The sequence below is a fragment of the Saccharothrix deserti genome (assembly GCF_009769385.1).
Classification (GTDB): domain Bacteria; phylum Actinomycetota; class Actinomycetes; order Mycobacteriales; family Pseudonocardiaceae; genus Actinosynnema; species Actinosynnema deserti.
Genome location: NZ_ML775959.1, coordinates 57,672 through 288,357 on the forward strand (window position 1 = coordinate 57,672; position 230,686 = coordinate 288,357).

Sequence of the window (230,686 nt, forward strand, 5' to 3'; positions counted from 1 at the left end):
GGATCCGGAGCTTCGTCATGAGTTCGTCGACCGCGAACTTGTACACCACGAGGGACCGCCGCAGCAGGTCGTCCGCGACCCCGATGTCCATGATCTCCACGATACCGGGACCGTGTCGGCTAGGATGCCGGTCGTGAACACCCACTGGCACGTGGTCCTTCCGCCGCCGTGCGCCTGACCGGGCGCACTCGCTGACACACACCCGCACGCCTGCCTGATCGCGCAGTGCGCCCGTTCGCGTCCTCTTCTCGTCTCGCGAACGGAGACCTCGTGTCGACCATTGTCGTACAAGCACGTGCTCGTTTCACCCGTGGACCGCTGCCGATCCTGGCCGCGTGCGTCCTGTGGGGCACCACCGGCACGGCCAGTTCACTGGCGCCCGCCTCCGCACCGGCCTCGGCCGTCGGGGCGGCGGGCCTCGTGGTGGGTGGTTTTCTGCTCTTCCTCACCGCACGCGGCTCGCGTGACGTGCTGCGGACCGCCGACTGGCGGTTGCTCCTGCTCGGCGCGGTGACCGTGGCGGGCTACGCGCTCGCGTTCTACCCGGCCGTCGCGCGCACCGGTGTGGCGGTGGCCACCACCGTGGCGTTGGCCACCGCGCCGATCGTGCTGGGGCTGCGTTCCCGACCGCTGGTCACGTCGATCGCCGTGGTCGGGTGCGCGGCGCTCGTGCTGGGTGGTGGTGACGCGCACGTGGATCTGGTCGGCGTGGCGTTGGCGCTGATCGCAGGTCTGTCGTACGCGGCGTACTCGGTGATCTGCGCGCACCTGATCGGGCTCGGGCACCCGTCCCGGGCGGTGGTGGGCGCGGTGTTCGGCGGTGCGTCGGTGCTGACGCTGCCGGTGCTGTTCCTGCTCGGTGTCGGGTGGATCGCCGGTCCGTCCGGGCTGGCGGTGACCGCGCACCTGGCGGTGTTCACCACGTTCCTGGCGTACCTGCTGTTCGGACGTGGGCTTCGGCACACGAGTGCGGCGGCGGCGACCACGCTGACCCTCGCCGAACCCGCCGTGGCCGCGGTGTTGGGCGTGGTCGTCCTGCACGAACGCCTACCGCTCGTGTCGTGGTGCGGGATGGGCGTGCTGGCGCTCGCCCTGGTCGCGCTGGCGCGGCGGTAACCCGGTCGGCCGGCGCTCCGCTCGCGGTGCGCCGGCCCACGGGCCGATGCCGGGCCGGGCGGGGTCGATGTCGGGTGGTGTCGAGCGGGGTGGTGTCGAGCGATCTACTGGCCGATGCGGCCGTCGATCCGTTCGCGGATGAGGTCGGCGTGGCCGTTGTGCCGGGCGTACTCCTCGATCATGTGGATCAGGACCTCGCGCAGCGGGATCGGGGCGGACTCCTCGCCGCCCGTGCCCAGGACGTCCAGGTCCGGCGCTTCGGCCACGAACCGCTCAGCGAAGGCGACCTCGGCCCGCCACATCGCCCACGCTTCCTCGACCACGGCGGGATCCGGCGTCGCCTCCGCGAACGCGCCGTTCCCGGAGAAGTGGCTCGGGACGTCCTCGCCGGCCACCACCCGCCGGAACCAGTACTGCTCCACCTCGGCCAGGTGTCGTACGAGTCCGAGGAGCGACATGTCGGACGGCGGCACCGAGCGGCGCGCCATGCCCTCGGCGTCGAGGCCCGCGCACTTCATCTCCAGCGTCAGCCGCCGGTCGCGCAGGTAGCGGACGAGGGTCTGGCGCTCGCCGGAGTACGGCCCGCCGGCTTCACGCGGATCGTTCTCCGGGTCGGCCCACACGTCCCACCATCCGAACGTCCGCTGGGGCAGGGCCGCGTCGTCCGTGATGTCCGTCATGGACCCGATCGTCAACGGGGCGGATCGAGCGGTGCAACCGATTAACGAGTCGGCCGTGTGACCCCCGGCTGAGGTGTCGTCGGTCACGGTGCCAGGCTCCGGCGGCATGGTGACGACCAGGGGTCCGGCTGGGCTACCGGGAGACCGGTCGCGAATCACGCCCGGAGTGGCACTGGACGCTCGTCTGCTACACCAAGGCGTTGCACGGCGCGGCCTCGGCGTGACGCGTGCCCCGACGGCTAGTCGGGGCGGTGCGCGCCGCCGCCCAGGCCGTAGAGGATGCGCTGGATCACTTCCGGGTCCACGTCGGGCTCGTCGCCCAGCTTCTCGGCGGCGGGGGAGCGGCGGGGTTCGCGGCGCGGCAGCGGGACGGCCGAGGCGTTCATGCCCGACGGCAGCGCCAGCTCGCACCACGCCAGGTGGCCGCCTGCGGTGAGGTCGACCAGGCCCGCACGGGAGCCGGCCAGCTCCGGCGGCAGCGCGACGCGGTTGCCCTCGACCTCGACCACGAGGTAGGTGCCGGTCAGCCGCAGGCGCACCAGCAGGAAGCCGGGTGCGCGCCGGTCCGCCACGTCGACCGCCGCACCGACCAGCCGTCGGATGGTCTGCGCGGCCTCGTCCTGCATCGCCCGCAGGCGCCACTCGCCGAGCGAGAAGCGCACGAACATGTCCGCGACGTTCACCGCGGTGGGCAGCGCGACGAGTCGAAGGTCGTCGACCTGTTCGGTCTTGGCGTTCACACCGATCCTCCTCGCCTGCGTCCGGCGCGTGCTGCGCCAGATGGTGCCATGAGTGCATCCGATGTCACCCACGTGGTCTACCGACCGTGAGCGGACTGTGTCCGCATTGAGTTCTACAGCTTCAGTACTGACCGAAGGAGAACCTTGGTTTCTACGGTCTACTACGGGTGGACGCGGTGAACGGTTCAGGGCGGTTGCGGCGACGAACCGGAAAGTACCGAAGTGCGGGGTGGAATGGAATAACGATCCGGTTCGCCCCGACGGGCGACCGGCCCCGCCGAGGGTAGGTCGCGAGCAGCGCGAAGGGCCCGCCGACACTCCGGCGGACCCTTCGGTGAGTTTTTGGCCGGCTCCGGGCTCTCGGGGGGCGGGAGCCCGGCCTGCCTCGCGAGCTCAGGCCTGCTTGACGACCTCGATCTCCAGCAGGATGGTGATCTTGTCGCTGACGACGGCGCCGGCCGCGCCACCGGTCACGCCGAACTCGCGGCGGTTGATCTCGGTGGAGGCGGAGAAGCCCGCGACCTTCGCGCCCTCGAAGCCGTCGCCGAAGCCGTTGATCTCCAGTTCCAGGGACACGGCCTTGGTCACGCCGTGCAGGGACAGCTCACCGTCGATGAAGAAGCCCTCGCCGTTGGCGCGCACGCCGGTGGAGGTGAAGGTGAGCTCGGGGAACTTCTCGACGTCCAGGAAGTCCTCGCCCTTGACGTGGGCGTCGCGCTGACCGTTGCGGGTGTCGATCGACGCCGCGTCGATCTTCGCGTTGACCGTGGACTCCAGCGGGTCCTCGGCGGTCACGATGGTGCCCTCGAAGGTGCCGAAGTGGCCGCGGACCTTGGACACGCCGAGGTGGCGGACCACGAACGAGATGTCCGAGTGCACCGGGTCGATCGCCCAAGTGCCAGCGAGGTAGCCGGGGATCTGCACAGCCTGCGTGGTCATTTATTGGTCCTTCTGGGTTGGTCTGGTTGAACTCTCAACCGAACATAGCTCATCCTGGTTGAGGGTTCAACAACGCCCGTATGATGGGAGACATGAGCGACGTGCGGTGGTTGAGCGCCGAAGAGCAGCAGGTCTGGCGTGCCTTCATGACCGCCGTGACCAAGTTCACCGAACACCTGGACCGGCAGTTGCAGCGCGACTCCGGTATGCCGATGGCGTACTACGAGATCCTCGTGGCGCTGTCCGAGTCGCCGGGGCGCGCGCTCCGGATGAGCGAGTTGGCGGAGGTGTGCCTCTCGTCCCGGTCCCGGCTGTCCCACGCGGTCGCCCGGCTGGAGAAGGAGGGCTGGGTCGAGCGGCGGGCGTGCACGGTGGACCGGCGCGGCTCGTTCGCGACGCTGACCGACGCCGGGTTCGCCGTCCTGGAGCAGGCGGCGGCGGGTCACGTGACGGCGGTGCGGGAGCACCTGTTCGACGTGCTGACCCCCGAGCAGTTGCGGTCGCTGGCCGAGATCAGCCGTGCGGTGGACGCGGGGCTGACGTCCGAGTGCGCGAAGGCGCGCGAGGAGCTCGCCGATTTCTAGGCCGGGTTCCCTGGCCGGTTTCCCCACGTCGGTCGCCGGGGTCGGTTGCCGGGGCCGGTCGCCGGTGCGGGTTCCGCGGCGGGTTCCGGGGTCGGCGGATGCCTGACATCCCACGTGCGGGGGAATTCCGGTCCGATGTGGACGCATCCGGCGGAGTGGCCCTGGGCCGAGCGGAGCAGGCTCGGGCGTCGTCTCAAAATTGTCATACCGGCCGGTTAGCATCCGCCCTGTGGGAGCGAAGCTGGGCAGGATCGCGCGCCGGGTCGTCGGCGCGGGCCGACGGGAGTCGGCCAGTGTCAGCGCGGCCGCGTTAGGGCTGTTGCTGCTGGTCGGCGCCGCACTGGGCGACGGCATCTCGCGCACGGCCGTGGAAGTCTCCGACGGTCTCACCTGGCTGAACGACGACCAGCGCGGCGAGGTCGTGCAGGTCAACCCCAGCTCCGGCAAACCGCAGACGCGGTTGCAGGTCAGCGGTGCGGACGCGCAGCTGGAGATCGCGCAGTCCGACGACAAGCTGATCGTGCTCGACCGCCGCACCGGGCAGATCACCGTGATCGACCTGGCCACCCTGCTGTCGTCCGGTCGCAGGCAGGCGCCCCCCGGTCCGTCGGCGAAGGTGCTCATCGCGTGGGACCAGGTGTTCGTGGTCGACCGCGCGGCGGGCTCGGTGCACAACGCCGACCCGGTGACGTTGGCCGACATCGGCGCGCCCTGGCTCGCGGGTCAGCCGCTGGCCGATGTGGTGGCCGACGACGACGGCGTGATCTGGGCGGTGGACCACGGCGGCAACCTGTACGCGTTGGAGTGGTCCGACGACGACGAGAAGTTCCTGGAGCTGTCGAACAAGCCGGTTTCGGGCGCCGGTCCGCGCACCGCGTTGGTGCCGCACGAACGCGGCGTGACGTTGCTCGGGTTGGAGGGCGGCGTGGTGGTGCGTGACGGCACCGGCCGCGACCTCACCACGAGCACCGCGTCGTTCTCCGGTGAGGTGTTGGCGGCGCAGACGAGCCCGACGGGTCTGGTGCCCGCGTCGGTGCCGGACGCGTCGGCGGTCGTGCTGTTGAGCGGTGACGAGGTGGTCCGGGTCGACATGGGGCAGTTCAGCTGTCCCACGCCGGGACGTCCGGCGGTGTTCCGCGACCGCGTGTACGTGCCGTGCCGCGGTTCGGGCAAGGTCGTGGTGCTGGACCGGTCGGGTCGGCGTGGCGCGGAGGACGTGCGCACGGGTGGTTCCGGTGATCCGGCGCTGGTGTTCGACGACGGCAAGCTGTTCATCAACACGCCGGGCACGAACGAGGGCGTGATCGTCGACTCGGACGGCCGGACCCGGAACGTGGTGATCCGCAGCCCCGAGTTGCCGGTCACGGACCCGGAGCGGTCGCCGATGCCGAGCGTGCCGAGCCCGCCGCCGCCGCGTCCGGACCCGCCGACGCGGGACAACCCGCGTGGCGGTCCGAACCCGCGCAACGGTGGCGGCGAGACGACGACCGTGCCGGTGACGACCACGTCGCCGAGTGGCGGTGTGTCGGGGGCGGTGCCGGGGCGTCCGGCGGGTGTGACGGTGTCGCAGCGCAGCAACAACGGCACGTCGGTGGTCGTGACGGTGAGCTGGAGCGCGGTGCCGGACGGCGGTGAGCCGCTCTCCGGGTACTCGGTGAAGGCGACCGGCGGGTTCTCCGGTGGCAGCCGGGAGACCCAGGTGGCGGGCACGTCGTCGGACTTGACGTTCCCGTGCGCGGGGACGTCGTTCTGCACCAACGGAAAGCTCGAGGTGACCGTGGCGGCGTACAACCGGTTCGGTGCGGGCGAGGCGGGCGCGGCGTCGTTCGCGGTTCGTCCGGCGACCGGGCAGCCGACCACCACGCCTCCTCCGACGACGACTCCGCCGCCGCCTCCTCCGCCTCCTCCCACGACCACTCCTCCTCCGCCGCCTCCGCCGCCGCCTCCCACAACGACCCCGCCTCCGCCTCCGCCGCCGACTCTGCCCAGCGCGGGAGCCGTCGTGATCAGCACGATCGGCGCGGGCGCGAACCGGTTCGAGAAGCGCGTCACCACGGCGCCGCCCGCGGACTGGGCGAGCCACGGCGGGCAGTGCGAGGTCGTCAACAAGACCTATGCGTACGCGGTCGCGATCGCGTGTTCGGGCGGGACGGTGGCGGTGCCGGTGGACTACGACTCGAACTCGATCGTCGTGCGCGCCTACGCCGCGTCCGGGTCGGGCTCGGTGGATTCGGCGGCGCGCAGCGTGTTCGTGCTGGACCCCGAGCAGAACTGTGGCGGTGGCAGGATCTGCCGGCCGAACAGCGTGCCGGTGGAGGGTGAGAACAACCAGTTGGTCGGCGGCGGCATCGGGCTGTTGGCGACGGCTTGGCTGCTGGCCTTCCGGAACCGGCGCAACCGGCGCGGCGAGTCCGAGTGAGGTCCGGCCGGTGACCTCACCGGCCGGACCCCGTGCCTGACCGCCGGATGGCCGGCTGCCTGTTCGGTGCTTGTCGGGGCTCGTGCGCTCGTGGGCTTGTGCGAACCGCGGGCGCTCTTGGCCCGAACACCTTTCGGGCGCGGCGCGGGTGTTTCGTCCGGCGGGGTCGCGGCGATGTGGGTGAGTGACGAGCACCAAGAGCACGAGGGGCGAGAAGTGACGACTACGGCGGTTCCGGCGATCGGTGAGGACGAGATCGCGGCGTTCCGCGCTCTGCACGCGCGGCTCGGTGACGCGGTCGAGTCCGCGATCCGGGGCAAGCGGGACGTGGTGGACCTCGTGCTGGTTTCGCTGTTCGCGGGCGGGCACGTGTTGTTGGAGGACGTGCCCGGCACGGGTAAGACGACGTTGGCGCGTGCGGTGGCGGGTGCGTTGGGCGGGGTGTCGCGGCGGGTGCAGTTCACGCCCGACCTGCTGCCGTCGGACGTCACCGGCACGTCGGTGTACGACCCGCAGACCGGTCAGGTCCGGTTCCGGCCGGGGCCGGTGTTCGCGAACATCGTGCTGGCCGACGAGATCAACCGTGCCGCCGCGAAGACCCAGTCCGCGTTGCTCGAGGTGATGGAGGAGCGGACGGTCACGGTCGACGGTGTCGCGCACTCGGTGCCCGCGCCGTTCCTCGTGGTGGCCACGCAGAACCCGATCGACCTGGACGGCACGTACCGGTTGCCCGAGGCGCAGCTGGACCGGTTCATGCTGCGGACGTCCATCGGGTATCCGGCGGTGGAGCACGAGATCGACGTGTTGCGGCCGGGCAGCGGTGCGGGTCAGGTCGGCGCGGTGCCGACGGTGAGCAACCCGCACGTGGTGGCCGAGCAGGGGCGTCGGCTGGCGACGTTGCACGTGGCGGACCCGTTGTTGCGGTACATCAGCGATATCGGCGTCGCGTCGCGCGGGGACAGCCGGTTGCGGTTGGGTGCGAGCACGCGTGGTCTGCGTGCGTTGGTGCGGTGCGTGCAGGTGTACGCCGCCTCGCAGGGCAGGCACTTCGTGGTGCCGGGTGACGTGCAGGCGTTGGCCGTGCCGGTGCTGGCGCACCGGTTGGTGTTGACGCGTGAGGCGCAGTTGGCGGGCACGACGACCGAGGAGGTCCTGGCCGACGTCCTGGCGGGCGTGGCGGTGCCGAAACCGGCCGCGCGATGACCAGGGTGCGGCTGACCGCGCGGGGGATCGGCGCGGTGCTGCTCGGTGTGCCGTTGGTGGCGTTCGGGTTGTGGTGGCGTTATCCGGGCGTGGCGGGGTTGGGTATCGCGCTGTTGGTGCTCGTGGGCGCCGGTGTGTTGTCGGTGCTGTCGCGGGCGCAGGTCGCGCCCAAGCGGATCGTGCGGCCTCGGACCGTGCAGCGGCTGGGCGCGTGTACGGGTGTGGTCGAGTTGACCGGCACCAGCAAGCGGTTCCCGGTGCTGTTCGACGCGACCGACGAGGTGGCCGGGAAAGCGGTCGCGGTGGACATCCCGCTGCTCGCGCCGGGGCAGAAGGTCAAGGTCGAGTACCCGATCCCGACGCACACGCGTGGTCTGCTGCGGATCGGGCCGCTGACGTTGAGCCGTCGTGGTCTGGCCGGTCTCGCCCATGCCCGGACGGTCGTCGGTGACGTCGTGGAGGTCCGTGTCGTGCCGCGCGTGCTGCCGGTGCGCGGACTGCCCGGTGGGGTGCGGCGCGGGCACGTCGGGGCGGATGAGCGGGTGGAGCGTGGCGGCACCGATCTGGTGGGGCTGCGCGAGTACGTGCCGGGTGACGACTTGCGGCGACTGCACTGGGCGACGTCCGCGCGCACGGGCACGTTGATGATCCGCGAGGACGCCGACCCGGCGCGTCCGCACCTGGCGGTCGTGCTGGACGACCACGCCGACGGTTATGCGGAGGTGACGGACTTCGAGGACGCGGTGGAGGTGGCGGCGTCCTTGGTGACGGTCGCGATCGCCGAGGGCCACCCGGTGCGTCTGGTGTCGTCGTCCGGTGCGGTGGATGTGGAGTTGCCCGCCGGCGCGGTGGATGCCGATGCGTCGGTCGTGCTGGCCGCGTTGGCTGACCTGAAGGCCGCCGACACCACGCCCACGCCCCGTACTTTGCCGATCCGCGATCTCGACGTGGTAGCCGTGGTGTGCGGGGCGGAGGCTGACTTGTCCGCGCTGATGCTCGAGGCTGGGCGCGCGTCGGTCGGTGTGGTGCTCGCGGTCGATCCCGCGCCGACGCACCCGATTTCGGCGATGGGGTCGGTGCTGTTGCTGCGTCATGCGAAGGCCGAGGGGCTGCTGGACGCGTGGAACACGGCGGTGTCGCGGTGAGCGCGCGGCTGGGGTCGGTGGCGGCTGGGCGCTGGTGTCGGGATCTGCCGGGTACGCGGGACACGGCAGCCGCCGCCCCCGCACCCGGAGATCACTCGATCGCGTTACTGGTTTCGGGGATGAATGGAAGCGCCGATTTCGTTGCCGGAAGTATGGAGGCGCGGCGCCCCGGCCCTCGGTGTGCCCCGGTGGGTGTCCGGTGTGCCCCGGTGGGTGTCGAGATCCGCGAGTGTCGAGATCCGCGCGCCGGAGCACTCGGCCCGTGGGGCGCTCGGGGCCTGCGGAGTGCTCGGGACCCGTGGGGTGCTCGGGCGGTGGGGGCGTGAGGGCGCGGGGGCTTGGCGGTGTTGGTGTGAGTGCCCGGGTGGGTTGGGCGGCGTTGCTGCTCGTGGTGGCGGCGTTGCACTTGGGCGCGGGGTGGCAGGGGTATGTGCCGTCGCTGGTGTTCGCGGGGGCAGCGGTGGTGGCGTTCCTGTGCCTACCGGTGTTGCGGTGGCGGCGGATGCCTGCCGGGTTGGTGGCGTTCGGGTTGGTCGTGTCGGCGTTGGTCGGTGGCTACTGGGTCGCGCGGGACTCGGCTGTCGACTCCACCGACCCGGTTCCCGTGTTGCTGGACCTGGTGCCTCGGCTGTTGACGGCCGCCCGGCCCGCTCCGGCCACGCCCGAGCTGTTGGTTCCCGGTGTGCTGCTGGTGTTCGGGGTGTCGCTGGTCGTCGTGTTGGCGGTGGCGGGTCGGGGGCGATCGCTGCTCGCGCCAGTGGCCGGGGTGGCGGTCCTCTACACGTGCACGGCGTTGCTGACGGCTGGTCGGGCTGACCGGTACGGGTTGATCGCGGTGGCGTTGGTCGGGCTGGTCGCGGTGGGCTGGTTGGTGGTGGACCGGCTGGAGGCGGGTGGCCGGGTGCTGCTCGGGTTGCCCGCCGTGCCGGTGGCGGTGGTGGCGTTGCTCGCCGTCGTGCTGCCGTCCGGTGATGCGTTCGAGCCTCGGGAGTTGGTGGAACCGCCGGTCAGCGACCTGGGCGTGGCGAGTCCGCTGCCGCAGTTGGCGTCGTGGGCGAACCTGGGCGACACCGAGCTGTTCCGGGTGCGCGGGCCGGAGCGGGCGGTGCGGTTGGTGGCCTTGTCGGACTACTCGGGTGCGGCGTGGCAGGCGGCGTCGCTGTACGGGCCGATCGGTGCGGTGGCGGCGCCGGACCTCCCGCCCGGCTCCAGGGTGGACGAGGCCGAGGTGGAGATCACCATCGGTGAGCTGAGCGGTAGTTGGTTGCCCACGGTGGGGCGGCCTACCGCGGTCACGTTGGACGGCGCGATGGTCGACCCGGACTCGGGGTCGTTGGTGCTGCTGGACGAGTTGACGCCGGGCCTGACGTACCGGGTGCGCGGTGTGCTCGACGTGCCCGACGACACGGACCTGCTCAACGCCACCGTGCCGACCGGTGAGCAGACGCGTCGGTACCTGGCGTTGCCGGGGTTGCCGTTCTCGCTGGCGGAGTACGCGCGGCAGATCGTGCAGAGCGCGCGGACGCCGTACGAGCGGGCGGTGGCGATCGAGCAGGTGGTGAAGCAGGGGCGGACGCCGGACGCGCAGGCGCCGGTCGGGTCGTCTTACGCGCGGCTGGAGCGGTTCCTGTTCGGCAGTCCCGGCGAGCCGGGTGCCAACGCGGGGACGGCGGAGCAGTTCGCGTCGGCGTTCGCGGTGCTGGCGCGGGCGGTGGGTCTGCCGACCAGGGTGGTGGTCGGTTTCCAGCCTGCGGAGGGTGAGGAACGGGTGGTGCGCGGCAGCGACGCGACCGCGTGGCCCGAGGTGTACTTCGCCGGGTGGGGGTGGGTGCCGTTCGACCCGGTGGCGGGTGTGTCGTCGGGCGGTTCGAGTGCCGCGCAGAAGCGTGAGGTGCTGGACCGGTTGGCGTCGATCACGGCCAGTCCCACGAGCACCCCGCTGTCCGCGCCGCCGCCGTTGGTGACGCCGTCGAGTCCGGTCGCCGCGCAGGGAACTGCCCAGTCGCGGCGGTGGATCGGGTACGCGGTGCTGGGTGCGGTGCCGGTGGTGATCCTGTTGATGCTCGGCTTGGCACGGCTGGTCCGGCGGCGACGGTTGCGGACGGCCGGTGCGACCGGCGCTTGGGCTTACGTGCTGGATGGGTTGTTGTTGGCCGGTCGGACGCCGCCACGCGACCGGACCGCGCCGGATATCGCGGCGGACCTGGGGTCGGTGCCGGCGGTGGAGTTGGCCCGGATGGCTGACCATGCGGCCTTCGCGCCCGAGCAACCGGCGCCCGAGCAACCGGTGGGTGCGGGCTTGCAACCGGTGGGTGCGGGCTTCCGATCGCCAAGCCACGGCCAGGCACCGCCGCTCAGTTACCCGCCACCGCCGCCGCCACCGGGTGGACCGGCCGGTCATCCGACGACGGGACCGCGTGGGATCGGCCATGCGCCGCCGCAGCAGGTCGCGGGTCGGCAGGGGAACGCTCATCCGGCGCAGGGGAACGCGCATCCGGCACGGTCCGGCGAGGCGTGGCGGTTGGCGCGTCAGGTGCGCCGCGGGCTGCGGCGGGGCGTTCCTTGGTATCGCAGGGTGTTCTGGGCGGTCGATCCGCGGCCTTTGTGGCGGCGTTAGCCGTTCCGCACTGCGTTAGCCGTTCCGCACGGCGCAGGTGCGGGCTGAGGCGCCGCGTTGTGTTGCCGGGTCGGCCAGGCCGATCGCCAGCACTTGGAAGCAGTACTGGCCCGCGGTCGGTTCCAGGCCCTCCACCACGTGTGAGGTGGCACCGGCCGCTACCGTCACCAGCGGTTTGGCCGAGGAGCCTGTCACGTCGACCACGACGAACTGGGCGTTGCCCTCGCTCGGGTCCGTCCAGAACAGTTCGATCCGGTCCCCGCCGTCCTCCAGGCGCTTGAGCACCGGCGTGAACTGCGGGTCGCCGCCCTCCGGCACCCTGACCGCGGTTGTCGTCGTGGTTGTGTCGGTCGGCGACGGTATCGACGACACCGACGACACCGACGACGATGGCGCCGCCGTCCGGTCCGACTGGTCCGGCAGGCTCAACGCCACACCGACGACCACGCCGACGAACACGGCACTCACCGCGGCCAACCTCCACGAACGGCGCGATCGGCGTGGTGACGGCGGTGGCTCCGGCAGCTCCACCAACGGCGGTGCGGGCGGGGGTACGACCGGGCGGGGTGTGGGGTTGTGGCGGACGGTCAGGTCCGCCAGGTCCTCGGTCCACGTCCTCACCGGTTCCGGTGCGGCTACGGCCGGCTCCGGCGCGGCCTCCACCACCGGTCTGGGGCCGAAGTCGGGCAGGGAAGTCGGGCCTTCCGGGTAGTGCTCCGGCACCTCCTGCCGCACCGCCGCCGTGTGGTCGGGGTCCACTGTGGACTGCGGCGTCCAGGTGGGCACCGACGCGAGTGCCGCGCGTAACGACGCCGCGTCCGGGAACCGCTCCTCCCGGGCCTTGCGCAGGCACCGCAGGATGATCGCCATCAGCTCGACCGGCACGTCCCGCCGCAGCAGCGACCTCGGCTGCGCCTCACGCACCCGCCCGAGGTAGGCGAGCATGGTGTCCTCGCCGGGGTTGGCCGAGGCGAACGGCGGCTGCCCGTCGAGCAGCGTGAACAGCGTCGAGCCCAACGACCAGACGTCGTCCGTCGCGGCGGGCGGCCGGCCGTCCACCATCTGCGGCGCGGCGTGCCGGTAGCTCACCATCTGCAACGACGCCGTGTGCGCCGCGTCCGCACCCCGCGCGATCCCGAAGTCGGCCAGCACGTACGACGTGGGCAGCACCAGGATGTTCTGCGGCTTCACGTCCCGGTGCAGGATGCCCTGACCGTGCGCGAACGCCAGCGCGTCCGCCACCGCGATCCCCGCCGCGATCACCTCGTGCACGGGCAGCGGCCCCCGCTGCTGCAACCGGTCGTGCAGCGAGCCGAGGTCGTAGTACTCCATCACGATGCACGGCCGACCGGCGATCACGCCCGTGTCCAGCACCGTCACGATGTGCGGGTGCTGGCGACCCAGCCGCACGGTGATCTCCAGCTCGCGGTGGAACCGGCTGATCGTGTCCTGATCGGTCACGTCCAGCACCTTCACCGCGACGTCACGCCCCAGGCCGTCCTGGGTGGCCCGGTACACGGTGCCCTCGCCGCCGTGCGCGACGAGCCGGAAATCGCTGTAGCCGGGCAGCGCGACGGCGGGCGCCGCGCCCTGGCCGGGCGGGGGCGCCCAGGCCTGCAGGTCGTCGGCGGGATCCACACCGACGATCGTATCCGGCGGGTACGACATCGCAGGACACCTCCGAATGGGGGCGGGGTAGTGCCCCGCACGGCCCCACCCTCCCGGTATGGCCCGCCTCCGACCACCCCGAACCACCCAGCGCCGCCGAGCACGCGTGGAGCAACGTGTTCGCGCCGTGGAACGCCGAGGCGACCGTGTTCGTGCACAACCGCACCCGGTTCGACGCCGAGCGGCTGATGTCCGAAATGGACCGTTGCGGAGTACCGCGAGAAGGACTTCCCGGCGCTGCGCGGCAGCTGACCGCCTCCGCCGACCCCCGGCGGAGGAACCGCCCGACACAGGGTCGAAAGACCCTGCTACGACCCGCTCGAGGTCCTCCGCAACTCTCGGAAACTCTCGGATCTGCATCGATCCCGCCGCGCGCCGGCCGTTCCGCAGGATGTGCCGCGGGCCGCCGTCGTGCCTGCCGCGCGGCCCCGGCTGAGGGACCATCGCCGCGCGGGGTGGCCGTTGGGCCCTGGTCGGTGGGGCCCAAGGACCGCTGTCGGAGGGCGGACGGCTGCCTAGCGTCGGGAGGTGAGGGGAGCGAGGAGGCGCACCATGGGTGCTGGGGACCTCATGGCCGGCGATGTGTCCTGGTGACTCCTGGTGACATCGTCCGAGAGTGATGCGGGAAGGGACCTGTGATGAGTGCCCCGATCGTGGCCGGCGTGGACGGGTCGGAGTCGGCGCTGAAGGCCGTCGGGTGGGCGGCGGAGGAAGCCGTGCGGCACGGCGCGCCGCTCAAGCTCGTGCACGCCTACCTGCTGCCCACCCGCGGCTACCCGGAGATCGTGCTGACCGGTCACGAGGCGCGGCGGGCGTTCGAGCGGCAGGGCAGGCAGTGGCTCGAGGACGCGGCGGCGACCGTGCGCGACCTCGTGCCCGAGGTGCGGACGTCGGTCGTGGTCGACCGGCCCGCCGCCGCGCTGATCGCCGAGTCCCGCAACGCCCGGCTCGTCGTGCTCGGCTCGCAGGGGCTGGGCGGGTTCTCCGGGCTCCTGGTCGGCTCGGTGGCCGTCGCGCTCGCCGCGCACGGCAAGTGCCCGGTGGTCGTGGTCCGCGACGCGTTCACCGCCGACGGCCCGGTCGTGGTCGGCGTGGACGGCTCGCCCGCCTGCGAGGAGGCGATCGCGTTCGCGTTCGAGGAGGCGTCGCTGCGCGGCACTGCGCTCACCGCCCTGCTCGCGTGGACGGACATCCTCATGGACCACCCGTACGCCATGCGGGTCACCGTCGACTGGGACGAGGTGCAGGAGCAGGAGCGGCAGCTGCTGGCCCAGCGGCTGGCCGGCCGGCCGGAGAAGTACCCGGACGTGGCGGTGGAGCGGATCGTCGTCCGCGACCGCCCGGTGCGGGCCTTGCTCGACGCCTCCCGCGACGCGCAGCTGCTGGTCGTCGGCAGTCACGGCCGCGGCGGTTTCACCGGCATGCTCCTCGGCTCCACCAGTCAGGCCCTGGTCCACCACGCGACGTGCCCGCTGGCCGTGGTCCGGCCGCACCTGTCGACGGCCTGACTCCCCACATGGCCTGACCCCGCACGGCCTGACCCCGCACGGGAGCCCCTTGCCCGTCCGGCGCGGTCCTGTTCCGGGGCTACCGGGCGTTCGGCGGGACGACCACGACGGGGCAGCTCGCGTGCCGCAGGCAGTCCTCGGTGACGCTGCCGAGCACGGCCTCGGCATCACGGCCGCGGCTGTTCGTGCCGACCACGAGCAGGTCCGCCTGCCGTGACGCCTGGGTCAGGGTGGTGGCGGCGTCGCCGACGATGGTCACCTCGGCGACCCGCGGGGCGTCCGGCACGGTCGCGCGGACCTCCTCCACGATCCCGTGCAGCACCCGCGCGGGGTGCCGGTGGCCGGGGATGTCGGCGTGCGGGTGCACGCCGCCCGGCGAGTTCGCGGCCACGAACCCCGGTTCACGTCGCCACGCCATCATCGCCTCTACCCTGTCCCCGGTGCGCGCCGCGTGCGTCAACGCCCAGCGCAACGCCTCGCGGCTCGCGGGCGAACCGTCCACGCCGACCAGGATCATCCTGTCCTCCACTCCGCTGTCTGAAGGGTGCGCGGACGGCGTCGGCGGTGGCAGGGGGCCAACGTCACGAGGCAGGGGGCCGATGGGCCCCGAGCCCGCCACCGGAGGCGGTCTTCGTGCATGATCGGGCACGGCGAGGTGATCGACTCGGTCGGTGACGGCATCCGACCTCGGTCCGACCGGCGACGCAGCGGGGGAGCGGAATGGTCGCAGTGCTGGGCGGTCTGCGGGGCGGTCTGCGCGCGCATCGGGACCTGGCGGTGTTGGCGGGCGGCTCCGGGGTGTCGAGCCTCGGCGCGCAGCTCACGCTGATCGGGTTCACCACCGAACTCGCCGGTGCCGGGTCGTTCGCCGTCGCCGGGCTGTTCGTGGCGGTCGCGCTCGGCGCGGTGCTGGGCGCGCCGGTCGCCGGGTGGGCGGTCGACCGGTTCCACAACCGGACACTGCTCGCGGTGACGGTGTGCGCGCAGGTGTTGCTGCTGGTCGGCCTGCTGTTCGGGCACGCGGACCTGCCGGTGGTCTACGGGGTGGTGGCGTTGCTCGGCGTGTCCGGTGGCGTCGTGCGGACGTGCGCGTCGGTGCTGGTCCCGCTCACCACCGGTGAGGACGGCGCGGTCCGCGGCTACGCGTGGCTGTCGTCCGCGCAGAACACCGGGTCGGTGGCGGGCATCGTGCTCGGTGGTGTGATCGCGGTCGGTCCGGGGATCGAGGTCGCGTTGATGCTGGACGCGGTGGCCGCGTTCGTGCACCTCGTGCTGGCGTTACGGCTGCGGGTGGACCGGGATCCCCGGCAGGACGACGGGAGCGCCGCCGGGCCGGGCAGCCAGTGGAGCGGCCTGGTGCTGCTGCGCAGCGACCGGTTGCTGATGGGGCGGGTGGTGGCGCAGATCGTCGGCGGCATCGCGGTGGCCATCGCGCTGGTCAACGAGGTGTTCCTGGTGCTCGGCCCGGTCGGCGGCAACGACTTCACCTACAGCGCGATGCTCGCGTGCTGGACCGCCAGCCTGCTGCTCGGGGCGAACCTGAGCCGCCGTTTCACCACCGCACGGGCGCTGGTCGCGGCGTTCGCCACCGGCAGCCTGGTGATGGCGTCGGCGCTGGCGGCGCCCGCGCTGGTCCCGCACGTCGTGGTCAACGCGGTCGCGTGGGCGGTCGCGGGCGCGTGCAGCTCGGTGCAGAACGTCACGCTGAACGCCCTGGTCCAGCTCAGGACACCGGAGTCGGTGCGGGGACGGGTGTTCGCGGCGGTCGGTGCGGTCACCGTCGGTGGCGGCACGGTCGGCATCCTGGCCGCGGGCGCCGTCGTCGGCACGGCCGGCCCACAGGGCGCCCTGGCTGTCGCGGCGGTGTTCGCCGTGGTCGCGGGCCTGATGGCGTGGTTGGCGTTCTTCCGCCGCGACCACCTGCGCGCGTCCGTCGTGTCACCGGACTTCGAACCCTCGGCCCACGACCGTCAGCGGATGTCCTGATCCGCCGGTGCGCGGAACTCGCGGACGTCACGGGTGGCGAGCATCGCCAGAACGGCCGCCACGCACAGCGCCGCGCCCCCGAGCACGACACCGGCGGGCGCGAACCGGACCGCGAGGAAGCCCGCCACGACCTGTCCGAGCGGCAGTGCGGCGCGAAGGAGCCGAGCAGGTCGTAGGAAGTGACGCGGGACAGCGCGTTCGTCGGCACGTGCTGGTGCAGCGCGGTCTGCCAGGCGACGCTGAACACACCGATCCCGACACCCGACGCGAACGCGGTCACGGCCAGCGCCGCCGGGTGGGGCGCCAGTGCGAGCACGGCCAGCAGCGGCGCGTACCCGAAGAGCCCGAACACCCCGACCAGCAGCGGGCGGGCCGGGTCGAACCGCATCATCACCCCGGAGCCGACGAGAAGACCGGTGGTCGTCATCGCCAGCACCACGCCCCACCAGCCGCGGCCGAACGTGTCGTCGGCGATCACCGGCCCGAGCGTCACCCACGCGCCCGCGTAGGCCATACCCAACACACCGCGCAACACCCACAGACGCGTGACCTCCAAAGCGGGCAACGGCGGCAGTGACGCGACCGGGTTCCCGACGGGTGTTCGTGATCACGGGCCCCAGCCCACCAGCCGCCGTCGTGTCGCCGCACATCCTTGTACCGACGGTGTTCGTGCTGTCACGATGAGTAGATGACTCCGGGTTCGTACGCGCTCGACCCGACCGGTCGCGACATCCACGCCGAAGCGGCGCGGCTACGTGCACGGGGGTCGGTGACACCGGTCGAACTGCCGGGCGGCGTTACGGCGTGGTCGGTCAGCAGTATCGACCTGCTCCGCCGACTGCTCGGCGATCCGCGGGTGTCCAAGGACGCGCGCCGGCACTGGCCCGCGTTGATCGAGGGCCGGATCCCGGACGACTGGCCCCTGCACCTGTGGGTCTCGGTGCACAACATGTTCACCGCCTACGGCCCGGAGCACCGCAGGCTGCGGTCGTTGGTGTCCAAGGCGTTCACCGCCCGCCGGGTCGAAGCGCTGCGACCGCGCGTGCACGAGATCGCGGCCGACCTGGTCGACCGGCTCGCCGCCGGCCCGGACGTGGTCGACCTGCGCGCGGAGTACGCCCACCCGTTGCCGATCGAGGTCATCTGCCGACTGCTCGGCATCCCCGACGACGCGCGCCCCGACCTGCGCGAGATCGTGGACAGCCTCTTCGACACCACGACGACGGCCGAGCAGGCGGCGGCCAACCAACGGCGGCTCTACGAGACCATGGACGTCCTCGTCGCCGCCAAACGGGCCGACCCCGCCGACGACCTGACCAGCGGCCTGATCGCCGCCCGCGACGAGGACGGCGCCCGGCTCACCGAAGCCGAACTGGTCGACACCCTGATCCTGATGATCGCCGCCGGCCACGAGACGACGGTCAACCTCCTCGACCACGCCATCACCGCGCTGCTCACCCACCCCGACCAACGCCGCCTCGTCGTATCCGATGAACGATGGGGGGACGTGATCGAGGAGACGCTGAGGTGGCAGGCGCCGGTCGCGAACCTGCCGCTGCGCTACGCCGTCGAGGACATCACCGTCGACGGCGTGACCATCCGCCGGGGCGAGGCGATCCTCGCGGCCTACGCGGCAGCCGGCCGCGACCCCGCCCACCACGGGGACACGGCCGACGAGTACGACATCACCCGCGAGGACAAGTCGCACCTGTCCTTCGGCCACGGCGTGCACTACTGCCTCGGCGCACCGCTGGCCCGCATCGAGGCCGAGGTGGCGTTGCCGGCGTTGTTCGACCGCTTCCCGAACCTCGCACTCGCCGTGCCGGCCGACGAACTGGTGCCCGTCCAGTCGGTTCATCTCCAACGGCCACCGCGCCCTGCCGGTCGTGCTCACACCGGCCGGGCCGCTATAGCATCCCCGGATGTCTCAAGATCGTGCCCGTGGCGCGGCCCCGCAGTTGCCGTCCGGACCGGACGATGTCGCCGTCCTCGTCGCCAAGCTGCGCGACGTCGGCGGTGACCGCCTGTTCTCCCAAGACGCCCGGGAGTTGTCCGACCAGTTCGCCTACGTGGCGGGCGCGCACCCCGAGTGGTTCGCCCCGTTCCGGGAAGAAGTGGTGGTGACCGAACTGCTCGACGGCTTCGGCCCGAGCTTCGCCGACCAGTGCGTCCTGCTGCACGGTGCGTCCGATCGCTGCGTCGACCACCTCACCGCACAGTTGCGGCGGCGTTCGGAATTCGGGGACCAGTGGGCGCTGGCCGCCATCGGCACGCCCGCCGCACTCGACGCGGTCGCCTGGCACGTGCGCAACGGCGGTGACCGTGAATTCTACGAAGAGTGCGGGGTGTGGGTCCCTCCGACCGGGCCGGCGCAATACCGGTTCACACCCCACCGGCGGGCGGTCTTCCTCCACCAGGGCGCCACCGCGACCGAACTGGCCGGCGCGACCCACCCCGTCGGCCTGCCGGTCGACGCGGTCGTCCGGGACCCGGACCGGACTCCCATCAGCTGGCACTACCTCACGCTGCGCCTCGCCGAGGTGCCCGGCATGCCCGACTGGCCGGTGGAGCAGGTACACCTCATCAGCCCGCGCCACTGGTGGGACTGGTCGCTCACCGCCCGATTCGACGAACACGGCCGCTACCACAGCGAGCGGGTCGTCGCTCCCGAGCAGCCCGCCGAATACGACGAGGATGACGGCGATCTGGACGCGCTCCTCCCCGATGATGAACGCGACGCGCTCGGTTGGGTGGATCTCCGCCCCTACGACGGCGACTTGGTCTACTGCAACGGCTACATCGACCTGACGCCTGGCGTGGTCGGTACCGCGGGTGGTCCGCCGGTCAGCATCTACGCCAACCCGAACTGCGACTCCTGCGGCCGGCTGATGTTCCACGTCGTGTCGGTCGAACACCGCGTGCGCGACTACGGCGACGGCCGGCGCAGCCTGTTCATCTGCGAGGACTGCCAACTTGTGACGTGCAACGCGACCAGTTGGAACTAACGCGACCAGCTGGAACCGAGAAGGCTCACCGCAGACCGCACGGTGGCAGACCGCAGGGTGATGGTGAGCGGACCACCTCGCCCGGCACGTACCCCTGGGTCCACGAGTGGCAGCCCGCCGCTGTGCCCGGTCCCACCGCGCGTGCTGTTCCCGCCACACGGGCGTTCCCGCCACGGGCTGTTCCGACCGCACGGGCTGCGGGGCCAGTCGTGCCCTTGCGTCCGCCCAGCCGTACAGCCCGGCGATGGTACGGCCCGGCGGTGGTGATCGGCTCGCTCCTCCCACGCGAGCCGTGCCGAGGCAAGCCGTGGGCCGAGTGCCGCGCCGCCTCATTCTTTACCGGCAACGCAAAAGCGGTCCGGAAAGTTTCCTCAGATCTTCCATTCACGTTGGCTTCGCTCGATCAGGTGATCAGGACACGTGTCACGGAACCGACGATCCACACCGGCGCGGTGCGCCAACCGAGACGATCGCCTGTGCTGTTCGGCCCAACCTCCCGGCGGTGGCGCGCAAGCGCTTCCCGGTACCCCTATGGTCGAACCATGAGCCAGCTCGGCGATCCGTTCTCCCGCCGTAGTTTCCTCGGAGCCTCGGCTCTCGCATGGCTGCCCGTCGGCGCCTTGCTGCCGGGCGAGGGCGGTGGTGATCCGCCACCGGGGTTCCCGCCGGGGATCGACCTGTACCGCCAGGCGTACGAGAACTGGGCGGGGGAGATCCGGACCGACGCGCTGTGGACGTGCGTCCCGCGCACCGCCGACGACGTGGTGCTGCTCGCCAACTGGGCGCACAGCCAGGACTTCGCGTTGCGACCACGGGGTTTCCGGCACGGGTGGTCGCCGCTCACCGTCACACCGGGCACGACCGGCGCGGACCGCGTCGTGCTGGTCGACACCACCCGGCACCTGAAGGCCATGACCGTCCTGCCGGGCGCGGTGCGGGTGCAGACCGGGGCGTCGATGGACGACCTGTTGGCGTTCCTGGAGGACGCGGGCCTCGGCGTGACCAACACCCCGGCGCCGGGCGACCTGACCGTCGGCGGCGTGCTGGCGATCAACGGCCACGGCACGTCCATCCCGGCGGCGGGGGAGACCCGGACACCGGGCCACACGTACGGCTCGCTGAGCAACCTGATCATCTCGCTGACCGCCGTCGTGTGGGACGGCAGCGCATACCGGTTGCGCACCTTCCAGCGCGATGAGCCGGAGTGCGCCGCGCTGCTCACCCACGTCGGGCGCGCGTTCCTGACCGAGGTCACCCTGCGCGTGGGCGCGAACCAGAACCTGCGCTGCGTCAGCCGGGTCGACATCCCGACCAGCGAGCTGTTCGCCCCGCCGGGCAGCGGCGCCACCCGCACGTTCGCCAGCTTCCTCGAGGAGGCCGGCCGGATCGAGGCGATCTGGTTCGTCTTCACCGACCACCCGTGGCTGAAGACGTGGAGCGTGTCACCGGAACGCCCGCCGACGTCGCGACCCGTGGTCACGCCGTACAACTACGTCTTCTCCGACAACGTACCCAAGCCCGTCTCCGACCTCGCCGACCTGCTGATCAACGGGGCCTGGTTCCTCACCCCGACGTTCGGGCAGCTGCAGTACACGACCGCCGCCACCGGGCTGACGGCCACGCTCACCACGGACCTGTGGGGCCCGTCGAAGAACCTGATGCTCTACGTCAAACCGACCACCCTGCGCGAGACCGCGAACGGGTACGCGGTGCTGACCAGCCGTGCGGAGGTCCAACGCGTCGTCAGCGAATTCGCCACGTTCTACAAAGAACTCCTGCACACCTACGCGGCGCGCGGACTGTTCCCCGTCACCGGCCAGGTGGAGATCCGCGTCGGCGGCCTGGACGACCCGGCGCACGTCGGCGTGCCCGGCGCCGTGACGCCCGCGCTGTCGGCCGCGCGGCCCCGTGGGGACCACCCGGAGTGGGACGTCGCGGTGTGGTTCGACGTGCTGACGTTCCCGACCGCGCCCGGTGCGGCGGCCTTCTACCGGGAGATGGAGCAGTTCTTCTTCACCAACTACAGCGGTTCGTACGCGGCGACCCGTGCCGAGTGGTCCAAGGGCTGGGCCTACACCACCGAGGCGGCGTGGGCCGATCAGACCATGCTCACCTCCACCGTGCCCGACACCTACCGGCAGGGCCCGAACCCCAGCTGGGACGCCGCGCTCGCCACCCTCAACGCGTACGACCCGCACCGGGTGTTCAGCAACCCGTTCCTGGACGTGCTCCTCCCCTGACAAGCCCTGACAAGCCCCTGACGGGCCTCGACAAGCCATCCGATGTCTTCGGGGTCTGCCTTCGGCAAATAGCGAGCATGTCCGCCGAGAGTCTTCCTAGACTTCGGATGTCTTGTTACCGTCACGATCACCCGCGACCGCCGCCCGCGGGAGGGTCGGTCGGTCGTGGAGGAAGCATGAAACGGGTGCGCAGCACTGTGGCAGCGGTCGTCGTGGCGGGTCTGTCGTTCGGCGTCGCCGCCCCCGAGTCGGAGCAGGCGGTAGCGGCGGTGGATCGAGGAATGCTCACGCTCTGGTACGACGAGCCCGCCGCCGACTGGGAGCGGGAGACGCTGCCCATCGGCAACGGCGCGCTCGGCGGTGGCGTGTTCGGCACCGTGGCGCGGGAACGGATCCAGCTCAACGAGAAGACGTTGTGGACCGGCGGCCCCGGTTCGGTGCAGGGCTACGAGTTCGGCAACTGGACCAGCCCGCGACCGGACGCCATCGGCGGTGTCCAGGAGCTGATCGAACGCGAACACCGGGTCGCGCCCGAGACCGTCGCGGACGCGTTGGGCCAGCAACGCCGGGGCTTCGGGGCCTACCAGCCGTTCGGCGAACTCGGCTTGGCGCTGACCGACCCGCCCGACGAGGTCACCGACTACCGGCGTGACCTCGACTTGGCCCGCGCGGTCGCCTCGGTGTCGTACCAGGCGGACGGGGTGCGGTACACCAGGGAGTACTTCGCCAGCGCCGCCGACGGCGTGATCGTCGCCCGGCTGTCCGCCGACCGGCCCGGCCGGATCGGCTTCACCACGTCCATCACCGCGCCGGACAACCGCTCCCGGCGCACCACGGCGAGCGGCGGGCGTTCCACCTTCACCGGCGCCCTGAACGACAACGGGATGCGGTTCGAGTCGCAGCTCCAGGTGCTCAACCGGGGCGGCGCGCGGACCGACAACGCCGACGGCTCGATCACCGTGGCGGACGCCGACAGCGCGGTGCTGGTGTTCGCGGCGGGCACCGACTACGCCGAGGACTACCCGACCTACCGGGGCCCCGACCCGCACGAGCGCGTGCGGGCGGCCGTCGACGCCGCGTCGGCGAAGGGCTGGCCCCGCCTGCTCGACGCCCACCAGCGCGACTACCGCGGGCTGTTCGACCGGGTGCGCCTGGACATCGGGCAGCGGCCGGTGGACGTCCCGACCGACGAGCTGCTGCGCGGTTACGCCACCGCACCTGCGCCGGCCCGGCGGGCGCTGGAAGCCCTGTACTTCCAGTACGGCCGGTACCTGCTGATCTCCTCCTCGCGATCCGGATCGCTGCCCGCGAACCTGCAAGGCGTGTGGAACAACTCGGTGTCGCCGCCGTGGAGCGCGGACTACCACGTCAACATCAACCTCCAGATGAACTACTGGCCCGCCGAGACCACGAACCTCTCCGAGACCACCGGGCCGCTGTTCGAGTTCGTGGACGAGCTGCGCGAACCCGGCGCCGTCACGGCCCGGCAGATGCACGGCGGCCGGGGCTGGGTCGTCAACAACGAGACCAACCCGTTCGGCTTCACCGGTGTGCACGACTGGGCGACCGCGTTCTGGTTCCCCGAGGCGGGCGCGTGGCTCGCGCAGCACTACTTCGAGCACTACCTGTTCACCAAGGACCAGCGGTTCCTGCGTGAGCGGGCGTACCCGGTGATGAAGGAGCTGGCCCAGTTCTGGCTGGACGGGCTCAGGGTGGACCCGCGCGACGGCAAGCTCGTCGTCACGCCGAGCTACTCGCCGGAGCACGGTGACTTCTCCGCCGGCGCGGCCATGTCCCAGCAGATCGTCCGGCAGCTGTTCACCAACGTCGTCTCGACCGCCGACGTCCTCGGCGACACCGCGTTCGGCGCGGAGGTGCGCAAGGCGCTCGACCGGCTCGACCCCGGCACGAAGATCGGGTCCTGGGGCCAGTTGCAGGAGTGGAAAGAGGACTGGGACGACCCGACGAACACGCACCGGCACGTGTCGCACCTGTTCGCCCTGTTCCCCGGCAACGGGATCGGCGCCCTGAAGACGCCGGAACTCGCCGAGGCCGCCAAGACCTCCCTGACCGCGCGCGGTGACGGCGGCACCGGGTGGAGCAAGGCGTGGAAGATCAATTTCTGGGCCCGGCTGCTGGACGGCGACCACGCGCACAAGATGCTGGCCGAGCAGCTGATCGGCAGCACGACCGCGAACCTCTGGGACACCCACCCGCCGTTCCAGATCGACGGCAACTTCGGCGCGACCTCCGGCGTGGCGGAAATGCTGCTGCAAAGCCAGGACGGCGTGGTGCACGTCCTGCCCGCGCTGCCCGGCGAGTGGCGCGACGGCTCGTACAAGGGCCTGCGGGCACGCGGTGACGTCACCGTCGACGTCCGGTGGTCGGACGGCGCGGCCGAGCAGATCGCGCTGACCACGGGCCAGAACGGTCCGGTCACGCTGCGCAGCGCCCTGTTCCGCGAGGGCGTCCGGCTGGTGGACACCCGGACGGGACGGCAGGTGCCGGTGCGCGCGGACGGTGACTCGATCACGTTCACCGGTCGGGCCGGACACCGCTACGAAACCCGGTGACCTGGAATCACCGCACCGCGACACGTGTAGCGGCCGACGCGGCGGGAACCCATCGGGGTCGAACCGATGTGGGAGGTGGTTCCCATGAACGCACGACCGGAGACCATGCCGGAGAACGACCTGGTCGAACTGCTCGTGCACCAGCACGAGGAGATCCGCCGGCTGTTCACCGAGGTGCGGGACGCGGACGACGCCGACCGGGGTGAGGCGTTCGACCGGCTGCGCCGCTTCCTGGCCGTGCACGAGACGGCCGAGGAGATGATCGTGCACCCGGACGCCCGGCGCGTCATCGCCGACGGCGACCGCGTGGTGGACGCCCGGCTGGAGGAGGAGAACGCGGCCAAGCGGATGCTGGAGGACCTCGAGCAGATGGACCCGGCCGACCCGGCGTTCGTCAGCAAGCTCACCGCGCTGCAGACCGCCGTGCTCGACCACGCCGACCACGAGGAACGGGAGGAGTTCCCGCGCATCAAGGCAGCGCACAGCCCCGCCCGGCTCATGGCCATGGGTGTGGCGGTGAAGGCGGCCGAGGCGTTGGCGCCGACCCACCCGCACTCCGGCGTGGAGTCCGCGACCGCGAACGCGCTGGTCGGGCCCTACGCGGCGATGATGGACCGGGCCGGCGACGTGATCCGCCAGACCATCGGGCGGACCTCGGACTCGGACAAGTAGAACGGCCGGTCGTGCCCGGCGGCGACCACGTCGTCACCGCCGAGCACGACCGACCGGGGCCTCGACCCGTGAACGCCCGCCGGCCTCAGCCGATGCGGAAGCTCGGGTGCGGCGGCTGGTTGTACGCCGTGTTCTGCCAGGCGACGGCGACCCGGTACTGGCGGTCCTGCATCAGCGAGGGCCGCGAGATGCCGGTCGTGTCGGTGGTCGAGTAGATCCGCAGGTTCCGGTTGTCCGACGTGCGCCAGATGACCTCCTCGCGCCAGTCGCCGAGGATGTCGGCGGACAGCGCGGGCGTCGACTTGCTGCCGTTGTTCGACGACACACCCGACCCGGTCAGCAGGCGCGTGTCACCGCTCGTGCCGTACTTGTCGATGTGCGTGCCGTCGAGCAGTTCCCGCTGCGCGTCGCCGTCCCACCAGACCAGGAAGTTCGCCGACGACGGGATGCGGCCCACGCTGTTGCCGGAGGCGTTGAGCAGGTTGCCCGGCGCGCCACCGCCGAACGCCCAGAACTCCGCGCCCGCGTTGCCCGCGTAGATGTCGCCCGCGACACCGCGCCCCGGCCCTTCTCCGCCGGTGTTGTTCGGCTTGGTGAAGATCATCGCGCCGGTCCGGGCGTCGTGCAGGCTCACGCCGGTGGTGCCGCCCTCGTGGATGTCGAACACCTCGAGACCGGACCGGCTGGGGACGAAGTCGCCGACGTGCAGGGCGTCGCCGTGGCCGAGCCGCGTGGTGTACATCCCGTAGCCGTTGTCGTCGATGGTCATCGCGCCGTAGATGATCTCGTCACGGCCGTCGGCGTCGACGTCGGCGACCGACAGGTTGTGGTTGCCCTGGCCCGCCCACGTCGAGCCGTTGGTCGAGCTGTTGCTGTCGAACGTCCACCGCCGGGTGAGCTGGCCGTTGCGGAAGTCCCACGCGCTGATCACGGACCGGGTGTAGTAGCCGCGCGCCATGATGATGCTCGGCCGCGAGCCGTCCACGTACGCCGTGCCGGCCAGGAACCGGTCCACCCGGTTGCCGTAGCTGTCGCCCCAACTCGCCACGTTCCCGCGCGGCGGCACGTAGTCCGCGGTGGCGAGCACCGCGCCGTCGCTGCCCCGGAACACGGTCAGGAACTCCGGCCCGGCCAGGATGTAGCCCGACGAGTTGCGGTGGTCGGCGCTGGAGCTGCCGATCACCTGGCCGGTGCCCGAACGGGTGCCGTCGGCGGTCTTCATGACCACCTCGGCCCGGCCGTCACCGTCGTAGTCGAACACCTGGAACTGGGTGTAGTGGGCGCCCGCGCGGATGTTGCGGCCGAGGTCGATCCGCCACAGCCGGGTGCCGTTCAACCGGTAGGCGTCGATGAAGACGTTGCCGGTGTAGCCCGACTGGGAGTTGTCCTTGGCGTTGCTCGGCTCCCACTTCAGGACGATCTCGTACTGCCCGTCACCGTCGAGATCGCCGACGCTCGCGTCGTTGGCGTTGTAGGTGTAGTTCTCCCCGGACGGCGTGGTGCCGCCCGGTGGAATCTGCAACGGCACGTCCCGCGTGCTCGCCGCGATGCCGACATCACCGTCGGTCGCGGTGAATCGCAGGGACTCGTCCGCGGCGGCGGTGGTCGCTTGTTCGACACCGCCCACGACCGGTCGGACGACGTAGTCGGCGTTCGCCGGGGCGCCCTTGTCGACGTAGTTCGACGCGGTTATAGGGGTCGCGTTCACCTTCGTGCCGGCGCGGTAGACGTTGAAGGCGGTGCCCGGCGCGTCGTCCGCCAGCACTCGCCAACTGAGGTAATTGCCCCCGCCGGTGTGGACGCTGACCAGACCTCTGTCCAGGCGTTCAACCTGCTGGATCCCCGCTGCCCCGGCCTGTTCCGGTGGCGCGGCCGAAGCGGAAACCGGGACGGACGTCGAAACGGACGCCGCCACCAGGACGGCCGCGGCCAGCCCGCGACCGACAGTGCTTGTACGCACATTACCTCCACATTTTCGATAACCCCGTTGTTTCGACGTGGAAAGGCTGGCGGCGAAGGCTTCACGACAACCGCGACTCTGTGTAACGGCCTGGTTCAGGACCGTACACAGAACCCGGCCGACCGCGCAACGGGCCGGTCGTCGTCGAATTCATTCGATTTCCGGGCTGTCTCAACAGGGATTGATCGCGATGTCGTTCGAATCGAATGGAGTCGAACGCCGGCGCTACGGACTTGTGGGACGGGCCACCAGCGAACGCCGGGCACGTTCCTCGCCCACCATGAGCGGGTCGAGGTTGTTGGTGGAGGCGGAGGTCCAGAGGCGTTCGGCGGTCTCGTGGTCGCCGGTGCCGGCGGCGACGTTGCCCAAGCCCGTTTCCGCCCTGGCGACCTCGTGGCTGCTGCCGCAGCGGGCGGCGGTGTCGGCGGCCCGTTCGTACCACGTCACGGCCTCGTCGAGGTTGCCGGCGCGGAAGTGGGTCCAGGCCAGGCAGTTCAGGGCCATCGCCAGGTCAAGGTCCAGGCCGAGCGCGACGAACTCGTCGTGCGCCTGGGTGCCGTGCCGCAGCGCGTCCTCGAACGCGCCCAGCTCGGTCTCCGTCAACGCCATCCCGCGCAACGTGATCGCGGCGTTGCGGCGGGAACCCGTCCGGCGGTACGACTCCAGCGCGGTGCCCATGTCCCGCAACGCCTTCGCGTGATCACCCAGGTACAGGTTGACCCAGGCCAGGTTCGACAGGGCGCTGATCGTCCCGTGCTCGTCCGCCGAAGCCCGGAACAGCGCCAACGCCTCCTCGTAGTGCTCCGACGCGGCCTCCAGGTCACCCCGGTCCACGTGCGCCATGCCGAGGTTGTTCAACGTCATCGCCAACGCGTTCGTGTCACCCGCCGCCCGCGCGGCGGCGGCCGCGAGCCGGTGGGTGTGGATCCACGCGTCCCACAGCTTGGTCCGGAAGAAGAAGTCCCGCAGCAGGAACGCCAGCTGCCAGCACGTCCGGTGCCAGCCCCGGGCCGACGCCGTGCCGCACAGCGCCACCAGGTTCGGCCACTCCGCGTCCAGCCACGCCACCGCCGCCTCCCGGTCGGTGAACACCTCGGTCACCGGTGGCGGGTCGGCCGTCTCGAACGCGGGCCGGTAGCGCTGCGGCACGAGCAGTTCGTCGATCGCCGCCGTGGTGGCCAACGCCAGGTCGCACAGCCGGCGCACGGCGGCGTCCCGGTCGGCGACGGGAACCGCGGGCAACGCGTGCTCGATCGCGAACGCCCGCATCAGGTCGTGGAACCCGGTGTAACCGCCGGGGCGCTGCGTGACCAGGTACGCGTCGTGCAGCCGGGCCAGCAGCCGCTCGGCCTCCGCGACGCCGACCCCGGCCAACGCGGCGGCGCCGTGCACGCCCACCTCGCGTCCGGGGTGCAGCGCGAGCAGGCCGAACATGCGCTGCTGGTCGGCCGCGAGACCCCGGTACGACAGGGTGAACGCGGCCGTGACGCTGCGCTCGCCGTCGTCCAGGGTGCTCAACCGGACCGCCTCGTCCGCCAGCCGCGCGGCGAACTCCGGCAGCGTCCACATCGGACTGCTCCGGAACCGGGCGGCGGCGATGCGGACGGCCAGCGGCAGCCGCCCGCAGTGCTCGACGATGCGTTCCACCACGTCGTCGCCGGAGGACAGCACCCGTTCGCCCGCCACCGCGCGGAACAGTTCGACGGCCTGCGGGGTGGACAACATGCCCACCGACACGTGCGCCGCGTCGTCCAACGCGTTCAGGCGGTTCCTGCTGGTGATCAGCACTCGGCACCTCGGTTCGGCCGGTAGCAGGGGCATGACCTGCCGGGCGCTGCGGACGTTGTCGAACACGAGCAGCATCCGCCTGCCCCGCAGTCTGTCGCGGTAGAAGTTGGCCCGGCCGTCCTCGTCGCGCGGCGCGTCCTCGGCGGGCACGCCGAGCATCCGCAGCAACCGGTCGAGCACGTCGTCACCGGTCGACCCGCTGTCGCCGGGGGTGAAGCCGCGCAGGTCGAGGAACAGGCAGCCGTCCGGGAAGTGGGCCTCGGCGGTCCACGCGGCGCGCAGCGCGAGCGCCGTCTTGCCCACGCCCGCCATGCCGTCGAGCACGCACACCGTGGCGGGACCGTCGACCAGGACGGCGTCGATCCGGCGCAGTTCCTCGTCCCGCCCGGTGAAGTGCGAGGTCACCGCCGGCAGTCCGGAGAACCCGACCGGCTCGGGCACGGCGACCAGTGCCGTCAGCGCGCCGCCCGCGCCGAGCACGGAGTCGCACGCCACAGCGAATTCCCGGTTCGCTGTGGCGTGGCCGTTCTCCACCTTGCTCAGGTGGCTCTTGCTGTAGTGGACCCGCGCCGTCAACGCGGTCAGCGACAACCCCGCCGCCTCACGTCGCCGCCGCAGTTCCCTGCCGAACTCCGTCGCCCGATCGCTCACCGCCGCATTATGGCCCGGCACTCTGTCAGCCGAACGGGAAACCGCAGATCAACACCAGGATGGCGTGTGTGTGCATAACCGGCTCACCTCCACTGCCCACGGGCCGTTCCGAAATCCCCACAACCGAAGGATGCCGATTCGGGTTCACCCGGGACAGTGGTTTCCGACACGGGGAAACAATCGGAAACCCGGAAACACCGCACCGGCGCCGGACGGTCCGTGGCACGCTGTGCGCGTCGGTGCGCTTCCGGCGCACGGGGTGGAGGTGCGGAGTGGACATCAGCGTCGCCGAACTCGTCGCCGAACTGAAATCGCTGCGCAAAGGGCGTGGGATCGAGAGCGCCGATATCGATTCACGGGTCGCGCCGCCGTTGCGCCGGCTCGTCGGCATCGGTGCCGGCGAGGGGCCCGCGCGGGTCAGGCGGCAGCTCCGGGACTGGCTGGACGCACAGGCCCGCGGCCTGCCCGAGGACCTGAAGGCGGCGGCGGCCCTGGCGTTCGGGCTCGACGGCGACACCCGGCTCTACCAGGAACGGGTGCGGTCGGTGGCGCTGCGGATCGACCGCGACGACCGCACCGCCCGCCGCCGCATCGACGACGCCCTGCTGCGGATCGCGCAACGCGCGCTCGACCCGGACGTCCGCCTCCCCGCGCCCGACCTGCCCTGGCGCACCGCCGAGCTGAGCGCGGCCGTCGTGCTCGACCTGCCGGTGCCGGAGGTGATCGAGAGGCGGCGGATCGTCGCCGAACGGGACGGGCTCACCGAGGTCGAGCTGTCGGTCACGCTGGAGCCACCGGACCCCGGCCGAGGCCCGCTGGACGACGTCGGCCTGGACGTCCTGTACGGCGGGGTGCTGACCAACCGGGCGCGCAAGTCCACCAACCGCATCGGGTTCGCGCTGCGCCTGCCGGAACCGTTGCGGCGCAACGAGGAGCACGAGTACGCGTTCCGCATCCGGCTCTCGCCGGAACGCGGTATCGCGCCCTATTACGTGTGCACCCCGCGTTTCCCGTGCGCGTCGTTCAGCCTGCACGTCCGCTTCGGCCCCGACCGGGTGCCCGGCGGGATCTGGCGGCTCCGGGACACGCTGCCGATCGAGCTGGCCGACCCCGAGTCGAGTCGCGAGCCCGTCACCGCGGACGCCTCCGGTGAGGTGCACCTGACGTTCACCGACCTGAAGCCGAACCTGTCCTACGGCATCACCTGGGCCGACGCTGCCGGGGGATGAGGTGGTCGAACGCCGACCTGACCAGCCTCTGGACCATCTCCGGTGGCAGACCGCCGGACGAATCCTGGCGGAACGCCGATTTCGCGAACGTGCCGTCGGGCCCGAACGACTCCATCCGCACCTCCAGGTCGACGGTGTCGCCATCGGCGAGGCCGGCCACCGCCGCCATGTCGTCCGGGATCCGCTCCTCACCCCGCAGCAGCTCGTAGCCGAACCTGATCCCCACCGCACCGTCGAACTTGGTCTCCTGGTCGGGCAGCGCGAGCGCCAACCGCACCAGGTTCTTCAGACTCCGGCCGGTGGTCGCGGCGGGCACCTTCACGGCGTGCGCCACGGCCAGCGCCCGGTTCCGCACGTACACCGTGATCGTCGGACCGCTCACGGCGGACTGGCCGGGCGGCGGCAGCACGGGTGTGCCCACGCCGGAATCCCGCCGCCACACCGCGGCCAGCGCGTCCGCGACCGCCACCAGGTCGTCGTCGGCGTCCAGGTACTTGCGCGGCGCGAGGAGCGTCGGCAACGGGGTGTCGTCCAGCCGGACCACGAACAGGAAGCACCGCCGCTGGTCCAGGTCACGGGCCAGGGCCGCGGTCCACTCGGCGGCCACCCACTTGCGGTCGAGGGTGTGCCGCGACCACAGCAGCACGAAGTAGTCCGACTCGTCGATGCCGCGGTTGATCGCGAGCAGCAGGTCCGCGCCCGGCGCGATGCTCAACTCGTCCACGAACGCGTCGAAACCGCGTGCGCCGAACTCCTTGGCGAGCAGCCTGGCCGAGTCGCGGTCGTTCCCGGAGAACGACAGGAACACGTTCGGGCGGTCAGCGGTGTGCGGCACGACGCCTCCAGTTGTCGATGTTGCGGCGCAGCGCCCGGCGGACGGGCCCCGCCGCCGTCTGCCACCCCGGATCGCCGTAGACGGTCCAGCAGGCCCAGCGCGCCGGGTGGTCCTGATCGGGCAGCGGTTCCAGCTCGCCGTCGACGCGCACCCGGACCACGACGTCGCGGCGCACGACGTCGTCCTGGGCCCGTTTGAGCGCGACGTCGCGCGGCAGGTAGCGGGTGTAGTCCTCGAACCGGTCCAGCAGGGCCGCGGCGACCGCGTCGTCCGCCACCCACCTGGCCGCGACGACCGACGCCGCGCCCGCCTGCACCGCGGCCCGCACCAGCCCGACCGGCTCGTCACGCCCGACCCGGTCGGCCATACCGGACTCGCACGCGCCCAGCACGAGCGTGCCGCAGCCGCCGAGGTCCAGCTCTCGCAGGTCGTTCAACCACAGCAGACCACCCGGCCCGGCGGGGGCGAGTTGCAGCCACGACAGGTCCGAGTCGGCGCGGTCGTGCTCGCCGTGGCTGTCGATGCGCACCTGCTGGTGCCGACGGCGTTCCAGCACCCCGCGCAGCTCGGCCGCGGTGGCGCGGTCGCCGTCGAGCACGGTGCGGCCGGGCCGTTCACCGGCCGCCGTGATCCCGGCGTCCGGCGGGCTGACCAGCAGCATCCGGTCGCCGCGCCGGGACCGCGACCGGCGGTGCAGCGGGCGCCGCGCGGACAGGCACGGCAGGTCGGACAACGCGAACCGGTCGCCGATCCGCTGCTTGTCCTCAGCGGGCTGCTTCGCGTCACCGGGCTGCTTCTCGTCACGGGGCAGCACCAGGGCGGCGAACGGCACGTCGGACAGCACACCGCCCGCCACCACCGCGATCCGGTCGACGTGCGCCGGGAGGTCCGCCAACGGGGCCAGGCCCAGCAGTCCGGCGATCTCGGTGAGGCTCTGCTCGAACTGGCCGGTGGCGATGCCCAGGTCCAGCACCTCCCCGCCCCACCAGGACTTCAGCCCCTTCACCGCGTCCACCACCTGTTCCCGCCGCACCGCCGTCGACCAGTGGCGCAGCGAGCCGCGACCGAGCAGGACGTGGTGCACGCGGTCCGGCGTGGCCCGCAGCATCCACACCACCTGGGACTTCGGCAGGTCACGGGTCACGTCGCCCACCCACCGCCAGGCGGCGTCCAGGTCGCTCACCGGCGGCAGGTCGCGGGCGAAACCACGGCCGCCGGGCAGGAGGCCGTCCAGGATCGTCGCGCCGCGCGCGTGCTCCATCGCGACCACGATCCCGGCCACGCCCTGCCGGTTGTCGTCCGTCATCGCGTCGTCCGCCGCGCGGATGCGCTCGTCGTGCTCGTCGGCGGCCGACAGCAGCATCCGCACCCGCACGGCGTCGGTGTCCTGCCGTCGGGCCACCTCCTCCTCCAGCCGGTGCGCCTCGACCCAGCACACGTCCGCCCGCTCGTCGGCCTTGAGCTTGAACAACACCCGGCCGAGCAGCCGCAGCGCGAACGCCCGCGTCTCGGTGAGCGCGGTCGACGTGGCCCGGTCGGCGGCGGCGGTGAGCTGGTTGACGGCTTCACGCAGGAACGAGTCGTCACCGGACTCGCGGTGCCTGGCCCATTCGAGTTCACCGGCGGTCAGGTGCCACGCGGCCGCCTCGCGGTCGTTCCGGGCGCGGTCGCGGACTTCGAGGAGCAGGTTCTCCGCCTCCTCCAGCCGTCCGGCGACGAGGATCCGGCGGGCGTACTCGATCCGCCGCTCGAACCGGGGCGACCTGGTCGGATCGGCCACGCCCTCGGGCGACAACCCCTCCACTTCCCGCCGTGCCGCCACCGGGTCGAGTGACTGCTCGGCGGCGTCGAGCAGCACCGGCCGCAGCCGTTCGGCCAGGTCCGGTCGGCGGGTCAACCACACCAGGGTGGTGAGCTGCGCCAGGACCGGCAGCCGCAGCGCGGGGTCGACCTCGGTGCGTTCCAGGCATTCCAGCAACGTCCGGTAGGCCTCCTCGTACCGCAGCTCCTGCCGGAGCGCCGAGGCGCGCAACAGGTACTCGCCGGTGGTGCGCGGCGGCGGCCCGGAGACCACGTCCGACACCGCCGGCTCCACGCCCTGCCGCACGGCGAGCATGAGCAGGTCGCCGTCGACGCCGGCCGCGCCCCTCTCGTGGTCCAGCCGCACGAACAGGTCCCGAGCCTGGCCCAGTTTCCGTTCGGCGAGCAGGAGATCGCCCTGGTCGGCGGCGACCAGACCCTCCAGCCGCAGCAACCGTGCCCGGTCCTGGGGGTCGAGCACGGCCCCGCGGTCGAGCGCCACCCGGATCGCCTTCACGTCGTCACCGGACCGCGCGTGGTCACCGCCCGCGCTGCTGACCTCGGCCCGCAGCAACAGCAGCTCGACGTGATCGCGACCCAGCGAACCGAGGTACTCCTCGCACCGCTGCGACGCCCGCGTGACCGCGCCCAGGTTCAGCAGCGTGGCCACGTGGTCGATCGCGACCGACTCGCCGAGCCGGCCTCCGTCCGCCAACTCGAAGACGGTCTCGTAGGCGGCGTCGACCCGCCGCACGTCGGCCCGGTCGACCGCGCGCCGCGCCGCGGCGAGGGCACGGCCGATCGGGCTGTCCGGCTCCACCTCGAAGTCACTCGCCATCGCACCCGGCCGGTGCGTCGTCGGTGTCCGGGCAGATCAGCAGAACGGTCGCCCCGGAGCCCGTGGTGGAGCCGTTGGTGCCGGACGTGCCGTTGGCGCCGGTCGTGGCGGTCGGCGCGGGTGATCCGCTCACGGTGGTGTTGTTGCCGCCGTTGACCGTGGTCACGCGGGACGGCCGCTCGACCCGCTGCCACTCGGCGCCCGCGTGCGACCGGACGTCCGGCCGCGTGATCACGTCGAGCACCGTTTGGCCCACGACGACGGCCGGCCGGACCCGCACCTTCATGTCACGCGGGATGGCGGTCGCGACGATCCGGCCGTTCTCCATCGGCAGCGTGGCGCGGAAATCCTCGTGCACGTACGAGTCGGCGGTGGACTGGTCGACGGCCTCGCCGAGCGTCATGTCCCGGCGCGACTCGACCTTGAGCCGGCCCGCGTCGATCAGCACGGCCCGGTCGCCCTCGAACCGCACCAGGATCGTCCGCGGCCCGTTCCCGTGGAGGGCGCTGCGCACGCGGAACGCCCACGCGTCGTGGCCCGACACCAACCGGATCTCCGTCGCGCCGACCAGCGCCAAGCCGTCGTCGAGCAGCTGGATCGGCCGGTAGAGGCCGTCCTTCGCCGCCGCGGCCTCGTTCATGGCCTGCAGCGCGCGCGGGAACTCGGCGGCCAGCGCCTGGCCCTCCGGCGTGCTGAGGACCGGGTCGCGGCCCGGGTGGACCGCGTGGTCGCCGACGACGCGCACGGTCGACTCGCCGCCGTTGCCGCTCACCTTCACGGTCCGCGCGTCACCCGCCGGTGGGTCCGTGAACACCGCGATCGCGGCCTGGTCGGCGGTGGCGGGCGTGACGTCGACCCAGCTGTCGGCGGGCGGCTCGGTGCTCCGCTTGATCGTGCCGTACTGGAACCGCGGCTCACCGCCACCCGGACTCGGTGAGCCGAGCCGGAACGTCACACCACCCGGCGGCGGCTGGTCACCGCTGACCGACACCGACCACTCGCCGTCCACGCGGTACTCCACCCCGCCCGCCCCGTCCCGGAACGTCTGCAGCACACCGTCCTTGATCGGCGGCAGGGTGTCGGACGGCGAGGCGGTCAGGCGGCTCTGGAGCGATTCGAGCATGGTCCGAGCCCGGTCCAGCGCACCGCGCCGCCAGTGGACCGTGACCACACCCCCGTCCTTCACCGCGGTCAGCTCGCCGACCTCGTGGTCCTGGTAGTGGACCTGCTCCGAGACGCGGCCGTCCTTGGCGTCGATCCGGGTCTTCACCGTGCGGTTGCCGTCCAGCATCAGCTTCAGGCCACCGAGGGACACCACCTTGCGCGGACCGCCGACCGCCTCGACCGTGACGACGTCGCCCGACGTGTCGAACCGGTGCTCCAGGCTGTCGACGACCTTGCCGTCGGCGTCCAGCGCCTTCTGCTTGACCGAACCCCTGCCGGTCGCGGGGTCGAAGCTGGAATCACCGCCCGCGCCCGCCCGGTTGACCGGTCCCGGCAGGTCGGCGCGGTTCGCCTCGGCGCCCTTGCGGGCGATGACGTCGCCGAGCGACACGCCGCCGTAGATCGTCCGGTAGCCGCAGCTGTCGAACGTCCTGGACGGCGCCGGGACGACCGCCTCCTCGGTGGCCGACGGCGGCGTGACGAACCGGATCGGCGAGCGCTCGCGCAGCTCCGCGTTCGCCGCGTACCACCCGGCGAAGCTGATGTCGGACCGGATCTCCGAGTCCTCCAGCTGCGGCAGCCGGGCGGAGGTCTTGGCGACCAGCCACTCCAGCGCGCCGCTCCACCGCATGATCTGGTCGAGGCGCTGGTACTGGGGCTCGTAGTCGGCCACCGCCTGGTAGTTCTGGTCCCACCACTTCAGACCCCGGCCGAACGCGTAGCTGGGCTCGACCTCGCCGCCGTCGTCGCCGTCGGACCGGGAGAACAGCCGGGTGGACTGCGCGCCGATGCTGATCGACTTGTCGTCGAACGCGAACGCCGAGTCGTTCTGACCCAGCCACAGCCGGCCGCTCTCGCTGGTCGTGCCGGTGTCGCAGTGGCTCCACGGCGTCCACGCGTCCGGGTCGGGGATGAACCCCTCCACGGCCTTCGCGGGCACGCCGGAGCCGACGCCGTTCGCCCAGTCCTTGGCCATGTAGTCGGTGTAGAAGAGGGTGACGCCGATGCTGGTGCCCGCCAGGCCGCCGTCGTACCGGGCCTGGCTGTAGGTGGACTGGCCGGACATCGCGCCGAGCAGGCCCCACAGCTGGACCCGGTCGTCGGTCAGGCCGAACTGCGCCAGCTCCGCCGCCGGCACGCCGTTGTCGTACAGGGCCAGTTCGACGTACCCGGCGAGGTCGTCGGACGAGGTGAACGGCGAGCCGGCCCAGTTGTCGGTCAGCACCCGGTCGATGATCTCGCCGCTGATGTTCGGCAGCACGGCCCGCAGGTCCTGCGGGGTCTCCGACGGTCCGGGGTCGAGCGAGAAGCCGGGCGTCGGTGAACCGCGCTGGTAGCCGCGCTGGAGCGTCGACACCTCCTCCAACGTCAGCCCGGCGCCGTCCTGGTCCGGCCAGTTCCAGCCGGCCGCCCAGATCCCGCCGTCGCGGGTCTCCAGCGTGGACAGCATCTCGGTCTTGGCCAGGAAGTCCGTCAACGCGGCCTTGTCGTCCACGCGCATCGACACGTAGCCGTTCGCGGCCCGGACGTCGGCGGCGGACGCCGGTTCCTCGGCGGCGATGTCGATCGTGCCGGTCTCGGCGCGCACCGTGTACGGGTGGACGCGGACCCGCTGCGGGTCGCCGCCCGAGTCGGTGCGGTGCTGGTCGAGCAGCTGCCCGATGGTGCGGGCGCGGTGCGGGTCGTCGGTGGGGACGAGCAGGTGCAGCGTCTCCCCGTCGAACAGCGACCGCCCCGGCCCGGTGCTCTGCCGGGAGAGGTCGCTGAACCCGCCGTCGCGCATCGGCAGCGTGTCGTAGGCGGTGTCCCGCAGCTTCGCGCTGTCCAGCTCCAGGTTCGCGGCGAGCGCGATGCGCGCCCAGTCGCGCAACTGCGCTTTGGTCTCGACCGTGTCCAGCCCGCCGAGCCGGCCCGCGGCGCCCGCGTAGGACACCACGAAATCGGCGCTCTCGGGTGGGGGAGCGGGATGGCGTTCCTCCGGGCTCCCGGTGCAGCTCGCGAGCAGTACCGCCGTGATTAGCAGCGTGAATGTCGAGTGGAGCCGATTGCGCATGGCGGTCCTTCGGCCTACGGCTGAATAGGGCGACTGGAATAGTGGCTCACAGCATAGCCCCGGCCGGAAGGACCACTGGGACGGCCGAATTCGTGTCAGGTTTGTGTCCGGAAGTTGTCCACCCGGCGCACTTCCGGTCAGTTGCGGCGCGATTCGTCGCGCGATAGTCACACGATAATTGCGGTCTCCATCCCCCGCGTGGGGGAGTGGAGCGGGAACGCGACCGGCGGCGAGAAGGTGGACGGCAAAAATCCGGTGGCCCGGAGCGGGTGCTCCGGGCCACCGGCCTTCGTGCGCGGTCGGTCGGTGCGCGGTCGGTCAGGAGGTGGTGCCGGTGACCGACGTGCCGGACTTGGTGACGTAGTAGGTCACCGTGGCGCCGCTCCAGTAGTGGAACGTGAGCGTCACCCGCGAACCGTCCGTGACCTCGGCGAAGAAGTCGGAGGTCAGCTTGGTGGTGCCGGCGGTGTAGTCGGGCGCGAACGCCCGGTCGAACTCCTTGTAGGAGGTCCAGTTGTGCGGGCCGGCGTTGCTGCCGTCCGCGTACTTGGCCTCCATGGTGGCCAGCTGGTCACCGCGGAAGTTGGTCGGGATGGCGAACGCACTCGTCGTCCCGGTCGCGTTCTGCAGCACCGGCGTGTCGTAGGTGACCAGGTTGATCCGCCACGGGACACCCTGCGAGAACCGGGCGGACAGGGTCGCGTTCGTGCCGTACGGCCGCGATCCGCTCAACCGGGTGATCGCCGAGGCGGTGATGGTGAGCTGGTCGCCCGAGACGGTGTAGTCCGTGCCGCGCACCAGGTCGGTGTTGCCCTGGCGCAGCCCCACGAACGACGTGCCGTTGAGGTTCAGCGTGAGCGACTTGGCGCTGACCGCCGACGCCTTGGCGCTGAACACCTGGTCCGCCGACGCCGTGCCGGAACGCGTGGTCCAGCTCGACTTGATCTGGCCGAACAACTCCGGGTCGCTCCACTGGAACGACGTGCGGCCGAAGTGCTGGCCGTTGTCCCACAACATGGTGGTGAGCTTCTTGGTGCGGGCGTAGTAGCCGAGGAATTCGAAGAACTTCAGCTTCTCGCCCTGCTGGATGGTGCCGGTGTGCCGGTCGAAGCCCAGCAGGCCGTACTCGCCGATGATGACCGGGATACCGCGCGCGACGAACGTGTTGTAAACGCGGTCGAACGAGTCGGTCAGGTCCTTCTGCGTGGTGGCGTCGAACCGCGTGCCGCCCGCGATGTTCACGCTGAACGGCCAGTAGCCGTAGAAGTGCACGGTCGCGATGAGGTTCGGGTCGTTGAGCGAGTTGAACGTGGTGGCCAACTCGTCGAGCCGGGCCTGCTCGGACGACGTGTGCAGGGTCGGCAGGACGAGGAGGCGGGTGGCGTTGTTGCCGCCCGACCGGCGCACGATGCCGTGGAACGACGTGTTCAGCTCGTTCAGCAGTTGCGCGTTCTGGGCGTCACCGGAGCTGCCGGTGAACTGCGGCTCGTTGACGCTCTCCAGTACCAGCTTGCTGGAGGAGTCCCGGAACGCGGTGGCCAACTGGGTCCAGGCCGCGTTGTAGCGGGCGAGCACGTTGGTGCGGTCGGTCGGCATGGTGTTGATCCACTGCCACGAGTCGTGGTGGATGTTGATCATCACGTAGAAGCCGTCCGCCAACGCCCAGTCGACCACTTCCTTGACGCGGTTCAGGTAGGCCGACTCGATGGTGTAGTTCGGCGCCGCGCCCTGGTGCGCACTCCAGGTGACCGGGATGCGGATGCTGTTGAAGCCCTGCGCGCGGACGTTGTCGAGCAGCGCCTCGGTGATGCGCGGGTTGCCCCAGGCCGTCTCGTCGCTGCCCACCGCGTCGAGCGAGTTGCCGAGGTTCCAGCCGGGCTGCATCGCCGCGACCTGCGCCATCGCGTCACCCGCCGGCGGGTTGCCGGGCGTGGTGGTTGTGGTCGTCGTCGTGGTGGTGGTCGTGGGCGCCGTGCTGCCGGTGCAGGTGACACCGTTGAGCGCGAACGAGGTCGGAGCCGTGTTCGAGCCCGTCCACGACCCGTTGAAGCCGAACGACACCGTGCCGTTGGTGGCGATGTTGGCGTTCCAGCCGACGTTGGTCGCGGTGACCTGGCTGCCCGACTGGGTGACCGAGGCGTTCCACGCCTGGCTGACCGTCTGGCCCGACGGGAAGGCCCACGTCAGCCGCCAGCCGTTGACCGGGTCGCCCAGGTTGGTGATGTTGACGTTCCCGCTGAAGCCGCCCTGCCACTGACTGGGCACCGAGTACGCCACGCGGCAACCCGCGGCCGCCTGGGCGTCGGTCACCGCGACGACGCCCACGCTCGCGAGCAACGAGGCCATTCCGGTCGCCAGCAGGCCGACCCGCCAACGAATTTTTCTCAGCTTGCCGCGCATATCGGACATGACGCTCCTCGTAATCGCATGCGGCAGCGGGAGGGGTGGGGAACCGAACGCGCGCCGACGCTGTTTCGTCATGATGTTGGCGGTAACGGATGGGTGACGCAAGGGTTTCGACTGGAATTCGACTGCTGAGACGGTGGGCGAATGCGGACTTCGCGGTATGCCGTCGATGTGTTCGACGGCATACCGGCGCGCGGTTCGACAAATCAATCGAACGCATTCGACGATCCGGCCGTCGAACCGGATTGACCGGCGGTGCGAACCGCGAACCGCGATCAGCGGCGCGGTAGGACCCACGTTTGGGCCGCGGTGCCGTTGCAATCCCAGATCTGCAACCGGGTGAAGTTGTCCGAGAACCCGTTCCGCGCGTCCAGGCAACGGCCGGACTCGATGTTCACCAGCGCGCCGCCCGGCGCGGCACGCCATTGCTGCGCGGCCGTCCCGTTGCAGTCCCACAACTGCACCGGCGTGCCGGGATCGGTCCACCCGTTGGTGACGTCCATGCACTTGCCCAACGCGCGCAACGACCCGTCCGCGTCGAGTTTCCAGTCCTGCGCGCCCGTGCCGTTGCAGTCGAACAGCCAGACGACCGTCCCGTTCCCGGTGTTGGCCCCGTCCACGTCGACGCACTTGCCGGCGATGCCGGTCACCCGGTCGGCGGGACGCGGCGGCTGCCAGGTCTGCGCCGCACCACCCGCGCACGGCGCGAGCCGCAGCGCGCCGCCGGACGAGTCGAGGCACCGGTCACCGGACCTGAGCGGACCGCCGTCCGCCACCGTCCAGCGCTGCCCGGCGCAGTCGGCCAGCACGACCGCGTCACCGGACGGCGCCAGGCACCGGCCCAGCGCGCGCACCGTCCCCTCCGGCGTCACGGTCCACCGCTGCGCCGCCGTGCCGTTGCAACTCCACAGCTGCACGGGCGTGCCGGCGGCGTCGTCCGCGTCGGCCACGTCGAGGCACGACCCGGCGTTGACCACCTGTCCGGTGGCGCCGTTGGGAACCCGCTCGGCCTGCCGGTCCACCGCGCCGGTGAGCCGGATGTCGCGGGACGACTCGCCCACGGCGATCGTGTGCGAGCCGGGCGGCACCCGGAACGACCGCTCGGCCGGGTCCCAGATCGCGAACGACCGCCGGTCGAGGTCGACCGACACCCGCGTGGTGGCGCCGGCGGCCAGGCCGACCTTGGTGAACCCGCGCAGCTGCCGGGGCGGTTCACCGGCGTCGGCCGGGTGGCCCACGTACACCTGCGGCACCGCCGAGCCCGCGCGCCCGCCCGTGTTGGTCACGTCGAACGACACCGTCACCTCGTCACCGGACGACGTCACGGCCAGGCCGCCGTAGCGGAACGTCGTGTAGGACAGGCCGTGCCCGAACGGGAACAGCGGCGTGGTGCCGGTGGCGTCGTACCAGCGGTAGCCGACCCGGAGCCGTTCCGAGTAGTCGTAGACGCCGCCCGCGCCGGGGTACTGGGCGGGCGAGCTGATCGGGGTCGCGCCGAGGCCGGTCGGGAACGTCACCGGCAGCCGCCCGCCGGGCTCCGCCGCGCCGAACAGCACGTCCGCCAACGCGTGCCCGCCCTGCTCGCCGGGGTACCAGCTCTCCACCACGGTCTGCGCGGCCGGTAACCACGGCATGGTCACCGGGCCGCCGGTCTCCAGCACCACGACGGTGTCCGGGTTGGCCGTGGTGATCGCCGCGACCAGCTCGTCCTGGTTGCCGGGCAGGTCGATCGACGGGCGGTCCGCGCCTTCGGTGCTGTCGTCGCCGACGACGACCACGGCCACGTCGGCGGCCCGCGCCGCGTCCACCGCCCGTTGCAGCTCCGGGTCCGCGGCGGCCGGCGTGAACCAGCCGAAGCGGAGCCCGGCCTTGCCCGCCGCGTCGTAGTACTCGACCTGGACCCGGTGTCGCGCACCGCCCTGCAAGGTGATCGGCGCGGACCGGGTCTGCGTGTCGTGATCGCCCCAGTTGTCCACGACCAGGTTGCCGTCGAGGTAGACGCGGCTGCCGTCGTCGCTGGTGAGGGCCAGGTCGTAGGCGCCGGTCACGGGCACGGTCAGGGTGCCGGTCCAGCGGGCCGACCAGTGGTCCGCGGGCACGTTCGGCGCGGGTGCGCCGAGCGCCCAGTCGAAGTCGATCGAACCGTGCGCGGCGGACGCCACCGGCGCGCCGGCGAGGTCGTGGTTGGCGAAGTAGTCGGCGCGCAGGTCGGAGAACACGTCCGGCGGCACGGGGAACGGCGACGGCCGCGCGCCCGGCGTGTAGGTCAGGCCCTCGCCGACGCGGGCGCGCAGGCCGTCGAGCGGTTTCACCGTGTGCTCCGGGTACGGCGTCACGTACGAGCTGCCCTTGCCGCCGGTGTGCGCGATGTCGGCGTACCAGCCGGACACCGCGACGGTCCGTGCGGTCCCAGGTGTCAACGGCAGCAGCGAGCGGTCGTTCTTCAGCAGCACCGTGCCCGCCGCGGCCTGCCTGCGCGCGACCGCCGCGTGCGCGGCCGGGTCCACCACCGGACGCGGATCGCCGTCGAGCAGGCCGGTGCGGATCATCAGCCGCAGCACCCGCCGCACGTTCTCCTCCAACGCGGCACGCGCCAGGGCGCCGGACCGCACGGCGTCGGCGAGGCCCGCGTAGTGCGTCGACCCGCCGAACTCCTGGTCCAGACCGGCCAACGCGGACCGCACGCCGGAGTGCGTGGCCGGGTAGTCCGAGCCCACCGCGCCGTCGAAACCCCACCGGTCGCGGATGATGTCGTTGAGCAGCGGGAAGCTCTCGCACGCCCACGCGCCGTTGACCTGGTTGTAGGCGCACATCGCCGACCAGGCGCCGCCCTGCCGGACGGCGGTCTCGAACGCCGGCAGGTAGATCTCGCGCAGCGTCCGGTCGTCGACGGCGGACGACATGAAGAGCCTGCCGTCCTCCTGGTTGTTCGCCGCCACGTGCTTGACCTGGGCGGCGACCCGTTGCCGCTGCACGCCCGCGACGTAGCTCGCGGCCAACTGCCCGGCCAGGTGCGGGTCCTCGCCGTAGGTCTCGAAGTTCCGCCCGCCCTGCGGTATCCGGACGATGTTGACCATCGGCGAGTACAGCACCTGGTAGCCGCGCGCCTTGACCTCGCGGCCGACCAGATCGCCCGCCTCGGCGGCCAGCGCGCGGTCGAAGGTGGCGGCCATCGACACCGGCGCGGGCATCGCGGTCGCGGGCAGGCCGTCCCGGACGCCCGCGGGCCCGTCGGTGAGCCGCAACGGCGGGATGCCCAACCGCGGCACGCCCGCCACGTAACCGACCGCGTGCTCACCCGCCGGTGTGGTGATCCCGCGCAGCAACTGCACCTGCTCGTCCAGGGTCAGCTGCGGCAGCAGGATGTTCACCCGCTGCTCCAGCGGAACCGCCGCGTCACGCCAGGCCGGCGGTTGCGCGACGGCCTCCTGCGCCGGGCTCGCGCAGGCCGTGGCGATCAACGCCAGCGCGGCCGCGATGCGGACCAAGGCCGTGGTTCGACGTTCCCTCCGCCGCATGACGCCCCCTTGCGTCGGTGCGGACCGCGTCGGCATGTTCGCCGGTGGGCCCCGATCCACGGTAGATCGGTGATCTTCTAACACCGACCGCCATTCGAACGACATCAACCACAAGGCGCAAAACTCAACCCAGGAGGATGAATGGCCAGGGTGCTGAACGTCGTGGCGCACCACGACGACGACCTGTTGTTCTTAAGCCCGGATTTGCTGACGGATCTCCGCGACGGGGCTGTCGTGCGCACGGTATTCCTGGTGGCGTCGGACTACCACACGTATCCGACGTACATGCAGGAGCGGGAACTGGGTGTCCGCGAGGTCTATGCGTTCGCCGCGGGCATGACCGGCACGCCGTGGCGTTCGCACGCGTACTCGTGCGGGAACCTCTCGGCCACGCTCTGGACGTTGGGCGCACGCGTGTCGATCCTGGAGAACCGCCTGCCGGACAACGCCACCGCGCCACCCAACCGCCTGTGGCTGCTGTACGCGCGCAACCAGACGTCGACCGGCCGTCCGCTCGACCACGCGCCCGCCCAGACGACCGACCGCGCGAAGCTGGTCGACTACCTGCGCGCGGTGATCGCGGACTTCGCGCCGGACGTCGTCCGCACCACCGACCCGACCGCGGACCTGCACGGTCAGCACACGTCCGGGCGACCGTTGGAGGACTTCTACTTCCACCGCGACCACGTCGCCACGGCACGGCTGGTGCGGACCGCGTTGCCGGACGTGCCGTCGACACCGGAGGTCGTCTACTACCGCGACTACACGATCCGCGACGAGCCCGCCAACCTGGACGCGGGCGACGCGGCGTTCAAGCGGGCGGCGTTCCAGACCTACGCGGTGCACGACGTCGACATCTGCCCGAACGGAGCGGTGAACTGCCCGCCGCCGGGCGGGTTCTACGACGGGCTGCTGAGCCGCCAGTACCGCGCCGACGCGGGGTGGGTCGGCGACCTGGTCGTGCCGCTGCCGGCGGACGACCCGGCCGAGTCGTGGCCGGTGACGGGCAGCCACCACACCGTGCGCAACCGGGCCACGGGGCTGGAGTTGGCCGTGGAGAACGCGTCGACGGCCGACGCCGCGCCGATCATCGGCTGGCCGCACACCGGAACGCCGAACCAGCGGTGGCGGTTCGAGGCCAACCCGCAGGGCTGGGAGCTGGTCGCGAGCCACAGCGACAAGTCGCTCGACCTGCCCGAGTCGAGCCCGGTCGCGGGCGTGCAGGCGATCCAGTTCCAACGCCTGGGCGGCGTCAACCAGACCCTGCGCGTGCGCGGCAACCCCACCGCCGGCTACCGGTTCGTGTTCGCGCACTCCGGGTTGGCGCTGTCCGTGAGCGGCGCCGCGGGCGCGCCGGTCGTCCAGCAACCGGTCGGTCCCTCGGCGAACCAGATCTGGGACGTCGAACCCGCCTGACTTTCGCCGGGAGCCTTTCAGCCGGTCGACTCCGCTTTCCCTCGAAATTGAGCGTGGTCACAAATGTGAACATTCGCGGGAATCATTGGGCCGAGGAGCGGATCGACCCGCGTGAATCCCGCTGATATGACCATGACATGACGAGAACAGCAGTCGTGACCGGTGGCGGGACGGGTATCGGCAAGGCGGTGGCGGCCGAATTGGTCAAGCAGGGCCTGGACGTCGTGGTCACCGGCAGGCGCGCGGACGTCCTCACCGCCGCCGCGGCGGAGATCGGCGCACGGCCGGTGGTGTTCGACGCCGCCGACCCGGCGCAGGTCCAGGCGGCGTTGGCGGAGTTGCCCGAACGCGTTGACGTGCTGGTCAACAACGCGGGCGGCAACACGGCCCGCCGCCGTCCCGCGCCGGAGGGGTTGGCGGACGTGCGCGAGCTGTGGCTGGCGAACTTCGAGGCCAACGTGCTCAGCGCCGTGCTGGTGACCACTGCCCTCGAACCGCGCCTGGCCGACGACGCCAGGGTGGTGACGATGGGCTCCATCGCGGCCCGTCGCGGTTCGGCGAGTTACGGCGCGGCGAAAGCGGCGATCGAGGCGTGGACCGCGGACCTGGCGTTCGGGTTGGGCGGTCGGGGCATCACGGTCAACGTCGTCGCGCCCGGTGTCACCGAGGAGACCGAGTTCTTCGGCGGCACGCTGTCCGAGGAACGACGCAGGAAACTCGTCGGCCACCCCGCCAACGGCCGCACCGGCAAGCCGGTCGACGTCGCCGCCGCGGTCACGTTCCTGACGTCACCGGAAGCGGGCCACATCACCGGCCAGGTCATCGGCGTCAACGGGGGCGCCGGCCTGGGCCGCTGACCCCCGACCGGCCGGTAGAACGCCGTGGCACGTGGTCGCGTGTTCACCACGCGCCACGGCGTTCTCGCCGTGCTAGGCGGTCGGTTTGACGGCGGCGAGGCGTTCGACGGTGCCGAGCTTGAGGCGTTCGCTGCGCTGCACGGTGAAGCCGGCCTCGCGGACGAGCGGCAGCGGGCGGCGGGTCTGGTGGTCGCCGAGCATCCGCACGGTGATCTTGTCGAGCAGGCGCTGGACCAGGTTGACCGGTGTGCGGTCGCTGCCGACGTGGTCGAGGAGCAGGAGCTTGCCTCCCGGGCGCAGCACCCGGTGCATCTCGGCGATCGCGGCGCGGTCGTCGGGGACGCCGCACAGCCCGAGCGTGCAGACGACGGTGTCGAACGACGCGTCGGCGAACGGGAGGGCCTGGGCGTCACCCTCGCGCAGGGTGACGTCGAGGCCGAGTTCGGCGGCACGGGCGCGGGCCCGGTCGAGCATGGCGGGGCTGAAGTCGAGGCCGGTCACCCGGACGCCGGGCGGGTAGTGCGGCAGGTTGAGGCCGGTGCCGATGGCGACTTCCAGCACGTCGCCCTCGGCCCGCGAGCACACCCACTCCCGGCCGCCGCCGAACTGGAGCCGCTCGAACAGGTCGACGTCGCGGTCGTACCTGGGCGCGTACTTGTTCCACTTGGCGCGAAGGTGCTCGTCCACAGCGGTCCTCCCGAGGGGCGCGGCCGGTTCATCGTCGCCGAACCCTGGCACGAACGGCTGAACACGGCCCGCTGTCGCGCTTCACCGTCACCACCGTGGGTGCATGCGGGTGTGCGTGTTCTGCGGCTCGTCCAGCGGACGGGTGCGGCATGTCGAGGTCGCCGGGCAGGTCGGCCGCACGTCGGCCGAGCGCGGGATCGAGGTCGTGTACGGCGGCGGGCGGGTCGGCACGATGGGAGCGCCGGCCGACGGCGCTTCGGCGATTACCGACCCCTGACTGCACCTGGTCCGAGGACAACTCCTTGCCGTGATCGGTAGCGTGTCAAGCACGACGGTTGTCGCGCCATCCGGGGGGAGCAGGCGATGAACATCGACCATTGGCAGCACAGACTCACGGAGCTGTGCGAGGCGCACCAGGTACCCGGCGCTTCGCTGGCCGTGCTGGTCGACGGCGAGATCCACGAGTGCGCGACCGGAGTGCTGCACCGCGGCACCGGTGTCGAGGCCACCACGGACTCGTTGTTCCAGATCGGCTCGATCACCAAGCTCTACACCTCGACCCTGATCATGCAGCTGGTCGCCGAAGGCAGGCTGGACCTCGACGCGCCGGTGGTCTCCGTGCTGCCGGAGTTCGCCGTTGCCGACCCCGTCGCCACGAAGACCGTCACCACCCGCCAGCTGCTGTGCCACACCAGCGGTATCGACGGTGACTTCTTCTACGACACCGGGCGCGGGGACGACTGCCTGGCCGCGTACGTCGCGGCGTGCGCCGGGCTCGGCCAGAACCACCCGCCGGGCGTCACGATGTCGTACTGCAACAGCGGGTTCACCGTGCTCGGCCGGATCATCGAAGTGCTCACCGGTCAGGTCTGGGACGTCGCGCTGCGGGAACGCCTCCTCATCCCGCTGGGCGCGCACAGCACGATGACCCTGCCCGACGACGTGCTGAGGTTCCGCGCGGCCCTGGGGCACATCGGGGAACCCGGTGAGGAACAAGTGCCCGCACCCGTGTGGGGTCTCAACCGCTCCGCGGGCCCGGCCGGGACCATCAACGCCACCGCCGCCGACGTCGTCCGCTTCGCCCGCCTGCACCTGGACGGCGGCCGGGCGCCGGACGGCACGCGGATCCTCGGCGTCGAACACGTGGCCGCCATGCGCCAACCGCAGGTGGACGTGCCGGTCCGAGAGGCTTTCGGTTCGCAATGGGGCCTCGGCTGGGTCCTCTACGACTGGCCCGGTGGCCGCGTCATCGGTCACGACGGCGCGACGATCGGGCAGAAGGCGTACCTGCGGGTGGTGCCGGAGGCCAGGGTCGCGGTCGCGCTGCTCACCAACGGCGGCGTGCCCGCCGAGGTCTGCCAACGGCTGTTCACCGAACTGCTGACCGAGCACGCCGGCGTCGCCGTGCCGCGTTTCGCCCCACCGGCCGAGCCGCCCGCGGTGGACGTCACCCGGCACGTCGGCCGGTACCTGCGCGAGGGCTACGACGTCGAGGTGACCGACCGCGACGGCGTGCTGCACCTGCGCGGCGAGAACACCGGCGAGCTCGCCCAGATCAACCCGGTGATCCACCTGGACCTCGTGCCGCTGGACGAGTGCCTGTTCGCCGGACGGCGCAACGAACACGAACCGTGGCTGCCGGTGCTCTTCTACTCGCTGCCCGACGGTTCGCCCTACCTGCACTTCGGCATGCGTGCGGCGCCCAAGGTGGATCACGGCCGGCGGTGAAGTGTCCTTTTCGGATGTATTGCCCGGCGGGCAGGAGGAGCGTGGCGCGCGTTTCGTCGGGCATCGAACCGAAACCAGGCCGGCACAACCACGAAGATCCAGGTTTGGCTGCGACCACCCGAAAGAGACAATGCGGCGGTCTTGTGGTCATGGATCGGACGGGCTTAGCGTGGATGTTCGTCGATCACAGTCCGGTTAAGGGGTGTGGGGGTCGACCGAATATGTCAACCGTTCACGACGTTCGTGTCAGACACGAGGACGAGTTGCTCGCGTTGCCCGGCGTTGTCGGTGTGGCGGACACGACCGAGGCCGGGCGTGCCGCGATCCAGGTGTTCGTGGCCAACGACGACGATCGCGCGCTCATTCCGGAGCGGATCGAGGGTTACCCGATCGACATTATCCTCACCGGCGAGATCGACGCACAGGGATAGATCTTCCTCCTCAATGGTGATGGAGCATGCTCATGTTCGAGCAAGAACGGATGAAACTGCCTGAAGGTGCACACCTCGGCGCGGACGCGCAGTACAACATCGCCGACCAGCTGTTGAACCCGGCCGGGCCGCGGGCGAACGTGGTCGGGTTCGGACTCGGGGTGAAGTGGCGTGAGAACGAACCCACCGGGGACACGTCGGTGGTGGTTCTGGTCCGGCACAAGGTGCCCCAGGAAGATCTGATCGACCGCGACAAGATCCCGGAGCAGCTCGAGGACATGCCCACCGACGTGCTGGCCGTCGGTGACCTGGTCGCCCAGCGCACCCTCGCACCGCAGGCCGGACGCGCGGCGTTCGAGTTGTCGCCCACCCTGGTGGACGGGTTCCGCCGCGAGGACCTGGTGGCCGCACCGCCGGTGGCCCGGGTCGCACCCGAGGTCGCGCCGATGGCGCTGACGCGCCGGATGCGGCCCTGCCCGTCCGGGTTCTCCATCGGCAACACCGCGGTCACCGCAGGCACCCTCGGCGGCGTCGTGTACGACTTCCTGCCCGGTGCCGGCGCCAACCCGCCCACCGTGGGCATCGGCGTGCCACAGCGGTTCTACGTGCTGTCCAACAACCACGTGCTGGCCGCGTCCAACGCCGCGGCGATCGGCAGCGCCATCGTCCAGCCAGGCACCTTCGACGGCGGCACCGACCCGGCCGACCGGATCGCGACCCTGTCCCGGTTCGTGCCGATCCAGTTCGACCCGCCGATCCCGCGCGACCAGCACCGCAACCTGGTCGACGCCGCGATCGCCGAGTGCACCTTCGACATCGCCAGCCGCGAGATCTACTTCAACGGCGCCCCGCGGGCCTGGGTGCGCAAGGGCGGGCTGCGAGCAGGTGACCTGGTCCGCAAGACCGGCCGCACCACCAACTGCACCACCGGGCGGGTGCTCGTCACCAACGCCACCGTCGAGGTCAACTACGACGGCGGCCGAGTGGCCCGGTTCCTCAACCAGGTCGTCACCACCGCCATGTCCGCCGGCGGCGACTCCGGCAGCCTCGTCACCGACCTGGACAACAACGCCGTCGGCCTGTTGTTCGCCGGCAGCGGTGCCGTCACCATCCTCAACCACTACGAGGACGTGCGAAGCCTGCTCCAGGTCGAGATCGCCGAACGGATCGAACTCCAACCGCGTCGCTGACACGACCACACCCGGCACTGCGCCGCGGTGGAGTGGAGATCCGATGCGGGAAGCCCGGTGATCACCAGGATCACCGGACTTCCCGCGTTCAGGATCTCCACCGCGGCGAACCCTCGTCGTCCGCTTTCTCTCAGGGGAACGGCCACCCGTTGGGACGGCACACCTTGCCGTCCACCGGGATCACCACGCCCTGCGGCACGCCCGCGATGATGGTGGCGACCTCGTCGTTCGACGTGCTGAACGTCTGCTGCATCATCACCGGCGCGAGCCCGCCGTGCGCCGCACAGGGCCGGTGGCCTTCACCCAGCGCGTGCCCGACCTCGTGGTTGACCACGTAACGGCGGTACGAGGTCAGGTCGCCGTCGAACGCGACCGCGCCACGCACCCAGCGGGCCGCGCTGAGGTGCACCAGGCCGCCGTTGCGGCAGGACACGTCCACCGGGATCTCGTAGCCGCACACCGCGCGGGCGGTGTTCTGCGAGGTCAGCCGAATGCGGATGGCCGCCTGCCCGGACACCCGCCGGAACGCCACGTCACCGCGTTTCGTCCAGCCGCGCGGGTCGGACAGCGTCTCCTGCACGAACTCGCCGAACGCCTCCTCGTCGAACACCACGCCGTCCTCGACCTCCACCGCGTACGTGCGCACGTACCCCGTCCCGACGACCGGCGACGAGCCTGGCACGGCGTGGAACGTCCCGCTGCCGTCCGCCGGGATCGGGTCGCCGTCGGGCAGGTCGGAACTGGACGCGTAGATCCGCTTGGTCGTGGTGGTGGTCGTTGTCGTTGTCGTTGTCGTTGTCGTTGTCGGGGGAGCAGTCGTGGTGGTCGCCTGGGTGGTGGTGACAGCGGACTGGGCGGTGGTGCGTTCACCCGCGAGCTGGAAGCTGGTCAACACCAGAGCGGTGACGGCGCAGGCGAGCAGGACCGTGCGGACCTTCATGCCCCCAAGATCGAGAAGAAGTGTGAAGAACCTGTTGTCGTCCTGCTCGATGGCCGTGAAGGTCGGCATACTCGCGGTCGTGTGCGCCCACATCCTCGTCGCCGAGGACAACCCCCACCAGGCCGAACTCGTCCGCCGCTACCTCGAGCACGACGGGCACTCGGTGGTGGTCGTGCACGACGGCCGGTCCGCGATCGACGAGGCGCGCAGGCGCAACCCGGACCTGCTGGTGCTGGACGTGATGATGCCCGCGGTGGACGGGCTGGACGTGGTCCGCGTGCTGCGCGCCGATTCGGACGTGCCGATCGTGCTGCTCACCGCGCGGTCGGCCGAGGACGACGTGCTGCTCGGGTTCGACCTGGGCGCGGACGACTACGTGACCAAGCCGTTCCGGCCGCGCCAACTCGTCGCGCGGGTACGCACGATCCTGCGCCGCGCCGGACACGCCCGCTCCACGAACGCCGCCGTGCTGACGGTCGGCGACATGGTGGTCGACCCGATCCGGCACGAGGTCACGTTGGCGGGCGAGCCGGTGAGCCTGACACCGATGGAGTTCCGCCTGCTGTCTACGCTGGCCGCCCAGCCGCACCGCGTGTTCACCCGAGGCCAACTGCTCCAGGACGGCTTCACCACCGAGCGGACCGTGGACGTGCACATCGTCAAGCTGCGCCGCAAGATCGAGCAGGACCCGCGCCGCCCGCGTCGGCTGCTGACCGTCTACGGGATCGGGTACAAGCTCGTATGAGTCTGCTCTTCCGCTTCTTCGCGGTGTCGCTGCTGATCGCCGGCTCGTCGATCGCCGTCACCGCCTGGCTCGCCACCCAGACCACCACCGGCAGCATCCGGCAGGAGCAGGGCGAGGCACTGGCCACCGACGCCTCGATCTACGACCGGCTGCTCGGGTACGCGGCGGTCAACCCGCGCTGGTCGGACGTTCAGTCCACAGTGGACACCATCGCGCGGGAGACCGGCCGGCGGATCGCGTTGACCACGTGGGACCGCACGACCATCGCGGACTCCGGTGACGAGGGCTCACCGCAGCTCCCGGTCAACCCCACCGTGGTGGTCGATCCGCTGAACGTGAATCCGGTGCTCAAACCCGTCGAGGTGGACGAGATCGACCCGCGCGCCGTCGGCCCGTTCAAGCTCACCCGGGAGGAGAGCGACAACCTGCGCGCACGGGCACAGATGGTCGCCGATTGCGACGGGCGGACCGTCGTCATGGAGCCGAGCGGACGTCCGGTGCTGGTGCGGCAGAACCCGAGGACGCAGTTCGCGGACTGCGAGGTCGACGAGCTGCTGTACGAGCCGACGGAGACGGAGCGGAAGGCGAGCGGCGAACTGATCGAGTTGCTCCAGGACTGCCTCAGTCGCTCGAACATCGAGCTGTCCCCCTTGCCGTGGATGAACCTCACCACGCCCGAGTGGTACCGCTCGCCACGGGTGCACGAGACGCCCGAGGAGGCCGCGTGCCTGGCCTCCGCACGACGGGAACAGCTCACCCAGTACGTCGCGCCGCCCGCCCTGATGTTCCTGACCGCCCCGACCGGAGCGGAACCGCCGACGGTCGACCTGTCCACGGCGGGCGTCACCCGCATCACGTGGACGGCGCTCGGCATCCTCGCCCTGGCCGGGCTCGCCTCCTGGCTGACGGCGAACCACCTGGTCCGGCCGATCCGCGCGCTCACCGCCGCCACCCGGCGGATGGGCGCGGGCGACCGGGAGGTCCGGGTGACGGCGGCCAAGGGCGAGATCGGCGGGCTGGCCCGGTCGTTCAACACGATGTCGGCCAAGCTCGCCGACACCGAGCGGCAACGGCAGGCGCTGGTGGGCGACGTCGCGCACGAGCTGCGCACGCCGTTGAGCAACGTCACCGGGTGGCTGGAGGCGGCCCAGGACGGTGTCGCGGCGACCGACCAGCGGCTGGTGGCGCTGCTGTTGGAGGAATCGCTCGTGCTGCAACGCCTCGTGGACGACCTGCACGACCTGGCGCAGGCCGACGCGGGCACGTTGCGCCTGCACGCGGAGCCGATCGACGCGGCCGACGTGGTCGAGCAGGTGGTGGCCGCGCACGCGACGAACCGCGAGGTCACCGTCACCGCGCGGACCGAGGGGGAGCTGTTCCTGGTCGCCGACCCGGTGCGGCTGCGCCAGGCGGTGGAGAACCTGGTCACCAACGCGATCCGCTACACGCCGGCGGGCGGCACGGTGTCCGTCGAGGGCAGGCTCGACCAGGGGGTCGTGATCGAGGTGGTCGACACCGGCGTCGGCATCGCGCCGGACGACCTGCCGCACGTGTTCGACCGGTTCTGGCGGGCCGACAAGTCCCGCAGCCGCACGACCGGCGGCAGCGGCCTGGGGCTGGCGATCACCCGGCACCTGGTGGAGGCGCACGGCGGGACGGTGTCGGTGACGAGCGAACCCGGTGCGGGCTCGACGTTCCGCATCACGTTGCCCACGCCGTGAGTCAGTCCTTGACGGTGATGCCGAGCGTCTGGGCGAACACCGGGGCCAGGTCCAGCGCCTGGGTGAAGCTGATCGTCGCGCCCCGGAGCGAGTCGCAGCCGTTGCGGATGCCCAGCTCGGCGGCGTCGCGCAGGTCCACCTTCTTCAGCTTCACCTGCTCGAACCGGATGTCCTCGAGCGTCGAGCCGGGGAACGAGACGTTGGTGAGTTCCGCTTCGGTGAAGTCCACGTCGCGCAGGATGCTGTTCACGAAGGTGACGTCGCGCAGCGTGGCGCCGCGCAGGTTGACCGAGACCAGCTTGCAGCCGAAGAACGTCACCCGGCTCATCCCGGACTCGAACATCGCCACCCCGGCGAAGGCGGTGTTCACGATTTCCGCGTCGAGCCAACCGGTTTCCGCCAGGTCGGTCCCCATGACCTGGACCCCGTGCAGCCAGACGTCGTTGAACCGGGCCCGTCGGAGCGACCCGTCGGTGATCCTGACGGTGGAGAGCGCCGATTCGCTGAACCTCGCGTTGCCCGCCGCGGGCGCCGGGAACTCGCGGTCGGAGAAGTGGGCGACGTTGTAGTCGCCGCCGGGCTCCAGGTCCTCGTGGTCTTCGAGGTACGAGGCGAAGGGCAGGTCCGCCAGGGCCCTGGGTTCCAGCATGCGGTCGATCGTAACGAACCGCGTGGTTTACGCCGGTGACGCGGTCTGTGGTCGATCGATGACGGTCGGTACTCGACCGCGTGGCGGTGCGCACACACGCATATGGAAACGATAACCATCTTGCTAGGTTCACGGGGTTCCGTCACCCGACCCTTGGACGACCCGTGCGCCATCGCATTCCCCTGTCCGCCGCTGTCGCGGCCGCCTGTGCCCTCCTGCTGACCGGGTGCTTCGCCGCCCAGAACGGGGCGACCGCGGACCCGTCCGGTGGGCGGATCAAGCTCGCGATGCTGCAACCCCCGCGTTCCGGCCTGACGCCGTTCAGCGACGACGCCTTCAAGCTCTCGCGCTGGTCCACCGCGGAAACGCTGGTCACCCTCGACGCGGACGGCAACGCGCAGCCCGGCCTCGCCACCGGGTGGAAGCGGACGTCCGACAACGCCTGGGAGTTCACCATCCGCCAGGGGGTGACCTTCCACGACGGCAGCGCGTTGACCCCGGCGGCCGTCACCAACACCCTCACCCGCGCCACCGCCGCGTCGCCCAAGCCGCGCATCCTCGACGGCGTGCAGCTGACCGCGCAGACGTCGGGGGACAAGGTGGTCGTCACCACCGGCGCCTCCGACCCGCTGGTGCCGCAACGCCTGTCCTCGCCGCAGCTCGCGATCCTCGCCGAGAGCGCTTACCGCGCGGACGGGAAGGTCGACCCGGTCGGCACGGGCACCGGTCCGTTCAAGCTGGTCGCGGTGAACGGGACGACGACGGCCACGCTCGACCGCTACGACGGCTACTGGGGGACGAAGGCCAACGCCGCGGGCATCGACGTCTCGTTCGTGCCCGACGGCACCGCCCGCGCCGCCGCGATCCGCAGCGGCGAAGCGCACATCGCGGAGGCCGTGCCGGTCTCGCAGGCCTCGCTGCTCGACCCGGCGACGATCACCGAAGTGCCGATGCCGCGCACCAACACCCTGTACCTGAACACGAAGGCGGGACCGTTCCAGGACCGGGGTTTGCGTGCCGCCGTACGTGAGGCGATCAACCCGGAGGAGATCGTCGGCGGCGTGTACGAGAACCGGGCCGACGTCGCCGCCGGACTGCTCGGGCCCGCGCTGCCCTGGGCCGCCGAGGGGCGTACCGCGGTGACCCGCACGCCCGGCGCCGCCCCGAAGGGCACCGCGATCACCCTCGCCACCTTCTCGGACCGCGCCGAACTGCCCGAGGTCGCCTCGGTGCTGCAACAGCAGCTGGAGGACGCCGGTTTCACCGTGACCCAGGTCGTCCGCGAGTACGCGCACGTCGAGGAGGACGCGCTCGCCGGGAAGTTCGACGCGTTCATCCTGTCCAGGGCGACCGTGCTCGACTCCGGTGACCCCGTCGCGTACCTGCAGTCCGACTTCACCTGCGAGGGCTCGTTCAACATCGCCCAGCTGTGCGACGGTGACGTGGACGCCGCCGTGAAGAAGGCCTCCGCCACCGAGGCGGGCGACCAGCGCCGTGCGGCGATCCTGGCGGCCGAGGCGGCGGTGCTGAAGACCGACGCCGCGATCCCGATGCTGCACGAACGCGTCATCCAGGGTGACGCGACCTCGGTGGTCGACGCGGCCAAGGACCCGCGTGAGAGGACGTTGATCACGTCCGCGACCCGGCTGCGGTGACCGCGCTGTCGTCGGCCCGCGCGGGCGTGCTGATCGCCCGCGCCGGTGGGCTCGCCGCCGTCGTCGCCGTGATCGGGCTGCTGCCCTGGCTGTCCGGACGCGACCCGGCGCTGTCGGTGCTGCGCGCCCGTTCCGCCGAGCAGGAGCCGACGGTGGAGGCGCTGGAGTCCGTGCGCCGCGAACTCGGCCTGGACGCCGGTCCGGTGGCGTTGTTCGGCGACTGGCTGGGCGGTGTGCTGCGCGGAGACCTCGGCCGGTCGTGGGTCGACGGCGCGGAGGTGCTGCCCGGCGTGCTGGCGGCGTTGGGTGTGTCGCTGACGTTGATGGGCGCGGCGCTGGTCGTCGCGCTGCTGCTGGCTGGTGGGCTGTGCGCGTCGACGTTGGTGCGGGGTGCGCGGGGGACTGCGCGCGGGGGCACCGGTGCGGTGGCGGCCGTGCTCGCGGGGCTGCCCGAGTTCCTGCTCGCCACGCTGTTGCTGGTGGTGCTGTCGGTGTGGCTGGGCTGGCTCCCGCCTTACGGCTGGCAGGGGCCGCAGCACCTGGTGCTCCCGGCGTTGGCGTTGGGCATCCCGGCGGGCGGCGTCCTGGGACGGCTGGTGGACGACGCGCTGCCCGCAGTCTTCGAGGAGCGGTGGGTGGTGTTGTGGCGGTCCTGGGGGTGTTCGCCCGCCGTCATCGGACGGGCCGCGGTGCGCCGGGCGTTGCCCGCCGTGCTACCGCAGTTCGGGCTGGTCGCGGTCGGGCTGACCGGGGGAGCGGTGGCGGTGGAGGTGGTGTTCGCCGTGCCGGGCCTCGGCCGCACCGCGTTGGGTTCCGCCGAGTCCCAGGACCTGCCGCTGCTGCAAGGTTCCGTGCTGGCGCTCGTGCTGCTCGGGTTGGTGGGCGGGGTGCTCGTGGCCGGTGTCCGGCGTCGGATGCTCGGGCCGGCGCTGCGTGACGCCGCGCTGTCCGCACCGCCGCCGGTGCGGGTTCCCGCGGGGCGGCTGCACCGCGTGGTCGTGGCGGTCAGCGCCGCCGTGCCGGCGGCCGTCATCTGCTGGGGCCTGCTGGGGGAGCCGTTGCGGCTGAACGCCGTCGCCCGGCTTTCGCCGCCGAGTTGGGCGCACCCGTTGGGCACCGATTCGCTGGGACGTGACGTGCTGGCCAGGGTGGGGCACGGGGCGGCGGCGACGCTCGCCGTCACGCTGCTCGTGTGCCTGGTCTCGTTCGTGGTGGCCATGGCCATCGGCTTCCTGCCGGGCCTGGCCGAGGGCGCCGCCGAGACCGCGAACGCCGTACCGCCGGTGATCGCGGGCATTCTGGTGGCGGCGATCGTCGGCCCCGGCCCGGTCGGCGCGTCCATCGCGGTCGCCCTGGTCTCGTGGCCGGCGCTCGCCTCCCACGCGGCGGCCCTGGTGCAGGAAATCAGAGCCACCACCCACATCGAAGCCCTGCGTGCGCTCGGGGCCGGGCCGACGTGGATCCTGACCCGTCACGTCCTGCCGGCGGTGGCGGGCCCGGTCGCCCGGCACGCCGTCCTGCGGCTGCCCGGCATCGCGTTGGCGCTCGCGTCGTTGGGTTTCCTGGGGTTGGGCGCCCAGCCACCCGCGCCGGAGTGGGGCCTGATGCTGGCGGAGTCCCTGCCGTACCTGGAACGCGCCCCGTGGGCGGCTCTCGCTCCGACGGCGATGCTGCTGTTCCTGGCGACGCTGGCGGTCTCGCTGTCCACCCTGCCAACGCCTCCGACCGGGGATCGACGGGCCGTGCGGCACCGGGGCCGCCGTCTGGTCACCGGCGGACGTGCGTATCCGGTGCGAATGTCGGGTCGATAAAAGCGTTGCATTCCCCGGCGGGCGACGTGCATGCTTGCGGCACACCACAGCGAAAGGGCGGGAGTCATGGCGGACATGCGGAAGCGAGGGTTGCAGCGCTTGCGGCAAAGCGCCGCGAACGTCGCCGTGTGTTCCCTCGCCGACCGGCTCCGGCTCGACCTCACGTGGCAGCAGGCGCTGCCGAGCTGCGCGGACTCCCCATGATGACGTAATTCTCGTCATGTCGAGGGAGCCGCCCATCGGGAGACCGATCCGGGCGGCTTCTTTGTTTCCCGCACCCTGAAATCGTTTTTCTCCTGCGTCGTACGCGGTTCTAGCCCAATCGGTAGAGGCGTCTGGTCGAGGGCCAGTCCAGTCGGGGTTCGACTCCCCGGAACCGCACGAGTTCCCAGCCCCTGTAGCCCAACGGAAGAGGCAACGCGCTCAGAACGCGTCCGGTCCGGGTTCGAATCCTGGTGGGGGCACGCACGATCCCGGTTGGTGTAGTCGGCAGCACGGCGGATTTTGGATCCGTCCAGCCCAGGTTCGAACCCTGGACCGGGAGCTGCCCGAGCACCACCCGGTGCCCGTTGGTCCAGTTGGCACGGACACCGCGTTCTGACCGCGGAGACCGAGGTTCGAACCCTCGACGGGCAGCAAGGCCCCTGTGGCGGAACGGGAGACGCGCGCGGCTCAAACCCGCGTACCGGCAGCGGTGTGCAGGTTCGACTCCTGCCAGGGGCACTTCACAGCATGTCGAGGATGCCGAGGAAGGCCGTCGCCGCGGGCGTGCGGCTGACGCGGCTCCAGATGATGTACTCGACGCGGGCCGGGGCGTCGGTGACCTCGATGGTGGTCACGCCGGTGAGCTGGGGCACGTAGGCGGAGGGGAACATCGCGACGCCTAAACCCTGCTCCACCAGGCGGGCTATGAGGTCTGCGCTGGTCACCTCGAAGACGACGTCGCGGTTGAGACCGGCGGCTGAGAAGGCCAGGTCGGATTGGGTGCGTCCGGCCGTCTTGGCCGGCAAGTCCACGAACACCTCGGAGGAGAGCCTGCGGAGGTCGACCGCCGGTTCTCCGGCGAGGGGGTGGTCCGGCGCGACCACGGCGACGAGTCGGTCACGGGCGAGCTCACGGGCGTTGACCCCTTCGAGTCGCGCTGTGGTCGGCATCCCGAGGAAGGCCACTTCGATGGCTCCTTCCTTGACCTGGTCGACGAGGTCCTCGCTCGCGCCCACGCGCAGGCTGATGCGCACGTACGGGTACCGCCGGCGGAACTCGCGCAGGGCACCCGGGATGTCGACCGCGGCGACGGTGGGGATCAGGCCGACGGCGAGCCGTCCGCGCACCTCGCCGACAGCCGCGGCGACCTCGACCACTGCGCGCTCGGCGGCGTCCAGGCACTGACGGGCGGCGGGGAGGAACGCCGCACCGGCCGCTGTCAGCCGCACCCGGCGGCTGGTGCGCTCGAAGAGCTTCGCGCCCAGTTCCCGTTCCAGGCGCGCGATCTGGTGGCTGAGCGCGGACTGGACGACCAGACACCGTTCGGCGGCCCGGGTGAAGCTGTTCGTCTCGGCGACGGCGATGACGTAGCGCATCTGCTGGAGCTCCATGGATCTATCTTGCATCGAGATCGATGGGGTGACCAACATGTGTTGGACTCATTGATCGATTCCCGTGAGACTGCGATGTGGCGGGTCGAGCACAGAGGGTTCCCGGCGAAGCCGGCAGTGGTGTTCCCGGGGAAATCCGCCTCGCACCGTCTCCCGAGTTCCGCAGGTCTCCAACGTGAGGACGAACCGATCATGAACAGCACGCCATCAATGCGGCAGGCGACCAGCGTCGCTGATACGTGGTTCGATCCACGCTGTCCGTGGGCGTGGATCACCACCAGTTGGCTGCTGGAGGTCGAACAGGTGCGATCCATCGAACTGCGTTTTCACGTGATGAGCCTCTCGGTGCTCAACGAGGGGCGGGAAGTGCCGGAGAAGTACAAGCGGGGGATGATCGAGGGCTGGGGGCCGGTGCGCGTTTGCATCGCGGCCGAGCAGCAGCACGGTCCCGAGGTGCTGCGACCGCTCTACATCGCCATGGGAACCCGGATTCACCACGAGAAGGCCGGCTTGGGGCGGGACATGATGCTCGCCGCCCTCGCCGATTCCGATCTGCCGGCAGAGCTCATCGAGGCGGCGGACGATCCCGAATACGACAAGGCGCTGCGCGAGAGTCACCACGCCGGCATGGACCCCGTCGGCCCCGACGTCGGCACTCCCGTCATCCACGTCCCTGGTTCCGACGGTGAACGCATCGCGTTCTTCGGGCCGGTAGTCTCCCCCGCCCCGCGAGGCGAGGCCGCCGGCCGCCTCTGGGACGGTGTCCTCGCCGTGGCAGGCACCGACGGCTTTTTCGAACTCAAGCGCAACCGCACCCGCGACCCCGTCTTCGACTAGCGCACCCGGGCGGGCTTGTCGCCGCACTACACGGGTGGGCGACCCCGCCTGGGCGTATCGCCGCCGTCGGTAACCGCTATTCGGAGCTGCGGGTAGTGACCTCCGCTATCAAGGAATGGTCGAACGTGAACGCATACATGTTGCCCGGCGCCGGTGACTCCGGCGACGGGTACTTCGGCACGGAGGGCGGCGCGGCATGAAGAGCGGCCACCAACTCCTCACCTCGGGTGTGACGGCGCTGGCACCGGCGGTCTGGGGAAGCGTCTACCTGGTGACGACCGAGTTTTTGCCGCCGGACCGCCCGCTGCTGGCCACCACCGTGCGGACGCTTCCCGCGGGCCTGATCCTGCTGGCCTTCTTCTCCCGCAAGCTGCCGACCGGGATATGGCTGTGGCGCACCCTGGCGGTCGGAGCGCTCAACATCGGCGCGTTCAACTTCCTGATGTTCGTCGCGGCCTATCGCCTACCGGGCGGTGTGGCAGCCATCATCATGGCGATACAGCCGATGATCGCACTGGTCCTGGGGGCGCTGCTCTTCAAGGACAAAATTCGGTTCGCGCACGTGGTGGCCTGCGTCCTCGGGGTGGTCGGTGTCGTGCTGGTCGCGTTCAGAGGGGCGGTGGCACTGGATTTCGTCGGTGTGCTGGCGTCACTGGGCGCGGCGGCCTGCCTGGCTTTCGGCATCTCGCTGACCAAACTGTGGGGACGCCCGGACGGGGTGGGGCTGCTTCCCTTCACCGGCTGGCAGTTGGTCGCAGGCGGACTCGTGTCGTTGCCCTTCATGGTGACCGTCGAAGGGCTGCCGAGCACCATCACCGGAACCAACGTCATCGGGTTCGTCTATCTCATCTTCCTGGGCGCGGTCATCAGTTATGTGATCTGGTTCCGCGGGATCGAGAGGTTGCCGGTACTGGCGATCTCCTTCCTCGCCCTGTGCAGTCCGATCGTCGCAACCCTCCTCGGATATGTGTTCCGGGACGAGACGTTGTCGATTCTGCAACTGGTCGGGATCCTCGTGATCCTCACTGCCGTGCTGCTCGCGCAACCCCGACCGGTCAAGCCGCGGGCGACCGACCCCCACGACCCTCCTGACAGTGACAACCCCGCAGTACCCGAACCGACGTCACCGCGGACAGCGGAAGACGAGCCCGCGGTCGACCGACGACTGCGTCAGTAGAGAGGACGTATGCGATGACAACCCAGAACGACCAGTACGCCAAGATCGGCGACAAGTACACTGACTTCAAGGACACCGCGCCGCTCTCCGGCCCGGAGCAGTACAACGTCTTCAAGAACCTGGGCGAGCTGAAGGACGCCAGTGTCCTCGACCTCGCCTGCGGGCACGGGCACTACACCCGGCTGATCAAGCAGGCGGGTGCGCGGGAGGTGGTCGGTGTCGACCTGTCGCCCGTCATGGTCGACCTGGCGAGGAAAACCGAGGACGAGCAGCCGCTGGGCATCACCTACCACGTGGGTGACGCCGTGGACCTGCCGACGTTAGGCAAGTTCGACCTGGTGAGCGCGGTCTGGTTGCTCAATTACGCGACGACCAAGGACGAGTTGACGGCGATGCTGCGCGGAATCCACCGCAATCTCGTTCCGGGGGGCCGGTTCGTCGCGGTCACCGTGTCGCCCGACTTCGACCCGCACGGGCCCGAGTTGGACGCATACGGGATCCGGGTGGTGTCCGAGACCCTGTTCGAGGACCGTGGCGCCGTGACCATGGACCTCATCGGCGCCAACGAGACCTCGACGATCACGACGTCGCGCTGGACCCAGGAGGCGCTCGCGGAGTGCCTGTCGGCGGCCGGCTTCACCTCGTACGGCTGGCACGTTCCCGAGGTTCCCGAGGAGTCCGTGCAGCGCTTCGGCGACGCCTTCTGGAACAACTACCGGAGCAACCCGAACACGGGCTTTCTCGTCGGGACCCGTACGGCGGCGGACCTGGAGCCGGGTGCGGAATAGCCCTCCCACGGCGGCGGGTGAGCGGTGGGCAACCGGGCGGGATGCGCGGTTGCCCACCCCCGTCGTGTGTGCGGAGAGTCCCGAGAGCTGGGAAGGAAGAGCATGCGGCTGGGCGGAGTCCTCGTGACCGTCGGTGCCGGGCTGCTCGCGCAACCCGACAGGTCAAGTCACGAGGACTCCGCCCTCACGGCCCCTGACAGCGACAACCTCGCGGCACCGGTTGCCCGTGGCCTACCGGTTATGCGTCTCCGTCGAAGAGACTGGTGACCGAGCCGTCCTCGAAGACCTCGTGGATCGCCTTGGCCAGCAGTGGGGCGATGGACAGCACGGTCAGCTTGGGGAACCGCTTCTCCGCCGGGATCGGCAAGGTGTTGGTGACGATCACCTCGCGGGCGCCGGAATCGGCCAGCAGGTCGGTTGCCTGGTTGGACAGCACGCCGTGGGTGGCCGCGATGATCACGTCGACGGCGCCCTCGTCCAGCATCTGGCGGACCGCCTTGGCGATGGTGCTGCCGGTGTCGACCATGTCGTCGATCACCACGCAGGTGCGGCCCTTGACCTCACCCACGACGCGGTTGGCGACGACCTCGTTGGGTCGCAGCGGGTCGCGGGTCTTGTGGATGAACGCGATCGGCCGGCCGCCCAGGTGGTCGGCCCACTTCTCGGCCAGCTTGGTCCGCCCGGAGTCGGGGGAGACCACGGTGATGTCGGCGTCGCCGTACTTGTCGTTGACGTACTCGGCCAGCAGGTGCTGCGCGAACAGGTGGTCCACCGGGCCGTCGAAGAAGCCCTGGATCTGGGCGGTGTGCAGGTCGACGGTCATGATCCGGTTCGCGCCCGCGGTCTTGAACAGGTCGGCGATCAGCCGGGCCGAGATCGGCTCCCGGCCGCGGTGCTTCTTGTCCTGCCGGGAGTAGGCGTAGAACGGCATGATCACGGTGATCCGCTTGGCGCTGGCGCGTTTCAGCGTGTCCACCATGATCAGTTGTTCCACGAGCCACTTGTTGATCGGCGCGCAGTGGCTCTGGATGACGAACGCGTCGCTGCCGCGCACCGATTCCTCGAACCGGACGAAGATCTCGCCGTTGGCGAAGTCGTACACCGACTGCGGTGTCAGCGCCACGTCCAGGTGCTTGGCCACCTCCTCGGCCAGCTCGGGGTGACTGCGCCCGGCGAACAGCATCAGGTTCTTGGTGTCCGCCGGCATCAGCCCGACGCCTCCTTGCGGTACTTGGCATGGGCCGCGGCGAGCCTGCCGCCGACCTCGGCCGTGCTGATGAGCACGGCCGTGTTCGCCTTGGACGAGCGGCCTCCGGTGGCCGCGTCGACCGCGCGCATCAGGTACTTCGTGATCGCCTGGCCGCGGATGCCGTCCCGCTCGGCGGCGACCACGGCCTCGGCGATGGCCGCGTCGACCTCGTCGCTGTCGATCGCCTCCTCCGGCCGGACCGGTGTGGTGATCAGGAACGAGCTGTTGTTGCCCAGCGCCCAGTGGTTCTCGATGGACCGGGCGATCACCTCGTCGTCGTCCAGCCGCATCGGGCTGCGGAAACCGCTGGACACGCAGTAGAACGCGGGGAAGTCGTCGGACCGGTACGAGACCACCGGCACGCACTGGGTCTCCAGGTACTCCAGTGTCAGGCCCAGGTCCAGGATCTTCTTCGCACCGGCGCACACCACCGCGACCTTGGAGCGGGTGAACTGGATCAGGTCGGAGGACACGTCCATGGTCTTCTCCGCGCCCCGGTGCACCCCGCCGATCCCGGCCGAGGAGAAGAACGGGATGCCCGCGAGCTCGGCCGCCACCACGGAGGAGGCGACCGTCAGCGCGCCCATCCGCCCCTGCGCCAGGACCACCGGCATGTCCCTGCTGCTGACCTTGGGGATGTCCGGCGTCGAGGCGAACCGCTCGATGTCGGCGTCGGTCATGCCGACCACGATCTTGCCGCTCTCCACGGCGATCGTGGCCGGGACGGCACCGCCCGACCGGACGGCCCCCTCGACCTTCCGGGCGGTCGCGGCGTTCTCCGGGTACGGCAGGCCGTGGGTGATGACGTTGGACTCCAGCGCCACCACCGGACGGCCTTCGTCGATCGCGTCGGCCACCTCGTCACTGAAGACGAGCGGGATGTTCTCGTGCGGAAGGGAGGTCGTAGTCGTCACAGCCATCACCTCAGTTGGTGTCGGGGCCGTAGTTCGGAACCTTGCCGAGGATGTGCCTGCGGTTGACGATCTCCGGTAAGTAGACCTTCTCGTTCCAGACCTCCTTGTCGATCGGCTCGAGCGCGATCGACACCACTCCCTCGTCGCAGCCGAAGGCGTCGGTCACCGCCTTGGTCACGGCCGAGACCAGCTCGGACCGTTGCTCGTCGCTGAGCGGCATCGGGAAGTGCTTGATGTTGACGTGCGGCATGGTGATCTCCTTCTGGGTGTCCAGGCGCCGGCGGATGGCCGTCGTGAGCTCGTCGATGTCCGGTGCTTTGAGCATCGAGTAGTGGTCGGCCTCGAGGTCGACAACGGTCGGCGCCGACGTCGAATACCCCCTGCTGCTCTCCAGGAACGAGTAGTCGTCGCCCCGTGCCTTGAAGATGGTGATGGGCGCGGTGATCCGCCGCTCGGTCAGCTCGCGGAACGTGTAGCTGAACTCGAACGTCGTACCCACGACCCGGATGATCCGGCGCACCAGGTCGGTGTCGAGGCCCGTGAAGTTCTCGCTGAGGAAAGCGGCGAAGCTCTCGTCGTCCTTGGCCACGGCAAGGCACTTGTCCAGCAGGGGACCGCTGATCGTGCCCGAGAAGACCGAGAACAGGATCGTCACATAGGCCTTGTTGGCGTAGACGGCGACCTGTTCCCGCGGGCCGGCCGAGTGGACCTTGGGCGAGCCGGGGGCGATCAGGAAGACGTGCTCGACCTGGTCACCCGACTGCTCCAGCTGGTACGCGGCCTCGAAGGCGACACGCGCCCCGAACGAGTAGCCCCACAACGTGTACGGGCCCTCCGGCTGCAGCTGCTTGATGGCCCTGACGTCCTCGGCCGCCATCTCCTTGATCGTCGGGTGCGGCGCCTCACCCGCGTTGATACCGTGTGCCTGGACGCCGTAGAACGGTCTGTCCGTGCCCATCTTCTCGGCCAGCAGCCGCAGGTTCATGGTGTAGCCACCGAGACCGGGCCAGCAGTAGATCGGTTCCGCCGACCCCTCGGGCTGCAGCGGAACCAGCCGGGAGGACTGGTCCTCGTCCACCCCGTCCACCCGCCGGGCCAGCTTCTCGATCGTCGGGGACTCGAACAACGCCTGCAGCGGCAGTGATGTCGCGAACTCCCGGTTGACCTGGTTGATCAGCCCGACCGCGATCAGGGAGTTGCCACCGGAGGCGAAGAAGTCGTCCTGCACCGAGACGCTCGCCCGCTTCATCGCCTTCTTCCAGTGCTCGGCGATCCGGCGTTCGACGTTGGTGCGGGGCGCGACGAAGGGACGGTCGCCGGTGTCCACATTGGTCTTTTCGGACGCGGCGAGCGCCTTGACGTCGATCTTGCCGTTGGCGGTGGTCGGCAGCTCGTCGAGCACCATGACCTTGTTCGGGATCATGTAGTCCGGCAGGAAGTTGATCAGGTCGTCCCGGATCATCTCCGCCGGGCCCCGCATGTGCACGACGTCTTCCTTCATGCCCTCGTGCAGCCGCTGTTCATCGCTCACGCGGCCACCGACGAAGAAGTACGAAGGACCGGTGGCCCGGCCGAGGGCGCGCAGGATGCCGTCGATCCGCTTGGCGGAGGGCAGGTCGTCGCCGGTCTTGGAGCTGTACCCGGACGACATGAACCCGAGGTTCACGTCGTTCATCGACAGCCGCTGCAGCTCGCGGCCGAGGTCGATGTACCGCCGCCAGTCCCGGCTCGTCCGGCTGATCACCGAGATCCCGATGCTCGCCCGGTCGTACACCGCCTGGTTGATGGCGATGACCTGCTTGCGCAGGATGAGCTCGGACGAGATCCGCTCGAGCCGTCCGCCGACGTAGGCGTACTGGCCCGCCGGCAGGTCGGCGACCTTTCCGGGGTGGGCCTGGACGTACACGTCGAGCGAGTCGTCCGACCGCGGCCCGGCGTACGGGACCAACTCGAACGTGCCGAGGTAGTAGTCCTCCTCGGCGACCTCCAGACCGTCCTTCGTGGCCGGTGCGAACTCCAGGTCGACGATGTCGAGGCCGTGCGACGGCAGGACCTCCTCGAGCAGGCCGACCATGTGGCCCGTCTCGATCTCCAGCACTTCCTGGATGTTGTTCTTGTAGACCGGCTCGATCGCCCGCTTCTTGCCGAGGAAGTGCAGCTTCACCCCCGACTCGGCCGCGCCGGCCGTCTCGGTGATCAACACGAGTTGGTGGTTGACCGGGTGGTAGTAGTAGATCCCCGGCCGCAGGTCGCCGATTCCCGTGATCTCCAGGTACAGCTGCGTGGCGTACAGCGATCCGGGCGACGCGTAGCCGTACTTCGGCAGCAGCCGTTCCGAGCTCAGGTGCTGCCCGAAGTAGCGCAGGATCCGACCGAACTCGGCGAAGCCGATCTCGGCCGGACTGCGCGGGTCCGCGTCGACGACCCGCTGTTCGAGCAGCCGGAGGACGTCGGCTTTGGTGACCTCGCCGCCCTCGTAGAACCGGTACGTCTTGCGCGCGAACGCTTGCCGCCGCTGCGCTTCCGTGGCCGTCTTCCCCGGCAGGTCGATCACGAGCTTGCCGCTGATCTCCGCCGCGTCCCGGGTGCCCGCGTTCGACAGCTGCGCCTTGACCTGGAGCTTGCTGTCCTTGGACTGGTGGTGCGCGCCGTGGTTGCCCTGGTCCATCAGGGCCGCTTCCTTCGGGTTCAGCTCCACGCAGGCGATCAGGTTCTGGAACCCGGTGCGCGGGTCGTTCTTGACGATCACCGCCGCGTGCTTGACCCAGTCGTGGGTCTCGATCGCCAGCTTGATCTCGTCCAGCTCGACCCGGAAGCCGCGCAGCTTCACCTGGTTGTCCGCCCGACCGATGAACTGGACGGTGCCGTCGGCGTTCCAGCAGGCCAGATCGCCGGTCTTGAACAGCTTCCCCTCACCGAACGGGTTGTCCACGAACCGCTGCGCGGTCAGCTCCGGCCGGTGCAGGTACCCGCGCGCCAGCTGGATGCCGCCGATGTACAGCTCGCCGATCTCGCCGACGGCCACTTCCGACCCCTGGTCGTCGAGGATGCGGTACTCGGTGTCGTGCACGGGAGCGCCGATCGAGACCGCGTTCGGGCCATCGCCGACGGTGGTCCGGTCCACGGTGAACGCCGACGAGTTGATCGTGCACTCGGTCGGCCCGTACAGGTTGACCAGGTCGCACCACGGCATCGTGTCGAGGCAGTTCCGCGCGAGCGGCTTGGTCAGCGCTTCACCGCCGGTGAAGATCTGCGTGAGCGATTTGCACGTGTGCAGCTCGTCGGTGTCCAGCAGCGCCTGCAGCAACGTGGGAACGCACTGCAGCGTGGTGACGTCGTGGGCCCTGATGGTGTCGATCAGCCGCTCGGCGTCGCGGTAGATCCCCGGGCTGCCCATCACGACCGCCGCTCCGCAGGCGGGCGCGAGGATCTCCCACTGTGCCGCGTCGAAGCTCATCGGTGTCTTCTGCAGCACGGTCTTCTCGTGGTCCAGCCCGTAAGCCGCCGCGAGCCAACGCATCTGGCTGACGATGCTGCGGTGCTCGATCATCACGCCCTTCGGCTTGCCGGTGCTGCCGGAGGTGTAGATGACGTACGCCAGGTTGTCCGGGGCCGGGCCGGTGGTCGCGGGGCCGAAGCCCTCGGCGTCCTCCAGCGTGACGATCGTCGTGCCCTCGGGCGCGAGCGCGGACAGCCGGTTCGCGAGCTCCTTCTGCGCCACGATGACCTCCGTGGCGGAGTCCTCGATCATGTAGCGCAAACGCTCTTCGGGGTACTCAGGCGACAGCGGCAGGTAGGCGCCGCCCGCGAACAGGATTCCCCAGGCGCCGATCACCAGGTCCGTCGAGGGCTCGACGAACAGGCCGACGCAGTCGTCGGCGGCCACGCCGAGGTGTTGCAGGTAGCCGGAGAGCTCGGAGCTGCGCCGGACCAGCTCGCGGTAGGTCAGGCGGTCGCCGCCGTTGACGATGACCGTCTGGTCCGGCCGCAGCCGGGCTTGTTCGTGGAGCAGATCGGGAAGGCAGGTGTTCGCGGACGGTTCCCGTATCGCTTTGTCGAGTGGTTTCATCTAATCCCCCAGTGGATCAGTGGCAATCGGTCGATGTCCCGGCAACGGCAGCCGGTTTCCCCAGCCCGGCCACGGGTTCGGCCGGCCTCGGCTGCGAGCACCACGGCACCGACGATCACCAAGGCACCGACGACCTGCATGACGGTCGGTTCCCGGTCCGGGAACACGTCACCCGCGGTCCGACCGGCACACCCCGACACCGCCCACCACCGCCGGCACCGCCACCGCCCCCGCGAACGGAGCCGTGCGAGGTTGGCAGACCGTGGTCATCCCGGTGAGCCGACCGCGGATCCTCGCCGCAACGCGGTGGCGATCTCGATCATCCGCCGGGTCTGGTACTCGATCGCGGCCATGTTGTCCTCGGTGACGTTCTCCGCGAGTCGTCCGGGAACCGCCTTCGGGCCGGAGACCGAACTGACCCCGTAGGGGTTGCCGTTGCTCGGCGCGAGTTGGATGTCGTCGGCGACGCCCGGCGGGACGATGATCGCGCCCCAGTGGTAGAAGACGTTGTTCAGCGACAGGATCGTGCTTTCCTGGCCGCCGTGCGGTGAGCCGGTCGAGGTGAACGACGACATGACCTTGTTGACCAGGCCGCGGCGCGCGTGCAGTGGCCAGGCCAGCTCGATGAAGTGCTTGAGCGGCGCGGCGATGAGGCCGAAACGCCCCGGGCTGCCCCACAGGACCGCGTCCGCCCATTCGAGGTCGTCGATACCGGCGATCGGCATGTCCTTGGTCGTCTCGGCGTGCTCCGACCACGCCTGGGTCCATTCGGTGAAGACCGGCGCCAGCGACCCGTCGACGAACTCGGGTACCCGGCGAAGGCGTGTCTCCGCACCGGCCTTCTCGGCCGCCTCGGCCGCGGCCGTGGCGAGCTTGTGGACGTTGCCGGTTCCGGAGTAGTAGACGATGGCGACTTTGGCGACGCTGTCGGTGCCTGCGGTGGACATGGGTCGTCGTGCTCCTCGGGTGGTTGTGATCGGTCTGGACGCGAGTCAGGTCGGCAGCGAGTCGCGAGGGCGCGCCACACCCGGATGCCCTTCGGCACGACCTGACCGGCGGCCGGCGTCGGCTGTCGTTCTTGCGGTAGTCCCTGTTACGCCACCACGTCCGTGCCGAAGTACCGGTCGCCGAAGTCACCGATGCCGGGCAGCATGTAGGCGTTCTCGTTCAACCGTTCCTCGATGGACGACGTCACCATCCGCACACTCGGGTAGCGCTCGCGGACGACCGCGATACCCTCCGGCGCCGACAGCAGGTTGATGAACACGATGTGTTCTTCCGGCACGCCCTTGCCGAGCAGGACCTCGATCGCGGCCAGCGCGGTGCCGCCGGTGGCGAGCATCGGGTCGAGCAGCAGCACGTGCCGGTGTGCGATGTCCGCGGGCAGCTTCGAGTAGTACAGGTGCGGCAGCTTCGTCACCACGTCGCGCTGGATCAGGATCTTGCCGATCCGGACCGCCGGTGCCACCGCGCGCAACTCCGCTTCCATGCTCTCGCCCGCGCGGGCGACGGACACACCGCAGATCTGCGAACTGGCTCGCAGGCCGTGGTAGGTCCGGCCGACCGGGGTCTGCACGTCGTACGGCTCGAACGGCAGCAGCTCCAGGCCGGTCTCGACCAACCGGCGGATGATCCTGCTCGCGTTGAAGACGAAGTCCGCCCGGTCGGCGTGCCGGTCGCGGATGATCGTGTGCAGTGCGCGCAGCTGCCTGGTCTGCGGCAGCAGGTGCACCGCGTCCTCGACCGCCTTGGTCGCGTTGGTCATCCCGCTCACCCCTGCCGGGCTTCGGCGGCGATCCGGGCGAAGGCCTTGCGCGACTCCTCGACGAACTTGCGCACCTTCAGCCGGTCCTTGCGGCCGGTGGCGTCCTCGAGACCGGTGTGGGCGTCCACGGCGGCCGGGCGGACCTCCTGGATCGCGTCCGCGACGTTCTCCGGGTTCAGCCCGCCGGCCAGCATCAGCGGCCGCGGCGAGATCCGCACCAGCTCGGCGCTGATGCCCCAGTCGTGCACCAGGCCCGTCGCGCCCTTGGCGCCGGTCGCCGGGTTGAAGCTGTCGGTGATGAACATGTCGACCCACTCGGCGGAGTCCTCGACGATCTTGGCCAGCTCGTCGATGTTGTCCGCCTTCACCACCAGGCTCTTGAGGGTGTACAGGTCCGGGGCGATGTCCCGCAGCTTGCGCAGCTCGGCGGGCAGCACGTCACCGTGCAGCTGGATGGCGCTGACGCCCATCTCGGCGCAGAACGCCTTGATCTCGTCGGCGTCGGTGAGGTACGTGATGATGACGCCCTTGTGCTCCGGCTGGATCGCCTTGACGATCGCGGCCGCGTCCGCCTCGGAGATGTCCTCGTTCTTCGCGGGGAGTCGCAGCGCGAACCCCAGCCAGTCCGCGCCCTCCTCGATGATCAGGTCCGCCTCGGCCTGGTCGATGATTCCCGCGACCTGGATCAAGCCCTGCATGGTGATCTCCCTTTTGATGACAGCCGTTCACGACGGCCGTTTGTAATGGGTTCCGAACCGCGCGCGAAAGCCCGACAGGTATTGCGCGGAGCTGTTGGAATCAGCGGAACATGATTCGGGCAGAGAGGTCGCCCACCCGTGGGCAGCGTGGATCGGACCGGGTGTCAGCGACCCCGGCCGCCTGTCGAATTCTTGAGTTCGGTGACGACGAGTTCCGCGACGGGTGCGGCCGATGCGGGGTTCTGGCCGGTGATGAGCCGGCCGTCCTGCTCGGTGTGGGAAACGTAGTTCGGCGCCTTGGTGTGGAGTGCGCCGCGCTCCTTCAGCCGCTCCTCCAGGAGGAAGGGCATGACGTCGACGAGGCCCAGGGAGTGCTCTTCCTCGTTGGTGAAGGAGCTGACCCTCTTCCCGTCCACGAGGTAGGAGCCGTCCGACAGGCGGAGGTTGACGAGACCGGCCGGGCCGTGGCAGACGGCGGAGACCACGCCTCCTTGCTCGTAGATCTCGACCGCGAGCCGGGCGAGGTCCGGCGATTCCGGGAAGTCCCACATCGCTCCGTGCCCGCCGACGTAGAAGATCGCCGAGTAGTCGGTCGATCGCACCCGGGAGGCCGGCCGGGTTGCCGCGAGTTTCGCCTGCACGGTCTCGTCGACGAGAAAAGCCGCGACCTCGGGGTCGTTCTCCTCCCCCTCGAACACCACGGCCGGTGGTTCGCCGCCCCGCACGGAGACGAAGTCCACCTCGTGGCCCGCCGATGTGAAGACGTTGTACGGGTGGGCCGCTTCCGAGACGCTGTAGCCGGTCTTGTTGCCGGTGTCCCCCAGAACATCATGGCTGCTGACTGCGAGCAGTACCTTGGCCACTTCTCCTCCTGATGTGTGTCAAGACCCGGCCGTGGATACCTGCGGGGCACGTGGGCGCGGCCGGTGACCATGTGCTTCCCGGAAAGGGCCGCGCCCACGATGCGACCCGCGGTCGACTGCGATTCCGACTGCGGGCTAGGGCTTGTGGATGAACTCGTTGACCAGCTTCACGAACTCGAGGGGCTTTTCGAACAGCACCATGTGGCCGCTGTCGACCTCGACGTAGGACGAGTTCCGAATCGCGGCGTGGAGTTCCCGGGAGTGCTCCGTCGGGACCGCGGCGTCCGGGTAGCAGGCGACCACCAGGGTCTCCGCCTGGACCTTCTCGACAAGACCCCGCATGTCGACGCGCACCAGCAGCCTCAGCTGCCGGAGCCGTCCGGCCGACGGGCTGAGCTCCGCGCCCAGCTTGTCGACTTCCTCCAGGCTGTCGAGACTGTTGATGAACGCCGGGCTGAACGCGGTCGTGGTCAGGACCCGCCCGAACGCCACGGGGTCGTGCGACAGGCTCAGCGCCAAGCCGATCAGGTTCTTCATGTACGCGTCCGTCTGCACCAGGCCGCCCACCGGCACCAGACGTCGCACCTGCTCGGGGTGCAGGGCCGCGGTGGCCGCCACGACCGAACCGCCGAGCGAGAAACCCAACAGGTCGACCGGCTCGGTGCCGAAATCGGCGATCACCGCGGAGACCTGCTCGGCCAACATCTCGATCGTGAGTTCGCTGCCGTCGTCCTCGGCCGCTTCGCTACCGGACAGTTCGGGCACGATGACCGTGTTGTGCTCCGCGAACTGGTCGACCAGGTGGCCGAAGGCGCTTTGCCCACCCTTGCCGACGCCGTGCACCAGCACCAGGCTTGGACCCGACCCGGTCACCGTGTACTCGACGCGCGCGTTTCCTACAGACACCGTAGGCATGACTGATGATCTCCTTGTGAGTCGTGAAGTGGATTGCGGGCCTATCGCTCTGACGTTCGTCCGGGTTGCAACCTCGAACAGCCGTACTTCCCCCGGCAGCACGAAGAACGACTCCGAGGTCGTGCGGTGGAGGTGAGAGCCGGTCCGGTCACCGGAAGGTGGGACGGATTGTGGCCAGGACTCGTCCCCCTCACCGGGCTTCGCGGTTGGCGTCGAAGTTCTCGGTTGGCAGTGCGATGCTCGCACGGCGGATTCCGGGTTGACCATCCCCGGTGGCTTTCAACTTGTTGCATGGCAACAAGGGGAGCGCGGGCTATGTGAGCATGTTGTAGCCGTGCAACAACCTGATCCCCTGGACCGGTGGACACCGCGGGTTCCGGCGGTGAACGATCGGGGTTGGCGGTTCGGCGGAGTCCGCTGTGCGGCACGAGTTTTCGCGGCGCCAAAGCCCGCCGCCCGGCGGGCTTGTCGGCACTGTCGCGTGTGGACGGTGCCGTGGTCGCTCTCGGCGCCGGGGCGCGGGCGACTGCATCGGCACGCCGGGGGAGGCCACCGCGGCGGACGCACCACGAGCACCGTCACCCAGGTCGTGCCGCGCCTGCCGGCACAGCCGGCACCAGCGGGCTGCTGCGACCTCGGGTCGGGCCCGTCGGTCGGCTTCGCCACGCTGATCGAGTCGTGCGTGCGCCGAACCGGCGGGCCCACACGGGCTGGAACCGCGGTTGGCGCCGCGGGAGCCTGCCGGCCGAGGGAGCCTGCCACGGGCGGCAGGACCCCTCGGCGGCGGAATCAGTTCGCTGACTCCAGCATCCCCAGCTTGGCGGTCAGGTAGCCCGCCTGGAACCGGGTCTCCGCGCCGACCTGCTCCAGCACCTCGGCGATGTGGCGGCGGCAGGTGCGGACCGACACCCCGATCCGGCGGGCGATGCTCTCGTCGCGCAACCCCTCGGCGAGGAAGTAGATGATCGCGCGCTGCACGTCCTCGCTCAGCTGCATGCCTTCCGAACGGGACACGGACTTGCCTTGAAACGGTTTCGCCTGACTCCAGAGCTGCTCGAACAGGGCCGCCACCGACGTGGCGACCGCGGGCTGGCTGACCGACACCACGCCGGAGTGGTCGAAGACGAAGACCATTTCCTGGTCGACCACGCAGATGTCGTTCCACAGCTTCTCGATGGTCCGCACCTGGCCGCCCGCGCCCGTGATGGCCGCGGCGTGGTCCTGCACAGCCGGGTGGTACCTGGCCGCGTGCTGGTGCAGCACGCACAGGCGGACGCCGTCGCGGGTGGGCCGCCCGTCCGCGGACAGGATCGCCTGGAACCGGTGCTCGGACTTCGGTTCCGAGCCGAACATCACCAGCACCTCCTTGCGGGCGTCGGCGATGCGCTCGCGGACCAGGGCCTTCGCGGTGTCGGGGTCGGCGATCGTGTCGAGCAGGCAGTCCTTCCGGTTGCGCTGCTCCACAGCGGACTTGTACACAGCCATCAGGCGGTTGAACTCACCCGAGATCCGCTCGATCCGGCCCTGCGCCTCGCGGATGGTCGTCTCGAGGGGGTGGATCATCGTCGAGGCCGCGACGTCCGGGCGCAGCACCGCTATGCCGTCAGCGTCCGGGAACGGGCGCACCAAGTGGGCCTCGGACAACTTGCGGACCACCCGCTGTGCCTCGTCCGGCCCGAACTCCCGTTCCAGAGCCGCCGCGTCGAGGAGGTCCATTTCGAGTACGCGGCGGTAGAGCGCCAGCGTCTCCTCGTCCACGTGCGGGAACGTCCCGGAAACCATGTCGTCAGGTAATAAGTCGTGAACCCTCATCGTCAAGCCCCCCAGAGTAGTCGTGCGCGAAGGCGACGGGTCCCCTGGACCGCGAGACCTCATCGCCTTTGGTCCAACTATTACCTGTTGTGCAGATCGTTTTCATCTGGTCGTCGACGTGTTCGAGACACGTGCTCCTGGAAGCGCGCCAAACCGACAAGCGGGACGCCGAAACGGCCCCGCGTGGTTCCCGGCTTTCCGAACCATTCCAGGAGTCCGCGGTGGTCGAATACCCCGCGGCTCAGACGAACGATCGAGCGCCATCACGTCGACACCGGCCAACGGTGCCCACCGGCCAACACGATCCCGGAAGGATCGTCACCGACTCCCCAGTCGCAACTTTCCAACCAATGCGTGGCACTGCTGATTGAGCAAAATTCCCCAGGTCAGGATACAGCAGCCGTCACCCGAGCGCGTGAACTTCTCGACAGCGTCGCAATTTGGTGCAGCTGGTGAGGTATCCGAAAGACATCATGATCACTGATAGTCCCCCATATCAGTTCACCAATTGATTTTAGTCTCCCATGAGGTGGCACACTCGTCAACCGGACCGTTCAGGGTCACCCGGTTGGGTCAGTCGAAATGGTCGGAAGCCCCCATTTGGCAGCACGCCTTAGCCATAATGCCACCGGAGCCTCTAATGCATCGGGGGCCTCGGCTCGAGGTGATCTCGGTGTGGTTGCGCCGTGGATCTGTCGGACGAGTCGTGGGCTCGGATGAGGCGATCACCGGCCTGGGGTGATCGCACGCCGAACCAGTTCCTGTCACCGGACGGGAAAGATCGGGTCTACCGGATCCTGAACAGGGGAAGACCGTTGGCAGCCAAGCAGGTCCGCCGCTCGAACGCGGCCAACACCCGCTGACCACCCCAAGGGCCGTCGACCTGTTAGGACTGTGGGCCGTGCGTGACCGCTCAGGCACGCAGCGCAGGAACGCCGTCCCACGACGGTTCGATGGTGCGCAGCAGCCACGGCTGCGGGGTGTCGTCCGGTACGTCGCGGTCCGGCTGCACCACCGCGAGCGTGAGCACGGGCACGCGCGGCACGCCGACCGCGACCACGCCGTTGCCGTCACCGGCCATCCACATCGTGCCCGTGTCGGCGATGTTGGCGATCACGTCCAGGTCGGGGAGGGGGAACCGCACCACCGCCGTGCCGCCCGGCAGCTGGGCGAGTCCGGCGACCTCGTGATCGGCTTCCCAGGGGAAGAGCGTGACGGGGACGGGTGTCCACTCCGTCGCCGACTCGGCAGCCGCCACCGCCTCGCGGTAGAACGTGCCGAGGAGGAGCGAAGTCGGCACCATGACGGCGGCGAAGACGAGCAGGAGCCCGCCGACCACCAGACCGGCCGGCGACAGCGGCCACACGCCCAGTGCCACCGGCACGGCGCCGAGCACCGCCGGTCCGGCGGACCACAGCCAGGAGCGCGTGCCCCAGCGGAAGCCGCGGAACGCCCGCGCCACCGCCGGGTCGTCCAGCGGCCGGCCGATCACGTGCGGCTCGCGTTCACGTGGACGCACGTCGGTCTCGTCCACCCGCACCGGGAACATGCGGCACAGGCCCGCGACGCGGACCACGGCCCTGCCCTGGTCGTCCGGCCGGCACAGGAACACCTCCTGCCGGTCGAGCACCAGGTCCGGCACGTCGGGCAGCGCGCCGCGCAGGACGAGCGTTCCCTCCGGGGCGAAGACCAGGAGCCGTTCCTCCTCCCACTGCCCGCCATCGGCCGCGGCCGTCGCGGGGACGCGGCGCCACGGTCGGTCGAGCAGTCCACGCCGGCGCGGCGCCGTCTCGACCCGGTGCGCCAGCGGCGGGATCCCGGCCGCGAGACCCAGCAGCCCGAGCACCACCACGGCCGCCACGCTGCCGGGCGTGGCCGGGAAGAACACCGCGAGGCTCCCCGCGACCGCCAGGAGCCCCACCGCGACGGCAGCGAACACGCGCCAGACATCGCGGAACTCGTCGAGGGCCAGGCCGGTGGACCAGTCGTCCACCGCCGGGACGTCCGTGCGCGGTTCCAGGTACGCGGGTCTCATCGCCGTTGCCATCCCCCACACAGACCGGCCTTGATCGTCCACACTACCCACGTGGTGCGGGGGATGCGGCGGATTTACGACGTCGAGCAGCAGGTACGCGAGTTCTGCGACACGGCGGGACGGGTGTTCCCGGTGGGCCGGTGGGTGGCCACCAAGCCTCGCTGACCCGACTGTCACCGTGCCGCCGTCCGACAACGCCGCCGACCGCATTCGTCGGGTCGATGCGGGTGGCAGGCGGGAGTCACCAGTGGCCGAAGTGGACTGCCTCGTCGAACGGCCTGCGCTTGCGGGTGAGTGGAGAAGCGCCTTCCGAGATGCCCTCCTCCGCCCCGTGCCCGATCGCGATCGCGCCGATCGGCACGTGGTCGGCGGGCACGCCGAACTCCTCGCGGACCTTGTCGAAATCGTCCGCGCCGATGCCGAAGTACACCGCGCCGAGCCCTTCGTCCACGGCGGTCTGCAGGATCAGCAGCACGGCCATACCGGTGTCGACGTGCCAGAACGGCACCGGCCAGTGGTCCTCGCTGCGGTCGGTCCACCCCTTGTCCGGTTCGGCGTACCGGTCGAGGTAGGCGTCCTTCACCGCGAACGCGATCACGACGACCGGCGCGGCCTTCACCGAGTCGAACGTCCAGAGCCGGATCAGCTCGTAGAACCGCGCCAGTTCCCCACCCCGCAGCACGAGGAACGCCTGGCCCTGCGAGAACCCGGCCGACGGCCCGCGCAACGCGTTGCGCATGATCCGCCGCACGCTCTCGTCGGACACGGGCTCATCGGTGAACTCGCGCACCATGCGCCTGCGGCGCACCACGTCCTGGAATTCCACGGCACCCCCGATATCGGTCGAACCTGATCCGATCGTAGGACCGCCGGCCTCAACGCAGGGGCGGTACGTCACCGTTCTTCACCCGGACGACGTCGACGCCCCGCAGCCCGGTCTTCCACGGGGCAACCAGATCAGCGAGCACGGCGGCGGACACCGGACCGCGGCCGAGACCGATCGCGTACCGCACGGCGTCCGGCCCCCGCGCGACCGGCCGGGGCCACGCGTGCGCGTCCGGCGTGCCCGCCGCCTCCAACGCGGTGAGCAGCGCCCGCATCCGGCCGCGCACCGGGCCGACGAGATCGTGCGGCACCGTGACCACGGCCCACGCCGCGTGCACGCGGTGCGCGTCCGGCGGCGCCAACAGCCCCTCGCGACCGCCGTCCACGATCTCCCACGCCCGGTACAGCTCGGCCGTCAGGAGGTCGCGGAACCCGGGACCGACTTGCGAGGTGCACGAGCGCACGGGAGCGGTCGGCGTCATGATCGTCACCGGTGCGCCCGTGCGTTGCGGTGACGTCACCAGGCCGATCGGGTTCCGCCAGTCCCACGCCGCCCACGTGGCGAAGAAGCCGGCGAGCAGGTCGGGGCCGTCCCACTCGCGCACGGTCCGCGCCGCGAGCACCGACCACCCCAAACCAGGCACACCGCCGAACGGCGCCGAATCCAGACCACGCGCCCTGGCCCACGCCTTGACCTCACGGGCGAGACGCGCGAAACCCTCCCGCTCACCGACCGCCGCGAGCACCGCCTCCGCATCGCTGATCGCACTCAGCGCCACCATCGCACTCGGCGCCACCTCGGAACCACCCGCCACGGTGAGATCGACCCCGAGCCCGTCCACGACCAGGCGCAACCCCGGCGACCGGGCGCCGACCACCGGCCGAACCCCCGCACCCGGCAGCACGGCGGCCACCCGGTCGGCCACGGTCGCCGGATCGGACACCACGGCGACCAGGTCCAGATCCGCGTCGGGCAAAGCACACCCCATCCGCCGCGAACCGACCACGTGCACCGCATCGAGCGCCGAGGCCAACGTGCGAGCGACACGGTCGGCCACCGCGTCCAGCGACGGGCCCGGCGCACTCGCGGGCTCCTCGAACCACCTCACCTCACCGGTCCCCAGCGCGACCGCCGCACGGGGAACCATCGGCCCGTCACCCCGACGCGACAGCACCACGACCTCGTCCACCCGGTCCGACCACGCGCCGATCCGCTCGGCCGCCTGCCGCGACCGGCCGACCGTGAGGTGCGGGGTGAAGTCGTCGCGAGTCCGGCACGCGGGGAAACGCCGCAGCACGGCGTCGTGCAGGGCCGTCCAAGGCGCGACACCCGCCGCGGCCGGGTCGAGCCAGACCACGTCCCGCCCGAACGAACGCACCCCCTCCACCCGCACCGGAAACGCCGGCACCTCCGCGACCGCCTCGGACAGCAGCGCAACGGCCCGCTCGAAGTCCGATTCCGGCACGAACCCGAACAGCACCGTGACGTGCGGCGGCCAGCGGCCGGCACGGGGATCGTGCTCGCGGCGGACCGTGTCGACCTCCGGCAACGGTCCCGGCAGCCACACCACCGCAGTACGCGGCGTGGGCGACGAGTCCAGCACGTCGGCGGACGGCACGACCGGCTCCACCCGCGCCAGCACCCCGTAGTGGTCGGACGCGAACAGCCCATCGGCGGGCAGGGTGCCCACCAACTCGGCCCCGACGCACCGCAGCCGTCCGCGCACGAACACCCGGTCGAGCCGCGCCGCCCGCCCCGACAGCGACGAGACGGCGGCCAGCGGGTTGGCGGCGGGGTCGAACGTCGGCAGCTCGTCGTCTCGCGCTTCGAGCCACGCGTCCCGCATCCCGAGCGCGGCGGCCGGTCGCCGTCCACCGTCGTTGAAGTCGCCGACCAGCACCACATCGCCCTCCACCCCGGCGAACGCCTCCGCGACGCGCGCCAGCTGGGCACGCCGCTTCGACGGCCCGTTCTCGGTGTGGTCGCTGGTCAGGTGCGTGGCCGCGACGACGAGCGGACCGGAGCCGGTCTCGACCACGACAGCGCTGACGGCCTTGTGCGCACCGAGCGCGAACCGCCCGGCCTCGATCACGGGCAGGCGGCTCAACACCACCAGACCCGTGCGGTCGACGTCCGGGCCGACCGGGTCGACATCCAACGTGTAGCCCGCGCGCACCCACGGCTGGGCGATGAGCGCGGCGAGCAGGTCGGGTTCGACCTCCTGGAGCGCGATGACGTCCGCGTCAGCCGCCGCCAGTTCGCCGAACAGCAGCGGCCGGCGGCGGGCCGTGTCGATGCGGTCGCTGTCGTAGCGGTCCCACAGGACGTTCCAGGTCAGCACGCGCACGGTGTCCGCCGGCGTGCCCACGGGCCCGGTCGGCACCCACCCGTTCAACGGGTCCCAGGCGTGCGGCGTGCTCGCGGTGAACGACGGCGGGCGCAGCCGACGCGGCGCACGCACCCGCCCGGCCGTCGACTCGCCTACGCGGTCGAGCCCGCCGACCCGGTCCCACACCACCTCGCCGTCCGCCTCCACGAACAGCACCCGGTGCCACGGCACCTCACCGCCGGGCGTGAACGCGGGCAGTGCGACGCGCTTGGGCGGGGCCCCGCGCTGCTGGACGCCGAACACGAACCGGGCCGGGTCGAACCGCGGGTCCCAGCGGATCTGGTGGTAGACCTCTTCACTGGTGCGCATCACGGCTCCCCGACGTCGTCCACGGTGCCGGCCGCACCGACGTACCACGTGCGGTGGGCCTGCCACGGGTACGGCGGGCTGAACCGCCGCACCTGCGCGTCCAGTACGGCGGGCGGCACAGGGTGCGCTCGCGTTCCGTTGCGCCGGGCGACCTCCCGTTCGTCGACCAGCACCACGGCGTGCGTCACCATCGCATCGTGACGCCGGGCGACCGCGTGCACCAACGACCGCTGCTGGTCGACGAGCGAGGTGGCGTCCCACACGACGGTCCCGCCGGCACGCAGCGCGGCGTCGAGCCGGTCGAGCCCGTCCCGCAGCACCCGGGCGTTGGCGCGCTGGTCGGCCCGGTCACCCGCCTCGTCACGCAGGTCGTCCAGCGAGACCCGCACGTCCACGTCGGGCAGTCCGGCGGCGAACGTCGTCTTGCCGCTCCCCGAGAGCCCCACCAGGTGCACCAGGCACGGGAAGTCACCCGACCGCCACCGCCACGTCGCGGCGACCGCCTCATCGACGTCCAGCACCCGCCCGGCCCGGATGCTCGCGTCCCTGGCCTCTGCCCAGCACCGATCGGCGGCACGACCGTGCCCCAGCCGCTCGCGCAGCCCCGAGCGCAGCCGTTCGAACGACCCGACGTCCTCGGCGTGCAGCGCGGACCAGGCGACCTGATCACGCGCGTCACCCGCGTCATCAGCGAGGACGGCGGCCGACACCGCGTGCAGCACGTCCAGGTCGACCGCCGTCGACATCCGCAGCAACCCCGCCCGGCGCGCGTCGTCGGGGAACGGCTGGTGCAGCAGGCGGTGCAGGCCCACGAGATCACCGACACGACGTGCCACCGCGACACCGACCGAACCCGCCGACAACGGCATCACCCGACCGCGCCGGACCCGGTGCAACGCCGCCGCGAGCACACCCGCCAGCCGCGCGTCCCCCGTCCCGCCCAGCCCGGAGGCGACCGCTGCCGGCTCCACGTCACCCTCGACCCCGACCACCTTGAGCAGTTCCGCGACATCGAACAGCGCGCCGGACCGCACGTCCCACAGCACGGACGCCGGACCGAGCCCGTTCTCCACCACCGGAGCCGTCATCCAATGAGTGTCGGTCTGCACGTGACGGGCGCGCACCCACTTGGCCACCCGCCGACCGAACTCGGCGCGCTCGAACCCGTCGACGGTCCGCACGACGAAGCCCTCCTGCCGCGCCGTGTCGACGTGCAGCTTCCGCAGCGCGCGCTCGTCGAACACCCCGCGCCACAGCACCGGGGGAGTGGGCACGCCCACGTCCCGCAGGAACCGCACGGTGCGGTCCCAGTCGAGGCACCGGTCGCCGTCCCACACGGAGAACCCGTAGAACCAGCTCTCCAGGTCCGAGTACCCGATCGAGTGACGCGCGTAGACGTTCTCGCCGTAGATCCGCCGCCCGGCCGGCAACCGCGACCCGATCCGCCCCTGGAGCCCCTTGACCCACGACCGGGACGGGTGGTGCGCCGAATCGAGCGACCGGGCGTGCATCCCGTCCGCGTACAGGGTGGTGTTCTCGCCGTCGAGCTTCTCGGTGACCACGACCTCACGGCCGCGCAGCCCGCCCAAGTCGACGACCCGCACGTCGTCCGCCGACACCCCCGGCGACCACGGGAGGTGCGGCGTGCGCGGGTACTGAGCACGCATGACCCCTCCCACCACTGGATTCGCGAGAACCATAGAGACCGCCGACCCGGATCACCGACCGGTTTTCGGTGCCTCACCCGCCGGGCCCGCGAATGGATACCATTGCCGGTCGACGAAGGTCGGACAGAAAGGAAGAACGTGGAAACGCTCGAGTTCCAGTCGGAGGCGCGTCAGCTGCTCCGGCTGATGATCCACTCGGTCTACTCGAACAAGGACACGTTCCTGCGCGAACTCGTGTCCAACGCCTCGGACGCGTTGGACAAGCTGAGGCTGGAGACGTTCCGCGACAAGGACCTGGTCGCGGACACGTCGGACCTCCACGTCGCCATCGAGGTCGACCGGGACGAGCGCACGTTGACCATCCGGGACAACGGCATCGGCATGACCCGCGACGAGGTGATCGGCCTGATCGGCACGATCGCGAAGTCCGGCACGGCCGAATTCCTGCAGAAGGTGAAACAGACGCAGGACGCCGCCGCCTCGCAGGACCTCATCGGGCAGTTCGGTATCGGCTTCTACTCGTCGTTCATGGTCGCGGACAAGGTCACCCTGGTGACGAAGCACCCGCGTTCGGCGGAGGGCGTCCGGTGGGAGTCCACCGGTGAGGGCACCTACACGATCGAGGACGTCGCGGACGCCCCGCAGGGCACCGCCGTGACCCTCCACCTCAAGCCGGCCGACGCCGAGGACCACCTCGCCGACTACACGTCGACCGCGAAGATCACCGAGATCGTCAAGCGCTACGCCGACTTCATCACCTGGCCGATCAGGATGGCGAAGGAGGACGGCGCCGAGCCGACCACGATCAACTCCCGCAAGGCCCTGTGGGCGCGCCCGGCGTCCGAGGTCACGGAGGACGAGTACGCCGAGTTCTACCGGCACGTCAGCCACGACTGGAACAAGCCGCTGGAAACCATCCGCATGCACGGGGAGGGGGTGTTCGAGTACCAGGCGCTGCTGTTCATCCCGTCCCAGGCGCCGCTCGACCTGTTCATGCGCGAGCGCAAGCGCGGCGTGCAGCTCTACGTCAAGCGCGTCTTCATCATGGACGACTGCGAAGAGCTGATGCCGGAGTACCTCCGGTTCGTCAAGGGTGTGGTGGACGCCCAGGACCTGTCGCTCAACGTGTCGCGCGAACTCCTCCAGCACGACCGCCAGATCCAGCTGGTGCGGCGGCGGCTGGTGAAGAAGGTGCTGTCGACCGTCAAGAGCATGATGGCGGACAAGCCCGAGTCCTACGCGACGTTCTGGCGCGAGTTCGGCGGGGCGGTCAAGGAAGGCCTGCTCAGCGACACCGACAACCGTGACGCCATCCTCGACATCGCCTCGTTCGCCTCGACCGAGGACGCCGAGAAGCCGACCACGTTGGCCCAGTACGTGGAGCGGATGAAGGACGACCAGCAGCACATCTACTACATGACCGGCGACTCGCGGGCCACGGTGGAGAACTCGCCGCACCTGGAAGCGCTGCGGGCCAAGGGTTTCGAGGTGCTGATCCTCACCGATCCGATCGACGAGATGTGGGTCGAGGCGGTGCCCGGGTTCAAGGGCAGGACGTTCCAGTCGATCGCCAAGGGGCAGGTCGACCTGGAGACCGAGGAGGAGAAGGCGCAGGCGGAGGAGCGGCAGAAGGACTTCGCCGACTTCCTGGAGTGGATGACGAAGACGCTCGCCGACCGGGTGAAGGAGGTGCGGCTGTCGTCGCGCCTCACCACGTCGCCCGCGTGCGTCGTCGGCGACGCCCACGACCTGACCCCGACGTTGGAGAAGATGTACCGGGCGATGGGCCAGGAGCTGCCGCCGGTGAAGCGGATCCTCGAGCTCAACCCCGGCCACGGTCTGGTCACCGGCCTGCACAAGGCGTACGGCGAACGGGAGGACCACGGTCCGCTCGCCGAGTCCGCCGAACTGCTGTACGGCATGGCGCTGCTCGCCGAGGGCGGCGACCTGCCCGACCCGTCCCGCTTCGTCCGGCTGATGTCCGAACACCTGGAACGCGCCCTGTGACCCGTCGAGCGTGAACGCGTGGCGCGGCTCCCGGCCGGTGTCGACCGGGAGCCGCACCACGGTTCGGCGTCGATCAGAACATGGTGTTGTCGTTGAGGGAAGTCTCCGGCACGTCCTGGACCACGTCCCAGTGCTCGACGACCTTCCCGTCGCGGACGCGGAAGATGTCCACCACGGCCTGGCCGCGGTCGGTGGGGTTGAGCCGGATGTGGGCGTGGATCGCCACGAGGTCACCGTCGGCGATCACGCGCTTGCGTTCCACGATCATGTTCGGGAACGCCTGGAAGAACGAGGCGAACTGCTCGCGCAGACCGGCCGAGCCGCTGGCGATGTCGGGGTTGTGCTGGTGGTACTCCGGGGCCAGGTACTCGACCGCGTCGGGGTCCTTGTCGACCATGAGCTGGTCGAAGTACCCGACCGCCACCTTCTCGCTGTAGGCCGTCTGCCGGCGCGGGCCCGGCTGGTTCGTCCTCGGGTGGCTGACCGTGGAGAACATGTCGTTGCCGCTGACGGTCGTCTCCGGGACCTCCTGCACGACGTCCCAGTGCTCGGCGATCATGCCGTGCTGGAAGCGGAAGATGTCGACGACGGCCGATCCGCGCCCGCCCGGCGTGAAGATCGGGTTGGAGTGCACCATGACCAGGTCGCCCTGGGCGAGGACCCGCTTGACGTTGTAGGTCATGTTCGGGAACTGCGTGCTGATGTTGCGGGCGAAGTCCTTGATGGCCTGCACGCCGTCCGGTGCCTGGGCGTTGTGCTGGATGTAGTCGGGACGGATGTGACGGTCCGCAATGGACAGGTCACCATCCTCGAAGAGCCCCCTGAGCACGCGGACGGCGACGGCCTTGTTGCGTTCCTGCGCGAACGGGTTCTGCCAGAACTCCCCGGCGACCCGACCGGGCGACGACGCGGGCGCGGGCGAGGCGGAGGCGGGCGCGATACCGGTCACGGTGCCGACGGTCGCCGCGGCCAGGAGAGCGGCGAAGGCTCTGCGGGACATGGGGGTGCTGCGCATGACGGTGTTCTCCAATTGTGTGGGACGAAGGGTGGGGGATTACTGCGCGCGGCCGAAGGCGAGCAGGAACTCGATGGTTCCCGCGTCCTCGACGGCGATACCGCCGAAGTTCGGCGCGTCCACGCCGTAGTCGGCGAACGTGACGGGGATGGAGCCGTTGACCCGGAATCCGTCGGCGGTGCGCTGGGCGGTGAGGTCGAAGGTGACGGAGTTCGTCCGGCCGCGGATGGTCAGGTCACCCGTCGCGCGTGCGGTGACCTGTTGGCCCACCTCCGGCGTCGACCCGAGGTCGACGGGGCCGGTGAGCGCGAAGGTGGCCGTCGGGTACTGCTCGGTGTTCATGATCCCGCCGCGGAACTGGCTGTCGCGCTGGTCCCTGTCGCTGCGCACCGAGGCCATGTCGACGGTGAACGTTCCGCTGACGACGCTGGCGCCCGCGATCGCCAGGTCGCCGGTCACCTGCTCGGTGCGGCCGACGGCGGTGACGTTCTGCCCGAAGAGGACCTCGTCGACGCGGTAGCCGGCCTGCGAGCCGCTGGTCACCCGCCAGGCGCCGTCGATGTCCGCCTGCACCGCGGAGCCGGAGGAGCCGCCGGCGGGCACTTCCGCCGATGATCCCGGAGCGTCGAGCGTGAGGGCGGCGGGCGCCGGTTCCTGGATGAAGTTGATGTAGACGTACGGCCCGACCGTCACGGCCGCGACCAGCACGGCTCCGGTGATCAGCCAGCGCTTCCAGTGCCTGCGGATGGTGCTCGGCATTGTTACCTCGCAGAGTTAGTACTAACTTGAAAATTCAAATAGCTGTGCGGGGGTGCCCCGCGTCGACGTGGTGCGGCTCAGCCCGTGGGCGGCCGGGAGTCCTTCGGGTGGGGGATCAGCCGAGGAGTTGCTCGGAGACGTCCCAGAGCCGTGCGGCCGCTTCCGGGTCCAGGGCGTGCGGCGCGACGCCGCTCAAGGTGCCCGGCTGGTGCGGGACGGCCTCGGCGCAGTCCTCGAAGTACCGGCCGCCGATGCCGTCGAGCTGCGGTGAGGAGGCCAGCAGCACCGAGGTCGCGGCACCCTGCTCGATCGTCTTGAAGGCCAGTGCGGGCGCCTCCCGCCCCTCGCCGACGAGGGCTTGGAGGTGGGTGTTGAACAGCGCCTGCTCGGGTTCCCCGATGTGGCGCATCAGGTTGGTGGCGATCCCTCCGGGCATCACCGCGTTCACCGTGATCCCGTCGTCGGACCAGCGCCGGGCGCCCTCGACCGCGAACAGCACGTTGGCCGTCTTGGACTGGCCGTATGCCAGCCACGGGTCGTACGGGCGATCCATGAAGTGGAGGTCCTCGAAGACGACCGGGGAGAAGAGGTGCGCGCTGGAACTCACCGAGACGACGCGGGCGCCTTCCGCCGCTGCGAGCGCACCGTGCAGCCCGGTGGCGAGGGCGAAGTGGCCGAGGTGGTTGGTGGCGAACTGCAACTCCCAGCCCCGGGACGTCCGGGTCTCCGGCGACGCCATCACGCCCGCGTTGTTGACCAGGATGTGCAGCGGTCCCCGCCACCCGGCCGCGAACGCGCGGACGGACGTCGGATCGGACAGCTCCAGTTTGCCGACCCGCACGTCTTCGGCACCGGTGGCGGCCTTGATCTCCGCCGCGGTCCGGTGACCGGCGGCGGTGTCGCGCACGGCCAGGGTGACCTCCGCACCGGCTGCCGCGAGTGCCCGAGCGGTCTCGACGCCGATGCCGGACGCGGCTCCGGTGACGACCGCACGGCGGCCCGTCAGATCGGTGCCGGCGATGACCTCGGCGGCCGTGGACCGGGCGGTGAACGCGGTGGTGATGCGTGTCGTCGTGGCCATTCTCGTCGTACCCCCGTTTGCTACGCTCGGAACCGGAGGTGCCTCCGATCTGGGTTGAAGGTTAAACGGAGGAGCCTCCGATTGTCCAGGAGGAGGAAAACCTGTGACCGGCAACACACGCGGGCTGCGTGCTGACGCGCGGCGCAACCGCGAACGCCTGCTCGAAGTCGCCGTGCGCGCCTTCACCGAGCGGGGCGCGGACGTGACGCTCGAATCCATCGCCAAGGCCGCCGGCGTGGGCATCGGCACGCTCTACCGGCACTTCCCCACCCGTGAGGCGCTGATCGAGGCCGCCTACCGCAACGAGGTCGCGCGGGTCTGCGACAGTGCCGAGGAACTGCTCGCCGAGTTCCCGCCGGACAAGGCGATGCGGCAGTGGATGGACCGGTTCTTCGACTACCTGGCCACCAAGGACGGCATGGCGGAGGCGCTGAGGGCCGTCATCGCCTCCGGCGCGGACCCGTTCGCCGAGAGCCTCGACCGGATCAGCACGGCCATCGGCACCCTGCTGCACGCCGGGGCCGAAGCGGGCGTCCTGCGCTCGGACGTGGACCCCCTGGACGTCGGCTTCAGCCTCGGCGGCGTCCTGCTGGTCACCAACGGCACAGGACAACGCGACCGAGTGGGCCGCATGCTGGACCTACTGCTGGACGGCCTCCGCTACCGCCCCGCATAACGCACCCGACCCGGCCGCTCCCACCGGGAACACCGCCCGACTGGCCCGGCCCTGACCGACAGCTGACGACCACGCCGACCGGGCCGAGTTGGTGACGATCGCGCGGTATCGGGCCGCTGAGCGGACCGGTGTCACCTTCGACGCGGAGCACACGGTGCTCGTCGGGGACACGCCGCGGGACGTTGAAGCGGGCAGGAGGACGGGTGTGCGGGTGGTTGCGGTGGCGAGCGGGCGCAGTACGGCCTCGGATCTCCGCGCCGCGGGAGCTGAAGACGTGTTGCCGGACCTGACGGATGTCAGCTCTCTGGTCCGAATGCTCGTTCCCGGCGAAGGCCGGTGAACGCGAAAATGGCGGGCCGCCCCGGAGGACGGCCCGCCATGTCACACCGAGCGCAGGTCAGCTGTTGCCGACGCCGCCACCCCGGCGGCCGGCGTCCGCCGTGGCGTCGTGGTCGGTGATGCCGAGCGTGGACAAAGCCTTCACCGCCTCACCCATGAACTTCCTGAAGGCTTCCTTGTCGGTGAAGCTGAGACTGACCGCGCCGTCTGCGAACGAGAAGAACGCCTCCTCGCCCGTAACCTCGTGCTCGATGGAACAGCCGGCGTCAATCTGCGCGCTGGTGAGGACGCGGACGCCAACATCGGTTTTCATGCAGCTAGTCGCTCTTTCTGGTAGGTGGTGTTGCCGGCAGGTTCGGCCGGTCACAGGTGGCTCGATGCCTCAAGGGATGGTCCGGCCGCCTTGTTCAGAATGGCGTGCGCCAGTTTGGCCAGTTCAGTGCCCACCTCTTGCTCTACTTCGGCCAACGGTACCGTGTATTCGGTTCGGCTAAGCGGGTCGGCTTCATTCATGAGGCGGGCGATGTATCGCCCAAGCAGCGAGTTCACGCTACTCAGCCGCGCGCTGAAGAGCAGCTCCTGCTGATTCATGATCCTTCCGCCCTGCGGTCTCGCTTACCTGGTAACCGCCCCTGAACGGGGCGAGCGGAGACGACACTAAGGCGGTTACCGGAAGGTAATCCGAGCTGTCGGCTCGGATTGACCGGCGGGGCGGGTACCGAGGCTAGACCGGCACCCCGACCCGGATGGCGAGGCGTGCGGCCTCACTCGAGACCGAGCGGCGGCCACGCTGCACAAGCGTGTGCAACACCGCGCGGGCGGCCGGACGGTGCCGGACGTCTTCCGGGGCTTCCCGTTCGGCGGCCGACAGCATCATGAGCGCACCCGCGTAATCCCGACGCTGTTGGTAGCCCTTGGCCTGGTCCAGCAGGAAGGCCACTCGTCGTTCAATCGACGGGGAACGCTCGTGGTCGATGCGTTCCGCCAGCCGCAAGCCTTCGGCAGTAGCGCCGGTTTCCACCGCCACCGACACGGCGAACATGTCCACGTTGGTGGGACCGAAGGCCGTCCAGAAGGCGTTGCGTTCACCGGTTCGCCGCGACAGCGGTTCGACGGCTCGCACCCGGTCCTGAGCCATCCAGCGGTCGCCCCGCCGGGCCGCCGCAATCGCGGCCACCAGCATGAGGGAGCCGTGCAGCGCCAGAGCGTCCAGATCATCACGGGCGACTTCCGGGGCCAGTTCGCGCACCGCGTGCAGCGCCACCGCTTCCGCACCCTCGGTCTGGCCATCCGCCAACAACACCTGGGCCAAATTCCACCGGGCAACCGCCGACCGCAACGGGTCGTCAGCGGCTTCACCCGCCCGTATGGCCCGGTCGGCGGCCACGAGCGACAAGTCCACCCGGCCAATCCGCTTGGTCACCGTGCGGACCAAGCCGTACAGGTCCGCTCTACACCGGTACACCCCCCGACGCTCACGAGCGGTGTCATCCCCGTGGTGGGAACGCAAGGCATGATCGGCCCACGTGATGAGCGGGGGCAAATCCGCGGTGACGCGGCTGTACCGAGTAGGTGAGGTCTGCCAGGCGTGCCACGCATCGGTCACGGCCTGGCGCAGGTCGGCCAACGCCACGGGCGCGGCGGGAGCTTCGGGCAGCGTCAGGGCGCGGTGCAGCTCATCGCCGGCCGCCGTCCGGGTACGCGGTGCTGCGGCGGGCGACGCCTCCCGCAACAACTTGTCCACCGGCACGCCGAGCACATCCGCCAGCCGCATGACGACGGTGAGCGTGGGCAGCTTCAAACCGCGCTCGATCTGGTAGAGGTAATCCGCCGAAATCCCGGCCAGCCCCGCCACGACCGCCTTGGTCTGACGGGCGGCGGACCGGTGGAACCGGACCCGTTCCCCGATACGGCGTGCGAGCTGCTCGTCCATGTCGCCTCGACGGTGGTGGGTGAGGTGTGTTGACCGTGGTCGAGACTACGCACGACCACAACGACCCGACCGAGTGACAGACTGGCTTCATGATCGCGCCGCGCACGCTTCGGCTTCTGGTGTTGTGGGACGTCGACCACACCTTGCTGCAATCACGCGGCGTGGGGCGCGAAATGTACGAGCGGGCTGTGCCGGCGGCGTTCGGCGTGCCATTTCGGAAGCTCGCTGACGTCAGCGGCCGAACCGAGCTGGACATCATCGCGGAAACCCTGACGCTGCACGGCATACAGTCGACCGACGCCAATACCGCCCGACTGGCGCAGGCCCTGACCGACGGCTATGAGACAGGCCGTGACGAGCTGGCTCGCCGGGGGCGTGCCCTACCCGGCGCACGGGAAGTCCTGGCCGCGCTGGCAGACGACCCGGCTGTCCACCAAGGCGTGTTGACCGGCAACCTGCGAGCCGTGGCCCGCATCAAGTTGGAAGCGTTCGACCTGGCGCGGTTCCTCGATCTGGACGCGAGTGCCTACGGCGACGACCACGCCGACCGGGCCGAGCTGGTGACGATCGCGCGGTATCGGGCCGCTGAGCGGACCGGTGTCACCTTCGACGCGGAGCACACGGTGCTCGTCGGGGACACGCCGCGGGACGTTGAAGCGGGCAGGAGGACGGGTGTGCGGGTGGTTGCGGTGGCGAGCGGGCGCAGTACGGCCTCGGATCTCCGCGCCGCGGGAGCTGAAGACGTGTTGCCGGACCTGACGGATGTCAGCTCTCTGGTCCGAATGCTCGTTCCCGGCGAAGGCCGGTGAACGCGAAAATGGCGGGCCGCCCCGGAGGACGGCCCGCCATGTCACACCGAGCGCAGGTCAGCTGTTGCCGACGCCGCCACCCCAGCCCCAACGGAGGCGGTCGAGGCCGCTCTTGTTGGTGACGGTGAGCGACAGGTTCGTGCCGCTGCCCTGGAGGGTGGTGAGGGAGTAGGTGTCGCCGGTGCGCAGGCCCGGCCAGTAGACCGAGCCCATGCCGAGGTCGCGCAGGGTGTCGGTGACGGCCTGGATGTAGGCGATCTCGTTCGAGCCGTTGACCGGGCCGTTGTAGTCCAGGCCGGTGGTCATCGACGCGCCGAACTCGTCCAGCACGGTGCGCGACGCGCAGGTGCCGATCCGGTCCCGCAGGTCGTCGGCCCACTGCTCGGGGGTGGTCCAGTCGGTGTGCCAGAACCCGTACTGGTGCAGCGCCAGGTACGTGCCGTCGAGGCGGCGGTCGGCGCACACCGGCTTGACGTCCTCGCTGTACTTGATGCCGCCGATGAACACCCGGCTGCGCTTGACCTGGGGGTAGGTCGCGAGCCACTGGGCGGCGACGTCACGCCACTCCTGGCTGCTGTAGCCGAACGGCTCGTTCATCGGCTCGAAGTACACGCCGCCGTTGCGGGCGTACCGCGACGTGACGCGGCCCCACATCCGGTTGAACGCGCTGACGTCGTCGATCCGGCCGTCCTTGGACGGGACCGGTGACTCCCAGTAGGCCAGGATGACCTTGAAACCCTTGGCCGTCGCCGCGTCGATGGCGCCGGTGTAGGAGTTCCAGAACGGGCCGTTCACGGTGGCCGGGTTGATCGGCAGCCGCACGGTGTTGGCGCCCAGGTCGGCGCGGAACTCGCCGATCACGGCGCTGGCCTTGGCGTACGTCGTGGCGTAGCTGTCCGTCTTGGACAGACCGGACGGCACCACCTCGTCGGCGGCGTAGTTGTCGCGCGGGTCGGCCCAGTTGACGCCCTTGAACTGGGCGGTGGACACGGCGGAAGCGGCGGGTGCGACGGCGGTGAGCAGACCTGCCACGCTCACGGCGCACGCGACCGCTGCGGCGAGGCGTGACCGGGACTTGGGAGACTTCATCGTTGATCTCCAGGTGCGAGGGGAGTGGTCACCAGCAGGGTCGGCTGGTCAGCGTTCCGTCGGGCCGAGGTCCGGTTGTGCCAGCAGGGCGACCGCGGGACGGCGCGTGGAGTGCAGTTCGAGGACGGTGATCTCGTTGGCACCCGGCCGAAGCACCGGCGCGGGCACGTAGAGCGTCTGTTGCGGGCCGCGCGACCAGTAGCGGCCGAGGTGGAAGCCGTTGACCCAGGCGTTGCCCTTGGTCCAGCCCGCCAACGACAGGAACGTGTCGGCCGGGGTGTCGACGTGCACGACACCGCGGTGGAACGCCGGACCGACGTGCGGCGCGACCGTGGGCGAGAACCGCAGCCCCGTGAGGTCGTCCAGCGGCAGGGCCCGGCTGGTCCAGTCCTCGACCACGAGGCCGTCGAGCAGCACGGGACCGGTGATGCCCTTGCGGTCGTGGATGGCCTGGCCGTAGTCGACCCGGCCCTGGTTCTCCACCAGCAACGCGAGAACCGCCCCGGCGTGCGGCACGGTCAACGACACCACGTGCTCGTGCCGCTCACGCTCCAGCACACCGACCGGCTGTCCGGCGACGAAGACCTGGACCCGGTCGCCGAACGCCGTGACGTCCAGCAGCGCGGGCCCGGCCTGCCCGACCACGGTCTCGTACAGCACGAAACCGGAGGCCTGGCCGAGTTGCTCCATGGTCAACGGCTTCGCGTCCTGCTTGGCGACGCCCAGCACGCCCGTGCTGTCCAGCAGCGGCGCGCTGGAGGTCAGCGCGACCTCCGGCACGGCCAGCTTCGGACCGGCCTCGGGCGGCGGCCCGTCCGGAACGGGGGCGTGCTTGGCGATGACCTCCCGGAACGCCAGGTACTTCGGCGTCGGGTCACCCGCCTCGCTCAGCGGGCTGTCGTAGTCGTAGGAGGTGACGATCGGCCGGTAGGCGCCCTTGTCGTTGGCGCCGCTGGTGAAGCCGAAGTTCGTCCCGCCGTGGAACATGTAGAGGTTGACCGACGCGCCGGCGGTGAGCATCTCGTCCAGCGTCGCGGCGGCGTCCTCCGCCGACCGGGTCACGTGGTGCGCGCCCCAGTCGTCGAACCAGCCGTTCCAGTACTCCGAGCACATCAGCGGACCGGTGGGCTGCTGCTCGCGCAGCGCGGCGAACGACTCCGCCACCCGGCTGCCGAACGTGACCGTGCGCAGCACACCCGGCAGCCCGCCGCGCGCGAGGTCGGCGGGCTGGTCGCAGGTGAACAGCGGCACGTCCACACCGTTGGCGAGCAACAGGTCCGCCAGCCGGCGCATGTACTCGGTGTCGTCACCGAACGCGCCGTACTCGTTCTCCACCTGCACGGCCAGCACCGGGCCGCCGCGCGTCGCGAGCTTGTCCACCAGCATCGGCCACAGCGCCGCGAAGTACGACTCGACCGCGCCGAGGAACCTCGGATCGGTGCTGCGGTAGCGGATGTCGGGCTCGGTGAGCAGCCACGGCGGCAGGCCGCCGCCGTCCCACTCGGCGCAGATGTACGGGCCTGGCCGCAGGAGCACGTGCAAGCCGTGCTCCTGCGCCAGGTCGATGAAGCGCGGCAGGTCGAGACCCGCCTCCGCGCCCACCACACCCCGCTGCGGTTCGTGCAGGTTCCACGGGATGTAGGTGTCGATCGTGTTGAGGCCCATCCACTTCGCCTTGCGCATCCGGTCCGCCCACAGATCCGGGTGCACGCGGAAGTAGTGCAACGCGCCGGAGATCATCCGGAACGGGTCGCCGTCGAGGGTGAATCCGTCGTCGGTGATGCCCAGCACGCCCATGGTGTCCTTCTCCTCGTTACTTCCTGTTGAACCAGTGGTGTCGCGGCCGGGTCAGTTGACCGTGAACCCCTGGTCCTTGCCGTACTTGGCCGACGACTCCTGCCAGGCCTTCAGACCGTCGCTCAACGTCGTGCCCGACACGTAGGCCTTGCCGGCGGTGTCGTTGAAGACGCTGTTGGCGTAGACCTGGAACGGCAGGTAGGACCACCCGCCCACGACGTTCTGCGCCGCCTGGGAGAGCACCTCGTTGGCCTTCTGGCCGCCGAAGTACGGGAACTCGGCGTTCAGGAACTCCTGGGACGTGAGCTCGGCCGTGGTCGCCGGGAACGCGCCGCCGTCGACGCGGGTCTTCACGCCCTCCTCGGTGGTGGCGTACTTGACGAACGCGTAGGCGAGCGCCTTGTTCGCACCGGCGGTCGGGATGGACAGCCCGCTGCCGCCGTTCTCCGAAGTGGCCTTGCCACCGGCCTCCCACTGGGGCATGGGGGCCACGCGCCACTTGCCCGCGCCCGCCGCGACACCGGACTGGAGGTTGGCGGGCATCCACGCGCCGATCACCAGCGTCGCGATGCTGCCGTCAGCGAGGCCCTGGTACCACTGGTCGCTCCACCCGTTGACCGGCGAGACCAGCTTCTCGCTGATGAGCTGCTGCCACATGGTCGTGAACCGCTGGGAGCCCTCGTCGGCGAAGTCGATCTTCACGTTGGTGCCGTCGACCTGGTACGGCTTGCCGCCCGCCTGCCAGATCATGCTGGTGGTGAAGCCCGCGTCACCGGTGTCGCTGGTGATGTAGGCCTTGGGGTCGGCGGCGTGCAGTTTGCGGGCCGCGGCGACGTACTCGTCCCACGTGGCCGGCACCTGGATGCCGTGCTTGTCGAAGACTTCCTTGTTGTAGAACAAGGCCATCGGGCCCGAGTCCATGGGCAGGCCGTAGATGCCCTCGCCCGCGTGCACCGAGGTCCACGGGCCGGGGGTGAACGTGCCCTCGAACTTGTCGGCCTCGAACGCCTTGAGGTCGGTCATCGACTTGGCCAGCGCGAACTGCGGCAGCGCGTAGTACTCGACCTGGGCGACGTCCGGCACGCCCGAACCGGCCGCGATCGCGTTCTGGAGGGCGGTGTACTGCTTGTCGCCGGTGCCGGCGTTGACCAGCTCCACCTTCACCTTGGGGTACTTCTGCTGGAAGCCGGTGACGACCTCCTTGAGCGTCGGCTCCCAGGCCCACACCTTGATCGTGCCGCCGGCTTCGAGCGCGGCTTGCACGTCCTGGGCGGAGAGCTGCTCCTGCGTCCCGGAGTCGGAGCCGCCGGAACCACAGGCGGCCAGGACGAGCGCTAGGGCGCCCGCGAGGGCGGTGAACACAGAGCGACGGCGTTGTCTGATCACGGTGCGACCTTTTCGGATGCGGGGACTTGCGGTGGGGGGAGATGTGGTGCTGCGGGACGGGTCATCCCTTCACACCGCCCGCGGCCAGGCCCGACTGCCAGTACCTCTGGAGCAGCAGGAAGGCCGCGATGAGCGGGACGATGGTCAGCAGCGAGCCGGTGATCACGAGGTCGAACACGACGTCACCGCCCACCGTGAGGGCCTGCGCGTTCCACGCGTTCAGGCCGACGGTCAGCGGGTACCAGTCCGGGTCCTTCAGCATGATCAGCGGCAGGAAGTAGTTGTTCCACGTCGCGACCGAGGTGAACAGCAGCACGGTGACCAACCCGGGCGCCAGCAGCGGCAGGCAGACCCGGAAGAAGATGCGGAACTCGCCCGCGCCGTCGAGGCGTGCGGCTTCGAGCAGCTCGTCGGGGATCGCCTCGGCCGCGAACGTCCACATCAGGTAGAGACCGAACGGCGAGATCAGGCTGGGGATGATGACGGCCCACGGGGTGTCGGTCAGCCCCATCTGGCTGAACATCAGGAACGTGGGCACGGCCAGCGCCGTTCCCGGCACGGCCACCGCGCCGATGACCACGGCGAACACGGCGCGCTTGCCCGGGAAGTTGAACTTGGCCAGCCCGTACCCGCCCACCGCCGCCAGCAACGTGGCCCCGCCCGCGCCGGCCACGACGTAGAACAGGGTGTTCGACAGCCAGCGCGCGAAGATGCCGTCGTCGTAGGTCAGGGTGCGCCGGATGTTGTCCCACAACGCGAAGTCGTCGCTGAACCACAGGCCGAACGAGGAGAACAGGCCCGCCTGCGTCTTGGTCGCGTTGATGAGCAGCCACACCAGCGGGACCAGGGAGTAGACGACCACGAGGCCGGTCAGCACGGTCAGCAGCAGGCTGCGCTTGGGTCGACCCGCGCGGTGCGGCCGACGGGTGGGGCGCAGCGGTGCGACGCGCGGCCGGGTTCCGCCGGTGCGGGCGGGTCGGGTGCCGGTGGGTGCGGTCATCGTCAGCCGTCCTTCCGCATGCCGCGCAACTGCACGACGTAGGCCACGATCATCGTGATCACGCCCATGACGATCGCCACGGTCGCCGAGCTGTTGTACTGCTGGCCGGAGAAGGACAGCGAGTAGGCGTAGAGGTTCGGCGTGAAGTCGGTGGTGATCGCGTTCGGCACGAGCTTCTGCAGGATGCTCGGCTCGTTGAACAGCTGGAAGCTGCCGATGATCGAGAAGATCGTGGCGATCATCAGGGCACCGCGCAGCGCGGGCAGTTTGATCGAGGTGATGACCCGCAGCTGGCTCGCGCCGTCGATCTCCGCCGACTCGTACAGCGATCGGGGGATGACCTGGAGCGCGGAGTAGAAGATCAGCATGTTGTAGCCGATGAACTCCCACGTCACGATGTTGCCGATGGACGCGAGGACCCACTCGGGCGACAACGGGTCCGGCAACGTGATGCCGAGGGCCTCGTTGATGTTGCCGACCAACCCGAACCGGGTGCCGTACATGAAGCCCCACATGAGGGTGGCGACGACGGCGGGCACCGCGTACGGCAGGAACACCGCGAGCCGGAAGAAGTTGCGCCCGTAGAGCCGTCCACTGTCGACGGCCAGCGCCACCAGCAGCGCCAGGAACAGCATCACGGGCACCTGGACGACGAGGAACAGCGACACGCGGCCGACGCCGGACCAGAACTGCGGGTCCGCCAGCACCTGCTGGTAGTTGTCCAGCCCGACGAACGAGTTGCCGCCGACCAGGCGGTTGCGGAAGAAGCTCAGGTAGATCGAGTAGACGATCGGCGCCAGGAAGACCAGCGCGAAGACCGCCAGGAACGGGCCGACGAACCGCCAGCCGACCCACGAGCGCCGCCGGCGCGGCAGCTTGGCGCGGGCCGTCCCGGGCGTGCCGGCCCCGGAGGTCGCGGACTCCTGGCCATCGGGCACGACTGTGGCGGGTTGAGGTGGTGCCACTGTGCTCCTCACTTCCCGCCGCTGCGGTGCGGCTGCCGGGATGTTTGCGCAAACATAACCCACATGCCGGCCCGTGGATCAAATCGGGGGATTTGAGGGGGCCTGTGACGACCGGGGATGTTTACGCAAACATTGCGGCGCTATAGTGGCAGCGCGGTGCCGTGGCGTCAAGGCTCGGCGCGGAAAGGAGCGGTCCAGCGTGAGCCTGACCAGGTCGGATGCCGGGGGTCCGGGGGACCCGCCCGCGAGACGTGCCCGACGGGTGTCGATGGCGGACGTGGCCCGCCGTGCCGGTGTGTCGGCGCAGACCGTGTCGCGGGTGTCCAACGGCCATCCCGGTGTCGTCGACTCGACCCGGGAACAGGTCCTGGCGGCCATGCAGGAGCTGGGTTACCGGCCCAACAGCGCGGCGCGCGCGTTGAAGTACGGCCAGTTCCGCACCATCGGCGTCATCCTGTTCACGCTGGCCACGGTCGGCAACAGCCGGACGCTGGAAGCCATAGTCGACCACGCCGCCGAAGAGGGTTACGCGATCACGCTGATCCCCGTCGCCGTGCCCACGAGGGACGGTGTGCTGGGCGCGTTCACCCGTCTCGGCGAGCTCGCGGTCGACGCGGTGATCGTGAGCATGGAAGTGCACCTCCTCGACGCCGCCACGGTCAACCTCCCGGTGGGTGTGCCGGTGGTCGTCGTGGCCTCCGACGCGGACGACCGCTACGTCGTCGTGGACACCGACCAGGTCGACGGCGCCCGCCGGGCCGTCCGCCACCTGCTCGACCTCGGCCACCGCACGGTCTGGCACGTGACGGGCCCCGAGGGGTCGTTCGTGGCCGAACGTCGTGCCACGGGGTGGCGGACCACGCTCGAACAGGCCGGCCGCCCCGTCCCGCCGCTCGCGCACGGCGACTGGTCCGCCGAGTCCGGGTACCGCGCCGGGCTGGCGTTGGCCGACGAGCCGGACTGCACGGCGGTGTTCGCGGCGAACGACCAGATGGCGTTGGGGCTGCTGCGGGCGTTCCACGAGAAGGGCAAGGTCGTGCCGCGGGACGTCAGCGTGGTCGGTTTCGACGACATCCCCGACTCGGCGTCCTTCATCCCGCCCCTGACCACGGTGCACCAGGACTTCGCCGAGGTCGGCCGGCGGTGTGTGGAACGCGTGCTGCGGCAGGTGCGCAACAAGCCGGTCGAACCGGGCACGACCCTCGTGCCGACCCGGTTGGTGCTGCGCGAGAGCACCGCGCGACCGCCCGCCTGACCCCGGTCGGCCCTTCTCGGGGTCAGCCGTTCTCGGCGGGGACTTCCTCGATGACGACCGGGACTTCCTCGATGACATCGGCCGCGAGGGCGGACGCGGTGTCGTGGTAGCGGGTGTCGAGGGCGTGGAACAGGTTCTCGGCGCGGATCGCGGGCCAGTCCCCGTCCAGGAGCCGCACGGGCAGGTGCGGGTCCTGGCGCATCAGCTGGAGCCAGTCGGCGTGCAGGACCAGTTGGCGCGCCAGGTCGTCGGACAGCGCGGGCAGCGGGTCGGTGGTCTCCCAGCGGGCGATGAAGGCGTGGTAGCGGGCCGCGATCGCCTCGGTGTCGAACACCCGGTGCACGAGGTCGGCGGCTTCCGTCGGCTTGGTGTGCTGCGCGGTGAAGACGGTGACGTTGGCCGCCAGGCCCAGCCGTTCGACGATCCCGGCGGCGTCCCGGACACCCGGTGCGATCCACAGTCCGCTCTGGAGCATGCCGAACCCGGCCCACAGCAGTTGCGAGCGCAGGTCGTGGCGGTCGCCCCGGCGCGTGTCCGGTAGCGAGAAGCCGACCAGCGTCCAGGTGCCGTCCCACGCGCGGTTGACGGCGCCGGTCTCCCGGATCCGCCGCCTGCCGTCGCGCAGCACGTCGGTCGCGTGCCCGGTCAGTCCGAAGTAGACGCGCCGGCCCAGGCGCTGCCGGGTGAGCAGGCCGCGGCCCACCATGCGGGTGAGCGTCGAGCGCACCGCCTCCTCGGAGACGCCGACGCGGTCGAACACGTCGATGACGCTGCCCGAGTACACGGCGGTGTCGCGGTCGAGCAGGTAGAGGCCGAGGAACGACAGCATCAGCGACTGGGGGCGTGCGTTCTGCGGCTGGTCGTCGCGGCTGTCGGTCACGGGTCAAGGGTAGCCGGCCCGGTGTTGCCCTCGGAAGGGATGTTGGGCAGAGTCTAGACGGCCGTCACAAAACTGCCGTATGTTCGTAACGCGGTAGCCGAGCATGAGGAGACGCCGTCATGGACTTGCGAGAGAAGGTCGCCGTGGTCACCGGCAGCGGCCGGGGGCTGGGCCGGGCGTACGCGGAGGCCCTGGCGCGAGCCGGCGCCGCGGTCGTCGTCAACGACGTGGACGCCGAAGCGGCGAGCGCGGTCGTGAAGGGGATCGTGGAGGAGGGCGGACGGGCGGTCGCCGTGGTCGCGCCGGTCGGTCCCGCCGAGACCGCCGACCAGCTGGTCGCGACCGCCGTCGAGGAGTTCGGCGGCCTCGACGTGCTGGTCACCAACGCGGGCATCCTGCGCGACCGGGTGCTGTGGAAGATGTCCGACGAGGACTTCGACGCGGTGGTCGACGTGCACCTGCGCGGCACGTTCACCTGCGCCCGCGCCGCCGCGGTCCGGATGAGGGAACAGGGCAGGGGCGGCAGCCTGGTCCTGATCTCCTCGCCCGCCGGCCAGCGCGGCAACTTCGGGCAGACCAACTACGCCGCGTCGAAGGCGGGCATCGTGGCCATGGCCCGCACGTGGGCGATGGAACTGGCCCGCGCCGACATCTCGGTCAACGCCGTGGTCCCGGTCGCAGCGACCGAGATGACCAAGACCATCCCGGCGTTCGGGCCGGTCATCGAGGAGGCGGAGCGCACCGGCGCGCCGTACCCGGACTGGCTGCGCAAGGACGAGGGCCTGGGCACGGTCGAGGACGTGGCCTCGTTGATCGTCTTCCTGGCGTCGGACGCCGCGCGGGGCGTCACCGGCCAGGCCATCGGCATCGGCGGCGACCGGCTCGCCCTCTGGTCGCACCCGCAGGAGAAGGCCGTGGCCTTCGCCGACGGCGGGTGGACCGCGGACGCCATCGCGGAGTCGTGGGAGACCGGCGTGGGCGCGCAGCCGGAGACCTACGGCATCCCCGCCCCGAACCCGCCGGCGGCCTGACGTGGTCCTCCCCTTGGACGAACTCGTGGCCATCGACGTCCACACCCACGCCGAGGTGTCCAAGGACGGCCACGCGTCCCTGAGCCCCGAACTGCTCAAGGCCTCGGAGAAGTACTTCGGCGGGCACAACCACCGGCAGCCGACCATCGATGAGATGGCGGCCTACTACCGGGAACGCCGGATGGCGGCCGTCGTCTTCACCGTCGACGCCGAGCACGCCACCGGCCACCCGCGCATCGCCAACGAGGAGGTCGCGGAGAACTGCGCCGAGCACTCCGACGTGCTCATCCCGTTCGCCAGCATCGACCCGTGGAAGGGTCGGGCGGGCGCACGGGAGGCGCGCAGGCTGGTCGAGCAGCACGGTGTGCGCGGCTTCAAGTTCCACCCGAGCCTCCAGGGTTTCGCGCCGAACGACCCGATGGCGTACCCGCTGTACGAGGCCATCGAGGAACTGGGCGTGCCCGCGCTGTTCCACACCGGGCAGACCGGGATCGGCGCCGGTGTCCCCGGCGGTGGCGGGATCAGGCTGAAGTACTCCGACCCCATGCTGGTGGACGACGTGGCCGTCGACTTCCCGGAGTTGCGGATCATCCTCGCGCACCCGTCGTTCCCGTGGCAGGACGAGGCGCTGGCGGTGGCCACGCACAAGCCGCACGTCTACATCGACCTGTCCGGCTGGTCGCCCAAGTACTTCCCGCCGCAGCTGGTCCGCTACGCCGACTCGCTGCTGCAGGACAAGGTGCTGTTCGGCTCGGACTACCCGGTGATCACACCGGACCGCTGGCTGGCCGACTTCGAGGCGCTCGACCTCAAGCCCGCGGTCCGACCCAAGATCCTCAAGCACAACGCGGCCAGGCTGCTCGGCCTCGCCGCCGACGACGACCACGCGGAGCGCACATGACCACGACCGTGAACGGACCGGCCGAAATCCTCGCGCTGGCCGGGCAGGACCTAGGGCACACCGACTGGCGCGAGATCACCCAGAGCCGGGTGGACACCTTCGCCGACGCCACCGACGACCACCAGTGGATCCACACTGACCCGGAGCGGGCGGCGTCCGGGCCGTTCGGCACCACCATCGCGCACGGCTACCTGACGCTGTCGCTGATGATCCCCATGTTCGGCGAACTGCTGGAGATCAACGGCATCCGGATGAGCGTCAACTACGGCCTGGAGAAGGTGCGCTTCCCCAGCCCCGTCCCCGTCGGCAGCAAGGTCAGGCTGGCGGGCACGGTGGCGTCGGTGGAAGAGGTCAAGGGCAACGGCGTCCAGATGGTGCTGGACTTCACCGTCGAGATCGACGGTTCGGACAAGCCGGCGTGCGTCGCGCGCGCCGTGTACCGGCACTACGCCTGAATCCGAGGTCACCATGCCGAACACCGAGAACGTCCCCAACGTTCAACTCCGTCGCGCCGTTGCGTCGAGTTTCCTCGGCAGCGTGATCGAGTACTACGACTTCCTGCTCTACGCCACCGCGTCCGCCGTGGTGTTCAACAAGGTCTTCTTCTCCAACCTCGACCCGCTCGTGGCCACCATCGCGAGCTTCGGCACGTTCGCCACCGGCTACCTGGCCCGCCCGCTCGGCGGAGTCCTGTTCGGACACTTCGGCGACTTGTTGGGGCGCAAGCGGATGCTCGTGCTGACCATGACCCTGATGGGTGTGGCCAGCTTCCTCATCGGGTTGCTGCCGACGTACGCCCAGGTGGGCGCCCTCGCGCCGGTCGGCCTCGTCATCCTGCGCGTGGTGCAGGGCATCGCGGTCGGCGGCGAGTGGGGTGGCGCGGTGCTGATGTCCGCCGAGCACGCCACCGGCAGGCGTGGCCTGTGGGCCAGTTTCACCAACGCGGGCGCGCCGTGCGGGATGGTGCTGTCGACGTTGGCGCTCACCACGACCGCCGCGGTGGTCGGCGAGCGGGCGTTCCTGGAGTGGGGCTGGCGGATTCCGTTCCTGATCAGCATCGTGCTGCTCGGCATCGGCCTGTGGGTCCGGCACAAGGTCGAGGAGACACCGGCGTTCCGGGCGGTGGCGCAGGCCGGCGTGAAGCGCCGGATTCCGGTGGTGGACGTGCTGCGCAACCACCCGCGCGTGCTGCTGCTGGGCATCGGGGTCGGGCTGGCCGCGTTCGTCGCGCAGTCCACGCTGACCACCTTCACGCTGGCGTACGGCGTGCAGGCCGGTCACGCGCGCCAGACCGTGCTCAACGCGCTCACGTTGTCCTCGGCGTTCGCCGTCGTCGGCATCCTCGGCTGGTCGGCCGCGTCCGACCGGTTCGGCAGGCGGCCGGTCGTGGTGGCCGGCGCGGTCGCGATGGCGGTGTTCGGCTTCGTCCTGTTCCCGATGGTGGACAGCCGCGACACGGCGTTGCTCACCCTCGCGCTGGTGGTGGGACAGGGCGTCATCCACCCGATGATGTACGGACCGCTAGCGGCTCTGTACAGCGAGTTGTTCAGCACGGAGAACCGTTACACGGGCGCGTCGTTGGGCTACCAGATCGCCGGGCTCGGCGCGGGCGTCGCACCGCTGCTGTTCGCCGCGATCCAGCGAGCGACCGGCGGACAGGGGCTTACCCTCATCTCGTCGGTCATCGCGGGGTTCTGCCTGCTCACCGTGGTGTGCGTGCTCGCGTTGAAGGAAACCAGCACGCGTGAACTCCAACCAGTCGCCGTAGCCTGACAGGAGAACCGAAATGCAGAACGCGGGCCTCGGGGGTTGGCCGTACCGGCGGGCGCAGATGTCGCCGGGCCGCACCGCGATCGTCCACTCAGGACGGGCGACGACCTACGCGGAGTTCGCCACGCGCGTCACGCGCCTGGCGGACCGGTTGCGGGCGGCGGGTGTGTCTTCCGGGGACCGGGTCGCCTACCTGGGGCCCAACCACCCGTCGTTCGTGGAGACGATGTTCGCCACGCACGTGCTCGGCGGGATCTTCGTGCCGGTGAACTTCCGCCTCGCCGCGCCCGAAGTCGGGCACGTGCTGGCGGACTCCGGGCCGTCGGTGCTGGTGTTCGGGCCCCAGTGCGCGGGCGTGGTGCGTGACCTGGCGGGCATCGCGCCGGGTGTGGTCGTCGCGGTCGAGGGCTCGGTCGAGGGCTCGGACGTCGGGCAGCACGACTACGAGAGCTGGCTGGCCGAAGGCTCGGCCGAGCCCATCGACGAGGTGGTGGACCGGGACGACGTCGCCGTCATCCTCTACACCTCCGGCACCACCGGTCGCCCGAAGGGGGCGATGCTCACCCACGCGAACCTGATCTGGAACACCTGCAACCTGCTCGTCGGGGTGGACGTCACCAGCACCGAGTGCACCCTGGTGTCCGCGCCCCTGTTCCACGTCGCGGCGCTCACCCAGACCCTGCTGCCCACGTTCATCAAGGGCGGCAAGGCGGTGATCACGTCGTCGTGGGACGTGGACCGGGTGTACGAGCTCATCGAGTGCGAGCGGATCACGCTGGTCTTCGGCGTGGCCACCATGTTCGCCGACCTGGCCGCGTCACCGCGCTGGTACACCGCCGACCTGTCGTCGTTGCGGCACCTGCTGTGCGGCGGCGCGGCGGTGCCCGAATCGCTCATCCGCACCTACCAGGAACGCGGGCTGACGTTCTGCCAGGGCTACGGCCTCACCGAGACCGCGCCCGGCGCGACGTTCCTGGAGGCGGGGGAGAGCACCCGCAAGGTCGGCTCGGCGGGCGTTCCGGTGTTCTTCGCCGACGTCCGGGTCGTGTCCGCCGAGGGCGAGGACGCCGGGGTGGACGAACCGGGGGAGGTGCTGGTCCGGGGGCCGAACGTCACCCCCGGCTACTGGAACGACCCCGCCGCCACCGCCGCCGCGTTCTACCCCGGCGGGTGGTTCCGCACCGGTGACATCGCGCGGTTCGACGCCGAGGGGCACCTGTACGTGGTGGACCGGCTCAAGGACATGTTCATCTCCGGCGGGGAGAACGTGTACCCGGCCGAGGTGGAGAACGCCATCGTCGAACACCCCGCCGTGGTCGAGGCCGCCGTGATCGGTGTGCCAGACCCGAGGTGGGGCGAGGTCGGCCGGGCGTTCGTGCGGTACGGGTCGGGCGGTGGGCCGTCCCGGGAGGAGCTGCGGGAGTTCCTGCTCGCCCGACTCGCCAAGTACAAGGTGCCGGTGCACATCGACCTGGTCGAGCAGCTGCCGCGCACCGGTTCGGGGAAGGTGCGCAAGGCCGAACTGCGGAAACTGCCCATGTCCGGACGCCCGGTCGACTCTCCGCCGCAGCGGCTCGACGGCGGACCGGACCGGGTGTTGGCGACTGGCGGTCCGTCCGGGCGTGGAGACGAGCGGTAGGTGTGGACCTGATCGTCGCGGGGCGGGCGTCACCACCGGGTGGCGTCCGCCCCGCGACGATCGGCGTTCAGGCCCGTCCCGGCTGGGTGCCGTCCACCGCTTCGTCCAGCTTCCGCCCGATCGCCTCGGCGGCGGCCCGCAGGTCGGGGACCAGCCGGTGCAGGTCGGTGCGCACCGAGCGCACCACGATGCCCAGCGCACCGGCGGGCGCGTGGCTGTCGGAGGGGATGGCGACGGCCACCGAGCACGAGCCGAGCGTCATCTCCTCGTTGGTCAGCGCGTACCCGCGTTCGGCGGTGGCGCGCAGTTCGCGCAGCAGCCGGGCGCGTTCGGTGATCGTGTACCGGGTGAAGCGGGGCAGGGGGCGTTCGGCGTAGCTGCGCACGAACGCGGCGTCGGCGCGGGCGAGCAGGGCCTTGCCGACCCCCGTCGAGTGCATCGGCAGCCGGGCGCCGATCCGCGAGACGACGGGCACCGAGCGGTGACCGGACAGCTTCTCCACGTACAGGGCGTCGAAACCGTCGTGGACGGCGAGGTGGACGTTCTCGCGGGTCGTCTCGTAGAGGTCCTGCATGAACGGCAGGGCGATCTCGCGCAGCCGACCGGCCACCGGGGCGAGCGTCGCCGCCTCCCACAACCGCAGGCCGATGCTGTAGTGGCCGGTGGCGTCACGTTCCAGCGCGCCCCACGACACCAGCTCCGCGGCCAGCCGGTGGACCGTGGGCAGGGGCAGGTCCGTGCGCCGGGCGAGTTCGGTGAGCTTGAGCCGGGGGTGGGTGGCGTCGAACGCGCCGAGCAGCGACAGCGCCCGCCCGGCCGTCGATCGCCGGGGCACGTCGCTGTTGACCGCCATGCCGGTCCTCCTCACGGAACGTCAGGCGCCGAACGTAACCGCGAGGCGTTCCTGAAATCGCCGTCACTTTCACCCAATGGAAGTCCTTCCTGGCGATCGGGCGCGGGTCGTCCTTGGGTTGACCCATGCGAACGAGAGTCGGAATCGTCGGCGCCGGTCCCGCCGGTCTGGTGCTGTCCCACCTGCTGGCCGAACGCGGCATCGACTCCGTGGTCGTCGAGACGCGCGGCCGTGCGGCGATCGAGCAGACCATCCGCGCCGGCGTCCTGGAGCAGGGCACGGTGGAGTTGCTGACCGCGATGGGCGTCGGCGTGCGGGCGCTGGCCGAGGGCGCCCGGCACGAGGGCATCGAGCTGCGGTTCGGCGGTCAGGGGCACCGGATCGACTTCACCGGGCTCACCGGCCGGGCCGTCTGGCTCTACCCGCAGCACGAAGTGCTCAAAGACCTGATCGCGGCGCGGCTCGACGCCGGGGCCGACATCCGGTTCGAGGCGAGTGACGTGTCGCTGCACGGGCTCACCTCCGACGAGCCGGTGATCTCGTTCACCGACGCCGACGGCACCCCGGTCGAGCTGCGGTGCGACGTGATCGCCGGCTGTGACGGGTCCGGGGGCATCAGCAGGCGCTCGATCCCCGACGGCGAGCGCACCGACTACTTCCGGGCCTACCCGTTCGGGTGGTTCGGCATCCTGGCCGAGGCACCGCAGTCCTCGAAGGAGCTGATCTACGCCCACTCCGAACGCGGGTTCGCGCTGATCAGCACGCGGACGCCGCAGGTGCAGCGGATGTACTTCCAGTGCGACCCGGACGAGCGCGTCGACGACTGGAGCGACGACCGGATCTGGGCCGAGTTGAACGCCAGGGTCGCGGGCGGCGGTTTCTCCCTGGCCGAGGGCCGCATCTTCGACCGGGGCGTGATCCCGATGCGCAGCTACGTGTGCGAGCCGATGCGGCACGGCCGGCTCTTCCTGGCCGGAGACGCTGCCCACACCGTGCCGCCGACCGGCGCCAAGGGGCTCAACCTGGCGGTGGCCGACGTGGTAGTACTGGCCCGTGCGTTGGAGAGCTACTTCGCCACCGGGTCCGCCGGGCTGTTGGACGCCTACGGGCCGACGGCGGCACGGCGGGTGTGGCGGGCCCAGCACTTCTCGTGGTGGATGACGTCGATGCTGCACACCGACCCGGCGGGTTCGGCGTTCGACCTCAAGCGGCAGCTCGGCGAGTTGGAGCTGGTCACCGCGAGCACGGCCGCCGCGACCCACCTGGCCGAGGCCTACACCGGCTGGCCGATCGAGTTCTGAGAAGTGCCGGGAAGTGCCGGGAGTTCCGGGCAAGGACGCTCGAGGAGGAGTTCCGCGTGAACGACGTGTTCGTGCTCGACGGTGTGCGCACCCCGTTCGGCCGCTACGGCGGCGGGCTGTCCGGCGTCCGACCGGACGACCTGGCCGCGCACGTGCTGCGCACGCTGGCCGAACGCCAGGACCTGGACCCCGCGTTGGTCGAGGAGGTCCTGCTGGGTGACGCCAACCAGGCCGGTGAGGACAACCGCAACGTGGCGAGGATGGCGGCGCTGCTGGCGGGCTGGCCCACCGCCGTCCCCGGCGGCACGGTCAACCGGCTGTGCGGGTCGGGCATGGACGCCGTGATGCAGGCGTCGCGCACCATCGCCGTGGGTGACGCGTCGCTCGTGGTCGCGGGCGGCGTGGAGTCGATGAGCCGTGCCCCTTGGGTGCTGCCCAAACCGGCGAAGGGCTTCCCCGCCGGGCACGAGACGCTGCACTCCACCACGCTCGGGTGGCGGCTGGTCAACCCGCGGATGCCCGAGCGGTGGACGGTCTCGCTCGGTGAGAGCACCGAGGGCCTGGCCGAGCAGTACGGCATCACGCGCGAGCAGCAGGACGCCTTCGCCGCCCGCAGCCACCAACTGGCGGCCAAGGCGTGGGACAACGGCTTCTACGACGACCACGTGGCCCCGGTGCCCGGCACCGAGCTGACCCGCGACGAGGCCATCCGCCCCGAGACCGACCAGGACCGGCTCGCCAAGCTCAAACCGGCGTTCCGCCCCGCCGGAACCGTCACCGCCGGCAACTCGTCCCCGCTCAACGACGGCGCCGCCGCGCTGCTGCTCGGTGACCGGGCCGCCGCCGATCGGGTCGGCGCGACACCTCTGGCGCGTATCGCGGGACGCGGGGCGGCGGGCGTCGACCCGCACGTGTTCGGCATCGGCCCGGTGCAGGCCGCGGAGATCGCGTTGCGGCGGGCCGGGATCGGCTGGTCCGACCTGACCGCGGTGGAGTTGAACGAGGCCTTCGCCGCCCAGTCGCTGGCGTGCCTGGCGGACTGGCCGGAGCTGGACCCGGAGATCGTCAACGTCAACGGCGGGGCCATCGCCCTCGGGCACCCGCTCGGTGCGTCCGGCGGGCGCGTCATCATCCAACTCGCCCACGAACTGCGCCGCCGTGGGGGCGGCTGGGGCCTGGCCGCGCTGTGCATCGGCGTCGGCCAAGGCCTGGCGGTGGTGCTGGAGGTCTAGGACTCGTCACCGGGCCGGCCCTCCACGTCGGACCGGCCCGGGACGACGGCCGTTCGTCACCGGGTCAAGCCGGAGGCGGTGGCGACCAGGCCGCCGTCGATGATCAGGTCCTGTCCGTTGATGTAGGACGCTTCGCCGGAGGCGAGGAAGGCGACCGCGTCGGCGACGTCGTCGGAGGTGCCGATGCGGCCGGTGGGCACCGCCGCGACGACGGCGGCTTGTGCGTCGGCGGAGACGTTGTCGTGGAACATCGGGGTCTCGATGTAGCCGGGGCTGACGGAGTTGACCCGGATTCCCCTCGGCCCCAGTTCGGCCGCGAGGGTGTGCGCCAGGTTGTGCACCGCCGCTTTGGTCGCCGAGTAGAGGGAGGCGCCGGGCAGGCCGCGGTGCAGCGTCCACGACGCGTTGATCACGATCGCCGCGTGGTCGGACAGCAGCGGGAGGGTCTTCTGGACGGTGAAGAACACCCCCTTGAAGTTGATGTCCACGACGCGGTCGAACTCGGCTTCGGTGATGTCGCCGTTCGGCTGGAACGAGGCGACGCCCGCGTTGGCGAAGACGACGTCCAGTCGGCCGTGACGGTCCCGGATCGCGGTCGTCAGCGCATCGAGGTCGGCGGGATCCGCCACGTCGCCGCACACCCCGAGCACCCGGGATCCGCCGTCCAGGGCTTCGACCGCGGCGTCCAGCCGGGTCTTGTCGCGCCCGGTGACGACCACCTGTGCGCCCTCGGCCAGCAACCTCCGCGCGGTGGCCAGGCCCATGCCGCTGGTGCCGCCGGTGATGAGCGCGGTCTTGTCGTCGAATCGGGCTTGTCGTCGAACCTGGGAAGGGCTGTGCGTCATGGGGTCCAGCGTGTCGAGCGGCGTGCGGGACAAACAGTGCGCACTCAACCTGGGAGCGGCGCCACCACCTTCGGCGGGTGGTCAAGGCCAGGGCCGGGGGTGGTACAGCTCCAGGTGCCAGTCCGGGTGGTCGGCCACGATCAGGGTCGTCAGGTCGAAGAACAGGTCACCGGCCTCCGGGTGGCGCACCGCTTTCACGGCCTGGGCGTGAGCGGCCACCTCGTGGCGCGCCCACAGCTCGGTGAACTCCGGGCTCACGGCGCTGAGATCGTCGACGACCCGGCCGAACTCCGGGTCGTCGGGGGAGTGCGCCGCGTCGGCGCGGAAGGCGGCGACGACGTTCGGCGCGACCGACGCCCAGTGCGCGTGCGCGTCGCGGTACCGGGCGTTGGTGAAGAACGAGATCAGGCAGTTGCGGTCGGTGTCGTCGAAGCCGAACACGGTCCGCGTCGCGTCGTTGACCGCGAGCAGGTTCCAGTACCGGTCGCGCAGGATCGCGGGCCTCGGCATCCACGCGTCGAGCAGGCGCCGCAGCTCCGGGGTGACCGCCGCGCCACTCGTCCCGCCGACCCGTGGCGGGTTGAGACCGGCCAGCAGGTACAGGTGCGTGCGTTCGGGCCCGGTCATGCGCAGCGCCCCGCTGATCGCGTCGAGCACCTCGGCCGAGACCTTGATGTCGCGGCCCTGTTCGAGCCACGTGTACCAGGACACGCCGACCCCGGCCAGCGCGGCGACCTCCTCGCGCCGCAGACCCGGTGTCCGGCGCCTGCCCGTCGCCACCACGCCGACGTCGGCGGGTGTCAGCCGGGCCCGGCAGGTGCGCAGGAAGTCGCGGAGCTGTTCCCGGCGAGGCCTTGTCGCCGCAGGTGATTCGCTGGTCACGCACGAGGATAACAACGCACTCGCGGACGCGTCGGCCGTCGTGTATCGATGAAAGTTGCGAACATTCTTTCGAAGAGTTTCGAAGGCTTTCGCGGTGAATGTTCCGTGGCCCTGGGCGATTGGGGTGGCGTACAGGCCTCCGTGTGTCTGCAAGCTTGGCCTGTTTCGGTGCTTGCCAGACCTATCTGTTTCGGTTGATACTTCTAAAAGTTTCAGACCGGGCCACCCCACCTGCCCCAAACCCGCAGGTGCTCCCCAGAAGGTGCGAAACATGAAGCTGACATCGAGGTCAGTGTTACGAGCGGTGCTCGTGTCGACGCTGGTGACCGCGACCACGGGCGCCGCGGTGCTCCTGGCGACGTCCGCCAACGCCGGGACCACGCTCGGCGCCTCGGCGGCCGAGTCGGGGCGCTACTTCGGCACGGCCGTCGCCGCGGGCAGGCTCGGCGACTCGACCTACGCCGGACTCCTCCAGCGCGAGTTCGACATGGTCACCGCCGAGAACGAGATGAAGATCGACGCCACCGAACCCAACCAGAACCAGTTCACCTACGGCAACGCCGACCGCATCGTCAACCTCGCCCGCTCCCAGGGCAAACGGGTCCGCGGCCACACGCTGGCGTGGCACTCGCAGCAGCCCGGCTGGATGCAGAACATGTCCGGCTCCGCGCTGCGCAGCGCGATGCTCAACCACGTCACGCAGGTGGCCACGTACTACCGCGGCAAGATCTACGCCTGGGACGTGGTGAACGAGGCGTTCCAGGACGGCAGCTCGGGCGCCCGCCGCGACTCGAACCTGCAGCGCACGGGCAACGACTGGATCGAGGCGGCGTTCCGCGCCGCGCGGGCCGCCGACCCCGGCGCGAAACTCTGCTACAACGACTACAACACCGACGACTGGACCCACGCCAAGACCCAGGCCGTCTACCGGCTGGTCCAGGACTTCAAGCAGCGCGGCGTGCCCATCGACTGCGTCGGCCTCCAGTCGCACTTCAACAGCCAGAGCCCGGTGCCGGGCAACTACCAGACCACGCTGCAGAACTTCGCGAACCTGGGCGTGGACGTGCAGATCACCGAGCTGGACATCGAGGGGTCGGGCACGGCGCAGGCGCAGAACTACGAGCGCGTCGTCAAGGCGTGCATGGCGGTGACGCGCTGCACCGGCATCACCGTGTGGGGCATCCGCGACACCGACTCGTGGCGCGCCTCGGGCACCCCGCTGCTGTTCGACGGCTCGGGCAACAAGAAGGCCGCCTACACCTCCACCCTGAACGCCCTCAACAGCGGCGGCCCGACCGTGCCCACGTCGACCACGACGACCACCACGCCCCCGACCGGGCCCACCACGACGACCACGACCTCGGTCCCCGGTCCGGGTGGCTGCACCGCTTCGGTGTCGCTGAACTCCTGGACCGGTGGTTTCACCGCCACGGTGAAGGTCACCGCCGGGTCGTCGGCCATCAACGGCTGGACCGTGACGCTCACCCTGCCGTCCGGCTCCACGGTCACCAACGCGTGGAACGCCGACCGCAGCGGCAACAGCGGCACCATCCAGTGGAGGAACGTCAGCTACAACGGCCGCGTCGCGGCCGGCCAGTCGACCGAGTTCGGCTTCCAGGGCAACGGCGTCGGCACGGGCATGACGCCGACCTGCTCCGCGAGCTGATCGGAACGACCGCCCGGTGCGGGGGCACAGCGTCGCCCCCGCACCGCGTCGCCCCCGCACCGCGTCGTCCCCGCACCGGGCATCCGTCGTGAACCAGCCGCCGCTAGAACACGTCCCCGTGCGGGGCGTCGCCCATGGCCAACCCGCCCGAGACGTCGATGTCGACCCGCAGGCGGGGGTCCTCGCCCACCTCACGGCGGCTCGTCAGGTCGCGCACCCGGACTTCCACCAGGGCCCCGGGCTCAGCCGGGACCCTGGCGATCTCCGCGATGCCGACCGAGTAGTTCGTCGTGACACCGGTGCGGTGCCACTCCTCCCGACCGTCGACGAGAACGGTCACCTCGTCGTCGACGAAACCCTCGCCGAGTTCGACGGCCAGTTGCATCGGACCTCCTACTCGTCCAGCGAGTGGACCACGGATTCGGGCGCGCCCTTCGACTGCGCCAGCTGCCGGATCTCGGAGCGCAGCTGGTGCGCCCCGTCGGTGTCCCCGGCCCGCGCGTGCGCCTCGGCCAGGTACGCACCGGCCTGGTAGACGGTCAGGTCGTCCAGGCCGCCGTCACCGCGCGACGCCCGGATCGCGTTCTGCAGGAGGTCGTCCGCGCGACCGAGGTCGGGCTCGCGGACGTGGACGGAGCCGTCCGGCTCGACCGTGGTGAACGACCGGGCCGCGTTCATGCCGAGGACGACTTGCGCGTAGACGGCCGCGGGGTGGTCGCCGTGCTCGGCCAGGATCGTCTGCAACGCGCTGGTCCCCTGCACGAGGTACGGCGAGTCCGTGCCGTGCAGGGTGATCGCCATCCCCGTCCGGTCGTTCAGCAGCAGCTCGGCGGCCGCGTCCTCCTGGGCCGAGCGCGGCGCGCCGACCCGGATGGTCGCGGTGTTCGACAGCACCAGGCTGCCGTTCGGCGAGGCGTACACCGCGCGGACCCGGTAGGTGCCCGGATCCTCGAACAGGTGCCCGACGGTCGCGTCGTAGCCGATGTAGGCGCTGATCGGCAGGCGCTCACCACTGGCGCACGCCACGAGGTCCGGTGTCGCGCAGTGCCGCACCGGCGGCTCGTGGACGACCACGTCACCCCTCGGCCTGCTCACCGCGACCTGGACGAACCCGTACTTCGGGTGCAGCTGCTCGCGGGTGTTGACCTCCTGGGACCGCTCGACGGTCAGGTCGATCTCCAGCACCACGGGTGTGCCGAGCAGCGGCCGGTCGTCGGCCGCCTGGCCGATGCGCAACCGCAGCCCGCTGGTGTCCGACAGGAGCTCGGCGAACTCCTCGCCCGCATCCGACGCGGCGCCCGTGCCGAACGGGTTGCCGCCCATGATCACGTTGTTGCGGAAGCCGTGCCTCAGGTGCGCCAGCTCCAGGTCGTCGAACTGGAACGGGAACGCCGCCCAGAACGGGCCCTCGCCGGCGGGCGAGCCGTTCCCCGGGTCGTACATCCGGGGGTAGTTCATCCAGGACAGGCTGCCGGGCCGGTTGGGCATCGGCGGCTCCACCCGGTTCTTGTGGAACGAGTGGTACAGGTTGAAGCAGTGGCCGAGTTCGTGCACGTTCGTGTGCAGCTGGTGGCGCTGGTTGATCGGCGAGTCCCCGGCGATCCGCTCGTAGAACGTCGCGCAGCCCTGCCGGTGCAGGCCCTGCTGGTCGAACATGATGCCGAGCAGGGTCGAGGTGGCCGTGGTGAACTCGTGCCGCATGGCGTGCAGCAGCCACACCTTGAACTGCGGCCGTTCCTGCCGGCGGGAGAAGTGCGCCTCCATCGCGTGGTGCAGGCTCGCGTTGTTCCAGACGTGGTTGGACGGCGTGGAGATGGTGCTCGTGCCGCCCGTGTCGACCACCTGGAGGCCCGCCTCGGCGTACGCGGTGCCGATGCCGAGGTCGCGGGCCGGGCCGCCGCTGGGCAGCGATCCGGTGTTGTAGGACGCGAACGGGGTCACCGCGGACTCGCAGTCCTGTTCCAGCTCCACGGTGCGGAACGCGCCGGCCTCCCAGGCGCACACGTAGGTGGCGCCTATCGCGCCGCTCGGCGTCGACCACCGCAGGGTCGCCGGTGCGGCGGGCTGGAAGACGCGGGTGCGCGGCACGGTCACGGTGGCGACGGTGAACGTCGTCGACCACGTGGTGCGGGCCGTGCCCACGATCTTGACGTGCGTCGGGGTCGTGGTCACCGTGACCGCGTCGACGGTCCACGAGCCGAAGTAGGACACCGTGGCGCCGGTGAGGCGGAAGTAGTCGCCGCTGAGCTTGTGCAACGGGCGTCTGCCGTCGACGTCGACGCGGAGTTCCAGCTGGAACCCGACCGCCTGCGACCGGTACCGGCCGCTCGCCACGCGGAACGGGATCGGCGTGACCGGTGGTGCCGCCGGTGCGAAGCCCTCCGGTTGCGCGGTGCCGTCCGGCTGCCTCGGGAAGTCCTCGGTGGTCAGGTCCGAGGGGGAGCGATCGGTGTCGGCCGCCGTCGCGAGCGCCGGCCCGCTGGGGTCTCCTTCGCGGCCGGTCTGGGTGCCGAGCGCGCTTTGCGCGTCGACCCCGGCCGATCGCATTTCGAGGTCTGCCGAGGCGCTGCCCGGTATCGCCGCATTCGGTTCGATCGAGGTCATGCGTGCCCACTCCTCGTTGAGCTTCGGGCTCGCAGCGGGGGCGGCGTTGGGGCAGGGTCGTCGCGCTGGCAGGGGTCGTACCCGCCGAACGAGTTTTGACGCCGCAAGTGTTCACCCGGTCCCTGGGCCGGAGTAGGGACTTTCGACTCCATTTCCAACTGGGGGTATTACCCGTGCCGTCACTCGACAGAGTGAACTTGGGGAATTGATTCCACGGCCGACGGCGCGTTGGCCGGAGTCGTCGCGCACTTGCCGCGCCCATGATCACCACCCGAAATGTCCGGAGGTGCGCCGGCGCACGGCCCCGGACGGACTACTGGGCCGCCTTCCGCCGGTCCGTGTGCCCGAGGTCGCGGCCGGGGGCGATCCGGTCGCGCACGAGTTGCTTCAGGTCGGCCAGGTCGGGGAAACCGTCCCGCGCCTTGCGGGACCAGAGCGTTTCGCCGTCGAGCCGGATGTCGAACACGCCGCCCGTGCCGGGGATCAACGCGACCTCGCCCAGTTCGGTGGTGAACGTCGTCAGCAGCTCCTGCGCGGTCCAGCCGGCGCGCAGCAACCACCGGCACTGCGTGCAGTATTCGATCTCCAGGCGTGGTTTCGTCGTCGTCACGGCCCCAGTATCGCGAGCGGCGGGCGCGGCATCACCTCGGCCTGCTCCCGGTCCAACAACGACGGCCGACCCGTCCACCAGCGGACAGGTCGGCCGTCGCGGTCAGCAGTGTGAGAGGAGTACTTCTCCGGTCGATCCGATTCGAACCACGCCCGGGGAACCGGCCCGGCTACGGCGCCTGCCGCACCGGCAGGACGATCGCCGACGGGTGCTCCGGGTCGTGGTGGACGGTCTGGTCGGCGGCCAGGAGGGTGGTCGCGGTGGCGTGCGGTTCGCCGGTGCCGGGATTGCGGGCGTACCTCGGGAACGCGCCGCTGGACACCTGGACCCGGATGCGGTGGCCGCGCTTGAAGCGGTGCGCGGTCGGCCACAGCGTGACGGCGGCGCGGGTCGTCTCGACCGCGCCGGTCAGGCTGACCAGGCCGTCGCAGACGTTCTGCGAACGCCCGCCCGGGTCGACGTCGCAGAGCCGGACGAACACGTCGGCGCAAGGCAGGCTGGAGCGGAAGAAGATCTCGGCCGAAACCTCGCCGATCACCTCGACGTCCTGGTCGAGCGTCGTCGTGGTGTAGGTGAGCACGTCCGGCCGTGCCTCCAGCCTGGTGTTGTCGACACGACTGCTGTCGGCCACCATGCGCACCCCGCCGACCGCGGGCGTCGGATCCGCCGGGTCGTAGCGGTAGGTGTCGGGCGCCGACTCGCCGGGCGGCTGCTCGGCCAGCGCACCGCCTGGCTGGAGGTGGAAGCGCCGGGGCTCGTAGCCGCGCGGCGGCCAGGAGTCGAAGTCGCGCCAGGCTTCCTCGCCCATCACGTACAGCCGCACCGGCGCGCGGTCCGGCGGCTGCTCCCCGCGCGCGTGGGCGAGCCCGAACCCGAGGGCCTCCCGGATCGCCGTGTTGTCGCCCTTCAGGTGCGTCCACGGCCCGACCGTGATCCGGGCCGAACGCCCCGCGTCCCGGAGGGTCTGGAAATCGCGGAGCTGGCCCGGTAGGAAGATGTCGTACCAGCCGCCGATCGAGCTGACCGGCACGGTCACCTCCGCCACCCGGTGCCGGTGGTCGATCCCGGCCCAGCGCTCGGCGTCCGCGGTGTGGGCCAGAACGTCCTGGATGTACTCGGAGCGCTGCCCGATCGCGGCCACGTCGGCGCGGTTCAACGGCAGCGTGGACAGCGCCCGCTGGTCCTTCCGGCCCTGGAGGAACCTCCGCAGCAGCGGGAAGGGACGCTCCTGCCCCGCGACCATGGTGCCCCACCCGAACGGCGTCTCCAGGGAGAGCCCGTCCTCACGCAGGAACTCCAGCGTCAGCGCCGACTCGGTGATCTGCGGGATCATCGCCTTGACCTCCGGCGGCAGGCGATCCGCCATCGCCCACTGCACGTACCCGAGGTAGCTGGGGCCGACCAGCACGATGGAGTCGCCGAACCACGGCTGCTTCACGATCCACTCCAGGGTCGCCAGCCCGTCCTCGCGCTCGTTCTTGAACGGGTCGAACGACCCACCCGAGCCGAACGTGCCGCGCACGCTCTGCATCAACACCTGGTACCCGCGCTCGGCCAGCGGCCTCGCCATGCCGTCGCCGATCAGTCCCGACCGGCCGTACGGGCTGCGCAGCAACGCGGTCGGCAACGAGTCGCCCCCGCTCCGCGGGGCCCACCGGTCCGCCAGCAGTTCGACGCCGTCCGGCATCGGCACCCGGAGGCCGCGCTGGACGACCAGGTCCCGGGTCGTCGGCGGGTCCAACTTCAGCCCGCGTTGGATGAGGTGGCTCATCAGGTTCACCGGCGTCGCTCCTTTTCCCGGCTGGCGCCGACGGGTTCACGGGTGGTGCCGGCGATGGCCGAGAACAGGCCCATCAAGCGATCGGCGAACGCCTCCGCGTCGAGGGGGTCTGGCGCCTCGATCACCCACGTGTTGATGAGCGCGGCCCACCCCCCGGTCACGAACGCGGTGAGGTCTTCGAGCACGCCCGGGTCCTGCCGCACGGCGGGCATCCGCCGCACGAACTCCTGGTTGAACGGGCTGAGCAGGCTGCTCAACGCCGCGTTCAACCCGTACCCGGACGGACCGGTCAGCACCGCGCGGTAGAACGACCGGTGGCGCGCGAAGTGCTGTGCCGCGACCAGCGCGCGGGCGTGCTTGTCGAACGCGTGCGAAGCCTGCTCGAGCTGCGGCAGGAGTTCGGTGCGGACGAGGTCGAGCGCCGCCTCCAGCAGCAGCGTGTCCCGGTCGCCGAACTGCTGGTACACGAGCTGCCGGCTCACGTCCGCCGCCTCGGCGATGTCGGAGATCGAGATGTTCGTCGTGCCCCGCTCGGCCACGAGCGCCACAGCCGCACCCATGAGGGTGGACCGCGATCGACGGACCCTCCGGTCCGTGCCGCGGTCGGGCGCCGTCTGGTCGTCCTCCACGCCATGACTATGACACATGTCAGCAAAATGACAAGTGTCAAGTCACTCTCAGTGGTGGACGCCCGGCACATCGCCCCAGCGCCAGCCCAGGCTGCTCCTGCTGCCCGACGTCCCGCAGCCACGTCTCCTCGCGGGCCAGGTCCGCTTCCAACTCCGCCGTCGACGCTGGTGGTCGTCACTGGTCCTCGTCCAAAGTGGACACACACGCGCTACGGGCGGACGCGCCCACGCGGCGGGGACGTGCGGCCTGTACCTGTGCTTCGACCCAGCTCCTGTCGGCGACAGCACGGGCTGCGGTGTCCGGTTTCTGGTCCGGCGCCTTTCTGGTCCAGTGCCCCGGCCGCCGTCGCGGGATCGGCATCGGGCCACCGCTGCACGTGCCGCCTGGCGAGCCCGGCGACGGCGTGGGTTGCCCGCGCTGCGCTGGAGATCGTGCAAGGGCCCGCGCACCGGCCGTCTCCCGACGTGGAACCGGTGCGCCTCGGCCCACGTCCGGGCGGTCGCCCCTCGCCTTCACGGAGCGACGGCAAGAGGGAGCGGAGGTCGTCGGACCAGGACCGCCGGACCGTCAGACCGCCGGACCGTCCGGAAGGGGCCGCTCGCCTATCTGCCCCTCGGGTCAGCGTTCGAGAAGGACGATCGGGATCACGCGGTCGGTCTTCTTCTCGTAGTCGGCGAACCCCTCCGCGTGCGCGACCATGCCCGCGTAGAGGCGGTCGCGTTCGGCGCGGTCCTCGACCGGGGTCGCGGTGGCCTCGAACTTGTCCGTGCCGACCTCGACGGTGACCTTCGGGTTCGCCACGAGGTTGTTGAACCACGCGGGGTTCTTCGGGGCACCTCCGAACGAGGCCGCGATGACGAGCCGGTCACCGTCGCGCGTGTAGACCACCGGCGAGACCCGCTCTTGTCCGCTCTTGGCGCCGATGGTGGTGAGCAGCAGCATGTTGCGGCCCTCGAACATCCCGCCGACCACGCCCTCGTTGGCGCGGAACTCGGCGATGATCTGCTGGTTGAAATCACGGATCTCGTCCGCCATGCGGTCACGTCCCTCTCGCGGTGGAGCTGCCCGGTGGGGTGGCAGCCGGTAGTCGTTCGAACACGTATGGAAGATCGACACTAGACCGAAACGGTTGAGTGTTCAACCTCTCGCGTGCCCAGTCCGTGAGGTGCCTGCGAATGGCGGGTACGGTCGGGGCGTGGTGGCAGACCTTTCCGCGGAGTCCTCGAACGAGCGCCTGTCCGACGCGCTGGCCCATCGGGTGGTCGTGTTGGACGGCGGTCTGTCGACCGCGCTCAAGGCCGCCGGGCACGACCTCTCCGACTCGCTCTGGTCCGCCCGACTGCTGTTGGCAGACCCGGACGCGATCAGGTCCGCCCACCTGACCTACTTCCGGGCCGGGGCCGAGGTCGTGATCACGTCCAGCTACCAGGCCACGTTCGAGGGCTTCGCGGATCGCGGGCTCACGGCGGAGGAGACGGCCGCCCTGCTGCGCGACAGCGTGACGCTGGCCCGGAGCGCCGCCTCCGAAGTGGACGGACAGCGGTGGGTGGCGGCCTCGGTCGGCCCGTACGGCGCGATGCTCGCCGACGGCTCGGAGTACCGCGGCCGCTACGGCTTGAGCAGGCGGGCCCTGGAGTCCTTCCACCGCCCCAGGATCGAAGTGCTCGCCGAGGCGGGCGCCGACGTGCTCGCGGTCGAGACGATCCCCGACGTCGAGGAAGCGGAGGCGGTGCTCGGTGTGGTCGCCGGGTCGGGAGTCCCGCTCTGGCTGTCCTACAGCGCCCGTGGGACGCGGACGTGCGCCGGTCAGCCGCTGACCGAAGCCTTCGAGGCCGTGCGGGGCGTGGACGAGGTGGTGGCCGTCGGCGTCAACTGCTGCGACCCGGCCGACGTCGACGAGGCCGTGGCGATCGCCCGGCGAGTCACCGGCAAACCGGTCGTGGTGTACCCGAACAGCGGTGAGCAGTGGGACGCCACGACCCGCAGCTGGACCGGTGTTCCGGCCTTCGAGCCCGTGCGCGTGGCGGGTTGGGTCGAGGGCGGCGCGCGGCTAGTGGGCGGCTGCTGCCAGGTCGGGCCCGAGATGATCACGGAACTGGCCGCCGCTTTGTCACGTTGATGCCCGCCGCGTTGTCGCACCGCCGCGTTGTCGCACCGCCGCGTTACCGCCGCCTTGTCGCGTTGATGACGGCTCGCGTGCCGGGGGCGTAGTCGCGGGCGTGAACGCCTTGCTCGTCGACGCCTTGCTCGTCAATGGCTCGTCGGAGATGACCGTCCGGCGCGCCCACCGAGTGCTCGCTGCCTGCTCGACCTCGCTGCCCACTCGACCTCCGGCTGCCGCACGTGTTGACCTCGGGCTGCTGGACGTGGAGGGCATCGACGTGCGCGTAGATCCGCGCCTGCGGTTCGGTTCGGTCCCGATCCTCTTCCGATCGTCGTCCTGTCGGTGCGGTAGCGGGTCTGCGGGTCAGGGGGCGGGCGGTGGTCGGTGGTCGGTGTGTGGCGTCGGCTACCGAGCTCTGGCGGTTCGTTGAGTCGTGTCCCACTCGCACCCCCTTTCACCGTGCTCGCCAGCTGTCCTCGCCGCCGGGCCGCCGTTTTATCCGGCTAACGTGAGACATGCGTTTTGGGTTGTCCTTGGTTGCACTGTTCACCTGTCCGGGTGGTTCAGGGCGGACGATCCGGCGGTGGCGGCCGGTTGGAGTGGGTCAGCCGCGTCCGATGAGCGGCATCGTGGTTGCCATGACGGTCATGAACGGCACGTTGGCGTCCAAGGGGAGCCCGACCATGTAGCGGACCGCATCGGCGACGTGTGTGACGTCCATGGTGGGCTCTGCGGCGATCGAGCCGTCCGCTTGGAGGACGCCGTCGCTCATCCGGTCGGTCATGGACGTGGCGGCGTTGCCGATGTCGATCTGCCCGCAGGCGATGCGGTGGCGGCGGCCCTCCAGCGAGATCGACTTCGTCAACCCGGTGATGGCGTGCTTGCTCGCGTTGTAGGCAATGGCGTTGGGGCGCGGGGTCTGGGCGGAGATCGAGCCGTTGTTGACGATCCGGCCTCCCTGCGGCGTTTGTTCGCGCATGACGCGGAACGCGGCACGGGCGCACAGGAACGAGCCGGTCAGGTTGGTGTCGACCACCTTCGACCACTGCTCGACGGTGAAGTCCTCCAGCGGCGTGGCGGGAACGTTCGTCCCGGCGTTGTTGAACAGCACGTCGACCCGACCCCACCGGTCGCGCACGGCGTCGAACAGCGCGTCGACGGACGCCTCGACGGTGACGTCGGTCGGCACGACGAGGACGGTCTCGGCCGGTGCGTCGGCGGCGGTCTCGAGCAGCCCGTCGACGCGTCGTCCGGCGAGCGCCACCCGGTGGCCCGCTTCGATGAGCGTGCGGGCGACGGCGCGCCCCACTCCCGAACCCGCGCCGGTCACCACGGAAACCGGGGCCATGATGTTCTCCTTCGTCAGCCTGGGGACCGCGGCTCGTCGACGAGCCCGTCCGGCTCGGCTCTCGGGTGGCGCGGCTTGTTGTGCGGGAAGTGCTCGGAGTGGTCGATGATGCCGGCGCGGTCCGGATGGGCGTCGCTCGACACGGTCGGTGGCAGCCGCGTTCGGTATGTAGGGGTGCGGCGACCTGGCTCCGGTGCGGGGCGACCCGGTGCGGGGTGGGACCGGCATCCCATTCGTCCGTGAATTCCGGATCGATATCCGTGATAGGCGGAAATCGGGTGGAGTCCGCGCTTTTCCGGGGATGATCGACTGGTGGACGTCGCTGACGAGGTCGTGTTCGCCGTGGCGACGGCGGTCCGTGGGAACGAGGAGTTGTCCGGGACAGCCGCCTCCTGCCTCAAGGTCTTCGCCGCCTTGGGGCATCCGACACGCTTGGCCGTGGTCATACACCTCCTCCAGGTGGGACCGCGGTCGGCGGTGCACCTCCAGCAGGCGGCGGGCCTGACTTCGCCCGGGCGGCTCTACCACCACCTCAACGTCCTGCTCGACTCGGGACTGGTGGAACGCGGACTCCGGTCGAGGTACCGACTCCGTCCCGAGCCCGCCGCGATCCGCGCGTTGATCGCGGCCGCCGCCGATGTCGACCGGTGACGTGACCGGTCCCGTGGGTTTTCCGGGTGCATCACCAGAACCCGGCCGGAACTGTGGCCTGGTCGCCGTCGGCCCCGGTGTAACGGCGTCGGCATCGCATCATCGTTGTCCCGCCAATTCGTCGGGAAACGGGCGGGGGCGTACATGGCGGCAAACGAAGTCGTGACGCCGCGCGTGGCCGTCGCCCGCCGCGTGTTGCCGGTCTACGTGGCCGCGTTCGCACAGAACGATTTCCGGAAGCCGGACCAGGATCGCGTCCGTCGCGTCCCGCCCGGACGTCCAAGCCAGAGGCTTCCCGGAGGAGCCTGAGTCTCGGGGTGGGCGGACCCGCCGCCCCCGCCCACCCCGACCACGCGCAGCGCCCGGCTGAAACCCCCAGTTCGTCGGGCGCTGCGCGAACCTTCCGCACGGCTGGGGCTGGGGCTGGACGATCACAGGCTGGTCGCGGGTTGAGCGATGGCTGGCCGGGCGATGGCAGGCTGGGCGGCTGTGAGGGGCTGAGCAATCACGGCCTGGACGCTCAGGTCTCCGGTTCGACGCGAGGCACCGCTGCTCGCCTCGACACCGTCCCCGCGCTCACCGCAGGTCGTGCCGCTCGCCATGAGCGCATCGGCGCTGGCCACGACGGTGTCGGCGGCGTGCGCCGAGGCCGACGCGCGCTCGCGATAACGCGTTTGCGGCGAATGCGGAAGAACCTGCGCATCGGTCGGAGAACGGTCGATTCCACCGTAGTCCACCCCTAAAGTTGACCGTGGCACATGCAGGAGGTGCCACTGTCTCCGGAGCGCCGGCGGACGATCCGGAGAATGGTGGGACAGGTTCGGTGCCGGCTTCCCGATCGGGAAGCCGGCACCGAACTGCCCGGCCGGGGCAATCAGAGCCCGCCCTCCTCGGTCGAACACATCGGGGAAGGCGTCGCCGAACCCGCGTCGATTTCCGCGCCCCCTGACGCGGGTATCGGGAATGAACCGTTGGTGTGGGGCGGCTTGTCGTCGGTCGGCCCCCCACACCAACGGCTGCGCAGCCGGATCGAAATTGGTGTTCACCGAACCGACCGACCATTACCGGTCGGTTCGGTGAACACCGACCACACCGACACCACCTCGTGGCGGGACGGTACGGGCCCGCGTCGCGAATGGGGAAACGAACGTGCACGTGGCGCTCGAAGGCATGCCGTCGGGCGAGGACGGGCCGGATGCCGTCGGGGACGTGCGGTCGTCCGAGGTGATCTGGTCCGTGTCGGCTCGCACGGAGAGCGGGCTGCGGGCACGCGCGAAGCGGTTGGCGGGATTCCTGGCCGACCGTCCCGACCTCGACCCCGTGGACGTGGCGGTCTCCCTGGCCACGGCGAGGACGGCGTTCGAACACCGGGCGGCGGTCGTCGGCGCGGACCGGGTGGAGCTGCTCGACCGCCTCGGCGCGTTGGCCGAGGGACGGTCCGTGCCGGGCGTGGCACGTGGTCTGGTGACCGGGAGTCCCGGTCGCGTTGCGTACCTGTTCCCGGGCCAGGGCAGTCAGCGATCGGGCATGGGACGGGAACTGGCCGCGGCCGACCCGGTCTTCGCGGCGGCCTTGGACGAGGTGTGCGCGGAACTCGACCGGCACACCGCGTTGCCGGTCAAACAGGTGATGTGGGCGGAGTCGGGGGCCGCTCTGCTGGACCACACCGAGTACGCGCAGCCGGCGCTGTTCGCCGTCGGGGTCGCGTTGTTCCGCGTGCTGGAGCACGCGGGGATCCGGCCGGATCTGATGGCCGGTTACTCGCTCGGTGAACTCACCGCGGCGCACGTCGCCGGCGCGCTGTCCCTGTCGGACGCGGCGCGGTTGGTGGCCGTGCGCGGTCGGTTGATGCAGGGGTTGCCGGAGGGCGGCGCGATGGTCGCCGTGCGCGTGGGGGAGGACGAGGTTCGGGCGTTGCTCGCGGAGACCGCGTCCGCAGTGGAGATCGCCGCGGTCAACGGTCCCCGCGCCGTGGTCCTGTCGGGCCCTCGGGACGGCGTCGCCGAGATCGCCGCCGCGCTGTCCGGCCGGGGCTGTACGGTCACGCACCTGCGCGTCAGCCACCCGTTCCACTCGGCGGCACTGGACCCGGTGCTGCCGGAGTTCGCCGGTGCGGTCGAGACGGCCGGTTTCACCGCGCCGCGGGTGGGGATCGTCTCGACGGTCACCGGTGCGCACCTCGTTCCCGAACGGCTCCGCGAGCCCGGGTACTGGGTCCGGCAGGCCAGGGAGACGGTGCGGTTCGAGGCCGCCGTGCGGACGCTGCGGGCGGCGGGGGTCACGGCGTTCGTCGAACTCGGCCCGAACGGCGCGCTGACCGCGATGGGACCGGAGTGCCTGCCCGAGCCCGACGAGGCGAGGTTCATCCCCGTGCTGCGCCGCGCCCCGCACCCCGAGCCCAACGCGGTCGCCTTGGCGTTGGCGGCACTGCACACCGACGGTGTCGACCTGGACTGGGAAACGCTGTTCGGCCGGACCGCCAAGCGTGGCCTGCAACTGCCCACCTGAGCCTTCGACGCCGCAGCTACCGGCCGCCCGAGGTGTCCACAGTGGTCTTCAAGTGTGGGTATTTCCCTAGCCGCACCGGCGCGACGCTGGTCACATGCGCTGCGCGCCACTCGACTCCGGCCTGAACGGCTTCACGTGCTGTGGCACGACCGCCGCACGGCAACGCCCCGGCGGCCACGCCGAGTTCGTTGTGGACGATGGCGCGCACCTGGAGTCCCACGAGGTCAGAAGTGTTGGCGCAGCAGGTATCCGACGCCGTAGACGCCGTGGATGAGGGGACCGGCGGACCCGAGTTTGTACCGGAGTTTGCTGACGGCCGAGCGGACGCAGCGCACTCCGGTCGCGGTGGTGATGTCGTCGACGGTCAGCACCGTGCCGCGGTTGGCCAGCAGGTGCGCGAGCACGCGGAACTCCGCCGGGGTGAGTCGCGCCCTGGCTCCTTCGGGCGTGGTGACCGTGTGGTCTTCCGGGTGCAGCGTCAACTCGATCACCGCGTCATTGCGCCACATGGCGGTGAGCAGGTTGCCCCGGTGGAGCCGATTTGCGCGGGATTCGGAAGAGCCCTCGGAACTTTTCCGAGTATCGCGGTATTTCGCGTCGCCGGGCCGTCCGGCGACGCCGGACGATTGTGTTCCGCAGGTGGGACGCTGTTCCATGTGGGTAGCGTGAGCATCAGGCGTGTTCGCCGACGTCGGCACCGGAAGGCCGTGGCCGGGCGCCTCCGGCGAGGTGTTCGACCCGCGTCGGGCTACCGGAACGTCTACCGGGAGGTCTGGACACGATGACAGTGGTGGGGATCGCGGGTCTCGGCGTGATGGGCACGGCCATCGCCACGCGCCTGATGGACACCGGGCACACGGTGCTGGCGTACGAAACCCGCCCCGACGCGCGCGTCCGGGGCACCGTGCGGGTCGACCGCCCGGCGGTGTTGGCGGCGACCGACGTGGTGCTGCTGTCGTCGGACACCGCGAACACCGCCGAGATCGTGCGCGAGGTCGTGTTCGGCCCGGACGGCGTGCTCAGCGCGGGCATGGGCGCGGGCGCACCCGTCGTGGTCGACATGTCCGGTATCGACCCGGACGGCACCCGGCAGTTCGCCGAGCAGGCGGCCGCGGCTGGCGCGGCGTGGGTGGACGCGTTGCTGTTCGGCGGCGCGCCCGCCGCGCTGACCGGTCGTCTCACGACGATGGTCGGCGGCGCCGCCGAAGACGTCGCCCGCGCGACACCGGTCCTCGACACGCTCGCCCAGCGGATCACCCACATCGGCCCCAGCGGGTCCGGCCAACTCGTCAGGATGGTCAACCAGATCCTCACCGGCTGCGCGTTCGCCGCGATCGCCGAATCCGCCGCGCTCGTCCGCGCGGCCGGCCTCGAACCGGAGCAGGTGCTCGGCGCGCTGTCCGGCGACCGCGCCGAGGCCCTGCCGCAGGAGTTCTTCACCAAGTTCGCCGGTCTGGACCTGAACGCCGCCGGCCCGGTCGGCAACATGGTGGAGGACCTCGAAACCGCCCAGGAGTACGCCCGAGCCTCGAACGTCCCGCTGCCCGTGACCGCGGCCGTGTCCGAACTGCACCGCCGGCTCGGCACCGCGGGCGACTCGGACATCGCCGCCCTGAACTGCACGGGGAGGGCCACCGCATGACGTCGCTGTTCGACCTCACCGGCAGGCTCGCGCTGGTCACCGGTTCGGGCAAGGGCATCGGGGCACGCCTGGCCGAGGGCCTCGTCGCGGCCGGTGCCGCGGTGGTCCTCAACGGCCGTGACGAGGCGGCGCTGGAGGCCGCCCGCGACGACCTGGCCGAGCGGACCGGCGGCACGGTCCACACCAGCGCGTTCGACGTGACCGACGAGGCCGCGGTCGACGCCGCGATCACGCGCGTCGAACGCGGGATCGGACCGATCGACGTCCTGGTCAACAACACCGGCGTCCAGCACCGCGAGCCGATGCTGGAGGTGTCCCTGGACAACTGGCAGCGCCTGCTGGACACCAACCTCACCGGCGCGTTCCTGGTCGGACGGGCGGTCGCGCGGTCGATGGTGGAACGGGGCCGGGGCAAGATCGTCAACATCTGCTCGGTGCAGTCCTGGCTGGCCCGGCCGGGCATCGCCGGGTACGCGGCCTCGAAGGGCGGCCTGGCGATGCTGACCCGCACCATGTGCGCGGAATGGGCGCCCGCCGGCATCAACGTCAACGCGCTCGCCCCCGGCTACGTCGTGACCGAGCTGACCAAGGCGCTGGTCGAGGACCCGGAGTTCGACGCGTGGATCAGGGGCCGCACACCGGCGGGCCGGTGGGCCCGGGTGGACGACCTGGTCGGCACGCTCGTCTGGCTGGCCGCGCCCGCGTCCGATTTCGTGAACGGCCAGGTCGTCGCGGTCGACGGCGGCCTCACGGCGGTGATCTGAGATGCGCGCGGTGGTCGTGCACGGCGCGGGTGACCTGCGGGTCGAGGAGCGGCCGGACCCGACGCCGAGGCTCGGCCAGGTCGCGATCGGGGTGAGCTACGGCGGCATCTGCGGTTCCGACCTGCACTACTACCGGCACGGCGCGGTGGGCGATTTCCGGTTGCGCGAGCCGCTGGTGCTGGGGCACGAGGTGTCCGGGCACGTGCTGGGCGGCTCGGGGTTCGAGCCGGGCACGCCGGTGACCGTGCACCCGGCGACACCGTGCCGGTCGTGCCCGGAGTGCGCCGCCGGGCGGCCCAACATCTGCCGCCGTGCCCGCTACCTGGGCAGCGCCGCGCACTTCCCGCACGTGCAGGGCGGGTTCTCCGACGTGCTCGTGGTGGCCGCGGACCAGGTCCGGCCGCTGCCCGACGGGCTAGCTGTGCGACGGGCGGCGGTGGCCGAGCCCACGGCGGTGGCCTGGCACGCCGTGCGGCAGGCGGGTGACGTGCGGGGACGGCGGGTCCTGGTCACCGGCGCGGGGCCGATCGGCTGCCTCGTCGTCGCGGTCCTCCAGGCCGCCGGCGCCGCCGAGATCGTGGTGACCGACGTGCACTCTCGCCCCCTCGACGTCGCCCGCGCGGTCGGTGCGACGCACACGTTCACGGTGGGGGAGCGGGAGGAGGTGGAGGCGGATGTCGCGATCGAATCGTCGGGCAGCCCGGCCGGGTTCTCGACGTGCCTGCGCTCGGTGCGCCGCGGCGGGACCGTGGTGGGCCTGGGGCTGCTGCCGCCGGGTGACGCGGCGATCGCGGCGAACCTGATCGTCACCAGGGAACTCCGGGTCGTCGGGTCGTTCCGGTTCGACGGCGAGCTGGACGAGGTGCTGCCCCGGCTCGGCGGGCTGGCGGTGGACCCGGTGGTGACCGCGGTGCTGCCGGTCGCGCGCGTGGCCGAGGCGTTCGAGCTGGCCGGGGACCCGGCCCGCTCCTGCAAGGTCCTGCTCGACTTTGTGACCATGGGGTAACTTATCGGGTCTGGCGCGAGTGCGAGGGAGAATCGTGACGGTCGGCGAGACGCGTTCTTTGCGGTCGGTGGACAGCAGGTCGCCTGCCGTGACGCGTGCGGTCTTCCTGCTGGAGGAACTGGCCCGGCAGGGCCGGCCGGTGGGGATCGCCGAACTCGCGCGCTCACTGGACCTGGCCAAGTCCACGGTCGCCAACCTGTGCACCGCGCTGGAAGGGACCGGGATGATCCGGCGGGTGGACGGGCGCTGGGCGCTCGGCCACAAGGTGGTCGAACTGGGGCAGGGCTACCTGGCCGGCACCGATGCGGTCGAGGAGTTCCGCCGGACCGTGGGCACCCTCCCGGTGGCGTCGCGCGAGCTGGTGGTCCTGGCCGTGCTCGACGGGACCGAGGTGGTCTACCTCGCCCGCCACGAGGGCTTGCAGTCGGTGCGGCCGGCGTGCGAGGTCGGCATGCGGATGCCGGCGGTGGTGACCGCGCTCGGCAAGGCGGTGCTGGCCTCGTTGCCGCCCGGCGACCTCGACGACCGGCTGGCCCGGGTCGGGGAGCTGCCCGTGCTCACCGCGCAGTCCCACCGCACGTTCGACGCGCTGCGCGGGGACCTCGACGTCACCCGTGAACGCGGGTTCGCGGTGGACAACGGTGAGTACACCGAAGGCGTCACGTGCGTCGGCGTCACCGTCCCCGGACGCGTCGGCGTCGAGGCCCCGACCGCGGTCGGGGCGATCCTCCTGGCCGCGCGGATGACGCCGGAGCTGCGCGCGGGCCTGGTCGCGGACCTCACCGAGTTGGCCGGCGTGCTGTCCCGGCCGACCCGCTTCTGAACCGAGCGCGGGTTCTCGTTCGAGAGTCCCCCGACCGGGGCTCTGGGCGCGCTCGTCATCTACGGAGCGTGGTTGTCGGTACCCGTCCGATCGTATGGTTCACGATCGTTTTTGGAAGCAGTTCTGCCGATTGGGCTAAGCTGACTCCGTAGCGTGTCTGTCGCAATTCACGGTGTGAACTAAGCCTTCCCGGGGTGGAGTTGGAGTGGACTTCATCACTAAGAGTCGGTTCTTCATGCTGAACGCTGTACCGCCTGTGGAACGGACGGACGTGAACCTCGTGGAGTCCGCCGGCCGCGGTCCGGGCCGCACAGCGGACGACGTGCGGCGGAGCGGGTGGGACGCGTTCCGAGGGGACAGACGGGGGACCGGGCGAGTGGAGTCCGCACCAGGGGCCGGGGAGCGGTGATGGCGGAACGCCGCAGCGCGGTCGTCGGGGCACCGGTCGGGCGGGACGCCGCGGTCGCGGCGATCCGCGCCAGGGTCGAGGAGATCGTGTCCGGCGAACCGGGAGGCGCGCTGCTGCTGAGCGGTCCGGTCGGCATCGGCCGGTCGACCGTCATCGAACGGGCCCGCGACGCCCTGCGCGACGACGTCACGGTGGCGCACGCGTGCTGCGTCCCCGGCGCGCCGCAGTTCGCCGCGCTGCGGCACTTGCTGGGCTCCCGGGCCGACGAACTGCTGCCCCCGCCGCCGGAAGAGGCGCGGCCGGACGACTACGCGCTGCTGTACCGCCTCTACCGGCACGTGGTGGTGCTCGCCGCCGAACGTCCCGTGGTGCTCCTGGTGGACGACGCGCACTACTGCGACCTCGCCACCGCGCGCTGGCTCGACTTCCTGCTCCGACGCGTGGCCGGCCTGCCGGTGCTCGTCGTGCTGGCGTTGCCGCACGGCGAGCACGGCGTGGGCGACGTGCGGTTCACCGACCTGGACGAGGCGATCCACACGACCCTCGTCCGCCTGGCCCCGCTGGGCGAGGGGGAGATCGCGGAGTTCGTCGCCCGGGAGCTCGGCATCGAGCCGGACGACGAGTTCCTGGCCGTGTGCATGGAGGTGACCGGCGGCAACGCCGCGATGATGCGCGCGCTGCTGATCCGGCTGCGGGACGACGGCCTGGGGTCCGAGGACCCGGAGCCCGGCGCCCACGCGGCGGACCGCGCGCACCGGGTGGCCTCCGAGTGGGCGATCACCTGCATGGTGACGTGGCTGGAGAAGCAGAGCGAGCCGATCCGCCAGTACGCCACCGGCGTGGCGTTGCTCGACACCGCCGCGTCGCCCGAGGTGATCGCGGCGCTGTTCGGGATGTCGACGGCGGTCGCGTCGGCCGCCCGCGCCACCCTGGTCTACTTCCGCGCCCTGGCCCCGAACGGCGTGGAGTTCCGCGCCGACTACCTGCGCGACAGCCTGCTCGGCGCGCTCGACCCCGCGGAGACGGCGGCGTTGCGGGTGCGCGCGGCCCGGTTGCTCGCCGACCTGGGTCGTCCCGACGAGGAGATCGCCCGTCAGCTCGTGGCCGTGCCTGCGCCGGCGGAGCCGTGGATGCTGTCCGCGCTGAGCGGAGCCGCCCGGTCGGCGGCCTCCGCCGGTTCGCCGGAGGTCGCGGTGGAGTACCTGCGCCGCGTGCTCGACGCCGCGCCGGACCAGGTCGACACGCGGGTGGAGCTGGCGATGGCGCTCGCGCAGACGGACCCGGGCGCCGCGCTGACCGCGTTCACCGAGGCACTGGCCGGTATCGCCGACCCCGTCGTGAAGGCGTCCCTCGCGGTCCGGTACGCGATGGTCGCCCTCGGCGCGCGGCGGTCCGCGCAGGCGATCTCCGTCGTCCTGGACGCGCTGGACGGCCTGCCCGCCGACGCCGACACCGACCTGCGGGTGCTGGTCGACCTCACCGCGCTCGTGCTCGGTTTCGGCAACCTCGGCACGACGGCCCAGGCGGTGGCGCGGGGTCGTGCGACCGCGGCGCCGTCCGGGCGGACGACGAGCGAACGGCGGCTGGCGCACCAGTTGGCGCGCACCGAGATGCTGTCCGGCGGTTCGTCGCACCGCGCGCTGGAGCTGATCGCCCTCGGCGCGAACCGGCGGATCGAGCCGTACGACTGGTGGGACGTCTACCCCTCGATCGTGCTCCACTTCGCCGGCGACCCGGGCGCGGCGCTGAGCCGCCTGGACACGGCGTTGACCGACACCTCGCGCCGCGGCGACGCCTGGAGCCACTACCTGACCCTGGTCGCGCGGGCGGCACTGCGACTGGACGCCGGGGAGCTGACGGACGCCGAGGCGGACGCCGAACACGCGCTCGGGGTCGTGGAGGCGGCGGGGTGGACGGTGAACGACGCGTGGGCGCGGACGGTCGTGGACGCGGCGCGCGTGAACCGCAACGCGGGCGCCGCGGCGGAGCCACCCGACGTGGGCGCGGAGCCGCGCAGCGTCTTGGAGTACGGCGCCGAGATGATCGCCCTCGCCCGGAGGCGGGTGATCAGGCTCGACCACGAGGGCGCGCTGGAGGTGTTGCTGCGGTGCGGCCGGGAGTTGGACGCGATGAGCGTGCGCAACCCGGTGCTCGTGCCGTGGTGGCTCGACGCGACCACGCTGCTGGCCGACCTCGGCCGGCCCGCCGAGGCGGTCGACCTGGTCGAGCGCGGTGCGGAGCGGGCCGCCCGCTGGGACACCCCCACCGCCCGCGGGTACGCGCTGCTGGCCGAGGGCCTGATCACGTCCGGTCGGGCGCGGGTCGAGGTGCTGGAGGCGGCGGTCGGTGAGCTGACGGGCACCGGCGCCCTGCTCCGCGAGGTGGGGGCGCGGACGGCGCTCGGCCACGCGTTCCTGGCCGAGGGCCGGGGCAAACCCGCCCGGAGGCACTTCCGGGCCGCGGTGGACCTGGCGGTGCGGTGCGGCGACCTCCCGGCGGCGGCCGTGGCCCGGTCCGGGCTCATGCGCGCGGGGGGCCGGATGCCCGGTCTGACCGCCACCCCGGCGAACATGCTGACCGGCAGCGAGCGCCGCGTCGCCGCGCTGGCCGCCGAGGGCAGGACGAACCGGGAGATCGCGGCGGCGCTGTTCGTCACCGTGCGCACGGTCGAGAGCCACCTGTCCAACGCCTACCGCAAGCTCGGCGTGCAGACGCGGACCGATCTCGTGGGGCACCTCGGATGACGGGGACGTCGGTGACGACCGGGCTCGTGGAGCGCGACGCCGAACTGGTGGCCCTGGACGACGCCGTCCGGGCGTTGGCGGCCGGTGGGTCGTCGCTGTTCGAGGTCGTCGGCCCGGCCGGGACGGGCCGCAGTGCGGTGGCCCGCCACGTCGCGGCGAGCGGAACCGGGGCAGGCGTGGTGGTGCTGACGATGACGGCGTCACCGGACGGGACCGACCGCGAGCGCCGCGTCCTCGCCGACCTGCTGGTCCGGCTCGAAAGCGCGCCGTCGCACGATCCCCACGCGGCCGGCCCCGTCGGACCGCTGCTGCTCGTGGTGGACGACGCGCAGTGGCTGGACGACGCGTCACGGGCACGGCTCGCCGCCCTGGCCCGGTGGAGTCGCGACACGCCGATCATGATCGTGGTGGCGTCCGACTGCCTGAGAACGGTCCTCGACGGCGCGACCGTGCTGACCTTGCGCCCGCTGGGCGCGGCGGCCGTCGCGGAGCTGGTGGCGTCCCGGTTCGCGGAGCCCGCGGACCCGAAGTTCCTGGACGCCCTCGTCGTGCACACCGGCGGCCGTCCCGTGGTGCTGCGCCCGGTGCTCGACCGGCTGGCCGCGACCGGGCTCGGTCCGCGCGTCCAGCACATCCCCGACCTGGTCGACCGCACGGCGGAGGTGGTCGGCGAGGTCGTGGCGAGAGCGCTGCGGACGCTGCCGGCGGAGGTGGTCGAGCTGGTGCGGGTCATCGCGATCTGCCGCCCGGACTTCGACCTCGACCTGGTGTTCACGCTGGCCCGGTTGCGGCAGCTGACCCCGGCCCGCGCCCTGGAACTGCTGTTCGGCGCCGGTCTGATCACCTCGCGGGAACGGCCGCAGCTGGTCGCGGACGTCGGGGTGGACCGCGTGCTGGCGGGGATGTCCCGGGCACGGCGCGAGGAACTGCACGACCGGGCCGCGGAACTGGGCTACCGCAGCGCCGTCGCCGAGCCCGCGGTCGCGCGGCTGCTCAAGGGCGCGCCGCCGTCCGGCCGGCCGTGGGTCGTGCCCCTCCTGCGCACGGCGGCCGAACGGGAACGTGAGCGCGGCCGGTCGCAGGAGGCGGCCTGCCACCTGGGCCGGGCGCTGGCCGAACCGGTCGCTCCGGCGCTGAAGGCGCGCCTGATCGTGGAACTGGGCGTGGCCGAAGGCGGTCACGCCCCGGACGTCGGCGACCGCCTGCTCACCCGGATGCTGCTGGACCCGGAGTTCGCCGGGTTCACCGCCGAGCGACTCGACGCCGCCGAACAACTGCTCGCCCGCGGTGACAACGCGTTGGCCCGGCGCACCTTCGGCGCGGTGTCCGCCACGGGCGCCGAACGGGATTCCCTCACCGCGCTGTACTGGATCGCCGACGACGCGCCGCACGAGGAGCCGGGGCTGGGCCTGCTGGAGGCGCCCGAGCTGCCGGAGTGGCCGACCGACCCGGCGCTGGCGGGCGCGGCGGCGTGGCGGTGCGCGACGCGGGGCGTCGACCTCGAAGGCACCCGCACCCTCGCACGCGCGGCGCTGACGGGGGAGAGCGCCACGTTGTCACCGCGCATCCAGGCGTGCCGGGCGTTGATGCTGACCGACGACGTGGACGAGGCGACCGCCGGGCTCGACGCCGTGGTGACCCTGGCGCGCCGACGGGGGCTGACCGCGGTCGCGGGGTCCGCGCTGCTCGCCCGGTCCAAGGTCAAGGCGCGGCGGGGCCGGCTGGACGAGGCCGTGGTCGACCTGGAGCGGGCGGAGTTCGAGCTGCCGCGGCAGAGCTGGCACCCCACGTCACGGGCGATCATCGTCGCGCTGGACATGCTGCTCAGCCTGGAACGCGGCATGGTCGACCGCGCGGCGGCGCTGTCCGACACCGTGCCGGTGGACGCGGAGGCCATCGGTGGCTTCGCGTGGACGCACCTGCACTTCTCACGCGGGCTGCTCGCCCTGGTGACGGGCGACGCGGCGGTGGCGGCCACCAAGTTCCAGGAATGCGGACGCCGCCTGCTCTCCCGGCAGTGGGCCAACCCGGCTCTGCTCGCGTGGCGGACGGTCGCGGCGATGGCGTTGCGGTCGACCGGCGAGACGGCGCGCGCGCTGCGGCTCGTCGACGAGGAGGTCGCGCTCGCGCGGCAGTGGGGTGCGCCGAGCACCCTCGGCGGCGCCCACCTCGGCAGCGCGTTGGTGTACACGGGCGCCGACGCGCTGGAACACCTGCGGGTCGCGGTCCCGCTGCTCCGCGAGTCACCGACCAGGATCCGCTACGCGAACGCCCTGCTCGAACTCGCGGAGGCCGGCGATCCGGCGGACGCCGCGCCACTCGTGCGCGAAGCGGCCGGGATCGCGTTGACCCACCACGCGAACGGCCTGGTCGAGCGGGCACGCCGGCTCGGCTGGACACCGGACGCCTGAGGAAGGAGGCGGACGACGAGTGCTGTTCGAACGCGAGGACGAGTTGGGCGTGGTGAGCCGTGCCCTCCGGATGGCCGCGGAGGGCGCCGGCAGCGTGGTCGTCATCGGCGGACCGCTGGGCAACGGCAAGTCCGCGCTGCTGCACGCCCTCGGGACGCTGCCCGAGGCCGACGGGTTCCACGTGCTGCGGGCGACCGCCTCGCCGTTCGAGCGCGGTTTCGCGGGCGGTGTGGTCCGCCAGCTGCTGGAGCCGGTGCTGGCCGGGGTGGACGCCGACGTGTGGCGGGGTCCCGCCGCGCTCGCCCGTCCGGTGTTCTGCGCCAACGGTGTCGACTCCGCGCTGGGGACGGTGGACGTCCAGCAGGCGGTGCGGTTCGGGGCGCAGTCGCTCGCGCACAACGTCGTCGGGGACGCCCCCGCGCTCGTGCTGGTCGACGACCTGCAATGGGCCGACGAGTTGTCGGCGCGCCTGCTCGTGGACCTCGCGGACTGCGTCGCGACGAGACGCGTGGTGTTCGTCGCGGCCGTGCGCGAGGGCGACCCGCTCACCGACCGGCCCGAGATCTCCGCGGTCGTGGCCGCCGCCGCCCACCAGCTGCGACCCCGTTTCCTGTCCCCGGCGGGCTCGCTGGCGTTGATGCGGGAACGGCTCGGGCCCGCGTGCGACGAGGAGTTCGGGCTCGCCTGCCACGAGGCGACCGACGGCAACCCGATGTTCCTGACCGCGTTGGCGCTGGACTGGGCGCTCGGCGACCAGGCGCCGGTGGCGGCCCACGCCGACGTGGTGCGCACGCTGCGGCCGGGTCGTTCGCGCGACCGCCTCCTCTCCAGCCTGCGCGCGCAACCCGAGCCGGTCCGGGCGTTGGCGGAGGCGTTGGCGGTGCTGGCCGACTGCGGCGACCCGTCGATCGCCGGTGTGCTGGCGGACCTGGACGAGACGACCACCGCCGAGGCGCTGGGCGTGCTGCGCACCCTCGGCCTGGTCGCGGGCGACGGGTTCGCCCACCCCGGTGTGCGCCACGCGGTCGAGGAGATGATGTCGACCGCCGAACGCGAGGACGCGCAGCTCCGCGCGGCACGGCTGCTGCACGACCGCGGCTGGCCGGCCGAGCAGGTCGCCACGTTGCTCATCGACATCACCGCACCGCAGGGCGACTGGGTGGTCGGGACCCTGCGGGTCGCCGCCGACAACGCCGCGCGCGGCGGTGCGAACGAGGTCGCGGCGCGCTACCTGCGCCGGGCCCTGCTGGAGACCTCGGTGGACGGCGAGGACCGGGCGAAGGTGCTCGTCGACCTCGCGACGGTGGAACGGGGCTTCGACATCCACGCCGCGGTGCGGCACATCCGGTACGCGACCGCCCTGCTCGCCCGGCCGCGTGACCGCGCGGCGGCGGCGATCCGGCTCGCGCCGACCGTGATGGGCGACGCACCCGAACCGGTGGCCGCGATGCTCCGCCGGATCGGTGACGAGCTCGGCGACCCCGACCGCCTCGAAGGCGTCGACCGCGATCTCGCGCTGCGCGTCGAGGCGAGACTCCGCCACCTCGGCGAAACCGATCGGTACGAGCTGGCCGAAACCCTGACACGGCTCGCAAAACTCGGTGCCGGGCCGCCCCTGGCCACGGGCGCCGATCGCGAGTTGCTGACCGTGCTGCTGCACGGGGCGATGCTGACCGCCCGCCGACCCGCCGCGGAACTCGCGCGCCTGGCGGAAGAAGTGCTGGCGCGCGAACCCGCGACACCCGCCCACGTGCACACCGCCACGCCGCTGCTGGTCTCCGTGCTCGCCGCGGCCGACTCGCCGGGTGTGATCACCGGCTGGCTGGACGAGGCGTACGAGGCGGCACGCGTGCGCGGCGACGCGGTCGAGCAGGCCATGATCCGCACCGAGCAGTCGTTGGCGTACCTGATGTCCGGACGGCTCACCGAGGCCAGCGCCGCCGCGGCCGACGCGTACGGGATGGGCGCGCTCGACTGGAACACCGCGAGCCGCACCACGGCGGTCGTGTCCGGGGCGGTGGCGCTGCAGCTGCGCGACCCGGTGCTGACCGATCGGCTCCTCGCCGCGGTCGACGACCAGCCCGACAGCGTGTGCCTCGCCGCGGTCGTCGGACTGCTGCGCGGCTCGGCGGCGGTGATGCGGGGCGACCTGGCCGGCGCGGCGACGGCGGTCCTGGCGTGCGGTGCCCAACTCGACCAGTCCGGATGGCGCAACCCGGTGCTGTTCCCGTGGCGGACGTCGGTCGCGTTGATCAAGCACGCGCTCGGCGAGTCGGACACCGCCTTCGCGCTGGCGGAGGAGGAGCGGCTGATCGCCCACGAGTGGGGCGCGCCCGCCGGCATCGGACGGGCGTGGCGGGTCCTGGGCCGGCTCTCGGCCGAGCGGCACGGCGTCGAACTGTCCCAGCGGGCCGTCGAGGTGTTGGAGGGCTCGGCGAACAGGCTGGAACTCGCCAAGGCCCTCCGCCAGTCGGCCGAGATGTCCGGCCGCGGCGACGTGTGGCGCCGCTGCCTGGAGGTCGCGGTCGAGTGCGGGTCGACCTCGATCGCCGACCGGGCCCGCCAGGCCCTCGGCGGGCAGGCGCCGTCGGGACCGAGGCTGACGCCCTCCGAGCGCAAGGTCGCGGCCCTCGCGGCGGGCGGCCGGTCCAACCAGGAGATCGCCGACGAGCTGTCGGTGACCTCCCGCGCGGTGGAGAAGCACCTGACCAACACCTACCGGAAGCTCGGCGTGCGCGGACGCGCCGACCTGGCGGACGTCCTGCACCACGTGAACTCCCGGTAGTCCCGAGTCCCGAATCCCGAGTCGCGGGGCACCGGGATCGGTGTCGCCCGGCCCGTCTCAAATCTGTCACTCAGCTCGACCGAACCATCACAGGCGGTCAGTGTGGCCCCCGTCGCACCGACCGAACCATCAGCGGAACGCCACCACAGTATTTGGTACGCGACGTTGACCCTGAGATCTCCGAGTTCCTAGGATTATTCATACGAGAAACATGACATGAGATGTGCGCTGCGCTCGATGGTTTCGTGCGTAACCAGTATGCGTACTTGTGCATGAGTGGGGAGGGGCCGGAGATGTCCTCGATGACCGGATTGTCGTTGCTGCGCGACCACGGCGATTTCCCGGCGGAGTCGACCGCGGATGTAGTGGGCCGGTTTTTCGACCTGCACGCGACGAATGCCGGCCTGGTCGACGCGCAACTGGTGCTGCGCAAGGTCGGCGGCGAATTCGCCACGCGGTTGGGCGTCGATCCGGACAATTTGATCGGACGGGACTTCGTGGACCTCTTCCGCGGCGAGACCCGGTCGACCCTGCGCGGGCAGTGCGTGCGCCTGCTCACCGACGGCAAGGGCGGGTTCGGGCACACCGCGGAGATCGTCGACGCCGACCGCGGACCGAGCGCCGTCCGGGTGTTCGTGATCGCGGTGCGCTCCGGGCTCATGGTGACCGTGTCGCCCTCCGCCTCCGCGGACAGCCCCAAGCCGATCCTGAGCAACATCGACGCCCGCATCCTCGAAGCGATCGCGCTCGGGCAATCGACCGTCCACATCACCTCCAGGCTCTACCTGAGCAGGCAGGGCGTCGACTACCACGTGGGAACGATGCTGCGGAAGCTCAAGGCGGCCAACCGCGCCGCGCTCGTCTCCAGGGCGTACTCGCTGGGCATCCTCGATCCCGGCAGTTGGCCGCCGCGCGTCCAGCCCGGCTTCGTCAAGCAGGCTTGAGCGCGGGAGAGGCAGCTACCGGACATGATCGAATCGACGGCCAGGTGGGAATCCCCGGACGAGTTCGCGCGCAGGCGCGGCTTGCACCCGGTGAACACCGACCACCTGCGGATCGCGGAGTTCCGGGCGAAGGTCCGGGCGGCGGGCGAGGGCTGGGTCGGCGGCGGACGACCGGGCGAACTGGTCGAACTGCTCAGCAAGGCGGCGGCGGGTGACCCCGAGCTGGCCCGCCTGGTCAGGGTCGGCGGTCAGCTCGTCGAGGACTTCCTCGACGGCTTCCGGCACCGCGAGGCCGTGCGCCAGGACACCGCGGCCACACCCCCGCGCGACCTGGTGGCCGACCTGGTCGACGGCCGCCCGATCGCCCCCGAAGTGCTGGACGGGTTGGCGCCCAGATACCTGATCACCGTGGTCCGGGGCCAGGACCAGGGCGCGGCGGAGCTGCGGGAGGTCGCCGGTCCGGGCGCGCTCGTCGCCAACCGCGACGGCGTGCTGGTGCTGTTGGCTCCGGACCTGGGCGACGAGCACGCCGAGCTGACCGTCGGGCAGCTGTCGCGGTGGCTGGCCGGGGGCTGGATGACGACGGCCCGGCGGGCGAGAGGCGAGATCCCGGAGGGGTTCGCGGAGGCCACCGAAGTGCTGCGGCTGGTGGTCGCAGGCCGCAGGCCGAGCGGTGTCTACAACATGTCCGACGTGCTGGTCGAGTACGCCGTCACGCAGCACGAGGAGGTCGCCGCGAGCCTCGCCTCGGTGATCAAGCCACTGCGTTCGCACCCGGTGCTGTGGGAGACGCTCACCGCCCTGGTCGACGCCGACTACAACCGCAACAAGGCGGCGAAGAGCCTGTTCATCCACCGCAGCACGCTCGACTACCGGCTCCAGCGCGTGCAGCAGATCACCGGATTCGACCCGACCAGCGGGCGCGAGGCCCAGGTCCTGATCGTGGCCATGATCGCCGACGCCACACGGTGACGGCACTGGGACCGGGCGACATTTCCCCCACAATCTCCGTCTCGGACGATCCGAATCCGGGCAATAGACCCCGCCACGGCGGCGAACGCTCGCGCACGACCTCGACGTCCGATGGCGAGGAATCCGCTCCCGGATTCATCGGGCGGACGGCCAGGAATGTCTCATATGGGGCCAGGAATGTCTCATATGGCTGGACGCTCCGGCCCGCCGCAGTCGGGGTCCGCGATTTCTCCCGAGTCGGATGAGCACAGGTTCGGCTGTCGACTGGAAGGCGGGTGTGGTGTCGCTGGAGACCTTGGAGAAGATCGCCGCGCAGGCGGGCGAGGACGCGGTGCGGCACGCGGACGTCGTCGGAGCCGTACAACTGGCCGACGAACTCGACCGCACCGCCCTGATCGCGATCACCCGCACCCTGCGCCACCACGGCCTGTTCACCATCCCCGGCTACACCCACGGGCTGGCCGAGATCTACGCCGCGCACCGGGTCTCGCCCCGACACCGGCCGATCGTCCGCAGGTGGCTCGGCATCCTCGTAGCCGAAGGCCTGCTCATCAAGGGCCACGCCGGCTACCGGGACCTGCTGGACGCGTCCGCCACGGACTTGGACCAAGCCCGCCGCCAGATCGCGGCCAGCAGCGCGGCAGTCGAACACGGCCCGGGTTTCGTCCCGTTCTTCGACACCGCACTGGCGCACCTGCCGGACCTTCTGCGCGACGAGATCGATCCGCAGTCCCTGCTGTTCGCCGACGACATGGTGGACGTCTACCGGCACGACGTGGCCGGCCGGTACTGCGCCGCAGCGGCGGCCGCCGTGATCGCCGACGTAGTCCAAGAGCAGGGCGACCGGACCGAGGTCGTCGAGATCGCCGTCACCGGAGCCCCACCGGACCGACCGGCCGGTACCGCGGACGTAGTGCTCGTGACCGACATGCTGCACGACGCCCGACACGTCGGCAGGGCGCTAACCGCGTTGCGTGCCCTGCTAGCCCCCGGCGGCGTCCTGGTCTTCACCGAGACAACCCGCGAGAACCACCGTTCGACGACCTCGACGAGGTTCCTCCTGTCACCCCCGGCGTCAACGCCGTCCACGGGCTTCGCCGACTTCCGCGCCGGCTCGGACCGCATCTTCCCGACCGCCGCCGAGTGGCGGCGAGAACTCGTGGTCGCCGGTTTCGACCAGGTCGTGTGCCTACCCACCGATGACCACCCCCTGGCCCAGTTCGGCCAACACGTCTTCATCGGTTCTGTCTGAAGACTGTGTTGGATTGCGGTTGGATTGCGCCGCGACCTCGCGTGGTGGTCACCTGACCACGCCTCCACGACGGACCCGGCGGTGGCCGACGAGCCGGACAAGAGCCAGGCGCACACCAACCCCAACAGATCACACCGCCGCTGGAGGAGCGCTACAGGTCGAGCTTGATCCGACCGCCAGTCACCGCGAGCATGGCGCCCACCGCAGCGGGCAAGGACACGGCAACGCCCTTCAGATCCGCCTCCGCGACCAGCAGGTTGGCCGTGTGCCGCTCGCCTTCCGGCCAGTGCGCCCAGCGCACGCTCGCGTCCCGTGTCGCAGCGGCGTGGTCGTAGTCGGGGTGGGAAGCCGTGTCCAGCAACCACTCCAGGTAGGCGCGCATGTCGTCGACCTCCTGCGAGTGCGCGGGCAGCACGAGGCCGTGGCCGGGCACCAGGTGCGTGTGCTCGATGTCGGCGAGCCAGTCCAGCGCGGCGAGCCAGCCGGTGATCGAGCCGGACACCGCGAGCGGCGTCGTCCCGGCGAAGACCAGGTCACCCGCGAACAGCACGCCGTCCTCGCGGACCAGCGCGACGAGGTCGCCGTCGGTGTGCGCGGTTCCGTCGACGGGCAGCAGGTCGACCCGCACACCGCCGAGGTCCAGCTCGACCGGTCCGGTGATGGTGTCGGTGATCCGCGGTGGCGTGATGTCGCCCCACGTCGAGCACTCGAACGCCATCGGGAACGTGTGCGGTCCGTCGTGGACGGTCGCGACGGTGGGCGGTGTCGCGTGCACGGTCCCGCCCTGCTCCACCACCAGTCGCGCGCCGTTGGCGTGGTCGCCGTGCGCGTGCGTCAGCACGGCGGTCAGCGGCAGCGTTCCGGAATCGGCCCGGACGGCGTCGAGCAGACGGCGGCTGCGATCCTCGGTGGCCAGGGTGTCCACCAACAGCGCCCGCTCGTCACCGACGACCCAGCCCGCGTTGTTGAGGAACCACCCGCCGGGCTGGAGGAGGACCTTGGTCCGGCTGCCCAGCGTCACGAAGGTCATGCCACCCTCCCGCCGTTCGTGATCGGCATCCGTTGCGACACAGCGGGCATGGACTTCCTCTCGTCGTCGTCACGGAGCCTAGGCGCGACCTCACGGGCGAGGCGGCGCACCCCGACACATGGCGGACGATCTTCCGGGATTCGAGGAGCCGCCAGGCGGGAGACCACCACGTCGAACGCAAGCACGAGCAACGTCAACGACGTCAGCAATATCAGCAACGTCAACGACGCCGGCGACGTCGGCGGAGCAGGAACAGCAGAGCGGCACCCAACAGCACCGACACCCCGCCACCGGCCAGCGACCACAGCAGGACGTTCCCGCTCGTCGGTGTCACAAGCGCCTGCGATCCGCCGACGCCCTGGTCGAGTTCGGCCGCCGCAGCGGACTTGTCGGTCAGCTCGACGTCGTTGCCGTCGCCGCCCCGGTAGCTGATCCGGTGCCCGCCGATCTCCGCACCCTCGGGCAGACCGTCGAACGTGCCGGTCACCGCGTCGGCACCGGTGTTGTCGATGACGACCCCGGCCGCACCTCCCGGACGAAGCTCGAACGTGCCCGCGAGCGACACCGGACCGCTGACGGTCATGCGCCCCGCGACGAACTTCGCACCCGACCGCTGGGCGTAGGAACCACGCACGGTCAGACCATCGGCGGTGACCGTCCCGAAATTCTCCACCGCGCCCTCGACCGTGCCGCCGGCCTTCAGCGCACCGCCGGGTTCCACGGTGACCTGCCGCGCCTGCACCGACGCGGCCGACGCAACCGACGCGGCCGACCCTGCCGACGGGGCCGACGCGGCAAGTTCGACCACACCCTCCCGCACGGTCCACAGGCCCTTCGGAGTGGTGCTCGCACCGGTCAGGACAAGCGTCTCAGGCCCGGTCTTCACCACCGACGTCTCCTCCGACGCGGCGATGGCACCCCCGAAAGTCGTCGCCGCAGCGGCATTCAAGGTCAACGCGGTGCCCACCAGAACGGTGCTGCCCTCAGAGCCGCCAAGGTTGTTGATCGTCTGGTCGCCCGCCTTCGCCAGGTCCAACGTCGCGCCCGGCGCGGCCAACTCGACCGCACTACTGGCCGAGAGCGTGCCTCCGGTGACGGCGAGCGTCCCGCCCTTCACGGTGGTCTTCCCCTGGTACGTGACGCCGCCGGCGAGGGTAGCGGCGGCAGGACCGACCTGGGTCAACGAACCCCGGCCCCCGACCCCGGACAACCGCACGCCCTGCGCGGCGTTCTGCAGGATCAACTCGCCGTCCACGACGACCGCGCCGCCACCTCCGACCTGGAGCAGCGAGCTGTCGCCCTGCGGTGTGCCGTCACCCAGGCGCAGCGACGCGCCTGCGCCGATGGTCGTGCTGCCGTCGTAGTTCTGCGGTGCGGTGAAGGTGACCGCGTTGCCGGGCGTGGCCGCGATGACCACGTCGCCGCGCCCGACGTCCTTCAGCGTGTCGTGGTAGATGCCGCCGGAGATCGGGGCGTCGAGCGTGACGGGGCCGTTGTAGTCGAGCGTCAGCTTGCTCCGGGTGCCGTTGCGCTCGGCGTGCATGTTGATGTAGACGGTCTTCTCGTTGCCCGGCAGGAAGAACCGGTTGTGCGTGCCGTCGCCCCACTGCACCGTCGCGCCCTCGATGTTGATGCCCCGCTTGTTGTCGTTGTGCGGCACCACGGCGAAGTTCCGGGACGGGTCGCTGAGCGCGGGGTCGGTGTCCGAGCCGTTGTCCGACCAGCTGTAGACGCCGGACATGCGCACCACGCCCGAGCCCCAGGTGTGGAAGTTGATATCACCGCCCCACTTCTGCGAGTACACGTCGGCGGCGTCGACGGTGACCTGCTTGTCGGCCGCGTGGTGGATGAACGAGCCCTGGTTGAGCACCTTGCGCAGGTTCGGCGTCGAGGTGAGGAAGTGCAGGCTGCCGTACCCCGCGCCGGTGCCGACGTACAGGGTCCCGGAGAACGGGTGCGCGCCCGGCAGGTCGATGCCGGGCCACGTCGACCGGCGCTGCTTGACCAGGCCGGACCCGCTGATGATCCCGAGGTTCACCAGCCGGTGCACGGCCACGTCCAGCGTCCCGTCGACCTGGTGGTTGAGGTTGTTGATCAGCACCTCGGGTGCCTGCGTGAAGTGCCCGATCACGCCGTCGCCACCCGTCCCCGAGCCGTACTGGAGGGTTGCGCCGCGCCGCACGACCACGCCGGGCGGGTCCGGGTTCTCGATGGTGGTCACCGGGTGGTTGCCGCCCACCGTGACGATCTTCTGCCGCCTGCGGTCCGCCGGCAGCGTGAAGTCGCTGTTCTTGACCAGCACCAGCGTGCCCGTTCCCTCGACGGTGAACGTGCCCTCGCCGGAGATCACCCCGGTGTAGGTGGTGGCGTCACCGGTCAGCCGCACGACGGCGTCACCGGTGAGCACCACGTTCCGGTTCGCCTTGATGTCGGCCGTGACGTCCCGGCCCGCGGGCTGCGCGGAAGCGGCCGGCGGAACGACCATCGCCACGACGACCGCCATCACCGCCGTCGCTCTGATCAAGCGGAATGCACCCACTGAATGACTCCTGGAAACCGCTCTGGACGGGGAAGCGCTGTGGCGTTCAGCTCACCGCGGACTGTTGCGGGACCGCGGCACGATCGGCCGGTGTCTCACGCGTGAGGTACTGCGGGACGGGCGCGCCGTCGTCACCGGTGTCGCGGGTCAGCCCGTAGCGGATCGGGCCCCTGCCGCCCGGTTCGGACGGCGGCGGGGTGGTGATGTCCTTGGTCACCTCGTCCCACGTCTTCGGCGTGGCGGTGATGTTGTAGTCCGCGCCGCGCTCGTTGTTGGCGAGCGTGACCTCGCCGTCGAGGTAGAAGAACTCGTTCTGCCACATCTGCTGGGCGCCCGGCGGCAGCACGACGTAGCCGGACGCCGGACCGTTGGGGCCCACGGTCGGCGAGCCCATCCACGTGTTCTCCGGCGGGGTGCCGGGCGCCGAGTCGTCCATCCTGTGCCCACCACCGGACGCGACGTGGAACAGCTTGCCCTTCAGCCCCGTCCACGTCGGCATCACCATGCCGCCGGGCCGGTTGAACCAGGCGATCTCGTAGCGGACCTGGATGTACCCGCGTCCGCTCAGCACAACGTGCTCGCCGCGGCGCATCATCACGTACTTCCCGCCGATGTAGCCGCGCTTCGCGTTCTCGTACACACCGCCGACGGCCGTGACCTCGCCCGCGGGCCGGACGGGCAGGGGAGCGGGCGGAGTTCGCGGGTCGGGTTTGGCGTCCACGGTGTCCACCACGCTGCCGTAGCGCGGCCCGGTCGGAACAGGCTTCGTGGTGGTGGTGGTGGTGGTCGTCGTGGTCGTTGTGGTGGTAGACGCGATCGACGAGGACGGCGGCGGTGACGACGGGGTGGTGGTGACGGCCGGGGTCGTGGTTCTGGTCAGCTCGGCCAGGTTCGCCTGAGGGGTCGGTTCCGCCTGGTTGGAGGCGTACACGACGACCGCGCTCGCCGCGGCGACGATGGCCGCGGCGCCGACGGCCACCGGCTTCGCGAGCAGGCCGCTCCACGACATGCCCGACGACGTGCCGGACGTGCCTGACGAGCTCGACGCCATACCTGACGACGTGCTTGACGACGTGCTTGACGACGTGCCTGACGACGTGCCCGACCAGTCCGGCCGGAGCGCGCCCAGCACGCCCGGCAGCAGCGCGACCGGCACCGGGACCAGCGCCAACCCGGCGAGGAGGCGTTCCGCGGGCACCTGCTCCTGCCACGCCGCCATGCACCACAGGCAGTCCCTGGTGTGCCGCGCGATCCGCTTGCGCCAGGTGGCGGAGGGACGGCCGTCCCAGTCGCGCACCACCACGTTCAGGTCGACACAGCGCGGCTCCGCCCGCAACGCCCGCACGACCGCCCGTGCGGCGGCAAGAGAAGCCTTCACCCGCTGCACCCGCACGGCCGCGTGCGCGGTCGTGATGCCCAGACCGGCCGCCAGCTCCGCCCGGGTCAGCTCACCGGACACCTCCAGCCACCACAGCGACAGCAGTTCCCGGTCGCCGTCGTCCAGCCAGCGGGTGGCCTCCGCGACCTCGCGCCGCTGGCCGGACAGCTCCAGCCGCAGCAGCGTCAGGTCGACGAAGTCGGCGCCGGGGTCGGCGAGGTCGTGCGACGGCTCGCCGTCGGGCAACCGCGCCACCCGCCGCCCGCGCTCGTGCACCTGCCGCAGCGCGATCGCGACCAGCCAGGACCGGAAGCTCTCGGGCTCGCGCAACTTGGGCAGCCCGTCGACGACGCGCAGCATCGTCTCCTGCACGACGTCGTCCACATCGCTGTGGCCGGCCAGCGCCCGCCCGACGACGTTGTAGACCAGCGGCAGGTAGGCCGCCACCAACTCGTCGAGCGCGTGCTGATCGCCGGCCTGCGCCGCCACCACCGTGGCGGTCCCGGGTTGTCCGTTGCCCACTCGTCGCTCCTCGCCCGTCATCCTGCCTTCCCCCAGGAGACGGGCCGCGGGCGCCCCGGATAACAGGTTTTGCCGAGAAAGATCACGTCTGCGCCGGAAAGCGGATATCCGAACCTTTGTCCACTTTGTGAAATAAATGCGAGTCGAATTCGTCGGATATTCGTTCCGAAGATGGTGGAATTCGATTTCTTGCGTCCACGCGGCGTCCGGTTCGGGAGAACCGTTGACGGCATGACTTTCAACCGGAAGAACGTGCCCGCACCGGACGGCGATCGGTGGCCTCTCGTCCACGTGATCGCCGGTCCGACCGGCACGGGGAAGTCCGACATCGCGATGGCACTGGCCGCGGAACACGGCGCACCGGTCGTGGTGGCCGACCGCATCCAGTGCTTCCGCGACCTGCCGGTCACCAGCGCTCGCCTCGACTCGGACCCGACCACCGGCGTCGTGCGCCACCACCTGCGGGACCTGCTCGTCACCGACGGCGACTACGACCCGGACGACGCCGCGCGCGACCTGGAACGCCAGGTGAAGATCCTCATCGAGCGCCATCCCGTGGTCGTCGTCGAAGGCGGTTCCCTCTCGTTGTTGCAGCGTTTCGTCAAGTCACGGCACCAGTTCCGGCTCACCGCCGACATCCTGCGGATGCCCGACGCCGAGACCTGCCGGTGCCGGCTGCGCTCGCGCGCCGAGCGGATGCTGCGGCCGGCGGTGTCCGTTCCCGGGCTGCTGGAGGAGTTCGCGGCGGCGTGGCGTCACCCCGCGCGGCGCGAGTTCGTGGCCTCGGTCAACGGCTTCGACGCCGTGGTGCTGTGGTGCCGGCAGCACGACCTCGACCCCTGCTCGGTGACTGACGTCCTCGGGGACGACCGCCTGGTGGGCAGCGTGGCCGATCTCGTCGCGGATCTGCACGCCCACCACGGGCGTGAACAGGACGAGGTGTTCGCCGGACTGTTCGGACCGGCGAATTGACCAGAACGCCCGGAATTCGTCGGTTGTGTGTTTTCTGCGGATCGTCGAGCGGGCGCATTCGCCATTTGGCGGCTGCTCGGCGGTTCGGTCGCACGGTGGCCGAACTAGGCCTGGAAATCGTGTACGGCGGCGCGCGGATCGGCACCATGGGCGCGCTGGCGGACGGGGCGGTCGAGGCCGGCGGGTCGGTGATCGGGGTGGTGCCCAGGGTCCTGGTCGAGAAGGAGGTCGCGCACGACGGCCTGGCGCGGCTCCACGTGGTGGACACGATGCACGAGCGCAAGGCGTTGATGGCCGAGCTGTCCGACGCGTTCGTGGCGCTGCCCGGTGGGGCCGGGATGCTGGAGGAGCTGTTCGAGATCTGGACCTGGGCGCAGCTGAAGCTGCACACCAAGCCGGTCGGGCTGCTCGACGTCGACGGCTTCTACGACCCCGTGCTCACGATGGTCGACCGCATGGTCGAGGAGGGGTTCCTCAAGCCGCCGTACCGGGACATGTTGATCGTCGACGACGACCCGGAACGCCTGCTGGACCGCTTCACCGCCTACCGCCCACCGAACTACACCTGGACCGAGGAGGCCCCCGTCCGCTAGGTTGTTTTCGCAGCTCAGAGCCTTGATCATGGCACGCGCCACCCCGGTCTCCCCAAGCCGCCGCCGATACACAATCGGGTGATCATGACCCGACGACCTACAAAAAACGCTGTAATCTTTGGGTTGAAACGTCGGTTGAAACAACGAGGACCGCGACCAACCCCCCCCGACCCGACCACACCCGCCCTCAACCCTCAACGACCCCGAGCCGACCACGCTCGACCCCGGCTCCCTGCCGGCCAGGGAAGCCATCGAGGCCGGCGAGGGAAGCCATCGAGTCCACCCGCACCGACGGGCTGCGGGTGGACGCCGGCACAGTGCCGGCACGCCGCCGAGTGCGCGCGGCCTGCCCGAGGCGCTCGACCCGGCGGCCCGGCCGCCCGGCCGTGGGCGCGGCCGGCCGCCGCCGAGCCTGAAGCGGTGGTCGAGGTGATCGGTCGCTGCCCGTCGGGCGCTCTGCGCCCCGCCGTGCCGGACCTCCCGCCCCGCCGCGCCCCCGCCCCGCCGCGCCTCGCCGGACGCCGCGCCCCGCCGCGCCCCGTCGTGCCGGACGTCGTGCCGGACGTCGTACCCCGCCGTGCCGGACGTCGCGAAGCCTTAGCGCCCCTCCGCCGCCGCCTGCCTGTCGGGCACCTCCCAGTCCGGCGCCCCCGAGTCCGGTGCGGCGGTGTCCGGTGCGGCGGTGTGCGCGCCGGGGTGGGTGGGGTGGTAGCTCTCCGGGGGAGCGAGGTAGCTGGCGGGGAGCCCGCCGGTGTCGACGACGATCTGGTCCACGGCCATGCCGGGGTCCACCATCAGCAACCGGAGGACGTGGTCGCCGGGTTCGGTGACGACCACCGAGCCGGCCATCTTCTCGATGCCGTCCTCGACGTTGCGCGCCCACGCGTCGCCCCGGTTGCCGGTGGCGATCGCCTGGCCGGTCAGGATGGTGGCGGGTCCGTCGTCCAGGGCGATGGCGACCCGTCGACTCCCGCGCTCGTCCAGCGACGGCAGGCGGAAGACCCGCACCGGGAACGTGCCGGCACTGGTGAAGCGGACCCGGTAGCGCAGTTCCGGCGCGCGGGTCGTCACGTCCGTGGTGATGGGGGTCGCGGTCGACGGGACGGCCTCGACGGCAGCCCCGCGCCGGCCCAGGCCGCGCACGGTCCGCCAGTCGGCCCCGCTGCGCGCCACGCGTCCGTCGAAGTGCGCCGCGTCGATCGAGACGTAGCCGTTGGCCTCGACGTGACCACGCGACCGGTTCCGCGCGCGCTCCCCGTCGTTGACGACCCGCAGCGGCACGGAAACGGTCTGGCCGACGCCGGTGAACGTCACCGTCCCGTCGTGCCGACCCTCCGGCACCCGCTTCCAGTCGATCGCGACCCACACCCTGGTCTGGTCGGTGACCGTGCCGGACGTCGAGCTCAACCGCACCCACGGATGGCTGGCCGACGCACTCCACTCGAACGGCAGGAAGCCGGTGTTGAACACGTCCACGAAACGGCGGTCGCGCGGGTAGGAGGAGAACGCGAGCGGTCGCTCCACCCCCACCTCGTTCCCCTCGGCGGCCACCCCGAGTCCCGACGTCTCCTGCGCCGTCACCCGCACCACCTGCGGACGGCCGGGCGCCTTCGGGATCTGCGACGGGTACGGGTTGACGATCCCGTTCCACTTGCCGCCGGCGATCTCGGTGTTGTAACGCTGGGTGATCGCCGCCTCCTCCGCGTGCGCGGCATCTGCGAGATCGGCGTACCGGTTCACCCCCGCACCCCTGCCCTGGCGCACGGCGAGGGCGTTGCGATCCGCCCAGTGGAACTTGAGGTTCATCAGGTAGGCGCCGTGCACCGGGTACTGGACCAGCTCGTAGAACGCGTCCTGGTACGCCGGGGGCAGCGTGCGGCCGAGCGCCTCGGTCCGCTCCAGCAGTGCCCGGTGGGCGGCCATCCGCCGACCCGCCTCGTCACCGTGGTGGACCAGCGAGAACGTGCCGCGGTCGATGAACTCCGGACGTCGTTCGGCGGCGAGGCGGTAGTACTCGGTGCGGATGGCGGCGATGTCCCGGCCGTGACGGCGCCCGAACTGGCGGCCCGCCCACTCGACCAGGAACTCGTCGACGTCGTCCGGCCCCCACCGGTTCACGTCCCAGGCCATGTCCATGCAGAAGGACAGGCCGGTCTCCTGCGACTTGATGTCGCCGACGTTGATGATCCACATGCGGTCGACGCTGTGGTCGTACGCCCGGCGCAGTTCCTGCCAGATCTTGGCCAGCTGCGTGGTGTCCAACCACAGGTAGCTCTTCGGACGGCCCCAGTACGAGATGTGGTAGTAGATCCCGTTGCCGCCCGCACGGCGGCGTTCGGCGTCGTCGGGCAGCTGCCGCATGTTGCCGTGGTTGTCGTCCGGCCAGATCAGGGTGACGTCGTCGGGCACCTGGACGCCGTTGTTGTACAGCTCCAGGACTTCCTTGTACGGGATGAAGATCTGCGGTGTGGCGTTGGCGCCGACCTCCTCGGACAGGATCCGGCGCTGGTCGGAGATGATCCGGTTCATCACCGCGACCTTCTCCGGCAACGTGGTGGCGTACCGGGTCTCCAGCGCGGAGTCGTGGAGGCCGCGCATGCCGATGGTCCAACTGCTCTCGAACGCGGCGTTCTGCCGCGCGCGTGCTCTCCAGTAGTCAGCGATGACTTCGGGGTTCACCGTGTAGTCGTATACGGGCAGGGTGCCGTCGGGGTTGCGGTGCTCCTCCGCCCACGGCGCCCACTCGTGCACGCCGTTGCGCAGCAGCGCCTCGGGGTGGCTGGAGCCGACCACGATCCCGTACGTGTCCGCGAGCTCGGCGTTCTCCGAGTGCTTGTTGAAGTGGTCGGTGTACGGGTGCATCGCGGGCCACAGGTAGTTGGCCTTCAGCCGGAGCAGCAGCTCGAAGACCCTCTTGTACGTCTCGGGCCCGATGTTCTTGTCCGGTTCCTGGGTGCGGTTGGACCAGGTGGTCAGGTTCTGCTCGTCGTTGATGAAGATGCCCCGGTAGCGGACCGACGGCTCGTGCCGCTTGAACGTGCCCGTCGGAACCGTCACGGTGTCGTGGTGCTCGACGGGGACGTCGGCCCACCAGTACCACGGGGACACACCGATTCGTTCGGACGTGTCGTAGATGCCGTAGACCGTGCCGCGCCGGTCACTGCCCGCGATCACGAGGGCCCGTTCGACACCGGGGAGCGGGTGGTCGACCACCTGCGTCACCGATGCCTCCCAGCGGCCGGTCACGCCCGAGGCGTCCAGCCGGCCGTCGGCGATCAGGCGGTCGATGAGCGGGCTCGCGCCGATGGTGCCGATCAGCACGACCCGCGCGGACATCCCGGACGTGGTGCGCACGAGCCGGGGCCGCACGCCGCTGACCCGTTCGACGTCCGCCGCCAGGTCGTCTCCGGCGCGCGAGACGGCGGGATCGTCCGCTTGGTCCACGAACAGGTCCACGGCAACGCCGTTGTGCGCCAGTGTGAACGCGGCCCGAGCGGGCGCCGGGTCTCCGGCCGCCGTCGGCATGACACCGGGGAGCAACGGCGCCACCCCGGCGACCGCCATTCCCCGGAGCAACGACCTGCGTGTCCACCCGTTCGACTCGTTGTGCGGCACGAAGCCAACCCTCCTGCGTCGGTGCCCAAGGGGCGTCCGGCCGTGCGGGCGGCGGGCGCGGTGCCGGTGCGGTAATGGCTGCGGTAATGGCGCTGGAAAGCGCTTACCGGTCACCGTAGGGCACGCCGCTGGGAGCGTCCAGTAGCCGATTCGGGCGGTATGGCGGCTGTCCGCATTCCGCAGAACCTCGCTCGACCGGGTGAGGAGCGCTCGGAACCGTCGAACGGGTCTTCCCGGCGTGTCCCGACTTCCCGCCGGCCGGGACATGAGGTGCAATGATCGGATGACTCAGGGCGACGAGACGGGCGGCCGGTCGGGTGACCCGTCGTTGCTGCGACGGCTGAACGTCGCCGCGGCGTTGAGCGCGTTCCTCGACGCGCAGGTCCTGACGCTGCGGGAGCTGCGGGCCGCCGTAGGCGTGTCGCGGCCGACCGCGGAGAACCTCCTCGCCGAGCTGCTCGACGACGGCTGGATCGAGGAGGCCGCGCCCCCGTCGGAGGCACGCGGGTCCGGCCGACCGGCCAGGCACTTCCGGTTCCGCGCGACGTCCGGCTACGTCGGCGGCCTGGACATCGGCGCGCACAAGACGATGGCCGTGGTCACCGACCTGCGCGGCGAGGCGCTGGCCGTGCGCCGCCGCGAGCTCGACCCGGACCAGGACGCGCCGAGCCGGCTGCGGGACGCGGCCGACAACGCGCTGGCGTGCTGGGTCGACGCGGGCCTGCGCCCGGAGGACGTCACGGCGGTCGCGTGCGGGGTGACGGGGGCGTTGCGCGCGGAGCACGGCGCACGCGACGTGTCCGCGGGCCGTTCCGGCGGCGGGCTCGCGACCTACTCGCTGCCCGGGTTCACCGAGGTCGACGTCGCCGCGACGCTGTCGGCGGGCACCGGCCGGCCGGTCACCGTCGCCAACGACGTCAAGCTCGCCGCCCTGGCCGAGCACTGGAAGGGCGCCGCGCGGGACCACGCCGACCTCGTCTACATGTTCGCCGGGCACCGGGCCGGTGCGGGCGTGCTGTTCGGCGGCCGGGTCCACGAGGGCCGGCACGGCGCGGCGGGCGAGATCGGCGCGCTGCCGGCGCTCGGCTGGGAAGCGGCACTGGCCCGGCTGCACGCACGCGGCGCGGCGCTCGCCGCCGGTGGCCCGCCCGGACGGGAGGGCGAGCTGGTGATCGCCTCGGCCGCCGCCGGTGACGCGGAGAGCACCGCCGTGCTGACCGGGTTCGCCACCGTGCTGGCCCGCGGCGCGGCGATCCTCGCGCTGGCCGTCGACCCGGAGGCCGTGGTGCTCGGCGGCGGCATGTCCAGGGGCGGTGACGTGATCGTCGAGCCGTTCCGGCGCGAGCTGGCCCGGCTGACGCTGTTCCCGGTCGAGGTGGTCGTGTCGACCCTCGGCGCGGAGTCGGTGGCCCTCGGCGCGGCCCGGCTCGCGCTCGACGAGGTCGTGGCGGCGCTGCTGCACGTGCCCAACAGCTGACCCTTGACCACGGCCGGTGCGGTTGTAATCATCGGAGGTCTGTAGTTATGCAGCCTTGTTGACATATCCCGGCCCGCCCAACGGAGAGCGACCGACATGGGACCTCAACGCCATCGCCGTGCCCGCTTGCAGCCGTCCCTCCTCGCCGTCACCGCCGTCATCGCACTCCTCGCCGGCCTGCTCGGTGCCCCGGCCGCCGTCGCCGAGGTCCAGCACCCCAGGCAGGAGTGGCTGCGCCAGTCCACCGCCGGTCTGTTCCTGCACTGGGGCATGTTCACCGCGCCCCGTCACCTCGACTGCGCGGACTGGGAGCGCGACGTCACCGAGGGCGGCTGGACGCCGGACTACTGGGTGGACGAGGCGCGCAAGCTCGGCGCGTCCTACATCGTGCTGGCGACGTTTCACAGCAGACTCGGCTACGCGCGCCCGTGGCCGTCGGCGATCCCCGGCAGTTGCGCCACGGAGCGCGACTTCCTCGGCGAGCTGGTGCGTGCCGGTCAGGCCAAGGGCGTGCGGGTCGTCCTCTACATGACCGACGATCCGCAGTGGCACAACGAGCAGGGCGTGGAGACGCTCGACTCGGCGGCCTACTCGGCGCACAAGGGCGAGCAGGTGGACCTGACCACCCGGGAAGGGTTCGGCCGGTTCAGCTACGACCTGTTCTTCGAGGTGATGGCGAACTACCCGGACCTCGCCGGCTTCTGGATCGACAACGACAACGCCTACTGGGAGCGCAACCGCCTCTACGAGCAGATCCGCGAGCTGAGGCCGTCCTGGTTGCTGAGCAACAACAACGAAGACACGCCGATCATGGACACGGTGTCCAACGAGCAGAAGACCGGCATGACACCGGCCTACGACTACCCGCAGGCCGCGTTCACCCCGATGCCGCGCCTGGTCGAGGCCGACTACAAGCTGCCGACCACCGGCGCCTGGTGGTACGACGGCCGTGACCACCCGGTCGACGTCCGCCTGTCCACCGGCCGTTACATCACCAACGCCGGCTCGTCGATGAAGTCGCTGATGGCCGAGACACCCATGGTGAACGGGAAGTTCCCGCCGCAGCAGGAGGCGTTCAACGACTTCATGGCCGAGTGGGCGCCCCCGATCCGCGAGTCGCTGCACCGCACCGAGGGCGGCGGCTACCTGTACGGCGGCATGCAGCCCGGCTTCTGGAACGACGGCGCACACGGTGTCGTCACCGTCCAGCCGGGCGCGCGGACGCAGTACGTGCACGTGGTGACCCGGCCGCGCACCGACCAGGTCCGCCTGCGCGACAACGGGCACCAGGTGACGCGGGTGACCGACCTGCGCACCGGGGAACGGCTGCGGTGGAGCCAGTCCGGCGGCTACCTGACGATCCTCGGCATCACCCGCTGGGACCAGTACGACACGGTGTTCCGCGTCGAGACCGCCGGGCAGCGGTTCTACCACGAGCGCGTCACGGCGTCCTCACCATCCCTTGTGGACGGTGACTTCACGACGTTCTGGGACAACGGGGGCCGGTTGCCGATCTCCGTGACGCTGGACCTCGGCGCGCGCAAGCCGGCCACGTCACTCGCCGTCAACCAGCGCGAGTGGTCGCCGACGTACGCGCGGGAGAGCTTCGGCCGCCCGGAGGACTCGGCGCGGATCAAGGACTACCGCGTCCACGTGAGCGCCGACGGCCGGAACTGGGGCGAGCAGGTGCGGTCCGGTGCCCTGCCCAGTGCCCGTGGCGTGCAGTTCATCGACATCGGTGCGCAGCACGCGCGCTACCTCAAGCTGGAGGTGCTGAACACGTGGGGCGGCGCGCGGGCGCCGATCTTCCACCGGCAGCTCGAGATCGACGAGATCAAGGTCGCCTACGGGCACCCGTCGTCGGTCGGCACGCCGGTGCCGCTGGAGGCCGAACGCGCCGACCTCGGCGGCCAGGTCCGGCTCGACACGTGCCGCACGTGCTCCGGCGGCCACCGGGTGGTCGGCCTCGGTGGCGGGCCGCGCAACGCGGTGAGCTACCGGGACGTGCGGGTGGCCGAAGCCGGCGACCACCGACTCCAGCTCCACCACACGGCGGGGGCCTCCGGGTCGTTGGCGGTGCAGGTCAACGACGGTGATCCCGTCGTGGTGCCGGTCGCGGCAGGCAACGCCGACGTGCCGACCGGCTCGGCGATCGCCGTCCCGCTGCGTGCAGGCGCCAACACGATCACGGTGTACAGCACCGAGCGCCGGGGACCGGGCCTGGACCGGATCGCGGTCGGCCCGCTACCGCCCGAGGAGCACACCCCGACCACGACGATGACGGTCGAGCCGGGCGGGATCCAGTGGGTCGGGCCGGGGCAGCGGTCGATCGAGGTCTCCGCCACGCTCCGGCTGGACACCGGGATGGAGACCGACGACAGGCTCGACCGGGTCCGGCTCACGCCTGAAGCGCCGGCGGGCTGGACGGTCACCGGCGGCCCGGCCACCGCGGACACCCTGCGGTTGGGGCAGACCCTGTCCGGCACCTGGACCGTCACCTCACCAGCCGGCCAGGATGTGTCTACTGTGGACATCCCGGTCACCGCGTCGTTCGACGTGCTCGGCCGGTCCAAGAAGGTCGCCGAGAAGGTCGAGGTGCGGTTGCGGCCGAACGACCGGGTGTTCATGCGCGAGGCCGAGGACTCCCGCAACCGGATCGGCAGCGCGGGCATCACGAACTGCTCGCGGTGCTCCGGCGGTGAGAAGGTGCGCAACCTCGGCGGCAGCCCGGACGCGCACGTGGTCGTCGAGAACGTCCCGGTCCCGGCGGCAGGCGAGTACACGCTGTACATCGACTACACCGTCAACGGCGACCGCTCGTTCTTCGTCACGGTGAACGGCGGCGCGCCGGTCGAGGTGAAGGTCAGCGGAACGGGCAACACCGACCCGCAGACCGCGTCGGTGCCGGTGACGCTCGGAACCACCAACACCATCCGGATCCACAACGACGGGGAGTCCGCGCCCGACCTCGACCGCCTGTCGCTGGGCGGCTGAGCGTTACGTCTGGTTGGGTCTTGCGCGGAGTAGGTAAAAGCTCCTACCTTTCTAGTTGTCTGGACCACGTGCACCGCCGCGCACACGAGCCGTCGACTTCGACGTACGCGGAGGTGCGGGGCAATGTCGGCAGAGCTGAACAGGCGCGTCTTCCTGGGCGGTGCCACGGCTGCGGTCGCGGCGGGACTCCTGTCCACGGGAGCCGCCCAAGCGGAAACATCGGATGTCTCCATCGGTTTAACGGACCAGCAGTGGGCCGATTTCCTCGCCGCGCAAGACCTGGTGTGGCGGAAGATGCCCACGAAGTGGTCACAGGGACCGTTCCTGGGCGACGGCCGGCTGGGCAGCATCGCCTACGCCGCCGGCAACGCGGTCAAGTTCACCGTCCAGCACGCGGAGGTGCAGGACCACCGCACCGGCGGCGGCAGCGCGTGGGGCGTGCCCCGGCTGCCGGTCGGGCACCTGCTGCTCACCCCCGTCGGCACGGTCCGGTCGGTGGACTGGCGGCTGGACCTGTGGAACGCCGAACTGGTCGGCACGATCACCACCGACAAGGGCTCGCTGCGGCTGCACATGATCATCCACAGCACCCGTTCCGTCCTGGCGCTGTCGGTCACGCCGAGCGGCGGCGAGCGGGTCGACCTGGAGTTCACCGCCGAGAAGGCCATCCCGCCACGGGCCGCGAGCGAGGAACCGCCGGCCGGTTACGAGTACAACCCGGACCCCACCAGGAAGACCTCCGGCTCCGAGCAGCTCGGGGTCCAGTCGCTGCTCGCGGGCGGGCAGACGGCGACCGCCCACCGCGTGATCGGCTCGACCGGCGGCAAGCGGCGGCTGCTGCTGTCCGTGGCGCACAGCTTCCCCGGCACGACCGCCGAGGCGACCGCGCTGCGCCGGGTGCGGGACGCGGCGGCGTTGTCCGGCGGCGACTTCCAGCAGGGCCACCGCGACTGGTGGCACGGCTTCTACCGCAAGAGCTTCCTGTCGATCCCGGACCAGCGGTTGCAGAGCTTCTACTGGATCCAGCTCTACAAGATCGCGTCCGGGACGCGTGCGGGCGGGCCGGTGATGGCGACGTGCGGACCGTGGCTGGAGCCGACGCCGTGGGCGGCCGCGTGGTGGAACCTCAACGTGCAGCTGGAGTACTGGCCGATCCACGGCTCCAACCACCTGGAGCTGGACGCGATCGCGACGACGTTGAGGGACAACGCCGACCAACTGGTGCGCAACGTGAAGCCGGAGTACCGGTCCGACTCGGCGGGCGTGGGCCGCAGCACCGACCGGCACACCAGCAACACCGGCACGCTCGGCATCCCCGGCGGGACGGGCACGCTGGAGCTGGGCAACCTCACCTGGGCACTGCACAACGTGTGGCTGAGCTACCGGCACTCCATGGACCGCAAGCTGCTCGCCGACGTCGTGTTCCCGCTACTGCGGCGGTCGATCAACTACTACCTGCACTTCCTGACCAAGGGCGACGACGGCCGGCTGCACCTGCCGTCGACGACCTCGCCCGAGTACGGCAACGCGCCGGACTGCAACTACGACCTGCAACTCATCCGGTGGGGCTGCCGGACCCTGATCGACTCCGCCAAGGTGCTCAAGATCGACGATCCGCTGGCCGAGCGGTGGCAGGAGGTGCTCGACACCCTCGTGCCGTACCCCGTGGACGCGAACGGGTTCATGGTGGGCACCGGCGTGCCGTTCGAGAAGTCGCACCGGCACTACTCGCACATGCTCGCGGTGTTCCCGCTGGCGACGGTGAACTGGGAGCAGCCGCAGAACCGGGCGTTGATCGAGACGTCGCTGGAGCACTGGATGGGGCTGGAGGGCGCGCACCGCGGCTACAGCTACTCCGGGTCCGGCTCGATCGCCGCGCGCATGTTCCGCGGTGACGACGCCCTGGCGTACCTGGTGAACATGTTCGACACCTCGACCCGGTACCCGGTGCTGGAGAACACCATGTACACCGAGGCGGGACCGGTGGTGGAGACGCCGCTGTCGGCCGCGCAGACGTTGCACGACATGGTGTTGCAGAGCTGGGGCGGAATCGTGCGGGTGTTCCCGGCCGTGCCGACCGCGTGGGCCGACGTGGTGCTGGACCGGCACCTGGCCGAGGGCGCGTTCGAGGTGACGGCGGTCCGTCGCGGCGGGCGCACGCGGTTCGTGCTGGTGCGCAGCCGGGCGGGCGAGCCGCTGGTCCTGCGTCACGGCATCGCGGGCGCGGTGACCGTGCGCACGCCCGGCGGCGATCCCGTTCCCCACCGCGATCGCGGTGACGGGACGTTGGAGATCGACCTGGCCCGGGGTGGCGAGGTGCTCGTGCACCCGCGCGGCGTCACGCCCGATCTCACCGTCACGCCCGTGCCGATCTCCACGCCGGGCGCTCGATGGGGCCTGCCCGCCTGAGCTCACCAGCACGTCACGACCAGCACGTCACGACCAGGAGAGGAACACCCATGCGCAGAGCAGGCGGGCTCGACGTGATCGTGAAGCCGCTGGCCGGTGGGGACAAGGCGGTCGCGCTGTTCAACAAGAACGGTTCCGCGGCCACGGTCGGCACGTCGTTGTCGGAGATCGGGTTCGGGTCGGGCACCTACAACCTGAAGGACCTGTGGTCCAAGGCGACCCGCACCACGACCGGCTCGATCAGCGCCTCGGTTCCCGCGCACGGCACCGTGATCTACCGGGTGTCGCGGGTCGGCAGCCCGACCCCGCCGCCGGCGGGAAGCCCGCGGGCGACGGCAGGCCGTTGACGATCCAGGGCGTCGTGCACTCGAAGGGCCTGGGCGTGCACGCGGCCGGCAGCGTCGAGTACTACCTGGGCGGGAAGTGCTCGACGTTCACCGCTTCGGTCGGTGTCGACGACGAAGTGGCCGGTGCGGACGGGAGCGTGGTGTTCCAGGTGTTCGCCGACGGAACCAAGGTCGCCGACAGCGGGACCCTGACGGGGTCGTCGGCGGCGAAGTCGCTGTCGGCCGGCGTGTCGGGCGCGGACGTGCTGCGACTCGTCGTGACCGACGCCGGTGACGGCATCGACTACGACCACGCCGACTGGGGAAGCCCCCGGCTCACCTGTGCGTGACGGACACCGGTGGGGAGCCCCTTCGCAGGGCTCCCCACCGGGGGACTCAGAAGGTCAGGACCGGCTTGACCGTCTTGCCCGAGGACATGTCCCGCACGGCGGACGAGATGTCCTCGAACGCGTAGTGGCTGATGAGCTTGTCGATCGGCATCCGGCCGGTGCGGACGAGTTCCACCAGGGCCGGGATGAACGCCCTGGTCTCGCCGTCGCCGAGGGTGAGGCCGACGACCTTCTTGCCCGCCAGCATCGCGTTGACGTCGAGCGCGACCTCGGAGCCGAACGGGGGAGCGCCGACGATCACGAGCGTGCCGCGTGCCGCGAGCGCGTCGGCGCCCTTGCGCAGCACGGCGGTGCTGCCGGTGGTCTCCACGATGCCGTCGACGCCCGCGCCGGCGGTGATCTCCGCGATGGCCTCGGCGATGTCGGCCGAACCGCCGTCCACGACGTGCGTCGCGCCGAGTTCGAGGGCGAGGTCGAGCCGTTCACCGACCTTGTCCACCGCGATGATCGTGGTGGCGGGGGTGAGGGCGGCGGCCATGACGGCGGACAGGCCCACCGCGCCGGCGCCGAGGACGGCGACGGTGCTGCCCGGTCGTGGTTGCAGGACGTGCCAGACCGCGCCCGCCCCCGTCTGCACGCCGCAGCCCAGCGGCGCGATCGACTCCAGCGGGATGTCCGGGTCGACCTTGATCAGGCTCCGCTCGTCCACGACGGCGAGCTTGCTGAACGAGGACTGCCCGAAGAAGTGGCCGCCGACCGGCGTGCCGTCGCGGGTGATGGTGGCGCTGCCGTCGGCGCGCGTGCCGCCGAGCAGGTTGAGCGGGAGCCACGCCGCGCAGTAGGCGGGGTGGCCGTCGCGGCAGTTGACGCAGTGCCCGCAGGACGTGAACGACAGGACGACGTGGTCACCCGGCGCGACGGACGTGACGCCCGGTCCGACGTGCTCCACGACGCCCGCGCCCTCGTGGCCGAGGACTCCGGGCAGCGGGAACGGCAGCCCGCCGCTCGCCACGCCGAGGTCGGTGTGGCACAGGCCCGCCGCGACCATCCGGACGACGACCTCGCCCGCGCGCGGCTCGTCCAGTTCGATCTGGGTCAGGGTGAACGGTGCGCCGCCGGACTCGACGATCGCCGCTGTGGTGGTGGTCATGTGCGGGCCTCCCAATCGGGGGATTCAGTCGAGCGAGATGACGACGGACTTGACCCTGGTGTACGAGTCGAGCCCTTCGGGGCCGAACTCGCGGCCGGAGCCGGAGCTCTTCACCCCGCCGAACGGGACGGCCGGGTCGAGCATCGCCCAGTCGTTGACCCACACGACCCCGGCCTGCAACCGGTCCGCGACCCGGTGCGCGCGGGCCATGTTCGTCGTCGCGATCCCGGCGGCCAGGCCGTACGGGGTGCTGTTCGCGAGCTCGACGGCCTCGTCCTCGGAGTCGAACGGCTGCACCGTGAGGACCGGGCCGAAGACCTCCTCCTGCACGACCCGCGAGTCGTTCGGCAGGTCGGCGACGACGGTGGGCTGGTAGTAGTAGCCGCCGCCCAGGTCGAGGCGCTGACCGCCGCAGACGACGCGACCGCCTTCCTGCCGGGCGAGCGCGACGTACTCCTCCACCTTCTTCAGGTGCCGGTCGGCGTTCATCGGTCCGACGATGGTCGCGGGGTCGCGCGGGTCGCCCACCGGGACTCCGGGGACGGCGTTGGCGAGGATCTCCACGACCGTGTCGTACAGCGGCCGGGCGACCAGCAGCCGGGGGCCGGCCATGCAGAACTGGCCGGTGTTGAACACGAATCCCTTGATGACCGCGCCGATGGCCTTGTCGAGGTCGGCGTCCTCGAAGACGATGTGCGGCCCGTTGCCGCCGAGTTCCATCGTGACCGACTTCAGCGCCTCGCCCGCGACGCTCGCGGCGTGCCTGCCGATGGCGGTGGAACCGGTGAAGGCGATCTTGTCCACGCCGGGGTGGCGCAGCAGCGCTTCGCCCGCCACGGACCCGGTGCCGGTCACCACGTTGACCACGCCGTCGGGCACACCGGCCTGCTGGAACAGCGTGGCCATGAACAGCGCGCTCAGCGGCGTGTCGTCGGCGGGCTTGTGGATCACCACGTTGCCCGCGGCCAGCGCGGGCGCGATCTTCGAGCTGGACAGGATCAGCGGGAAGTTGAACGGCGTGATGGCGGCGACCACGCCGAGCGGCTCACGGCGGGTGTAGGCGAAGGTGTTGAGCGGGGTCTTGCGGGTGGTGCCGTCGATGCCCTGCGCCAGCCCCGCGTAGAACTCGTACTCCTCGACGGCGGTCGCCACGTCGACCGCCCGGCACAGCGTCACCGGCTTGCCGACGTCGAGGCTCTCCAGGCGGACCAGCTCGTCGGCGTTCTCGCGGATGAGCTCGGCGATCCGGATCAGCACGCGGGCCCGTTCCCGTCCGCTGAGGGCGGCCCAGGGGCCGAACGCCTCGCGTGCCGCGGTCACCGCCGCGTCGATGTCGGCAGGGCCGCCGTCGGCGACCGTGCCGATCACACTGCCCGAGGACGGGTCCAGGACGTCGATCCGGCCGCCGGAGGCCGCGTCCCGCCACTGTCCACCGATGAAGAGCAGGCCGTCGTCGATGCGCGTGCTGCTCATGGCCACCGTCCGTCCGTAATCGACAGGAAACCTGATTGCGGAAGTATTAACATCAGCAGGTTTCCTGTCAATGGCCTAATGTGCTCCGTGACCCGAGGGGGAGTGGAGATGACCATGACGGCCGAAGAGGGCCACCACGCGGCCTCGTTGCTGTACGCCGTCAAGAGGGTGGAGCTGGTGGTGCGCTCGCACCTGGATGAGCTGCTCCGCCCTTCGGGCATCACGGTGGCGCAGTACACGGCGCTGACCGTGCTCGAACGGCACGACGGCCTGCCCGCCGCGCGCCTGGCACGGGACTCGTTCGTGACCGCGCAGTCGATGGCGGACATGGTGTACGCACTGGAGAAGCGCGGCCTGATCATGCGGGAACGCAACCCGGCCAACCGCCGCGAGCTGCTGATCCACCTGACCGACGAGGGCCGGAAACTGCTCGCCGACCAGGCCGAGGCGGTGGCGGCGCTGGAACGCCGCATGACCAGCGAGCTGTCGCCGCGCCAGGTGGACCAGTTCCGAGCCCTGCTGACCGACGCCTGGCGCGCCCTGTCGTAACCGAGCGGGGTGGACCGCGGGGGCGGGATCGACTGCCCTTTCGGACGTTCACCCGGCGCTGATCGAAGAGGCCTCCGGAGGGGCAGGCTCTACGTCGGACTACTCGACGTGGGGGAGGCCGGTATGCGCGCACGTGACCGGCGGGCGTCCGGCGTCGCGGGATGACGCACGCCAGGGAGCCCGAGTCCGCCGCGGACGCCCCGGTCGAGGCGAAGCGCAGGCGGGTGGAGCCGGGTGGCAACCCGGCCGTTCTGCTGCGCCTGCAACGCGGTGCGGGCAACGCCGCGGTGACCGGACTGGTCCGCCGCCAGTCCGGACCCCGCCCCGTCGCACTGCCGAAGCCGCGCGGCACGCAGAGCACGGTCACCACCACCGCGACCACCGACATCACCGAACCCCAGCCCGCCTCCGACCCGCCGGTCCCCGAACCCGCCACGGCCGCGCCCACACTCGACAACGGCGGCGGCCCCGCCGACGCCCCCGCCGAACCGCCGGCCCCCGGACTGGGCGACGAGGAACTGGCCACCCTCGACCAGCCCGCCGGCCCAGCCGTGCAGCCGGTGTCCGACGACCCGCCCGCCGGTCCGGTCATCCAGACCGTGCCGGGTGAGGCGGCTGCCGATCCGGTTGTTCAGAGGGTCCCGGATGGGGATGCGGCCGGCGGTCCGGTCGTTCAGACCGCGTCCGGCGACCAGGCGGACGCCGCCCAGGCCGATGTCGCCGCCACCGCCCAGGCGGAGGTGGACTCGATCGGCGCGGACGCCGGTCCTGAGCCGGAAGCAGGCGGTGGGGGTGGCGGGGGCGGCGTGATCGAGGAACAGCCGCCACCGCCGCCACCGAACGTCGCCGCCGCACCGCCCGAACAGGCCATGGCGCAGCTCGGTTCGTTGCGGCCCGGCCAGATGCTCGCCACCGTCGCCACCGTCGAGGCGGCTGCCAGTGGTGCGGTCGCACGAGAGCAGGGCAAGCTGGCCGCCGCACCGCCCCAGCACACACCACTGGCCGCCACGACGACCGTCGCCACGCCGGCGTCCGCCCTCGTGCCCGGCGCGGCCACCCACACGGCCAAGGTCGACCGGGTGCCCGAGAAGTCCGCACACCCCCTGCCCGCACCGAAACCCGTCCCCGCCGCCGGCCCACCCGCGACCGGCCGCGTGCCCGCACCGGCACTGCCCGTCACACCCCAGGACGGCCTGAACGAAGCAGCCGCACGCGACCTGTCCACGTCCCTGGACCGGCTGCCGGCCCGCGACCCCGGCACCGTGGTCCCCACCGCACCCGCGCCGCACGTGCCGCTGACCGGCGAAGCCGACCCCGGCCAGGTCGCCGCGCAGCAGGCACGGCTCGCCCAGGGCACCGCCCAAGCGCAGGCCGAAGGCGGACGGGACGCCGCCGAGCCGCTCGGCGAGGACGCCGTCCACCCCACCACGCCCGTCGAGACGATGAGCGCCGACGTGCCCACCGCACCGACCGCCGAACCCGCACCCGCACCGGCCGAGGCGGAGGGCGTCGACGAAGCCGTGTCGGCGGTCGCCGAAGAGCAGCAGGGACCACAACTGCGCGCCGCCGCGGCATCGGCTTCCAGCGCCATGGCCGGCGAACGGCGGCGGCACGCCGAGCAGGAGACCGCGCAACGCCGGCAGTCGGCCGACCAGATCGCCGGGCTGGAACGCGAGCACGCCGAAGCCGAGCAAGCCGAACGGTCCGGCGTCCGCGCCGAAGTCGCCGCGCAACGGGCGCAGTGGCGGTCCGAGCAGCACACCATGGTCACCGGCGCGCACGCCGAGGCGCAGAACGTCGTCGGCACGGCAGGCGAGACCATCGAGAACGAGCGGCAGCGCGCGGACACCGAAGCCGCCGCCCACCACCAGCAGGGCCAACAGGAGGCGGCCGAGGCGCGGCGCGAGGGCGAGCAGGAGGCCGCCCGGCACCGGGGCGAGGCGCGGCAGGAGAGCGGTGGCGGCGGGTTCTTCGGCTGGATCGCGTCACGGGCGCAGGCCCTGTTCGACCGGGTCAAGCAGGGCATCACGGCGGCGTTCGAGAAGGCGCGCCAGGCCGTGCGCGCGGCGGTCGAGAAGGCGCAGCAACTCGCCACGGCCGTGATCGAACGCGCCCGCCAGGTGGCCGTCGCCGCGATCCGCCTGGCGGGTAGCGCTCTGACCGCGATCGGCGACCGGCTGCTGGCCGGGTTCCCGGCGCTGCGCGACCGGTTCCGCAACGCCGTCCAGGCGCGCGTGCGGCAGGCCGAGGCGGCGGTGAACCGGCTGGCCGAGGGCCTCAAGTCGGGCGTGCGGGCGGCCCTGGGGCTGCTGGGACGCGGGCTGTCCGCGCTGCTGTCCGGACTGGAAGCCGGGTTGAAGGCGGCCGTGGACGGTGTCGCGGCGACCGTGCGCGGCGCGATCAACGCGGCCAGGTCGGCGCTGCAGGCGCTGGGCGCGTTCATGGCGATCGCACGCGACGTCGCGGCGAACCCCGGCGCGTGGCTGCGCAACCTCGGCGCGGCCGTCATGGACGGCATCCGCAACCACCTGTGGGTGGCGCTGAAGGCCGCGGTCCAGCAGTGGTTCAACGACAAGGTCGAGCAGGTCCTCGGCCTGGGTCGCACGGTGTGGAATCTGCTGACGCGCGGCGGGATCTCGTTGGCGCGCATCGGGCAGATGGCGTGGGAGGGCATCAAGCAGGCCATCCCGGCCGCGCTGATCGCGATCCTGATCGAGAAGCTCGCGTCGATGATCATCCCGGCGGCGGGCGCGGTCCTCGCGATCATCCAGGGTCTCCGGGCGGCGTGGGGCGCGGTGAGCCGGGTCCTGGCGGCCATCGACCGGTTCATCGCCTTCCTGCGCGCGGTCAAGAGCGGCAACGGCGGCCAGGCGTTCGCGACCGCCGTTGCGGCGGCGGCCGTCACGGTCGTCGACTTCGTCTCGAACTGGCTGCTGGCCCGCATCGCCCGCGGCGCGAGCCGGATCGGCAACCGGATCCGCGCCATCGCCCAACGCATCGGCGCCGCCCTGCGCCGCGTGGCGACCCGCGTCGGCGGCGCCGTCCGCCGCCTGGGGCAACGCATCGGCAACCGCGTCCGCGGCCTGCGCGACCGCTTCCAAGCCGGACGCGACCGCCGCCGCGGCATCAGCCCGGAGGAACGCCGCCGTCGCGACGCCGCCGACAAGCAGCGCCGCCTGGACGCCGCTCGCACCGCGGTGCACAACGCCCTGCAACGCGGCATCTCCGGGCTGCGCCTGCGCGCATTGCTCGCGTTCCTCAAGATCCGCCACCGCCTGCGGGAACTGCGTGTCGAGGACCAGGGGCGCAACCGCGCGCGGATCGTCGGCGCGGTCAACCCGTCGTTCGAGGAGCACGCCGAGAAGACCGAAGTCGTGCCGCCCGACTCACCGGAACGCAGCCGCAAGGCGGTGCAGTCGTTCTGGCGCTCGATGAGCTTGGCGGAGCTGAAGAACATCGCCGCCGGGCGCGGGTTCAGCGTCAAGGTCTCCAAGGGACGCGCCACCGGCGAACCCGGACTGTCCGACCGGGCCGTCTACGCCACCCACCACATCCAGAAGGACAAGACCCAGCCCGACCCCGCCAAGTACGACTACGCGGTGCTGGTCGAGTTCCAGCTGGAAGAGGGCGCGATGGCGGACCTGATGCACGGTCCGAACGCGATGATCGCCAAGGTCACCGCCGATCAGCTCAGCCTGCGCGGCCAGGGGCAGATCGTCCAGAAGACGGTCCGGGGCAGGCTGCGGGACGTCTTCGTCTTCCACGACAAGCCCGCGCACCTGCCCAAGGAGCTGCCGATCCACGAGAAAGGGCAGCGCAACGCGCTGGTGTACAAGATCGAGCGAGTGCGCGGCCAGGCGAACGAGGAGGCGGAGAACTACCTCGTGCTGTCGGTCCGCGCGGACGATCCCGACGCGCTGGTCCACCAGCTCAATGCCAGGATCGTGCGGGTCCTGGTGACCGGTGGCGTCGCCGGCCAGGTGACCTCGGGCCTGGTCCAGGGGCTGCTCGGCGGGGCCGGAGGCGGGAGCGGAAGTGGAACCTGACTGCGCGGCGCTGATCACCGCGGCGCTGGCGGACCGGCAGTCACGCGAACGCCCGCGCGGTCGCCCGTGGCTCGCGGTGGAGGACGACCTGCGCCGCCTGCCGGCGCACTGCGGCCAAGCGCTGCTGGCGCACGCCCGTCGCCTGATCGACACGCTGCCCACGTCCGACGAGGGCGAACTGGCCGTCGTCCTGTCCGCCGCGGGCTCCCGCGACGACGACCCCGGGGCTTTGAAGGCGTTGCTGCGGGACGCCATCGGCAGCCCGCACACGGTCCTCAAGGAGAACTACGCGAACATGCTCGACGACGTGTTCGGCAGCATCGACGCGGTCGAGCCCCTGGACCTGGCCCTGCACGACCCCGACCGGCCGGATCTGGTCACCGTGCTGGAGGCGTTGGCGTCGCTGGGCGCCGGGTCGTCCGCCCCGGCCGCCCGCCGGTACGTCGCCTCCGCCGACCCGGCGCTGCGGAGCACCGCGATCGGGTTCCTGTACAGCTACGACACCCCGGACGCGGCCCCGTACTTCCTGGCCCGCTTGCCCGACGAGACGGACCCCGACCTCGTGCGGACCCTCGTGGACGGCCTCGTGGCGTGGAACCACGTCGAGGCGGTCCCGTTGCTGGCCCGCATGAGCGCCGCCACCGACGACCCGGACATCCGGGAGGTGTTCACCCGGGCACTGCGCGACCTGACCGAGGCCCGGTGACCGTGCCGCGGGTGGCCGGTCCGTCCACTGTGGACAAGGTGTCGGGAGGGTCAGCAGACGTCCTTGGCGGCGAGCACCCGGCGCAGGGCTTGGTCGGCGCGTGCGGCGGGGAGTTCACCGCTCGACACCGCGCGTTCCAGGCGGTCGAGCACTTCGGTCACCCGGCCGCCCGACGACCACAGTGCGATGTCCGCCCCGGCCGCCAGTGCGCCCACCACGGCGTCCGGCAGGTCGAACCGGTCGGTCACCGCGCGCATCGCGCCCAGGTCGTCCGTCATCGCCGGGCCGTCGAACGCGTACTCGCCGCGCAACAGCGAGTACGCCGCCGGGCTGAGGCTCGCCGGCTGCCCCCCGGTCAGCCCCGGAACGTCGATGTGGCCCAGCATCACCACTGCCTCGCCGTACCGCGCGATGTTCTGGTAGGGCACGAGATCGTGGCCGCGCAACTCGTCCAACCCCGGTGACCGCACGGCGCCCAAGTGCGAGTCGCCGGTGGTGTTGCCGTGGCCGGGGAAGTGCTTGATCACCGGTGTCACACCCGCGTCGTGCAGTCCTTGCGCGAACGCGGTCGCGTAGTCGGCGGCCACCTTCGGGTCGGGGCTGAACGACCGGTCGCCGATCACCGTGCGGTCCGCACCGCCGCTGGTGTCGACCACCGGCGCGAGGTCGGTCGTCACGCCCCTGGCCCGCATCGCCTCGCCGCGCTGCCGGGCGACCTCCCGCACCTGGTCGGGTGACATGGCTCGGGCCATGGCCCGAGCGCTGGGCAAGTTGCCGTCCAGTGCTTCCAGCCGCTGGACCCGCCCGCCCTCGTCGTCGATCGCGACGGACAGCGGCACGGTCGCGGCGGCGCGCACCGGCTCCAACGCCCCGCCGGACAGCAGGCCGACGTCGTCACCGCCGATGAAGATGCCGCCTGCCTGCTCATTCCGCACGATCCCCAGCGCCTCGTCGGCACTGCGCGGGTCGACCCCGACCATGACCAGTTGGGCGAGCCTCGCCCGGGGCGACAGCGCGGCGATCGTGCCCGCACAGGGGTCCGTCCGCGTGGTCTGGGTGGTCGGCGTGGTCCCCGATCCGGACGCCTGCGATCCCGACGAATCCGATCCGGACGACTGCGAGTCGGATGACTGCGTGCCGGACGACTGGGGGCCGGAAGCGTGCGGTGCGGGCGCGGCCGTGGGCTGGGCGGTGCCATCCAGGCTCACGGTGTGCGCGCACGCGGCGAGCACCGCGCCTGCTGCTACGGAGAGTAGCCGTATCGACATGCGGAACTTTCGCGTGCGCTTCACCGCGCCACGCGTTCGCCGTCAGTCACCACAACCATCCCGCCCATCGTGCGGCCGTTTGGCCGATACCGCAACCGAGACGACGGGTCGATGCGCGATTTACGGCCGGCGTCACAGTCCGCCGACGAAACGGTAGCGGCTCGCACACGCCACGTGCTCGACGGGGCTCGACGGGGCTCGACCGGTCTCGCGGTGGCTCCGGTGGCGATCGTCAGTTCCGGGTCTTGGCCAGCAGTTCGGTGTCCTCGGGGTACCCGCCAGGTCGACGATGACGTCCCAGCCCTCGGGCGGGGCGCCGGAGCCGGACCGGCGGGACATGTCGGTGCGGCCGGGCGTGGCGTCCGATCCGTCGGCGGCGGTGGTGAACCGGACCAGCACGACCGACAGGTTGTCGGCGCGGAACGCGTCGGCGAGTTCGACGGCGCGGGCGATGACGTCTTGGGCGGTGTGGGGTGCGGCGGGGCTCGGTCTGGTACCGGGTGGCGGCGGGCCAGGCGTCCAACGCCTCCTTCGTGATCCGTCACGCCGAAGGCCAGACGACGGTCGAGGTGGATCAGCGGTCCGGCGGTGGGCGATGGGTGCGGCTCGGTGAGTTCGGGTTCTCCGGTGGTGGCGGAGGCACGGTCGAACTGTCGGACGCCGCCGACGGATACGTCGTCGCCGACGCGGTGCGCATCATCGCGTAACCCGATCCGGTGATCCGACTGGCACGCACCGGCGAATCGGACTGCGTCGGCCCAGCTCACCTCCGTGAAGCCGCAATCGTGCGGATTGGCACTGGTCCGCCCGGCGGGGACTCGTCGCGCGGAAACCCGTGGAGGTCCCGCGGGCTGCCCGCCGTAGACTCCCATGCCTGGATCGAGGAGGGGCATGGCGACTGAGTTCCGGGTGCTCGGCCCCCTGGAAGTCAGCCACGACGGCCGCCGAGTGCCGCTGCCCGCGGGCAAGGCGCGCGTCCTGCTGGCCGCGCTGCTGTTGCGGGCCAACCAGGTCGTCCCGGTGGACGAGCTCGTGGAACGCCTGTGGGACGAGCCGCAGGGCGACCCGGCCAGGCTGAAGGCGACGTTGCACATGGCCGTCACCAGGCTGCGGCAGTCGCTGGACGAGGCGAACGTCGTCCGCACCGCACCCGGCGGGTACGTCGCCGACGTGCGCCCGGACGCCCTGGACCTGCACCGGTTCCGGGCGTTGGCGGGGGAACGGCGGTTCGCGGAGGCGCTCGAACTGTGGCGCGGCGAGCCGCTGTCGGACGTCCGTTCCGACGTCCTGCACCGCGAGGAGGTCGCGCCGCTGCTGGAGGAGCGCCTGACCGTGGTCGAGCAGCGGATCGACGCCGACCTGGCCGCCGGGCGCGCGCCGGAACTGGTCGCCCAACTGCGCTCGCTGACCCGCCGGCACCCGTTGCGGGAGCGGTTCTGGGGTCAGCTCGTGCTCGCGCTGTACCGGTCGGACCAGCAGGCGGAGGCGCTCGCGGCCTACCGGTCGGTGAGCGGGCTGCTGGCCGAGGAGCTGGGCGTGGATCCCGGTCCGCGGCTCCAGGAGCTGCACCAGCGGATCCTCGCCGGCAACCTGGACTCGGCGACGCCGGTGCCCGTGCCGGTGCCGCGGCAGATCCCCGGCCACATGCCCCTGTTCGTCGGGCGCGCGGACGAGCTGCGCCGCTTGGAGGAGGGGATCGACGAGGGCGCGGTCGTCATCTCCGCCATCGGCGGCGCCGCCGGCATGGGCAAGACCGCGTTGGCGGTGCGCTGGGCGCACCAGGTGGCCGCGCGGTTCCCGGACGGCCAGCTCTACGTCGACCTGCGCGGGTTCGGCCCGACCGGGGCGCCGGTGGAGCCGGACGAGGCGATCCGCGGGTTCCTCGACGCGCTGGGCGTCGCGCCGGAGCGGGTCCCGTCGACGGCGGAAGCGCGGGTCGGGCTGTACCGCAGCGTGCTGGCGGACCGCAAGGTGTTGGTGCTGCTGGACAACGCGCGCGACAGCGACCAGGTGCGCCCGCTGCTGCCCGGCAAGCCGGGGTGCCTGGCCGTGGTCACCAGCCGTGACGCGCTCACGGGTCTGGTCGCCCAGGAGGGCGCGAGGCCGCTGACCCTCGGGGTGCTCGACGACGCCGAGGCCGAGGAACTGCTGCGCCGGCGGCTCGGCGCGGAGCGGGTCGCCGCCGAACCGGAGGCCGTCGAGGAGCTGATCGCGCACTGCGCCGGGTTGCCGTTGGCGTTGTCGGTGGTGGGCGCGCGTGCCGCCGTGCACCCGGGCTTCCCGCTGCGGGTGTTCGCCGGTGAGCTGGCCGACGAGCGGACGCGCCTGGAAGCGTTGGACACCGGTGAGCCGTCCACCAGTGTCCGGGCGGTCTTCTCCTGGTCCTACGACCGGCTCAGCCCCGCCGCCGCGCGGATGTTCGGCCTGCTCGGGGCGCATCCCGGTCCCGAGGTGTCGGTGCACGCGGCGGCGAGCACGGCGGCCGTGCCGGTCGGCGTGGCCCGCTCGGTCCTCGGTGAGCTGAGCCGGGCGCACCTGCTCGTGGAGCACGCGTCGGGGCGGTTCTCGTTCCACGACCTGCTCCACGCGTACGCCCGCGACGTGGCGGCGGAGATGGACCAGGACGAGGTGCGCCTGGCCGTCCAGCGCCTGCTCGACCACTACCTGCACACCGCGCGGGCCGGCCACCGCGTGATCTACCCGCAGCGCGACCTGCCGCTCGGCGAGCCCGTGCCCGATGTCGTGGTGACCGCGTTGGGGGACCGCGCGAAGGCGCTGGCCTGGTTCGCCCTCGAACGGTCGGCGCTGTTCGCGATGATCGGGCACGCGGCCGATCTCGGGTTCCTCGGCCACGCCTGGCAGATCCCCCAGTCGATCACGGTGTTCTGCCGGGCGCGCGGGTACTGGCTGGAGGCCACGCGGGACGCGTCGACCGCCGGGCTGGGGCTCCCCGACCAGACCGACGTGACCTCGGCCGATCGCGCGTCCCTGATCACCCTCGACCTGGATCGCGCCGGGTTCCACCTCCGGCGGGCGCTGCCCCTGGTGGAGGACCGGCGGGGCCGGGCGGCGATCCACCGCAACCTCGCCGCGCTGGACGAGTCCACGGGCCGCAACCGCGAGGCGTTGCGCCACCTGACGCGGGCCCTGGACGAACTGGAGCCGTTGGGCGTGAGCCTCGACTACGCGGTGGCGTCGAACTCGGTGGGCTGGCTGCACACCCTCCTGGGCGAACCCCGCCTCGCGCTCGGGCACTGCGAGCGGGCTCTGGCGCTGGTCCGCGAGTTGGGCGACGTGTTCGGAGAGGCCGCCACCCTGGACAGCCTCGGCCTCATCCACCACCACCTGGGGAACCTCGACGAAGCCGTGCACCACTACCGGTCCGCCCTCCCGCTGTACCGCGCGGTCGGCGAGCGGTACGAGGAAGCGGCCACCCTGGACCGCCTGGGCGACACCCACCAGGCGGCGAACGACCTCCGCGAGGCGCACCAGGCGTGGACGCGGGCGGTTGCGGTCCTCGACGACCTGGGAAATCCCGACGCGGCTCGGGTGCGGGCGAAACTGCGCCGCAACGAGGCGCCGGCCGAGCACGTCGGTGGACGGCCCGGCCTGCTGCCGGACCAGTAGCTCCGGTGACGGTGTCCGGCGCAGGACATCGGCTCAGCCCTTGCGCTTGGCGACCACCGCTTCCCGGACGGCAAGGCGAGATGGCCGAGGCCGTGCCGGGACGCGTGGAGCGGCCGTTGGGGCATCGGCACCCGGGACGGGTCGTGTCAGGCCGGGTCGACGTGCCGCCGGCGGGCCGCCAGCCAGACCTCGGCGTACGCGACGGCGTCGGCCAGCGAGAACAGTCGGGTCACCGCCGCGCCCACCCTGCCGTGCCGCACCGGGCGTGCCTCGGAGAAAGCCGCGCCCAGCTCCTCGAAGCCGTCGTCGTCGGGAGAGATGTCGCGGACCGTGGTCCAGCGACGGCCCCGCGGGGTCGTGATCGCGAAGGAGTTGTCGACCTCCGGCGCCTGGATCCGGTACTCGGCCAGGTGGAACGCGGTGCAGGACCCGAAGCCCGCGCCCAGCAGGAGAACCCGCGCCCCCAGCTCTTCCAGCCGGGCGAGCGGACTGCGCTCACCGAGTTGGCAGTCGAGGTCGTGACCGGCCACGACCTCGGCGGCGCGCGGCCCGATCGCCGCGAACGACGTCTGCGGGTGGGCACTGCGGACCGCCCCGGGCCAGTTCCGCACCACCTCGGGTATCACACCGACGCCACGCGTACGTGTGATGCGCGGGTCGTACGGCGGCATCGACGCGCGGATGTCGTCCCACCACGCCTCGGGCACCGGCGGGTACTGCCACCGGGCCGGGTCGGAGTTGTCGCCGGAGTGCGTGGGCACCACCAACGTCCCGTCGTCGCCGAGGGCGTCGAGCAGGGCGAGGACGACGGCCTCGGCCCCGCCGCAGACCCAGCCGAGGGAACTCAGCGAGGAGTGCACGAGAACCGTCTCACCGGGGCGCAGACCCGCCCGGCCGAGTTCGGTGGCGATCGACTCCCGCGTGCACAACGGGCCGGTGGGCGTCTTGGGCATCGGCACATCGTAGGAAGAGGTCCCGTTCCCGTGCCACGTCATTTCGTGCCCGGATCTCGTCCCTCGACCGCCGCCGCGTCGCGATGGGGGACGTCGAGGTCGCCCGGTGGTCGGCCAACCGGTCGGCGGAACCTTCCACTCACCTCGGTTCGGAAACGGGCACTTCGAAGGCCTGTTTTTGTGCGCCGAACGATGAAAGAAGGAAGTACCTATTCCTTCCCACTCTCAACTTATAGCGCACCGGGGGGCTTGCCGCAAGACCCGGGTCGTGCCGCAGAATCCTCGTCCGTGGCCAGAACCTGCGGAAATGGAATAGCGAAAGTGCGTGTGTTGTTGTCGACGACCGGGTCGCGCGGAGATACGACCAAAGACCGCGCGGGGAGGAGCCGGTGACGGACGCCGACGTGATCATCGTGGGCGCGGGCCCGACCGGCCTGATGCTGGCCGGCGAACTGCGCCTGGCCGGAGTGCGACCGCTGGTACTGGAGCGGCAGCCGCAGCACCAAGAAACCCCGAAGGCCAACGGTCTCGGCGGGCAGATCCTGGAACTGCTGCGCTACCGAGGCCTGCTGGACCGGTTCGAAGCAGCCAGTACCGGCCCCACCCACCCTGCTCCCCGATACCCGTTCGGCAGCGTGCACATGGACTTCTCGCAGCTGGCGGATCCCCCGCTGCGGGGGCTGGCGCTTCCGCAACCGCGACTCGAACGCCTGCTCGGCGAACACGCCCGCGAACTCGGCGCCGACATCCGCCGCGGGCAGGAGATGGTCGGGGTCGGCCAGGACGACGCCACGGTGACCGCGGACGTGCGCGGCCCGGACGGGCCCTACCGGGTGACCGCCCGATACCTGGTGGGCTGCGACGGCGCGCACAGCAGGGTCCGCGACAGGGCGGGCATCCCGTTCCCCGGCACCACCTATCCAGAGGTCAACCGGCTCGGCCAGGTCACCTTGCCCGATTCGGTGACCCGGCTCGACAACGGCGACCTCGACGTCCCCGGGCTGGGCAGGATCCGCGCGGGTCTCTTCACCCGGACAGACCGCGGTGTCTTCGGGCTCGGGTGGCTCACCCCCGAGGTTGTGCTCGTCCAGACCACCGAAGACGAGCCCACCGAAACCGACAACGACGCGCCGCTGACCCTGACCGAGCTCCAGGACAGCATCCGCCGCGTGCTCGGCGCGGACCTACCCCTGGGAGAACCGATTCGGCTGTCGCGCTACCAGTTCCAGGCTCGGCAGGCCGAAAGATATCGCGACGGGCGGATCCTGCTGGCCGGCGATGCGGCTCACCTGTTCCCCGCCACGGGCGTGGGCCTCAACGCCGGCATGCTCGACACGGTCAACCTCGCCTGGAAGCTGGCCGCCGACATCCACGGCTGGGCGCCGGCCGGCCTGCTGGACACGTACCACCACGAACGCCACTTCGCCGGCGCACGGACACTGCTCCACACCCAGGCTCAGGTGGCACTGCGGCGCGGAGACGACCCAGCCGCCGAAGCGCTTCGGGAAATCTTCCTGGAACTGCTCGTCGACGAGCAGCCGTTGCGCCGCATGGGAGCCCTTGTCGCCGGCACCGACATCCGCTACCCGATGCCCAACCCCAACGGACACGCCTTGACCGGCACCTTCGCACCCGACCTCACCCTGCACACCGACCAGGGCACGACCAGCGTCGCGGAACTCATGCACACCGCACGGCCCATCCTCCTCGACCTAGCCGACCGCCCGGACCTCCGCGAGATCGCCCGGGACTGGCGGCACCGCGTCGACATCCACACCGCGAAAACCGATCACCGACCAGCCGACGCCCTCCTGATCCGCCCGGACGCCCACATCGCCTGGGCCGCAACCATCGACGAACCCGCCGACACCGCCGTGGACGCGCTGCGAGAAGCGCTCTCCGGCTGGTTCGGCACACCCCTGAAAACGACGGTGCCCGTCACCGATCGGCCCTCCTGACCGGCCGACCGGCCGACCGGACATCGGGCCAGATCGGTCACGGTCGTTTCGGTGCACACCGGGATTCGTCGGAGTTGGCTCAGGTTTCGGTGGTCAGGATCGCGGTCAAGACCTGTAGCGCGCGCCCGCCGGTGTCGTCAACGACATCGCGGGCGCGTTCCGCCTGGCGACCGACCTCGGCCTCGATCCGGTGGTGCACCTGCCCCGACCCGACGGCACCACGGTCGCCTTGCCCCGCAACCCGATCAACCTCTCCGCCGCGCCTGCCCGCACCTGCCGTCGACGCGAGCGAATGAAACCGGTCGCACGGGGGTGCGCGTCACCCCGGCAGGTGAGAGGAGAGGGCTGCGCAGGGGGAGAAGCGCTGCACGGCGTAACGGTTTTCGGGATTGTGTTCGGGCTGTCACCACTATTCGGTGGTCAATCGCGCGCATCCTTGTCACCCCGGTCCGGGGTGGCCACGATGAGAGTGCGGGGCGTCGACCGCGAATGGTGCGGGTGAAGGGGCATCCGCGCGATTTCGATCGCGATCCACCCGCGCGCCGCACACCTTCTTCTGCTCGCCAACGCCCCCTTTTCCGATCACCGGGGATGCGACATGACCGACGGCAGGCGGTTCGACCCGCCCGGGCACATGACCGACTTCGACCACATCGCGGACCAGCGCGAACACCGGGCCCGCTCGGCGGCCGTCGTGCGGGCGGACGGCACCACCGTGCCGCTGTCCGTGCCGAACGACTTCGTGACACCCACCGGCGGCGGCTACTTCTTCACGCCGTCCACCACCGCGCCGCGCACCGTGCTGGGCGCGGCCGAATCCTGACCGAACACCGCGAACAGGGGAGAAGACTTCGTGACGACCACGAAATCACCCGAACAACGAGACGTGGAGACGGTGGTGGCGGCCGGACTCGGCCGTGACGTCATCTTCGAGTACCTGCGCAACGCGGGTGTGGACCAGCTGTTCGGCGTGCCCGGGACGAACGAGGTGCCGATCATCGACGGCACCGACGTGAAGTCCAACCTGATCTCGTACGTGCCGTGCCTGCACGAGAACATCGCGCTCGGCGCGGCGATGGGGTACGCCCGGCTCACCGGCCGGCCGGGCGTGGTCGAGCTGCACGTCACCCCCGGTGTCGGGCACGCCATCGGCAACCTCTACAACGCGGCCAAGTCGCACATCCCGGTGGTGGTGCTGTGCGGCCAGCAGCACAGCGACCTGCTGTTCCAGGAGCCGCTGCTGGCGTCCGACCTGGTCCGCACCGCCGAGCAGCACACCAAGTGGTCCTACGAGGTGCGCGGCCCCGACGAGATCGGCCCGGCGATGCAACGTGCGCTCAAGGTCGCCCTCGCGCCGCCGCAGGGGCCGGTGTTCCTGTCGATCCCGTGGGAGTTCACCGTCCAACCCGCCCGCGACGAGGGGCAGGGCCGGGTCACGCGCATCGCGCCCGGTTTCATCGGCGACCCGACCGAGGTGGAGAGGGCCGCCCGGATCCTCTCCGGCGCGCCCGATCCGGTCATCGTCGTCGGCGACGGGGTGGGCGCGGCCGACGCGTGGGCCGAGGTGTCCGCGTTGGCGGACAAGCTCGTCAACCCGCGCATCTACAGCGAGCCGTTGAGCAGCTTCATGAACTACGACACCGCCGACAGCCGCTGGCGGGGCGAGCTGCCCGCGTTCCAGGAGAAGATGCGGCAGGTGTTCGAGGGCGCCGGTGTGGCGTTCCTGTGCGGGTTCAACGCCCAGGCGCAACTCGTGGTGTTCAACTGGGCGCGCGGCCAGCTCATCCCGCCGGACGTGCCGCTGGTCTACCTGCACAACGACCCGTGGCAGCTGGGCAAGAACTTCTACGGCGAGGCCGCGATCCTCGGCGACATCAAGGCGACCCTGCCGCGGATCACCGCCCTCATGCCGGATCCGCCGGCTCCGGACGGCTCGCGCGCCTCGGACGACGCCACCCGGAAGCGGGACCGGGAGCGCCGCGCCGCCGTCGTCGCCAAGGCCGCGTCCCTGAGCACGGACGGCCGGATACCCGGCGAAGCGGTCGCCGTGGCGCTGCGCGAGGTGCAGGACAAGGGCCTCGCACCCAACCTCACCCTCGTCAACGAGGCCGTGTCGGACTCCGGGGCGTTCCAGAAGCACCTCCGGTTCGACACGCCGACCAGCTACTTCGTCGGCCAGGGCGGATCGCTCGGCTACTCGATGCCCGCCGCGCTCGGCACCGCGCTCGCGGACGGCGACCGCACGGTCGTCAACGTCGTCGGCGACGGGTCCGCCCTGTTCTACCCGCAGTGCTGGTGGACCGCGGACAAGCTGGACCTCGCGATCCTGTTCGTGGTGCTGAACAACCAGGCGTACAAGACGCTGATCATCGGCCTCGAGGAGGTCGAGCGCTCGTACGGCTGGTACCCGACCGGACCGGCGGGCTACCTCCGGCTCCCGCCGCCACCGGACCTCGACTTCGTGCAGCTGGCCGCCGGGTACGGGATCACGGGCGAGCACGTCACCGTCGCCGCCGAACTCGAAGCCGCGCTCACCCGCGGGCTCGAACACGTGCGCGGCAACCGCCGGTCGTACGTGATCGAGGTGGCGACCACCGCCGACGTGCCGTCGCCCGAAGCCCGGACCTGGTTCGACGAAGTCGTCGTCGTGCCCTGATCCCGCAACCCCTGATCCCGTAGCGAGGAGACGCACCATGACCGAATCAGTGGACTACGCGATCGTCGGGGGAGGGGTCTCCGGCCTGTACACCGCGTGGCGGCTGCTGGACGACGACGCCAACCGGACGGTGGTCGTGCTCGAAGCCTCCGACCGGGTCGGCGGACGCCTGCTGACCTGGAACCCGGCGGGCGAGGACGGCGGCCTGCGCGCCGAACTGGGCGGTATGCGGTTCTTCCCGCAGCAGGAAATGGTCACCGCGCTGATCGACCGGATCGGCCTGGCGGACCAGCGGATCCCGTTCTACACCAACGGTCCGGGCCTGATCTGGAGCCTGCGAGGCAACCGCTGCGCCGCGGGCGACACCGAAGCCGCGGGGAGCCGGTACGCGCTGGAGGACGACGAACGGGGCAAATCGCCCGCCGACCTGGTGAACGACGTCATCGACGCGGTGCTGAAGGACAACGGCGTGTTCGAGGTGCCCACGACCCGCAAGGGCTGGGACGAGCTGAAGCCGAAGCTCGCCTACCGGGGCCGTCCGCTGTGGACGGTCGGCTACTGGAACCTGCTGTACGACAAGCTGTCCCCCGAGGCTTACCAGTACATCGTGGACGCCTTCGGGTACTACACGACGTCGCTGAACTGGAACGCGGCCGAGGCGTTCCAGGCCCTGTCGCTCGACTTCACCACCGACCCGGCGTACGAGACGCTGGCCAGGGGCTTCGACCAGATCCCGCGCACGCTCGCGGACGGGGTCCGCGGCCTGGGAGGCGACCGCGCCATCCGCACGGACACCACCGTGCGGGGCATCGAGGCGCAGTCGGACGGCTCGGTGCTGCTCAGGTGCGGCCCGGCCGGCGACGTGCACGCCACGAACGTGGTGCTCTGCCTGCCCCGGCGTTCGCTGGAACTGCTCGACCCCAGCGAGAGCTTCGACCTGCACACCGACCTCCGGCTGCGCGACCTGGTGTCGTCGGTGCGCCCCTACCCGGCGTTCAAGCTGTTCCTGCTGCACGAACAGCGCTGGTGGGAGCAGTACGGCTGGAACGGCGAGCGGATCGAGCACGGCCGCTCGGTCACCGACATGCCGATCCGGCAGACCTACTACCTGCGGCCCGACGCGTGCGAGCACGGGGCGTGCCCGGAGTACGGCCTGGTGATGGCCTCCTACGACGACTCGACCGCGGTCGACTTCTGGCGCGGCCTCGAACAGACCGACCGCGAGGTGGCCAGGAACGACGAGGGGGTGGCCGCCAAGATGGCCGAGGTGTTCGCCACCTTCACCGGGCTCGGCCTCGACTCGGCGGAGGTCCCGCCGTTCGACCCGCCGCCGGTGCTGCACGAGGCCCCGGAGGCGATGATCGACCACGCCCGGCGGCAGCTCGCGCGGCTGCACGGGATCACCGTCGAGCAGGTGCCGCAGCCGCTGTTCGGCGCCTACGCCGACTGGAGCCTCGACCCGTTCGGCGGCGGCTGGAACTTCTGGGAACCGCAGGTCAACCCGCAGGAGGTGATGCCGGCCGTGCGGCACCCGTTGCCGCGGGCCAACGTCTACATCGCGGGTGAGGCGTACTCGGGCGTCCAGGGTTGGGTCGAGGGCGCGCTGACGACCGCGGAGAAGGTCCTCCAGGACGGTTTCAAGCTGGAGGTCCCCGACTGGCTGAAGAACGTCTACCTGGGCTGGTAGCCGAACCCGCTGATCGTCGGTGTCGCCACGCGAGGGCGGCGGCACCGACGATCGGCCATGTCAGGGCCGGGCAACGCCGTCACACCGTTGACGGCTCGTCCGGCGAAACCGGGTGGAGCGTCACGGTGAACGTGACGGGCTCGGCGTCGAGCCGGTACCGGGGGAGCACTCCGGGACCACAGGCGGCGCTGCCGATGCCCTGCTGGGCGTGGTCGAGGTTGACGTGGACCAGGTCGTCCGGCACCAGATCCGTGGTGTGCGTCGCCGCGTCGAGGGCCTCGCTGGTCCACCGGCGGGCGGTGAACTCGACCGTGGGTCGACCGGTGAACCGCAGTCCGGCGCCGGCGGCGTCCAGGAGGGTCGCCCAGCGCACTTCGGTGCGGTTGCCGTTCTCCTGCGGGAAGACGTAAGGCGTCTGCAGCTCGTCGACGCCGCGGTGGAACCTGCCTACCCTCGCCGCCAGTCTGGTGTCGGCGTACGCCTCGCCGGGGCCGAGCCCGAACCACGTGACGCGGTCCAACTCGGGGGGCACCGCCATCCGCAGTCCCAACCGCGGCAGCGGACAGGGCCAGTTGCCCTCGGGTTCCACCTCCACGGTCAGCCGCAACCCGTCACCCTCCGCGGCCCACCGGTACGTCGTGGCGATGCCGAGGTCGGTGGCCGCGGGCGCGACCCTGGTGCGCACCACCAGATCGGTTCCCTCGACGCTCACGTCGTCGATGCGGTGCGTCACCCGGTGCAGACCGATGTCACGCCAGACGTCACCCAACGAGCGGGTGCCGTCGAAGCCCGCGCCGCGGAGGTCGTTGTCCGTCGGCGCACGCCACACGTCCAGGCGGGGGCCGACGACGGCGAGCCCGCCCAACGCGGTCAGCCGGCCGTCCGCGTCGAACGTGCCCGGACCGAGCGTGACGAGGTCGACCGAGTGGGTGACCTCGACCGGGGCGGGCACCAGCACCGGCGGGCCCGCCCGCGCCACCAGCACCTGTCCCCAGGCGACTTCGTGCCCGGCCGGCGCCCAGGGCTGGTCGGCGGCGAGCACGGCGCTCACCGTCAGCCACAGCTCACCGGTGTCCGGCGGTGTGGGCCGGATCGATCCGGGCAGCGCGACCTGGACGGTCTCACCGGCCGGGACCGGGGGCACGTCCAGCCGTCCCGACGCGACGGTGACGCCGTCGTGCTGGAGCAGCCAGGAGAACGCCAGGTGCGAGGTGTCGACGAAGTCGTACCGGTTGCCGATCGTCACCGCGTCCGCCGCCGGCACGATCCGGACGGGCTCGATCACCTTGCCGAACTCGGTCAGGCCGGGCGACGGCACCCGGTCGGGGAACACCAGACCGTCGATGACGAAGTTGCCGTCGTGCAGTTCCTCACCGAAATCACCGCCGTAGGCGAAGAACTCCCGCCCGTCCGCGGTCCGCTGCCGGATGCCGTGGTCCAGCCATTCCCAGATGAAGCCGCCCTGGCACCGCGGGTAGGTCTCGAACAACTCCTGGTACTCGGCCAGGCCACCCGGCCCGTTGCCCATCGCGTGCCCGTACTCGCACAGGATGAACGGCATCGAACGCCGCCTGGCGTCCAGGTCCGGGTCGTCCTCCGCGTCCGGGTGCGTCGGCTCGGCGCGCATCCCGATCGCCTCCACCTCGGCGTGCGAGGCGTACATCCGGCTGAACACGTCGACGTACCGGCACGCCTGGTCGCCTTCGTAGTGGATGGGCCGGCCCGGGTCCCGCTCACGTGCCCAGTCGGCCATCGCGGCCAGGTTCTCGCCGGTGTGGCTCTCGTTGCCCAGCGACCACATGATGATGCTCGGGTGGTTCTTGTCCCGTTCCACCATCCGCCGCATCCGGTCCAGGAAGGCGCCCCTCCACTGGAGGTCGTCACTGGGGTTGGCCCGCCAGTCCACCTCGCCGAACCCGTGCGTCTCCAGGTCGCACTCGTCGACCACCCACAGGCCCAGCTCGTCGCACAGGTCGAGGAAGGCGGGGTGCGGCGGGTAGTGGCTGGTGCGCACCGCGTTGACGTTGTGCCGCTTCATCAGCTCCAGGTCGCGCCGCATGTCCTCGACCGGCACGACCCGGCCGAGATCCGGGTGGAACTCGTGCCGGTTCACGCCGCGCAGCAGGATCGGCCGGCCGTTCACCCGCACCTGACCGTCCACGATCGACACGGTGCGGAAACCGATGCGCAACGGCACGCGTTCACCGGGGGTGATCAGCTCGCCGTCGTACAGGCGGGGTGATTCCGCGGTCCACGGCTCGACGTCCGCGGTGTGCTCCTGTGTCGCCGGACCGTCGATCGCGAGCTCGGGAACCGAGATCCGCGCGTCTTCGGCACTCGTCTCGACGCGGAGCGCGCCCCGGCCGGTGGTGTGGTCGTAGTCGGCGTGCACGAAGAAGTCCCGCACGCCGTCCACCGGTCGGGCGATCAGGCTGACCTCCCGGAAGATCCCCGGCAGCCACCACATGTCCTGGTCTTCCAGGTAGCTCCCGGACGACCACTGGTGCACGCGCACGACCAGCACGTTGCGGCCGGGCCGCAGCCGGTCGCCGACCTCGAACTCGGTCGGCAGCCGGCTGCCCTTGCCGTGGCCGAGCGGCCGGCCGTTCAACCAGACCTTGAAGCAGGAGTCCACCCCTTCGAAGCGCAACGACGCGGGTCCGGCCGGCCAGTCGGCGGGCAGGTCGAACTCGCGGCGGTGGTCACCCGTCGGGTTCTCGGTCGGCACGTGCGGCGGGTCGACGGGGAAGGGGAACCTGTCGTTCGTGTACGCCGGGAGGCCGTGCCCGTGCATGGGCCAGGACGACGGCACCGGCAGTTCCGCCCACGACGTGTCGTCGAAGTCGACCGCCTCGAAGCCGTCGGCGACGTCCGCGCGCGGCAGCAGGCGGAACCGCCAGGTCCCCACCAACGACAGCGACGCCGCGTCCGAGTCGAACGCGGCACGCGGCCGGCAGCGCCCGGCGCCGGGCGCGAAGTCCACGTAATACGGTAAGGCGGTCATCCACGACATCCCTTCGTCGACCCGTCAGCCCCGCACCGCGCCCTTGACGGCGTCGGCGATGAAACCGCGGGCGAACAACGCGAACATGATCACGAGTGGCAGCACGGCGAGCAGGGCACCTGCCATGATCATGCTGTAGTCCTGGCCGTAGGACCTGTTGAGTTGGGACAGTGCAACCTGAAGTGTCAACCGGTCCGGGTCGACGAGCACGATCAACGGCCAGACGTAGTCGTTCCAGGCCATGATGAACGTGTAGATGCCGAGGAACGCCAGGCCCGGCCGGATCACCGGCAGGGCGACGTGCCAGTACTGGCGGAAGAAGCCGCACCCGTCGAGGCGGGCGGCGTCGAGCAGTTCGTCCGGCACCGCACCGGTGATGTACTGGCGCATCCAGAAGATGCCGAAGGCGTTGGCCGCCGCCGGCACGATCAACGCCTGCAACTCCCCGGCCCACCCGAATTTCACCATGATGAGGAATTGCGGGATCAGCGAGAGCTGTGCAGGCAGCATGAACATCGCGATCAGCACGCCGAACAGCACCCGCCGGCCGGGGAACTCGAACTTCGCGAAGGTGAAGGCCGCCAGCGAGTCGAAGAAGAGCACCAGCACCGTGGTCGACACCGCGACCACGATGGTGTTGCCCATCGCGGCGAAGAACGGGATCTTCTCGAAGACGTGTGCGATGTTCGTCGCCAGTTCGGAGCCGATGGTCAGCGTCGGCGGGTACCGGTAGATCGCGCTGGTCGTGTTGGTCGCCATCACGATCATCCAGTAGAACGGGAACAACGACACGACGACGCCGAGGAGCAGGATCGCGTGGCGCAGGAGTCCCCTGGGCCGCTTGGCCCCCGCGGTGGGCTTGGCACGCAGCACGGCCGCTCCTCTCATTTCTCACGCCGTTGGACGAGGCGCCAGTTGATGGCCGCGAAGAGCGCGATGACCGCGAAGACCACCCAGGCGATCGCGGCGCCGTAGCCGAAGTCGCGGTTGTCGAAGGCCTGGTGGTAGAAGTAGAGGACCATGGTCAGGGCGCCCTGACCGGGGCCGCCGGTGTTGGGGTTCAGCGTCGTGTTGGTGCCGAACAGGACCTGGGGTTCGGTGAAGCTCTGCAACCCGCTCACGGTCGAGACGATGACCGTGAACAGGATGATCGGTCGCAGCATGGGGATCGTGATGCGGAAGAAGGTCTGCACCGGGCCCGCGCCGTCGATCTTCGCCGCCTCGTACACGTCCGACGGGATCGTCTGCATGCCCGCGAGGTAGATGATCGCGTTGTAGCCGGTCCACTGCCAGGTCATCACGGTGGCGACCGCGATCTTCATGCCGAGCGGGTCGGTGAGCCACCTGCCCGTCGGCAGGCCGACCGCCTGCAGGAACGCGTTGATCAGTCCGAAGTTCGTGCTGAACACCGCGCCGAAGAAGATCGCCACCGCGACCAGCGAGGTGATGTTGGGGACGAAGTAGGCGACCCGGTAGAAGGCGCTGAACCGCTTGGTCGAGTTCAGCATCGCCGCGATCACCAGCGCGATGGACAGCATCGGGATCGTCGAGATGAACCAGATGATGAACGTGTTCCGCATGGACAGCCAGAACGTGCCGTCCTCCAGCACGTAGCGGAACTGGTCGAGCCCGACGAACTGCATCTCGCCCAGGCCGTCCCACCGGTGGAACGCCAGGTACAGCGAGAACAGCACCGGGAACAGCCCGAACACCGCGAAGATCACGAAGAAGGGTGAGATCGCCAGGTATTGCGGCCAGTACGACCGGATCCGGCGGGAGCCCGGAGCGCGAGAAACGCTCACGTCCGGGTCCACCGCCGGTTTCCGCGCCGGCCTGGCCGCGCGCAACGTCGCCAACTCAGCTCAGCCCGAGGCGCTGGCCGATGCGCTTGGCCTCGGCGACGGCATCGTTCCACGCGGCGTTCGGGTCCTTCCCGCTCGACTCCACGTTGGTCAGCTCCGTCTGGAACGGCGCCGACACGGCCTGGTCGTTCGGGCTCTCGTACTGCACCGGGATCTTCTGCGCGGCCGGGCCGAAGACCTCGATCGTGACCTGCCCGCCGAAGAACGGGTCGGCCGCGGTCAGCGCGGGGGAGGTGTACGTCGCCGGGGTCGAGGGGAACAGCGCGGAGTCGGTGAACCCGCGGGCCTGGTTCTCCGGGCTGAGGATCCAGCTGATGATCTTGAACGCCACGTCCGGCTTCGAGCACTCCTTCGGGATCGCGAGGAACGAGCCGCCGATGTTCGCCGGACCTCCCGGCCCGGCGGCCACGCCCCACTTGCCCGAGGTGTCCGCCGCCGCGGACTTGATGTCGATGGCGGACCACGCCGCGCCGGTCAGGGTGGACAACGCGCCGCTGGTCAGGCCCGCGTTCCAGTCCGGCGTGTTGGCCTGGCTCTTCGCGTTGATGCCGAGCGCGATGGTGCTGGTCGCCAGGTCCCAGGCCCGGCGGATGTGGTCCTGGTCGCCGATGAAGCGCTCGTTCTCGTCCACGTACCGCGCCGTGCCCTGCCCGACGATCAGGTTGAACACCGCCCAGGTCTCCGAGATCATGAACGCGTCGGCACGGGCCTTCTTCAGCTCGACGCCGGCCGCGAAGTAGTCCTCCCAAGTGGACATCTGCGCGGCGATCTGGGCGGGCTCGGACGGCAGTCCGGCCGCCGCGAAGACGTCTCTGCGGTAGAACATCGCGGTCGGGCCGATGTCGATCGGGAAGCCGATCAGCTTGCCGTCCTTGGTCATGCCCTTCTGCCACTTCCAGGGCAGGTACTGGTCGGCGATGCTGCCGGCGCCCAGGTCGAGCAGGTTGAGGAACCGGTCGGCCTGCGGTGCGAACGAGGCGAAGTCCTCGCCCTTGATCCCGGTGATGTCGGGGATGAACTCGCCGCCGCTGGACATCGTGGTGACCAGCTTCTCCTTGAAGTTGCCACCGATCTGCTGCGGCTTGAGCTCGACCTCGGTGAAGCGCGTGACGGCTTCGTCGACGACCTTCTTGCTCAGCCCGTCCGCCCAGTACCACAGGTCCATCGCGTTGCCGCCCGCGCTGGACCCGCCGGATGCCGAGGTCGAGCAGGCGGCCGTGCCGCCCAGTGCCGCGCCCGCCATGCCGAGCATGCCGAGCCGCAGGATTCGCCGCCGGGACAGTTCCATTCCAGTTCCTACCCTTCGAGGGGAGCGTGATCGGTGTGGCGTCCGGCTGACGACAGGTCGCCGGGTCGTTCGGAACGGGGTGTGGCCGCCGAGCCGTCGCCGTCGATCGGTGGCACGCCGTCGGTTCGGGGCACGCCGTCGACGCGGGGCGTCCGGCCGGACTGCTCCTCGACGTCGGCGGGGATGACGCGGTCCAGGAAGTCGTAGTCGCGGCGCAGGTCGTGGTTGTCCCGTCCGGAGCGGGTGGTGCGCCACCACTGCGAGATGCCCGTCCAGCCGGGGGCCGCGGGCGCGCCGCCGATGCGTTGGACCGACAGCGCCGCCGCGAGGTTGGCGAAGCGCAGTCGTTCGACGAGCGGCCAGCCCGCCAGCGTGGCCGCGACCAGGCTCGCGCCGAACACGTCGCCCGCGCCGGTCGGGTCGAGGACGTCGACGTGGAGTCCGGGAACCGACGCGGTCTCCCCGGTGGTGGCGTCGACGCCGATCGCGCCGTCGACGCCGCGCGTGATGACGGCGAGCGGCACCAGGTCGCCGAGTTTCGACAGTGCGGCGGACGGGGTGTCGGTGCGGGTGTAGCTCATGGCCTCGCCCTCGTTGGGCATGAAGGCGTGGCACAGCGCGACCTGGTCCAGCACGGCCGTCGCCCATGCCTGCGACGGGTCCCACCCGACGTCGGCGAAGACCAGGCTGCCCTCGGCGCGGGCGCGGTCGAGCCACCGGGTGGGTTCCGGGCCGATGTGCACGACCGCGGCACGGCTGCGCGGAGGGTCGCCGATCATCTCGTCCGCGCTCATCGGCGGCTCGTCGCCGCACGTCACCAGGGCCCGGTCGCCGTCGTAGGCCAGCGACGCGGTCACCGGTGTCGCCCATCCCGGGAAACGCCTCGACCAGGTGAGGTCCACCCCTTCGGTGCGGGCCAGCGCCTGCCGGCAGTACTCGCCGTAGAAGTCGTCGCCGAAGGCCGCGGCCAGCGACGTGCGCAGACCGAACCGGCTCAACGCCACCGCGAAGTTGGCGATGCCGCCGGGACCCGAACCGGTGCCGCGCGTCCACACCTCGGTGCCGGGCGTCGGCGGCTGGTCGAGCCCGGCGAAGACGATGTCGAAGAACAGCAGGCCGGACAGGAAGACGTCGACCTCGGGCTCGCCGGGCACGGCGGCCAGGGGGGCGTGGGCGGAGGGCATGGCGGCGAGGGGGGCGTGCGTCGGGTGGCTCGGGTGTTCGGTGGCGTCGTCCGGCCGCGGTTCGTCCCGCGGCCACCGGACCGTCCCGCGCTCGGGTCGGGTCGTCGGGATCGCCTGCTCTGACACGCGCCTGTCCTTCCTTGCCGGTGCGTCCGACCGCTCCTGCGGGCAGACGGCTCCGACGTTGGCTGGGCCGTGATCTGCCGCCGTGATCCCCCAGGCGGGGCAGATTGCGCAAAATCGTGCGCGCCTTGAGCGGATTTGGCAATAGTCGCTCAGCAACAAGTCAAACTCGTGCATGACATGAGCGAGTTTGCTGCTACTGTGATCCGCGTGCTACCCCAGCGACGCCATGAGTTGATCTTGCGCACACTGCGCGCCGAAGGGCCTGCCGGTGTGCAGGTCCTGGCCGAGCGGCTCGGTGTCAGCCAGGCGACCATCCGCCGCGATCTCGTCCAGCTCGACAAAGAGGGGCGGCTGACCCGGGTGTACGGCGGTGCGGTGTCCGCCGCGGACACCGACGACCCGTTCGCCGAGGTGGCGATGGTCCGCGTCGACGAGAAGGACGCCCTCGCCGAACGCGCCGCCGAGCTGATCAAGGACGGCGAGGCGATCCTGTTGGACATCGGCACCACCGCGCACCGCCTCGCCCGCAAGCTGCACGGCCGGTCGCTCACCGTGATCACCAGCAACCTCATGGTCTACGAGGAGTTGAAGGACGACCAGGAGGTGCAGATCGTGCTGCTGGGCGGTGTCCTGCGGCGCACCTACCACTCGCTGGTCGGTTTCCTGACCGAGGACAACCTGCGCCAGGTCCACGCCGACCGGGTGTTCCTCGGTACCAGCGGCGTGCGGCCCGGGGGACAGGTCATGGACACCACGGCGGTCGAGGTGCCCCTCAAACGGGCCATGATCACGGCCGCCGACCAGGTCGTGCTGCTCGCCGACGTCGGCAAGTTCCCCGGCACCGGCATCGCCAGGGTGTGCGGCCCGGAGGACCTCGACGTGGTGATCACCAACGCGCCCGCGGACGAGACGACGTGCGCGGCGCTGCGCCAGGCGGAGGTCGAGGTGATCGAGGTTTGACCGCCGCACACCGCCGGAACCCCGGACACCGAACCGGTACACCCACCGGATCACTCCGACCCGGCCGACCGACCGGATCCGTCCGGCCCGGCCGACCCACCCGATCCAGCCAGTTCACCCGACCCGCGCGCCGATGGGAGCTCCGATGAGGCTCGCGATTCTCGGTGGCGGCGGGTTCCGCGTTCCGCTGGTGCACCAGGCACTGCTGGCCGACCGCGCACCGGGCCGGATCACCGAACTCGTGCTGCACGACCTCGACCCCGGTCGGCTCGCGGCGATCGGCCACGTCCTCGCCCAGCAGGAGCAGGGGATCCCCGACCCGCCGCGGATCACCACCACGACCGACCTGGACGAGGCGATCAAGGGCGCGGACTTCGTCTTCTCGGCGATCCGCGTCGGCGGCCTCGAAGGCCGCGTGATCGACGAGCGGGTCGCGCTGGACGAGGGCGTCCTGGGCCAGGAGACGACCGGCGCCGGCGGCGTGGCCTACGGCCTGCGCACCGTGCCGGTGGCGCTGCGGATCGCGCAGCGGATCGCCGCCGTCGCGCCCGACGCGTGGGTCATCAACTTCACCAACCCCGCCGGGATCGTGACCGAGGCGATGTCACGCCACCTCGGCGACCGGGTCATCGGCATCTGCGACTCGCCCGTCGGCCTCGGCCGCCGGGTCGCCCACGCGCTCGGGCTCGACCCGGCCGAGGCGTGGTTCGACTACGCGGGCCTCAACCACCTCGGCTGGTTGCGCGGCGTGCACGTCGGCGGGCGCGACCACCTGCCCCGGCTGCTGGCCGATCCCGAGGGCCTGGTCTCCTTCGAGGAGGGCAGGATGTTCGGCGCGGAGTGGCTGCAAACCCTCGGCGCGATCCCGAACGAGTACCTCCAGTACTACTACTTCACCAGGGACGCGGTCGCCGTCGCCCGCGACGCGGGCAAGACCCGGGGCGCGGTCCTGGCCGACCAGCAGGACCGCTTCTACGACTCCGTGCGCCGCGACCCCGGCTCGGCGCTGGACATCTGGGAATCCGCCCGCCTCGAACGGGAAGAGACCTACGGCGCGGACAACCGCGCGATGGTCGGCGTCGACGGCCGCGACGCGAGCGATCTCGAATCCGGCGGCTACGAGAAGGTGGCGCTCGCGCTCATGCGGGCGATCGCCCACGACGAGCGCACGACGCTGATCCTCAACGTCCGCAACCGCTCGACGCTGAACATCCTCGACGCGGACGCGGTGGTCGAGGTGCCGTGCGTGGTGGACTCGGCCGGCGCGCGTCCGGTCGTGATCGACCAACTGCCGGAGCACGCCCGAGGACTGGTGTGCGGCGTCAAGGCGGTCGACCGTGCGGTGATCGAGGCCGCGGTCGGCGGATCCCGTGCCACGGCGCTGAAGGCGCTGGCCCTGCACCCGCTCGTCGACTCGGTCAACGTCGCCCGCCGGCTCCTCGACGGCTACCAGCGGCGGATGCCGCAACTGGCGTACCTGCGGGCCTGACCCGCGGACGCACCGCTCTTTATCGGCACCGCTTCGCAGGTGCGGCAGGAGGTTGGCGTGCACGACGACCGCCGTGTGGTGGAGGACAGGCTCCAACGCGCGCTGGAGCAGAGGATCCGACCGGCGAAGTACGCGGCCTCGGTGCCGTTGCGGGTCGAGGTCTGGCACGTGCCGGACGAGCCGGTGCCGGTGACCGCCGCGCTCGCCGCCGAGTACCGGCCGTTCGAGGTCGGTCAGCGCTGGGGCCCGCCGTGGTCGACCAGCTGGTTCCGGCTGAGCGGGGCGGTGCCCGCCGAGTGGGCGGGACGGCGGGTGGAAGCGGTCATCGACCTCGGTTTCATCGGGGACTGGCCGGGCAACCAGGCCGAAGCGCTCGTCTACGACCTCGACGGGCAGCCGGTCAAGGGCGTCGCCCCGCGCAACCAGCACGTGCCGGTCGCGAACCCCTGTCAGGGCGGTGAGCAGGTCGGGTTCCTGGTGGAGGCCGCGGCGAACCCCGACATCCTCGCGGGCGGCTTCACGCCGACCCCGTTGGGGGACAAGGCCACCGCGGGCGACGAGCCGCTGTACCGGCTGGCTCGCGTCGACCTCGCGGTGCTGGACGAGGAAGTCTGGCACCTGACCCTCGACGTGGAAGTGCTCGGCGAGCTGATGGCCGAGCTCGCCGTCACCGACCCGCGCCGGCACGAGATCCTGCGGGCGTTGGAACGCGCGCTCGACGCCCTGGACAGCCACGACGTCGCCGGCACCGCGTCGGCCGCCCGCGCCGAGCTGACCGACGTGCTGTCCCGGCCCGCGCACGCCAGCGCGCACACGCTGTCCGCGGTGGGACACGCCCACATCGACAGCGCGTGGCTGTGGCCGGTCCGGGAGACGATCCGCAAGACGTCCAGGACTTTCGCCAACGTCACGGCGCTGGCCGCCGAGTACCCCGAGTTCGTCTTCGCCTGCTCGCAGGCCCAGCAGTACGCCTGGGTCAAGCAGCACCACCCCGCGATCTTCCAGCGGATCACCGACGCCATCAAGGCGGGCCAGTGGATCCCGGTGGGCGGCATGTGGGTCGAGTCCGACGCGAACCTGCCCGGCGGCGAGGCGCTGGCGCGGCAGCTGGTCCACGGCAAGAGGTTCTTCCTCGACGAGTTCGGCGTGGAGTGCGACGGCGTGTGGCTGCCGGACTCCTTCGGCTACACCGCCGCGTTCCCGCAGCTGGCCAAGCTGGCGGGGATGAAGTGGTTCCTGACCCAGAAGCTGTCGTGGAACCAGACGAACAAGCTGCCGCACCACACGTTCTGGTGGGAGGGCATCGACGGGACCCGGGTCTTCACCCACTTCCCGCCGGTGGACACCTACAACGCCACGTTCGAGGCCGCGGAGCTGGCGCACGCGGTGCGCAACTTCGCCGAGAAGGGCCGGGGCACCCGGTCGCTGGTGCCGTTCGGCCACGGCGACGGCGGTGGCGGCCCGACCAGGGACATGCTGGAACGGGCGCGCCGGCTGCGTGACCTGGAAGGCTCGCCGAAGGTGGTGATCGAGCCGCCCGCCGAGTTCTTCCGCGCCGCGCAGGCCGAGTACCCGGACGCGCCGGTGTGGTCCGGCGAGCTGTACCTGGAGCTGCACCGCGCCACGTACACCACCCAGTCGCGGACCAAGGCGGGCAACCGCCGCAGCGAGCACCTGTTGCGGGAGGCCGAACTCTGGTCGGCGACCGCGGCGACGCACGCCGGGTTCGAGTACCCGTACGACGCGCTGGACCGGTTGTGGAAGACCGTGTTGCTGCAGCAGTTCCACGACATCCTCCCCGGCAGCTCCATCGCCTGGGTGCACCAGGAAGCCGAGGCGACCTACGCGCGGGTGAAGGCGGAGCTCGAAGAGATCATCGCCGCCGCGATCGCCGCGTTGACCGGCGACGCTTCGGCTCCCGACGCCGTGGCGTGGACCTTCAACGCCGGCCCGCGACCACGCGCCGAAGTGGTGACGGCGGCGCGCGAGGTGCAGGAGCGCGTGACCCAGCCGTTGGTCGGCGGTGAGGTGGCGGCGTACGCCGAGGTCCCGGCGTTGGGCATCGCGTCCCTCGCAGTGCCGTGCCTGACCCCGCACCGCGAGGTGGTCGTCGACGACCGCGTCCTGGACAACGGGCTGGTCCGCGTCGAGTTCGACGACCGCGGCCTGTTCACCTCGGTCCGCGACCTCACGTCCGGCCGTGAGGTGCTGGCCCCCGGCCGGCCGGGCAACCTGCTGCAACTGCACCCGGACCACCCGAACCACTGGGACGCCTGGGACATCGACCCGCACTACCGGCGCCGGCACGTCGACCTGACCGAAGCGGACTCCATTAGCGTGGTGGAGAGCGGCCCGCTCGTCGGCGGCATCCGGGTGGAGCGGTCCTTCGGCGCGTCACGGATCACCCAGACGATCCGGTTGCGGGCAGGCAGCCGCCGCGTCGACATCGCGACCGAGATCGACTGGCACGAGTCGGAGAAGATCCTCAAGGCGGCGTTCCCGGTCGACGTGCACGCCGACCGGTCCGCGGCCGAGATCCAGTTCGGCCACGTGCACCGGCCCACCCACACCAACACCAGCTGGGACGCGGCCAGGTTCGAGGTCTACGCGCACCGCTGGGTGCACGTCGCCGAACCCGGCTACGGCGTGGCCGTGCTCAACGACTCCACCTACGGCCACGACATCTCGCGGAGCAGCCGGGACGACGGCGGCACCACCACCACGGTGCGGCTGAGCCTGGTGCGGGCGCCGCACAGCCCCGATCCGCACGCCGACCAGGGGACGCACCGGTTCACCTACTCGTTGCTGCCCGCGGCGTCCGTCGCCGACGCCGTAGCCGAGGGGTACTCCCTGAACCTGCCGCTGCGGGTGGCCTATGCGGCAGCGGCAGCGGAACCGCCCGCCGCACTGGTGAGCGTCGACGACCCCGCGGTCGTGGTCGAGGCGGTCAAGCTCGCCGACGACCGGTCCGGCGACGTCATCGTCCGGCTCTACGAGTCGCTGGGCGGCCGGGCCACCGCCACCCTGCGCACCGGCTTCCCCGTCGGTGCGACTGAGGTGGTCGACCTCCTCGAACGCCCGCTGCCGGACGCGTCGCAGTTGGCGGAGGGCGTGATCTCGTTGCGCCCCTTCCAGGTGCTCACCCTCCGGCTGCGGCGCACCCCGTGAAGAGACCTCCGATGACCGAAGACCGGGTCGGCTGGTTCACCGAGGCGCGGTTCGGGCTGTTCGTGCACTGGGGGCTGTACTCGTTGGCCGCGCGGCACGAGTGGGTCAAGCAGCGCGAGAAGTTGAGCGACGCCGACTACCAGCGCTACTTCGACCACTTCCGCGCCGACCGCTTCGACGCCCGGAAGTGGGCCCGCGACGCGAAAGCGGCCGGGATGCGGTACGCGGTGCTGACCACCAAGCACCACGACGGGTTCTGCCTGTGGGACTCGGCGCTGACCGACTACAAGTCCACCAACACACCGGCGGGACGTGACGTCGTCGCGGAGTTCGTCGAGGCGTTCCGCGCCGAAGGCCTGCGCATCGGCCTCTACCACTCGCTGCTCGACTGGCACCACCCCGACTTCACCATCGACGGGTGGCACCCGCAGTGGGACGACCGGGCCGACCTCGGCGAGCTGAACGCTGGCCGCGACATGGACCGCTACCTGGCGTACCTGCACTGCCAGGTGCGCGAACTCGTCACCGCCTACCAGCCGGACCTGCTCTGGTTCGACTTCTCCTACGACGACGACCACCGGGTGACGGTCGGCAAGGGCGCCGCGGACTGGCGGGCGGACAAACTGGTCGGCTTGGTCCGCGAGCTGAGCCCGCACACCCTGATCAACGACCGCCTCGGGCTGTCGGGCAGCGAGGACTTCGCCACGGCGGAGGAGGCCTCGCCCGACACCGCGATGGGCGCCGTTCCCTGGGAGGCGTGCCGCACGCTCAACGGGTCCTGGGGCTACGCACCGGGGTTCCAGCAGTGGCTCGACGCCGGCCAGGTCGTCAGGATCCTCGTCGACTCGGTGTCGAAAGGCGGGAACCTGCTGCTCAACGTCGGTCCGGACGGCCGGGGCGCGTTCGAGCCGCAGGCGCGTGAGCTGCTGGCCGAGGTCGGCGCGTGGACGGAGCTGCACGGCGACGCCATCCACGGCGCCGGTGCCGCGCCGGAGTTCACCGCTCCCCGCGACACCAGGCTCACCAGGTCGGGGAACCGGCTCTTCGTGCACGTTTTCGGTTGGCAGGCGGGAACTCTGGTGCTGGCAGGGCTCGCGGAGCGGGTGCGTTACGCGTCGTTCCTGCACGACGGCGCCGAGGTCGAGTGCAGTGTCGTGGACGAGGAGGGCAACCTGCCCCACCTCCAGAACGCGGGCCCGCCGGGTTCGCTCGTGGTGCACCTGCCGACGCGGCGTCCGGACGTGCTCCTGCCCGTGATCGAACTGATCCTGACATGACGACCGGCTCGGATCCGGCGCTGTCGGTCACCGGCGCTCGTGCGGCACGCGCCGGTGACCGTTCGACAGCCCGCTGTTCAAGCGTTGGCTAGCGCCGCCAGTAGTGGATGTCGCGGAACCGGGATTCGGCGCGCCCGGAGCCGTGGTGGTAGACGCCGTTCTTGAAGTGACGTGTCGCGGGCCCTCGGTCGTCGACCGTCAGCGCGAGTTGGTCGTCGAGGTAGAGCTGGATCTTGCCGGTGCCGGCGTTGTGGGCGACCTTCACGTTGAACCAGCGGTCGTACACGCCGGTCCGCAGGACCGTCTTGTCGTAGTACCGCAACGTGCCGCCGTTGGTGTTGTAGACGTTGAGCATGAAGTCCGTGGCGGGCGTGCCGGACGGGCGCTTGACCCGCAGCACCTGCATGACCGTGGCGCCGTTCGTGCCCGCCGGGACGTACACGTCGGCGTCCCACATGTGCTGCCCCGACGAGTACTCCCGCAGCCAGCGCAGCTCGGTGCGCGGATCGGTCGCGCTGCCCTCGGACATCGGTTCGTCGGTGGAGTTGACCCACGTCGTGTGCGTGTTCGTGGCCTGGTCGAAGCGGTAGCGCCGGCTCTGGCTCAGGTTCCACGGCTTCTGGATGTTGTAGGTGAAGGAGGTCTGCGTCCACCCGGTGGTCGGGGACGCGGACGCCGGCACCTGTAATGCCACGATCGTCAGACCGGCCGTGATGGCTACCGCGGTCGTGGCGGAGATCAATCGTGCAACAGACATCCGATCACTCCTTCGTCATTCACGTTATGGTCTAGACCACCTCTAGCAGTGGGGTCGGTCGGCTGTCACCACTTGACCGGTGAAGTCATCCGGTTGCCGTCGCCCGAACGGCGCCATGTCGGTGCCCTCGCCCGCGTCTCATATGCTGGAGATGACGTTCGGCAGGGAGGCACCGGCAGTGCGATACGTGGCCATCGGCGACAGCTTCACCGAAGGGGTCGGCGACGAACTCCCCGACGGCTCACCGCGCGGCTGGGCGGACTTGGTGGCCGCCGGGCTGGCCGCCGCGCGCGGTGAGACGGTGCACTACGCCAACCTCGCCGTCCGGGGCAGGCTGCTCGAACCGATCGTGACAGGGCAGGTCGACGCGGCGTTGTCCCTGTCGCCTGCGCCCACGCTGCTGACGCTCAACGGCGGCGGCAACGACATGATGCGGCCCGGTGTCGACACGGCGCGGCTGGTCGGGCTGACCGAGCGGGCGGTCCGGCGCTGCACGGCCGCCGGTGTGCGGTTGGTGCTGCTCAGCGGGGCCGATCCGTCGGGCCGGCTGCCGTTCGGGCGCACGGTCCACCGCCGGGGCGTGGTGCTGACCGCCGCGATCGCGGACCTGGCCGCCCGCCACGACCTCCTGTTCGTCGACGTGTTCAACGACGTCGAGATCCGCCGCCCCGAGTACTGGTCGCCGGACCGGCTGCACCTCAACGCCGTCGGCCACCGGCGGGTGGCAGCCCTGGTCCTCACCGCTCTCGGGCACACCACGGCGGCGGACGAGGTCGCACCCGGACCCGCCGCCCGCCGTCGTCTGCCGGCCGAGGTCCGGTACTACCGCGAGCACGTGCTGCCCTGGGTGCACCGCCGACTGCGCGGCCGCTCGTCCGGTGACGACCTGGCCGGCAAACACCCCGACTGGATCCCCGTCGAAGCCATGCCGCGAGTCTGAAACTCACCTGATGACGGTGAGGACGTGGGCGACCGCCCGCCACGGCTCCAGCCGGACGAAGTCGGCCTGGCCCCAGCGGTACCGCTCACCGGTCACCTCGTCGAGGACGGTGAACTCCTCGCCCCAGCGCATGCCCAGCGCGGGCTGGTCCAGCCACACGGTTCCCTGCTCGCCGCCGAACGGGTTGAGGTTCACCACGCAGATCACGGTGTCCGAGGTGAGCGGGTCCACTTTGGAGTAGGCCAGCAGCGCCTGGTTGTCCACGTGGTGGAAGCGGAGCGTGCGCAGCTGTTGCAGGGCCGGGTGCGCCCGCCGGATCTCGTTGAGCCGGGTCAGCCACGGTTCGAGCGACCGGCCGGCCGCCCGCGCCCCGGCGAAGTCACGGGGCCGCAGCTGGTACTTCTCCGAGTCGAGGTACTCCTCGCTGCTCGGCCGCAGCGCCTGGCTCTCGAACAGCTCGTACCCCGAGTACACACCCCACGTGGGGGAGAAGGTCGCGGCGAGTGCGGCGCGGATGGCGAACATGCCCGGACCGCCGTTCTGCAGGGAGGCGTGCAGGATGTCCTGCGTGTTGACGAACAGGTTCGGCCGGCACTCGTCGACGTGCTGGACCAGGTCGACGCCGAACTCGGTCAGCTCCTCCTTGCTGGTGCGCCAGGTGAAGTAGGTGTAGCTCTGGGTGAAACCCAGCCGGGCCAACCCGTACAGCCGCGCCGGGCGGGTGAACGCCTCGGACAGGAACAGCACGTCCGGGTGCTCCTCCTTGACCTGCCGGATCAGCCACTCCCAGAAGTCCGGCGGCTTGGTGTGCGGGTTGTCGACCCGGAAGATCCGCACGCCGTGCTCGACCCAGTGCAGCACCACCCGCAGCACCTCGGCGTACAGGCCGTCCGGGTCGTTGTCGAAGTTCAGCGGGTAGATGTCCTGGTACTTCTTGGGCGGGTTCTCCGCGTAGGCGATCGTGCCGTCCGGGAGCGTGGTGAACCACTCGGGGTGCTCGGTGACCCACGGGTGGTCGGGCGCGCACTGCAGGGCCAGGTCCAGCGCGACCTCGATGCCCAGCTCGGTGGCCCGTGCCACGTACTCGTCGAAGTCCTCCAGGGTGCCCAGTTCCGGGTGGATCGCGTCGTGCCCGCCCTCGTCCGAGCCGATCGCCCACGGCGAGCCGACGTCACCCGGGCGGCAGTCGAGCGAGTTGTTCCGGCCCTTGCGGTTGACCTTGCCGATCGGGTGGATCGGCGTGAGGTAGACGACGTCGAAGCCCATCGCGGCCACGCGCGGCAGGTCCTCGGCGGCGGTCTTGAAGGTGCCGTGCGCCGGCTGCCCGTCCACCTCCCACCCACCCGTCGAACGGGGGAACAGCTCGTACCACGACCCGAACAGCGCCTTGCTCCGATCGACCCGCACCCGGTGCCGCTTGCCCCGCGTGACGAGTTCGCGGACCGGATCGCGGGTCATGACGTCGTGCACCGGTTCGCTCAGCGCGGGCGCGATCCGTTCCCGCAGCGGCCGGTCGGTGTCGCGCAGGGCTTTGGCGGCCCGTTCGAGCAACTGCCCGGTTCGCGCGCCGTTGTGGTGGGGGCGGGCGGCCACCTGGTCCAGCAGCCGGGCGCCGGTCTCCAGGTCGTTGGCCAGCTCCGCCGGACCCTGCCCGACGGCCGTCTTCGCTTCCACCGCGTGGTGCCAGGTGAACCACGGGTCGCTCCACGCCTCGACCCAGAACGACCAGAGGCCCTCCCGGTCCGGCACCAGGGTCGCCACCCAGCGGTCCACCGCGTTCTGGTCGGGCACCATGCGCGTGGAGCCTTCGTCGTCGTCGCCCGGCCCTTGCCACACGACGGTCGCCGCCACCGCGTCGTGCCCCTCCCGCCAGACCGTCGCGCCGATCGGGACGCACTCGCCGACCACCGCCTTGCTCGGATAGTGGCCGCAGTTCACCAGCGGGGTCACGTCGTCGATGCCGAGCCGTGCGTTCACCGGCGCCTCCTTCGCTGGATGGCAGAGCACCTCAACCCGGGTTCCCACCCACTGCGCAGATCGAAACCGCTCCGGGTCGCCCGGCTGCGACCGGTGTCCGAAGCCCGCTTGTCGTGCGGGGGGCACGGCCAACACGAGCTTTGCCCGACCGTGGATGGTCCTCTTAGGACTCATGCCCCCGGGGGGTAGATCGCCGCGCCTGCGCATCAGCAGGAAAGCGGCGACGCGAGCTGCCCCGGTGCCGGCCCGCGCCGCTGCCGCTGCTCGGGCACACCGACGAGGCGCCGGCCTGTGCCGAGGCGGTGATTTCGACCAGTCCACGCTCCGCGTCCGTACAGTTCGCTCGACGAGCCGGCCCCGGCCTCTCCGCCTAACGTCGGGCACGCCGACGAAGGAGGACGTCATGACCACCACCGGGCCTGACCTGGACCAGAACGCGGTCGAGGAGTTCGCGGGCACGCTGTTCGGCATCTACTCCGCGTCCCTGCTGGCGCTCATGATCGACGTCGGCCACCGGACCGGGCTGTTCGACGCCGCCACCCGAGGGCCCGCGACCAGCGCGGACCTCGCCGACCGCGCGGGCTTGCAGGAGCGCTACGTGCGCGAGTGGCTCGGCGCGATGGTGACGGGGGGACGTGTTCACCTACGAGCCGTCCACGGGCACGTACACGCTCCCGGCGGAGCACGCGGTGTGCCTGTCCGGCGGCGGCGCGGCCAACCTGGCGCCGTTCAGCGCGGTGTGCGCGCTGCTCGGGGCGCACCTGGACGAGATCAACCTCGAGGACAACGTCGGCAACCCTCTCGCGCCGATGCTGTACTCGTTCAGCGTGCTGCACTGCATGACCGTGTCACTGGCGCACGGCGGCGCCGGCCTCGGCACGATGTGGGGCGAGCAGTTGGCCCGCCGGATGCTCGCCGAGGCGGGGCTCGAGGTCGTCTCGGTCAGCGACGTGCCGGACGACCCGATCGACTGCGTGTACCTGTGCCGGGCGACGCGGTGATCGCCTCGCCCGCTCGGTTGAACGGGACGTCCAGCCTCTGAATGCCCGTATGGGCATCCGAAGGTGCACGGAACAACGCCCGGTCGGCGCTCGTGGAGACGACCTGGTTCGGGCAGATTCCAGGTCGGGGGTTCGGCAACGAAAGGGGCGGTCATGCCCTTGCGCGCGGACAACGCGGAGGAGCACAGCGACCCGGCCCGCGTGTCGGCCGTGCCCCGGGAGGTCGGCGCGTCGGCAGGTGGGCACAACGCCGTCGATCGGGCCGAGTCGTACGGCAACGCGGGCCGGGCGTCCGCTTCGCCGTCGAACGCGCGCCGCATGGGCCCGACGGCGGTGCTCCGGCTCCAGCGCGCCGCCGGCAACCACGCCGTCCAGCGGCTGGTGCAACGGCCGGCCGAAGCCCCGGCCCACCCCGCGCCCGAGCCGGTTCCGGAGGAGTCGTCGGAGTCGGCGGCGGTGCAGCGACTCGCGGAACCGGCCGCCCCGGCCGCTGCTCCCGCGCTCCCCGCCCTTCCGATGCCCGAAGCCATCCCCGCACCGCCGCTCCCCACCCCGGCGGCACCCACGCCGGCTCCCCGCCCGACGGCCGTGCCCGAAGCGGTCGGTCCGTCCGAACTCCCGTCGGCGGACGACTCCGTCCTCTCCGGCGACGCCGCCGGCCACGCCGCCCAGATCGACGCGAGCACGGCCGAAGCTTCCGCGCAGGTCCGTGCCGACGCCGCCGCACGCCGTCAGGACATCGCCGCCCACGCGGCCGAGAACCAGGCCACCACGGGCGCTTTCTTCGACGGCAGCGCCACCGACGCCACCGCGACCGTCAACCAGGGCCGCACCGGCGTCACGGGGTGGCTGAGCACCCAGGTCGCGTCCCTCGGCAACCTCGTCGGCGGGCTGGTCACCGGCGCGACCCAATTCGGCACCACCGTCCTCAACGGCCTCCGCCAAGGCGCCGCCGCCGTGACGTCCACCGTCACCGGCGTGGTCGGCGGGGTGGCGAGTGGCATCCTCGGGGCCGCCCGCGCCCTGCCCATCCCCAACCTCCCCGGGATCGGCCGCATCCGCCGGTTCGCCCTCGACTCGGCCGAGTCGGTCGCCGGCGCCATCCGGGGCGCGCTCGGCCACGTCACCGGGTTCATCACTTCGGCGGTGAACTCGGTGCTCGACCTGGTCGGCGATCTCATCCGGCGCGCGAGCGCGGCCGTCACGAGCCTGGTCCAGGGCTTCACCGGGCTGATCTCCCGGGCCATCGCCGCGATCGGGCGCGCGCTGTCCACGATCGCCAACCGCGTCATGACCGCCCTGCGCTCGGCCAAGGCCAGGGTGCACGCGGTGCTGCACGGATCGGCCGCCGACGCCACCGCGCGGATCAACCGGAACGAAGCCGCCGCGCTGGCCCGGATCCAGGCCAACCGGGCAACCGGGCGGGCGGGGCTCGACCAGGTCCTCGACTTCACCGACGGCGGCGACCACCCGGAGGACGAGGCGCTCAACCCGCACATGGAGGCCAACGCCAACACGTTGGACCAGAGCGAGTTCGACTCCACCGCACGCGCCGCCTTCGCCTTAAGCGCGGAACGGGTGCGCACCGAGAACGCCGAAGCCGTGGCCGAAGCCGACCGGGAGTCGACGGACGTCGTCACGCGGATGCGGCAGGGCGTGTCGACCTACCTCAGCGAGATCCGCGCCGGCATCGCGCGGATCCCGGGTGAGGTCGTGGGCGCGCTGGCCGGGATCGGCGTGAAGGTCCGCGAGGGCATCGCGGCGATCGTCACCGGGGTCGTGGACGGCGTGCGCGGCCTGATCTCGCAGGTCACCGCGGCGCTCGGCCGCGTGCTGTCCGCCGCTCTGGACGTGGTCCGCGCCCCGGTGGACGCGCTGGCGAACCTCGGCCGGTCGATCTTCAGCGGCATCCGCGGCTTCTTCGGCCGCATCCTCTCGCGGATCACCAGCCTGTTCGGCGGCGGGAGCCCGGGGGAGGGGACCGCGTCGCTGACCGCGGGTCTCGACGACTACTCGCCGTCCCGGCTGCGATCCGCCGCGCAGATGGCGTCACCGCCGATGGTGGCGACGGTGGCCGCGGCCCCGGCACTGTGGGCGATCGCGGAGGGCATCGGGGCGATCCTGGCCGGCGTCTCGATCGGGGCCGTGCTGTTCTGGGCCGGTGTGGTCATCCTGGTGATCCTGGTCATCGTGCTGATCGTCCTGCTCATCCAGTGGCTGATGGCCAGGTCGGCCGCGAAGCCGGTGCCGCGCGCGACACCGAGGGCCAAGCCGCGCACACGCACCCGCAGACGCCGCACGCGCAAGGAGTTCCGGTGGAACCTGCGGCAGACCAGTTCCATCGCCCGCGCCTCCGGCGGCGTGCCCGGCACGCTCGACCCGAACGCCAAGCTGCCCGCCAGCGCGCCGATCCACGCCCACCACGTGTGGCCGAAGTACGTGGCCGGCCCCGAGATCCAGCCGATGATGTCGGTGCGCGAGAGCGTGCACCAGGGCGTCATCCACACCACGATCCAGGTCCCACTGGTGGCCGTCGCCGCGCTGATGGGCTTCACCATCACGCCCAACGGCCAGAACCTCGCGTTCAAGGCGCACCTGAAGGCCAACCCGGCCGAACGTCCCAAGGTCGCCGCCGCCCTGACGACGTACTACTCGGGGTTGAGCGCCCGAACGGATCCGGGCATCCCGCCACCGGCCTATGTGAACGGCATCGGCGTCGCGCAGGCCACCATGTAGAGCGGAGGTCGAACGGATGAAGCGCGTGTGGAGCGTGATGCTGTCCCGCGACCAGCAGCCCGACGAACGGACCTGGTCGCGGATCGGGGACCTGGTCGCCGACCGGTTCGAGCCGGTCCTGGACATCATGTGGCACGCCTCGTTCGACTCGCGCGAGGAACTCGACCGGGTCACCGGCGTGCTCGGCGAGATCGACGCCAGGTACCAGCTCTTCGTCCGCGACGACCTGGGCGACGAGGACTACGCGGAGGCCGACTTCATCGGTATCTGGGGCGCGGACCCGGCCGTCGAGCCACCGCTGGTGCGCAACAAAGCCACCGCCTACCGGCCGGGTGAGACCTGTGCGCGTTGCGGTGCGCCACCCGACGAATTCGACCTCACCGCCGTGGAACCGCTCGTGGTGGACGAGTCCGTCATGGACGGCCCGGCGGCGGACGGCAGCCGTCCCGACGAGCACGGCTGGGACCTCGCCGACCTGCCCAACGGCCAACTGCTCGTTTCGCGGCGGGTGACCGGCCTGTTGACCTCGGCCGACGTCCGGGGTTGGACGTCGACCGAGGTCTTCTCCACCGCCACCGGGGAGCCGTCGCGCCGGTTCTCCGCTTTGGGCGCGGAACAGGCCGTTGTGACGCCGTGCGGGGTCGACAACGAGCCGGTCTGCCCGGAGTGCGGGACGACCCACGAGCAGATCGAGGGGCCGTTCCGGATCAGCCGCGACGCCGTCGGCGACGCCGAAGTGATCTCACGGCACCCCGGCAAGGTCTCGATGCTCTACGTCAGCCGCCGTGTCCACGATCTGCTGTGGGCGGCCGAGCTCAACGGGCTGGTCCGCGGCGACGTCATGGTGTTCGCCGGAGATGAGCCGTACCCCTGACCCACTGGCGCGGGGCAGGGGTAGATGCCCAAAACGATTTTGCACAACGCGCCGCCGTGTCACGTGGGCAGCCCCCACGCGGGCGCGGGGACGTCGGGGGAGACCGGTTCGACGTGCAGGTCGGGCCGCCGGCCCCGGGCGTGGACCACGACTTCCTCGCCGCGTCGCACGTCGATCCGCATATCGCCGCCGGGTAGCACGCGCCAAGGCACCTCCCGGCCCCACGAACTGCGGACGCTCAGTGGTCCGGGGATGTCGACGCGCAGCACGCACGGTGCGCCCGCCAGGCTGGTCAGCCGCACGAACTCGGTCCGCCCGGCCCGGCGGACGGCCGACAGCAGGAACGCGCCCCGGGTGCGGAAGTCGTGCACCGCGAGGTCACGCCAGTCCGCGGGCACGGCCGGGAAGACGCGGATGACCCCGCCCCAGCTCTGGCACACCATGTCGTGCAGCGACTGCCCCGCCGACAGGGGTGTCTCGATGACCGGACCGGACTCCTTGTACATCGTGTTCGGCTGCACGTACCGGCGCAGCAGTTCGCTGAGGTAGAACCGGGCGTCGTCCCCGCGTGACAGCAGCGCGGAGATGGACGCGGCGCCGGTGAAGCTGTACCCCTGCAACGCGCCCTCGAAGCTGATCCAGTGCCGCAACGACCGTTCGATCAGCGCACGGTCCTCCGGTCGTTCCCCGGTCACCTCGTGCAGCGGGTAGACCATCAGCAGGTGCGAGTAGTGCCGGTGCGACTTGGCGAACGGCACGCCCGCGCCGATCATGTACCCGTTGGCGTCCACCGGGTAGTCGACCAGCGTGGCGAGCACTTCCCGCCACCGAGGCGCGAGCGGGTCGTCCACGCCCAGCGTCGCCGCCGATTCCAGCAGGGTCCGGCATCCCCAGCGGATCAGCGCGAGGTCGTAGTTGCAGTCCGGCGCGTTGGTGCCGTACTCGGGGGAGGACGTGAACGGCAGGTGCAGCCTGCCGTCCGGTCCGGGGGTCAGGAAGTGCAGGTAGTAGTTGATCGACCGGCGCAGCAGCGGGAAGACGACGTCCCGGAGCACGCCGATGTCCATGCTGTGCCGGTAGGACAGCCAGACGTTGTGCAGCGCCCAGGTGAGGTTGCCGACCTCCGGTACGGGCGAGGCCTGGCCGGGGATGCCGACCGGGAACCCGCTGGTGCCGGTGCCCGCGCCGTTGAGCAGGGTCATGTCGGTGGTGCGCGGGATGCCCGCCGAGTCGGCGCGGTAGCGCTCGTCGACCTCCTCGACCAGGTTCGCCCGGAACTGGTGCAGGCTGCGCGTGACCGCGTCGAGTTCGGGGTGGTTGGAACCGTGGATCATCCAGTACTGCAGCTGGACGTTGAGGTTCCACCACACCGCGGGCCACGGTGTCGGCTCCAGCCACGGTCCGCAGGTCGCCATCACCGGCGCCTCCCGGCGAGCCGCCGAGGCGATCTTGTAGAGCTGGATCCAGTAGAAGCTCTGCACCCGGGCGTCCGGCAGGGACAGGAAGCTCCGCCGGTAGTACCGGTGCCACCACGCACGGTGGTCGGGCACGAGTGCCGCCGCCGGCAGGACGGCCGCTCGGCGCAACGCCTGGACCGCCCGGTCCTCGGCCGTGGTGTCCGGGAACGACCACGCGACCGTCGCGTACAGCGTGCGGGTCCGACCACGGGACACCTCCCGCCAGGCCGTGACGTGCTGCCCGCCCGCCAGCAGCGGCTGCACCACGACCTCCATGCCGTCGCCCCGCCGCACCACGGGCGGCGGGTTGGCGACGTAGCCCTCCGGCGGCGGCTTGCCGAACACCGGATCGGCTCGGGGGCTGACCGCCTCCTCGGGGTGGAAGTTCCAGCGGAACGCCGCTTCGCCCTCGGTCGGGGTGACCTCGACGACCAGCACGGACCGGCTGTCGTGCACCAGCGCGCGCAACGCCAGGCTGCCCGCCGCCGTGGTGATCGTCCCGCGCAACTCCGCGTTCCACAGGTCCAGCCGCCAGTCCACCCCGGTGATCGCGCCGACCGGCTCCAGCGTGAGGTGGCCGATCGGCAGCCTGGCCAGGCCGAACAGGGACCCGAATCGGGGCCGGTGGTCCTGCACCTCGCTGTGCGACACGGTGAAGCGCACCGCGTTGGCGCCGGGCTGCGCGTAGACCATCGACCCGAGCAGGGCGTTGCCCAGGAACGGGCCCTCGTACCAGGCCTTCGGCATCCGCTGCCACAGCGGGTCGGCGTCGGCGAGGAACCGGTCCCACCGGACGTCCGCGCGCACCAGGCTGCCGGTGCCATCCGCCCCCGCTGCCACAGCGGCACTCGTCCCGACGACCGCGCCCGCCGTGCCGGCCAGGGTGGCGCCCAGCAGTGCCCGCCTGGAGAATCCCGCCTCTCCTGGTTCCCGGTTCATCACGAAACCCCGTTCGCCGCGCAACGCACCCTGGCGTCGCCCCAGGAGGCGTGGTCGTTCTGCGAGCCGTCGCCGCCGTCGGCGACCCGAAGCGTGAGGTGCCGCACGCCGGTGATGTCGACCGTGACGTGCCGCGCGGGAGTCCGGGGGTTCACCGTCTCGGTTTCGGCGAGCACGGCGCCGTCGCCCAGTACCGCGAACGCGACGGTGCCGCCGACGCGTTGGCGGGCGACGTCCAGGCCGGCCTCGTCGTCGACACCGACGTCCGCGACGAACTCGGTGCACCGGCCGTCGACGGCGAAGGTCACCTCACCGGCGGCGTGCGCTCCCAGCCCCTTGCCGTAGGTCACCTGCCTGATGGCGATGCCCCGGCCGTCCCCGGCCGCCGTGCCGCCGTTGGCCAGGTCCCGCTCCACGGGCCCGTCGCCGTTCTGCTCGGCGGCGAACGGCAGGTCGCTCAGGTAGGCCCAGTCCGGTGGCAGGGGCCGCCAGGTGTGGACGCGGAGCTGCTCCTCGTCCTCCAGGTGTGACCGCCCGTCCCGGAAGGACGCGACCACGGGCACGTCGAGGTACCCGAACGCGGCCTGCGACGGCGGCACGGTGACGGTCCACGTGCCCGACAGGGTCTGCCCTGGCGTCACCCGCCCGGCCTCGACCCGCGTGCCGCTGACCGTCCACCCCTCGGGGACGCGCGGCGACAGCGTCACGTCGGACACCGCTTCCCGCACGGTGAACCGGCCGGTCACCTCGAACGAGGCGCCCGGCACGACCGCCGCCGTGGTCGGCGTGACGGTGACGGTGGTGTCCGGCACGGCGTCCACCGGCCGGTCGCACGTCCGCGCCGCCGGCGTCCAGCGGCACGCGATGGCCGCGAACCCGCCGTCCTTGGGCACGTCCAGCGCCAGGTCCGCACCGGCGGACAGCACCCGCTGCTCCCGGACCAGGCCGGCGGCGCCGTCCCGGACGATCTCCACCAGCCACCGGCCCGCGTCGAGGGCCAGCGGCACGTGCGCCGTCCGCGCCGGTCCGGAGTAGCCGCCTCCGACGAACCACCGGTCGCCGCTGCGCCGGGCGAACACCGCGCTGTCGGCAGGTGCTCCCGCGAGCAGCCTGGTCTCGTCCCACACCGTCGGCACCTGGTCGAGGAAGCGCTCGGCCTCGGGCCGCGCGGTGTACCCGTCGACCCGGCCCGCGAAGTTCTGCAACCCCGACTCGAAGACCACCGCCAGCGCCAGCTCGTGCGCGTCGGACGTGGGCCTGCTCGGCCGGTGCCACGCCATCGGCGTGTAGTCCATCGAGCCGGGCACGTTGCGGGTGAACGGCAGGGCGGTCAGGTGGGAGGTGGTGAGGTTGCTCGACTTCTCGCCGCCGTGCACGGCCTCCATCGTCATGACGTGCGGCCAGGTGCGGTGGATGCCGTGCGGCAGCGTCGAACCGTGGAAGTTGACCAGGAGGTGGTGCCGCGCGGTGTCGGCGAGCACGTCGTCGTACCAGCGGAACCGCTCCTGCCCGTCGGAATCCATGAAGTCGATCTTCACGCCCGCCACGCCCCACCGTTCGAACAGCGCGAGCCTGCTCTCCCGCTCCTGCGGGGTGTCGAGCTCGTCGAAGTGGATCCACAGCATGATCTCGACGTTCCTGGCCTTCGCGTAGGCGATCAGCTGCGGGATCCAGCTGGTCGTCTCCCAGGTCGGGTCGTAGTCCCAGTTCGGGTCGAAGTACCAGCCCGCGTCGACCAGGGCGTACGGCCAACCGTGCGCGGCGGCGTAGTCGACGTAGTCCTTCTGCATCGCCAGGCTCTGCCCCGCCTCACGACCGCCGGCCAGCCAGCTCCAGAACACCTTGCCGGGTTCGATCCACGACGTGTCGGCGATCTTCGACGGCGGCGCGAGGTCGTCCACCAGCGTCGACGTGGACACGGTCCCGAGGTCTCCGACGATCGCGGTGCGCCAGGGCGTGTCGAGCGGTCCGTCGACGGAGACCCGTTCGTCCCAGAGCTTCACCCGGTAGGTGCCGGAACCCGCGTTGTGCACGAGCCTGCCACCGGAGTAGGCGCCGTCCACATCGGACTCGGTCAGCAACGCGTAGTTCCCGCCCACGTCGAACAACGCCGGGTGCATGTACTCGCCCGCGGGCGCCGAACCGGCGGTGCCCCGCACGAACGGGTTCTCGTAGTCACGCCGGTAGGTCGCGAGCCAGGACGTGGCGTCGACGGGGACCCGGAAGGCCGACGTCTCACCGAGCACCGGACCGAGGTTCTCGGGCAGCGCGTAGCGGTAGGCGATCCCGTCCTTGGCCGCACGCACCACGAGGTCAACCCGCGCTCCACCGTCGCCCGCGAACGCGAAGCGCGTCTCCGTCATGAGCGCGTCGCGGGTCAGGCGCTTGCCCACGGTGGTGCGGTAGTGCTCGAAGACCGGCCGGCCGGCCCGCCCGACGAGCCGCAGGCCGCGGGACAGGTCGGCCCGTTCGGTGACGATGCCCACCGGTCCGGGTTCCAGCACGGTCCGCCCGCCGCGCGTCACGGCGAGCGTGACGGTTCCGCTGCCGGCGTCGTGCCGCACGACCGCGGTCGGGCCCTCGGACCACGGCGCCGACACCGTCCACGTCGAGGCGTCCGCGTGCGCAGGGGGCGACACGACAGCCGCCACGACAGCCGCCACGACACCGATCGCGATCACGGCCGAGCAGGTGCGCTGCACTCTTGAGATGATCATGTGAGTCCTCACCGGGAGTCCGCGGCGTCAGACGAGCTGGTAGGCCTTGTAGTTGCGGATCAGCTGGTAGCAGTCCCTCAGTCCGGAGCTCTCGATGCTGCGGTAGATGCCCCACTTGGGGCGCAGGTAGTTGACGTCCCGCCACAGGTCGACCGCCGTGGTGCGGGCGTCCACGACGGTGGTCGAGCCGTCGCGCAGCACCCAGCGGAGGTAGCCGCCGCTGTTGGACGCCTTGAACTCGAACTCCACGCCGATCCACTTGTTCTGCAGGGGCGCGTAGTCCGCGAGCACGTGCTCGGTGTTGGAGTCGTCGTCGCGCAGGGTGAGCACGGTGAGCGTCGGCTTGCTCTTCTGCCGCGGTGTCAACGTCCACAGTGGACCGCCGACGTCCTGGACCTTCATCTGCATGATGTGGGTGAACTTCGTGGTGGCGGTCAGCGAGCTCGGCCAGAAGGCCTGGTAGGTGATCCGCCAGGTCTGGTCCTTGCCGATCTTGTGCACGGTGCCGCCCGACCGCATGCCCTTGCACTCGTTGCGCTGCCGGTCGTCGCCGTCGCGGTCTCCGGTGTGCATGTCGAAGCGGTAGCTGTCGCCCTGCACCGAGATGTGCTTGACGCCGGGGTGCGAGCCGGACCGGTCGTCCTCCAGGCCTTCGAAGGCGCTCAGGCCGTCGGTCGCCGGGTTCGGGCTCCACTTCAGCTGCCAGGCGGCGGCTGCGGCGGGTGACGTGCGGACGGGTGCGCGGTCCGCCGCGGCGGGCGTGGTTCCGGCGACCAGGCCGCCGAGGGCGCCGGCGCCGAGCAGCATCGCCTTGCGCCGGTCGGTGATCGGCGCGCTGCCGGTGTTCTCGTTCATCGTGACGAGCCTCCTTGCGTCGATGCAGGGGTGGAGGCGGCGGTCGTCCGTGAAGAGCGTTCCTGCTCCGATCTGTGCCAGAGATCGGAGGTATGACCAATCGAGGACTGTATTGGCTCCGGTCACCGTCGTCAACGTCTTGCTGTGTATGCCGATCAGCTGCGCGAATGTGCCTGATGGTCAGCGTCTGATTTGCGGTTGATCATGCATAGCTCGGATGTAATGCGCCGGCCCATCACCCAGGAACCCGGCGACCCCAGCTGACCACCCTGTCCCGGGTGCGCCCGGCGTGACCCGGCACGTGGTCAGTCCGCCTGCTGGACGGTGGCCAGGCCGCGCAGCAACGGCACGTAGACGTCGTCCACCAGCGACGCCAGGGCCTCGTCGGACAGCGGGGTCCCGCAGCTGGTGATGGACTCGTTGCGGATCAGGTCCAGCGGGAGGCGCTTCACCCGGTGGGGCGGGTCCACCGGGGGTAGTTCGGCGCGGGCCACGGCGTTGCCGATGATGGTCTCCATGGCCGAGGTCAGCGGGGACGGTCGGGTCAGGCGGTCGCCCAGCAGGGCGGCCACCTCGGGGTGGCGGAAGGCCTCGCCCATGACGCCGGCGACCATCTCGTTCATCATCGAGTCCGCGCCCCGGGCGATGCGGGAGAACATGGCGAGCAGGTCGCCGCGCAGCGTGCCGGTGTCGGGGGTGCCCTGGTCCGCCGGGACCTGGCGGTACCACGCGGCCAGCGCCAGTTCGGCCCGGCTGCGCCAGCGGCGGTAGATGACGGGTTTACTCGTTCCCGCCCGCCCTGCCACAGCCTCTACGGTGAACCGGGCGTAGCCGACCTCGCGCAGCTCGGCCCAGGCCGCGTCCAGGATGGCCTGCTCCAGCTTCGCCCCGCGACGGCGCGACTTCGTACCCGACACCCTGCCCCTTTGCCCAGCCTTTAGATACTTTGCGTTTCTTATAGTCCCGGTCTACCTTGGCACATTAGACACGATCCGTTTCTTATGGGGGAGCATCGTTGCTGAGCCGTCTGCTGCGAACACACCTGCAGCCGTACAAACGTGAACTCACCGCCGTGCTCGTATTACAGCTGATCGGCACCGTCGCCTCGCTGTACCTGCCGAGCCTCAACGCCGACATCATCGACTTCGGCATCGCCACCGGCGACACCGGCTACATCCTGTCCACGGGCGGCTGGATGGTCGGCGTGTCGGTCGTCCAGATCCTCTCCTCCGTGGGCGCGGTCTACTACAGCGCCCGCGTCGCGATGAGCTTCGGCCGCGACGTCCGCTCGGCCGTCTTCCACCGCGTCGGGGAGTTCTCCGCGCGCGAGGTCGCCACGATCGGGCCGTCGTCGCTGATCACCCGCACCACCAACGACGTGCAGCAGGTCCAGTTGCTGGTCGTGATGGCGTGCACGATGCTGGTCAACGCGCCGATCATGTGCGTGGCGGGCATCGTGATGGCGCTGCGCGAGGACGTCGGCCTGTCCTGGCTGCTCGTCGTCTGCGTGCCCGCGCTGATGATCTCGATCGGCCTGATCGTCATCCGCATGGTCCCGCAGTTCCGGCTCATGCAGGAGCGCATCGACGCGGTCAACCGCGTGCTGCGCGAGCAGCTGGCGGGCATCCGCGTGGTCCGCGCGTTCGTCCGGGAACGCGCCGAGACCCAGCGCTTCGCCGACGTCAACGGCGCCCTCACCGACACCGCGCTGCGCGTCGGACGGCTCCAGGCGTTGATCTTCCCGGTGGTGATGCTGCTGCTCAACGGCTCCAGCGTCGCCGTCCTGTGGTTCGGCGCGTTCCGCGTCGACACCGGCGCCATGCAGATCGGCGCGCTGACCGCGTTCCTGAGCTACCTGATGCAGATCCTCATGGCGGTCATGTTCGCGACGTTCATCTCCATGATGATCCCGCGCGCCGCCGTGAGCGCCGAGCGGATCAACGAGGTGTTGGAGACCGAGTCTTCGGTCGTCCCGCCGACCGCGCCGCTGCTCGAACTGCCCCGGCACGCCTCGCTGGAGTTCCGCGGCGTCGAGTTCCGCTACCCCGGCGCGGACGAGCCGGTGTTGCGCGACATCAGCTTCCGCGCCGAGGCGGGGCAGCGGACGGCGGTCATCGGCAGCACGGGCACCGGCAAGACGACCCTGCTCAACCTCGTGCCGCGGCTGATCGACGTGACCGGCGGCGGCGTGCTCGTCAACGGCGCGGACGTCCGCGAGATCGACACCGACACGTTGTGCGAACGCATCGGCCTCGTGCCGCAGCGCCCGTACCTGTTCAGCGGCACGGTCGCGTCCAACCTCCGCTACGGCAACCCCGAAGCCACCGACGACGAGCTGTGGGAGGCGTTGGAGATCGCGCAGGCGCGCGACTTCGTGGCGGACATGCCCGGCGGGCTCGACGCGTCGATCGCCCAGGGCGGCACGAACGTCTCCGGCGGTCAGCGGCAACGGCTCTCCATCGCCCGCGCTCTGGTGCGCAAACCGGAGATATTCCTGTTCGACGACGCGTTCTCGGCGCTCGACCTCGCCACCGACGCACAGCTGCGTGCGGCGTTGCAGCCGCACACGCGGGACGCGGTCGTGGTGGTCGTCGCGCAGCGCGTGTCCACGATCCTGGACGCCGACCGGATCGTGGTGCTCGACGGCGGAACCGTCGTCGGCATCGGCACCCACCACGAACTGCTCGACACCTGCCCCACCTACGTCGAGATCGTCCAGTCGCAGCTGACCTCGGAGCAGGCCGCATGAGTACGACGACGACCGAGTCCCGATCCACCCCGCCGCCCCGGATGGGCGGCGGCATGCCCGGCATGGGCATGGCAATGGGCAAAGCGGAGAACTTCGGCCCGTCCGCCCGCCGCCTCGTGCGGCGGATGCGGACCGAGCGGCTCGCGTTGCTGATCGTGGTCGTGCTGGGCGTCATCAGCGTGGCGTTCGCCGTGGCGGGCCCGAAGATCCTCGGCTACGCCACCGACATCATCTTCGAGGGCGTCCTCGGCCGGATGCGCGGCGAGCCGGGCGCGGGCATCGACTTCGCCGCGCTGGGCACGGTCCTGGCGTGGGTGATGGCCCTGTACCTCGCGTCGTCGGTGTTCGGCTGGTTCCAGGGCCGCGTGCTGAACAACGTGGTGCAGCGCTTCGTGTTCCGGCTGCGCGCCGACGTCGAGGAGAAGCTCCACCGGCTGCCGCTGCGCTACTTCGACGGCCAGCCGCGCGGCGAGCTGCTGTCCCGGGTCACCAACGACATCGACAACGTGGCGACGACGTTGCAGCAGACGCTGAGCCAGCTGCTGACGTCGTTGCTGACCGTCATCGGCGTGCTGGTGATGATGCTGACGATCTCGCCGCTGCTGACGTTGATCGCGCTGCTGCTGATCCCGATCTCGATCGTGGCGACCGGGCGGATCCGCAAGCGCTCGCAGGCGTTGTTCGTGGCGCAGTGGAAGCACACCGGCGCGTTGAACGCGCACATCGAGGAGGCGTTCACCGGTCACCAGCTGGTGAAGGTCTTCGGCCGCCAGCGGGAGTCGGAGGAGGAGTTCCGGCGCCGCAACGACGAGCTGCTGGGCTCGGCGATGGGCGCGCAGTTCGTGTCCGGCCTGATCATGCCGATGATGATGTTCCTGTCGAACATCAGCTACGTCGTCGTCGCGGTTGTCGGCGGTCTGCGCATCACGTCGGGTTCGATGAGCCTGGGCGAGGTGACGGCGTTCATCCAGTACTCCCGCCAGTTCACCCAGCCGTTGACGCAGGTGGCGTCGATGGCGAACCTGATGCAGTCCGGTGTCGCGTCGGCCGAGCGGGTGTTCGAGCTGCTCGACGCGGAGGAGCAGGAACCGGACCCGGCGGAGGCGTCGCTGCCCGCCGAACGCCGTGGTCGGGTGGAGTTCGAGCACGTGAGCTTCGCCTACCGGCCCGAGCAGCCGCTGATCGAGGACCTGTCGCTGGTGGCCGAGCCGGGGCAGACCGTCGCGATCGTCGGACCGACCGGCGCGGGCAAGACCACGCTGGTGAACCTGATCATGCGGTTCTACGAGCTGGACGCGGGCCGCATCACGCTGGACGGCGTGGACATCACGGCGTTGAAGCGGGAGGACCTGCGCTCGCAGACCGGCATGGTGCTGCAGGACACGTGGCTGTTCGGCGGGACCATTCGGGACAACATCGCCTACGGCAACTCCTCGGCCACCGACGAGGAGATCGTCGCCGCGGCGAAGGCCACCTACGTGGACCGGTTCGTGCGGACGCTGCCGGACGGGTACGACACGGTCATCAACGAGGAGGCGACGAACGTCAGCGCGGGGGAGAAGCAGCTGCTGACCATCGCGCGTGCGTTCCTGGCCGACCCGTCGTTGCTGATCCTGGACGAGGCGACCAGTTCGGTCGACACGCGCACGGAGTCGCTGGTGCAGCACGCCATGGCGGCGCTGCGGTCGTCGCGGACGAGCTTCGTCATCGCCCACCGGCTGTCGACCATCCGGGACGCCGACGTGATCCTGGTGATGGAGTCCGGGCGGATCGTGGAACAGGGCAGCCACGACGAGCTGATGGCCGCCAAGGGGGCCTACCACCGGCTGTACGCGGCCCAGTTCGCCGCGGCCGTGTAGATCGGACGCCTCGGCAGCGGCCACACCCGGCCGCTGCCGAGGCCACCCCCAGGGAACGTTCCAGCGCCCTGACACGATCAGACTGCGAAGGCAATGATCGTGTGAGGGCGGACGATGGCGACTCAGATCTTCATCAGCTATGCGGAACAGGACAGGGACGCAGTCGAAGTGCTGGTGGAGAACCTGCCGGACGACGTCGAGACAGCTCGGGCGTTCACCGAATCGGACGTGTTCATCGTCCTGATGTCGTGGCACTACCTCCGCTCCGAGCGATGTCGGCTGGAACTCGATCTGGCCCTGGCGCACCGCCAGCGGGAGGGCGGTCCTGAGATCGTCGTCCTCCGATCGGGCGACGAGACTCCTCCCCCGTCTCTCGCTGACTACCGGCAGGTCACCTACGTCCCGCCCCTCACGGCCCGGACGGTTCCCGACATCCTCGCTGTGTTGGAACGCAGGTCGGCCCACGCAGTCGCGCCACGACCAGTCCCGTTCGTCGGGAGGACGGAGGAGCTGCGGGCTCTCGTCGACTGGTGCGAGTCCGCCGAGTCCCGCAGTGGCGCTCTTGTGGTGGGCGCTCCCGGCACCGGCAAGACGCGGCTGGCACGTGAGCTGTGCTCACGAATGGCCGCGGACGGGTGGAACGCGGGCTTCAGCACGGACCCGAAAATGCTGCCGTCCTCCGCAGCCCGGACTCTGGTGGTGATCGATTACGCCGAGATAGCCGCGGTGGACCGCGTCGGTGAGGCGCTGGGCACGGCTGCCGGCGGTCGGGCACGGGTGCTGCTACTACTGACCGACGGGCCGCTGGATCGTGTGTGGGGGGCGGTGAACCGGTCGGCCTTCGGGCGGCTGGGCGAACGACCGCCCGTCGTGTTGTCGCTGAACCAGAGGCGGATGCCGGCCGTCGAACTCCGGGTGTTGGCCGAGGGGGCGGAACTGCCGTCCGCCGTGATCGACCGCGAGGCCACCCCGTTGAGCTGCCTGCTCGCGGCGAGTCTGATCCGCATCGGGGAAAACTTCGACCGCTACAGCGACTTCGGGTCCTTGGCCTCCAGGTACGCCGATTCCGTGATCGCGTACTGGCGAGAGCGCCTTGGCGGCGACAGCACGATGCGGTCGGACATCCACCAGCTGTGCGCCGTCGCGACCCTCGTGGGAGTTCCACCGGACGGATTGGGCTCGCTCGCCACCGAGCTGAGGATTCCCCTCGCTGCTCCGTCTCTTGGCGGGGCGAGTGCGGGGTGGGATGTGTTGCCCGCGCGAGACGGGTCCACGCTGCTGGCGCACGAGTCGGTGCTCGTCGCGCTGGTGGGCGGGGCGTGGGAGGTACTGGACGACGCGCTCGGATGGGTGTTCACCCATCCGGACCACGCGGTGGTGTTCCTGCGCCGCCTCGGCGCGGCGGCCGTGTTGAACACCTACTTTCGACGGTTCGTGGTTCACGCGCTGCCGCAGCTGATCGAGCGCTGGCCGTTACTTGTTCAGGGCTCGGACCGCGCTGACATGGACGACGTGCTGTCGATGTGCATCTCGGCTGTCGCGCCCGATGTCGACGAAGCCGTGGTCGCAGAGTGGCGGAAGGTCGTCCGTGACGCTGAACGCGGGTCCACCATCGAGTTCTTCGGCATGGGTGACCAGCGGGCCAGGGCGGACTCGCTCGACCGGGGCGCGTGGATCGACGTGCTGACCGACCTGCTCGCGCCGTCGTCAGCCGCCCCGCTGGACGGCGACGCGACGGGACCGTCCGTGATCGCCGTGGATGGCCCGTGGGGCGCGGGCAAGACGTCGTTGATGGGCATCGTGCGGGACCGGTTGGACGCACTGCCCGGTCCGCCGGAACCGAAGTGGTGGGCGAAGGTCGGCGCGTGGTGGCGGGACCGGCGGCCACTGACCGTCGCGGGCGCGGTGTTCCTGTTGGGGCGGAAGGCGAAACCGGAATCGGACGTCCCGAAGACCACGGCGTCAACGACACCGGTCACGGTGTGGTTCAACCCGTGGGCGCACCAGTCCAGTGACCAGATCTGGGCGGGGTTGGCGCGGTCCATCCTCGCGGCGGTGAACCCGAAGCTGCACCCCCACGCGAACGGCCGGGCCCGGTACTGGCTCAGGCGCAACGCGGGCCGGCTGGACCGGCGGGCGCTGCGCCTCTCACTGGTGCGAAGCGCCCTGTCCCCGATGGTGAAGATCGCGTTCTTCGCGCTCTGGGTGCCGATCGGCGCCGCTCTGCTGCGGTACGACCGGTCGTTCACCTTGTTGGGTGTCCACGTGTCGAGTGGTGCGAAGGCTGCGGCCGCGGTCGCCGGCGGTCTGGTCGCGGTCGCGGTCCTGGACACCGTGCGCCGGTTCCTCTTCGGGCGTGCGGCGACCCGTTGCCCGGCCGGGCTGCTCGACGGGCCGGTGCTCAGCGGCACGCTTGCGCAGCCTGGCGCGGACGTGGCGTTGCGCGACCCGCTCTACCACGCGCGATCGGGCTACCTCTACCTCTTGCAGCACGACATCCGGCGACTGCTGGTGGACGCGGCCGAAAGCGGCCTCGCGGTGGTCGTGTTCGTGGACGACCTGGACCGCTGCGGGCCCAGGGCGGCGGGGGAGGTGCTGGAGGCGGTCAACCTGTTCCTCTCCGAGGCGTTCCCGGCGACGAGGTTCGTCATCGGGCTCGACATGGGCGTGGTCGCCGGTCAGATCGACCACGCCATGAAGGACTTCACCGTGGAGAGGATGAGGCGGCACTTCGACGACCCGTCGCCGGGGTGGACCTTCCTGCGCAAGCTCGTCCAACTGCCCGTGCTGCTGCCCAGGATCGAGCCACCGACGATGGACCGGCTGGTCAGCGGGTTCCTCGGCCCGGTCGACGTGGTCGACACCCCCGCGCTTCCGGGCGGCTCCGAGTCGGCGCCCGCAGTTGTGGAGCCGATCCAGCCGACCACCGGCACGCCCTCGAACGGCACCGCCGACGTCACCGCCCAGTTCGAGGTGGAAGCACCCGTCGTGGAGGTGCGCGAGGAGAGTCCGGGCGACGTGACGAAGCTCGAACGGCACCCGCTCGTCCGCCGCCGCATCCAGGAACGCCTCGACGCCTTCCCGGTCCCGTCCGCACGCGAGACGAAGCGGCTGCTCACGGTCTGGCAGTTCTACCTGCGGGTCCTGTCGCGCGGCGGCGCGCCGGTCACCGGCGCCGACGAGGTGCGCCAGGCCAGGGCCGCGGTCCTGCTGGCGGAGATCGTCGTGCGCTGGCCCGCCGTCCTGCCGGACCTGTTCGACATCGTGGACGGAGAGCAGGGACTCACCCGCCTCCACGGCGCGGCCGACGGCGACGACGTGACCTGGACCAGGACCGCGGCCAAGGTGGGCCTCGACCGCGTCCGGGACGCCACCGCCGCCAAGGCACTGCGGCAACTGCTGCTCGAAGACGATTCCCACCTCGTCACCGCACTTGCCCGGAGGCTGTTCTGACGACCGGACCGGCTGCGCGACGCGGGACCGCGCGACCGGCGAACCGGAAGCCTGCTGCTGGAAGTCCTTTCCGCACAAGGACGCCACGACGAGGTGGAACAAGTGCTGCGCGCCGCCGTGGAGCGGTACGGCCTCGAACCCGGAGGGGGCACAGCGGCACCGTGGTCCTTTCCACCACCGGATGCCACCCGATGACCACAAGCGACAGATAGACAGCCCCAGCCGCCTCCGTATCCGTGGGGTGACAGCGGCGTTTCGGCCCTGCTCACCCGACCCTTGACCTGTTAGCGATCTCACCCTAATGTCTTCCGGGTCATAGGACGTCCCATGTCCTATGTCGTGCTCGGACTCGTCCTGGGGTGACGAACTACAGAGTCAGGAGGCCCGGTGTCCAAGACTCCGCCCGCGTCCGGTCGGTCGTTCAACCGGCGGGACATGTTGCGCTTCACCGGCCTCGCCGGCGTGGCCACCGCCTTCTCGTCGTCACTCGCCGCGTGCGGCGGCCCGGCGTCGACGAACTCCACCGGTGACACCGCCGAGTCGATCACCGCCGTGATCGGCTACGGCAACAACCAGACGTGGGACCCGCTGCAGACGGCGTCGGCCTTCTCGATGGCCGCGATCCTGCACTGCTACGAGTCCCTTGTGGAGGGCGATCCGGTCACCCGCAAGCCGTACGCGGGGCTGGCGAAGGCGTTGCCCGCCGATGTCACCGGCACGAGCCTGACCTTCGAACTGCGCGAGGGCGCGAAGTGGCACGACGGCGCACCGGTCACGGCGGACGACGTCGTCTTCACCTACGCCAGGGCGCTCGACCCGACGGAGAACGTCCTCGTCCGCACCTTCCTCGCGAGTTGGCTGAAGGAGGTCCGGAAGGTCGACGACCGGTCGGTCGAGTTCGTCCTGTCGAACCCGTTCCCCTATGCGCTGCAACGGATCCAGACCGTCAAGATCGTGCCGAAGCACGTCTTCGAGGGCAAGTGGGCCGATGCCGTGTCCGGCAAGGTGGTCGGTTCCGGCCCGTACAAGGTCGTCGAGCAGGCCCCGCTGTCGCACACCCGGTTCGAGCGGTTCGACGACTACAACGGCCCGCGACCGGCCGTGTACAAGAAGATGCTGTGGAACTCGATCGTCGAGGCGGCTCCACGGGTCGCGAAGATCTCGGGCGCCGCGCCGGCCGCGCAGATCGTGGAGAACATCCCGGCGGCCAACGCCGAGCAGTTGCAGGAGGACGGCCGGACCGTCGAGTTCGCCGACGGCGGCAACAACCTGTGGCTGATGTTCAACACCGCGCACGCGCCGTTCGACAACAAGCTGGTGCGCCAGGCCCTGCACCACGCGATCGACCGCGAGAAGATGATCGAGGTCGGGCTGAAGGGCAAGGGCACGGCGGGCACGTCGTTCATCAACCCGAAGCTGGAGGCGTCGCAACCGGCCGTCAACGACTTCCGCTACGACCCGGACAAGGCGAAGGAACTGCTGCGGCAGGCAGGCGTCACCGACCTGAAGGTCACCCTGTCCACGACGAACACCACCCTGGTCGCCGACTGCGTGAACGTGATCAAAGAGGGTTGGGACGCCATCGGCGTGACGACCACGTTGGACACCCAGGACACGAAAGCCCTGTTCTCCAAGCTCGACGGCGGGTTCGACTTCCAGGTCGTGTCGACCACGCAGAACGCCGAGCAGTTCGGCAACGACCCGGACCTGCTCATCCGCTACTACTACGCGGGCGCGGGCGTCGCGCCCAAGTACGCCCGGTGGACGGGCCCCGACGCACAGGCGTTGCTGGCCCTGCTGGACCAGGCGGCAGCGGCGGTCGACGAGGCGGAGCGCAAGAAGCTCACCAAGCAGGCGCTGGACGTGATCTCCGAGCAGGCGGTCGTGTACCCGATCGTCTTCACCCAGAACGGCACGGCGTGGGACCCGAAGGTGTTGTCGGGAGTCCGCGCCCAGGGCTACCCGGGTATCAACCTCAACCAGGCCAAGCCGGTGGTGTGACGGGAGGCGTCAGTTGATCGTCCTGCGGATGCTGCTGGGGCGCATCCTCGCGCTGGTGCCGCTGCTGCTCGGTGTCACCCTGTTCGTCTTCATCGTGATGCGCTTCTCGCCGACCGACCCGGCGTTGGCGGCCTTCGACGGCGCCAACGCCACCGACGAGCAACTGGACCGGTTCCGGCGGGAGAACGGGTTGCTCGACCCGTGGCCCGTGCAGTACCTGCGGTTCGTCTGGCAGCTCGTGCACGGCGACTTCGGCACGAGTGTGATCACCAAGCAGCCGGTGGCCGACACCATCACCACCGCGTTGCCGCTCACCGTGCAGCTGACCCTGATGGGCCTCGTCATCGCCATCGTCGTCGCGCTGCCGCTCGGGGTGGTCTCGGCGCTGTTCCGGGACCGCTGGCCCGACCAGCTGATCCGGATCGTGTCGCTCGCCGGTGTGGCCGCGCCCGCGTTCTGGATCGCCCTGCTGCTCGTGCAGTGGCTCGCGGTCGGTGAAGGGCTGTTCCCGACCAGCGGGTACATCAGCATGAACGACTCGGTCACCGGCTGGCTGAACTCGATGACGCTGCCCGCCGTGTCGCTCGCGTTGCCGGTGGCCGCGCAGCTGACCCGCATCATCCGCACCTCGATGGTGGAGGAACTGGACAAGGACTACGTGCGCACGGCACGCGGCGGCGGGCTGCCGCCGGTGGTCGTGGTGGGGCGCAACGTCCTGCGCAACGCCCTGGTCACCCCGCTCACCGTGCTCGGTCTGCGGCTCGGCTACCTGCTCGGCGGCGCGGTGGTCATCGAGACGATGTTCGCGCTGCCGGGCATGGGGCAGAACATGATCCAGGCCGTCGGTGACGGCGACAGCTCGAAGGTGCAGGGCTTCGTGATCACCATCGCGCTCGGGTTCGTGCTGGTCAACCTGGTCGTCGACATCCTCTACCTGATCGCGAACCCGCGCCTGCGGAGCCACTCGTGATGCGCCCCGGTCTGACCGCGCGGCTGAGCCGGCCGGGAATCCGGTTCGGCAGGCTCAACCTCCCGTCGTGGCTCGCGCTCGCGGTCGTCGTGCTGCTGGCGCTGCTCGCCACCCTGGCCCCGGTCGTCGCAGGGCACGACCCGTACCTGACGGGCTCGGTCGTCGGCGGCCCGAGCGGTGAGCACTGGTTCGGCACCGACTCCTCCGGCCGCGACATCTTCTCGCGCCTGGTCCACGGCGCCCGGTGGTCGCTCACGATCGGTTTGGGCGCCACCGCGCTCGCGCTCGTGGCCGGCGGGCTGATCGGCGCGTTCGCGGCCACCTCGCGCCGCCGGCTGGACGAGACCGTGATGCGGGTCCTCGACGTGGTCATGGCGTTCCCCGGTATCGCGCTCGCCGCCGTGCTGGTCGCCGTGTTCGGGCGCGGGATCGGGGTGCTGATCCTCGCGATCGGCTTCCTGTACACGCCGTCGGTCGCACGGGTGGTGCGGGCGAACGTGCTGGCGCAGTACAGCGAGGACTACGTCGCGGCCGAGCGGATCATCGGGGCCAAGCGCGCGTACATCCTGGCCAAGCACGTCGCGGTCAACTGCGCGGCGCCGGTGCTGGTGTTCTGCACGGTGATGGTGGCCGACGCGATCGTGTTCGAGGCGTCGCTGTCGTTCATCGGGGCGGGCATCCAGCAGCCGGACCCGTCGTGGGGATCGGTGCTCGCCAACGGCAAGGAGCTGGTGCTGACCGGCGGCTGGTGGGCGACGCTGTTCCCCGGCCTGCTGATCCTCGTCACGGTGCTCGCGCTGAACGTGCTGTCCGAGGGGATCTCCGACGCCTGGGCGACACCGTCCGCGCGTCGGGCGAAGGCCGGACAAGCCGCGAAGGCGGTGGCGTTGACCGAGGGTGCCGTGGTCGAGGCCCCCGAGAGCGTCGAACCGGTGTTGCCGATCGCGGGACTGCGGGAGACCGGCGAACGGCTCAGCCGACGGGCCCGCGCGCTGGACGACCGGGAGGCCGTGCTGGAGGTGGAGCACCTCGCGATCTCGTTCCGGGACCGGCACAACGGGGTGAACGTCGTCGACGACGTGTCGTTCACCGTGCGTGCGGGCGAAGTGCTGGGGCTGATCGGCGAATCCGGCTGCGGCAAGTCCCTGACCTCGCTGGCCGTCATGGGACTGCTGCCGGACACCGCGCGCGTGTCGGGTCACATCCGCTTCGACCACCAGGACCTGCTCGCGCTCAAGCCCCGGCAGCGCCGCCGTTACCTCGGCCACGACCTGGCGATGATCTACCAGGACGCGTTGAGCTCGCTCAACCCCGCGATGACGATCCGCGCGCAGCTCAAGCAGTTCACCCGGCGGGGCGGCACCCGCACACCGGAGGAACTGCTGGAGCTGGTGAACCTCGACCCGCAACGGACACTGCGGTCCTACCCGCACGAGCTGTCCGGCGGGCAGCGGCAACGGGTGCTCATCGCGATGGCGCTGTCCCGAAGCCCCAAGCTGATCGTCGCCGACGAGCCGACCACGGCGCTCGACGTCACCGTGCAGGCCCAGATCGTGAAGCTGCTGCTGCGGTTGCAGGAGGAGCTGGGGTTCGCGCTCATCCTGGTCTCGCACGACCTCGCGCTGGTGTCCGAGGTCGCGGACCGCGTCGTGGTGATGTACGGCGGGCAGGTCGCCGAGATGGGCACGATCGCGCAGATCGTCGGTTCGCCCCGGCACCACTACACCCGTGGTCTGCTGTCCGCCGTGCTCTCGCTGGAGGAGAACCGGGCCACGCTGACCCAGATCAAGGGCGTCGTGCCGTCACCGGCCGACTTCGCGCCGGGGTGCCGCTTCGCCAACCGGTGCCCGGCGGCCCGTGCGGTCTGCCACCGCGAGGCGCCGGTCAAGGTGGGGGACAACGTCAACCACCTGATCGCTTGCCACTTCCCGGCGGAGCAGGTCCCGGCGGGGGAAAGCACAGGCGACACCGCGTCGGCGAAGGTGGAAGCCCGATGAACCTGCTGGAACTCGACGGCGTGCACGTCGTGCACCGGATCCGGTCGGCGCGCCTGTTCGGCCACGACAACGTCTACGCGTTGACCGACGCGAACCTCGTGCTGAACGCGGGCGAGACCGTCGGCGTGGTCGGCGAGTCCGGCTGCGGGAAGTCGACGCTGGCCAAGGTGATCGTCGGGCTGCAACGGCCCACCGGGGGGACCGTGCGCTACCGGGGCGACTCGCTGTGGGGGATGACGGCGGCCGAGCGCGCCACCGGGTTCGGCCGCAACGTCGGCATGATCTTCCAGGACCCCGCCACCGCGCTCAACCGCCGCCTCGCCGTCGCCAAGATCATCCGTGACCCGCTCGACGTGCACCGCGAGGGCACGCCCGCCGAGCGCGCGGACCGGGTGCGGGAACTGATGTCGCTGGTCGGGCTGCCGGAGAGCGTCGCGGACGCGGTGCCGGGGCAGCTCTCCGGCGGGCAACGGCAGCGGGTCGCGATCGCGCGGGCCCTGGCGTTGCGGCCCGCGCTGCTGGTCGCCGACGAGCCGACCTCGGCGCTGGACGTGTCCGTGCGCGCCCAGATCCTCAACCTGCTGGTCGACCTGCGCGAACGGCTCGGCCTCGCGATGGTGTTCATCTCGCACGACATCCAGACGGTCAAGAAGATGAGCGACCGCATCGTCACCATGTACCTCGGCCGCGTGGTGGAGGAGGCTCCGGCGGCCGAGGTCCCCGAGTCCGCGCACCACCCGTACATGCGTGCCCTGTTCTCGGCCACGCCGAGCCTGCTGCACGCCGTGGAACCGATCGTGCTCAGCGGACCGGTGCCGTCCGCGACCGCACCGCCGAGCGGCTGCAACTTCCGCACCCGGTGCTGGAAGGCGACCGAGGAGTGCGCGGTCGAACTGCCCGCGCTGGTCCGGGCGGGCGGATCCGCCGACCACACCTACCGCTGCATCCACCCGGAGCTGTAGATCTTCCAGAGGGGACGGACCGTGAGAGCAACAGCGTTGTTGTCCATGGCCTTGGTCGGGGTGCTGGTCGGAGGCGTCACCCCTGCCGCCGCCACACCGACCGCCGCCACACCGTTCACCGACGCACCGTTCACCGACGCACCGACCGCGCCGTACCTCGAAGAGCAGGTGCTGTTCAAGGCCTCGCAGGAGCAGGGCTACCGCTGCTTCCGCATCCCGGCGATAGTGCGCAGCGCGGACGGCACGCTCTTGGCGTTCGCCGAAGGGCGGGTGGACAACTGCGGCGACACCGGCGACATCGACGTGGTGCTGAAGCGCTCGACCGACGGCGGCCGGACGTGGTCGCCGATGCGGATCGTGAACGAGGGCAACGGGGACACGCACGGCAACCCGGTGCCGATCGTCGACCGCACCACCGGCCGGATCTTCCTGTTCACCACCTACAACGCGGGCCGTGACGACGACAAGCCGTGCGACGTGCCGTGTGCGCGCACGCCGCACCTCCAGCACAGCGACGACGACGGCGTGACGTGGTCGGACCCGGTCGACATGGCCGACCAGGTCAAACTGCCCGAGTGGGACTACTGGTACGCCACCGGCCCGGTGCACGGCATCCAGCTGACGCGCGGCCCGCACGCCGGTCGGCTCGTCTTCGGCGTGTGCGGCGAGACCAGCGACGGCGGCACCGCGAAATCGGTCGCCAACGACGCCGCGCTGGTCTACAGCGACGACCACGGTGCGACCTGGCGGGTCGGCGCCGTGGACAGCACCGGCTTCCCGGCCGGTGGGCCGTTCACCCAGAAGCCGCAGGAGATCACCGTCACCGAACTCGCCGACGGCTCGGTCTACGCCGGCGCGCGTGAACAGGGCGGCACCGATATCGGCAACCGGTCCTTCGCGATCAGCCGGGACGGCGGGGAGTCGTTCAGCACGCCGTTCCGGGCCATCCCGGACCTGGTGACGCCGACCGTGCAGGGCGCGGTGCTGCGCCTGGAGCGGATCGGCCGCCCCGACCGGATCCTGTTCTCCGCGCCGTCCGACACCGACCGGCGCCGCTGGATGATGATCCGCTCCTCGTACGACCACGGCCGCACGTGGGACAGCGCCGAGCAGGGCACCCGGATCACGTCCGACTGGTCCGGTTACTCGGATCTGGTGCAGATCAGCGATGCCGAGGCGCGTTCCACCGACATCGGCCTGATGTACGAGGGCGGGCCGGTCGACGCCCGCGACGAGATCCGGTTCGCCCGGTTCAACGAGGAGTACCTCGGCCGGCGCAAGCCGATCGGCCCGACGACTCGTGACGTCTCCAGGACTCACGCGGACGGCTACGTGCTCGGCGGGGCGACGTCGACCGACGGTCGGTTCGGTCGGGGGCTCGGGCTGGACGGTGCCGACGACTACCTGCGGGTGCCCTACGACCCCGCGTTGGTGCCCGGTTCCGGCGACCTCACGTTCAGCGCGTGGGTCCGTTACGGCGCCTCGAAAAGCGACCAGGCACTGCTGTGGCTGGGCGGGATGGGCGGCACCGCGCCGCAACTGTGGCTGCGCGCGGAGCCTGCCGACAACCGCCTCGTCGCCCGGATGACCACGGCGTCCGGCAGCGCGTCGGTCGCGTCGACGCAGGCGTACGACGACCAGGACTGGCACCACGTCGTTCTGCAACGGTCGGCCGGTCGGCTGCTGCTCTGGGTGGACGGTGCGCAGGTCGCGTCCGGTCCGGCGGTGGCGGGCTCGGTGAGCGAACGGGTGTCGTTCCAGATCCAGGTGGGGCAGCGGCTGGACAACGCCCAGCGCTTCCACGGCACCCTCGACGAGGTCCGCCTCTACACGCGCGCCCTGTCCGCGGCCGAGCTGGACCGGGTGCGCCTGACGAACGCCGACGTGCGGGACGGCCAAGTGCTGCGCCTGCCGCTCGACGTCGTGCGGGGAGGCTGACCGTGCGTCGCGGAGTCGCATTCCACAGTGGACGGTAGTGGGTGAGGTCGGTCTCCGCCAAGACCGCCAAGGCCGCCGAGGCGATCCCGGACGGGTGAACTCACGGTGATCGGACCTTCGGACAGGGTAGGACATTGGACATAGGACGTAGGATGTCAGGCGACCGCATGCCCACCGATTCCGGTTCGCAAGGGAGAGGCTCTTGACACAGCTCGATGGCGGCGTCGTGCCACCCGTGTGCACCCCGCTGACCCCGGAACGGGAACTGGACGTTCCCTCGCTGGAACGCCTGGCCGCCTTCCTGATCGACGCCGGCGTGCACGGGCTGTTCGTCACCGGGTCCACCGGCGAGGTCGCCTACCTGCCAGACGACGTGCGCTACCGGGCGCTGGAGGTGGTCGCGGGCGTTTCGGCGGGCCAGGTGCCGGTGCTCTCCGGGATCATCGACACGACCACGCCGCGGGTGGTCGAGCACGCGCGGGCGGCCAAGGCGTCCGGCGCCGACGCGCTCGTGGCGACCGCGCCGTTCTACGCGCCGACGCACCCCTCGGAGTTCCGCGGGCACTTCCGGGCCATCCGGGAGGCGGTGGACCTGCCGCTCGTCGCCTACGACATCCCCAGTTCGGTCGGTTCCAAGCTGCCGACCGACGTCATCGCGGAGTTGGCCGAGGACGGCACGCTGGCGGCGCTCAAGGACTCCAGCGGTGATCTCGACGGCCTGCGCGCGGTGCTGGAGTCGACGGACACGTCCCGGTTCCGGTGCTACTCGGGCTCGGAGACGCTCGCCGACCTCGGTCTGTTCATCGGCGCGCACGGCCTGGTGCCGGGCATCGCCAACATCGACCCGCACGGGTACCTGAGGCTCTTCGAGGCGGCCGGCAGGGGCGACTGGGACGCCGCGCGCGTCGAACAGCTCCGGCTGCGGCGGCTGTTCGGGCTGATCCACGTCGGCGGCACGAGGATGGGCCGCTACTCGTCGGCGATCGGGGCGTTCAAGGAGGGCCTGGCGATCCGGGGCGTGATCGCGAACCCGACGACGAGCGAGCCGATGATCCCGCTGGACGACGCCGAGCGCGCGGCCGTGCGCGGATTCCTGGACGAAGCGGGTCTGCTCTAAGGTTGGTTGGTTGGACGTGGGAGGACCTCATGACGGAGCAGCAGCCGCCTGCCAAGCTGGCCACCAGGATGAACCGGGCGATCCGCGACGAGATCACCGGGCTGATCCTCAGCCGTGGCCTGAAGTCGGGCGACCCGCTGCCCACCGAGACCGAGCTGGTCGAGGCGCTCGGGGTGAGCCGCAACTCGGTCCGTGAGGCGCTCAAGGCGTTGCAGGCACTCGACATCGTGGAGATCCGGCACGGCTACGGCACCTACGTCGGCCGCCTGTCGTTGGACCCGCTCGCCGACGGCCTGACCTTCCGCGCGTTGCACGACATCGGGCGCGACCTGAGGTCGATGGAGGAGATCGTCGAGGTGCGCGAGGCGCTGGAGGGCGCGCTGATCCGGCGCATCGCCACCACCATCCCGGAGGCGGACCTCGCGGCGCTGGACGACGTCACCCGCCGGATGAACGAGCGCGCCAAGGCGGGGCAGACGTTCGCCGACGAGGACCGCGAGTTCCACGAGGTGCTGTACCGGTCGTTGGACAACGCGCTGGTGACCCAGCTGCTGCGGGCGTTCTGGGACGTCTTCCACCGGGTCAACCACCGGCTGGGCGTGACCGACCCGAACCCGATGCAGACCGTGCGCAGGCACCGCGCCATCGTGACCGCACTCCGCAAGCGCGACGTGGCGCGCGCGGAGTCGGCGATGGCCGAGCACTTCCGCAACCTGGACGCGCGGGTCGCGCAGCTGCGTTCGACCTGAGCGGGCGCGTGCCGCGTCAAGACCTGTCTCAGCCGTCGAGGGACCTTCCGCGCCAGTTCGCGGGCGGCTTCGCAGGAGGCAGCGTGGGGTGGTCGAGCCGTCGCACGTCGTGTTCGGCGCGATATCCGAGGCCAGGTAGCGGCAGCGTCGGAGATCCGGTGTGGACACCACCCGGTCGAGCTTGTCGAAGACGGCGAGTCGTTCCCCCGGCGGAACTCGCGCCGCTCCGAGCACGACCGCCGTCAGTGACGTGGTCGCCTACCTCGGGACGTTGGGCTGCCGGTCGGTGCGCCGTGCGTTGAGGGCGAGGGTCCAGGCGGAGCCGGCGAGGGCGATGGCGGACGCGGTGGCCAGCGCCCAGGGGATGCCGGCGGACTGGGCCACCAGACCGAGCACGATCGGTCCGCCGCCCAGGCCGAGGTCGATGAACGCGCTGGCGGTGCCGGACGCGGCGCCCCGTTGGTCGGGGCGGGCGGTGGCGAAGACGGCGGAGAAGAACGCGGGCGTGCTGAAGGTGACGCCGAGTGCCATCAGGACTGTGCCGGTGAACAGGCCCAGGGGAGTGGTCCACGTCGCCGCGGTCGCCAGGCCGACGGCGATGGCGGCCAGGGCGGCGGCTCCGAGCGGTAGCGACGGCACCTTGTCCGGCACCTTGGCGAACGCGATCCGGCTCACCACCACGACCACCCCGTACACGAACAGGGGCGTGCTGCTGTTCTGCAGGCCCACGTCCTGCGAGTGCAGCGCGGCGAACGCCAGGAACCCGCCGATCGCGGCGAGCGACGTGAAGAAGCCGATGCTCGGGCCGATCGCCTTGCGGTGGATGAGCCTGCGCGGACCGACCGGGCCGTCGGCGGGCGCACGGGTCTCACCGATCAGGGCCGCGAGGACGGCCGCCGCCACCGAGAGGACCGCCGCGCCCAGCCAGGCGGCGGTGAAGCTGCCGTTCTCCACCAGGAACTCGCCTAGCGGCGGGCCGAACGCGATCCCCAGGTACAGGCCGAGCGAGTTGTAGCTCAACGCCTCGCCGACGCGTGAGGGCGCGGCGAGGTCCGCCAGGGCGGCGAACCCGGCCACGAAGAACGCGGCCTCGGCGACGCCGAGGAGCAGGCGCAGCGCGATGACCGCGGGCAGTGAGTCGACGAACGCGGTGAGTGCCAGGCTGACGGCGGCCAGCAGCGCGCCGCCGACGAGCAGCGGCCGGCGGCCGAGCCGGTCGGTCAGCACCCCGGCGAACGGCCGCAGCACGAGCGCGGAGATGGCGAACGCGCCGAACGCCAGCCCGGCCGCGGCCTCGTCGGAGCCCAGCGGGCCGGTCACGTAGAGCGGCAGCGTGTAGATGGCCACGCCCGCGGCCGTGAAGTACCCCAGGTCCGCCACTGTGAGCAGCACGAACCCGGTCGTGAACAGGCGGTCCGATCCGGTCACCGGTCCAGGATGGGCCGAACGGAGCAACGGCGCCATGGGGCGTTGGACCCTGAAAGGACCGGGTACCGGCCCGGTCAGCGGCGGTGTCTCACCTCTGGTTGCGCGGGTGGTTCCGCGCGGTCCGCTCGTTGCCGCGCCGGTAGTTCCCGGTCCACCGGGCCATGACGAGCTGGGGATCCGAGCCGACCTCGTCCAGGAACTCGGCCGCCCGCGGACCGCGCAGGGTCGTGGCGACTCGACCGTGGTGACGGATCACCACGGTCCCGTCGCGTGAGGTGTACGAGAAACCGCTGGGTGCGTTCACGCGACGCACGATCGGCGACCGATGCCCGCGTTCGCAACCCCATTAGCGCTCTCCTGACGATTCGGTCCATGGACGCCTGCTCACGCTGAGTTACAAGCCCGATGGGACGTGCAACGACCCGATCAACTCCGACGACAGGGAAACGACAGGTTTGTTCAGCCCGCTGAAGCCGGGCCCGCACTGATGTTCTTGGCAGAGAAGGAGAAGTACACTTGCCCGGCCACCGCCGCCGGCTTCCGCACCCCAGCTGACGAAGGGCGATCCATGAAGCTACGCGGTGCCACTCTCGTGACGGCATCTCTGATCATCTCGACCGTCGCCGTCGTTCCCACGGCCGCCGCGGCCACCAGCAGCGTGGTGGCGAAAGACGGCAGCGGCAACCACACCTCGGTGCAGGCCGCGATCAACGCGGTCCCGGCGGACAACAGCAGCCGGTACACCATCACCATCAAGCCGGGCACCTACAAAGAAGTGGTGGCGGTCCCGTCGAACAAGCCGTTCATCACGCTGGTCGGCAGCACCGGCAACGCCTCCGACGTGGTGATCACCTACGACCGGGCCAGCGGCACGCCCAAGCCCGACGGCGGCACGTACGGCACGTCCGGCAGCGCGTCCGTGACGATCGACGGCAAGGACTTCACCGCGCGCGCCCTCACGTTCTCGAACTCGTTCGACGAGGCGGCCCACCCGGAGATCAGCAGCAAGCAGGCCGTCGCGGTGCTGACCCGCGCCGATCGGCTGATCTTCGACAACGTCCGGTTCCTGGGCAACCAGGACACGCTCTACCACAACAGCGCCAACGTGAGCACGGTCGGCCGCGCCTACTTCCGCAAGTGCTACGTGGAGGGCGATGTCGACTTCATCTTCGGCCGGGGCACCGGGGTCTTCGACCAGTGCGAGATCAAGTCCCTGAGCCGCGGGTCGTCGAGCAACAACGGCTACGTCACGGCGGCGTCGACGAACCGGCCGAACCCGTACGGCTTCCTGTTCAGCAGGTGCACGCTCACCACGAACAGCGCCGCCGCGAAGACCGTCCACCTGGGACGTCCGTGGCACCCGGGCGGTGACGTCAACGCCATCGCCCAGGTCGTGTTCCGCGACTCGGTGCTGGGCGCGCACATCAAGAGCTCGCCCTGGACGGACATGTCGGGCTTCTCCTGGAAGGACGCCCGGTTCTTCGAGTACCAGAACACCGGCGCCGGCTCCACGATCACCTCCGACCGGCCGCAGCTCACCGCGACGCAGGCGGGCACCCTCACGCCCCAGCGCTACCTGGCGGGCAGCGACAACTGGAACCCGATCTACTGACCGCCCACCGTTCCCCGGGGTTCCGGTGCCACGATCGCCGTTGCCCGGAACCCCGAGGTCGGACACGGTCTAGTCGGGCTTGCGGGCGACACCGGCGAACGTGGAGGTCTGCTTCCCGTCGCAGTCCTCGTCCCCGGCGTCCGGGCGCCACTCGGTCAGGTAGACCACGCCCGGATCGACCAGCTCCAGTCCGGTGAACAGGTCGGTGATCTCGGCGCGGGTGCGCATCGAGAAGTCGGTCACCCTGTTCCGGAACTGCTCGGTGGCCTCCTCCGCCCGATCGGCTTCCCCGTCCAGGCTGGCGTGCGAGATGGCGACGTGGCTGCCCGGCACGACGGCGTCCACGTACTGGCGGATGATGCCCGCGGGGTCGTCGGAGTCCGGCACGAAGTGCAGCACCGCGAACATCAGCACGCCGACCGGCCGTGAGAAGTCCAGCATCCGCTGCGTCTCCGGGTTGTCCAGGATCTCCTGCGGCCGCCGCAGGTCGCCGTGCACCGCCGTCGCGTTGTCGGACTCGCTGAGGATGGCGCGGCTGTGCGCGACCGCGACCGCGTCGACGTCCACGTAGACGATCCGGCAATCGGGGTTGGCGCTCCACGCGACCTCGTGGACGTTGCCCACCGTGGGGATGCCCGACCCGAGGTCGAGGAACTGGGTGATACCCAGACCGGTCAGGTAACGCACCGCCCGGCGCAGGAAGGCGCGGTTGGCCCGCAGGATCTGCGGCAACCCCGGCATCACCTCGGCGATGCGCTGCGCCGCCTCCCGGTCCACCTGGAAGTTGTGCGCCCCGCCCAGGTGCACGTCGTAGACCCGCGCCGCGCTCGGCCGCGACAGGTCGATATCGGAACCCGCCCACGCTGGTCGTTCCACCGTGACCCCCATGCTTGTCAACGCTGACTGTGATCGATGCGGTGCAACGCTACAGCGGGCGCCGAACGGGCCGGTCACGCACCGCACCGGCACGTCCGTCAACGGTGAAGCCGCTGTTCACGGCGTCAGGAGGCCGTCATGGGAGCGCCGACAGCCGGGTCTTTGGTGTTGGTCAGGTACGGGGTCGAGGGGAGGGACCCGTCGGGGTTGCGGGGACCTTCGGCACCGGCGGGGTCGAGCGAGCGGAGGACGTCCGTGCTCCAGCCCTGCTCGTTCCACGTGTTGCCGTCCTCCTGGCCGGTGTCCGCCAGGACGACCTGCTCCCTGTTGCCCATGGACAGGTTGTCGCGCAGGCGGGCCGGTGAGGAGGGAAAGGCGAACCCGTCCCCGGCGTTGCGGAAGGCGGTGTCGGCGGAGAGGTCGTGGGGTGCGGCGCCGGACGCGGTGAAGCCGTGGCCGTTGTTCTTCCACGCCGCGCTGCGCGTCACCCGGTGGGCGGCGGCGGAGCCGAGGTCGAAGCCGTGGCCGGAGCCGGTCGCGGGCAGGCCCCACCGGTTGACGCCGTTGCCGAACGACCAGGTGGCGTCGATGGTGACCGGCGCGGCGAAATCGGCTACAGCCAGGCCGTCGTCGGAGTTGTTGTAGGTGCGGCAGCCCCGGATGACGGTGCCCGTGCCGGAACCCGGTCCCACCGCCAGGCCGTCGGCGTCCTCGCCGCCGCGGTCGCGGTTGTGGTGGAAGTCGCTGTCGAGCACCTGGTTGTCGACGGTGTCCGGACCGCGCAGGAGCAGACCCGTGCCCCCGTTGTCGTGGATCGACAGTCCCTGGAACACGGTGTTCCGGCAGGACTCGCACAGGACGGCCAGTCCAGGCGCCCTCATGAGGTCGAATCCGCGCACCGCCCAGTGCGCCGCCCTGTGGGTGATGTAGGGGCGGTCGGGGGAGCCGAGGCTCGCGTCGAGGATGGCGCGTTCGGCGGGGTAGCCGGCGAGGGTGATGGGCCGGTCGGCCGTGCCGCTCGTGGTGATCTCCAACGGTCCCGGCGTGCGGTGGATGCCACCGCGCAGGTAGATGGTCTGTCCTGGTTGGACGATGGAGAGCGCCTGCGCCAGCGTGCCGAACGGGGCGTCCTCCGTCCCGGCGGCGGTGTCCTGGCCGTTCGGGGCGACGTACAGCGCGGTGGGAACCGTCGGCGGCGGCGACGACGAGGCCGCCGTCGGCGACGCCGTAACGGTCGGCGTCACGACGGCCGACGCGGTGGAGATCGTGGGCAGGGCGATCGGTTCCGGCTCGTCGTCGGGCGTGGGGACGAGCATCGCGACCAGTGCCACCACCGACGCGATGCCCGCGACCGGCACCATCGCCATGAGCGGCTTCACGGTCGCGTAGTCCACGAGGGACTTCGCCGCCGTCACCGCGCCCGTCCCGGTCGACAGCAGGCCGGAGGTGCCTTGCAGCGCGGCGGGCACCGCCAGCACACCGATCTGGACGGCGAAGTACTCGGCGGGGAAGTGCGGTGCGCCGACCGCCCGGCACCGCGGGCACCCGCGCACGTGCCGGGCCAGTCGCTTGAACCAGCGCGGCTCGGGGTGCCCGTGCCAGCCCTTCCCCGCGACCGCGAGATCGGCGCAACGCGGATCGGCACGCCACGCCCGCAGCACGGTCCGTGCCGTGATGAGCTGCTCCTTCATCCGCTGCACGCGGACCGCCGTGTGCTGTGTGCTCAACGAGATGGCGGCGGCCACGTCGGCACGGGTCAGCGTCCCGTTGACCTCCTGCCACCACAACCCGAACAGCGCGCGGTCCTCATAGGACAGCCACCGCGTCGCGGCGAGGACGTCGCGCCCCTCTTCGACTTGCGCCATGCGGTTGACGGTGTTCTCGGCCAGGTCGGGCCCGACGTCGGCCTGCTCCTCCAGCACCTCCAGCGGCAGGAGCGGCCTGCGGGCCCGCAGGTGACTCCTGATCTGCCGGATCGCGGTGGTGACCAGCCAGGCGCGGAAGCGGTCCGGTTCCTTGAGCGCGCCCAGGTGCCGGACGACTCGCAGCATCGTCTCCTGCACCACGTCGTCGACGTCGGAACTGCCCGACAGCGCACGGGCGACCACGTTGTACACCAACGGCAGGGCGGCGGCGACCACTTCGTCGACGGCCTGCGGATCACCGGCCTGGGCTGCCTTCACCACCGCGGCGTCGACGATCGCCTCCAAGCCGAAGCCTCCCACCGTCGTGTTTCGTCACAGCCGGCGCGGGAGTCTGGCACAGCCCGCGAAGCACTGTAAAGCGCTACGCCGAACCGGTGAATCGATTCGGGTTCCGTTATCGCGCCCGGAGTCGTTGCGTCTGTGTTCGCGATCGGTCGACGCTCCGCCGCGCGGGACCGCTCCGCCGTCATCGTTGCCGGTAGCGAAGGGAAAGCAGTGTTCAAGGACGAAGTCAGAACTCACCACGCGCCGCGGTGCAGAGCCCCGGGCGGGCGGTGGTTGTCGAATACCTTGTCGAACACGTTGTCGAATGTGTTGTCGAACGCCGCCGCCGCCCTGGTGCTGGCCGCGGGTGTCGTCGCAGCGGTGTCGCCGGCGGCGCACGCGGCCGTTCCGGTGTCCGGGACGACCTACCAGGTCAGCGTCACGAAGAGCGGCAAGTGCCTGGACGTGGCGGCCGGGTCGACCGTGAACGGCGGTCTGGTCCAGCAGTGGGGTTGTTCCGGTGACAAGTGGCAGCAGTTCACCCTGAACAGCGCCGCCTCCGGCACCTACACCCTGGTCAACGTCAACAGCGGCAAGTGCCTGGACGTCCCCAACGGCACCACGCAATCGGGTGTCCAGCTCCAGCAGTGGAGTTGCAGCGGCGCGTCCAACCAGCAGTGGCGCCTGACGGCGTCGGGCAGCGGCACGTACCAGATCATCAACGCCGCCAGCGGCCTGTGCCTGGCCAACAAGGACGCCTCCACCGACTCCGGCGCACCCATCATCCAGGAGAGCTGCACCGCCAACACCAACAAGCAGTGGCTGTTCACGCCGGTGTCCACGGCCCAGCCGACCGTCGCGGCCGACGGCACCGGCCTGTACCGGACCGTGCAGGCCGCGATCGACGCGCTACCCGCCAACAACGCCAACCGGGTCACGATCACCATCAAACCCGGGACGTACCGCGAGATCGTCACAGTCCCGGCGAACAAGCCCCTGATCACGTTGCAGGGCCTGGGCACGTCGCCGTCCGCGGTGCTGATCGTGAACAACCGCTCCGCCTACACGCACGGCACGTCGGGCAGCGCCACGGCGTTCGTCCACGGCCGTGACTTCACCGCCACCAACCTGACCATCTCCAACGACTTCGACGAGAACTCCACGCCGAGCGGTCACCAGGCGGTGGCGTTGCACCTCAACGCCGACCGCGCGGTGTTCCGCAACGTGCGGCTGCTCGGCGACCAGGACACGTTCCTGGTCAACGACGCGACCCGCGCGTACATGACCGGCTCGTACGTCGAGGGCACCGTGGACTTCGTCTTCGGCGGCGGCACGATCGTGTTCGACAACTGCGACGTCTACGAGAAGCGCTCCACGGGTGGCGTGATCACGGCCGCGAGCACACCCGCGACCAAGACCTACGGCTACCTGTTCTACCGGTCGCGCATCAGCGGCGCGGCGTCCGCGGGCAGCACCAACCTCGGTCGACCGTGGCGTCCGGACGCCCAGGTCCTCTACCGCGAGTCCACACTGAACGCGCTGGTCAAGACCTCACAGCCGTGGACGGACATGTCCGGCAACACGTGGCGGAACGCGCGGTTCAGCGAGTACCGCAACACCGGCTCCGGCGCGGGCACCGGCAGCAACCGCCCACAGCTCAGCGACGCGCAGGCCGCGAACTACACGCCCCAGAAGTACCTCGCCGGCAGCGACGGCTGGAACCC

171 protein-coding genes, 5 tRNA genes and 2 pseudogenes (2 of these 178 only partly in view) are annotated in these 230,686 nt (G+C 70.9%); 99 read left to right on the top strand and 79 right to left on the bottom strand.

Annotated elements, in window-relative coordinates:
• Nucleotides 1-91: the 5' portion of a GTP pyrophosphokinase gene (locus FM051_RS00175; RefSeq protein ID WP_158839342.1), read on the bottom strand. 524 nt of this gene lie to the left of the window's left edge; 91 of the gene's 615 nt are visible here — the first part of the coding sequence; its start codon is at nucleotides 89-91; its stop codon lies beyond the left edge, outside the window.
• 179 nt (nucleotides 92-270) lie between these two features.
• Here FM051_RS00175 and FM051_RS00180 point away from each other — a divergent pair, with 179 nt between their 5' ends.
• Complete coding sequence (locus FM051_RS00180; RefSeq protein WP_158839343.1) at nucleotides 271-1,116, top strand: EamA family transporter; 846 nt, start codon at nucleotides 271-273, stop codon at nucleotides 1,114-1,116.
• A 104-nt stretch (nucleotides 1,117-1,220) separates the two neighbouring features.
• On the opposite strand, the gene FM051_RS00185 is transcribed toward FM051_RS00180, so the two are convergent.
• From FM051_RS00185 to FM051_RS00195, 3 genes are all read right to left on the bottom strand, one after another.
• The gene (locus FM051_RS00185) at nucleotides 1,221-1,796 is read right to left on the bottom strand and encodes a DinB family protein (RefSeq protein WP_158839345.1); all 576 of its coding nucleotides are present in this window, start codon (nucleotides 1,794-1,796) and stop codon (nucleotides 1,221-1,223) included.
• Nucleotides 1,797-2,035: 239 nt separating this feature from the next.
• Nucleotides 2,036-2,536 (bottom strand): ATP-binding protein, encoded by a 501-nt coding sequence (locus tag FM051_RS00190; RefSeq protein ID WP_158839346.1) that lies wholly within the window; start codon nucleotides 2,534-2,536, stop codon nucleotides 2,036-2,038.
• A gap of 393 nt (nucleotides 2,537-2,929) precedes the next feature.
• Nucleotides 2,930-3,475 (bottom strand): YceI family protein, encoded by a 546-nt coding sequence (locus FM051_RS00195; RefSeq protein ID WP_158839348.1) that lies wholly within the window; start codon nucleotides 3,473-3,475, stop codon nucleotides 2,930-2,932.
• Nucleotides 3,476-3,567: 92 nt separating this feature from the next.
• Between FM051_RS00195 and FM051_RS00200 the strand changes: the two genes are divergently transcribed.
• The 5 genes from FM051_RS00200 (at nucleotide 3,568) to FM051_RS00220 (ending at nucleotide 11,443) form a co-directional block, all read left to right on the top strand.
• Nucleotides 3,568-4,059 (top strand): MarR family winged helix-turn-helix transcriptional regulator, encoded by a 492-nt coding sequence (locus tag FM051_RS00200; RefSeq protein WP_158839350.1) that lies wholly within the window; start codon nucleotides 3,568-3,570, stop codon nucleotides 4,057-4,059.
• A gap of 229 nt (nucleotides 4,060-4,288) precedes the next feature.
• Nucleotides 4,289-6,478, top strand: coding sequence for a fibronectin type III domain-containing protein (locus FM051_RS00205; protein WP_158839352.1), 2,190 nt, complete (start codon nucleotides 4,289-4,291; stop codon nucleotides 6,476-6,478).
• Nucleotides 6,479-6,694: 216 nt separating this feature from the next.
• Complete coding sequence (locus tag FM051_RS00210; protein WP_158839354.1) at nucleotides 6,695-7,681, top strand: AAA family ATPase; 987 nt, start codon at nucleotides 6,695-6,697, stop codon at nucleotides 7,679-7,681.
• Nucleotides 7,678-8,826: a DUF58 domain-containing protein gene (locus tag FM051_RS00215; protein ID WP_238412000.1), complete on the top strand. Its 1,149-nt coding sequence runs from the start codon at nucleotides 7,678-7,680 to the stop codon at nucleotides 8,824-8,826. Before FM051_RS00210 ends, FM051_RS00215 begins: the two co-directional genes overlap by 4 nt.
• A gap of 352 nt (nucleotides 8,827-9,178) precedes the next feature.
• Nucleotides 9,179-11,443, top strand: coding sequence for a transglutaminase domain-containing protein (locus FM051_RS00220; RefSeq protein WP_158839356.1), 2,265 nt, complete (start codon nucleotides 9,179-9,181; stop codon nucleotides 11,441-11,443).
• A 15-nt stretch (nucleotides 11,444-11,458) separates the two neighbouring features.
• Here FM051_RS00220 and FM051_RS00225 read toward each other — a convergent pair whose 3' ends face one another.
• Nucleotides 11,459-13,081 carry a serine/threonine-protein kinase gene (locus FM051_RS00225; RefSeq protein ID WP_158839358.1) on the bottom strand — a complete coding sequence of 541 codons (1,623 nt, stop codon included), beginning with the start codon at nucleotides 13,079-13,081 and terminating at the stop codon, nucleotides 11,459-11,461.
• A 668-nt stretch (nucleotides 13,082-13,749) separates the two neighbouring features.
• Between FM051_RS00225 and FM051_RS00235 the strand changes: the two genes are divergently transcribed.
• Nucleotides 13,750-14,619: a universal stress protein gene (locus tag FM051_RS00235; protein WP_158839360.1), complete on the top strand. Its 870-nt coding sequence runs from the start codon at nucleotides 13,750-13,752 to the stop codon at nucleotides 14,617-14,619.
• Nucleotides 14,620-14,698: 79 nt separating this feature from the next.
• Here the strand turns inward: FM051_RS00235 and FM051_RS00240 are convergent, their stop codons facing one another.
• Complete coding sequence (locus FM051_RS00240; RefSeq protein ID WP_158839362.1) at nucleotides 14,699-15,136, bottom strand: universal stress protein; 438 nt, start codon at nucleotides 15,134-15,136, stop codon at nucleotides 14,699-14,701.
• Between the two features lie 203 nt (nucleotides 15,137-15,339).
• Here FM051_RS00240 and FM051_RS00245 point away from each other — a divergent pair, with 203 nt between their 5' ends.
• A complete protein-coding gene (locus FM051_RS00245; protein WP_158839364.1) occupies nucleotides 15,340-16,605 on the top strand; it encodes an MFS transporter in 1,266 nt (421 codons plus the stop codon).
• Here FM051_RS00245 and FM051_RS00250 read toward each other — a convergent pair.
• Nucleotides 16,590-16,733, bottom strand: coding sequence for a hypothetical protein (locus tag FM051_RS00250; protein WP_158839366.1), 144 nt, complete (start codon nucleotides 16,731-16,733; stop codon nucleotides 16,590-16,592). The two genes, FM051_RS00245 and FM051_RS00250, sit on opposite strands and share 16 nt — an antisense overlap.
• A 51-nt stretch (nucleotides 16,734-16,784) precedes the next feature.
• Between FM051_RS00250 and FM051_RS00255 the strand changes: the two genes are divergently transcribed.
• The 6 genes from FM051_RS00255 (at nucleotide 16,785) to FM051_RS00280 (ending at nucleotide 25,095) form a co-directional block, all read left to right on the top strand.
• Nucleotides 16,785-17,114, top strand: a complete 330-nt coding sequence (locus FM051_RS00255; protein ID WP_158839368.1) for a hypothetical protein — start codon at nucleotides 16,785-16,787, stop codon at nucleotides 17,112-17,114.
• A gap of 179 nt (nucleotides 17,115-17,293) precedes the next feature.
• A complete protein-coding gene (locus tag FM051_RS00260) occupies nucleotides 17,294-18,625 on the top strand; it encodes a cytochrome P450 family protein (protein WP_338019435.1) in 1,332 nt (443 codons plus the stop codon).
• Nucleotides 18,528-19,610: a hypothetical protein gene (locus tag FM051_RS00265; RefSeq protein WP_158839370.1), complete on the top strand. Its 1,083-nt coding sequence runs from the start codon at nucleotides 18,528-18,530 to the stop codon at nucleotides 19,608-19,610. Before FM051_RS00260 ends, FM051_RS00265 begins: the two co-directional genes overlap by 98 nt.
• 542 nt (nucleotides 19,611-20,152) lie before the next feature.
• Nucleotides 20,153-21,850: a cholesterol oxidase substrate-binding domain-containing protein gene (locus FM051_RS00270; RefSeq protein WP_158839372.1), complete on the top strand. Its 1,698-nt coding sequence runs from the start codon at nucleotides 20,153-20,155 to the stop codon at nucleotides 21,848-21,850.
• Nucleotides 21,851-22,026: 176 nt separating this feature from the next.
• A complete protein-coding gene (locus FM051_RS00275; protein WP_158839374.1) occupies nucleotides 22,027-24,423 on the top strand; it encodes a glycoside hydrolase family 95 protein in 2,397 nt (798 codons plus the stop codon).
• Nucleotides 24,424-24,507: 84 nt separating this feature from the next.
• Complete coding sequence (locus tag FM051_RS00280; protein ID WP_238412001.1) at nucleotides 24,508-25,095, top strand: hemerythrin domain-containing protein; 588 nt, start codon at nucleotides 24,508-24,510, stop codon at nucleotides 25,093-25,095.
• Nucleotides 25,096-25,180: 85 nt separating this feature from the next.
• Here FM051_RS00280 and FM051_RS00285 read toward each other — a convergent pair whose 3' ends face one another.
• Nucleotides 25,181-27,055 (bottom strand): rhamnogalacturonan lyase, encoded by a 1,875-nt coding sequence (locus tag FM051_RS00285; RefSeq protein ID WP_158839376.1) that lies wholly within the window; start codon nucleotides 27,053-27,055, stop codon nucleotides 25,181-25,183.
• Between the two features lie 225 nt (nucleotides 27,056-27,280).
• Nucleotides 27,281-29,494 carry an ATP-binding protein gene (locus FM051_RS00290; protein WP_158839378.1) on the bottom strand — a complete coding sequence of 738 codons (2,214 nt, stop codon included), beginning with the start codon at nucleotides 29,492-29,494 and terminating at the stop codon, nucleotides 27,281-27,283.
• A 272-nt stretch (nucleotides 29,495-29,766) separates the two neighbouring features.
• Here FM051_RS00290 and FM051_RS00295 point away from each other — a divergent pair, with 272 nt between their 5' ends.
• Nucleotides 29,767-30,723 carry a hypothetical protein gene (locus tag FM051_RS00295; RefSeq protein WP_158839380.1) on the top strand — a complete coding sequence of 319 codons (957 nt, stop codon included), beginning with the start codon at nucleotides 29,767-29,769 and terminating at the stop codon, nucleotides 30,721-30,723.
• Here the strand turns inward: FM051_RS00295 and FM051_RS00300 are convergent.
• The 5 genes from FM051_RS00300 to FM051_RS51380 form a co-directional block, all read right to left on the bottom strand.
• Nucleotides 30,695-31,558, bottom strand: a complete 864-nt coding sequence (locus FM051_RS00300) for a toll/interleukin-1 receptor domain-containing protein (RefSeq protein WP_158839381.1) — start codon at nucleotides 31,556-31,558, stop codon at nucleotides 30,695-30,697. The two genes, FM051_RS00295 and FM051_RS00300, sit on opposite strands and share 29 nt — an antisense overlap.
• Nucleotides 31,542-34,196, bottom strand: coding sequence for a CHAT domain-containing protein (locus FM051_RS00305; protein WP_158839383.1), 2,655 nt, complete (start codon nucleotides 34,194-34,196; stop codon nucleotides 31,542-31,544). Before FM051_RS00305 ends, FM051_RS00300 begins: the two co-directional genes overlap by 17 nt.
• Nucleotides 34,186-37,413 carry a hypothetical protein gene (locus tag FM051_RS00310; protein WP_158839385.1) on the bottom strand — a complete coding sequence of 1,076 codons (3,228 nt, stop codon included), beginning with the start codon at nucleotides 37,411-37,413 and terminating at the stop codon, nucleotides 34,186-34,188. The genes FM051_RS00305 and FM051_RS00310 overlap by 11 nt, the downstream gene beginning before the upstream one ends.
• Before the next feature lie 318 nt (nucleotides 37,414-37,731).
• A complete protein-coding gene (locus FM051_RS00315) occupies nucleotides 37,732-39,822 on the bottom strand; it encodes a cellulase family glycosylhydrolase (RefSeq protein WP_238412002.1) in 2,091 nt (696 codons plus the stop codon).
• Nucleotides 39,823-40,094: 272 nt separating this feature from the next.
• Nucleotides 40,095-43,337, bottom strand: a complete 3,243-nt coding sequence (locus FM051_RS51380) for a glycoside hydrolase family 3 C-terminal domain-containing protein (protein ID WP_158839387.1) — start codon at nucleotides 43,335-43,337, stop codon at nucleotides 40,095-40,097.
• A 141-nt stretch (nucleotides 43,338-43,478) separates the two neighbouring features.
• Here FM051_RS51380 and FM051_RS00325 point away from each other — a divergent pair, with 141 nt between their 5' ends.
• Entirely contained in the window at nucleotides 43,479-44,753 is a 1,275-nt protein-coding gene (locus FM051_RS00325) for an RICIN domain-containing protein (RefSeq protein WP_158839389.1), read from the top strand.
• 137 nt (nucleotides 44,754-44,890) lie between these two features.
• Nucleotides 44,891-45,610, top strand: coding sequence for an SDR family NAD(P)-dependent oxidoreductase (locus FM051_RS00330; protein WP_158839391.1), 720 nt, complete (start codon nucleotides 44,891-44,893; stop codon nucleotides 45,608-45,610).
• A gap of 72 nt (nucleotides 45,611-45,682) precedes the next feature.
• Here FM051_RS00330 and FM051_RS00335 read toward each other — a convergent pair whose 3' ends face one another.
• Nucleotides 45,683-46,297 carry a class I SAM-dependent methyltransferase gene (locus tag FM051_RS00335; protein ID WP_158839393.1) on the bottom strand — a complete coding sequence of 205 codons (615 nt, stop codon included), beginning with the start codon at nucleotides 46,295-46,297 and terminating at the stop codon, nucleotides 45,683-45,685.
• A gap of 103 nt (nucleotides 46,298-46,400) precedes the next feature.
• On the opposite strand from FM051_RS00335, the gene FM051_RS00340 reads away from it, so the two are divergent.
• The 4 genes from FM051_RS00340 (at nucleotide 46,401) to FM051_RS00355 (ending at nucleotide 49,646) form a co-directional block, all read left to right on the top strand.
• Nucleotides 46,401-46,574 carry a hypothetical protein gene (locus FM051_RS00340; protein WP_158839395.1) on the top strand — a complete coding sequence of 58 codons (174 nt, stop codon included), beginning with the start codon at nucleotides 46,401-46,403 and terminating at the stop codon, nucleotides 46,572-46,574.
• Between the two features lie 86 nt (nucleotides 46,575-46,660).
• Nucleotides 46,661-48,025, top strand: coding sequence for a serine hydrolase domain-containing protein (locus FM051_RS00345; RefSeq protein WP_158839397.1), 1,365 nt, complete (start codon nucleotides 46,661-46,663; stop codon nucleotides 48,023-48,025).
• Between the two features lie 263 nt (nucleotides 48,026-48,288).
• Nucleotides 48,289-48,456, top strand: a complete 168-nt coding sequence (locus FM051_RS00350; protein WP_158839399.1) for a hypothetical protein — start codon at nucleotides 48,289-48,291, stop codon at nucleotides 48,454-48,456.
• Between the two features lie 32 nt (nucleotides 48,457-48,488).
• Nucleotides 48,489-49,646, top strand: a complete 1,158-nt coding sequence (locus FM051_RS00355) for a S1 family peptidase (RefSeq protein WP_238412004.1) — start codon at nucleotides 48,489-48,491, stop codon at nucleotides 49,644-49,646.
• A gap of 130 nt (nucleotides 49,647-49,776) precedes the next feature.
• Here the strand turns inward: FM051_RS00355 and FM051_RS00360 are convergent, their stop codons facing one another.
• Nucleotides 49,777-50,586, bottom strand: coding sequence for a DUF3152 domain-containing protein (locus tag FM051_RS00360; RefSeq protein WP_158839401.1), 810 nt, complete (start codon nucleotides 50,584-50,586; stop codon nucleotides 49,777-49,779).
• Nucleotides 50,587-50,665: 79 nt separating this feature from the next.
• On the opposite strand from FM051_RS00360, the gene FM051_RS00365 reads away from it, so the two are divergent.
• Together FM051_RS00365 and FM051_RS00370 are read left to right on the top strand one after the other, a co-directional pair.
• A complete protein-coding gene (locus tag FM051_RS00365) occupies nucleotides 50,666-51,331 on the top strand; it encodes a response regulator transcription factor (protein ID WP_158840010.1) in 666 nt (221 codons plus the stop codon).
• Entirely contained in the window at nucleotides 51,328-53,052 is a 1,725-nt protein-coding gene (locus tag FM051_RS00370; RefSeq protein ID WP_158839403.1) for a sensor histidine kinase, read from the top strand. Before FM051_RS00365 ends, FM051_RS00370 begins: the two co-directional genes overlap by 4 nt.
• 1 nt (nucleotide 53,053) lies before the next feature.
• Here FM051_RS00370 and FM051_RS00375 read toward each other — a convergent pair whose 3' ends face one another.
• Nucleotides 53,054-53,701 carry a pentapeptide repeat-containing protein gene (locus FM051_RS00375; RefSeq protein WP_158839405.1) on the bottom strand — a complete coding sequence of 216 codons (648 nt, stop codon included), beginning with the start codon at nucleotides 53,699-53,701 and terminating at the stop codon, nucleotides 53,054-53,056.
• A gap of 164 nt (nucleotides 53,702-53,865) precedes the next feature.
• Between FM051_RS00375 and FM051_RS00380 the strand changes: the two genes are divergently transcribed.
• The 7 genes from FM051_RS00380 to FM051_RS00410 all read left to right on the top strand — a co-directional run bounded on the left by FM051_RS00380 (nucleotide 53,866) and on the right by FM051_RS00410 (nucleotide 57,890).
• Nucleotides 53,866-55,356, top strand: coding sequence for an ABC transporter substrate-binding protein (locus FM051_RS00380; protein WP_158839407.1), 1,491 nt, complete (start codon nucleotides 53,866-53,868; stop codon nucleotides 55,354-55,356).
• Nucleotides 55,353-57,167 carry an ABC transporter permease subunit gene (locus tag FM051_RS00385; protein WP_238412006.1) on the top strand — a complete coding sequence of 605 codons (1,815 nt, stop codon included), beginning with the start codon at nucleotides 55,353-55,355 and terminating at the stop codon, nucleotides 57,165-57,167. Before FM051_RS00380 ends, FM051_RS00385 begins: the two co-directional genes overlap by 4 nt.
• Before the next feature lie 307 nt (nucleotides 57,168-57,474).
• A tRNA-Leu gene (locus FM051_RS00390) sits at nucleotides 57,475-57,548 on the top strand.
• 10 nt (nucleotides 57,549-57,558) lie between these two features.
• Nucleotides 57,559-57,631, top strand: a tRNA-Leu gene (locus FM051_RS00395).
• A gap of 7 nt (nucleotides 57,632-57,638) precedes the next feature.
• A tRNA-Gln gene (locus FM051_RS00400) sits at nucleotides 57,639-57,711 on the top strand.
• Between the two features lie 19 nt (nucleotides 57,712-57,730).
• Nucleotides 57,731-57,803: transfer RNA gene (locus FM051_RS00405), tRNA-Gln, on the top strand.
• Between the two features lie 4 nt (nucleotides 57,804-57,807).
• Nucleotides 57,808-57,890, top strand: a tRNA-Leu gene (locus FM051_RS00410).
• Between the two features lie 2 nt (nucleotides 57,891-57,892).
• On the opposite strand, the gene FM051_RS00415 is transcribed toward FM051_RS00410, so the two are convergent.
• Nucleotides 57,893-58,762 carry a LysR family transcriptional regulator gene (locus tag FM051_RS00415; RefSeq protein ID WP_158839409.1) on the bottom strand — a complete coding sequence of 290 codons (870 nt, stop codon included), beginning with the start codon at nucleotides 58,760-58,762 and terminating at the stop codon, nucleotides 57,893-57,895.
• 192 nt (nucleotides 58,763-58,954) lie between these two features.
• On the opposite strand from FM051_RS00415, the gene FM051_RS00420 reads away from it, so the two are divergent.
• Genes FM051_RS00420 through FM051_RS00430 form a run of 4 tightly spaced genes read left to right on the top strand, consistent with a single transcriptional unit; the run spans nucleotide 58,955 to nucleotide 61,564 of the window.
• A complete protein-coding gene (locus FM051_RS00420; protein ID WP_238412008.1) occupies nucleotides 58,955-59,599 on the top strand; it encodes a mycothiol-dependent nitroreductase Rv2466c family protein in 645 nt (214 codons plus the stop codon).
• 56 nt (nucleotides 59,600-59,655) lie between these two features.
• Nucleotides 59,656-59,799, top strand: coding sequence for a uracil phosphoribosyltransferase (locus FM051_RS53870; RefSeq protein ID WP_420803559.1), 144 nt, complete (start codon nucleotides 59,656-59,658; stop codon nucleotides 59,797-59,799).
• Nucleotides 59,796-60,776, top strand: a complete 981-nt coding sequence (locus FM051_RS00425) for an EamA family transporter (RefSeq protein ID WP_158839411.1) — start codon at nucleotides 59,796-59,798, stop codon at nucleotides 60,774-60,776. Before FM051_RS53870 ends, FM051_RS00425 begins: the two co-directional genes overlap by 4 nt.
• 14 nt (nucleotides 60,777-60,790) lie before the next feature.
• Nucleotides 60,791-61,564, top strand: a complete 774-nt coding sequence (locus FM051_RS00430; RefSeq protein ID WP_158839413.1) for a class I SAM-dependent methyltransferase — start codon at nucleotides 60,791-60,793, stop codon at nucleotides 61,562-61,564.
• 238 nt (nucleotides 61,565-61,802) lie between these two features.
• On the opposite strand, the gene FM051_RS00435 is transcribed toward FM051_RS00430, so the two are convergent.
• From FM051_RS00435 to FM051_RS00480, 10 genes are all read right to left on the bottom strand, one after another.
• On the bottom strand, nucleotides 61,803-62,771 hold the full coding sequence (locus FM051_RS00435; protein ID WP_158839415.1) for a ribose-phosphate diphosphokinase: 969 nt from the start codon (nucleotides 62,769-62,771) through the stop codon (nucleotides 61,803-61,805).
• Entirely contained in the window at nucleotides 62,771-63,727 is a 957-nt protein-coding gene (locus tag FM051_RS00440; protein WP_238412010.1) for a pseudouridine-5'-phosphate glycosidase, read from the bottom strand. The genes FM051_RS00435 and FM051_RS00440 overlap by 1 nt, the downstream gene beginning before the upstream one ends.
• Nucleotides 63,728-63,737: 10 nt before the next feature.
• The gene (locus tag FM051_RS00445) at nucleotides 63,738-67,796 is read right to left on the bottom strand and encodes an amino acid adenylation domain-containing protein (protein WP_158839419.1); all 4,059 of its coding nucleotides are present in this window, start codon (nucleotides 67,794-67,796) and stop codon (nucleotides 63,738-63,740) included.
• 266 nt (nucleotides 67,797-68,062) lie between these two features.
• On the bottom strand, nucleotides 68,063-68,743 hold the full coding sequence (locus tag FM051_RS00450; RefSeq protein WP_158839421.1) for an NAD(P)H-dependent oxidoreductase: 681 nt from the start codon (nucleotides 68,741-68,743) through the stop codon (nucleotides 68,063-68,065).
• Between the two features lie 146 nt (nucleotides 68,744-68,889).
• Nucleotides 68,890-69,561, bottom strand: a complete 672-nt coding sequence (gene upp, locus FM051_RS00455; protein WP_158839423.1) for a uracil phosphoribosyltransferase — start codon at nucleotides 69,559-69,561, stop codon at nucleotides 68,890-68,892.
• Between the two features lie 5 nt (nucleotides 69,562-69,566).
• A complete protein-coding gene (locus FM051_RS00460) occupies nucleotides 69,567-70,259 on the bottom strand; it encodes a phosphoribosylanthranilate isomerase (RefSeq protein ID WP_158839425.1) in 693 nt (230 codons plus the stop codon).
• A 164-nt stretch (nucleotides 70,260-70,423) separates the two neighbouring features.
• The gene (locus FM051_RS00465) at nucleotides 70,424-71,122 is read right to left on the bottom strand and encodes a type 1 glutamine amidotransferase domain-containing protein (protein ID WP_158839427.1); all 699 of its coding nucleotides are present in this window, start codon (nucleotides 71,120-71,122) and stop codon (nucleotides 70,424-70,426) included.
• A 135-nt stretch (nucleotides 71,123-71,257) separates the two neighbouring features.
• Complete coding sequence (locus FM051_RS00470; RefSeq protein ID WP_158839429.1) at nucleotides 71,258-72,037, bottom strand: alpha/beta fold hydrolase; 780 nt, start codon at nucleotides 72,035-72,037, stop codon at nucleotides 71,258-71,260.
• A gap of 789 nt (nucleotides 72,038-72,826) precedes the next feature.
• Nucleotides 72,827-73,819 carry a helix-turn-helix domain-containing protein gene (locus FM051_RS00475; protein ID WP_158839431.1) on the bottom strand — a complete coding sequence of 331 codons (993 nt, stop codon included), beginning with the start codon at nucleotides 73,817-73,819 and terminating at the stop codon, nucleotides 72,827-72,829.
• A 943-nt stretch (nucleotides 73,820-74,762) separates the two neighbouring features.
• Nucleotides 74,763-75,884, bottom strand: a complete 1,122-nt coding sequence (locus FM051_RS00480; protein WP_158839433.1) for a hypothetical protein — start codon at nucleotides 75,882-75,884, stop codon at nucleotides 74,763-74,765.
• Nucleotides 75,885-75,914: 30 nt separating this feature from the next.
• Here FM051_RS00480 and FM051_RS52990 point away from each other — a divergent pair, with 30 nt between their 5' ends.
• Complete coding sequence (locus tag FM051_RS52990) at nucleotides 75,915-76,049, top strand: hypothetical protein (RefSeq protein WP_274383412.1); 135 nt, start codon at nucleotides 75,915-75,917, stop codon at nucleotides 76,047-76,049.
• Between the two features lie 76 nt (nucleotides 76,050-76,125).
• On the opposite strand, the gene FM051_RS00485 is transcribed toward FM051_RS52990, so the two are convergent.
• Genes FM051_RS00485 through FM051_RS00495 form a run of 3 tightly spaced genes read right to left on the bottom strand, consistent with a single transcriptional unit; the run spans nucleotide 76,126 to nucleotide 81,075 of the window.
• The gene (locus FM051_RS00485; RefSeq protein WP_158839435.1) at nucleotides 76,126-76,710 is read right to left on the bottom strand and encodes a nitroreductase family protein; all 585 of its coding nucleotides are present in this window, start codon (nucleotides 76,708-76,710) and stop codon (nucleotides 76,126-76,128) included.
• A 49-nt stretch (nucleotides 76,711-76,759) separates the two neighbouring features.
• A complete protein-coding gene (locus FM051_RS00490; RefSeq protein ID WP_158839437.1) occupies nucleotides 76,760-79,408 on the bottom strand; it encodes an RNA repair domain-containing protein in 2,649 nt (882 codons plus the stop codon).
• Nucleotides 79,408-81,075: an RNA ligase family protein gene (locus FM051_RS00495; protein ID WP_158839439.1), complete on the bottom strand. Its 1,668-nt coding sequence runs from the start codon at nucleotides 81,073-81,075 to the stop codon at nucleotides 79,408-79,410. Before FM051_RS00495 ends, FM051_RS00490 begins: the two co-directional genes overlap by 1 nt.
• 186 nt (nucleotides 81,076-81,261) lie before the next feature.
• Here FM051_RS00495 and htpG point away from each other — a divergent pair, with 186 nt between their 5' ends.
• Nucleotides 81,262-83,082, top strand: a complete 1,821-nt coding sequence (htpG, locus tag FM051_RS00500; protein WP_238412065.1) for a molecular chaperone HtpG — start codon at nucleotides 81,262-81,264, stop codon at nucleotides 83,080-83,082.
• 73 nt (nucleotides 83,083-83,155) lie between these two features.
• On the opposite strand, the gene FM051_RS00505 is transcribed toward htpG, so the two are convergent.
• The 3 genes from FM051_RS00505 to FM051_RS00515 form a co-directional block, all read right to left on the bottom strand.
• The gene (locus FM051_RS00505) at nucleotides 83,156-84,097 is read right to left on the bottom strand and encodes a nuclear transport factor 2 family protein (RefSeq protein WP_158839443.1); all 942 of its coding nucleotides are present in this window, start codon (nucleotides 84,095-84,097) and stop codon (nucleotides 83,156-83,158) included.
• Nucleotides 84,098-84,136: 39 nt separating this feature from the next.
• Entirely contained in the window at nucleotides 84,137-84,856 is a 720-nt protein-coding gene (locus FM051_RS00510) for a YceI family protein (protein WP_158839445.1), read from the bottom strand.
• Between the two features lie 115 nt (nucleotides 84,857-84,971).
• A complete protein-coding gene (locus FM051_RS00515; protein ID WP_158839447.1) occupies nucleotides 84,972-85,937 on the bottom strand; it encodes an SDR family NAD(P)-dependent oxidoreductase in 966 nt (321 codons plus the stop codon).
• 103 nt (nucleotides 85,938-86,040) lie between these two features.
• Between FM051_RS00515 and FM051_RS00520 the strand changes: the two genes are divergently transcribed.
• Both FM051_RS00520 and FM051_RS53875 read left to right on the top strand, forming a co-directional pair.
• Complete coding sequence (locus FM051_RS00520; RefSeq protein WP_158839449.1) at nucleotides 86,041-86,613, top strand: TetR/AcrR family transcriptional regulator; 573 nt, start codon at nucleotides 86,041-86,043, stop codon at nucleotides 86,611-86,613.
• A gap of 91 nt (nucleotides 86,614-86,704) precedes the next feature.
• On the top strand, nucleotides 86,705-86,953 hold the full coding sequence (locus FM051_RS53875) for an HAD family hydrolase (RefSeq protein ID WP_158839451.1): 249 nt from the start codon (nucleotides 86,705-86,707) through the stop codon (nucleotides 86,951-86,953).
• A 57-nt stretch (nucleotides 86,954-87,010) separates the two neighbouring features.
• On the opposite strand, the gene FM051_RS00530 is transcribed toward FM051_RS53875, so the two are convergent.
• The 3 genes from FM051_RS00530 to FM051_RS00540 form a co-directional block, all read right to left on the bottom strand.
• Nucleotides 87,011-87,265: a hypothetical protein gene (locus FM051_RS00530; RefSeq protein ID WP_158839453.1), complete on the bottom strand. Its 255-nt coding sequence runs from the start codon at nucleotides 87,263-87,265 to the stop codon at nucleotides 87,011-87,013.
• Between the two features lie 50 nt (nucleotides 87,266-87,315).
• Nucleotides 87,316-87,543, bottom strand: coding sequence for a hypothetical protein (locus FM051_RS00535; protein WP_158839455.1), 228 nt, complete (start codon nucleotides 87,541-87,543; stop codon nucleotides 87,316-87,318).
• Nucleotides 87,544-87,676: 133 nt separating this feature from the next.
• On the bottom strand, nucleotides 87,677-88,885 hold the full coding sequence (locus FM051_RS00540; RefSeq protein ID WP_158839457.1) for a helix-turn-helix domain-containing protein: 1,209 nt from the start codon (nucleotides 88,883-88,885) through the stop codon (nucleotides 87,677-87,679).
• A gap of 89 nt (nucleotides 88,886-88,974) precedes the next feature.
• On the opposite strand from FM051_RS00540, the gene FM051_RS00545 reads away from it, so the two are divergent.
• Entirely contained in the window at nucleotides 88,975-89,694 is a 720-nt protein-coding gene (locus FM051_RS00545) for an HAD family hydrolase (protein ID WP_158839459.1), read from the top strand.
• Nucleotides 89,695-89,751: 57 nt separating this feature from the next.
• On the opposite strand, the gene FM051_RS00550 is transcribed toward FM051_RS00545, so the two are convergent.
• The 5 genes from FM051_RS00550 to FM051_RS00570 all read right to left on the bottom strand — a co-directional run bounded on the left by FM051_RS00550 (nucleotide 89,752) and on the right by FM051_RS00570 (nucleotide 95,931).
• A complete protein-coding gene (locus tag FM051_RS00550; RefSeq protein ID WP_158839461.1) occupies nucleotides 89,752-90,783 on the bottom strand; it encodes a glycoside hydrolase family 5 protein in 1,032 nt (343 codons plus the stop codon).
• 48 nt (nucleotides 90,784-90,831) lie between these two features.
• A complete protein-coding gene (locus tag FM051_RS00555) occupies nucleotides 90,832-92,580 on the bottom strand; it encodes a beta-galactosidase (protein ID WP_158839463.1) in 1,749 nt (582 codons plus the stop codon).
• 51 nt (nucleotides 92,581-92,631) lie between these two features.
• On the bottom strand, nucleotides 92,632-93,966 hold the full coding sequence (locus FM051_RS00560) for an extracellular solute-binding protein (RefSeq protein ID WP_158839465.1): 1,335 nt from the start codon (nucleotides 93,964-93,966) through the stop codon (nucleotides 92,632-92,634).
• 61 nt (nucleotides 93,967-94,027) lie between these two features.
• Nucleotides 94,028-94,966: a carbohydrate ABC transporter permease gene (locus tag FM051_RS00565; RefSeq protein WP_158839467.1), complete on the bottom strand. Its 939-nt coding sequence runs from the start codon at nucleotides 94,964-94,966 to the stop codon at nucleotides 94,028-94,030.
• Nucleotides 94,967-94,968: 2 nt separating this feature from the next.
• Nucleotides 94,969-95,931 (bottom strand): carbohydrate ABC transporter permease, encoded by a 963-nt coding sequence (locus FM051_RS00570; RefSeq protein ID WP_338019436.1) that lies wholly within the window; start codon nucleotides 95,929-95,931, stop codon nucleotides 94,969-94,971.
• Between the two features lie 199 nt (nucleotides 95,932-96,130).
• Between FM051_RS00570 and FM051_RS00575 the strand changes: the two genes are divergently transcribed.
• Nucleotides 96,131-97,186, top strand: coding sequence for a LacI family DNA-binding transcriptional regulator (locus FM051_RS00575; RefSeq protein ID WP_238412012.1), 1,056 nt, complete (start codon nucleotides 96,131-96,133; stop codon nucleotides 97,184-97,186).
• A 22-nt stretch (nucleotides 97,187-97,208) separates the two neighbouring features.
• Here FM051_RS00575 and FM051_RS00580 read toward each other — a convergent pair whose 3' ends face one another.
• Nucleotides 97,209-98,066, bottom strand: coding sequence for a PaaX family transcriptional regulator (locus FM051_RS00580; protein WP_238412015.1), 858 nt, complete (start codon nucleotides 98,064-98,066; stop codon nucleotides 97,209-97,211).
• A 119-nt stretch (nucleotides 98,067-98,185) separates the two neighbouring features.
• On the opposite strand from FM051_RS00580, the gene FM051_RS00585 reads away from it, so the two are divergent.
• The 5 genes from FM051_RS00585 to FM051_RS00605 are packed head-to-tail and all read left to right on the top strand — an operon-like array spanning nucleotide 98,186 to nucleotide 103,407.
• Entirely contained in the window at nucleotides 98,186-99,097 is a 912-nt protein-coding gene (locus FM051_RS00585; protein ID WP_158839469.1) for an SDR family NAD(P)-dependent oxidoreductase, read from the top strand.
• 13 nt (nucleotides 99,098-99,110) lie between these two features.
• Entirely contained in the window at nucleotides 99,111-99,998 is an 888-nt protein-coding gene (locus tag FM051_RS00590) for an amidohydrolase family protein (protein WP_420803557.1), read from the top strand.
• A complete protein-coding gene (locus FM051_RS00595) occupies nucleotides 99,995-100,453 on the top strand; it encodes a MaoC family dehydratase (RefSeq protein ID WP_158839472.1) in 459 nt (152 codons plus the stop codon). The genes FM051_RS00590 and FM051_RS00595 overlap by 4 nt, the downstream gene beginning before the upstream one ends.
• Nucleotides 100,454-100,466: 13 nt before the next feature.
• On the top strand, nucleotides 100,467-101,771 hold the full coding sequence (locus FM051_RS00600; RefSeq protein WP_158839474.1) for an MFS transporter: 1,305 nt from the start codon (nucleotides 100,467-100,469) through the stop codon (nucleotides 101,769-101,771).
• Between the two features lie 13 nt (nucleotides 101,772-101,784).
• Complete coding sequence (locus tag FM051_RS00605; RefSeq protein ID WP_158839476.1) at nucleotides 101,785-103,407, top strand: acyl-CoA synthetase; 1,623 nt, start codon at nucleotides 101,785-101,787, stop codon at nucleotides 103,405-103,407.
• Between the two features lie 67 nt (nucleotides 103,408-103,474).
• Here the strand turns inward: FM051_RS00605 and FM051_RS00610 are convergent, their stop codons facing one another.
• On the bottom strand, nucleotides 103,475-104,260 hold the full coding sequence (locus FM051_RS00610) for an IclR family transcriptional regulator (RefSeq protein ID WP_158839478.1): 786 nt from the start codon (nucleotides 104,258-104,260) through the stop codon (nucleotides 103,475-103,477).
• A 125-nt stretch (nucleotides 104,261-104,385) separates the two neighbouring features.
• Between FM051_RS00610 and FM051_RS00615 the strand changes: the two genes are divergently transcribed.
• Together FM051_RS00615 and FM051_RS00620 are read left to right on the top strand one after the other, a co-directional pair.
• Nucleotides 104,386-105,561, top strand: coding sequence for a 4-hydroxybenzoate 3-monooxygenase (locus tag FM051_RS00615; RefSeq protein WP_158839480.1), 1,176 nt, complete (start codon nucleotides 104,386-104,388; stop codon nucleotides 105,559-105,561).
• A gap of 56 nt (nucleotides 105,562-105,617) precedes the next feature.
• Nucleotides 105,618-106,793 carry a thiolase family protein gene (locus FM051_RS00620; RefSeq protein ID WP_158839495.1) on the top strand — a complete coding sequence of 392 codons (1,176 nt, stop codon included), beginning with the start codon at nucleotides 105,618-105,620 and terminating at the stop codon, nucleotides 106,791-106,793.
• 56 nt (nucleotides 106,794-106,849) lie between these two features.
• On the opposite strand, the gene FM051_RS00625 is transcribed toward FM051_RS00620, so the two are convergent.
• Both FM051_RS00625 and FM051_RS00630 read right to left on the bottom strand, forming a co-directional pair.
• Entirely contained in the window at nucleotides 106,850-107,638 is a 789-nt protein-coding gene (locus tag FM051_RS00625; protein WP_158839498.1) for an SDR family NAD(P)-dependent oxidoreductase, read from the bottom strand.
• Between the two features lie 81 nt (nucleotides 107,639-107,719).
• Complete coding sequence (locus tag FM051_RS00630; RefSeq protein WP_202918604.1) at nucleotides 107,720-108,520, bottom strand: helix-turn-helix transcriptional regulator; 801 nt, start codon at nucleotides 108,518-108,520, stop codon at nucleotides 107,720-107,722.
• 271 nt (nucleotides 108,521-108,791) lie between these two features.
• Between FM051_RS00630 and FM051_RS00635 the strand changes: the two genes are divergently transcribed.
• Nucleotides 108,792-110,186 (top strand): glycoside hydrolase family 10 protein, encoded by a 1,395-nt coding sequence (locus tag FM051_RS00635; RefSeq protein WP_158839500.1) that lies wholly within the window; start codon nucleotides 108,792-108,794, stop codon nucleotides 110,184-110,186.
• Between the two features lie 103 nt (nucleotides 110,187-110,289).
• On the opposite strand, the gene FM051_RS00640 is transcribed toward FM051_RS00635, so the two are convergent.
• The 6 genes from FM051_RS00640 to FM051_RS00665 all read right to left on the bottom strand — a co-directional run bounded on the left by FM051_RS00640 (nucleotide 110,290) and on the right by FM051_RS00665 (nucleotide 116,845).
• The gene (locus FM051_RS00640) at nucleotides 110,290-110,571 is read right to left on the bottom strand and encodes a hypothetical protein (RefSeq protein WP_158839502.1); all 282 of its coding nucleotides are present in this window, start codon (nucleotides 110,569-110,571) and stop codon (nucleotides 110,290-110,292) included.
• 8 nt (nucleotides 110,572-110,579) lie between these two features.
• Nucleotides 110,580-112,790: a hypothetical protein gene (locus FM051_RS00645; protein WP_158839504.1), complete on the bottom strand. Its 2,211-nt coding sequence runs from the start codon at nucleotides 112,788-112,790 to the stop codon at nucleotides 110,580-110,582.
• Nucleotides 112,791-113,103: 313 nt separating this feature from the next.
• Nucleotides 113,104-113,400 carry an Rdx family protein gene (locus FM051_RS00650; protein ID WP_158839506.1) on the bottom strand — a complete coding sequence of 99 codons (297 nt, stop codon included), beginning with the start codon at nucleotides 113,398-113,400 and terminating at the stop codon, nucleotides 113,104-113,106.
• 169 nt (nucleotides 113,401-113,569) lie between these two features.
• Nucleotides 113,570-115,180, bottom strand: a complete 1,611-nt coding sequence (locus FM051_RS00655) for a CocE/NonD family hydrolase (RefSeq protein WP_158839508.1) — start codon at nucleotides 115,178-115,180, stop codon at nucleotides 113,570-113,572.
• On the bottom strand, nucleotides 115,177-115,809 hold the full coding sequence (locus FM051_RS00660) for a TetR/AcrR family transcriptional regulator (protein ID WP_238412016.1): 633 nt from the start codon (nucleotides 115,807-115,809) through the stop codon (nucleotides 115,177-115,179). The genes FM051_RS00655 and FM051_RS00660 overlap by 4 nt, the downstream gene beginning before the upstream one ends.
• Nucleotides 115,810-116,428: 619 nt before the next feature.
• Nucleotides 116,429-116,845, bottom strand: coding sequence for a nitroreductase family deazaflavin-dependent oxidoreductase (locus tag FM051_RS00665; protein ID WP_158839512.1), 417 nt, complete (start codon nucleotides 116,843-116,845; stop codon nucleotides 116,429-116,431).
• A 163-nt stretch (nucleotides 116,846-117,008) separates the two neighbouring features.
• On the opposite strand from FM051_RS00665, the gene mmuM reads away from it, so the two are divergent.
• Nucleotides 117,009-117,929: a homocysteine S-methyltransferase gene (gene mmuM / locus FM051_RS00670; protein WP_158840024.1), complete on the top strand. Its 921-nt coding sequence runs from the start codon at nucleotides 117,009-117,011 to the stop codon at nucleotides 117,927-117,929.
• Between the two features lie 589 nt (nucleotides 117,930-118,518).
• Here mmuM and FM051_RS00675 read toward each other — a convergent pair.
• Complete coding sequence (locus FM051_RS00675) at nucleotides 118,519-119,262, bottom strand: SDR family oxidoreductase (protein WP_158839514.1); 744 nt, start codon at nucleotides 119,260-119,262, stop codon at nucleotides 118,519-118,521.
• Nucleotides 119,263-119,574: 312 nt separating this feature from the next.
• On the opposite strand from FM051_RS00675, the gene FM051_RS00680 reads away from it, so the two are divergent.
• Nucleotides 119,575-119,913 carry an ArsR/SmtB family transcription factor gene (locus tag FM051_RS00680; RefSeq protein ID WP_158839516.1) on the top strand — a complete coding sequence of 113 codons (339 nt, stop codon included), beginning with the start codon at nucleotides 119,575-119,577 and terminating at the stop codon, nucleotides 119,911-119,913.
• 431 nt (nucleotides 119,914-120,344) lie between these two features.
• On the opposite strand, the gene FM051_RS00685 is transcribed toward FM051_RS00680, so the two are convergent.
• Nucleotides 120,345-120,650 carry a hypothetical protein gene (locus FM051_RS00685; RefSeq protein WP_158839518.1) on the bottom strand — a complete coding sequence of 102 codons (306 nt, stop codon included), beginning with the start codon at nucleotides 120,648-120,650 and terminating at the stop codon, nucleotides 120,345-120,347.
• Nucleotides 120,651-121,062: 412 nt separating this feature from the next.
• Between FM051_RS00685 and FM051_RS00690 the strand changes: the two genes are divergently transcribed.
• On the top strand, nucleotides 121,063-122,421 hold the full coding sequence (locus tag FM051_RS00690) for an acyltransferase domain-containing protein (protein ID WP_158839520.1): 1,359 nt from the start codon (nucleotides 121,063-121,065) through the stop codon (nucleotides 122,419-122,421).
• 224 nt (nucleotides 122,422-122,645) lie between these two features.
• Here the strand turns inward: FM051_RS00690 and FM051_RS00695 are convergent, their stop codons facing one another.
• A complete protein-coding gene (locus FM051_RS00695; protein ID WP_158839522.1) occupies nucleotides 122,646-122,930 on the bottom strand; it encodes a winged helix-turn-helix domain-containing protein in 285 nt (94 codons plus the stop codon).
• 272 nt (nucleotides 122,931-123,202) lie between these two features.
• Here FM051_RS00695 and FM051_RS00700 point away from each other — a divergent pair, with 272 nt between their 5' ends.
• From FM051_RS00700 to FM051_RS00745, 10 genes are all read left to right on the top strand, one after another.
• Nucleotides 123,203-124,063 carry an NAD(P)-dependent oxidoreductase gene (locus FM051_RS00700; protein ID WP_202918605.1) on the top strand — a complete coding sequence of 287 codons (861 nt, stop codon included), beginning with the start codon at nucleotides 123,203-123,205 and terminating at the stop codon, nucleotides 124,061-124,063.
• Nucleotides 124,060-124,827 (top strand): SDR family NAD(P)-dependent oxidoreductase, encoded by a 768-nt coding sequence (locus tag FM051_RS00705; protein ID WP_158839524.1) that lies wholly within the window; start codon nucleotides 124,060-124,062, stop codon nucleotides 124,825-124,827. Before FM051_RS00700 ends, FM051_RS00705 begins: the two co-directional genes overlap by 4 nt.
• 1 nt (nucleotide 124,828) lies before the next feature.
• A complete protein-coding gene (locus tag FM051_RS00710; protein WP_158839526.1) occupies nucleotides 124,829-125,833 on the top strand; it encodes an L-idonate 5-dehydrogenase in 1,005 nt (334 codons plus the stop codon).
• Between the two features lie 34 nt (nucleotides 125,834-125,867).
• On the top strand, nucleotides 125,868-126,656 hold the full coding sequence (locus FM051_RS00715) for an IclR family transcriptional regulator (protein ID WP_158839528.1): 789 nt from the start codon (nucleotides 125,868-125,870) through the stop codon (nucleotides 126,654-126,656).
• Nucleotides 126,657-127,064: 408 nt separating this feature from the next.
• On the top strand, nucleotides 127,065-129,809 hold the full coding sequence (locus FM051_RS00720; protein WP_158839530.1) for a helix-turn-helix transcriptional regulator: 2,745 nt from the start codon (nucleotides 127,065-127,067) through the stop codon (nucleotides 129,807-129,809).
• Complete coding sequence (locus tag FM051_RS00725) at nucleotides 129,806-132,220, top strand: ATP-binding protein (protein WP_158839532.1); 2,415 nt, start codon at nucleotides 129,806-129,808, stop codon at nucleotides 132,218-132,220. The genes FM051_RS00720 and FM051_RS00725 overlap by 4 nt, the downstream gene beginning before the upstream one ends.
• Before the next feature lie 19 nt (nucleotides 132,221-132,239).
• Complete coding sequence (locus tag FM051_RS00730; RefSeq protein WP_158839534.1) at nucleotides 132,240-135,005, top strand: AAA family ATPase; 2,766 nt, start codon at nucleotides 132,240-132,242, stop codon at nucleotides 135,003-135,005.
• A gap of 302 nt (nucleotides 135,006-135,307) precedes the next feature.
• Nucleotides 135,308-135,949, top strand: a complete 642-nt coding sequence (locus FM051_RS50320) for a helix-turn-helix transcriptional regulator (RefSeq protein ID WP_202918606.1) — start codon at nucleotides 135,308-135,310, stop codon at nucleotides 135,947-135,949.
• A 24-nt stretch (nucleotides 135,950-135,973) separates the two neighbouring features.
• The gene (locus FM051_RS00740) at nucleotides 135,974-136,921 is read left to right on the top strand and encodes a PucR family transcriptional regulator (RefSeq protein ID WP_158839536.1); all 948 of its coding nucleotides are present in this window, start codon (nucleotides 135,974-135,976) and stop codon (nucleotides 136,919-136,921) included.
• Between the two features lie 241 nt (nucleotides 136,922-137,162).
• Nucleotides 137,163-138,173, top strand: coding sequence for a methyltransferase domain-containing protein (locus FM051_RS00745; protein ID WP_158839538.1), 1,011 nt, complete (start codon nucleotides 137,163-137,165; stop codon nucleotides 138,171-138,173).
• A gap of 151 nt (nucleotides 138,174-138,324) precedes the next feature.
• Here the strand turns inward: FM051_RS00745 and FM051_RS00750 are convergent, their stop codons facing one another.
• The 3 genes from FM051_RS00750 to FM051_RS00760 all read right to left on the bottom strand — a co-directional run bounded on the left by FM051_RS00750 (nucleotide 138,325) and on the right by FM051_RS00760 (nucleotide 143,642).
• Nucleotides 138,325-139,203, bottom strand: coding sequence for an MBL fold metallo-hydrolase (locus FM051_RS00750; RefSeq protein WP_158839540.1), 879 nt, complete (start codon nucleotides 139,201-139,203; stop codon nucleotides 138,325-138,327).
• A gap of 220 nt (nucleotides 139,204-139,423) precedes the next feature.
• A complete protein-coding gene (locus FM051_RS00755; RefSeq protein WP_238412018.1) occupies nucleotides 139,424-141,727 on the bottom strand; it encodes an autotransporter-associated beta strand repeat-containing protein in 2,304 nt (767 codons plus the stop codon).
• Nucleotides 141,728-141,788: 61 nt separating this feature from the next.
• Nucleotides 141,789-143,642: an RNA polymerase sigma factor gene (locus tag FM051_RS00760; RefSeq protein WP_202918607.1), complete on the bottom strand. Its 1,854-nt coding sequence runs from the start codon at nucleotides 143,640-143,642 to the stop codon at nucleotides 141,789-141,791.
• Between the two features lie 231 nt (nucleotides 143,643-143,873).
• Between FM051_RS00760 and FM051_RS00765 the strand changes: the two genes are divergently transcribed.
• From FM051_RS00765 to FM051_RS53880, 3 genes and pseudogenes are all read left to right on the top strand, one after another.
• Nucleotides 143,874-144,614, top strand: coding sequence for an isopentenyl transferase family protein (locus FM051_RS00765; RefSeq protein WP_158839544.1), 741 nt, complete (start codon nucleotides 143,874-143,876; stop codon nucleotides 144,612-144,614).
• A gap of 14 nt (nucleotides 144,615-144,628) precedes the next feature.
• Nucleotides 144,629-145,207, top strand: a complete 579-nt coding sequence (locus tag FM051_RS00770) for an LOG family protein (RefSeq protein WP_158840032.1) — start codon at nucleotides 144,629-144,631, stop codon at nucleotides 145,205-145,207.
• A gap of 84 nt (nucleotides 145,208-145,291) precedes the next feature.
• A pseudogene (locus tag FM051_RS53880) lies at nucleotides 145,292-145,657 on the top strand ((4Fe-4S)-binding protein); the annotation flags it as partial.
• 147 nt (nucleotides 145,658-145,804) lie between these two features.
• Here the strand turns inward: FM051_RS53880 and FM051_RS00780 are convergent.
• Nucleotides 145,805-148,771, bottom strand: a complete 2,967-nt coding sequence (locus FM051_RS00780; protein ID WP_158839546.1) for a glycosyl hydrolase 115 family protein — start codon at nucleotides 148,769-148,771, stop codon at nucleotides 145,805-145,807.
• Between the two features lie 334 nt (nucleotides 148,772-149,105).
• Between FM051_RS00780 and FM051_RS00785 the strand changes: the two genes are divergently transcribed.
• From FM051_RS00785 to FM051_RS00805, 5 genes are all read left to right on the top strand, one after another.
• The gene (locus FM051_RS00785; protein ID WP_158839548.1) at nucleotides 149,106-150,299 is read left to right on the top strand and encodes an ROK family protein; all 1,194 of its coding nucleotides are present in this window, start codon (nucleotides 149,106-149,108) and stop codon (nucleotides 150,297-150,299) included.
• A gap of 96 nt (nucleotides 150,300-150,395) precedes the next feature.
• Nucleotides 150,396-153,293, top strand: coding sequence for an alpha-L-fucosidase (locus FM051_RS00790; RefSeq protein WP_158839550.1), 2,898 nt, complete (start codon nucleotides 150,396-150,398; stop codon nucleotides 153,291-153,293).
• 123 nt (nucleotides 153,294-153,416) lie between these two features.
• A complete protein-coding gene (locus FM051_RS00795; protein WP_202918608.1) occupies nucleotides 153,417-155,702 on the top strand; it encodes a glycosyl hydrolase family 95 catalytic domain-containing protein in 2,286 nt (761 codons plus the stop codon).
• A 50-nt stretch (nucleotides 155,703-155,752) separates the two neighbouring features.
• Nucleotides 155,753-156,049 (top strand): hypothetical protein, encoded by a 297-nt coding sequence (locus FM051_RS00800; RefSeq protein WP_238412021.1) that lies wholly within the window; start codon nucleotides 155,753-155,755, stop codon nucleotides 156,047-156,049.
• Nucleotides 156,046-156,378 (top strand): NPCBM/NEW2 domain-containing protein, encoded by a 333-nt coding sequence (locus FM051_RS00805; RefSeq protein WP_158839554.1) that lies wholly within the window; start codon nucleotides 156,046-156,048, stop codon nucleotides 156,376-156,378. The genes FM051_RS00800 and FM051_RS00805 overlap by 4 nt, the downstream gene beginning before the upstream one ends.
• A 46-nt stretch (nucleotides 156,379-156,424) precedes the next feature.
• Here the strand turns inward: FM051_RS00805 and FM051_RS00810 are convergent, their stop codons facing one another.
• Nucleotides 156,425-157,528, bottom strand: coding sequence for an NAD(P)-dependent alcohol dehydrogenase (locus FM051_RS00810; RefSeq protein WP_158839556.1), 1,104 nt, complete (start codon nucleotides 157,526-157,528; stop codon nucleotides 156,425-156,427).
• 24 nt (nucleotides 157,529-157,552) lie between these two features.
• Nucleotides 157,553-159,001, bottom strand: a complete 1,449-nt coding sequence (locus tag FM051_RS00815) for an aldehyde dehydrogenase family protein (protein ID WP_158839558.1) — start codon at nucleotides 158,999-159,001, stop codon at nucleotides 157,553-157,555.
• A gap of 108 nt (nucleotides 159,002-159,109) precedes the next feature.
• Between FM051_RS00815 and FM051_RS00820 the strand changes: the two genes are divergently transcribed.
• From FM051_RS00820 to FM051_RS00830, 3 genes are all read left to right on the top strand, one after another.
• Nucleotides 159,110-159,550 (top strand): MarR family winged helix-turn-helix transcriptional regulator, encoded by a 441-nt coding sequence (locus FM051_RS00820; RefSeq protein WP_238412023.1) that lies wholly within the window; start codon nucleotides 159,110-159,112, stop codon nucleotides 159,548-159,550.
• Nucleotides 159,551-159,711: 161 nt separating this feature from the next.
• Nucleotides 159,712-163,596: a hypothetical protein gene (locus FM051_RS00825; protein WP_158839560.1), complete on the top strand. Its 3,885-nt coding sequence runs from the start codon at nucleotides 159,712-159,714 to the stop codon at nucleotides 163,594-163,596.
• On the top strand, nucleotides 163,586-164,302 hold the full coding sequence (locus FM051_RS00830) for a HEAT repeat domain-containing protein (RefSeq protein WP_158839562.1): 717 nt from the start codon (nucleotides 163,586-163,588) through the stop codon (nucleotides 164,300-164,302). Before FM051_RS00825 ends, FM051_RS00830 begins: the two co-directional genes overlap by 11 nt.
• Before the next feature lie 50 nt (nucleotides 164,303-164,352).
• Here the strand turns inward: FM051_RS00830 and FM051_RS00835 are convergent, their stop codons facing one another.
• On the bottom strand, nucleotides 164,353-165,570 hold the full coding sequence (locus FM051_RS00835; protein ID WP_158839564.1) for a glycoside hydrolase family 3 N-terminal domain-containing protein: 1,218 nt from the start codon (nucleotides 165,568-165,570) through the stop codon (nucleotides 164,353-164,355).
• Nucleotides 165,571-165,702: 132 nt separating this feature from the next.
• Entirely contained in the window at nucleotides 165,703-165,969 is a 267-nt protein-coding gene (locus FM051_RS00840) for a hypothetical protein (RefSeq protein WP_158839566.1), read from the bottom strand.
• A gap of 74 nt (nucleotides 165,970-166,043) precedes the next feature.
• Here FM051_RS00840 and FM051_RS00845 point away from each other — a divergent pair, with 74 nt between their 5' ends.
• On the top strand, nucleotides 166,044-166,277 hold the full coding sequence (locus tag FM051_RS00845; protein ID WP_158839568.1) for a golvesin C-terminal-like domain-containing protein: 234 nt from the start codon (nucleotides 166,044-166,046) through the stop codon (nucleotides 166,275-166,277).
• Nucleotides 166,278-166,461: 184 nt separating this feature from the next.
• Nucleotides 166,462-169,197, top strand: coding sequence for an AfsR/SARP family transcriptional regulator (locus tag FM051_RS00850; protein WP_158839569.1), 2,736 nt, complete (start codon nucleotides 166,462-166,464; stop codon nucleotides 169,195-169,197).
• Between the two features lie 146 nt (nucleotides 169,198-169,343).
• Here the strand turns inward: FM051_RS00850 and FM051_RS00855 are convergent, their stop codons facing one another.
• On the bottom strand, nucleotides 169,344-170,150 hold the full coding sequence (locus FM051_RS00855) for an AAC(3) family N-acetyltransferase (RefSeq protein WP_158839571.1): 807 nt from the start codon (nucleotides 170,148-170,150) through the stop codon (nucleotides 169,344-169,346).
• Nucleotides 170,151-170,539: 389 nt separating this feature from the next.
• On the opposite strand from FM051_RS00855, the gene FM051_RS00860 reads away from it, so the two are divergent.
• The 4 genes from FM051_RS00860 to FM051_RS00875 all read left to right on the top strand — a co-directional run bounded on the left by FM051_RS00860 (nucleotide 170,540) and on the right by FM051_RS00875 (nucleotide 176,451).
• Nucleotides 170,540-172,108, top strand: a complete 1,569-nt coding sequence (locus FM051_RS00860) for an FAD-dependent monooxygenase (RefSeq protein WP_158839573.1) — start codon at nucleotides 170,540-170,542, stop codon at nucleotides 172,106-172,108.
• A gap of 598 nt (nucleotides 172,109-172,706) precedes the next feature.
• A complete protein-coding gene (locus FM051_RS00865; RefSeq protein WP_158839575.1) occupies nucleotides 172,707-172,931 on the top strand; it encodes a hypothetical protein in 225 nt (74 codons plus the stop codon).
• Between the two features lie 30 nt (nucleotides 172,932-172,961).
• Nucleotides 172,962-174,764 carry a thiamine pyrophosphate-binding protein gene (locus FM051_RS00870; RefSeq protein WP_158839577.1) on the top strand — a complete coding sequence of 601 codons (1,803 nt, stop codon included), beginning with the start codon at nucleotides 172,962-172,964 and terminating at the stop codon, nucleotides 174,762-174,764.
• A gap of 37 nt (nucleotides 174,765-174,801) precedes the next feature.
• Nucleotides 174,802-176,451 carry a flavin monoamine oxidase family protein gene (locus FM051_RS00875; protein ID WP_158839579.1) on the top strand — a complete coding sequence of 550 codons (1,650 nt, stop codon included), beginning with the start codon at nucleotides 174,802-174,804 and terminating at the stop codon, nucleotides 176,449-176,451.
• Between the two features lie 79 nt (nucleotides 176,452-176,530).
• Here FM051_RS00875 and FM051_RS00880 read toward each other — a convergent pair whose 3' ends face one another.
• Genes FM051_RS00880 through FM051_RS00900 form a run of 5 tightly spaced genes read right to left on the bottom strand, consistent with a single transcriptional unit; the run spans nucleotide 176,531 to nucleotide 183,915 of the window.
• Nucleotides 176,531-179,455, bottom strand: coding sequence for a glycoside hydrolase family 2 TIM barrel-domain containing protein (locus tag FM051_RS00880; protein WP_158839581.1), 2,925 nt, complete (start codon nucleotides 179,453-179,455; stop codon nucleotides 176,531-176,533).
• A 24-nt stretch (nucleotides 179,456-179,479) separates the two neighbouring features.
• Entirely contained in the window at nucleotides 179,480-180,328 is an 849-nt protein-coding gene (locus FM051_RS00885) for a carbohydrate ABC transporter permease (RefSeq protein WP_202918609.1), read from the bottom strand.
• An 11-nt stretch (nucleotides 180,329-180,339) separates the two neighbouring features.
• Nucleotides 180,340-181,257, bottom strand: coding sequence for a carbohydrate ABC transporter permease (locus FM051_RS00890; RefSeq protein ID WP_202918610.1), 918 nt, complete (start codon nucleotides 181,255-181,257; stop codon nucleotides 180,340-180,342).
• Between the two features lie 55 nt (nucleotides 181,258-181,312).
• Nucleotides 181,313-182,605: an extracellular solute-binding protein gene (locus tag FM051_RS00895; protein WP_158839587.1), complete on the bottom strand. Its 1,293-nt coding sequence runs from the start codon at nucleotides 182,603-182,605 to the stop codon at nucleotides 181,313-181,315.
• A gap of 8 nt (nucleotides 182,606-182,613) precedes the next feature.
• Nucleotides 182,614-183,915, bottom strand: a complete 1,302-nt coding sequence (locus FM051_RS00900) for a carbohydrate kinase family protein (RefSeq protein ID WP_238412024.1) — start codon at nucleotides 183,913-183,915, stop codon at nucleotides 182,614-182,616.
• Nucleotides 183,916-184,092: 177 nt separating this feature from the next.
• Between FM051_RS00900 and FM051_RS00905 the strand changes: the two genes are divergently transcribed.
• The 4 genes from FM051_RS00905 (at nucleotide 184,093) to FM051_RS00920 (ending at nucleotide 190,809) form a co-directional block, all read left to right on the top strand.
• A complete protein-coding gene (locus FM051_RS00905; RefSeq protein WP_202918611.1) occupies nucleotides 184,093-184,875 on the top strand; it encodes a DeoR/GlpR family DNA-binding transcription regulator in 783 nt (260 codons plus the stop codon).
• 145 nt (nucleotides 184,876-185,020) lie between these two features.
• The gene (locus FM051_RS00910) at nucleotides 185,021-186,364 is read left to right on the top strand and encodes a 6-phospho-beta-glucosidase (RefSeq protein ID WP_158839591.1); all 1,344 of its coding nucleotides are present in this window, start codon (nucleotides 185,021-185,023) and stop codon (nucleotides 186,362-186,364) included.
• 39 nt (nucleotides 186,365-186,403) lie between these two features.
• Nucleotides 186,404-189,532, top strand: a complete 3,129-nt coding sequence (locus tag FM051_RS00915; RefSeq protein ID WP_238412028.1) for an alpha-mannosidase — start codon at nucleotides 186,404-186,406, stop codon at nucleotides 189,530-189,532.
• Between the two features lie 11 nt (nucleotides 189,533-189,543).
• Entirely contained in the window at nucleotides 189,544-190,809 is a 1,266-nt protein-coding gene (locus FM051_RS00920; RefSeq protein WP_158839593.1) for an alpha-L-fucosidase, read from the top strand.
• A gap of 88 nt (nucleotides 190,810-190,897) precedes the next feature.
• Here the strand turns inward: FM051_RS00920 and FM051_RS00925 are convergent, their stop codons facing one another.
• Nucleotides 190,898-191,566, bottom strand: coding sequence for a polysaccharide lyase family 7 protein (locus FM051_RS00925; RefSeq protein ID WP_158839595.1), 669 nt, complete (start codon nucleotides 191,564-191,566; stop codon nucleotides 190,898-190,900).
• Between the two features lie 178 nt (nucleotides 191,567-191,744).
• Between FM051_RS00925 and FM051_RS00930 the strand changes: the two genes are divergently transcribed.
• Nucleotides 191,745-192,506: an SGNH/GDSL hydrolase family protein gene (locus tag FM051_RS00930; RefSeq protein WP_158839596.1), complete on the top strand. Its 762-nt coding sequence runs from the start codon at nucleotides 191,745-191,747 to the stop codon at nucleotides 192,504-192,506.
• Between the two features lie 3 nt (nucleotides 192,507-192,509).
• On the opposite strand, the gene FM051_RS00935 is transcribed toward FM051_RS00930, so the two are convergent.
• Nucleotides 192,510-194,483 carry an alpha-1,4-glucan--maltose-1-phosphate maltosyltransferase gene (locus FM051_RS00935; protein ID WP_158839598.1) on the bottom strand — a complete coding sequence of 658 codons (1,974 nt, stop codon included), beginning with the start codon at nucleotides 194,481-194,483 and terminating at the stop codon, nucleotides 192,510-192,512.
• Between the two features lie 496 nt (nucleotides 194,484-194,979).
• On the opposite strand from FM051_RS00935, the pseudogene FM051_RS53610 reads away from it, so the two are divergent.
• The 4 genes and pseudogenes from FM051_RS53610 to FM051_RS00950 form a co-directional block, all read left to right on the top strand.
• Nucleotides 194,980-195,075 (top strand): annotated as a pseudogene (locus tag FM051_RS53610) (hypothetical protein); the annotation flags it as partial.
• 43 nt (nucleotides 195,076-195,118) lie between these two features.
• On the top strand, nucleotides 195,119-195,484 hold the full coding sequence (locus tag FM051_RS51385) for a hypothetical protein (protein WP_238412029.1): 366 nt from the start codon (nucleotides 195,119-195,121) through the stop codon (nucleotides 195,482-195,484).
• 153 nt (nucleotides 195,485-195,637) lie between these two features.
• Nucleotides 195,638-198,220 (top strand): phage tail family protein, encoded by a 2,583-nt coding sequence (locus tag FM051_RS00945; RefSeq protein ID WP_158839600.1) that lies wholly within the window; start codon nucleotides 195,638-195,640, stop codon nucleotides 198,218-198,220.
• Nucleotides 198,221-198,236: 16 nt separating this feature from the next.
• On the top strand, nucleotides 198,237-199,094 hold the full coding sequence (locus FM051_RS00950) for a hypothetical protein (RefSeq protein WP_158839602.1): 858 nt from the start codon (nucleotides 198,237-198,239) through the stop codon (nucleotides 199,092-199,094).
• A gap of 59 nt (nucleotides 199,095-199,153) precedes the next feature.
• Here the strand turns inward: FM051_RS00950 and FM051_RS00955 are convergent, their stop codons facing one another.
• The 4 genes from FM051_RS00955 to FM051_RS00970 all read right to left on the bottom strand — a co-directional run bounded on the left by FM051_RS00955 (nucleotide 199,154) and on the right by FM051_RS00970 (nucleotide 205,979).
• On the bottom strand, nucleotides 199,154-201,490 hold the full coding sequence (locus tag FM051_RS00955) for a glycosyl hydrolase family 95 catalytic domain-containing protein (protein ID WP_158839604.1): 2,337 nt from the start codon (nucleotides 201,488-201,490) through the stop codon (nucleotides 199,154-199,156).
• The gene (locus FM051_RS00960) at nucleotides 201,490-204,207 is read right to left on the bottom strand and encodes an NPCBM/NEW2 domain-containing protein (RefSeq protein WP_158839606.1); all 2,718 of its coding nucleotides are present in this window, start codon (nucleotides 204,205-204,207) and stop codon (nucleotides 201,490-201,492) included. The genes FM051_RS00955 and FM051_RS00960 overlap by 1 nt, the downstream gene beginning before the upstream one ends.
• A 27-nt stretch (nucleotides 204,208-204,234) precedes the next feature.
• Nucleotides 204,235-205,062: a hypothetical protein gene (locus tag FM051_RS00965; RefSeq protein WP_158839608.1), complete on the bottom strand. Its 828-nt coding sequence runs from the start codon at nucleotides 205,060-205,062 to the stop codon at nucleotides 204,235-204,237.
• 305 nt (nucleotides 205,063-205,367) lie between these two features.
• A complete protein-coding gene (locus tag FM051_RS00970) occupies nucleotides 205,368-205,979 on the bottom strand; it encodes a TetR/AcrR family transcriptional regulator (RefSeq protein WP_158839610.1) in 612 nt (203 codons plus the stop codon).
• A gap of 98 nt (nucleotides 205,980-206,077) precedes the next feature.
• Between FM051_RS00970 and FM051_RS00975 the strand changes: the two genes are divergently transcribed.
• The 10 genes from FM051_RS00975 (at nucleotide 206,078) to FM051_RS01020 (ending at nucleotide 222,857) form a co-directional block, all read left to right on the top strand.
• Complete coding sequence (locus FM051_RS00975) at nucleotides 206,078-207,811, top strand: ABC transporter ATP-binding protein (protein ID WP_158839612.1); 1,734 nt, start codon at nucleotides 206,078-206,080, stop codon at nucleotides 207,809-207,811.
• Complete coding sequence (locus FM051_RS00980; RefSeq protein ID WP_158839614.1) at nucleotides 207,808-209,670, top strand: ABC transporter ATP-binding protein; 1,863 nt, start codon at nucleotides 207,808-207,810, stop codon at nucleotides 209,668-209,670. The genes FM051_RS00975 and FM051_RS00980 overlap by 4 nt, the downstream gene beginning before the upstream one ends.
• 114 nt (nucleotides 209,671-209,784) lie before the next feature.
• The gene (locus tag FM051_RS00985) at nucleotides 209,785-213,123 is read left to right on the top strand and encodes a P-loop NTPase fold protein (protein WP_158839616.1); all 3,339 of its coding nucleotides are present in this window, start codon (nucleotides 209,785-209,787) and stop codon (nucleotides 213,121-213,123) included.
• A gap of 387 nt (nucleotides 213,124-213,510) precedes the next feature.
• Entirely contained in the window at nucleotides 213,511-215,124 is a 1,614-nt protein-coding gene (locus FM051_RS00990) for an ABC transporter substrate-binding protein (protein ID WP_238412030.1), read from the top strand.
• Nucleotides 215,125-215,137: 13 nt separating this feature from the next.
• Complete coding sequence (locus tag FM051_RS00995) at nucleotides 215,138-216,094, top strand: ABC transporter permease (protein WP_238412031.1); 957 nt, start codon at nucleotides 215,138-215,140, stop codon at nucleotides 216,092-216,094.
• On the top strand, nucleotides 216,094-218,091 hold the full coding sequence (locus FM051_RS01000) for a dipeptide/oligopeptide/nickel ABC transporter permease/ATP-binding protein (protein WP_158840043.1): 1,998 nt from the start codon (nucleotides 216,094-216,096) through the stop codon (nucleotides 218,089-218,091). The genes FM051_RS00995 and FM051_RS01000 overlap by 1 nt, the downstream gene beginning before the upstream one ends.
• The gene (locus tag FM051_RS01005) at nucleotides 218,088-219,053 is read left to right on the top strand and encodes an oligopeptide/dipeptide ABC transporter ATP-binding protein (protein WP_158839618.1); all 966 of its coding nucleotides are present in this window, start codon (nucleotides 218,088-218,090) and stop codon (nucleotides 219,051-219,053) included. Before FM051_RS01000 ends, FM051_RS01005 begins: the two co-directional genes overlap by 4 nt.
• Before the next feature lie 45 nt (nucleotides 219,054-219,098).
• Nucleotides 219,099-220,991: a sialidase family protein gene (locus tag FM051_RS01010; protein WP_158839620.1), complete on the top strand. Its 1,893-nt coding sequence runs from the start codon at nucleotides 219,099-219,101 to the stop codon at nucleotides 220,989-220,991.
• A 202-nt stretch (nucleotides 220,992-221,193) separates the two neighbouring features.
• Nucleotides 221,194-222,108, top strand: coding sequence for a dihydrodipicolinate synthase family protein (locus tag FM051_RS01015; protein WP_158839622.1), 915 nt, complete (start codon nucleotides 221,194-221,196; stop codon nucleotides 222,106-222,108).
• Between the two features lie 29 nt (nucleotides 222,109-222,137).
• Entirely contained in the window at nucleotides 222,138-222,857 is a 720-nt protein-coding gene (locus FM051_RS01020) for a FadR/GntR family transcriptional regulator (protein WP_202918613.1), read from the top strand.
• Between the two features lie 258 nt (nucleotides 222,858-223,115).
• Here the strand turns inward: FM051_RS01020 and FM051_RS01025 are convergent, their stop codons facing one another.
• Both FM051_RS01025 and FM051_RS01030 read right to left on the bottom strand, forming a co-directional pair.
• A complete protein-coding gene (locus FM051_RS01025) occupies nucleotides 223,116-224,285 on the bottom strand; it encodes an MFS transporter (RefSeq protein ID WP_158839624.1) in 1,170 nt (389 codons plus the stop codon).
• An 88-nt stretch (nucleotides 224,286-224,373) separates the two neighbouring features.
• Nucleotides 224,374-224,589, bottom strand: a complete 216-nt coding sequence (locus tag FM051_RS01030) for a hypothetical protein (protein ID WP_158839626.1) — start codon at nucleotides 224,587-224,589, stop codon at nucleotides 224,374-224,376.
• 288 nt (nucleotides 224,590-224,877) lie between these two features.
• On the opposite strand from FM051_RS01030, the gene FM051_RS01035 reads away from it, so the two are divergent.
• Entirely contained in the window at nucleotides 224,878-225,897 is a 1,020-nt protein-coding gene (locus FM051_RS01035) for a pectinesterase family protein (RefSeq protein ID WP_238412032.1), read from the top strand.
• Nucleotides 225,898-225,966: 69 nt separating this feature from the next.
• Here FM051_RS01035 and FM051_RS01040 read toward each other — a convergent pair whose 3' ends face one another.
• Both FM051_RS01040 and FM051_RS01045 read right to left on the bottom strand, forming a co-directional pair.
• On the bottom strand, nucleotides 225,967-226,785 hold the full coding sequence (locus FM051_RS01040; protein ID WP_158839630.1) for an SAM-dependent methyltransferase: 819 nt from the start codon (nucleotides 226,783-226,785) through the stop codon (nucleotides 225,967-225,969).
• Nucleotides 226,786-226,898: 113 nt separating this feature from the next.
• Nucleotides 226,899-228,998: a sigma-70 family RNA polymerase sigma factor gene (locus FM051_RS01045; RefSeq protein WP_158839632.1), complete on the bottom strand. Its 2,100-nt coding sequence runs from the start codon at nucleotides 228,996-228,998 to the stop codon at nucleotides 226,899-226,901.
• A gap of 291 nt (nucleotides 228,999-229,289) precedes the next feature.
• Between FM051_RS01045 and FM051_RS01050 the strand changes: the two genes are divergently transcribed.
• Nucleotides 229,290-230,686: the 5' portion of a pectinesterase family protein gene (locus FM051_RS01050; RefSeq protein ID WP_238412033.1), read on the top strand. It continues 10 nt past the right edge of the window; 1,397 of the gene's 1,407 nt are visible here — the first part of the coding sequence; it begins with the start codon at nucleotides 229,290-229,292; its stop codon lies beyond the right edge, outside the window.

Coding starts and splice junctions, on each gene's coding strand:
- FM051_RS00475 (WP_158839431.1), bottom strand. CDS start 73,819: ATGGTTTCCGGGACGTTCCCGCACGTGGACGAGGAGACGCTGGCGCTC.
- htpG (WP_238412065.1), top strand. CDS start 81,262: ATGATCCACTCGGTCTACTCGAACAAGGACACGTTCCTGCGCGAACTC.
- FM051_RS00275 (WP_158839374.1), top strand. CDS start 22,027: ATGAAACGGGTGCGCAGCACTGTGGCAGCGGTCGTCGTGGCGGGTCTG.
- FM051_RS00945 (WP_158839600.1), top strand. CDS start 195,638: ATGCCCTTGCGCGCGGACAACGCGGAGGAGCACAGCGACCCGGCCCGC.
- FM051_RS00505 (WP_158839443.1), bottom strand. CDS start 84,097: ATGCGCAGCACCCCCATGTCCCGCAGAGCCTTCGCCGCTCTCCTGGCC.
- FM051_RS00965 (WP_158839608.1), bottom strand. CDS start 205,062: ATGAACGAGAACACCGGCAGCGCGCCGATCACCGACCGGCGCAAGGCG.
- FM051_RS00810 (WP_158839556.1), bottom strand. CDS start 157,528: ATGACCACCACCACAGCGGCGATCGTCGAGTCCGGCGGCGCACCGTTC.
- FM051_RS00875 (WP_158839579.1), top strand. CDS start 174,802: ATGACCGAATCAGTGGACTACGCGATCGTCGGGGGAGGGGTCTCCGGC.
- FM051_RS00535 (WP_158839455.1), bottom strand. CDS start 87,543: ATGAATCAGCAGGAGCTGCTCTTCAGCGCGCGGCTGAGTAGCGTGAAC.
- FM051_RS00430 (WP_158839413.1), top strand. CDS start 60,791: ATGACAACCCAGAACGACCAGTACGCCAAGATCGGCGACAAGTACACT.
- FM051_RS00800 (WP_238412021.1), top strand. CDS start 155,753: ATGCGCAGAGCAGGCGGGCTCGACGTGATCGTGAAGCCGCTGGCCGGT.
- FM051_RS00480 (WP_158839433.1), bottom strand. CDS start 75,884: ATGAGACCCGCGTACCTGGAACCGCGCACGGACGTCCCGGCGGTGGAC.
- FM051_RS00695 (WP_158839522.1), bottom strand. CDS start 122,930: ATGTGGCGCAATGACGCGGTGATCGAGTTGACGCTGCACCCGGAAGAC.
- FM051_RS00615 (WP_158839480.1), top strand. CDS start 104,386: ATGCGAACGAGAGTCGGAATCGTCGGCGCCGGTCCCGCCGGTCTGGTG.
- FM051_RS01010 (WP_158839620.1), top strand. CDS start 219,099: ATGGCCTTGGTCGGGGTGCTGGTCGGAGGCGTCACCCCTGCCGCCGCC.
- FM051_RS00985 (WP_158839616.1), top strand. CDS start 209,785: ATGGCGACTCAGATCTTCATCAGCTATGCGGAACAGGACAGGGACGCA.
- FM051_RS50320 (WP_202918606.1), top strand. CDS start 135,308: ATGACCGGATTGTCGTTGCTGCGCGACCACGGCGATTTCCCGGCGGAG.
- FM051_RS00980 (WP_158839614.1), top strand. CDS start 207,808: ATGAGTACGACGACGACCGAGTCCCGATCCACCCCGCCGCCCCGGATG.
- FM051_RS00360 (WP_158839401.1), bottom strand. CDS start 50,586: ATGAAGGTCCGCACGGTCCTGCTCGCCTGCGCCGTCACCGCTCTGGTG.
- FM051_RS00625 (WP_158839498.1), bottom strand. CDS start 107,638: ATGACGCACAGCCCTTCCCAGGTTCGACGACAAGCCCGATTCGACGAC.
- FM051_RS00565 (WP_158839467.1), bottom strand. CDS start 94,966: ATGACCGCACCCACCGGCACCCGACCCGCCCGCACCGGCGGAACCCGG.
- FM051_RS00235 (WP_158839360.1), top strand. CDS start 13,750: ATGAGTGCCCCGATCGTGGCCGGCGTGGACGGGTCGGAGTCGGCGCTG.
- FM051_RS00640 (WP_158839502.1), bottom strand. CDS start 110,571: ATGCAACTGGCCGTCGAACTCGGCGAGGGTTTCGTCGACGACGAGGTG.
- FM051_RS00245 (WP_158839364.1), top strand. CDS start 15,340: ATGGTCGCAGTGCTGGGCGGTCTGCGGGGCGGTCTGCGCGCGCATCGG.
- FM051_RS00705 (WP_158839524.1), top strand. CDS start 124,060: ATGACGTCGCTGTTCGACCTCACCGGCAGGCTCGCGCTGGTCACCGGT.
- FM051_RS00510 (WP_158839445.1), bottom strand. CDS start 84,856: ATGCCGAGCACCATCCGCAGGCACTGGAAGCGCTGGCTGATCACCGGA.
- FM051_RS00265 (WP_158839370.1), top strand. CDS start 18,528: ATGTCTCAAGATCGTGCCCGTGGCGCGGCCCCGCAGTTGCCGTCCGGA.
- FM051_RS00425 (WP_158839411.1), top strand. CDS start 59,796: ATGAAGAGCGGCCACCAACTCCTCACCTCGGGTGTGACGGCGCTGGCA.
- FM051_RS01020 (WP_202918613.1), top strand. CDS start 222,138: ATGACGGAGCAGCAGCCGCCTGCCAAGCTGGCCACCAGGATGAACCGG.
- FM051_RS00530 (WP_158839453.1), bottom strand. CDS start 87,265: ATGAAAACCGATGTTGGCGTCCGCGTCCTCACCAGCGCGCAGATTGAC.
- FM051_RS00905 (WP_202918611.1), top strand. CDS start 184,093: ATGAGCGAGTTTGCTGCTACTGTGATCCGCGTGCTACCCCAGCGACGC.
- FM051_RS00785 (WP_158839548.1), top strand. CDS start 149,106: ATGACTCAGGGCGACGAGACGGGCGGCCGGTCGGGTGACCCGTCGTTG.
- FM051_RS00920 (WP_158839593.1), top strand. CDS start 189,544: ATGACCGAAGACCGGGTCGGCTGGTTCACCGAGGCGCGGTTCGGGCTG.
- FM051_RS00815 (WP_158839558.1), bottom strand. CDS start 159,001: ATGAGCAGCACGCGCATCGACGACGGCCTGCTCTTCATCGGTGGACAG.
- FM051_RS00415 (WP_158839409.1), bottom strand. CDS start 58,762: ATGGAGCTCCAGCAGATGCGCTACGTCATCGCCGTCGCCGAGACGAAC.
- FM051_RS00515 (WP_158839447.1), bottom strand. CDS start 85,937: ATGGCCACGACGACACGCATCACCACCGCGTTCACCGCCCGGTCCACG.
- FM051_RS00305 (WP_158839383.1), bottom strand. CDS start 34,196: ATGGCGAGTGACTTCGAGGTGGAGCCGGACAGCCCGATCGGCCGTGCC.
- FM051_RS00310 (WP_158839385.1), bottom strand. CDS start 37,413: ATGCGCAATCGGCTCCACTCGACATTCACGCTGCTAATCACGGCGGTA.
- FM051_RS00315 (WP_238412002.1), bottom strand. CDS start 39,822: ATGTCCGATATGCGCGGCAAGCTGAGAAAAATTCGTTGGCGGGTCGGC.
- FM051_RS00960 (WP_158839606.1), bottom strand. CDS start 204,207: ATGATCATCTCAAGAGTGCAGCGCACCTGCTCGGCCGTGATCGCGATC.
- FM051_RS00850 (WP_158839569.1), top strand. CDS start 166,462: ATGGCGACTGAGTTCCGGGTGCTCGGCCCCCTGGAAGTCAGCCACGAC.
- FM051_RS00585 (WP_158839469.1), top strand. CDS start 98,186: ATGGACTTGCGAGAGAAGGTCGCCGTGGTCACCGGCAGCGGCCGGGGG.
- FM051_RS00240 (WP_158839362.1), bottom strand. CDS start 15,136: ATGATCCTGGTCGGCGTGGACGGTTCGCCCGCGAGCCGCGAGGCGTTG.
- FM051_RS00635 (WP_158839500.1), top strand. CDS start 108,792: ATGAAGCTGACATCGAGGTCAGTGTTACGAGCGGTGCTCGTGTCGACG.
- FM051_RS00740 (WP_158839536.1), top strand. CDS start 135,974: ATGATCGAATCGACGGCCAGGTGGGAATCCCCGGACGAGTTCGCGCGC.
- FM051_RS00910 (WP_158839591.1), top strand. CDS start 185,021: ATGAGGCTCGCGATTCTCGGTGGCGGCGGGTTCCGCGTTCCGCTGGTG.
- FM051_RS00780 (WP_158839546.1), bottom strand. CDS start 148,771: ATGGCGGTCGCCGGGGTGGCGCCGTTGCTCCCCGGTGTCATGCCGACG.
- FM051_RS00555 (WP_158839463.1), bottom strand. CDS start 92,580: ATGGGCGTGCTGGGCATCACCGACGACGGATTCACCCTCGACGGCGAC.
- FM051_RS00330 (WP_158839391.1), top strand. CDS start 44,891: ATGACGAGAACAGCAGTCGTGACCGGTGGCGGGACGGGTATCGGCAAG.
- FM051_RS00795 (WP_202918608.1), top strand. CDS start 153,417: ATGTCGGCAGAGCTGAACAGGCGCGTCTTCCTGGGCGGTGCCACGGCT.
- FM051_RS00185 (WP_158839345.1), bottom strand. CDS start 1,796: ATGACGGACATCACGGACGACGCGGCCCTGCCCCAGCGGACGTTCGGA.
- FM051_RS00725 (WP_158839532.1), top strand. CDS start 129,806: ATGACGGGGACGTCGGTGACGACCGGGCTCGTGGAGCGCGACGCCGAA.
- FM051_RS00600 (WP_158839474.1), top strand. CDS start 100,467: ATGCCGAACACCGAGAACGTCCCCAACGTTCAACTCCGTCGCGCCGTT.
- FM051_RS01000 (WP_158840043.1), top strand. CDS start 216,094: ATGCGCCCCGGTCTGACCGCGCGGCTGAGCCGGCCGGGAATCCGGTTC.
- upp (WP_158839423.1), bottom strand. CDS start 69,561: ATGACCAACGCGACCAAGGCGGTCGAGGACGCGGTGCACCTGCTGCCG.
- FM051_RS00470 (WP_158839429.1), bottom strand. CDS start 72,037: ATGCCTACGGTGTCTGTAGGAAACGCGCGCGTCGAGTACACGGTGACC.
- FM051_RS00790 (WP_158839550.1), top strand. CDS start 150,396: ATGGGACCTCAACGCCATCGCCGTGCCCGCTTGCAGCCGTCCCTCCTC.
- FM051_RS00665 (WP_158839512.1), bottom strand. CDS start 116,845: ATGGCGGACGAGATCCGTGATTTCAACCAGCAGATCATCGCCGAGTTC.
- FM051_RS00270 (WP_158839372.1), top strand. CDS start 20,153: ATGAGCCAGCTCGGCGATCCGTTCTCCCGCCGTAGTTTCCTCGGAGCC.
- FM051_RS00550 (WP_158839461.1), bottom strand. CDS start 90,783: ATGAAGTCTCCCAAGTCCCGGTCACGCCTCGCCGCAGCGGTCGCGTGC.
- FM051_RS00540 (WP_158839457.1), bottom strand. CDS start 88,885: ATGGACGAGCAGCTCGCACGCCGTATCGGGGAACGGGTCCGGTTCCAC.
- FM051_RS00375 (WP_158839405.1), bottom strand. CDS start 53,701: ATGCTGGAACCCAGGGCCCTGGCGGACCTGCCCTTCGCCTCGTACCTC.
- FM051_RS01040 (WP_158839630.1), bottom strand. CDS start 226,785: ATGGGGGTCACGGTGGAACGACCAGCGTGGGCGGGTTCCGATATCGAC.
- FM051_RS00260 (WP_338019435.1), top strand. CDS start 17,294: ATGACTCCGGGTTCGTACGCGCTCGACCCGACCGGTCGCGACATCCAC.
- FM051_RS00895 (WP_158839587.1), bottom strand. CDS start 182,605: ATGGAACTGTCCCGGCGGCGAATCCTGCGGCTCGGCATGCTCGGCATG.
- FM051_RS00765 (WP_158839544.1), top strand. CDS start 143,874: ATGACTTTCAACCGGAAGAACGTGCCCGCACCGGACGGCGATCGGTGG.
- FM051_RS00490 (WP_158839437.1), bottom strand. CDS start 79,408: ATGCGCACCAGTGAAGAGGTCTACCACCAGATCCGCTGGGACCCGCGG.
- FM051_RS00450 (WP_158839421.1), bottom strand. CDS start 68,743: ATGTCCACCGCAGGCACCGACAGCGTCGCCAAAGTCGCCATCGTCTAC.
- FM051_RS00700 (WP_202918605.1), top strand. CDS start 123,203: ATGACAGTGGTGGGGATCGCGGGTCTCGGCGTGATGGGCACGGCCATC.
- FM051_RS00340 (WP_158839395.1), top strand. CDS start 46,401: ATGCGGGTGTGCGTGTTCTGCGGCTCGTCCAGCGGACGGGTGCGGCAT.
- FM051_RS00495 (WP_158839439.1), bottom strand. CDS start 81,075: ATGCGTGCTCAGTACCCGCGCACGCCGCACCTCCCGTGGTCGCCGGGG.
- FM051_RS00420 (WP_238412008.1), top strand. CDS start 58,955: ATGAACAGCACGCCATCAATGCGGCAGGCGACCAGCGTCGCTGATACG.
- FM051_RS00720 (WP_158839530.1), top strand. CDS start 127,065: ATGGCGGAACGCCGCAGCGCGGTCGTCGGGGCACCGGTCGGGCGGGAC.
- FM051_RS00325 (WP_158839389.1), top strand. CDS start 43,479: ATGGCCAGGGTGCTGAACGTCGTGGCGCACCACGACGACGACCTGTTG.
- FM051_RS00925 (WP_158839595.1), bottom strand. CDS start 191,566: ATGTCTGTTGCACGATTGATCTCCGCCACGACCGCGGTAGCCATCACG.
- FM051_RS00820 (WP_238412023.1), top strand. CDS start 159,110: ATGACCATGACGGCCGAAGAGGGCCACCACGCGGCCTCGTTGCTGTAC.
- FM051_RS00955 (WP_158839604.1), bottom strand. CDS start 201,490: ATGAACCGGGAACCAGGAGAGGCGGGATTCTCCAGGCGGGCACTGCTG.
- FM051_RS00280 (WP_238412001.1), top strand. CDS start 24,508: ATGAACGCACGACCGGAGACCATGCCGGAGAACGACCTGGTCGAACTG.
- FM051_RS00835 (WP_158839564.1), bottom strand. CDS start 165,570: ATGTCGATACGGCTACTCTCCGTAGCAGCAGGCGCGGTGCTCGCCGCG.
- FM051_RS00445 (WP_158839419.1), bottom strand. CDS start 67,796: ATGAAACCACTCGACAAAGCGATACGGGAACCGTCCGCGAACACCTGC.
- FM051_RS00545 (WP_158839459.1), top strand. CDS start 88,975: ATGATCGCGCCGCGCACGCTTCGGCTTCTGGTGTTGTGGGACGTCGAC.
- FM051_RS00345 (WP_158839397.1), top strand. CDS start 46,661: ATGAACATCGACCATTGGCAGCACAGACTCACGGAGCTGTGCGAGGCG.
- FM051_RS00710 (WP_158839526.1), top strand. CDS start 124,829: ATGCGCGCGGTGGTCGTGCACGGCGCGGGTGACCTGCGGGTCGAGGAG.
- FM051_RS00605 (WP_158839476.1), top strand. CDS start 101,785: ATGCAGAACGCGGGCCTCGGGGGTTGGCCGTACCGGCGGGCGCAGATG.
- FM051_RS00645 (WP_158839504.1), bottom strand. CDS start 112,790: ATGACCTCGATCGAACCGAATGCGGCGATACCGGGCAGCGCCTCGGCA.
- FM051_RS00370 (WP_158839403.1), top strand. CDS start 51,328: ATGAGTCTGCTCTTCCGCTTCTTCGCGGTGTCGCTGCTGATCGCCGGC.
- FM051_RS00675 (WP_158839514.1), bottom strand. CDS start 119,262: ATGGCCCCGGTTTCCGTGGTGACCGGCGCGGGTTCGGGAGTGGGGCGC.
- FM051_RS01005 (WP_158839618.1), top strand. CDS start 218,088: ATGAACCTGCTGGAACTCGACGGCGTGCACGTCGTGCACCGGATCCGG.
- FM051_RS00825 (WP_158839560.1), top strand. CDS start 159,712: ATGACGCACGCCAGGGAGCCCGAGTCCGCCGCGGACGCCCCGGTCGAG.
- FM051_RS00745 (WP_158839538.1), top strand. CDS start 137,163: ATGAGCACAGGTTCGGCTGTCGACTGGAAGGCGGGTGTGGTGTCGCTG.
- FM051_RS00865 (WP_158839575.1), top strand. CDS start 172,707: ATGACCGACGGCAGGCGGTTCGACCCGCCCGGGCACATGACCGACTTC.
- FM051_RS00195 (WP_158839348.1), bottom strand. CDS start 3,475: ATGACCACGCAGGCTGTGCAGATCCCCGGCTACCTCGCTGGCACTTGG.
- FM051_RS00750 (WP_158839540.1), bottom strand. CDS start 139,203: ATGACCTTCGTGACGCTGGGCAGCCGGACCAAGGTCCTCCTCCAGCCC.
- FM051_RS00950 (WP_158839602.1), top strand. CDS start 198,237: ATGAAGCGCGTGTGGAGCGTGATGCTGTCCCGCGACCAGCAGCCCGAC.
- FM051_RS00595 (WP_158839472.1), top strand. CDS start 99,995: ATGACCACGACCGTGAACGGACCGGCCGAAATCCTCGCGCTGGCCGGG.
- FM051_RS00355 (WP_238412004.1), top strand. CDS start 48,489: ATGTTCGAGCAAGAACGGATGAAACTGCCTGAAGGTGCACACCTCGGC.
- FM051_RS00435 (WP_158839415.1), bottom strand. CDS start 62,771: ATGCCGGCGGACACCAAGAACCTGATGCTGTTCGCCGGGCGCAGTCAC.
- FM051_RS00460 (WP_158839425.1), bottom strand. CDS start 70,259: ATGCAGGGCTTGATCCAGGTCGCGGGAATCATCGACCAGGCCGAGGCG.
- FM051_RS00200 (WP_158839350.1), top strand. CDS start 3,568: ATGAGCGACGTGCGGTGGTTGAGCGCCGAAGAGCAGCAGGTCTGGCGT.
- FM051_RS51380 (WP_158839387.1), bottom strand. CDS start 43,337: ATGCGGCGGAGGGAACGTCGAACCACGGCCTTGGTCCGCATCGCGGCC.
- FM051_RS00215 (WP_238412000.1), top strand. CDS start 7,678: ATGACCAGGGTGCGGCTGACCGCGCGGGGGATCGGCGCGGTGCTGCTC.
- FM051_RS00880 (WP_158839581.1), bottom strand. CDS start 179,455: ATGACCGCCTTACCGTATTACGTGGACTTCGCGCCCGGCGCCGGGCGC.
- FM051_RS00855 (WP_158839571.1), bottom strand. CDS start 170,150: ATGCCCAAGACGCCCACCGGCCCGTTGTGCACGCGGGAGTCGATCGCC.
- FM051_RS00610 (WP_158839478.1), bottom strand. CDS start 104,260: ATGGCGGTCAACAGCGACGTGCCCCGGCGATCGACGGCCGGGCGGGCG.